Origin of the sequence: Microcystis aeruginosa FD4 (genome assembly GCF_009792235.1) — a bacterium.
GTDB lineage: Bacteria > Cyanobacteriota > Cyanobacteriia > Cyanobacteriales > Microcystaceae > Microcystis > Microcystis viridis.
The window spans coordinates 3,736,994-3,967,679 of the sequence record NZ_CP046973.1; the positions used below are offsets into that span (position 1 = coordinate 3,736,994).

Here is a 230,686-nt window from a genome sequence, read left to right on the forward strand (position 1 = left end):
CCACGTGCATATACGTTTGAATCTATTTTATTGACAGATTTTGATAAATTGGGTAGATTACTTTTTCTGTGGTTAAATCGCCAGCAAAATTCGATTTCAGTGGATGCCGTTCGTCTTGCCCAAGGTCTTCAACAAGCCTATCTGAACTATATGAATCCCAAATTACAGCAATTACTCAATGATGATGAGGCATTTGAAAAAATCATTTATCAATGTCGCTCTGTTCGGGATAAGCTCAAAAGTGATGATATGTTGGGTACAAATGATAGGTCAATTCCAGAAAATGATGTTCAATTATCAACTGCTTATCGCAACTATTTCAATCAAATTTTGAATACACGGGATTTTTACAAGTATGCCAAAAAAGATGACGTTCAAGCAATTATCAATCAGGTGATCAGCCCTCATAATATAGCGTTTAATATTGAGCAGGATTTTATTGCTTTATTAGAATGCGTTGATCGCTCAACTTGGTTTGAGGAGTGGGATTTTTTAACGAGATTGTAGAATTTTAACCATGATGAAAACTGCCCGCAAGAGTTTAGAGAAGATGCGGCCAAAATTATTACTGAATTTGCCAAGCAAACTGATTACTGATTACTGATTACTGAAAACAAGCCGCCGCTGCCCGTTCAAATTAACCGAAGTGAGGCATAAGAGTCAAAACTCCCAAGTCTAAATCTTTACTATCGATCGATTTTGCCTCATAGAGGGCTAACATATCGTTTAATTGGGGATTACCGCAGGAGGAACCAGTTACGCCCATGGCAATAATCAAACCACAATAACCCTCGGTATTTTTGATGCGTTTTTGCCAATTGCGGCGCGCATTACGGTGGTCGGGATCATCTTGCTCGAATTCCCCAAATAGATAGAGATCACCGTTAGCCATTTTCAGAATCCCGAGATCATAACGGGTATCTTCTAAGGGATCTTCGCCGGGGTTAAAACCAATAGCCGCCAAACCGCCAGCTTGTTCGATTTTTTCGATAATTTCCTTGGCTTTCGGTCGGGAGGTCTGGATCATGACCACGGGGAAACCCTCCCCTTTTGTTGGTACGGATTGGGGTTGATAATGGATTTTCCGACGATTGCGAATTTTATCTAATAATTGCCAGGGAACCATTCCCAGACTGAGATGTGCATTATCAGGAACTAGATCCTCCTTGAGTACGGATTCTTCCTCATCATCCTCATCATCCTCATCGTCGTCGTCCTCCTCTAAGAGTTGCATAAATTCCGCACATAGATCGGGCATCGTGGCCACTGTCACGGCCACGGTTTCTCCTTTTGCCTGTTCGGGATCGAGGGGAATGCGAAAACGACGCTGTAATTCTCCGATCGGTTCTTCGGATAAAGCGGATTGATTGCCTTTAAAAAAGCGCAATAGAGCTATTAAAGCCAAATATACCGTGATTGCTTCTTCTTCATCCAAGTAGGGGCGAATACCTTCGTAGGGATGCACGCTGCCGAAAACTGGATGGATTTGGGAGGGGGCAGCCGAGGCTAGATCGTAGTCATCCTCATCATCTTCCTCATCATCATCGGCCAATTCGTAGCTTAAAAACCAGCAATCTTGGGAAAGAAAGGCTTTTTCTAATCTTTCCATCGATTTTTCTTCTAAAGCGGCCTGCCGGAATTGTTTGAGGGATTCTAGGGAACGATAGAGAATGACTCCGTATTCCCGACCGAGCATTCCCATGACACAGGCGTAAAGATGCGAGAAATCGGGGCGATCGAGCTTAATTTCCAAAATATCGTAATCAGCTAAACAGGACCAGGGTTCAGCTTTCCAAATTTCGTGAGCGGTCTTCACTAAAGCGGACTGCCAAGCGGGAGGAATTGCTGGGGGACGGTTATTTTGGAATTCGTCGAACCCACGAAAGAGATCATCGATCAGGGGCAAACTGGGGACATAATCGATGGTGATATCGAGATCTTGCAGTACCCCGCGCAGAAAAAACTGTGTTTCTCGATCGCGGACGATAATTTTTTTCGGTCTCGCTGGCCGGGCGGGATTTTGGGGTGTTTCGATGGCGCGGATTAAGGTTCTCACCATGGCCTCGGGCCCGGTTTCAGGGGAAACTACTTCCATAGCGCGTACACAGCCCTCGCTACCATCCACCCAGATCACGCACTCGCCGCCGCTTTCTTGATTTGGTTCTAAGGTGGCCCGGGGCATTCTCTCGGATAAGGATAAAGCACGACGATCTCCTTCCCAAACACTGGGAATTTGTGGGATTTTTTTGAGGCGGCTTTGGGTGGTCCGGGGCAGAAGATTCATCGGGAAATTTAGGGGTAGCTGTTTTAGGATTTTAACCTTTTCTTTTCAAGGATTCCATAAGAATTTTCTATCGATTTAGTCCATAACCTGATAGATAAACCGGAAACCTGACCAAGTTCCCAGATCAAAGGCGTATTCATCAATGACACTGCCAGAATTATCCATTTTTAAGCCTAAATCTAATTTTAGATCGCGACCGAATGCTCTGGCTATTTCTAGGGGGTTAGTCAGGGTGAGCAGTTGGGTGGCTTCTCCCTTGAGGCTTTGAGTGGCATTGAGAAGGGTCAAGGTGTTCGGGAAAGGATGGCGACTGAGGATCAGTATATTTTCTGTTATGCCCTTGGGTTGACTAATTTTCCAATGCCCTTGGCGGTCATTGGGGATGGTGGCCTTGGTTTTGGCCGCCACGACAAAGGGGGCTAATTGGCTAGAATTGCTGAAATTATCGGGGTTTTCTGAACGGGAACAGTATAAAAGCGGTTGGCGGTCGCTGTTGAGGACAAGGATCAGTGCGTAGAGGGGTTGTTCTTCTTGATTCTCGATTTGATAGCGAATTTCCGTCCCGACGGGCAGAATTAAGTCATTTTTAGGGATACTAGCCCCCCTGCTACCCGCGATTTTTTGGGTTTGTACCGTCGAGATATAGGTTTGATCGAGGCTTTCCAGGGTGACAATGACAGCTAAACCGGAGGATTCTTGATTGATCAACAAGTGCCACAATTTGCAGGCCAGCAGGGTTTCTAGTTGCGATTGCAGTCGTTTGATTCCTGATTTAATTGCTTCGTTGGCCGCCCCTAAACTACCGATAATTAGGGAGCCATTGGCAGATAATAACTGATAATTGCCAGTTTCTTCGCTACCAACTCGACTTAAGAGACAATCTACCGTTTGTTCGCCAATGTTAACCACGGCGGCCACATCGGGCAAACTGGCAAAGGTACTGGTGGCATCTACCCGTTCAATCCGGGTTAAATTACTATCCAAACCGACGATTAAACCGATTTGACTGGGAAAAACCCGCAATTTTTCCTGTAGAATCTGTCCTATTTCTAGGGAGGCGGTTGCCGATAATAATTGCGCTTTGGCTTTTAAACCCTGACGGGAGAGAATTTGTAGGCTGATTTCCTCCCCGGTCGCCTCAATAAAGCTTAAACAGGAGTTAATTCCGTAATTTTCCAGGATTTCTAAGGGCAGACCGACCAGATTGACTTCTAGGGTGCGCTCATCAATAAGATTTGTAACAATTGCTGCGCCACCCCTTGACGTTTCTGACGTTGTATGATATGTCGGCGCAGAATTATTTTTTTGATTACTGGTTAGGATTGCCGGCTGCTGTTGTTGACTGCTGTGACTAGCGACGAGATTGCGGAGACGGGGAAAAGCGATCGCGATTGTCGAACTAGGGACAGCTTGCCAGAGATACTGAGTGAGATCATAGGTAAATAAGCCGGCATTGGGGCTATTACCGCTCAATTCCAGGGCGATTTGCTCTGGTTGAGCGGCAGAGAAAACAACACCGTTATTGGGCTTATTTTTGAGGTTAAAACGGGTTTTGATATCTGCTGCGAAAGTTAACTCGGTGGGATTAAGATTAGCAACAGAGCTAGGATAGGAACGAATTTTGAGATTACCGAGATAGGGCCGATTTTGGGGGAGATGACTACTATCAAAAATCAAGCTAAACTTATCCGTAGCTAGACAGCGAGCCAAAAGCAAAATATTTTCCTTAATTAGAGCATTTTCCGTCCCATTACTAGGAATAAAAACCTCTTTTCCTTCTCCAACACTGCCATAACCGCTAAAGTGAAAAATTACCACATCACCCGGTTTAGCTTGGGCGATCAGGTGTTCTAAAAAAGCCAATTCGATCGCTTCTCGACTGGCTTTTTGTCCCGTTAAAGTCACTATATCAGCATCCCGAAAGCCAAAACGATAACGGAGAAGGTCTTTTTGTAACTCCACATCGGTAAGACAACCGGGCAGCGGCGGAATATTCGCCCCATACTGGTCAATACCGACTAAAAGAGCCAATTTTCGGGGATTAGGGGCGGCGAGAGCAGCCAAATGACGGTTAACTGTCCCTTGACTAATCGCCAAAGTCAGCAACCCCCAACCTGTCTGCTGGAGCAATTCTCGCCTAGTTATGTTCATGACTCTCGCATGGCCCGGATTAATTCGGCAGCCACTTCTGGACGGGAGAATTCCGGAGGTGGTAATTCTCCTTTGCGCAGCAGTTCCCGGACTTTCGTTCCCGAAAGGTGTATTCTTTCTTCCGGTAAACTGGGGCTAGTTTTGGTGGTTGCCATTCCCGAAGTGCGGGTGCAGTAGAAAGCGTGTTCAAACTTCATCGGCACGATTCCCAATTCCCCCGGCTCGAACTCATCAAAGATATACTGAGCATCGTAGGTTCCGTAGTAGTCTCCGACTCCGGCATGGTCACGACCGACGATAAAATGGGTACAACCGTAGTTTTTACGGATAATAGCGTGGAAAATTGCTTCCCGGGGGCCGGCGTAACGCATAGCTGAGGGGTTGATAGCCAGAATAACGCGATCTTGGGGAAAGTATTTATCCATCATGATCTCATAGCAACGCATCCGCACATCCGCCGGCACATCATCGCTTTTGGTAGCGCCGACAAGAGGATGCAAGAATAAACCATCTACCACTTCTAGGGCGCATTTTTGAATGTATTCGTGGGCCCGGTGGATGGGATTACGGGTTTGGAAACCGACAATCGTTTTCCAAGCTTTTTCGTGGAACATTTGGCGCGATTGCAGAGGATCGATCTGATATTTGGGAAACTGAGGATGAGGATCGCGCTGAAGTAACCATATTGGACCTGCGAGGTTAATTTCTCCCTGTTCGTAGAGGACTTTTACCCCGGGATGTTTCTGGTCGTCGGTACGATAGACGTTAACTGCTTCGTGGGCCTTATTGTAACGGTATTTTTGGGTTAGCTCTAGGACTCCGACAAAGTTGCCTGCGCTGTCATCTAAACGAATCCAGTTGCCTTCTTTGAGGGGATCCGCCACTTCTTCGCTAACGGAAAGAGTCACGGGAATTGCCCAGGGTAAACCATTGATTAGACGCATATCATCGACGACTTTTTCGTAGTCGTCCTGTTCCATAAAGCCTTTGAGGGGACTGAAACCACCAATAGCAATCATAACTAAATCCGAGAGCGCTCGTTCATCTAAGGAAACTCGCGGGAGTTTTGCAGCTAGGGCAAGAAATTCGGCTTTTTCGGCAGCGGTAGCAATACGATTAATTAATTGCCCACCGTGGGGCGCGATTCCTTCGGTCAGTACAGTCATAAAAATTTCTTTACATTGTCACGGTTTATCCTATCAGAAGTTGGCTAAAGCTTAATCAAAGGGGCGTGACTGTCGATGCTTTTCTGGGGCGAAAGGCCTACAATAAGATTTGTAAAGAATTATCAATAATTATGAGCGAAAAAGTTGTCCTGATTGTCGGCGCTACGGGGGGTATCGGTGCCACTTTAGCCCGTAAACTAGCTGTTAATGGTCATAAACTCGTATTAGTGGCCAGAAATGCCGATAATTTATCTAATTTAGCTAGTGAGTTGGGTTGTCCCTCTTTAATTGTGCCGACGGATATCACCAATCCGACTCAGGTGGAAACTTTGATGGCAAAAATTGTCTCCCATTACGGCCAGTTGGATGTGTTAGTTAATGCGGCCGGAGCCGGGGTGATGAAACAATACAATAAAATCACGCCGGAAGATTTAGATAAAATGCTCGACCTCAATCTGAAGGGGAGTTTTTATACCTGTCAGGCTGCGGCTAATGTGATGAAGGAAAATAAGTACGGTCATATCTGTAATGTGGTGGGAATTTTAGGTAAGCATTCTATGGCTATGGCTGCCGCTTATTGTGCTTCTAAATACGGGGTGGTCGGTTTTAGTAAATGTTTGGCCGATGAGTTAAAACGCTATGGTATTAAAATGACTTTATTCTATTTTGGTGGTGTGGATACTCCTTTTTGGGATCAGGTGAGCTTAAAAGTTGATCGCAATAAAATGTTAACCGCTCAAACCGCAGCCGATGCTATCTATTTTGCCATGAATGCTGAACCCCAAGCCGTCCCCATGGAAATTAATATTCAACCCGATAGTCATCTCTTTTTTTAGTCGTCAGCTTTTTCAGTTATCAGTTATCAGTAATCAGTAATCAGATTTGAGTTGTCAGTGAATAGTATTAAGTGGCAAGTTCGGAGTTTAATTTTTACTGCTCACTGTTTACTGCTCACTGTTTACTGCTCACTGTTTACTGCTCACTGAAAAACACCACTTTTTTGACTTTATCTATGTTTATTGATCATATTCATTTTTATGTAGAATCGGCCAAAAAATGGCGAGATTGGTTTGTGCGGGTGATGGATTTTCAGACAATCGCAAGTTTAGTTAATCTCCACACGCACACGGAAATAGTCGGCAATGGCATCCAAAAAGATAAAACTAAACAGATTATTTTTATCTTATCTTCTCCCTTAAATTGCCTTAGTCCCGTGGCGGAATTTTTAAGTAAATATCCAGAAGGGGTGGCGGATGTAGCTTTTCAAGTCGAGGATTTAGATAGTTTAGCTAGGAGAATTAAACAGGCTATTTTTATTGAGGAAACTGTTTTGGCTAGGGGTAAGATAAAAAGCTGTCACATCTCTAGCATTGCGAATCTCAAACATACGTTAATTGAAAGACAGGGAATCACGCCAATTTTAGCCGATCCTAATCTGATCGAGTATAATACTAGGGAACAATATAATCAAGATATTCTGGCAATTGATCATTTAGTTTTAAATGTTTTTCAGGGGAATTTAGAGTTAACAGCCAATTGGTATGAGGAAAATTTAGGCTTTAAAAAAAGGCAAACTTTTACTATTAAAACGGAGCGTTCTGGTCTTTATTCTCAGGTACTTATTCACCCAGAAACTGAATTAAAATTACCGATTAATGAGCCAGATAGTAACAGTTCTCAAATTCAAGAGTTTTTAGATATTAATCAAAAACCTGGCATTCAACACATTGCTTTAAAAACAGCAAATATTTTAAAATTAACTCAACAATTAAAAGAAAGAAAAGTAGATTTTTTGTCAGTTCCCAACAGTTATTATCAACAAATTAACTATCAAAAAAAAGATTTTAATATTGCTGATTGGGAATGGTCAGAAATTAAAAAACAGGAAATTCTCATCGATTTTGAACAAAATAGTCATTCCCACCCAGAAAAGCCGACTTTACTGCAAATTTTCACTAAACCAATTTTTTCCCAGCCGACTTTCTTTTTTGAATTAATCGAGCGACGTCATGCCGCTAGAGGTTTTGGAGAAGGCAACTTTCAGGCCCTATTTGAAGCGATCGAACGGGAACAAATACAGCGAGGAAATTTCGATTAGAGTCAGAAAAGCGACAATTTTTCCCGTCAGACTATGGACGATAACGTAATTCAATCACATCTTTTTTGAGCGTGACATCATAGGAACCAAAAAAGGTTTGTCCCAAGAGTCCTAATCCTTTCATTTGGGGAGAAATACCAACAATCTGATTAGATAAAGCCAATTCTCCAACCTTAACAGAATTAATGCGACCAAGATAAACCGTAACGACACCGCCGGCGGTATGAGCGAGTACTTGCCTTTCCGGTTTGACTTTTATCGCTTGTGCCATGGCATCGGTGAGGACGATAGCACTAGCTCCCGTATCAAAAAGCATTTCATAATAGTGACGGTTATTAAAAACTACCATCACCGTGGGAATACCGTTAACCCGGCGTTGAATGGGTAGCTGATAAACTTGCGGGGAATTTTTCCTATTTCTAGACGAACCGCCACAGAGACGGCTAAGATCTATGTGTTGTCCATCTGCTCTTTGGAGAAAACATTCCGATTGAGCGAGAGTCGTAGGGGTGAAGAGAAATAACAGCAGGGCGCTGGCCAATGCGATCGCAGAAATAGACTTATTCATGGGTTTGTTTTCGTCCCGGGTGAATCCCATAGCTTCACCATATCAAATGTTTGGAAGTAAGTAGGGAGGCACAATTATTTGTAGGATGGGTTAGCGGTAGCGTAACCCGTAACCCATGCGGGGGTGGGGTTGAAGTATGAAACTCCACCTACGTTTATCTTATATTTAATTCCACCCACCTACTTACAGGTTTAATTTAAGGAAGTCCTAGACAATAAAACGCCCCCCAGTAACGATAGTCCTGAAAAGGCACTGCATCGGGAGCAAAATTGTCAAGCCACTTGATCAATTCGCCGATTTTTTGATAATTAGCCCCAGCAGCATCGGTGTTGGGGTCTTGGGCGCGGCGCAGTTGTTGCCAAGTCTGGAAAGCCTGCTGATAATCGGCATCTAAACGGTCCCGCCAGTCTTTTTGGCAAGTCTCCCGCAACGCTTGGCGAGCTTGGTGTAGAGCCGTTAAGCGTTCCTCTCCGGCCCGCCGTGCGCGATGGTACTCCCGCGAAAACAGCGTTGTAGCCCGGTCAGACACCGCCCAATGACTACTGATCACACTTCGAGCGCCCCCCAGCAGAAAGCCTGTACCTAAGCTGAGGGGTTCGTCCAGTAATTCCCGTCGCAGGTTTCCCTCTTGATCTCGGAAACCGGCAAAACTGAGACCAGTTTCACAACAGGAGAGAAACACTTCCGACAATTCCGGAAAGCGCCACGAGGGACTAATTAAATCCCGCAAGGTGACTTTTTGCTCCCCGTCTAGGACGAGGTGGGAGTTGAGAGGATCATCGGGGCGACTGGTGGCGTGGTGGCTAGAGAGTAGGGCTTGCACTTGTTTCAGCAGTTGCAGATAAGAGTCGGGGGTGACTGTGCGCCCCTGTAGCCGCCGTTGGCGAGGCACATTCCAGGTTTGGGCGACCCACTCACACTCTAGGGGAGTATAGGGCAAATCCTCTGTGGTGTTTTCCACAATCCCCAGGGTGTCGGGAGTCGGTTGCGATCGCTCTTGGCATAGTCCCAGAATTTTGGTACTAGGGACAAACTGAAGGCGAAAGCGATCGCCTAGTAGTTGACCTTCGGCGGTGGGTAGAAGGTCGAAGGGAATTTGGTGCAGAAAGAGGTGGGGAATCAGGATTAAGTCAGTGATGCCCTGGAGGTGCTGTTGGATGAGGGTATCGAATTGCAGGCGGGTTGCCAATTCTTGCAGACGAGCGGCCATAGCTTGGTGCCACTCATCCCGAAGCTGCTGGCGGGATTGGGCGGTCTCTGCTTGATTAATCGCAATGTAGGGGTTAACCCAGTTTTCGACCAGCCAGTTTTGCAGGTCGTTGGCGGACTCCGGGGGATTGGGAATAGTGTGGCAGTTGACCGATTCCCCGCCATCCCGGGAGGGGCGACGCAGGACAAAGATGTGGGTATGGGTGGCGGTGGTGTAGAAGCTGAGGAGGGCAGTCTGGGGAGAGGGGAGCAGCGCCATTAACTCATCAAGGCGAGGTTGGGGTTGGGGTTGCTGAAGTTGGGCGGTGATGGCATCAAAGCGGTAGAGAGCGTCCCAGGCTTGACGTTCAGCGGCTTCGGCGGCGAGGAGTTGTTCAGAGGCAAAGCTGGCGCGGGTGTTGCGGCTTAGTGCAGGGGTCAAGGATGGTTTATCGGACAGTTCAGGACGGTCTTGAGCGAGTTGGGATTTGCTGCGGCGGCTGTCCTGAAGTTGCTGATACCAGGCTTGTATTTCTGGGGGGATGCGCCCATCGGCGTAGAGGTCGCTGATGGCGATTAGGTCGGCAAGGCGTTTGGAGCGGGAACGTTCGACGGTTCGCAGCGCCAGGGAGAGGTCGCCCTGGTTAACGGCCGCTTGGATTAGGTTTTCATAAACGTCGATAGACTCGCGGACAATTTCTTGGCGCAGGGCTTCGCTGGTAGCCCAGGCGCGGCTTTGTTCAACGGCTTCCACGGCAACCCTGTAGCCTTCTAAGGCAATGTCCCACCAGCCCTGCTTAAAGCCCAATTTGCCGAGGTTCCGTCCAGTTCTGAGGGTGTCAGCCGGTAAGAGAGTGGGGTTGAGAAAGGAAAGTGCCTCTCGACAAAAGGCGATCGCCCGTTCTAGGTTGGCTACCGGCTCTTGACCCAATTCGGCTTGGGTACTGTAGGCTATGCCCAGATTATTCAGGGTTGCGGCTAAATCCCTTTCTAATCCGGGTTGGCGGTAAGTTGTGGCGGCTTCGGTGTAGTTGGCGATCGCCCGTTCTAGGTTGGCTACCGGCTCTTGACCCAATTCGGCTTGGGTGCTGTAGGCTACGCCCAGATTAGTCAGGGTTCCGGCTAAATCCCTTTCTAATCCCGGTTGGCGGCGGATGGTGGCGGCTTCGGTGTGGTTGGCGATCGCCCGTTCTAGGTTGGCTACCGGCTCTTGACCCAGTTCGGCTTGGGTGACGTAGGCTACGCCCAGATTAGTCAGGGTTTGGGCTAAATCCCTTTCTAATCCGGGTTGGCGGCGGATGGTGGCGGCTTCGCTGTAGTTGGCGATCGCCCGTTCTAGGTTGGCTACCGGCTCTTGACCCAGTTCGGCTTGGGTGACGTAGGCTACGCCCAGATTAGTCAGGGTTTGGGCTAAATCCCTTTCTAATCCGGGTTGGCGGTAAGTTGTGGCGGCTTCGGTGTAGTTGGCGATCGCCCGTTCTAGGTTGGCTACCGGCTCTTGACCCAATTGGGCTTGGGTCCCGTAGGCTGCGCCCAGATTATTCAGGGTTGCGGCTAATTCCCTTTCTAATCCCGGTTGGCGGAAGATGGTGGCGGCTTCGGTGTAGTTGGCGATCGCCCGTTCTAGGTTGGCTACCGGCTCTTGACCCAATTCGGCTTGGGTGCTGTAGGCTATGCCCAGATTAGTCAGGGTTTGGGCTAAATCCCTTTCTAATCCGGGTTGGCGGAAGATGGTGGCGGCTTCGGTGTAGTTGGCGATCGCCCGTTCTAGGTTGGCTACCGGCTCTTGACCCAATTCGGCTTGGGTGCTGTAGGCTATGCCCAGATTAGTCAGGGTTTGGGCTAAATCCCTTTCTAATCCGGGTTGGCGGCGGATGGTGGCGGCTTCGGTGTAGTTGGCGATCGCCCGTTCTAGGTTGGCTACCGGCTCTTGACCCAATTCGGCTTGGGTGCTGTAGGCTATGCCCAGATTAGTCAGGGTTTGGGCTAAATCCCTTTCTAATCCCGGTTGGCGGAAGATGGTGGCGGCTTCGGTGTAGTTGGCGATCGCCCGTTCTAGGTTGGCTACTGGCTCTTGACCCAATTGGGCTTGGGTCCTGTAGGCTATGCCCAGATTAGTCAGGGTTTGGGCTAAATCCCTTTCTAATCCGGGTTGGCGGCGGATGGTGGCGGCTTCGGTGTAGTTGGCGATCGCCCGTTCTAGGTTGGCTACCGGCTCTTGACCCAATTCGGCTTGGGTCTGGTAGGCTATGCCCAGATTAGTCAGGGTTTGGGCTAAATCCCTTTCTAATCCGGGTTGGCGGCGGATGGTGGCGGCTTCGGTGTAGTTGGCGATCGCCCGTTCTAGGTTGGCTACCGGCTCTTGACCCAATTCGGCTTGGGTCTGGTAGGCTGCGCCCAGATTATTGAGGGTTAGGGCTAAATCCCTTTCTAATCCGGGTTGGCGGAAGATGGTGGCGGCTTCGGTGTAGTTGGCGATCGCCCGTTCTAGGTTGGCTACCGGCTCTTGACCCAATTGGGCTTGGGTGCTGTAGGCATTGCCCAGATTAGTCAGGGTTTGGGCTAAATCCCTTTCTAATCCGGGTTGGCGGCGGATGGTGGCGGCGCGAAATTCGTATCCATAGATGGCGATGTCCAGGTTAATGCGTGGATTACCTCTAGGAAACTCATAAAAAGCATAAGCAAGAGAATAGAATAATCCTCCTAGTTGGTTGGTTTCCTCTGGACTGGCTTGTTCCTTGGTTTGATTTCCCCAAGCACGGAGGAGGTTAACTAAGTTTTCATCTAAGAGATGGAGGTTATTGTCGAGCAGGGGATAAATTACTTGGCGGTTTCCGTTACTTTCCTCGACGGTTTGCAGTAGGGTTTGTAAAAAACTTTGGGTTCGATCCCCCCTGCCCCCCTTGATAAGGGGGGTGATGTAGGGGTTTTGATTATCCCTTGGCGCGTCTAAAATTTGCTCTAACTGTTGCGCCATATTCCTCAACCATCTCCCGTTATTGCTGTCTCCTTGCTGTTCTAAGAAGTCTGCATACTGCTTCATCACAGCGACTAAGCCTGCATCAAGTAATTCCGCATTAGCTTGTAATAGCGCTGGTTCTTGACCATTTTCGCACTGGAGTAGTGCCTGGATTAGTGCTAAGTAAGCTTCTATTCTTGCTTCGTTCATGATTGTTTTTAGTAGGGTGCGCTCTTCGATAGCGTAACGCACCCAGATAGCGTAACGCACCAAGTAGTAGTTAAATTAATGATAGATGTGGTGCGTTACGACGGATTGTTAGATGATTGAGTAGGGGCGAAGCATTCGGACAATAACCTATTACTGAAACCCTAGATTTCCTATCCGAATGCTTCGCCCGTACCCTGAATTTTTCTCTAGCAAACTCAATTCTAGTCTAATTATAGTAGGGTGCGCTCTTCGATAGCGTAACGCACCAAGTAGTAGTTAAATTAATGATAGATGTGGTGCGTTACGACGGATTGTTAGATGATTGAGTAGGGGCGAAGCATTCGGACAATAACCTATTACTGAAACCCTAGATTTCCTATCCGAATGCTTCGCCCGTACCCTGAATTTTTCTCTAGCAAACTCAATTCTAGTCTAATTATAGTAGGGTGCGCTCTTCGATAGCTTAACGCACTGCCCATAGCAGATTAATTAAAGATTTATCAAAAAAGAACTAACTTAGTCGATTTTGCTATAGAATGATAATACTTAGAGTTTATTATTCTGCGACGGGCTATGGGATCAATTGAGCAACTGACAGAAGAGATATTGTCCTTACCTAGTGTATCAAGGGCGCTGCTTGCAGACAAGTTGGTAGAAAGCTTAGAATTCGATACCGATTCAACAATTCAGGCAGTTTGGGTAACTGAAGCAAAAAGACGAAGAGGCGAGGTTCGGGATGGCTCTGTGCAGCCAATTTCGGGGGAAGAAGCTCTGGCTCAAGTTAGACGACTGATTGAGCCATGAGGTATGTATTTCACCCTGAAGCTCTCACTGAATATGCTGAAGCGGTTCAATACTATACAGGGCAACGGGTTGAGGTTGCACAGGCATTTATCAATGCTATCGAGGATACGGTTTATCGAATTAGAGCATCTCCTACTCATTATGTTGTTATTGATGATGCTGTCCGACGATGCATGGCACGCAGATTTCCCTATGCAATTCTCTATACAATCGAGCAAGACTACATTCTCATTTTGGCGGTTATGCATTGCAGCCGAGAACCTGGATACTGGAAAAGTCGTAGATAGTCGAAGTTCCCAGTAGCCTAACGGTGATTGATTTAATAACCCTGGATTGTCCGTAGGATGGTAATATCTAGAGTTTTTAGTAGGGTGCGCCCTTCGATAGCGTAACGCACCAAGTAGTAGTTAAATTAATGATAGATGTGGTGCGTTACGACGGATTGTTAGATTTAAGTTTAAGCAGAGATTGTCGTCTAACGCACCCTACATTCTACTATAATCAAAGATGTTGATTTATCCTATGAGGTAACAATGTTATCCATTAATCTAGATCGAGAAACCGAGAACTATCTAGCGGACATCATTTCTGAAGAGAATATTAGCTCAGAAGAACTTCTAAAAAAACTCATTTACGAACATTGGCAAAGCTTAAAACCGCGTAAAACTTTATTACAACGCCGGGGAGGTCATCCTCAGCATCTTTTAGAAAATGCTCCACCTGATTTGTCATTGCGAGAAAACCGCAAAAAAGTAGTGGCAGAATATATACAAAACCATCATCAATTGGGATATAATTACAGATAATAATAGTAGTAGTAGTAGGGTGCGTTAGCGATAGCGTAACGCACCAAATAAATTAATGATAGACAAGAACTCTTGCAAATTAATTATATGTTATAATGAAGTTAAATTAATGATAGATGTGGTGCGTTACGACGGATTGTTAGATTTAAGTTTGAGCAGAGATTATCGCCGTCTAACGCACCCTACATTTTACTTGTTAGTAAAGAAATCTGACGCAAGTTTTGCATCTGTTAACCTCTTTTTTAATGACAACTACTTCAATGCCTAAAGGTTAAGCAATATAGCCATCTAGGTATTTTTCGACAATTATTTTAATGCTTTTCATGATTATTTTTTAAATAAATTTTCCCAATTCATCAAGCAAATCCATCGCCACATCCAGCCAGTCCACCGCACCCTCTGAAGACGGCTCAGGCGTTGCTTCCCTTACCTCTTGGAGATTCGAGGCTGAGGGTTTAAAATTCTCATGATTCTCGCTGGCCTTCTCTTCTAAAAACTCCTTTAATAGCGTCGGACGCTCATAGTCCTGCCGATAGTCCCAGACCCAGTTTAACACCGTGATTACCTCCGCTCGCTGTTCCGCCGACCAGCCTTGTTTATCGATATACTGCGCCATGATTTGCTGACAGTTTTCCCACCGACGGTAAGCTTCCCACAGCGCCGACATAGGTTTCCTCATCGCCAAAGACACCGCGCCGCCTTCTGGGAAATCTTGGCGCAGGTCAGAACTCAACAGAACCCCAGTTAACCAAGCTCCTCCTTCCCCTAACTCGACTAAAACATAGGCTAGGGTTGCCGGATTTAGGTCAATCTTGACCTTAACTTGGCTTAAATCCAACGGTTCTGCACCAGAGTCTTGGGGAACTAATAAAGCTTCCAGTTTACCAAGTTTAGGTAGTACCACATCTGCTGTTGGATTAAGCAGTTGTAGCACCGCTTGAGTATGGTTAGCCGCTGCATGATCCATCTCTATACCATGATCATCCAGATAATGGGTCAACACCGCCGCCGCTAAAGTGTTTTGACGAATCAGTTCCCCAAAAGTTGGGTTAGGGTGAGCCAGGGCCAGTTTATTGGCCCGGTCTTGATCTGCTGCACTCCAGGGAACCCAAACAGAAGAGGATGCTTGTCCGGTGCTGTCCTCCTCCTCCGTTGTGTCGGCGATCGCTAACCACTCCTGAAACTCAGGATCGTTTTCCAATTCGTCATCATCAATCCAGTCCTCTGAAGAATAGAGAGGTTCATTGACATCTGAGGTTGAAGTAGAGATAGACATAATTTTCTAGGGGGGAACAGGGGACATTAGAAAACGGGTTTCTCGAAGAAACCCGTTTTCTGGGTTAACTTCGGTCTCGCGAGAGAAGATCTTCTGCGGAAAAATGTTCTCGGAGCCAAGGACAACACTTGTCATTATAGAATCGGCGAATTGTGGTGTCGTCGCACCCCCACTGTTGTGCCATTTCCTCCCAGGTGAGGGATTCTGGGGGTAAGAGACTTAAGATCACCTTTTGGGCGTTAATGTGCCTTAATTTTATGCTTCGGGGCTGAATCTGTTGGAGTTCTTCTGCACAGGGACCCTCCACTGCTTCTCTGATCTGCTCCCACCAAGCTTGAGACGGCTTAGACTGAATGTTATCTAAAGGATCAATGGTTTGATCTGCATCATTGGGGTTAACTCGGGGATTCGCCCTCAAGCGTTGCTCTTGGGCTTTTCTTTGGGCTACTGTCCTCACCTCGTGATAGATTCTTTTTCTCAGCCACCCTTTAACGGTACACTCTTCACTCTGTTGTCGGTAATGGGGATTAAAGACAGAATCCTTACCCCTGGGGGTTGGTTGGCCTTTTAAGCTCAGGCCAAGATAGCGCCACACCCGGAATTGCGCTTGATTAATGTCCTCTTGCTCAAGTTCAAGTTCCTGTTCATATTGGTTGCTAATCTTCTCTTTAATCCAGGGAGCGGAGATCCAGTTTTTGATTTTAGGAGCTAACTTTATGCCAATGTCATCCTTAAGGATATGCCAGAGGCGATCGAGTTGCTGCCAAGTTGGGTTATCCTTTGCTCGATAGTAAGGAGATTCGGGTATGACGCACTCATTGCCACTGGGATGACGGTTATCGAGAACGAGCCGCAGAAGAGCGCATAAAGGTAGGAGACTCTCTAGCGGTAGGCTGGTTAGCACCCTTGGGGAGTCGAGAAACTGAATGATGTTATCCATACATTCATAAAAGCGCTTTTCCGTTTGTAACCACTGCTCACTCCCTGAGGGGAGAAAGTTGGGGTCATTCTCTTCAAGGGGTTGGTTGGTCGTCGGCTCAACATTACGGAGTCGTAGCCGCCAGTAGGTTGCCACCTTGACTAGGGGAATAAGCTCGTCGTTCACGGCATTGTCTTTTCCTTAAAATTATTTTTCCCACAACTGCAAAAAGAAGTCTCCTAGCTCTCATTGGTTAAGTAAGCGGACGAAAAGCCGCAAGAACACAAAGGAGTTGACTCATGGCAGCATTAATTCTAGCACCGTCGAAGCCAGATTTTTCCTCGGCGATCGGAACTGAGCAAAAATCATTTACTCTACAGGAAAACCTGAAAAAAAACGGTTTTTTTGTCTTCGATAACCCTTGCGGCGATCGCTGGTTGCAAGGTTTACAGGATGTTACCCAAGCAACCCCCGTGATCCAAACTAACGGAGAGATTATCTATCCTATCAAAGCAAATCCTGACGCTATGGGCAAAAGTGACGCACAATCCCTGGGAATTGGGCTTTTACCTCACACAGAATGGGCTTACAAAGCTATCCCGCCTAAATACCTCTGTTTGCGCTGTAAAACTCCAGATCGTTGGGGTGGGGGTGCAACGACTTTGGTTAAGTTTGATGACTTATTGCGTCATTTTACCCTTGAGGAACAACATTTTATGGCGACTCAACCTCAATATTTTATCTCTAAAGACGGCAAAGAAAGCTGTTTCGCACCCATTTGGCAACGAGATGCCGAAATCATCCGCTTTAGCTATAATGTGCTGGTTTATCGGGAATTTAGCCCCGATCTTAATAAACCGGTCGCTTCCGGTCTAGATCCCCGTTTAATGGCTTTATGTAACAGATTTCTGGAACTGTTTGAAGCCTATCACGTTCCGCTCTATTTAAAAGCAGAACAGATCTTAATCATGGACAATCATGCTTGTCTCCATTCGCGCCAATCCTACATTGATCCCAATCGCTCTCTTGAACGGGTAATGTTCGATGTTCCCTAACGGGAAATCGGGGTTAACTACTAACTAAATCGAGAAGACAGACTCGGAAAAGAAGGCTTCTAGCTCTATAATTCCCCAAAAATGGGGGAAAATAAGGGTGGTTTAACCCGGAGGCCAGGACATTGGGCGATCGCCCAAAAGATGGACATGAAGATGATCGACGGTTTGACCTCCATGTTCCCCATTATTGATCACCACTCGATAACCTTGACTTAATTTGACTTCGGCGGCCACCTTTTTAACAGTTAGTAACAAATGTCCCAATAAATCGCGATCGCTGTCGCTGGCTTCCTCTAGTTTCGGAATCGGTTTTTTGGGGATAATGAGGATATGGGTGGGTGCTTGGGGATTAACATCTCGAAAAGCGAGAACCAGATCATCTTCATAGACGATCGAGGCAGGAATTTCTTTACGGATAATTTTGCTAAAAATAGTCTCGCTCATAGACAAATTGCTTTTTTTTTAACTATACCATTAAGCTCTCAGCTTTTCTGGCTAGGTTATCCCCAGAAATACGGTGATTTTCCAGGTAAATTCCCAGATAAAATCATTTTTATGCGGAAAACTAGCCTAACATCCTGTTTCATTTTCCTAAGAACTCACTTTATTTTTACTTGAGCCAAAATGTTAGCAAGGGTTTGGAGTGCGGCAATTATCGGCATCGATGCCATTAAAATCGGGGTAGAGGTGGATGTATCGGGGGGATTACCCGGAATTGCCGTGGTGGGTTTACCCGATACCGCAGTGCAGGAGTCGAAAGAAAGGGTAAAAGCTTCCCTAAAAAATGCCGGATTTGCCTTTCCCATCCGCAAAATTGTCATCAATTTAAGTCCCGCCGATATCCGCAAAGAGGGGCCAATTTATGATTTACCGATTAGTATCGGCATTTTAGGGGCTTCCGAACAGGTAGAAGCCGGTTTATTGGGGGATTTTCTCTTTTTAGGCGAATTATCCCTCGATGGTAGTTTGCGTCCCGTGGCGGGGGTTTTACCCATTGCTGCCGCTGCCGAAAAAATGGGGATTAAGGGTTTAGTGGTTCCCGCCGATAATGCCAAAGAAGCGGCCGTAGTTAAAGGAGTACAAGTGTATGGGTTTCGTCATCTATCGGAAGTGGTAAATTTCTTAAATGAACCCGATCGCTATTCACCGATGACTTTTAACGCTGCCGAGGAATTTGGGCGATCGCAGATAAATCTCCCCGATCTCAAGGATGTCAAAGGTCAAGCAATTGGCCGTCGGGCCCTGGAAATTGCCGCAGCTGGGGGTCATAACCTAATTTTTGTCGGGCCACCGGGCAGCGGTAAAACCATGTTAGCGCGACGTTTACCCGGTATTCTGCCCCAGCTTACCTTTGCCGAATCCCTAGAAGTCTCCCAGATTCATTCCGTCGCCGGATTACTGAAGGATCGAGGTTCCTTGGTGCGCGAGCGTCCTTTTCGCAGTCCCCATCACTCCGCTTCCGGGGCAGCGCTGGTGGGAGGTGGCACTTATCCCCGACCGGGAGAAATCTCCCTTTCTCACCGTGGTATTTTATTTTTGGACGAATTAACGGAATTTAAGCGCAGTGTCTTGGAATATCTCCGGCAACCCCTAGAGGATGGTTATGTGAGCATTTCTCGCACTCGTCTTTCCGTCGCTTTTCCGGCGCGTTTTACCCTGGTGGCAAGTACCAATCCCTGTCCCTGTGGTTATTACGGCGATTCGGTGCAACCCTGCAGCTGTTCACCGCGACAACGGGAACAGTATTGGGCGAAATTATCGGGACCGCTTTTAGACCGTATTGACCTACAAGTGACGGTAAATCGCCTGAAACCAGAAGAAATGACCCAAGAGAGTCGGGGAGAAGCTTCTGAGCAGGTGCGGCAACGGGTAGAAGGGGCCAGACAAAAGGTCAGCGATCGCTTTCAAAATACGGGGATTCGCTCTAATGCGGAGATGAATTCCGAGCATTTGCGGCGTTTTTGCGCTCTTGATGATAGCAGTCGCCATATTTTAGAAGGGGCAATCCGAAAATTGGGTTTATCGGCCCGAGCAATGGATCGCATTCTCAAAGTTGCCCGCACCATTGCCGATTTAGGAGATAGTGAAATGCTGAAAAGTTCCCACGTTGCCGAAGCAATTCAGTATCGCACTCTCGATCGTTTAAGTTGAGTAGGTAGGTGTTAAAAATTGTCAGAGTAACGCACAGAAAACGGGTTTCTCCGAGAAACCCGTTTTCTACTCATGCAGTATCACTCAACGGATTTAGTATGATTGACGAATTTGCGTTATTTCAGCTTCTATTTTCTAGTCAGAATAACAGAATGACCTCCCACACCACAAAAGCGATTAATCGGGCGATTCTAAGCGTTTTTGCCATTCTCGATCGATTTTATCGGAGCGCTCGATCTCTTGTTCGAGATAGTCTTGATCGGTAGAATAACTAATATCAGCATCTGTAATCACTTTTTGGTCAGCAAATTGACGAGAGTAGGCCAGTTTTTCCTCTAATTCAGGATTACTTTGTGCTAATAAATCCGCTCTTTTTTCTCGCTGTTGATTGCGTTGATTAACCCGCTCATTTCTCCACTGCAAAAAGAAATAACGACCGAGGGGAATCCCCAAAAAAGCAGCGGCATAACTGAGGAGAAAACCGTAAATCCCTGTGACTATCGACCCCAGAGAACCGCTCAAATCGACACTATCACTGTTGAGCAAATATCCTAAAACTAAAGCGAGGATAAAGTTAACCCCCCCTAAACCTAAAGCTAAGATAATTTGACCGCTATCCGCTTCGCTAAACTTCCAGCTTTTTTCCCTTAGATAGGGCGATACTGCTTGTACTTTTCTCTCTTTGGTTGTCACCTGTAGATCGGGAAAATAATAGATAATATCGCCTCGATCGGACACTTGCGGCAAACCATTAAAGCGAGTTAAAACTGGGAGTATATAGTCTTCTGTCTCCTCATAATTAGGGGTAATACTATCGAGATAGGGAGCAATTTGTGGAGCAATAATCGAGCCACGATTATTTTGAATTACTTTACCGATAGTTTGCCAGCGTCTCTCCTCTAAATTAAAATTAGGATCGCCATCGCCAAAAAGAAAAGAAAAAACTGACTCCAGAAAATTCATCTTACTAGGAAGTTTGTCTGCCTTAACTTCCCTATCTCTTCTTTCGTAGTAGTTATTACCAAAATCGGGATAAAAAATCCAGAAAAAGTCCGTGGGAAAGAAGTTAATATTAATTTTGTTATCTCCAGAATTGTTATCCGAGTCACTATCTTTAAACATTAAGCCGATCAGGATCGCCAGAATAGCCAGCAACAGGATTAAAATCGAAATAATTAAAACAATGCCAAAGGAAATGCGAATAACATAAAAAACTACTTGCCAGATTTTACTACCGAAAGCTTTTAACTTTAATTGCCAATATTTATTCAGGAGAATCGAGCGAAAATTTTCGGGAAAAAGATAGATAATCTCCCCCGTATCTGCTACCTGTAAATGTCCCCCCGCTTCCGCAGCTAAAGCTAATAATCCTTGTTGTGCAGCGTTAATCTCTAAACCCGATTTTGCCGCCACATCACCCACCGTAACCCGATAGCCTAATTTTTCGATCGATTGTAATAGAGACTCTTGGGGATTCATAGAAAATACTGTTCCTGTCGATTATCCTATTTTCTAGTTTAGTTTTGATTTTGTCTTTTTGGCAGCGGCTATCTGGATTGACGGGTGCGGCATTTTCGACTTGATCGAGAAAATATCGTTATAATTGGTGCAATAGTCGCAAAAAGCAGGGCTAAACTGTATAAATAGTTACTTTATAAGCAATTATCAGAGGTGAGCATGAATGCGTCGGAACAGGCAAAAGGATTAGAATTAACGGCAAAGATCGCCACACTCGTCAACCTGTTTAAACAACAATTCCCCGATGCAAAGGCAGATCTGAAACCTTGGCGCAATGATCCCCACACAAGGGAGTTAACGGATCCCGACTCGATCGATATCGCTTTCCATTTTCCCGGTTGGAGTCCCAGAATTCAAGGGCGCAGTATTCTGGTACAAATTCGTTTTCATCTCGATAGCGAGGATCAACATCAGCGTTTGATTGGCTTAGAAATGCAGGCTTTTAACCATCAAGGAACCGCTTGGCGACTATCTACGGTGGAAAATTGGCAATTAGTCGGTAATTATCAACCCTCTCCTAAGGTGGCTGATAAGTTAAAATATTTCAGTCGGCAGGTGTTTGAAGTTTTTAAAAATGAGAATCGATAACTATCTTTCGGTACTCTAGGCAAAAGATCGTTATTCGATCGAGATTAAATCAGTCATAATGTCAAGCTATAGGACTAAATTAATTCTTGAAAGTGCTTGGCTTGAGCGGAAATTTTTAACATTTTTTCTGGTTGATCGTGAATCTCACTTTTTTGAGAAAATTTAGGGCTGCTGGTGTTTGTTTTAGAAATACTGATATTTTTAATACTAACAAAGCGATATTGATAGTCCTGAAGAAAATCGGGTTTATTCCAAAATGAGCGTCCAATTTCACGACAATAGGAGACAAAGCATTTGGCTCCTTTTAATTGTTTAATTATCGATGAATTATCATCTCTGCTTTTCTTCATTTCCAAACAAAGGATAACTTTTTCAGAAGTGGTATTAGCGATAATTATAAAATCTGCACGCTTACACTCACCTTGATTACCAGTAAAAATTTTGCGGACATCAAAAAACTCATCTAGCTTGATCGCAATAACTTGATCGGGTTCAGGCATTCCACTAATCACAAACGAATAGTTATCTTGAGTTTCTGTCAGTTTCAGTAAATAAATATCTCGTTTGTACTCTTTTTTATATTCCAACTCTACTATCGCACAATCCTTAATCATTTCTTTGAGCATAGCAATATCAGACATTACTCCTCACCCCAAATAATAGCCGCTTGAATACGATTCATCTTTTCGATAGTAGTATCAAAACTGCGCGCTTCTATACCCATTTCGGGATCAATTTTAGCGGGAGTTAAAGTGTTAAATTTGGTCTTTCTTTTTTTTCCTTTTAACATCTCTAAAGCTTTTTCAGCAATATAGACTTTAACTTGATCGGCCGATAATAATTCCTCTTGTCTATAGCCTTCTTCTACGGCAATTTGTTTCAGGTGTGGTTTATCATGGTTGAGCATAATTAATGTGTTTATTTCTTTGATAATATAATCACTGTGAGTAGTGATAAAAACTTTAATACCAATGTTGATCAGTCGAGCGAAAAGTTTAGCGATACAGCGTTGATTTTCTGGATGGAGATTTAATTCAGGTTCATCTACTATCAACAAATCTCCGATTCGAGCTTCGTGTCTTAAATAAAAGCCAATGTCTAAAAGAGAACGTACAGCACTAGAACTTTCATCCATCGATAGTCTAAGTTTTTTTCCTTTAGGAATGTAATAAAGTTCATCATTGCTAGTAATCATATATTGCCCACCAATAATATCGGCAAAATCTTCTAAAATACTGGGATGATTTTCGGCAATAAAGCTAGTTTTTTTGACAATTGTTTCTATTTGTCTAGTAAAATCTACATTTTCTTTGACCGGGAGCGCATAATCCTGAGAAACATTAAATAACAGTTCCGTAGGATCAAAATTGCTATTTTTGCTAATTTCTTCCAGTAAACGATTACGAGCAAAATTTAACTCTTTGCGAAAAATTGCCGCTCCTGTCCTTTCTGCACTGGCAATAAATGGCCTGGGAAAAAACTGAGAGAAAATTATATCTTTGATACTGTTGTCAATGATCTCTTCAAGAACATTAACTAACAGATTTATATTAGATTTGTCTCTTAGCAATGTAATGGATAAATAGGGGTTATTTTCAGTTTTGCTAATCGAGATAATTTCCAATGTTGCTGTACTAATTTTCCTTTCATACTTCTTTTTAAATTGAATATTATCAAAATTTAATTCTATCTGAAAATCAACATTTTTAAACCTCTCCTCGTTGGCCGCAAAAACTTCAGGTATTTGTCGAACATATCTTTGACAAACTGTAGTAAGAATACTGTCACAATGTTGAACATACTCCTGTAGATCGAGACTAATTACACCATCAGAAAGTAGTTGATCAATTTTTTCTTTGAGTCCAAATTTTGGCAACATTAATAGTCTTCGCCAAGTATATAAAAAACCAAATAAAGAATATGTAGCATAAGTTTTACCTGTATTATTACCACCACAGATAATTGTGAGGTCGCCTAGACTGAATTCTGCTTGTTTTAAAATGCCAAGATTTTTAATTTTAACTTTCATGTTTGTCTTTAGGTTTAATATTCACGATTATAGATAATTGTGGATCATCTGAGCAAGTCCCAAACTATACATTCAATTTTGGTTATCAAGGTTGCTTACAAAAATTATAACCTTTCTAAGGCTTTTCTCTCTTTTTCAGTCACTTCTCGCCATTGACCGGGTTGTAATCCTGTTAAGCATAATTTATTGTTTTTGTCAATAGTAATGGCTGTTCTAATTAATCTTAAAGTGGGATAACCAACGGCAGCAGTCATCCTTCTTACCTGACGATTTCTTCCCTCAGTTAAGGTAATTTCTAACCAAGCGGTGGGAACAGATTTTCGATAACGAATCGGTGGCTCTCTGGGGGGTAAATCCGGTTCAAAATCTAGTAAGTTAACTATTGCCGGTCGAGTGTGATAATCCTGAATAGGAAGACCTTGACGCAATTTTTCTAAAGCGTTTAAGTCTGGAATTCTTTCGACTTGTATCCAATAGGTGCGCGGATGAGCAAATTGACGATGACCTAAACGATGCTGTAATTGACCGTTATCTGTGAGTAATAATAATCCCTCACTGTCCCTATCTAAACGACCGACGGAATAGATATTTGGGATGGGAATATAATCTTTTAAAGTCGAGCGCCCATTTTCATCAGTAAACTGACATAATACATCGTAGGGTTTATAAAAAAGGATATATTTATTCAAGGGAAAAAGGAGTCAGGAGATAGGAGTCAGGAGATAGGAGATAGGAGTCAGGAGATAGGAGTCAGGAGATAGGAGCTTTTTGCTTTTATCGGTAAACAGTAAACAGTAATCCGTGAAAAGAAAGCTTAAAACTTGCCACTTAATACTGTTCACCGAAAACTAAAATCTGACCACTGATTACTGATAACTGATAACTGATAACTGATTTAATCCCGTTGATGGGAGAATTGATAAGCGCCGACAATCGAGAGAAGAATAGCGACGATGAATAAAATGGGGATAGCGAACCAAGGAAATTGATTGATATCGTAGGCTGCGGCTCTTAATCCTAGACTAGCATAGGTAAGGGGCAAGGAATAAACAATAATTTTTAATGCCCAGGGTAAGGTTTGGGGATCAAAAAAAGTTGCTCCTAAAAAAGACATCGGCACGATTAAAAAGTTATTATAGAGACCGACACTTTCGAGGGATTTAACTCGCAATCCGACAATTGCCCCTAAACCGGCAAAGACGGCACAATTTAAGATTAAAACTAATAAAAAGAGGGGATTGAGAAAACTAGCAAATTTTCCTGTAAATAAAATAGCGATGAGAATCACTGATGCAGAAGTCATGACACCGCGCAAAATTCCCGCAAAAACTTTGCCTAAAAATAATGAGAGGGGATGGACGGGAAGTAATAATAATTCCTCGAAGGTTTTATTAAATAAGCGATCGCCACAGATGGAAAAGGTGGTTCCCCCGAAACTGATCGCCATTGAGGACAGGGCCACCATTCCGGGTAAAATAAATTCTAGATAAGAATCGCCGATCGAGGGTTTCATTGAGCGATCGAGAGCGCTTCCCAACCCCAACCCGAAACCGATAATATAGATTAGGGGAGAAACTAGACCGGTGGCGGCGATCTGAAGGACTCTCGCCCGTAAATCTAGCCATTCTCCCCAAAATACGGTTACAGTGTCTGTTAATATCGTCTGAGCTTGAGCTAGTTTCACTGGTATTTTGGTTAATTAGTAAATATACTTTTAATAATAATTAACAATTGTCCCCTTTTTCAAGAGCGAGCTTTTCAAATCATTAACATCTCTTTGGAGAGTGTCGATTTTACTCTCGATCCTTGTCAGTACGGATTCAAGGGAATAGGTAACGGTTTCGCTAGTTTGTGTCATAATTAAAAACCTCTTGCAAATAATTACTTTCTTGACATAAAAAATTAAGGTTTATTGCCAAGAAAAAAGCCGCGCAATCCCAAAGTTACCACGGCACTTAAAAAAGCCACAATCATGGGGATAATCAGGGATTTAAACCCTTTCAAGTGAGCAATATCTTTAACCAAGACTGCATAACTATATTCGACTTTTTCCAGTCGTTTATCCATCGTTTCGACTTTCTGATCAAGAGTTTTAATATCTCCTTTGATTTCTGTGACTTCCACCTTTAAATCATTAACATCTTTTTGGAGATTGTCAAATTTTTGCTCCATATCTCTCTGGAGAGTATCAAATTTTTGATTAACATCTCTCTGGAAGGAATCTATTTTCTGATCTACATCTCTTTGGAGAGTGTCAATTTTACTCTCGATCCTTGTCAGGACGGATTCAAGGGAATAGGTAACGGTTTCACCAGTTTGAGTCATCGGTTAAAATCCTGAGCTACAAGTTGATCGCTAATTGCCTACTCTCATCTTAACCAAATTCTTAAATCTTACTGAAATCGGCTAAAACTGACTGAAAGTGTTGGCTAATTTATCAGCAATTCCCTCGATCCAAATTTCATCTTGTTTAGTATAACTGCGCGCTGCATTTGCCGCCAAAATTAACACACCTTCCTTACCGATGGGTTGACAGATTAAACCTTGGGTGTTTTCTGGCAAATAGTCAAACTCGATTTTAGCGGGATATAAATTTAAATTAACTAAATAAACGGCTTTACCGGTTTCTAAAACTCTTTTGATAATATTACTAACTTTAACTTCAGAATTCTCCTTTAAGATACCGCGACGCAATAAAACTTGTCCCCGATAATAAACGATCAGAGATTTTGTCACGGTATTAGTTAAAAGTAAATGGGAAGCCCAAGCAAGCTCAATTTTAACCGGTTCTGGCAAATCTGGGGCAAATTCCAGGCCTTCGCGCCCGATTAATTCCACAGCATCCGGTAAGCGGGGTTGAACTCTTTGCCAGATTAAACCCACCAAAATTAAAACCCCACTCAAAATCACTCCCATCACATCGGAACGCGCTTGCGATGGGGTTAAATCGGCAGTGGCAAAACGATTAAACATTAATACCGTACCCCCGACGATGCCAGCGAACAGGGGTAACAGTCTTAAAATACGATTGGGATCAGCTGGTGCCATAGCTGAGAACTATTCCTCGTCTAGTTCTAGAATACGTTGAAAAAGATAGCCTGTACCTCTAGCGGTGAGAATTAACTCAGGATTGCTGGGATCATCCTCTAATTTGGCTCGTAAACGGGAAATATGCACATCTACCACCCGCGTATCCACATGACGTTCGGGGGTATAACCCCAAACTTCCTGAAGGATTTCCGAGCGCGAAAAAGCTTCTCCCGAGCGACTGACCAATAATTCTAGTAAACTAAATTCCATACCAGTCAGACGGATGCGTTCATCCCCCTTATAAACTTGGCGTTTATTGGTATCGATTTTAATTGAACCGATATGAATCACACCAGAACTAGGAATCCCCGGCGCGCCATTTTTCTCTACCCGACGCAACACCGAACGAATCCGCGCTTCGAGTTCTTTGGGAGAAAAAGGTTTAACCACATAGTCATCCGCGCCCAATTCTAGCCCGGTAATTCGATCGGCCACATCCCCCAAAGCCGTTAACATAATGATAGGAATATCCGATTCTTTGCGGAGTTCCTGACAGACACCGTAACCGTCTAATTTCGGCATCATCACATCCAAAACCACTAAATCGGGTTCAGCGGTTCGGAAGGTTTCTAAAGCTTCCTCCCCGTCGGCGGCGGTGACGACTTCATAACCAATCATCGACAAACGAGTCTCTAAGATACGACGGATGCTGGCTTCATCATCAACAACGAGAATTTTTTCCTTATGGTTCTCCAATTGAATTAACACTCCTTAGTTAAATAGTGTGATGAATTTTAAAGTTAAATAACGAGCGTTCCTGTTTATAGAATATCCTTTTGCCGTTATCATTAAGCCTAAATTTCCTATTTTATTTCTTTTATGGCAATTATCAATAACTTTATTGTCTTCCTTCCCCTCTATCATACTTAATTAAATTTGACAAGAGAATTGATCCCCAAACCACTTTTCTTCAACTTTTCTTAAAAAACATGGCGAAATCGCGAACAATATATATCTGTAGTGCTTGTGGGGCGGAATCTCCCCAATGGTTGGGAAAATGCCCCAGTTGTGACACCTACGGGACGCTAGAAGAACAAGTGATGGCTGGTGGCAATAATCCGGCGGTAAATCGCCCAGGATGGCAAAATAGTCGCCCAAATAACGGCAAAGGACAACGCAACCCGCAACCGCGTATCTCGGTTCGCTTCTCGGAAATTACCCAGTATGAACAGGAACGTTTTCCCTCTGGTTACGGGGAATTCGATCGCGTCCTCGGTGGTGGCATCGTCCCCGGTTCTCTTGTACTAATCGGTGGCGATCCGGGCATCGGCAAATCGACGCTTTTACTGCAAGTTACCAACCAACTCGCCCAAAGATTACCGCGCATCCTCTACGTTTCCGCCGAAGAATCGGGACAACAGATTAAACTGCGGGCTGCCCGTTTGGGGGTGGGAGTGGTTGCCGTGGAGTCGGAAAATAATGGCAATGGCAAGGAGAAAAAAGCCTCTGAATCAACCACAGAACTCGATAATCATCTCTATGTCCTGCCAGAAACCGATTTAGAGGAAATTTTGCGGGAATTAGAATCTTTACGCCCACAGGTGGCGGTAATTGACAGTATTCAAACTCTTTATTTTGGGGCGTTAACTTCCGCACCGGGATCCGTCGCCCAAGTTCGCGAATGTACCTCCGCCTTGATGCAGGTGGCAAAACGGGAGAATATTACTTTATTAATTGTCGGTCATGTGACTAAAGAAGGAGCGATCGCGGGCCCGCGAGTTTTGGAACATTTGGTCGATACGGTGTTATATTTTGAAGGCGATCGCTATGCCTCCCATCGTCTCTTAAGATCGGTGAAAAACCGTTTTGGGGCAACCCATGAGATCGGTATTTTCGAGATGGTGGATCACGGTTTGGTGGAAGTGGAAAACCCCTCGGAATTGTTTTTAGGCAATCGCGACGAATTTTCCCCCGGTACGGCGACGGTGGTAGCCTGTGAAGGTACACGCCCAATTGTGGTGGAGTTACAGGCATTAGTTAGCCCCACCAGCTACGCTTCCCCCCGAAGATCGACCACGGGCATAGAATACAACCGATTACAGCAAATTCTCGCTGTTTTAGAAAAGCGCGTCGGCATTCCTTTATCGAAATTAGATGCCTATGTTGCCTCCGCGGGAGGGTTGGGAGTGGAAGAACCGGCGGCGGATCTGGGAGTGGCGATCGCTGTTGTCGCTAGTTTTCGCGATCGAGTCGTGGATCCGCGCACAGTCTTAATCGGGGAAGTGGGATTAGGCGGACAAGTGCGCTTAGTGTCGCAAATGGAACTAAGATTAAAAGAAGCGGCGAAATTGGGCTTTAAACGGGCGATTGTCCCTAGAGGTCAAGTTTATCCCGAAGATGTGGGCTTAGAAATTGTTCCAGTCGGCAAGGTAATCGAGGCAATTGTCGCCGCAATTCCCCCCCAGCAGCGCTTTGGGGAAGATATGGAAGAGGAGGAAGGGGAAGGGCAAGAATAACGGTACAATGCTAAAAAAGATTAAATTACTTGGGAGATTTTCACCATGTCTGTGTTAGCTGTTGCTGCTTTAGCGGGTTATCTGATCGTTTTTACCGGAATTGCCCTCGGTCTCTTTTTCGGTCTGCGCTCCGCTAAAATTATCTAGTATATAAAAGCTGTAGTGATCGGTTTAACTGGTCACTATTGCCAATTCTAGGGGAAATAAAAAATGACTGTTATTCCCGACTTAAAAACTCTCTACGAAATTGATGATTCCCTCTGGTTAGAAGAAACTATAGAACTGCTCAAGGCTAAAAATTTTGAAGCGCTAGACTTAGAAAACTTAATCGAGGAGTTAGAAGATTTGGGAAACGAAAAAAAGTTTCGTGTTGCTAGTTTTTTACAGCAAATTATTCGTCATGCTTTGTTACTGCAATTTTGGACAAGGGAAAGAGAATATAATCAGGCTAATTGGCAAGCAGAGATAATAAGTTTTCAATATCAGTTACAGCGCTATTTAACCACAAATCTTCGCAAATATCTAGAACAGGAATTTGAGCAAATTTACTTTGAGTCCCTGCAATACGTTCGTCAAAAAACTGATAATAAAGTTAACTTTCCTGATATTTGTCCCTACAGTTTAGAAGAACTTCTCGATCCTAATTGGCTACCATCTGACAATCAAGGAGATAAAAAATGACTGTTATTACCGACTTAAAAATTCTCTACGAAATTGATGATTCTCTTTGGTTAGCAGAAACTATAGAACTGCTCAAGGCTAAAAACTTTGAAGCGCTAGACTTAGACAATTTAATCGAGGAGTTAGAAGACTTGGGAAACGAAAAAAAGTTTCGTGTTGCTAGTTTATTAGAGCAAATTATTAGACATTTTTTACTTCTACAGTTTTGGACAGAGGAAAGAGCATATAATCAGGATCACTGGGAGTTAGAAATAGTCAACTTTCAAATTCAGCTAAAAAGAGGCTTAACCACCAATCTCCGTAATTATTTACAAAATGAATTAACTAACATTTATGAAGATGCAGTTTTCTTTGTGCGGAAAAAGACAAAGAATAAAGTTACTTTCCCTGATACTTGTCCCTACAGTTTAGAAGAACTTCTCGATCCTAATTGGCTACCATCTTACGAATAAAGGAGATAAAAAATGACTGTTATTCCCGACTTAAAAACTCTCTACGAGATTGATGATTCCCTCTGGTTAGAAGCAACTATCGAACTCTTGAAGAATAAAAGATTTGACACTTTAGATTTAGAGAATTTAATCGAGGAGTTAGAAGATTTGGGAAACGAGAAAAAGTTTCGTGTTGCTAGTTTTTTACAGCAAATTATTCGTCATGCTTTGTTACTGCAATTTTGGGCAAGCGAAAGAGAATATAATCAAGGTCATTGGGAGTCAGAACTGGTAAATTTTCAAGATCAATTAAATACCTACCTAACGGCAAGTTTACGGAAATATTTAGAACAAGAATTTGATAATATTTATCAGAAAGCAATCCGTTATGTGACAAAAAAGACCAACAATCAAGTCAACTTTCCCAATACTTGTCCCTACAGTTTAGAAGAACTTCTCGATCCTAATTGGCTACCATCTGACAATCAAGGAGATAAAAAATGACTGTTATTCCCGACTTAAAAACTCTCTACGAAATTGATGATTCTCTCTGGTTAGCAGAAACCATAGAACTGCTCAAGGCTAAAAATTTTGAAGCGTTAGACTTAGAAAACTTAATCGAGGAGTTAGAAGATTTGGCAAACGAGAAAAAGTTTCGTGTTGCTAGTTTTTTACAGCAAATTATTAGACATTGTTTATTATTACAATTTTGGACAAGGGAAAGAGAATATAACCAAGCTCATTGGCAAGCAGAGATAGTGAGTTTTAAAGATAAACTAAAACGTTATTTAACCACAAATCTTCGTAAATATCTGGAGCAAGAGTTTGATAATATCTATGAAGATGCAGTGCGATACGTTCGTCAAAAAACTGATAATCAAGTTAACTTTCCCGATACTTGTCCCTACAGTTTAGAAGAACTTCTCGATCCTAATTGGCTACCATCTTATCATCAAGGAGATAAAAAATGACTGTTATTCCCGACTTAAAAACTCTCTACGAAATTGATGATTCCCTCTGGTTAGCAGAAACCATAGAACTGCTCAAGGCTAAAAATTTTGACGCTTTAGATTTAGAAAACTTAATCGAGGAGTTAGAAGATTTGGGAAACGAAAAAAAGTTTCGGGTTGCTAGTTTGCTAGAGCAAATTATTAGACATTGTTTACTCCTACAATTTTGGCAAGATGAAAGAACATATAATCCTAGTCATTGGCGCTCAGAAATTGTCAATTTCCAAAACCAGATCGACAATTATTTAACTACTAATCTCCGCAATTATCTCACTCAAGAATTACCTCGTATTTACCAGAAAGCCTTAAATTATGTTAGAGAAAAAACCGATAATCAAGTTAGTTTTCCTGGGGAATGTCCCTACAGTTTAGAAAATCTGTTCGCTCTCGACTGGTTTCCTCCAGAAAATGAATAAAGGAAAAAATGAAATGCTGAAAAAGTTTCTACGTTGGCTGATTATTGGGGGAACCTTATTTTTTGTTCTCAGCAATCTTAAAAATAACTGGGATAACGTCACCTCAGTTAGAATTGAAAATCATGGCTGGTTATTTCTTTTCTTGGCACTTGTCACCACCATTATCGCTCAAATTTGGGCAGGGTGGGTGTGGACATGGATACTCAAAAGCTATCAACAACCGATTAAAACCTCCGCGGGAATTGGCATCTATATGATTACCAATTTAGGAAAATATCTACCCGGTAATATCGGCCACTTTTATGCTCGCATTGTGGCAATTAATAAAGCAGGAAGTGATTGGGGAACCGCTAGTTTAAGCGTTTTATTAGAACTTTTATTGCTGGTGTGTGCAGCCTTAGCCATAGCAGTTATTGGTAGTGGTTTAGGTTGGATGAAATCTAGCTCAAGTCTAGGGATACAGATCATAGTTTTAGGATTAATTTTAATCAGCATTCATCCCAAATTTTTAAATTATCCTCTCAAAATCCTTAGCCAAAAGAAAAAGATTGCTCAGGAACCTGTTTATCTAACTAAATATCCTCTCGTCCCTCTCTTGGGTGAAACTGGATTTTTATTGTGGCGCGGTGCGGGTTTTATTTTAGCTTGGATGGTGTTAAAAATGATTACCCCCGCTCAGATTTTACCCCTCTTAGGAACCTTTAGTTTTGCTTGGTTATTGGGTTTAGTTGTCCCCGGTGCGCCGGGAGGATTAGGGGTGTTTGAAGCTACAGTGATCGCACTTTTAGACTCAGAAAAATTTCCCGCCGCTAACGTACTTGTCACCGTTGCTATCTATCGTTTAATTAGCATTCTCTCTGAAGTCATTGCCGCTGGAATCGGGACAAAATTAGTTAAAGATAAAGCCAAGTTTTTTGGTTAGCTTAAGGATATTATTCGGGTGTGTTTGACCAATGTAACGCACCAGGAAGAAAAGTTTTGATCATTGTTAAGCGAAGATAATTTTCTCAACTGCTAAAATCTATCTCCTCACTCCTAAATTATGATGTAACATGATAAATAATCAGCCAAAATATGGATACTCCCACCTAGAGAGGACGAAAAAATGACGATTGCCAAAAGCGACGAAACTGCCACCTCTCCGGCACTGATAGAAGAAGATTTCGAGGACTTCTGGGAACCCCCCCCACCCCCCACAGACTTAATTTTTGATGATGGTGAACCCTTGGAAAGCAACCGACACCGCATTGCCATGAATGTGCTGATTCGCTCCCTACAGCAGGGTTACGGCGAACGAGACGACTTCTACACCGGTGGCAATATGTTTATTTATTTCAGCCGCGAACAGGCGAAAAATCGCGATTTTCGCGGGCCCGATTTCTTCGCTGTCCTCAATGTCGATGGCAAGAGAGAGCGACAGGGTTGGGTAATTTGGGAAGAAGAGGGACGTTATCCTGACGTTATCGTGGAATTAACCTCTCCTAGTACCGCTAGGACTGATAAAGTGCGAAAAAAAGCCATTTATGAGGGAACCTTCCGCACGCCAGATTATTTCATCTACGATCCTTTTGATGGCAATTCTTTACAAGGATGGCATTTAGGAGCCGACCAACGCTACCATTCTTTAGAACGAAACGAGCGCGGCTGGTTATGGTGCGAAACCTTGGGCTATTGGTTGGGAACTTGGCAGGGTACTATTGACCGAGAAACGGCAATCTGGGCGAGATTTTATGACCCGGAAGGCAATTTAATCCCCTTGCCGGAAGAAGCGGCACAGGAGCAAGCGGCTGCGGCACAGGAGCAAGCGGCTGCGGCACAGGAGCAAGCGGCTGCGGCACAGGAGCAAGCGGCTGCGGCACAGGAGCAAGCGGCTGCGGCACAGGAGCAATTAAATGCTACTCAGCAAGCTCTGGAAGCGGAAAGACAGCGTTCTCAACGTCTGGAAGCTCGTTTGCGAGAAATGGGGATAGAGCTATAGTATAGCTGTATTTGTTTAGGTGAGGAGGTAAGCTATTTGTGTTCCTCCTCGATTAAAGTCGGTTAATTTCTCCTTTCACGGTTGAGGGAGCCTGTAATCCCAGTCTATTTGAAATCTAGCTCGACACCTGTTTGCTGCTGTGATTACCTTTTAGCCAGTGGGTAATTATTGATCAGAGTTTTCTTTTATTCTTCCCTTCTTAAGTACCTAAGCAAAATTAATTACACATCTAAGAGCAGTAAACAATAAACAGTAAACTCAAATCTGATAACTGATAACTGATAACTGATAACTGTCTCAACTAGGAAATTTATTTGGCACGACTACTTATATGTCTCATCTATCTTTGGGCGCACAACCTCCTCTAGAATTTATACCACCTGACCTTAATCCCTTGCTTTTAAAGGGATGTCAAATCTTTTTACCTCTCTGGTTACAAACTCAAACCAACTTAAGAGAAATTTCCGCCGCTAATCTAGAAACTTTAATCACATTTTATCAAAAAAGTCAAGAGAAAAAAGTACGTTTACTGCTTGCTTTCCGTCATCCCAGTATTAGGGATCCCTACTGTATGGCCTATCTTTTGTGGAAATTAGTACCCAAAAAAGCCCAAGAGTTAGGAATAAAATTACCAGCACCGATTCACGCTCATTTTATGTACGATCGAGGGATTCCTTTATGGGCTGGAGAAAGGGTAGGATGGTTATATTCTAAGTTAGGTGGCACACCAATTCAACGGGGAAAAGCCGATTTAATCGGATTGCGATCTGCTCGTCGTTTATTATTAGAAGGAGATTATCCTTTAGCCGCTGCTCCGGAAGGGGCAACTAACGGACATAATGAGCTTGTCAGTGCGATTGAACCGGGTATTTCTCAATTAGCTTTTTGGGGGGTGGATGATGTCAAAAAAGCTAAACAACAGCAAGAAGTCATTATTTTACCTATTGGTATTCAGTATTTTTATCTGACTCCAGTGTGGCAAGAAATCGAGCGAATTTTAACTGATTTAGAAACCGATAGCGGTTTAGAACCCCCCCCGAATTCGTCCCTAGAAGAAAAGGTTTTATATGATCGTCTTTTTCGGTTAGGAGAAAGATTATTATCCTTAATGGAGGATTTTTATCGAGATTTCTACTATCAATCTTTGCCGGTAGTACCTGCCAATGGTGATGATCCAAATGAAACCCTAGCCAAACGTTTAGCCAATTTATTAGATGTGGCCCTACAAACCGCAGAAAATTATTTTAATCTTTCTCCTTATGGTAATGTAATCGATCGCTGTCGTCGTTTAGAACAAGCAGGATGGGAACGCATTTATCGGGAAGAATTAAAACCCACTCATTCTATTTCTCCCCTTGAATTAGGATTAGCTGATCGCCTTGCTGATGAAGCTAATTTAAAAATGTGGCACATGAGAATTGTGGAAAGTTTCGTCTCAGTAACCGGTTATTATGTCAAAGAAAAACCCACCGTAGAAAGATTTGCTGAGACAATTTTATTACTCTGGGATTTAGTAACAAGAATCAAGGGAGGTAATCCCTTTTTTCGTCCCCAAATTGGTCAACAAAAAGCGATAATAACTATTGGCGAATCTATTTCCGTATCCGAGCGCTATGGCGATTATAAAAGCGATCGACGCTCGGCCGTAGCACAATTAACCCAAGATTTACAAACCAGTTTAGAAAGTTTAATTATTCATCAGTAGATAATTAGGTTGTGCTGAACAAGTTTGTCGGTGGAGTCAGTTATCAGTTATCAGTTATCAGTTATCAGTTCACTGAGAAAACCCCCCACTTCCCCCCGCAACGGTTCGACAGGCTCACCGTCCGCTCGACTAAACTTCGCCGAACGTCCGAACGTCGCGCACGAAGTGGTCTTCTCACTTCCCACTCCCCAATTCATAATTTATAATTCCCAATTCATAATTTATAATTCATAATTCATAATTTATAATTCCCACTTTCCTGGGAAAAACCTTTTCACCTAGCTCTAGTATAGGAGATAGTACGGGAATCTGGAAAAACTCAATACCGAAAACCCTACCCCGGTCAGAGAATCTTTTATCTATCCTAAAAGTGTAGAGATAAACCAACATCTCTAGCCTTAAGAAAACTTCGGAGGTGACTTATATGGCACTTATACGTTGGGAACCTTTCAGAGAAGTAGAAAGCCTACAGAAAGAAATGAATCGCTTGTTTGACCGTCTTGTGCCGACTGATGTAGGCAATGGCGAAAAAATGGGGTTATCCTTCATCCCAGCGGCGGAAATAACCGAAACGCCAGAGGCAGTTCAGCTTAAACTGGAAATACCTGGTATGGAAGCCAAAGACCTCAACGTGGAAGTAACAGCCGATAGTCTGACCATTAATGGTGAAAGAAAATCGGAAATTAAAACCGAAGAAGAAGGATTTACCCGCACTGAATTCCGTTATGGTAAATTCCATCGGGTTATTCCTCTACCTGTTCGGGTTGATAACACTAACGTGACTGCTGAATACAAAGATGGCATTCTCAACCTCACCCTCCCGAAAGCGGAAGAAGAAAAAAATAAAGTGGTGAAAGTGTCCATCAATCCTGCCATTGCTCAATGATGTAACTCTCATTGTCTGGTCTTGAGCGAAAGAGTTGACCTAGTCTGATTAAACCGAAGCGGGAGTATTAAATTATACTTCCGCTTTTAGCTTCTTAACCTTTTAATTTAAAACTTCTAACACTGCTTGGGGTGATAATTTATCTTTAAACCAGATAACCTGAGCGGGTAGATTTTGAAATTTAACTCCAGCTTTTTCTAGATTTAACCGTTCCGATACGGCTAAGATTAGATTATTTGCTTGGGCCGATTTAACCTGTAAAAATTTCTTTTGTAGGTATTCTGGTCGCCAATAACCAACAATTTCGAGGAGAAAAACGCGACCATCGGGATGCAATAAACGGAAATCGGGAATCATCACTCCTCCGGGTAAAGGCACTAAATCCACTTCCCTTTCTAGTTGCCATTCAGTTTTTAACTGTAACCAACGTTTAGCGAAAGATTCCTCTAACATACTATCGTAGGGTTTACCCGGGGAATAGTGGGACACCAGACCACAGTTATCCTCTAAATTAAACTGTTGTTTTTTAATAGTTCCTGTATAGGAATCTTTGTACTGTAATTGTGCCTTCAGATTCCAGTGAGTAACATGGAGTAGGGCCGGTATTAATTTAGCGATTTCAATGCCATAACGACTGTTAGCTTTAAATAAACTGGTGGGACCATCGATAGTAATAGTAAATCCCGTGTCGGCATCCCCTTCGATATAAGTCATTAAACGAAATAGTTTTAGATAGCGAAAGAGATATTTATATTCCCCTGGATCGTTGCGGTGGACGTTGATAATTAAATAATTGGCCCGATAAAAAATACCTTGAATTTGCGAGAGGTTAAAACGATGAATTAAGTTTTCAGGGGTGGGAGCATCAAATTGAGTGAGAATTTTATTCTCTGCTAAATCAGCATAGAGTCCTTTTTCTAGAGCCACTGGAAAAATTTCTTGATTTAATTCTTGGCTGAGTTGCTGGGCAATTTTCTCCAGAATTAGCGATCGATTTTGGGGAATAGGAACAAAGTTGGCCGCTTGTTCAAAAACTCTTTTTCTTAATTCCTGCGGTTCTAAGGGACTAATAATCTCAAAGGTGGCAAAATGATTGGTTAATAGGTGAGCAAATCCCCGTTTAATTTTATAATCGGGACTGTCTCCCTCCAAGATTAGGAGTTTTTGGCTTAATTCTCCCTTGGTTTCACCGATACTTTCCTGAAAACAGGTGATTTGTTCTTTAGCGATCGCCAGATAATCGGTCGCGATCGGTAAGCGTTTGGGAATAATTGTCTCGCCATTTTGACGGGAAATCAATAAATCGGTCGGTAACATGGCAAGCTAGAGAAGAATAATCAGATGGGGAGAGGTGGGACGACAAGGAAAGGTCGAAACCCCAAAAATCCCCCGATTCTAACTATTTTGGTCGAGATAACGCTCTAAATCTTCGATCACACGGGTTAATTCTGCTTCTGTGGTTAAGCGTAGGCGATCATCACGAACCGTTAACAAAACTTTAGCCGAAAAAGGACTCGGATAAATATTGGGATTACAAAACACTTCCAGAAACACATCACCAGTGTGCTGATATTCCAGCGGTTTTTGGGGTTGGGGTTTACCCCCACTAGCGGCATTACTGGCGATCGCTTTTAGGCGATCAAGTAAAATGTTAATTTCCCTTTGCAAATCCAAGGCAGCACTGGGACTGAAACGAAAAGTAACGGAACCTTGCAAGAGATTAAGAGTTAAAGGAATCATGGAAAAAATCAGGTTAGGAGAAAGCCTGAAGTTAATTATATTGATTTCTGGAGATTTGGGGAAACTGGGTGAAGTTACCTTGAATGTCGGATTGAAGGAACCCTTTTGTTTTACCCATGAGATGAAAATCCGACCAATATGGGACAGCGAGGCACAGCAAGAGCGGCGTACTGCTACGCAGTGCCTTCGGCATCGCACTAATGAGAAGATAAGGAATAGGTGGGTTGATTAGGAATTTTATTGAGGGTTTGACAATCCATTAAATATTGTTCAATGGCGGTTTTAAAAGCCTGTTCTAGTTCATCAACGGAAAGACCATCAAAAACAATAATATCTTCTGTGTTGATGACGCGACCAAAAAATAAGCGATCGCTTTCATCGTATTCAATCACAGCTTCATAGTCTTTGTATCGCATTAATCTACTCCTGCTTTAATTAGAAATTCACGAAGAGCTTTAATTTGGTATCTTTTTAGTTCTTTTTGGGGGTGAGGGGAATGAATGTTAAGGGAAATTTTGTTTAGGTCAAATCGAACTCTTGAGCCATCGCCTTGAGTAATTATACCTCCCAATGACTGAATTAAATTAACGACATCATCCCAAACGATGTTACGGCGGATGGGATCAACAAAAATAGCATCATAGGTTTTTCGCTGTTTTTTGTTCATTCGCTAATTATAGCTTGATTACTAACTTAAGATTTTAACAATAAAAATGATCGTCTCTTCTTTACTCTAAATCAAAACAGCGATCGCTCTATTGCCCTTTACATCCGTCCTCATGATTTAACCAAAAAAGGGGCTTTTAACCCCTCTTAAAAATTGCGTTATAAGAGCGGCGTACTGCTACGCAGTGCCTTCGGCATCGCACTAAACCAAATCAGCGATCGCTCTCACTTCGATTGTGAAGCCGTTCCAAACTTTGATAACCTCCAATTTTTTCTGGTTTCAGATAAATTTGCCGTCACGACATCGGCTGAGATTTGAGCTTGTTCGATGGTTTCCGCTAACAACTCTAGGATAGCAGAAGGAGCGATTGGATAGTATTCAGAGATTCTTAGGGTTAAAGTATGAAGACGAGAGTAAGGATTTCTTAATCTTTCCAGACAATTCTCAATTTGTTCTAACTCTGGTAGTGTCTCCTCTGTTTCACCATGACGCTCGAAAAGACTAAATTCGGTGTTTTTCGTTTCGGCAATCAGTTCTATGAGCCGTCGTTGTAAGCTAAAAATAGTGGTTAATACTTCAGGAGACAGTTTAGCCAAAAATCCAAAACTCCCTTCATTCGCTTGACTGTTTCTTATCGTACTGTATCATCTACAAAATTATCCTCGGGTCAATTTAAAGAATACAAAAACTGTCAGAACAATTATCCCTGCCCTTCCCCCATGATTCCTGCTTGCCGTAATAATTCCAGGAGCCGTTCATTTTCCTGTTCCGCTAAATTGGCCCGTTGCCGTTCTGCCTCTGCGGTTTGCTCTGCTAAATTAGCTCTTTGCCGTTCTGTCTCTGCGGTTTGCTCTGCTAAACTAGCCCGTTCGGATAACTCTAGGGTTGTTAAAAAACGATTACCCTGGGGAGTATAAATTTCTAACTGCTCCTGGTTTAACACAAAACGGATGTCTAACCGGGGACTAACCCAATCCGTCGCCATTTCGATCACTTCCAACTTGTTGGCCCTGCGCTGATACCCAGCAAAATCCACCCGTTCAGGGTCATAAATATAGTATTCCTCTACCCCATATTGTTCATAAAACCCTAACTTTTTGGCCATTTCCTTGAGGGTATTTCCAGGCGACAAAATCTCGAACACCACCTGGGGTGCAATATTTCCCTCCTGCCACTGACGATAGGAGCCGCGCTCGCCTTTAGGCCGTCCAAAGACCACCATCACATCGGGAGCGACGCGAACATCTGGACGACCTTCGACGGGATACCACAGTAAATCCCCCGCCACAAACACATCGGGAGCATCTCGAAATACACAATCAAGATTTTCCTTAATCAAGACAATCCAGCGAAATTGCCAGGTATTATCGGCCATCGGTTGTCCATCACTGTCAGGATAAATAACGGCTCGGTTTAGGGCTACGGTCATGGGTAGTGGCTCCCAACGCTCAAAGGTTATTTTAAAAGGGGGTTAGTCGGGGAAAGATTACTGTCGGTTAGCGAAAGCTCGTCCATTGGCAAAACTAGAGTTGTTTGCTCCCCCGTCTTCCAACTTTGGGGTGGGAACATTTAATTCGGGTTGACATCCTCACCGTCCGTTTACGGACGGTGATTCCCAAACCTCACGATTTAGGTTTCTGCTTCTTTCCCTTGCGGGGTTCCGCACCTGCCTTAACAGATTTACTCTGTTCTGGTCTTATGGTCGCGAACCGGACTGACACCGCAAGTCCTGCGGCCAAAATATTTTTACTGGCGTTAATATCTCGGTCATGGTGCGTCCCACAGTCTGGACAATCCCATTCTCGAATATTTAACGGCATTTTCTCAGCAATATACCCGGTGCGCCGCAATAGCGACTCTTGTTCGGGTGTGGGGTAAAATCGGTAAGAATAGGCTTTTTCCATATTCCACATTCTGGCATATATCGTGTAAACGATGCTCATATTTAAGCGATCGCCAGCTGAATGAGAGTTGATCTCAATAATTTGGTATCAGAGCTATCAGATTTTTAGGGCTAATTGTGCATCTGCTGGGCAAACAAATTAGCCTGTAATTCAGAGCCGGCAATCGTTTTGACGATTTAGATAAAATTTTCAATGTGACACTTTAGGGTGCGGAATGTGGGTTTTAGGACTATTTTGTCGAAGAAACTATCAGTATAGACCTCGTTTCCACACAGAAACCAGAAGAGCCCGCATCGGAAATCAATTCGGCGATCTCCCTAGACCCGATCTATGATAGTCCTAGTCTCCGCGATTAGATTGCAACAGCCCCGATCGCCCGGTGTAAATCTATATAATCGAAAATATCCCTATCAAATTACCGACGCGGAACGAGATTAATCCGGCCTTCGTCCATTTCGTCCATGAGTAACTCGAGGGCCTCGTAATCCACATCAGAAACGTAGCCAAGACGAGCGAGGAGTTCATTAATTCCGTTTTCGATTTCTGGCGTGATCTGACGATAATATAGGGCTTTTTCCACTAATTGGCGGATAGTCGGCTGGGTATCCACAATTTCCTTACTCTAGCTCAATAAATCTAGTTTCTGTATCCTGCTTTACTTTATTTTAGCAAAAATACCGGTAGAATACTGGGTCATCATCAGTCATTCGGGATTAGAGCTTAAAACCTAACGACTTTCCCTTGATGTTTACCCTAGTCAGTCCTGATCACTGTTTCTCTTTATTGCCCGTATTAAAGGTTAACCTAAAAGTGGTTACTTCCTACAGGGTAAAAATTAAAAAAAGATTAATCTTTTCAGGAGAGAGAAAATTGATCAAGACCAAGGTGGCAAAATCAGAAAGTTAGGACATAATAGCGGTATCTGATTTCCAGTTAAAAGGTTCATTTATGAATTTCAAAGCCCAGCCATGAAAAGTCCTGTAAAAGTCCCAGAAATTGCTCTATTTGAGCCAAGTAGCTATATTACCGCCGCTAACGTCCTAGAATTTCAAGAGCAGCTCACCAATCTGGTTAACCAGAGTGGCTCTTTCACCTTTCTGGTGGATATGAGTAGGGTGGAATTCCTCGACAGCGCTGGATTAATGGCTTTAGTTACCGCCTTTCGTCTGGCTCAAAGTCAAGAAAAATCCTTCAATATCTGTTCTATTCCACCTTCAGTCAAGATTATCTTTGAATTAACCCAACTAGACCGGGTTCTCTCGATTTTCCCTAGCCGTGCTGACTTTGATGCTGTCATCACCCTCCCCCAAGCGGCGTAAGCAGACAAAATAGGGTTTCTCGCCGCAATTTCTCGGCTGCACTCTCAATTCTACCCGTAAATCACCTCTTGACCGGGTAGATTCCCATTGGTACAACCGACTCCTCATGACAACAATTTTTCTCAAGGAGAGCCATTGTACTGTTGAGATGGCTCTCCTCCTTTTGGGATATTATTTCTAGGGACAAACTACCGTACACTTGTTCAGGGCAGCCCACAAAAGACTGTCTGTTAAGAAATTCGATGACTTTAGTGATGACAGGGGGGAAGGGGGGCAAGATGGTAGATAGGCAATGAGTAGTAATTTCCTAGAATCCATGACAGTCAAAAATCTCCAGTATGCTTATTTTCCCGGTTGTGTCGCTCAAGGTGCCTGTCGGGAACTATATTTATCCACGGCAGCCCTGACGGAAGCTTTGGGGATTAATTTAGTCGAACTTAAAAAAGCTGCCTGTTGTGGTTCGGGAACCTATAAGGAAGATTCGCAACTCTTGGAAGATGCCGTCAATGCGCGCAATATTGCCCTAGCGGAAGCCCTCAATTTACCCCTGTTGACTCACTGTAGCACCTGTCAAGGGGTGATCGGTCATGTGGACGAGCGCTTGAAGGAAGCAAAGCATAATAATCCCAATTATGTTGAGGAAGTTAATAATTATTTACAGAAAGAACATTGTTCCCCCTACCAAGGTACGACGACGGTTAAACACCTACTCTGGGCAATTGTCGGCGATTATGGCTTAGATAATCTGGCGGCCAAGGTGGTTCGTCCCTTATCAGGGTTAAATTGTGCCAGTTTTTATGGTTGTTATCTCCTGCGGGCCCAGGATACTCTCCCCTACGATAATCCCTTTCAGCCGGAATCTCTAGAAAATGTCTTTCGAGCGGTGGGGGCGAATCCGATTTATTATCAAGGACGCACTCAATGCTGTGGTTGGCCTCTGTCCAGTTATGCCACCACCCAATCCTTCCAAATGGCAGGAAAACACATTTTAGAGGCGATGGCAGCGGGGGCCGATTGTTTAGTCACCCCTTGTCCTTTATGCCATCTTAATCTTGATTCCCGACAACCGGAAGTGGCAAAAGTGATCGGTCGAAGTTTAGGTTTACCCGTGTTACATTTTTCCCAATTGGTCGCTTTAGCGGTGGGAGTCGGTCCCGATCGTTTAGGATTAGATCGACACATCGTTTCAACGAAATCCCTGTTAAAGAAATTGGGGTTTTAGAACTCAATCAGGAGTGTTAGCAATGGATTGGTTAAAAAGAATTTTTGGCTTAGATAAACCGGCAGATGCCGCTAGTGCGATCGCAGGGAAAGCCGCTGCTGCCGGTATTCCCCCCGAAAGAGTCGGATTAGATGGAAAATACGACGAAAGCGGCCTAGCTAAACGAGTAGTTTTAGCTTTTGACGAGACACCGGATTTAGCTGATGAAGACAAATTGTGGGTCGCTCAAACTGGTGGTAAAGTTGTACTAAAAGGCAAGGTTTCCAATCAGGCGAATTTAAACAAAATGGTGGCCATTGCCAGTAAAGTCCATGGGGCAACCAGCGTCGATACCAGTCAAGTAACTATTGGGTGAAGTCGAACGGCTGTTAACCTCTTGTAAAAATCAAAAATTGTTGTTAGGGTTAGGAGTCAGTAGCCAGTAGTCAGTAGTCAGGAGAATTAAGAATGAATAATAATCAGTTAAATGGTCTATTTACATATTTTATGCGATTTAATCCTTATTTTTGATGTTTTTGAACCCTCAAAAGTTAATTATGCAAGAGGTTTAATATTCCCCGTGAAAATTAACCACTAAAACCCAGAGGGTTTTTGCTAGGGTAGATAACCCCAAGACTGGCAATCGCCCCCAGCCGGCTGCTGTAAAATGGGAGGGATAGATACAACTCAGGAGAAAAGACCTCAGTGCAGTACAACCCCGCAGAAATCGAACAGAAATGGCAGAAGATTTGGCAGCAAATGGGATTAGACAAAACCCCAGAAAACGCCGATAAACCGAAATTTTACGCCCTCTCCATGTTCCCCTATCCATCGGGCAACCTGCACATGGGTCACGTTCGCAACTATACTATCACCGATGTGATTGCCCGTCTGAAAAGAATGCAGGGTTATCGCGTCCTGCATCCCATGGGGTGGGATGCTTTCGGATTACCCGCAGAAAATGCCGCCATTGAAAGGGGAGTTCCTCCGGCAAAATGGACCGAGCAAAATATTGCCCAGATGAAACGGCAATTACAACAGTTAGGATTATCTATCGATTGGGAAAGAGAAGTGGCCACCTGTTCCCCGGAATATTATCGTTGGACCCAATGGCTATTTTTACAGTTTTTTGAATCGGGATTAGCCTACCAAAAAGAAGCGGCAGTGAATTGGGATCCTATCGATCAAACTGTCTTGGCCAATGAACAGGTAGATAGTGAAGGAAAATCTTGGCGATCGGGTGCTAAAGTAGAAAGAAAATTACTCCGGCAATGGTTTCTAAAAATCACCGATTATGCCGAACAATTACTCACTGATTTAGATAAACTTACTGGTTGGCCAGAACGGGTTAAAACCATGCAGTCCAACTGGATTGGTAAATCGGTAGGTGCTTATTTAGAATTTCCTCTTGTTAATTCCAAAGAAAAAATTGCCGTTTTTACCACTCGTCCCGATACGGTTTATGGAGTGACTTATGTGGTACTTGCTCCCGAACATCCCTTAACTTTACAAGTTACCACTCCCGCACAAAAATCGGCCGTAGAAACTTTTATTCAAGAGATAGCCAGCGAAAGCGAATTAGAAAGAACTGCCGAAGATAAACCCAAACGCGGTATTAAAACTGGAGGAATGGCAATTAATCCTTTTACTGGGGCAGAAATTCCGATTTTAATTGCTGATTATGTCCTCTACGAATACGGGACGGGGGCAGTGATGGGAGTCCCGGCTCACGACAGTCGCGATTTTAAATTTGCTCGGGAAAATAACCTGCCAATTAAGATGGTTATTACTCCAGAAAGTGGCGAAATTGAGTTAAAAGAAGCCTATACAGAAGCGGGAATTATGATTAATTCCGCTCAATTTAATGGTCTGCATTCTACAGCAGGAAAAACCGCTATTATTGATTATGCCACTGCCCAAGGTTACGGCAAAGCTAGAATACAATATCGCCTCCGGGATTGGTTAATTTCCCGTCAAAGATATTGGGGTTGTCCGATTCCAGTTATCCACTGTCCTCACTGTGGAACTGTGCCAGTACCAGTGGAAAATTTACCCGTTACTTTACCAGAAAATGTCGAATTTAGCGGTCGAGGTGCTTCCCCTTTAGCTAAGTTGGAAGACTGGGTAAATGTGGATTGTCCTAGTTGTGGAACTCCCGCAAAACGGGAAACAGACACCATGGATACTTTTATTGATTCTAGTTGGTATTTCCTCCGTTATACCGATGCTAAAAATGAAAACATACCCTTTCAATTCGAGAAGGTTAATGATTGGATGCCCGTGGATCAATACGTCGGAGGAATCGAACACGCTATCCTACATTTACTCTATTCTCGTTTCTTTACCAAAGTTTTAAGAGACCGAGGTTTAGTTAATGTCGATGAACCTTTTAACCGTCTATTAACCCAGGGAATGGTACAGGGATTAACCTACAAAAATCCCGAAACTGGCAAATATGTCCCCGCAGAAAATGTTATCTATAAAGAGGACAAATATTACGATAAAGACACGGGAGAAGTTCTTTCTTTCTTCTTTGAAAAAATGTCCAAGTCGAAATATAACGGCGTTGATCCTCTGAAAGTACTGGAAAAATATGGGTCCGATACTGCCCGAATGTTTATACTTTTTACCGCACCCCCAGAAAAAGATTTACAGTGGGAAGATGCCGGGGTAGAAGGACAATTTCGCTTTCTTAATCGGGTGTGGCGTTTAGTCAGCGAATACATTGAAAATAAACCCAAGCAAGTCAAAAAAATAGAAACTTTCTCGAAAACTGACAAGGATTTAAGACGGGCAATTCACACCGCTATTAAAGAAATCTCCGAGGATTTAGAAGGAGATTATCAATTTAATACCGCCATTTCCGAATTAATGAAACTCAGTAACGCTTTAGGGGATAATAAGTGTTTTGAATCCCCCATTTATCGGGAAGGAATCGAAACCCTATTAATCTTACTTTCCCTCTTTGCTCCCCATCTTAGCGAAGAATTATGGCAAGCTTTAGGCCATAGCCAATCAATTCACCTGCAACCCTGGCCAAAAGTTGATCCGACTGCCCTGATTGTGGACGAGATTACCCTTGTCATCCAAATTTTGGGAAAAACCAGAGGTACGATACAAGTTCCCGCTAGTGCCGATAAAAGCACCTTAGAAACCCTCGCCCTGGAATCAGAAATCGCCCAACGTTATTTAGAGGGTAAGGAAATCAAAAAAGTGATTGTTGTCCCGGGCAAATTAGTTAACTTTGTCGTGGTTTAAATGACAGCAATTACCACAATGGTAGGGAATTAAGAACCTTTTCAGTTATCAGTAACCAGTCAGATTAACACTTTCTATGAAAAACTATCGATAGATGGCAAAATAGAAACTATACAATTAGTATTGTCTGTAAACAAGAACAACCTATGGATATTGAATCAACTAAAGTTACTGATGAAGAAATTGCCCAGTTTTGCGCTGAATTGGCAGATAATCCAAGTGCGATTGCTGCTTTAGATGCCGACGATATGGCGATTTATTTTTGCGTTTCTTGAGAAGGGAATAATAATGGAGTCAAGGCAAATTCTATAGCTTGCTCATTAGGCAATCTTCTAATTAGGGTCTGCTGAAAAAGTTTTCCCTGGGGGCAGGGTGTGGGGTGTGGGGTGTGGGGTGTAGGGTTTTACCGATTTTCAGGTGGTCAACTACCTAATTTTCAGGGAAAAAGTACCTGAATTTTCCCCCCGATCACCCCTAGCTAAGGCACTTTTTGATGGGAAAAAAGTCTAAAAGTATTATCCAACAAGGTTTTTATATTTATTCAGCAGACCCTAAGTAGGGGGAGAGCCTTCGAGAGCCACCTTCCAATAAGGGACTTGCGCTTTGATCATGTGCCATAGGGCTGGTCTGATTCTTCTACAGAGCGATTTTCAAAGCCGGGATATTATTCCCACGCAAGTCCCTAACTCTTGTCGCCAGTGGACACAAACATGGTCGAGGTAGAAATGTTGAAAATTACGGTAGTGGTTTTGATGGAAAGCGATGAGGATGGTCATAATTTCGCTTAAAGTCAAGATTTTACCACGTTTACGAGCTTTATTATCGGGCCAAAGCCTTGTCTGTTCTAATTTAGGTTCAAATACACGGCATCCGTCATCGACAGGACGGAAAAGAGCTTCTAGACTGGACATAGATGGGTTGGGGGTGCTGATACGGTTATATATTTTTCAGCTTACTAGCCCCCGCCTTTTCTTTCCACTCTTATCCCGAACTGACGTTATGTAAGCTGTTAAGTATCTAAATTTCCGAAGTGATCTAAACTAGACAAGGGTATGGGAGGATAATTTTTTCCTACACTTTAATTCCTAGTACCTGTGTATGGGTTCCCCGCGCTTGGGTGACACCGATGGTTCTTTCTGATGCTTCAATCATCGGCCGACGCAAACTAACGACAATAAACTGCGCTTGTTGTGCTTGTTTTTGGATCATTTTAGCCAATTTTTCTACATTGGCCCCATCTAAAAACATATCCACTTCATCAAAGGCATAAAAGGGAGAAGGACGATATCTTTGTAGGGAAAAAATAAAGCTTAAAGCGGTTAAAGATTTCTCACCCCCGGACATGGAACTTAATCGCTGTACCGGTTTTCCTTTCGGATGTGCCACCAGATTTAAGCCACCATTAAAGGGGTCATTTTCGTCTTCTAGTTGTAAGTAACCATCACCATCGGACAGGGTGGCAAATATGGTTTTAAAGTTTTCGTTAACGGCCGTAAATGCTTCCTGAAAAGCATTAAATCTGAGAGTGGTAAAGTTTTCTATCCGTAAAAGTAGTTCGGTTCTTTCTCCTTCTAGAGTTTGCAGTTTTTCTGATAGTTCATCTAATCTCTCTTTAGTTTTTTGGTGTTCTTCTAAAGCTAACATATTCACCGGTTCTAAAGCTTCTAATTTCTTTTGTAACTGCCGAATATCGCTTTGAATTTTCTCGAAATCTCGATCGCTTTCGGGAATTTCTGGTAGGGGATTGGGTAAGTCACTTTCTAGTTGACTAATTTCTGTCTGTAAAGTGGTTCGTAATGCTTGTCTTTCCTCTTGATTGTTGACTAACTTTTCTGATTGCCAGATAGCCTGTTGTTGTTGGTTTTTTTGTTGTCGCAAAACTGTCTCTAATTGGTCTCTTTTTTGCTTGGTTTCTCCTAGTTGTTGCGATAATTGCTGTAAAGCTTGATTGATTTCTAAAATATTGTGATCAAGTTTTTCTATCTCCAGATTTCCGATATTGCTCTGATTAACTGCATCGGTGATTATTTTCTCAATCTCGGTAATTCTATCCGCAGACTCTTGACTTTTTTCCTCTAGTCTGATTTGTTGATTTTGTAGGTCTTTTAACTGTTCGCGGACTGTTGCGAGGTGATTTTCTTGGGTTTGTAACTCCAATTCTTGAGCGCGAATTATTCCCTGTACCTGTTGCCATTCGCTATGGGTATGATTGGCCTCTAAAGCAGTTAATTTCTCCTGTTCTTGCTGTAAAGATAACTCTAACTCAGGAATTTCTCTGGTTAATACTTCTAACCGTTGACGAGAAATAGTAATTTCCTCTTGCTGTCCTGATAATTGACGGATTAAATCCTCTTTTTCTGTGGTTAAACGTTGTAAATCCTTGCTTAATTGTTGTAGAGATAATTGATTTTCCCGATGACTCTGACGGGTTTCGGTTAACTGTTGGGTTAACTGACTGATAAGATTATTAAACTGGGTAATTTTTTCTTCGTTGCGGGTAAGAATGCGATCGATTTCTGCTAATCTTTCCCGTAGAGATTCCGCTTCACTAGACTCTTTCGGAGAAATTTTACCAAAACGCAGCCCCGATCGCGTCGGTTGGCTGCCTCCGGTCATAGCGCCAGTCATCTCTAATAACTCGCCATCCAAAGTGACAATGCGATATTGATTGATATAATAACGGGCAGAATCTATATCCTCGAAAACCACCGTACTGCCAAAAATATAGTTAAAAACCTCCCGATACTGGGGTTGAAACTTAACCAAATTCACCGCTAAATCCAGATAACCCCGCGCGTGACGCAGAGAGGAAAGATCTTGGGGACGGGGAGGACGAATTTTATTCAGGGGTAAAAAAGTGGCGCGACCGATGCGACGCTGTTTTAGCAAGGCAATTCCGGCAGCCGCAACGCTATCATCTTGGACGACTACATGACCTAAACGACCTCCGGCTGCGATTTCAAGAGCAATTTGATAACGTTCCTCTACTTCGCCTAATTGTGCCACTAATCCGCAGATTCCGGGCAAATCTGACTGTAATAATATTTGAGTGGCATAGGTTCCCTGGGCCTCCTGTTGAGCTTGCTTAGTCGCTTCCAGTTTATCTAATTCCCTCTGTTTGTCCCGTTGTTCCTTGAGCAGACGTTTTTGGGTGTCCTGACTGATAACGCGATTTTGTTCAGCAAGGGTGAGTTTTTGGGCTAAATTTTGGATATCGGGTTCAGAATTATTAATTTTTTGTAATATTTCTTGACTTTCTTCCGTTTTTGTGCTAATAACTTGCTCTAATTCTTGCAGACGTTGACCAGCTTCTACTATATTAGTTTGCAATCGATCGCATCTTTCGGTCAATTGGGCCCGTTGGCTACGGTAGGGGTTTAATTGTTCCTGAAGACGGGTAATATTGCGGGAAAGGTCACTTTGTTCTTTTACCCAAGCTTCTGACGCTTCTGCGAGACTACTTGCTTGCAGACGATGAGTTTCTAGGGTTTCCCTTGCGGTTTGGGTTGCCAGCAGGAGACTGGGTAAAATTTCAGTTTCTAAACGGCTTTTTTCAGCAGTAATCTGGTTTAATTCGCAATTATAACGATTAATTTCCTCTAAAAGTCTGTTTTTCTGTGTCTGAGATTCTTTTTCGAGGTTTTCTAACTCTTTTTGTCGTTGTTGCTGTTGTTGTCGTTTGGCCTGTTGACTCGCTAATCGGGAAGTCAGGGACAGGTGTTCATCTTCCCCGAAAGCTTTGACCTGTTGATTGAGTTTCTCTAATTCTTGACTATTTTGGGCGATTTGTTCGGATAAATTGGCGATAGTCTCGGTTAAAACCTGTTTTTCCTTTTCCCCAGCTTGAATTTGTTCTTTTACTTGCTGGCAGCGCTGCTGGAGATTTTGCCAATGGAGGACAATTTCCCATTGTTGTTTTTCTTGGACTTGGGCCTTGAGTTTTTGGTATTTTTCGGCTTTAATGCGATCTAGTGCTAATTTTTCCAGAGATTTTTGCAATTCTGTGGCAATAATTTGGCAGCGTTCTTCCCTTTCTTTAACCGAATCGATATTCTCCTTAGTTTTCTCAATTTTGCGGTCAAATTCAGCTACTCCTGCCAATTCATCGATAATTTCCCGTCTTTCCTTGGCATTCATGCTGATAATTCGGGTTACGTCCCCCTGTAACACCACGTTGTACCCTTCAGGATAGATGCGTAAACGGTTTAACTGGTCGTGAAGTTCACTAACCGTACAGGTTTCCCCATTGATATAGTAGGTAGAAGTATAGCTGCCACCCTTGGCCACTTTTAAGCGTCGGGAAACCGTCCAATCCCTATCGGTTGCGTCGGGAATATCGGCAATATCAAAAGTCACCGAAACACTCGCTTCGGCGCTATGACGTTGACTGTTATAGCTGTGATTGACTAAATCCGGTAATCTTTCGGCCCGCATTCCCTTGGAAGTAGCTAATCCCAAGCAAAATAACAATGCGTCGAGGATATTCGACTTTCCCGAACCATTTGGACCAGAAACCACCGTAAACCCCGGTAAAAAGGGTATAGGAGTTGTTCCCCCGAAGGATTTGAAGTGTGAGAGTTCGACCTTTTTGATGTAAACCATGGCAATAAGCAAAAAGTAGGCAAGCTATCAGCTGTCAGCTTGAATCGATAAGGGATAACTCCGGTTTATCCTTGAAAATATCCTCAGACTTGACCGGAGATGAGTTTGATTAGTTTCGTGGTTTGAAAATTCTATGACAATACCCTTATAAAAAAATATAGCTGAGAGCATCGCTTAGATGGCTTGAATCCATTCCTTGACTTGGTACTCTGTCCAGATACCATTTTGCCAGTACGGATCTGCTTCGATTAATTCCCGCACTTCTGACTCGCTGGCTGCCTGATAAATTGCGAAAACTTGGCTTAAATCTGCCGTTGGTCCGATAGTAATAAGAATTCCCCGTTCTTTCTGTTGATTTAATCCCTCTAGATGCGCTTGACGATAGGGTGCTCGTCTTTCCAGCACGTTTTCACAATAACTACCCCAAATAACAAATTTCGGCATATTTGACCTGTACTCTCTTGATCTGTTGCTATTTTACGATCGAATCGTCAATCAGACTAAATCGATCTAGAAAAGTGGGGGAGTACACAGAATCTACATTTTACTATAGCGGTTTTCACAGAAGTGAGTCCCGATTGAAACGCTGGCCTATCTATCAATGGATTTACTATATCTAATTAGACTGAAAAACGCTATATATAGATTAGCTAATCCAGATAGGTTTTCTATTGTATTTAAGTAGGTGGGTGGAATTAAATATAAGATGAACGTAGGTTGGGTTGAAGCATGAAACCAAACGCCCGCATGGGTTACGAAGTGCGCTAACCCATCCTACAAATAATTGTGCCTCCCTACTTAATAAAGATAAGCGTAAGTCAAAATTTTCCCTGATCAATCAGGGCATTGGTTCGACAGTATAGATTAATAAAAGTTGATTCTTTCACGTTCCACAACTAAAGGTCTTTTTAAAATTCTCATGTGCATTAAGCCAATGTATTCACCGATAATACCGATAAAAAATAGTTGCACAGAAGCGAGTAAAAATAGTCCAACCATGATTGGTGCGGTTCCTAAAGGGAAATAATTCCAGAACAACAATTTGGCGATTAAATAACCTAACGCCACTACCAAACTCAAGAGAGATAAAGCAAAACCCAAAAATGTAGCCATCCTCAAAGGAACATTCGAGTGACTGGTAATTCCCAGCATCGCCTCGCTATAGTATCGATAGAAGTTGTAACTACTAATACCCCGTTTTCGTCGTTGTTGTTGATACTCAAAAGAGAAACTTTCAAAACCTAACTCTTCAATGAGTCCCCTAAAATAGGGATAGGGATCGTTAATCTCTCGTAGAACATTGATGACTTTCTGATCGTATAACCCGAAACCTGTAAAATTTCTAGTCACTTTTATATCCGAGAGATTATCCATTAAATAATAAAAAATTTGTCTGGCAAAATAGAAAAAAGCTCCTTCTTTCATCGGAGTTTTAACCGCTTTAACAACTTTATAGCCTTCTTCCCACTTCTTGACAAATTCTAGGATTAATTCGGGAGGATCTTGCAGATCTGCTACGATAGGAATAACCGCGTCTCCGTAACACTGAAGAATACCATAGTAACCAGAACGAACGGGACCGAAATTTCTCGCATTGACTATGACCTTGACCCCGTGGTCTTTTTGAGCAATATTTCTCAGTATATCAACAGTTTTGTCGTGAGAAGCGTTATCGATAAAAATATGTTCATACTCGTAGTTAGGTAACTGATTGAAAACCTCTTTAACTCGTAGGTAAAGATCCTCGACATTTCCCTCCTCATTATAACAGGGAGTCATTACAGTAATTTTTTTCATTGTGATCCTTCTCTAAAAACAAATAGTTTCATCAAAACAAAAGAGATAACGGCCATCGGCAACAGTAAGATAGCACCAGCAATTAACATTTTAGTTTTTTGCTCGATGCCAATATCAATAGCATCAACAATTCTCAGCAACTCGACATTCAACAAGAAAGTCACCACATAAACTAAGACAAAACGAAAAATCAATTTGTTGTTTTTGCTACCAAAAACCAGTCTTCCTGTGGTTTGAAAGTTAAATAAAACTCCCAGAATGGTAGCCAGCAGAGCGGCTAACTTGTAATCCAGTCCAATAAGAATAAGAGTGGCAAAGGAAAAATAACCAAACAGGGTATTTATTACACCAACCAGCAAGAAACGGACAAATCTGTGTTTCTTGACAATGGCGACAAATTTATTCTTTTTAAGAAGATACATTTTACGATTTATCTCCAATAGACAGTTGCGATTTTTTATATGTTATGATAGTTTGGATTTTATTTATGGGTAAATCCTCCATCAATAATTATACTTTGTCCGGTGAGGTAGGTATTGTCTTGCGAACACAGAAAAACAACTAATTTGGCGATTTCATCAGGTTGGGCTAGGCACTGGAGGGGAATGGAAAGCAGCAATTCCCGCCAACTGCTCAGGTGAGTTGTTAGCAAAAGTTAGCTCCGTGCCTACATAACCTGGACAGACTGCATTAACTAGAATACCATAGGTGGCGAATTCTAGAGCAGCACTGCGGGTTAGGGCGTTCAGTCCGGCTTTGGTGACAGAATAGACGAAAATAGAACTGATGTTAAAAACTCTACCCCAGCCTGCGGTTTTCATGGCTGGAGAAAACCCTTTGATTAATTGCATGGGGCGATAATCTCAGTCCCTTGATTCTCTAGAAATGAAGCTATAGCCACTCCAATTCTGCGAGAAGCTCCTGTAATTAGGGTTTGCTGAAAAAGTACGGGCGAAGCATTCGGGCAATAACCTATCGGTGAAACCGTAGATTTTCTATCCGAATGCTTCGCCCCTACAGGACGCGGGCCGATGAAGACGCAAGGTTTTGAAGCACGATTCTCTCAAAATCTGGCACCTGTTTCACGAGAAAAGCCACAAAACCCTTACCTTGCCTACATTTCACATTTATTCAGCCAGCCCTAATTAGAGCTTTATGGTTTGTTAAATTTGTCATAAAATAAATTCTCATAGTGAGTCATCCTTTGTAAGCATCTTTTCGATGTCTACAACTCAGAATGATGACAACTGAGCCTTGATCGTCAATTTCATAACGCACTCGATAATCACCTACCCTAAGACGATATTCATTGGCATAGCCTTTCAACTTTTTAACTCCCGAAGGACGGGGTTCGTCAGTCAGCAGAAGGATTTTTTCGTTCAGGCGAGTTTGCACATCATCTGGAAAGCTTTTCAACTGCTTCTGCACAGGTTTAGGGATGATGACTTCGTAATTCATGAAGCTTGTTCAGATTGATTAGTGATATATGCTTGAATAGTTTGATAGTCGCCTATCTGATAAGCTTTTCGTGCTTCCTCTACTTCAGCTAACACCTGTGGATCGTTTTCCATGGAATCTTCTTCTGCTTCAAAAATCTGATCTTCCAGAATTTCCAGAAGTTTTCGCTTCCCTTCTACATTAAGGGAAGTAATTGCCTCTATTAAGGACTCTAAGGAAACTTGCATTCTAACCATTACCATACTGTTTGTCCTCCAATTCTTACACATTTAGCTTGATTCAAAAATATCGATATAAGCATCAATTGAATCGGGTTGGGAGAGAGCCAATTCTGAGCGTTTCGGGGCGATAATCTGAATTCCCTGACTCTCTAGTGCTGAGGCTATAGCTGCTCCAATGCCGCGAGAACCTCCTGTAATCAGTGCTTTATGATTTGTGGTATTTGTCATGGATTAACTCAACCCAAAAACGAGTCTTCCTGTGGTCTGAAAGTTAAATAAAACTCCCAGAATGGTAGCCAGCAGAGCGGCTAACTTGTAATCCAGTTCTATCAGTATAAGACTACCATATAAAAAATAACCGAATAAGGTATTCAGTACACCAACTAACAAAAATCTGGCAAATTTATGCTTTTTAATCAGGTTAACTAATCTATGCTTTTTGATTAGATACATTTTCTCAGTTCATTCCCCCCCCAAGTCATTAATTATTGATGAGATTATTGTTGCCAAGTTTTAACAGATAACTGTCAAAAATTCATTGAGTAGAGGCCGCACTTGATTATCTAACTCTAGCGAAACTTTTTCCATTTGACCTTCTCCTCGTGTTAGGATGCAGTTAATTGATCTTCCAGTATTTTTCTTGTCCAGTTTAATTGCTCCTAAAATAAGCTCTAAAATATCGGTGGTTAACTCTTGGTTATAAGGCTCATAATAAGGTTTTAAAAACTCTCGCAAATCATAGAAATATCCCTGATCTACCATTGCCAGTTTTTCGGAAAAGAAGGTAGCCGTAAGCACCCCTAAAGTTACAGCAATTCCATGAGGAATTTTATAGTTAGTGGCCGATTCATAAGCGTGTCCAAAAGTATGCCCATAGTTTAAAATATTTCTAACTCCCTTGTCAAACTCATCCCGCTCAATGTAACGTTTCTTGATATTTAGAGCATCTAAAATTAGATTTTGAATCTCTAAAAAATCTGAGGATAGTTTTTGAAGATTAATTTTCATTTGTTTAACTTCAGATTGACCAGCCAGTAAATTTAGCTTGATAATTTCCCCCAACCCAGAGCGAATTTCATCAGAAGGTAAGGTCTTCAATACAGAAAAAACAAGAATAATCTCATGGGGAGGATAAAATGTCCCGATTTGGTTTTTGAAGTTTTGGATATTGATGGAGCTTTTACTGCCAATACAACTATCACATTGAGCTAATAAGGTAGTAGGAATTAATATCCATTTAATCCCCCTAAATAAAACGGAAGCTATAAAACAGCCAATATCTTGAATAACTCCACCTCCAATTACTAGCAAGGTACAGTCTTTCCTAAAACCTAATTCCAAGAGGTTTAAAAAAATTGGGGTGAGTCGTTCAAAAGATTTTTGTTCCTCCGTAGCCTCTATTTTTAAGATAGGGCGATCAGACAAAACTTCTTCTATTGGCTGTGAGTACAGGTGGAAAACGTTACTATCAACTAAAGTAAAAACGGTCTTGTCTTTAACAGCTTGTGTTAAAGCATCTTTTAAGCCTTCCTTGACTTCAACACAGTAGGGGTGAAATTGACTTTGGATTTCTAGCATAACTTAAGGCTCTTAAAATCAGGGTTTATTTACAGGTGAAGCCGCCATCAATTACTAGAGTTTGTCCAGTGAGATAGGTATTTTCTTCCGAACACAAAAAACTAACTAGCTTGGCAATTTCATGGGGTTGGGCAAGACGTTGTAAGGGGATGGTAGCAGTAATTGCCGCTAACTGTTCAGGAGAATTATTGACAAAGGTTAACTCGGTTTCCACATATCCCGGACAAACCGCATTTACGAGAATGCCATGGGGAGCCAATTCCACTGCCGCAGTCCGGGTCAAACCGTTTAACCCTGCTTTAGTTGCCGAGTAAGCAGAGCGGTTTTCTCTGGTGACTAAACTAAAGATAGAGCTTATATTGACTATCCTTCCCCACTTTTGGGCTTTCATATAGGGAGAGAACCCTCTAATTAGGGCCATGGGGGCAGTCAAATTCACCTGAAGCATAATTTGCCAGTCCTCATCTTTGACATGGGTAAGTTCATTGAGAAGATTAATCCCAGCATTATTGATGATTATGTCAAACCCCGTCCCCTGCTCGGAAGCGATATAAGCGGCAATGGACTCCATGCGGGCAAGATCCAAGACATCCCGTGTTGGGGCAATTACTTCAACGCCTTGGTCTTCCAATAATGAGGCCATGGCAGCCCCAAGTCCGCGAGAACCCCCGGTAATCAAGGCTTTATGATGCTTTGTTAGATTTGCCATAGATTAACTTATTAATTGAATTGCGATAGCGCTCTTCCATCATTTCTAAGCGAGCATCATCCTCCCGATGAATTGCCCCATAGTAATTCTTTTTATTTTTCAGCCACATAAGCTCAAATTCAACCGCCTTCAAAAAAGCCTCCTCTGGGTTATTGATGGCTTCCGGACAACGGAAGACAACCTTTCGGGTTTCAAAGCGATCAAGATGTCCTTCAGGAAAGGCTTTAAAGAAAGGTAATGAATGAACGGAAACCCCACCGCCTACAACCACTTTTAACCCCGCTGATTTCGCTTTTTCAGCAATTTTCAAGGCAATATCTAGGACTTGATCGCTATTAATATCTTCACGAGTTAATCCCATAGAACCAGACAAGTCAACTCGCCCAATCACCACCCCACTTAAAGACTTGATTTCGGGCAAGGATAACATTTCATCAAAGTTTTTGAAAGCTGTAATCGTTTCTAAGTTAATCAGAAATTCTACATCTTCTTTGTGATCACTGCCAAAGCCAATGTTGATCGCATTCAGGTATTTTTTCAAGGCGTAGGCCGTTTCTACCATGGGAGCAATTACCCGTTCAGCCCCTAAGCTAGTAGCATCAAACATATCCTTGATGGCCTCACAGCCACCAATTTTTAAGTTTAAACCCAAGCCGGCTGTAAGACTAACCTCTTTGAGGCGCATTGCCTCTTCCATGCGAGTGCCTTCCGCTTCAAATTCGGCTTTGACTCCACAAACGTTATAGTTCTCCTTTAACTCCAATAAAAGTTCCACCATTCGTTTTTCCATCGAGTTCATAGTTTTCCTGCTCCTTGATTAGCCAGTTTTAAGTTTGAACTTTAAAAGAGTATAACCTATTCGGTTATCGGTGCAACAATCATATTACTCATAAACTCATCCCGATCTAGGAAGGGGGATAAATCTTCTAAGGGAGAAGATACCATGCGCCCATCATCCAAGCGACGAGAAGACAACTTAGGAGCAAAGGGTTGATTGAGATCTAAAAACACCTCACAGATTTGAGAACCTTCTCCTTCAATGGTTTCTTGAATAGCTTCCCGCATAGTTGAATGTTCTCGGCAAAGTCGGTAAGGAATTCCATAGGCCGCCGCTAACTTTTCAAAACTGGGAAAGGTCACGCCACTTTCCGGTCCACAACCGACAATATTATCGGCAAAGAAATTCTGCTGAGTTTGACGAATCGAGTGATATCCTTGATTATTGAGGACAAAAATCTTGATCGGCAGTTGATATCCCACTAGGGTTTGTAATTCTTGTAGGTTTAATTGAATGCTGCCATCCCCGGCAATACAAATCACTCGCCGCTTACCACTACCAATGCAAGCACCAATCGCCGCGGGTAGATCGTATCCCATGGAGGCACAACCAGAGTTAGTATAGAGGCGCTGTCCCTCTTTGATTAATGCCGCTTGAAATGTCGTCACACAGGCAGTTCCATCACCTGTCACCACGATTTCATCCGCAGGGAGTTCCTTAAAGAGTGCTTGGGCAAAGCAATAAGGGTTAACTGCCCCTTGTGTTAGCCAATACTCGGGTAAGACAGTGGGATATTTTTCCTTACGAATCAAACACCAGTCTAGCCACTGTTGATGATGTTGTGTTGGCTCAACTTCCTGTTGCAGTAAATGCGCCAAGAAGTCGGCTATATCGGCGTGAATAGGTAGATCCGGCTTGAGTGTTGGCTTTTTCAGTTCTGACTCGTCAATATCCACGATAATCTTATAGGCTTCCCGGGCAAAATTTTCCCAGTTATAGCTCACCTGGCGGATGTTGAGCCGGCAACCTAAAACTAATAAGAAATCAGAATTTTGGACGGCAAAATTGCCAGGGCGATCGCCGACCGTGCCTGGCCTACCAATATAGTAAGGATGATCGTTCCAGATCAGATCGTGAGCGTTCCAAGCTGTAACTACAGGGATTTTCCAAGTATTCACTAAGCGCAGGAAGTCTTCATAAGCCCTCCCTAAACGAATTCCCGAGCCGGCGTAGATAACCGGGCGTTCGGCGGTTTTCAGTCGGTTGATAACTTGTTCACAGGTGGCTGCTAGATTGGTGGTAGTATATTTGATGGCATCTTCTTTAGGGTCGTAGCCCGGTAGAGATGTGGGATCAATCTTAGCTCCTTGCACGTTCATCGGTATATCTAACCAGCAAGGACCGGGACGGCCAGACTGAGCCAGATGTAACGCTCTTTCAAGATGGTAGCGAATTGACTGAGGATCTGTCACCATTACGGCATATTTAGTAATCGGCTCCACTAATTTAACAATATCAATTTCCTGATCTCCCAATTGTCTGAGGGGTAAGTCTGTACTTCTGACTACGGTTTCCCATTTCACCTGTCCAGAAATAACAATCATCCCAATAGAATCTGTCCAAGCTCCATAGACTCCGGTAATGGCATTAGTTCCCCCCGGTCCTGTGGTTACATTGAGAGCGGCGAGGCGGTTTGTCAAGCGATAGTAGCTTTCAGCGGCCATAGCACAAGCTTGTTCGTGGTGGCAACAGGTGTAGGATAGTCCTGGACAGCGCCCGAAAGCATCATTCAGGTGCATCGCCCCACCACCAGTAAGCAAAAAAACATCATGGATGCCATGTTCCACAAGGGTTTGGGCGATATAGTCGGCAACTCTCATTATGGTTTCGCTCTTAGATTCGCTAATTTGGTTGACATCATTATAGTTGATACCTTGTATTAGATCATATTCCTATATGGTGTTTCTGTAAGGGATCGGTCTACTAGCTAGATAAGCGACTCCGTGAACTTTCCGTGAACTTTATGTTGGTTTACAAATATTCTCTATAAGCCAACCTAACTACTCTTTAGTTGCAAATACGGTAATAATATCATGGAGGTTCTTTGGAATTGGAATATTACCAAGGGAAAATCTGGACAGGAGCAAGTAAATTTTGTAGAAAATAGAGTTTTTATTACCTCTAGATAATCTGTAGAACACGGTCTTTAGTTGTATAATCTGACCAATGTGCTTAAATTTAAAGTTTCTAAAGCCACTTCTGGTTAAAATAAATGCCAGTGGTTTCTTGCTAAAGTAGAATAAATGGAAAGGAGGCAGAATTGCATAAAAGGTTTTACCGCTTAGGGACTTGCGTGGGAATAATATCCCAATCGATCGGAGGGCGCAAGCTTTGCGCCCCTACAGTAACGGATTTTGTCCACAATGTAGGGGCGAACTGCGTTCGCCCAAAAGGTACATTATCAAAGCGCAAGTCCCTTATCCGAGCATAGAGACAGGAAATATCGTGAACCTTTATGATGATCAGACCTCCAGGTTTAAGCATTTTATAGCAGCTGTCAATAACTTCAGTTGGATTAATACAATGATCCAAGACATCCTGAAGCGTAATTACGTCGAAAAACGATTCCCTAACCGGATAGTTTTCGATAACCACCGATACAATATTATCTCCATACTTCGACTTAGCAATTGAAGCTTCTTTGTCAGATATTTCGATTCCATAACGATTCCATTCCTGCATGATATCGAGAAAATACCCACCAGAGCAACCAACATCAAGAATATTGCCAGATGTTTTACCGGTTATTCTATATATTTCACGCTTGAGCTTGTTATAGTAATGGTTTAAGAAATATATGTTTTCTGAAGTATAAATGAATTCGTCCGATGCTGCTGTTTCATAGTAACTTGCAAGGGTTTCAACTGTCATTATATTTCTCACAAATACAACTTCACAGTCATTGCATTTGTCAATTTCAAATCCATCGACATTATATTGTTTTCGGAAATGGCTACCTTGACAAATAGGGCATAAATCATAGTGCATTGATGATGTTGATATCATATTGGTTGTCTCCACGATGTTAAATTTTAATCGATAAAGTTAGTCCGATCATTATTTACGAGCTTTTTCAATTGACAATCTTTCAGTTCTGTTTAACTTTATAATAAAGTTGCTGACACATAATCAATAGTTCTAACAATTGATTCTCTTAAGGAAATCAAGGGCTTAAGTTGTAGTTCAGAAAACGCTCGTTTTACTGAAGGAACGTAACGTTCAGCAGGTTTACCGGGGATAGGTTCTTTAGCTATAACTACCTCAACTTTTGTTGCAAATGTACTGGCAACAACTTTTGCTAATTCAGCGATAGTTAAGTCCTCATCTGAACCGACATTATAAGGGTAGCATGATTTCCCCTTAAACAAAATTGTCCACAGCCAAATCGCCAAATCTGCTGCGTAGAGATAAGAACGATAAGGAGTACCATCCCCCCTGACGAGAATTGACCCCCCCATTAGACCATCTAAAATAAAATTACCAATGGCAAAATGGGTATCCAGTGGCAAATAGGGACCGACAAAGGCAAAGCAACGAGCAATTTTCGTTTCTAAGCCATGTTGTTTAGCATAAAGGGTGCAGAGCATTTCTGCTGCCCGTTTTCCTTCGGCATAAGCATAACCCGGATTAGTTAAATCAGGAGAGCCTAAATAGTCTTCGGAAACATGGGTTATCTCAGGGGGTTGTTTGCCATAAACCGCACCGGAACTGGTTAATAAGAACTTTTTAGCCTGACATACTTTAGCAAATTCTAAAGTATGCCTTGTTCCCTCAATAATCGTAGCAAACATCAGTAATGGATCTTCTTGATTTAGTTTGGCACTCGCTTCAGTGGCACCATGAATAATATAAGAAAACTCCCCTTCAGGAAACTGAAATGACCTAACATCACCGCTATGGAATTGAATAGCGGGATGATTGGCTAAATGAGGAGCTTTTTGCCTGAAACTATCAGTATTTCTGGTTAAAACAACCGCCGATGCTTTTAAGTCTAGCTGATCATTAGCCCAGATAAAACTTTCTAATAACCAACAGCCAAAAAAGCCTGTACCTCCGGTAATAAATATTCGTTGTCCCCGCAATTCTTCCCACAGGGTTTTAGTATGGGCAAGAATATGATTTAAGTCATTTGTTAGAAGATTGGTCATCAGGGCATATTACACCAGCTATGGACATTATGGTCAATAACGGATCACAATAAACTATCATCAACTTCAACTCCTAGCGATCGCAATTGCGCCGCCAAGCGCTCAGCCCGTAGTTTTTCCTGCTCGGCTCGTTGCTTTTCCTGCTCGGCTCGTTGCTTTTCCTGCTCTGCCAACTCCTCTATGGTGGGGAGCAATTGCCCCTCTGGTGTTGCCCAACGCAGCCAAGTAATCGGCTCCTGTTCATCCCCATAAATTCCCTGCCACCGCACTAACACTAGCCCTAATATTTCGCTGCTGAACCTTCCTTGAGCATCTGGGTTTAAAGATTTATAAACGCCCCCTTCTAAGCGATGTCCCGCTAAATCTTCCAGCTTAAAGGGATCATACCAAAAGTATTCTGTCACCCGCAAACGATTCTGATAGATAAGCTTTTTCTCTTCTTTATCTTTTTTGGCTGTACTTTCAGAAAGCAACTCAATCACCACATCAGGAGCTTTTTCTTCTTCCCAGACGACCCAGCTTTTCCGTTCTTTTCGAGGCACGTCCAAGACGACAAATACATCAGGTCCGCGATAATCCTCGTTCCGCACTTGATTGGGGCTAAAGTAAACGAACATATTGCCCCCGACAAACGCTTCTCGTCCTTGAGTTTTTAACCATTGGGAGAGAGGTCTGACTAATAACTGCATTTGCAGTCCGTGTCGCTGGGTTTCCATGGGAATACCGTCATCAGAAAGGAGTTCATCTTGGGTAGGTGGTAGCTTTATCTCTGGTGGGTTAGCGCCAATTACGAGTGTCTCTTGAGCCATGGGTTGGTGGGTGTGAACAACTGATGCCACTTTCTTATCATAAACTATCATCAATGTCAACCCCCAGCGCTCTCAATTTTGCCGCCAAGCGCTCTGCCCGTTGCTTTTCCTGTTCGGCTCGTTGCTTTTCCTGCTCGGCTCGTTGCCTTTCTTGCTCTACTAACTCACTGCCCCATAATAACAAATTTCCCGACTTATCCCACCAGCGCAACCAATTAGTAGTAAATTCAGCTTTGGTTCCTTGCCAGATACCGATAAACAAGTTAAGTTCTTTTATCCAGTAACGATTATTCTCATCTGGCAACTGCTGCTCATACTTTCCTGCCACTAAACAATAAACATCTAATTCTCCTGTTTTTGGCTGAAAGATTCCATAGACAGGTACTTGTAAGATTTGCTCGTAAAAATACCATTTTCCATAGGGATAGTGAGGGTTGATGGAATATTCACCCCCTTCGGTTTCCGAGATAAACTCTAGGACGATGGTAGGAATTTCTCCTTGAAGATGGGGAGTATAACTGCGCCGAATTTCTCCACTAGCAATGGGTTTTACCGAGGGAATATAAACCCAGTCAGGTGCTTTGACAACAGTTTGAGTTTTAACGGTAGCACACAAGCCAAAATTAGAGGCAATTAGCATCGATTCTAGAATTAGTCCTGCTAATTCTAGGGATTCCCGTAAAGCTGCTGCTAAGAGGGGTTGCAAGTTGTTGTCCACAGGTTCGTCAGGTAATATAAAATCATCTGGCAGTTTTTCCCAGGTGATAGTTGGTAAGGGGTTTGACTGAAGTAGTTGCATGGCTGTCATAAGTAATTTCACTAATTCAAATATCTAAAATGGGCTATAGATTTTCAGGATTAACTCCCAACTCTTTTAACTTTTGCACCAAACGTTGGCGAGAAATTCGTTCTTGCTCAAGTTCTAACTCAGCTTGTTCGGCTCGTTGACGCTCTTGCGCGGCTCGTTGCTTTTCCTGTTCGGCTCGTTGCTTTTCTTGCTCGGCTCGTTGCTTTTCTTGCTCTACTAACTCACTGCCCCATAATAGCAAATTTCCTGACTTATCCCACCAGCGCAACCAATTAGTAGTAAATTCAGCTTTGCTTCCTTGCCAGATACCGATAAACAAGTTAATCTCTGCTATCCAATAACGATTGTTTTCATCAGGTTTTTGTTGTTCATACCTTCCTTGATTTAATCGATAAATTTCTAATTCTCCTGTTTTTGGGTGAAATATTCCATAGACAGGTACTTGTAAGATTTGCTCGTAAAAATACCATTTTCCATAGGGATAGTGAGGGTTGATGGAATATTCACCCCCTTCGGTTTCCGAGATAAACTCTAGGACAATGGTAGGAATTTCTCCTTGAAGATGGGGAGTATAACTGCGCCGAATTTCTCCCCTAGGAATCGGTTTTACTGAGGGAATATAAACCCAGTCAGGTGCTTTGACAACAGTTTGAGTTTTAACGGTAGCACACAAGCCAAAATTAGAGGCAATTAGCATCGATTCTAGAATTAGTCCTGCTAATTCTAGGGATTCCCGTAAAGCTGCTGCTAACAGCGGTTGCAAGTTATTGTCCACAGGTTCGTCAGGTAATATAAAATCATCTGGCAGTTTTTCCCAGGTGATTATCGTTGATTTTGTCGGTAAATCAATAGCATATGGTGTCATTGTCGTCAACAGTCCTTCCTAATATTTAATAAGCTCTCATAAACTGCCCGCGACTAAGTAGGTGCATTAAATTAATTATAAAATAGACCTGTAAGTGGACAATGCCGGCAATTATTTCATACACTATCATCAACTTCAACTCCTAGCGCTCTTAATTTTGCCGCCAAGCGTTCGGCCCGTAGTTTTTCCTGCTCTGCCAACTCCTCTATGGTGGGGAGCAATTGCCCCTCTGGTGTTGCCCAACGCAGCCAAGTAATCGGCTCCTGTTCATCCCCATAAATTCCCTGCCACCGCACTAACACTAGCCCTAATATTTCGCTGCTGAACCTGCCTTGAGCATCTGGGTTTAAAGATTTATAAACGCCCCCTTCTAAGCGATGTCCCGCTAAATCTTCCGGCTTAAAGGGATCATACCAAAAGTATTCTGTCACCCGCAAACGATTCTGATAGATAAGCTTTTTCTCTTCTTTATCTTTTTTGGCTGTACTTTCAGAAAGCAACTCAATCACCACATCAGGAGCTTTTTCTTCTTCCCAGACGACCCAGCTTTTCCGTTCTTTTCGAGGCACGTCCAAGACGACAAATACATCTGGTCCGCGATAATCTTCGTTCCGCACTTGATTGGGGCTAAAGTAAACGAACATATTGCCCCCGACAAACGCTTCTCGTCCTTGAGTTTTTAACCATTGGGAGAGAGGTCTGACTAATAACTGCATTTGCAGTCCGTGTCGCTGGGTTTCCATGGGAATACCGTCATCAGAAAGGAGTTCATCTTGGGTAGGTGGTAGCTTTATCTCTGGTGGGTTAGCGCCAATTACGAGTGTCTCTTGAGCCATGGGTTGGTTGGGGTGAACAACTGATGGGACTCTTTTATCATAAACTATCATCAATGTCAACCCCTAGCGATCGCAATTTTGCCGCCAAGCGCTCTGCCCGTTGCTTTTCCTGTTCTGCTCGTTGCTTTTCCTGTTCAGCCCGTTGCTTTTCCTGCTCGGCTCGCAGTTTTTCCTGTTCGGCTCGTAGTTTTTCCTGTTCAGCCCGTTGCTTTTCCTGTTCGGCTCGTAGTTTTTCCTGTTCAGCCCGTTGCTTTTCCTGCTCGGCCAACTCCTCTATGGTGGGGAGCAATTGCCCCTCTGGTGTTGCCCAACGCAGCCAAGTAATCGGCTCCTGTTCATCCCCATAAATTCCCTGCCACCGCACTAACACTAGCCCTAATATTTCGCTGCTGAACCTTCCTTGAGCATCTGGGTTTAAAGATTTATAAACGCCCCCTTCTAAGCGATGTCCCGCTAAATCTTCCGGCTTAAAGGGATCATACCAAAAGTATTCTGTCACCCGCAAACGATTCTGATAGATAAGCTTTTTCTCTTCTTTATCTTTTTTGGCTGTACTTTCAGAAAGCAACTCAATCACCACATCAGGAGCTTTTTCTTCTTCCCAGACGACCCAGCTTTTCCGTTCTTTTCGAGGCACGTCCAAGACGACAAATACATCAGGTCCGCGATAATCCTCGTTCCGCACTTGATTGGGGCTAAAATAAACGAACATATTGCCCCCGACAAACGCTTCTCGTCCTTGAGTTTTTAACCATTGGGAGAGAGGTCTGACTAATAACTGCATTTGCAGTCCGTGTCGCTGGGTTTCCATGGGAATACCGTCATCAGAAAGGAGTTCATCTTGGGTAGGTGGTAGCTTTATCTCTGGTGGGTTAGCGCCAATTACGAGTGTCTCTTGAGCCATGGGTTGGTGGGTGTGAACAACTGATGCCACTTTCTTATCATAAACTATCATCGATGTCAACCCCCAGCGATCTCAATTGTCAAGATTAGTCATATTTTATCTATTGTCTCTCACAATTGGGCAATGAGGTTAGACTTATTCTCGAACTGACCTATCAAGGCTTTGTTTGGGTATATCTCTTGTTGTCTTACTTAGTCCTTCCTTGATAATCAAAAACCCAAATATTAACATTAACAATGGATTAATAATAACTCCTATACTAAGTCCCATATCAGTCATGGCTGGAATAATAAAGTAATTTTTGGGAATGAGCAAAAGACCAAACAGGATCAGATAGGCTAAATCAAACTTACTTGACTTTGATTCATTAATAAAAAAAGCCAAAGGAATAAAAAGATTGAGAAGTCGATAATCTCCTGATGTGGGGGGGATAACATTCATCACAAAAACTAAAAGAGCTAGTTTTTTCCAGAAAAGTTTCTCCTTAGTCAGAATGTATAAACTTACCAATCCTACTATTATTAATGATAGGACAGAATAGGGTCTCAAAAGTAGTGAAACCCAATCAAAAAATGTTTGCCCTAGATCTGATGGTGAGATAATACCAATATCTTTAGTAATCTTTAACACAAAACGGGTAATGACCTTGAGTAACCCGAACAAACTGACCCCATAAGGCCAACCTCCCGATCCAATTGCATAATTTTTCACAAACATCGCTTGATTTCTTCTTAATCCCTGAATATTTTCTAAAAAACCTCCTTGAAAGCACATCATAGAAAAAATAGTTATTAATATAGCAAATATAATTATATACAGTATGTTTTTCCATTTTTTCTCACTTGCTAATAAGACTAGGAAAATTGCTGGAAAAGGTTTCATGGCAATTGCTAGGGATAGACAAATTAAGGCAAAAAGCGATTTATAGTGATTCAAGCTATTATAAAAGTAAGCAAAACCACATAAAAATAAGAAAGTATATAATTCTGCATTAGCTCTATCTATAGTAAATAGGAAAGGATAGCTCATGAAGGAAATTACAAAAATATCACGCCAATTATCTATTCGATTAGTCTGAGAAAAGTTCTTGACTATGAAAAATAGCCAGCAGACTAAAAAAATACTAAAAAACACTAATAGTGCTAAATTTCTGCTCTTAAATAGAGTAAACGGGAAGAAAAATAACTCTCCCAATGGATAATATACACCAAAAATATATACATCACTTCTATAGGGATTAAGTTCTCTGATAAATCTTACCATGTTCCAAAAGTCATTGAACTTATCATTTGGCTTAAATAAAAAAGTATTAAGAGGAAAACCATTGCCCAAATAAGCTCCCATGATATAGTGATAAAAGACAGCTATAGTAAAGCCCATTACTATAATTGTGCTAAGTAGTTTGATTTTAATATTGCGTTCCATATAGTTTACTAATTAATAGTACAAAATTTCATCAAAAACAAAAAGTTTGCTCTTTATTTGCGTTCAAAATTAACTCGCTCCCTCTCTACAACTAGAGGCCTCTTTAAAGACCGTAAATGTATTAATCCAATATATTCACCTATAATACCAATAAAAAATAATTGCACAGCAGCAAAGAAAAATATCGTGATGTGCAAAGATGCAATTCCTATCGGTAAAAAATTGGGGTTAATTAGTTTTGCAACTAAATAAGCAATAGCGACAAATATGCTTAATGCGCTCATAATAAAACCTGACATAGTTGCTACTCTAATAGGTACTCTAGAATGACTCGTAATGCCAAGCAAAGCAAAATCATAAAGCATGAAGAAGTTGGCACTACTAACCCCTCTCTTTCTCGCTGCACTGACATACTCAACCTCAGCAATCCCGAAACCCAATTCCGAAATTAAACCTTTAAAGTAAGGGTAAGGGTCATCAATTTTTCGCAAACTTTGAATGACACACTTATCATATAAACCGAATCCAGTTGTATCTCTGGTCAATTGTACATCAGATATAACGCTGAGAACATAGTAATAGAGTTTTTTGACCTTAAAAAGCACAAATGATTCCCTACTGTTTTTTCTCACCCCTTGAACAACTTTATATCCTTCTTCCCATTTAGTAACAAAATCAACGATTAAAGAGGGTGGATCTTGTAGGTCAGCCATCAGAAAAATCACGGCATCTCCATCTGGTTGAATGAGTCCGTAATAGGAGGAGCGAACAAAGCCAAAATTTCTGGCATTGACGATAATTTTGACTTTGGGGTCTTTTCGAGCCAGCATTTTTAAGATGTCTACTGTTCGGTCTTTAGAACAGTTGTCAATAAAAACGTGTTCGTAGTCATAATCAGATAATTTATTTTCAAAAATTGTCTTAACTTGAGAGTACAAATCCTCAATGTTATCCTCTTCATTATAGCAAGGAGTCATAACACTAATAAGCTTTTTCATGATTCACCTCTTTAATATGATAATTGAATTTTATTGATTACTTAACCAATTTAACATTTTACTGACTCCTTCACGGCTAGAAACTTTTGGTTTCCATTGAAGTTGAGTTGTTGCTTTGCTGATATCAGCAATGAAAATTCGTTGATCACTTTGCCTAACAGGAATCTTCTGATAATTTAATTTTGCTCCTGTTAATTCTTCTAGAATATCAAATAGTTCCAGTAAAGAAAGACTATTTTCCACTCCTCCTCCAATATTAAAAACTTCCCCCTTAACATTATCGATATGCTCAACAGCCGCTAGATAACAAGCGATCGCATCACTAGCATATAAGACATCTCGTACCTGCTTACCACTACCTGAAATGGTAAATGGTTCTGCTTGATGATTAGCTTTGGCTTCTAAGGCTTTTTGACAAAACCAACCAATCCATCCCTGATCGTAGGTAGAAAACTGACGACCTCCATAAATCGAAGAATGACGGAACACAACCGTTCTTAGAGCGAAAATACGAGCATAGTCTAACATATATTGATCCCCCGCACCCTTGGAGCATCCATAAGGTGAGTGAAAATCAAGAGGAATAGATTCATCAAACCCTTGAGGATGATCTGGACAAAAATAACGCTTTTCTCGTTCCTGATATTCCCATTGCTCCAGGTCTCCGTAAACTTTGTTGGTTGAAGAATAGACTATCACACTATCAGGAGAATGCTGACGCACAGCTTCTAAGACATTGAGAGTCCCCAAGGCATTAATTTCAAAATCCATACGGGGATTAGCAATGGAAGTAGTCATTGCCACCTGTCCCGCTAAATGAAAAATAACATCAGGTTTAAACTCTTTGATTGTAAGATTTACGTCATTGGTGTTACGAATATCTCCATGGGCAAATTGAAATTGACCTTGAGTTCGCAACCAGTTAAGATTTTGTTCTGAACCAGAACGATACAAATTATCAAAAACGAGCAATTCTTCTCCTTCTTTCAATATTTGTGCAGCAATGTTGCTACCCAGAAATCCACAGCCACCAGTAATTAAATATTTCATTGATTGATACTACTCCTTTCCTGATCGATAGTATACCTTAATCCTTCAACTAAAGAAATTTTGGGTTGCCAACCTAGTTTTAATAACATTGAAATATCCACATGGGATTCCATGATTTCATTCTCACGATAAGGAAGCATACCAAAATTCAGTCGAGTGACTTTATTTTCGGTCATTGTCTTAACCATTTGAACAAACTCTCGAATTTCAATGTTCTTTCCTGTACCTATTTCATAGCGATATAAATTGTTAGGAACATCAAAACTAAACTGAATCAGTTTGATAAAGGCTTCTACCACATCATCAATATAGATGAAATCTCGCTTCTGTTCTCCTAATGTCAAATCAAGAAAATCTACTTCATGCAGCAAATCTAAGATAATTTTAGAGACAAACTTAGAAGGATCATCAAAAGGTCCGTAAAAATGCTCTAGAGCGACATTAATACAAACCATTTTTTGAGAAAATAAGAATAACCAGTCTAAAAAATGTTTTTTAGAAAGGGAATAGTAATTGACTCTTTTATCTAGAATGGTATCGGTATTAATGAATGTTTTTACCTGATAATTTTCTGCTATTTGTATAATTTTCAAAGGCAGAAAAAGATTCGCCTGGATAATATCTGTAGGAGGAACTGCAAAACGACCATAATTGGTAGCACAGTGGATGATTATGTCAATGACATTTTCTTTAAAAATATCTTCTATATCAATTTGGTCAAGATCATAAAATCTTATTTTGTCAACAATCGAACCTAATCGGAAAAGTTTAGAGCTTGAACGCTTGACAACAATAACATTCAACTGATCTTTTACTATCCGTTTCACCAGATGACTTCCTAGAAAACCAGTTCCACCAGTCACTAAAATAGTTTTGCCCATCAAATTATCCATTGATATCTGAGTCTATAATCCCAATATTTGGGATAAATGTTTAATAGAACTTGCGGTTCTTCGGTTCGTGTTATGCGATAGAGGGATTACAAGGGATGAAACCCTTATATAGAAAGACATTCAGCGATTTTTGTCAATTGTTTTTGATCTAGAACGAACCAATCAATCGCCAGATAAGGATTTAGTCGATTTATGCCACCCGATCGAAACATACCAAGTAACGAAGAACCGAAGTCGCTTTCTCAGCTTTGACTCTGATCCAGGCCTCGACAAAACTCTCGGATAGTCGCTGCTACATAGGTTAACATCTCTTCTGTTAATCCCGGAAACACCCCAATCCAGAAGACTCCTTCCATGATTTTATCTGCATTAGACAAGTCTCCTATTACCCGATAATTTAATCCTTGATACAGAGGTTGTCGCAGTAAATTACCCCCAAATAATAGCCTTGTGCCGATGCGTTTTTCCTCCAAATGCTTAACCAAATCATTGCGAGTAAAAGCTGCATCTTCCCTAACTAAGATAGGAAAACCAAACCAACTCGGTTCAGAATGGGGACTTGCTTCGGGCAGAACTAAAACATCTTGTAAGTCTTGTAATTTTTGATGTAAAAAGTCGAAATTTTCCCGGCGCTTTTGGATAAATTCCGGCAATTTATCCAGTTGCGCTACCCCGACGGCGGCTTGCATATCCGTCATCTTTAGGTTATAACCCACATGAGAATAGGTGTACTTATGGTCATAGCCAAAGGGTAAATCTCCTAACTGCCAACCGAAGCGCTTATTACAGGTATTATCTACCCCAGGCGCACACCAACAATCTCTCCCCCAGTCACGGAATGACTCGACAATCTTTTTCAAGCGGGTATCACTGGTTAAAACCGCGCCCCCTTCTCCCATAGTCATGTGATGGGCGGGATAAAAGCTAACCGTTGCTAAATGCCCAAAGGTGCCAGTTTTCTGCCCTTTATAAAGACTTCCCACCGCATCACAGTTATCCTCCACTACCCAAAGGTCATGTTTTTCGGCAAAAGCCATCACCGCTTCTAAATTAAAGGGATTTCCCAGGGTATGAGCGATCATAATCGCTTTAGTCTTCTCTGACAAGGCCGATTCCAGTTGATCAATATCAAGGTCATAACCAGGTAATTTAACGTCTAAAAAGACCGGAATTAGCTGATTTTGAAAGATGGGATTAACCGTAGTCGGGAAACCCGCGGCAACGGTAATGACTTCATCCCCCGGTTTAAGTTGTTTTTTCCCCCAATTTAGGGGAAGTTAAGGCACTTAAAGCCACTAAATTGGCTGAAGAGCCGGAATTGACTAATAAACAATGTTTTACCCCCATCCACTGGGCAAAACGTTCCTCAAATTCTGCGGCATATCTGCCCGTCGTTAACCAGAAATCTAGGGAAGAATCGACTAATTTGACTAATTCTTGCTCATCAAATACCTTACCCGAAACCGGAATATAGGTTTGCCCCGCCACAAAAGCCCGGGGTTGAAATTTGAAGTCATAGTATTTTTGTACGGATTGAAATACTTGCGATCGCAGTTCAGCTTCAGTAGTGGTACTGGGGGGAGAAATAGATTGAGTCATGGTTAATTTCCTTTCAGGGGAGAAATTTGAACTTAATTATTACTTAATTTGTATCCTTATCAACCTTGAGTTCGCTAATCGATCAAACAACTTTGATAATATTCGATTTGTTGACGAGTAAGGTCTTGGAATTGTGCTTTATCTTCAGAGTCCATTTGAGCCGCTTGATAATACCATGTCACCGTTTCCTTGAGGGTTTGCCGAAAATCCCAGACTGGTTGCCATTTTAGGGTATGGAAAGCCTTATCTGTAACTAGATTAAGCAATTTAGCCTCATGAACAGCCTTCGGATCACTCTGATCGAGCCAAGTCCCTGGCCAAAGTTGTAAGATAGACTCAACTAACTCTTTAACTGGACGATTAGAGGCTAGAGACGGACCGAAATTGAACGCCCCATATAAACCCCGGCTGTCTTGCTGCCAATTAGCCGTCATCAACTGCAGATAAATCGACTCAGCCAAGCGTAAATAGCCACCTAAAGGCTCTAAAACGTGCTGCCAAGGGCGAGTCGCTAGAGGGTTCCGCACGGGAATCGCTTCCGACTTGATCAAAGCCCGCATCGCATCGGGTACAATCCGATCTAGAGACCAATCTCCGCCACCGATGACATTTCCTGCCCTGGCGCTGGCAATGCCGATGGGGGTTTGAGGGGTTTTAAAGAAGGAATTTCGCCAAGATGCGATCGCCAATTCCGCCCCCGCTTTACTAGAACTATAGGGATCATAACCCCCTAACGGGTCATTTTCCCGATAACCATAGACCCATTCCCGATTCTCATAGCACTTATCGCTAGTAATAAACACGGCGGCACAGGGATGAGTCAGGCTTTTGAGGGCCTCTAAAACGTGAATAGTCCCCATAACATTTGTGTTCCACGTTTCCACCGACTCAAGATAAGAAAGCCGCACTAAGGGTTGTGCCGCTAAATGAAAAATCACATCTGGTTGCCATGAAGCGATTAAACGAGCTACTAACTCAGCCTCTCGAATATCTCCTATATGATGACTCAGGTTCTGAGCTAAGTCTAATTGGTCAAATAAAGCGGGGGTGGTATTGGGAGCTAAACTGAGGCCTTTGACCGCTGCCCCTAGATGGAGTAGCCAAAACGACAGCCAAGACCCCTTAAAGCCGGTATGACCAGTAATAAAGACCTTTTTGCCCGACCAAAATCCTTCCTTTACCATATTTTCCATCTAGCTTGTCCAGTGTCATAAAGGTGATTGAGTAGTTCCATTTCTCGATAAGTATCCATGCACTGCCAAAACCCATCATGCCCATCCCAGAAGGAGAGGGGAGCTATTATTGTTCACAAGTCAAATAGACTCGCTATACTGGGTTTTTAGTTAATTTCAACGGCTTTCTGCCAGTAATGTCCGAAAATAATTAAGGTGAAGGCTTAAACCCATCACCTTAACTCTTTGGGAGCTAATATACATGAACTTGACCGAGTATGTCAATTGGTTAGGCTGTTAGCCATCGAGAATGGTTAGTTGAGATAAAAGGGGAGCCTGGAACTTCTGCGCGGGGAGAGTCGTTCTTGATTTTCGATGCCTCGTGATTCAAGGGAAAATCAAATAAGTATTTATACTTATTGTATATGGCTTGAATTTGGTGTAAACATACAGCTATGCTTGGGTGGCAGGGATTTTAATATTGTTCTGGACTCGAAAGTGTTACATAGCGGTTTTAACTCGCCTGAAGTACAATTTATAGTCATTTCAGATAAGTCTGATACAGTCTAGACCGACAAAATCTTTATGAACTCTGGGATTGATATTCTCAATCTTAATTGAAATGACTATAATTACTTGCTCGTGCCTGCTGCCGACCGCATGGCTGCCCCCCATCTCCTCTTCCACTCCAGAGACATGATGATCGTGGTGTTGGCAAATCACTTATACTGGCTATATATTAAGCTAAAATTTGCACTCATACTTAACTTTATCTAATTTGTAAATGAGTAAAAAAACCTTCTGTATTTTGGAACAGGGCAAACTAATTAATGAGCCTTGCACTATAGAAAAACGATAACTATTTACTACTGAATTTAGTGACTTTTATCGACTTAATTGGGCAACGGAAGATGACCCCAATGCTTTCATTACTGCAAAAGGAGTGACTTGGAGTGAGGGCAGGAGCTTGCTATATAGGGAAGTTCCCAAAGATTATGAATACTACATTTTTATCGATGATGATGTTACCTTTGTTGCTGATGAAGGAGTAGATATTCCCAAAAAGATCAAAGAATTGCTCGATGAATATCATCCCATTGCTGGAACTTTTTATGATCCTAAACAGTGGGCATTTCTACCGATTAAAGCTTCTTATGAAGAGTTCATCTCCAGAAAATGCTTTCCCATTAGTGGATATGATGCGGAATCTCAAATCCTCTCCCAAAGCTATGCTGATGTCATCTTACCGGCGATTTATCATGGGGCGCATCGGACGGATTGGTATCTTCAGTGGGTTTGTTATCAAACCTTTCCCATGAAGCAAATGTGTTTTACTGACATTCGAGTTAAGAATGCCCGCAGCGGTGGCCATAGTAAAATTCACAAGCCGCAGCATTATGAGCCAACAGAAGCAGTGTTTCTGTTTAATCGACACGTCAAGAAGCCATATCCATTGTTGAAAAAAAAGGATGATATTCTTAAAAATAATGTTGAAGTTTTTGAGCGGCTAGTTGATAAAACCCCTATTGAGTTCACTCTGAAAGACCTAGCAAAGGTCTATGATATCAGCAACACTGATTTTAAAATTAGACAACCTACTGCCAGTAGTCGGTACTTGTACAGAAAACCTTGGAATCGTTTTCTGTGGAAACTGGTCAGAAAACTGACAGGGGAATATAAATATTAATTCCACCGCGCTCTGGCTTTGAAAGCTGTCAAATGGCTACTCACTTATGCTGGGACAGCTTGACAGAAAGGCATTTTAGTCGTCAGCCAAAAGTCTCAGGAAGTATTTAACGGAGCCAGTCTAAATGATTCGTAAACACCATTCTTCTCCGCTCTCCGAAGTGAGAGAGGGGTTAGGGATGAGGAGCTTTTACAATTCATTTGGTTTTGCTATATATTAGGCTGTGGTTAAACTTTTATACGGAAAATTTGCCAGACAATCTCCTATGGACTAAACTTTTTAGCCATTCAGGCATAGAGAGAATTGCCATGTATAATAAATTGACAAATAAGAGCAAATTGATAATTTCATCAACTACCCAAGTGTATAAGAATGGACTCGCGTAAAAGGTTGTCACTATAGCGACTAAAGCCATACTGGAAGACAAGCTTAACTGATTTTCTTGCTTAATCCAATCCAAAATTTGAGGAAGGGCAAAGATGAGAAAAGTTAATTTGTAATCCATAACAAGGCCAATAACCAGATAATTTCCTAAATAAATGCCTGCTGCAAGACGGAAATAATCGATATATTGACTGTTATCTAAAGATTTGTCCGAATCGGTTGAGACAAAATCCCAACTAAGCCATTCTTGAAAAATCTTAAATTTCGACAATAAAAATCTGGTCAAGACTAATAGCGTCAATAAACTCATAATTATATAAATTATGTATCTGAGCGTCTTTTTAATATCAGTTTCGCCGTCAGAAAATAAAGAAAGATTTGATAGAAAAGGTTTGACTTTCAAAAAGAGGGCTTGATGGCCAAAACGAAACCAAACACGCTCAACATCAAATGCTTGTGAGATAGTTTTCATCTCACCTATACTAGCGATAAAATAAGTGATAAAGGCAGTGGCAAAAATAGCAGCCAAGAACAGAAATAGATTTCTTTTTTCTTTAAGAATTACCGCCAGTCCAAAAATTGGAAATAGTTTAATAACCCCCCAAAAAAATATTAATAAATAGGCACACAACCTAAAAATTAATGCTCGGCTATTTTTAATTATTATCAGTCCGACACCAAGCCAAGAATAGATAACAATATCTACGTTGCCACGTTCGACTAAAAGCATTACCGGTGGTGAGCATAAAATTAGGGCATAAACTACAGCTTCTTGATAATTTAATCTGCCAATGATGATTAAAGTTATAACATAAAAGATTAAAGCAAATAAAACTCCTAAAAATATAGTATTACGCTGCTCTAAACCCAGCCAAGTTAATGAAGACCAGCTACTAGGATAAGCTATTTGATTGAAGCAGGAATTATTTGTTAGGGAAACTTCGCCAGTCAATCGATCACAATCAAAAGCACCTAATACGGCTGCAAGATCTATAAAAGGGTTTTTAACCGCAGGAACCCCAATTATCCTCCAAAACTTGTGATAGGGAACAAAAAAATTAGCTAGATACAATAACCCAAAATATCCTAAGAGTGCAGCAACTACCAAAAATCTGCCGTCAATTTTTGATTGTTTTTTGAGCATCTGCTTAATCTGGATATGTATTGAATTTACTATGTCCACTTACTGCCTCCTGCTATTAAAGGATTGATTATCTGTCAATGAAAGACTACATCCGGTTGCCATGAAGCGATTAAACGAGTCACTAACTCAGCCTCTCGAATATCTCCTAGATGGTGACTCAGATTCTGAGCTAAGTCTAATTGCTCAAATAAGGCGGGGGTGGTATTGGCCGCTAAACTGAGGCCTTTTACCTCTGCCCCCAGATGGAGTAACCAAAACGCCAGCCAAGACCCCTTAAAGCCGGTATGACCAGTGATAAAGACCTTTTTGCCAGGCTAAAATGCTTTCTTTACCATATTTTCCATCTAGCTTGTCCAGTGTCATAAAGGTGATTGAGCATTTCCATTTCTCGATAAGTATCCATGCACTGCCAAAACCCATCATGCTTATAGACGGCGAGTTCTCCTAAAGCGGCCAAGGTTCTTAGGGGCTGTGCCTCAAAAGTCGTCGAATCTCCCTCAATTAAATCCAAAACCTTGCGATTTAAGACAAAATAGCCCCCATTAATCCATCCTTCAGCCGTTTGGGGCTTTTCTTGGAATTGAGTGACTAGATTACCCTCAATGATTAACTCGCCAAAGCGAGAAGAAGGACGAACCGCCGTCATAGTGGCTAATTTCCCATGGGAGTAATGGAAATCCAACAGATCCGCAATATTCACATCACACACCCCATCCCCATAGGTGGCCAAAAATATCTCGCTTCCGCTTTGGTCTATATGAGATGTGAGACGTTTAAGACGACCTCCCGTCATGGTTTCCTGTCCCGTATCAACTAACCAAATACGCCAGTCTTCCTCATCATGTCCACTATCGAGTTTAGTCACTTTTTTATTGCCTAACTCTAAGAGGACATCACTTTGATTCCAATCATAGTTAAAGAAATAGTCCCGGATGATCTCCCCTTTATACCCTAGACAGAGCATAAAATCAGTTAAACCATAGTGGGCATAAGTTTTCATGATATGCCAAATAATTGGACGATTTCCGATATTAATCATCGGTTTAGGTCGAAATTCGGTTTCTTCCCGCAGTCGGGTGCCTTTGCCACCACACAGGATAGCGACGGGAATGTTAGACTTATAGTCCTTAACTGTTAAACTGACCGATTGTATTACCATTGGATTATATAGTGCGGGGGACTTTAAAGTGACATCATCCTCTTGTCGAGGCATCTTAACACGGGATTCCCGATTGTGTCCAAGATTCTGTCTAAAAAAATTTTGGTTGAGCGAGTGTGTCCAGTTTATTGCTAAACAGGCTCTTAAATCTTCTAGCAGTTATCTTCATGGTGAGGTACGAAGTTTTAGTTTTGGGGAGTCGGCTGTCGGTCGGCGATACTAAATCAGGTTATACTTCATCTTTATCGGCAACTAGGACTAGAAATTCCTGCTACTGTGCGAAGATACATATTCGGGGACACGGTCACGAAGCTACCAGACAATTTTAGGATAAAAATACCGACAATTATGGGGAAATCAATCAATAAAGTCCGAGGAACGGCGCTGATTTTAGGGATTCTAGCGATCGCCTTTGCCTTTTTCACCAGGATTGTCAGTATTTTTGAATACGTTACCTTCGATATCGGACCGGATCCCGATCAGATTAGCGGTGGTTACTTTTGGATGGATATGTGGAAGGGAAACTTTCCTCAATTGGGACCCGCGGGGGGAGGTGGAAAATATGGATTCGTAATTCCTCCCCTCTATGGTTATTTAGCATTTCCTCTGACAATTTTCGGTGCCGATCCCGAATTTCAAGTCCTTACCAATGGCCTATTTTCTTTTCTATCGATTCCCCTCTTAATCTACTTTGTTTATCAACTTTTAGAAAATGTAGAACAAGATCAACGTCTTCTCCTGTCCAGTTTGGCAGGATTTTGGTATAGCACGATTTATGCTGACTATTTTATTAATAATTTTTCCTAGGCCCCTAGCCCAATACCCTTTTTCCTGCTCGTTTTTGCTTTACTCTATCGGTTCCAGATGGAAACGACTAAGCCGCTGCTCTATCAGGCTATAGCTTGGATATTCTTCGGGATTACCGTCGCTATATTGGTGAGTTTACACAGCACCACGATGTTAATTATCCCAGCGACTTCTGTTATCGCCTCTCTCTGGTTTGTTTATCGAAATCGCAAGAATAATCGTAAATGTCTTTTGCCTTTTCTATCGATTCTCTCCGCCAATCTCGCCTTGATTATGTATTGGCACTGTGAGATAGTTGGGAGATTTGCCAATACGAAAGGACTGCTGAGAGCGCTGACGGAAAAGGGGGCGAGCGCTGAACCATCGAGCAATCTGTTCACTCGTCTATTTAAGGCGATGTCCGTCTGAAAGTTCAACCCGAACCCCAACCTTTCTCGCCGGCTAGGATTCCTTCATCGCTTGTTTTTTCTCCGCCTTGAGGTCGCGACTGCTGGCGGCGGCAATTTCCGCATCCATCAGGGTGCGTCCAGTGGCCGCTAGATAGACATCATCGAGACTAGGACGGGATTGGGCGATGCTAAACAGGGGTAATCCCGATTCGGCTAGGGTTTGTTCAATTTTGCTTAAAGGATTGCTCTTCGCCGTCACGATCAGATTAAGGGAGTTACCCTGAGCGGTATTGACGATCACTTCCTCGACAAAAGGCAGACGGGATAATAATTCTTTCGCTTTGAAAGCCTCTTCCTCTGGGGAAAATTCCCGCACTTTTAGGGTAATGCGATCGCCGCCCAGCTGCTCTTTCAGTTGTGAGGGGGTACCGCGAGCAATGACGATACCATTGTCGATAATTGCCAAGTTATCAGCCAAGGCATCGATTTCTTCGAGATAATGGCTGGTAATTAACACACTGGTTCCGGCCGCCCGTAATTGTCGCAGAAAATCCCAGACAATCAAACGACTTTCGATATCGAGGCCCACAGTCGGTTCATCCAGCACCAAAACCTCCGGCTGATGCAGTAATCCCGCCGCTAAATCCAGCCGTTTTTTGATGCCGCCGGAATAGGTTCCTGTTTTTTTGTCGGCGTATTCCTCTAATCCTAAAAGATTTATTAATTCTTTGATGCGCTCTCTTGACTTTTGAGCGGGAATGTGATACAGAGCCGCTTGTAGTTGCAACAGTTCCCGGCCGGTGAGCATTTTATCGAGGGCGACTTCTTGGGCAACGTAACCCAGGCGTTTACGGGCAGATTTGGGGTTATTCAAGGCATCGACACCCCCCACCTCGATTTTGCCGCCATCGGGTTTAGCAAGGGTGCAAAGACAGCGAATCGTGGTGGTTTTCCCCGCACCATTGGGACCGAGTAAACCGAAGATTTCTGCCGCTGCCACGGTAAAGGAGATATCTTTAACCGCTGCTGTCTGACCGTAGGATTTTTTTAACTTTTTGATCGCCACCGCAAGGGTCATAAGCTGATTTTCGCCCACTTGAGCGAGACAATTTTTTTGTTAACTTTCTTGGTCTATTTTAACCCAGATTCCCCACTGCAAAATCTAACACAGCCTTGTTTATCTTTTCCGATCAAGATAAACTTTGACGGGATTTGGCCTCATCCCCAGAGAACCTGCTGCTGTTCCGGCGTTGCCTGTTCCTTGATCGACCTAGACCCATATTAGATGCGCGGGCAACTTATTCAGACAGCATTGTTAACTTAAATTAACTTTGTTGGCAAAAGTGAATCGGAACAAGGGTTTTTCGTTAAAGTGATAATGATTATCGTTCTAATTAAAGAGAGAAATCATGGTTCTACAGGTCTCTAGGGTAGGATTAGTTTGTGCTGGGGAGAAAATCCGCGAAAAAAGCCCTAAATCTCCATTTATAGCTGTTAGCTTCATTTTATCGCTTTCTTTTGCCCTCGTAACGGTGGCTAAGGCTGAAGAGCCTGCTATTGGTCAGAGTTTGCCCGAATTTTATATCGGGGTGGATAATCAAATCACCTTAACTCGGGGCATCTATGAGGGATTAGCCAATCCTAACCATAACCGGTTAACTCTTCTGGTTGCTCACCGAGAGGGAAACCCTCATTTTCACGGTATCGGCACTTACAGTTATTCTGGACCGTCTAGTAATCCAGTCGTTAATCCCACTAACAGCAATAATCGCATTCCTGAGACTTCTACAGGATTGCCTCCTCTCTCCTTAATTGCAGGAAAAGGAATTTTTCAGAATAGTTTTGTTAGTGCTGCCACTGGGGAGGAATATAGCAATTTACTGATGCAATCAGTGGCAACTATTAATAATTCCTCTGACTTGGGAGAACAAGCTCTTTTTAACAGTTCTGGGGGACGGTGGAATCGGTCTTTAGGTAATGCCAACCTATCCTTGCAACTGTTAGAGATTAGTGATGGATTAACAGTAGCTAACTCTTTAGGAGAGACAATTTTAGCTAATGCTGGAGATATCTATGCGATCGGTACTGGTGATAACTTCTCCTTTTTACCGAAGTTTCTTGCCTCTCGACCGGGAAAATATTCAGCCAGTTTTAAACTGGTAGATCTTAGCCTTTCTTGGGGAGATTCAGGAATTTTCCACCTAGATTTTCAAACAGTTCCCGAACCATCAACTCTGATAGCCTTAATACTGTTTGGGTCAATTTTATTAACTCGATCGAGTAGTAAAAACTAAAACCAATCGGTTTTGGAGAGAGAGAACTTATCTCCAAAACCGCTCTAGATCGAGATCGGCTTTGTTGAAATGGAAAACAGGGATTATTCCCTAAAAAACTAGCAACTTTTTTGACTATGATAACGACAAGATTATCAGTATAGTTTTAGACTGTTAGACCATCCTATCATCAGCCCTATCTCGATCGCAGTATATATTTATGAAATTTAGTGAAATTGCCCAAAAATTAAGCCCTTTAGTCTCTGCTCACAGTTTAACCGCCTATCCCGACAGAAATCCCGAAATTAAAGCCATAACTCCCATCGAAACCGCCCTAGTCGATACGATTAGCTATATCGAAGGGGGAAAATTTGCTGCCTTTGTCGCCAAAACTGAGGCTACTGCCCTAATTCTGCCCCTGGATGCCAATTTACAACAACAGGCCGACGAACGCGGCATCCCTTGGTTAGCTAGTGCCAATCCCCGACTTTTATTCGCCCACGCCATCAAATTATTCTATCAACCCTTTCAGCCCCAACCCTACATTCACGCCACCGCCGTGGTGCATCCATCGGCTAAAATCGGCCATAAAGTCGCCATCGGGGCCCATGCCGTGGTAGAAGCCAATGTCACCCTCGGTGATGGGGTGTGCATTCATCCTAACGCTGTTGTTTACCCCGGGGTGCATATTGGCGATCGCACAATTCTCCACGCTAACTGTACTATCCATGAACGGGTACAAATCGGCAATGATTGCGTTATCCACAGTGGCGCTGTTATCGGTGCTGAGGGCTTCGGTTTTGTGCCGGTTCCCGAAGGCTGGTTTAAGATGGAACAATCGGGTATCGTGGTCTTAGAAGATGGCGTAGAAATTGGCTGTAATAGTGCCGTGGATCGTCCGGCAGTGGGAGAAACCCGCATCGGTAGCCAGACTAAGATCGATAATCTCGTCCATATTGCCCATAATTGCCAAATTGGCCAAGCTTGCGCCCTAGCAGGACAGGTAGGCATGGCAGGAGGCGTAAAATTGGGCAATCGCGTTATTTTAGCAGGACAGGTGGGCATTGCCAATCAAGCAGTGATCGGGGACGGTGCGATCGCAACAGCCCAAACCGGCATTCACAACGATATCGGAGCAGGAGAAGTGGTTTCCGGCGCTCCCGCTATGCCCCATAAGTTATTCCTCAAGGTAGCAGCCGCTTACAAGCGTTTACCCGAAATCTATCAAGCGGTTAAGCAATTAAAAAAATAGCCGTATTCAGGAGACAGGAGGCGGTCGGCAGCTTTGTTCTCCCCACACCCCACACCCCACACCCCACACCCCACACCCCACACCCTACACCCTACACCCCACACCCCACACCCCACTTCCCCACTTCCCCACTTCCCCACTTCCCCATCTCCCCACTGATAACTGATAACTGATAACTGATAACTGAATCAAAGTGACTCGCAAAAGCAAGGGCGCTATCGCCGCAGGACATCCAAAAACTGCCGAAGCTGGACAATTAATCTTAGAAATGGGCGGCAATGCCTTCGATGCCATTGTTGGCTCGATTTTAGCGGCTTTCGTGGTCGAATTCACCCTCGCTTCCGCGGGGGGCGGCGGTTTTTTATTAGCACATACCAAGGAAAAAGTCAATACCCTTTTTGATTTTTTTTGTCAAACTCCCAAATCTAAAAAACCCTTGACAAATATCGACTTTTACCCAGTGGCGATCAATTTTGGGGGTGCTAGTCAAGATTTTCACATTGGCCGAGGTGCGATCGCAACGACCGGGGCGTTACGGGGATTGGAAACAGTGCAGAAAAAACTGGGAAAATTACCCTTTGCCGTGGTAGCAGAACCAGCGATCGAATATGCTCGACAAGGCTACATTTTGAGCCAATATAACGGCTTTTGCCTGAGTTTACTATCTTCGATCCTGCTCAAAGATAGAGAGGGTTTAAAAGTCTATGCTCCCCAAGGAAAACTCCTCCAAGCTGGCGATCGCTGTGTGATGGGCGATTTTGCCAACACTTTAGAAGAATTAAGCAAAAAAGGCGTAAAAGACTTTTATGAGGGAGAAATCGCCCACCAAATTGCCAAGGATATGCAGGAGGGTGGTTATCTTACCCTAGAGGATTTAAATCATTACCAAGTCCTTGAGAGAAAACCCCTAAAAAGCCAATATCGGGGTTACGAAATACTGACTAATCCGCCTCCTAGTTCTGGGGGAATTCTCCTAGCTTTTGCCCTAAAATTACTGGAAACAGTTAATTTATCGGCTTTAGAGCATCTAGGAGCCAAACATCTGCAAATTTTAACGGAAGTGATGGCCTTAACCAATCAAGCGCGGGTTCAAGGCTACGATAATTTTATCCATCAGGAGGGAATCGCAGAGAAGTTTCTCTCGCCGGAATTTTTAGGCAAATATCCCAATAAATGGGGCAGTACCACCCATATTAGCGTTATCGATGGGGAAGGTAATGCCGCCAGTGCTACCTTTTCCAACGGCGAAGGATCAGCTTACACCGTGCCGGGGACAGGAATTATGCTCAATAATATGATCGGGGAAGCGGACTTAAATCCCTTTGGCTTTCACAATTGGCCGGTTGATCGTCGTTTATCCTCAATGATGTCCCCAACGATGATTTTAGAGGAAGGAAAGCCGCGATTTGTTCTCGGTTCTGGGGGTTCCAATCGCATTCGCACCGCTATTTTGCAGGTTATTAGCAATTTAATCGATTTTCGGCAATCCTTACCCGATGCGATCGCTGCCTCGCGCCTACATTGGGAAAATCAACAATTAGGAATTGAACCTCTAGAAGATCGGGAAAATATGCTCAAAAATCTGGTTTTACCCGCAAATACTCAAGTATCCCGGTGGCAAGAACAAAATATGTTTTTTGGGGGAGTGCATGGGGTGGCAGTGAATGATCGGGGGGAGTTGACCGCTACGGGCGATCCGCGTCGGGATGGAGTAGGATTATTGATTAGGGATTTTTAGGTAATGGGTACAACTTGCAGGCGTAACCCAAGTGCTTGCAAAACCTTAAGAACTGTAGCAAACTCTGGATTCCCCTGATTCGACAAAGATTTATAGAGACTCTCCCGTCCCAAACCCGTCTCGCGAGCAATATGAGTCATCCCTTGAGAACGAGCAATATCGCCTAATGCTGCCACTACTAAGCTAGGATCGCCATCTTCGAGGGCAGCTTCCAGATAAGCAGCGATATCTTCTTTTGTTTTCAAATGATCTGCTGCATCCCAAGGATAAGTCTGAATTGTAGCCATAGAGAACCTCCTATAAGTATTGGGCTAAATCTAATGCTGTTTTGATGTCCCGTTCTTGAGTCCGTTTGTCTCCCCCCGTTAAGAGAATAATCAAAGTCTCACCTTGTTGTTTGAAATACACGCGATAGCCCGGTCCATAATCAACGCGCAGTTCCGATACACCTCGTCCTACTGGCTTAACATCACCCGGATTGCCCATAGATAAACGACGAATGCGGATATTTATGCGTGCCTTGGCCTGATGATCTCGCAAATCACTAAACCACTCAGAATAGGTTTCGGTCTGGCGAATTTCAATCATGTTTCCAGTGTATCTTTAAGGATACAAAAAGACAACAGAGAATTTCACCAACCTTTTAGCCGGTGGATTGGGCAAAAAAGAGAATAGAGAATAAGGAGACAATTCCAAATCAATCGAATCTGATTGTAGCCGGTGCTTAAAAGACGGTGGCTTTCATGCTCCCGTGTTACTATCGGTAATTAGTAATCGGCCAACATAGTGGTGTGAGCTTGTTTACTTCTTATCGTTTACTGTTTACTTTTGAGATACTCATGTTGCTCTTGCGTTATAGTATTACCGTGAGTGCGGTGCTTGGGTTGATTTTCTTGGCTGAATCCTCGGTTAAGGCACAAACTCAGTCCGCTGCCGATTTATTGAAGAAACCGCAACCTACTGCCAATCCAGTGTCTCAATTACCCGGTCCCTCGGCGGCACCGGCAACTACGGAAGCGGATCCGAAAGCCCCCAATTATCTTAATCCTAGTGGCAATCCCCTAATTTTTCCCACCAAACCGGATGAGGTGAATATTAGGGTAGTACAACCGCTCACCTTAAATCAAGCGATCGAATTAGCTTTAAAAAATAATCAGACCTTACAGACCGCCCGGGTCGATTTAGAAATCGCTCGCGCCCAATTAAAGGAACAACAGGCGGCCTTATTACCCACGGCCGAAGCGGAAACCAGTCTCACTCAAGATCAATCGGCAGCTGCCCAAAGACAGAATGAGTTGGCTCGTCAACAGGGAATCCCAGCCACTACACCCGAAGATAGTACCAACCTTCAGGGTAGTGTTCGGATTGTCTATGGGGTTTATACAGGGGGTGAACGGACAGCCCAGATCAAAAGGGCCGAAAAAGTCATCCGGCAACGGGAACTAGAGGTGGAACGAGTCTCGGAACAAACTCGTTTTGATGCCACCGATGCCTATTATGAATTGCAGAGGGGTGATGCCCAAGTAGCGATCGCCCAAGCTGCGATCGAAGATGCTAGTCAAAGTTTACGGGATGCTCAATTATTGGAACAAGCGGGACTAGGAACCCGATTTGCTGTCCTACAGGCGGAAGTTGACCTAGCCAACGCTAACCAAGACTTAACCCGGGCGATTTCTACCCAGCGTATTTCCCGACGACGACTGGCACAGATATTGAGTGTCGGTCAGCACATCGAGTTAACCGCTGCCGATGAGATTCGTGAGGCGGGAACTTGGGGCTTAAGTCTTGATGATAGTATCGTTTTGGCCTATAAAAATCGCGCGGAATTAGAACAACAACTCTTACAGAGGGAAATTAGCGCAGAAGACCGCTCGATCGCCATTTCGGCGGTGATTCCCCAGGTTGACCTTTTGGGCGAGTATAATGTCCTCAACGATCTCAGTGATGAAGCTGGTTTTGGCGATGGTTTTAGCGTCGGTGGCCGGATTCGTTGGACTTTCTTTGATGGTGGTCGTGCTTTTGCTCGCGCCCGTCAAGCGGAAAGAAATATCGATCGCGCCGATACGGAATTCTCCCTCCGTCGCAATGAAATTCGCCTTCAGGTGGAGGAATCCTACTATAGTTTGATTTCTAACCAAGAAAACATTAAAACTTCGCAAAAAAGCATTGAATCGGCCACGGAAAGTCTGCGATTAGCCCGTTTACGCTTTCAGGCGGGTGTGGGAACCCAAACGGACGTGATCAACTCCCAACGGGATTTAACCGATGCCAGAAGCCGTTATCTACAGGCGATCGTCGATTACAATAGATCCCTGAATAGTCTCCAGCGATCGATTAGTAATTTACCGGATAATCGTTTGTTTGAAGTGCGTTAATTGTGCGATTTATTGATCTGTGGTGTGGGGGGAGATGGTCAAATCTCCCCTATTTTAACGGGTTTCGATGATTCTAATCTGTTGTTTGCGCAATTGCTTCAGGTTGTGGCTTTCCCGTCGATTTTGTACCTAACGATAGGAATTACTGCGAAACAAAGCTGATCATAAATTGGACGGCTTTTTTTCTAGGCCGCTTGCAGAACATAAAAGGTATAACCATAGAAGTTGCTGAATTTCTCAAAAAGTTTCATCTCTTCTTCAGTTTCACGAATAACCGATGAGCTACTTGGGCTGATTTCCAGCTGCCCAAGTAGCTCACGGAGAGGTTGATAATAATTTAGCCACCAAACCTGACTGGGCAGCCTCTGGGTAGAAAGTACCTTAAAACCAGACCTATTAGCCCGAACGATATTCTCAAACTCATTACCCATCATAGGATAGGCGTTTTGCCAATAGGCCACAGCCGGCTCTGGCAGCTCATTAGTAAACCAACTCATCTCCGAGATGACGGCAATCCCGTTGTTAGAAACAAGCGGTCGCCAGATTTTAAGGGCCTGCTCAAACCCAAGATTATAAGCTGCCCCCTCAGACCAAAGTAGATCAACTGAACCCACTGACCAATCAAGTTTAGCCATGTCACCATGAATTGGAATGATTAAATGCTCAAGACCAAGCTGTTTTGCTCGGGTTTTGAGTTCGTCGATAAAAACCGATGAGGAATCCACTGCCATGACAGGGCTTTGGTAGTATTGTGCCAGCAGTAAAGCACTAGCACCACTTCCACATCCTAGATCGGCAATTCGCGGCTTGAGGGGCAAAATAGAGAGATTACTCAAAATTTTTAGGGAGAAGTCAGAGTCGCCAGGCCCTTTACGGTCAAGTCCACGGTGTAAATCAGTTAAAGCGGCAACATACTCAGTTTGATTGTCTGTAGTCATAGGGATTTTTGCTGGCTCTAATCGCTGAAAACAGCCCATTCCTAGCTTAAGATCACTGGGTTAGGCGATCGTTCCCGTCAGGGGGGAACTAGGACTAGCAGAGGACTTAATCGGCATTCTTCCCGCTAAATGGGCTAAACGTCCCGCTTTTGTCGCCATTCCCATGGCCTGCGCCATCAAGGCCGGATTGGCGGACATAGCGATCGCACTGTTAATTAATAAAGCATCGGCCCCCATTTCCATGGCCCGGGCTGCTTCTGAGGGTGTACCGATCCCGGCATCTACCACCACGGGAATTTGGGACGATTCGATGATAATGGCGATATTTGCCTCATTTTTCAGCCCCTGTCCCGACCCAATCGGCGATCCCAGCGGCATAACCGTGGCGCAGCCAGCCTCCTCTAAACGTTTGGCTAAGAGAGGATCGGCGTTAATATAGGGCAGTACGGCAAAACCTTCTTTAACTAATTGTTCCGCCGCTTGCAAAGTTCCGATCGGATCGGGTAATAAATATTTAGGATCGGGAATAACTTCGAGTTTAATAAAGTTATTGTCTTCCTGTCCCAATAATTTGGCCATTTCTCGTCCTAAACGGGCCACCCGAATCGCTTCTTCGGCCGTTTGACAACCGGCAGTGTTGGGTAACATCCAAATTTTAGACCAATCGATCGCCTCTGCTAATCCCTCATGACCGGGTGCGTTCGTTTGTACTCGTCTAACGGCAACGGTGACGATCTGACATTCACTGGCACTAATACTTTCCTGCATAGTCTTCAGATTGGCATATTTGCCAGTCCCAGTCATCAAGCGGGAGTAAAAGGTTTTCCCAGCAATGGTGAGGCGATCATTTTGGGGCGATAAAAGCGCTTGGGGTTTATTCTCAATAATAGTTAAGGACATAGGTGGAATAGTAACGGGTGATGGTTGATTAAAGCGATCGCAGCGAAAATGGGTCAAAATGGGATTAACTTTGTCATTAATCACCAGGTCAGCGATTAAGGAAGCAGTGACAGGAGCGAGTAAAATGCCATTACGATAGTGACCGGTCGCTAAAATCAGGTTATCACAGCTACTGCGGCCTAAAATGGGCAATTCATCGGCTGTACCCGGACGGAATCCCCACCACATTTCCTCGATTTCCCAGTCAGCTAAAGGGGGATAGAGACGGGTGGCACGTTCAAAAAGGGTTTGCAGTCCTTGGGGTGTATTACCCGTTTGCCAGGCGACTTTTTCGGAAGTGGCCCCGATAATTAAACGACCATTGCGACGGGGAACTAGATAGGTTTGCGGACCGAATAAAACCCTCGCTAAGGTCTGGTTAGGGGGCATTTTTACCGCAGCCATTTGACCTTTGACGGGATGGATGGGGAGGGGTAAAAGTTGACTGGCCCAGGATCCCGTCGCTAAAATGTAAATTTTTGCTTCTAATTCCCCAATTGAGGTATAAATACTCTTGACTTTTCCCTGCTTTTGTTGTAAGGCGTGGACTTCTACCCCTTGGCGAATTTCTACCCCTAAATTTGCGGCCGCTTGTTGCAGGGCAGTCACTAGCTGCTGGTTATCCACTTGTCCATCGTCGGGATACCACCAACCACCGACCACATCTTTACCTAGTCCGGGTTGGTAGAGGTGAACTGCATTGCTGTCTAACCAAATTTTATTAGCTGTATTGGCAGTAATAGGCTGATTTTGCTCGTAAACGGGAGCAAGAATACCACAGGGATAGTAACCGCTATTTATCCCCGTTAAATCCTCGATTTTGCGGCTCCATTCTGGATATAGCCAGCGCGATTGTAGACAAAGATCGAGAAACGGACCCAGGGGAATCCCTTCCGCATGGGGGGCCAACATTCCCGCAGCCGCACGACTAGCGGCCTGAGCTAGATCTCGAACTAGGAGGGTAACTTTTGCCCCGCGCAATTGCAAATCGACGGCGATCGCTAATCCGATGATACCACCGCCCACGATCAAAATTTCGCTAGTTGAGTTCTTGACCCTCCCATGGCTAAAAGCGAGGGATTCTTGGTTCAACGACATGGCTTAAAAATCTAAAGGAAATGTAACCTTGATCCTAACTCGCAATTAGTCAGCCGAGAGGAGGGAGAAGTGAGGCTACTGGCATAATTCAAGATTAAGATGATTTGTAGTCGATCTTTTCTAAGCTTCCCTTTTTCTTTAGAGCATTATGACTTCCCCTGCTGTCGATCGAGTTTATCAAGGTCAATTCGGAGAGTTTACGATTACGGATAGCGATCGCCTAGGGGTGCGTCTCTACCGTCTGGGATTAAATTTAGCGGCTTTTAGTTTCGCTGTCGCTACAATTATAGTTCTCACCCGACCGCAATTATTGCCCCTGACCAACCTTTTATACATTAGTTTTTGTCTGGGGTTAGGCATCAGTTTATTGACTATCCATATTTATTTAATTCCCCTCCATCGTCTCCTGCAAGTTTTTTGGCTAATCGGGGTAATTACTTCCCTAATTTTCAGCCTCTATTCTCACCTTTCTCCCCTAGAATTTGTCTATAACCATCCGGTGAGTTTATTGGGTGTGGGCTTTATTTTTGCTAGTCTCACGGGGATTTATTTCAAAGAAGCTTTTTGTTTTAATCGTCTAGAAACCAAGTTTTTAACCCCTCTAGTTCCCACCCTTTTGCTCGGTCATCTTTTGGGGATATTGCCCTTAAATTGGGAAAAGGGGCTATTAATTCTCTGGGCGACTTTATTCGTTATCTTTGCTCTGGGAAAGTTAAGCCAACCTCTCCCCAACGATATCGGTGATAAATCGGTCTTTGAACATCTTAATCACTGACGAACTGATAACTGATAACTGATACTTATCTGGGGGCCTCTATGGTGGCAGGATTAGCAGTATTGGGAGTCTTGCTAGTGAACATTTGTATCAGACTAAAACCGACAAAAGCGAGTAAGGCTATGCCACCAATAGTAGCAACAATTTTACCGACGAGATTTTCTGTGCGGGGTTGTTCGGGGGCATCCTCGTTGGGATCCTCTGAATGGGCAAAACGATTGTAGAGGAAATCGAGGGCTTCATTGCGGAGTTCGTAGTAACGGGGATCCTCGGTAATTTGGGAACGAACCCGGGGACGGGCAAAAGGCATCTTTAACACCTCACCGATTTTAGCGCTCGGGCCGTTGGTCATCATCACCAAGCGATCGCACAAGAACAAAGCCTCATCGATATCGTGGGTAATCATCAACACCGTTAACTGGTGTTCTTGCCAGATTTTCAGCAATTCTTCCTGTAATTCCTCTTTGGTGATCGCATCTAAGGCCCCAAAGGGTTCATCGAGGATGAGGACTTGGGGACGAATGGCCAGGGCGCGTGCGATCGCAACCCGTTGTTTCATGCCTCCCGATAATTGGGCGGGTTTTTTCTGGGCTGCTGCTGTCAATCCCACTAAGGATAGATTTTCTTCCACGATCTTCACCTTCTCAGCCTGAGATTTTTGGGGATAAACCGAATTAACCCCGATGTAAACGTTCTCAAAGGCAGTTTTCCAGGGCAAAAGCGAATAATTTTGGAATACCATCATCCGGTCTGGCCCTGGTTCCTTAACCTCTTTATCCTGTAGCAGCACTTGCCCACGACTAGGAGAAGAAAACCCCGCCACCATATTTAAAAGGGTCGATTTACCACAGCCGGAGTGACCGATAATGCAGACAAATTCCCCCTCATTGACTTGCAGCTCCACACCGTCTAAAACGGTGTAAACCCCTTCTTGAGAGGGGTATTCTTTGGCAACATTGCTAACTAATAAAAAAGGCTGGGTGGTGGTGCTGGAATTCACGGTCTTATCGGTAAAAGTTTGCATATTCGTCCTAGATTTATTCTAAGGTGGGCTTTGCCCACCACAACTATTAATTCGGGTCTGCTGAAAAAGTTTTTCGTGGGGTGTGGGGTGTGGGGTGTGGGGTGTGGGGTGTGGGGTTTTAGAGATTTTCATCTGGTCAATTACCTAATTTTCAGGGAAAAAGTCCCGGAATTTTCCCCCCGATCACTCCCATATCTCGTACTTTTTGATTGCCAAAAAGTCTAAAAGTTTTACCCAACAAGGTTTTTAGATTTATTCAGCCAACCTTAATTAGCGACGGGATCATCGAGGAGAACTTCCGAGACGCGATAATCGCGACGGATCGAGAAACGTTCCAGATAGCCGATCGGATCGTCAGGATTGAAAATAAGATGATCAAAGAGGGCAAAACTGTGGCGATTGGGTTCCAAATCGGGAAGGCCCAAGGACCGACAAGCTTCACCAAACAGATCGGGACGACGGACGCGTTCAATCACTTCCACCCAGTTGCGGGGGAAAGGCGCGTAACCCCAACGGGCAAGCTGAGTTAGGGTCCATAGGGCCTCACTCCGGCCTGGACAGTTAGCTTGATCGACGTAAAACTGGTTAAATCGGAATAGGGCTTCGGGGGCAGTTCCTAAACCGCGATCGTAACCGTCGAGGAAACCGGGGCGAATAATTGCGCTATCCACACCCACATACCGGGGCTGACTGAGAATATTAACGATATCTTCCCGATTACGCCGATCATCGCAGTATTCACAGGCTTTAATTAAAGCTTTCACCATGGCGATATGGGTTTCGGGATGTTTCGCTGCCCAAGTTTCCTTGACTCCGAGAACTTTTTCCTGGTGTCCGGGCCAAATATCAAGATCGGTGGCGATAACGTAGCCTAATTTTTCGTGAACGGCGTAGGAGTTCCAGGGTTCCCCCACACAATAACCGTCGATGTTACCCGCTTTTAGTAGGGAAACCATCTGAGGCGGCGGAATTACGGCTAAATTGACATCACTATCGGGATCGATGTCGCCACTAGCTAACCAGTAGCGTAAGAGCAGATTGTGCATGGAGGCGGGGTGAACCATGCCAAAAGTGGCGATTTTATCGGGACTTTGCTGGAGGGCCTCCTTTAAGTCCTCCAGTTTTTCTACCCCCAATTCCCTGTATTTATTGCTGAGGGTGATGGCGTTACCGTTGCGACTGAGTACCAAGGCGCTAATCACGGGGACAGAGGGCTTATTTCCAGCCCCAATCGTCATGCTGAGGGGCATTCCCGCCACCATCTGGGCCGCATCGAGACGACCGGTGGCCACTCCTTGGGCGAGTGCTTTCCAGTTGGGTTCCCTTTGCAGGACAACATCCTCTAATCCTTCCTCGGCGAAGAAACCTTTCTCTTTGGCGATCATAATCGGGGCGCAATCGGTGAGGGGGATAAAACCGATGGTAGGATTGGTTTTCAATCTGGTAGCTTGGCCGATCACAGTCACCGGACCCGTGGGTTGACCGACTTTCTTCGATCGCTTCTGTTGGTTGAGGAAGTAAACGATCTCGTTACGGAGGGAGTAGTAACTAGGGTGGTTAACTACTTCCAAACGATGCCGGGGTCTGGGAATGGGAACATCGAGAATCTGACCGATATGGGCCTCTGGACCGGTGGTTAACATCACCACTCGATCGGATAGTAATAGGGCCTCATCCACATCGTGCGTGACCATGATACAGGTAACGTGGCTTTCTTCGACGATTTCCATCAAACGTTCCTGTAAATTGCCTCTGGTTAACGCATCCAGCGCCCCAAAGGGTTCATCGAGTAGCAGGACTTTTGGCCGTAGGGCTAAAGCGCGGGCGATCGCTACCCGTTGTTTCATGCCTCCCGATAATTCTCCCGGTCGTTTGTTGGCGGCATGGCGCAGGTGTACCATATCGATACTATGTTCGATGACACTTTTGCGTTCAGCGGCCGGTAGATGACGCAGCACACGGTTAACCCCTAGGGCGATATTTTGCCGGACGGTTAACCAAGGCAGCAGAGAATAATTCTGGAACACCACCATGCGATCGGGACCGGGGCCTTTAATTTCTCTTCCCTCTAAAATCACCCCTCCCACCGTCGGGCGATCGAGTCCGGCGACCATATTTAAGAGGGTGGATTTCCCACAACCGGAGTGACCGATTAAAGAGATAAATTCCCCTTGAGTAACGCTGAGATCGATATTTTTCAGGGCGATATATTGACGGCCATCGGGGAGAGGGAAAACCTTATCAATGTGATCGACTTCAATAAATGCAGACATTTTCAGTTATCAGTTATCAGTTATCAGTTATCAGATGTGAGTTTTTAGTTTACTGTTTACTTAAAAAGCTCCCCACACCCTGCCACCAGGAAAAACTTTTTGCCGCAAACCCTATTTATTTTCTTCGGGTACAACTAATTTAGCGATGTAGGCCATGAGGCGATCGAGTAGGAAACCAACAATACCCACATAAATCAGGGCGAGGATAATTTCACTGATCATAGAACTATTCCAAGCATCCCAGATAAAGAAGCCAATTCCCACGCCACCGATCAGCATTTCCGCCGCTACAATCGCCAACCAAGATAACCCGATACCGATTCTTAATCCCGTGAAAACGTAGGGAACGGTGGCGGGAAAAAGAATATTGAAAAAGTATTCAACTTTGGATAATTTCAGCACTCTAGAGACGTTTTTATAGTCTTGGGGAACCTGTTGTACTCCCACGGCTGTATTAATAATAATTGGCCAAATTGCTGTAATAAAAATTACAAATATGGCACTAGGTTCGTTATTACGAAAAGCCGCTAGGGAGATGGGTAGCCAAGCTAGGGGGGGAACGGTACGCAGGATTTGGAAAATCGGATCGATCGCATCATAAATTAGGGCGCTACTACCGATTAAAATACCCGCAGCGATGCCAACAATAGCGGCAAGGGTAAAACCGACGGCCACCCGTTGTAAACTCGCAAAAATTTGCCAGAATAACCCCACATCCGTGCCACCATTATTGAAAAAGGGATTAATAATTAATTCCCAAGTCTCATTAACAACTTTAGTGGGACTAGGAAGGGGGGCATCGGGACTAAAACAGAGTATTTGCCAGATGAGCAGGACAATTAATAAAGCAATAGCCGAAGTTGCTAGTTTGGGTAATTTTTTTTGCAGGTCTTTTACCCATTTTGGACTCTTAGAACGACGAGAAATAGAAACAGCCATAATCAGTTATCAGTGATCAGTTATCAGTTATCAGTGGTTGAGTTATCAGTGGTTGAGTTATCAGTGGTTCAGTGATCAGAAAGGATTTCAGTTATCAGTTATTAATTAACAGCAATCAGAAAATCATCTTTAACTGTTGACGGTTTACTGATTACTGCTTACCGAATCACTGATTACTGATTACTGATTACTGATCACTGATTTAAACCTTTTTAATCTTGAGAGATTTCAGGTAAGCGGTGGGATTTTCGGGGTCAAAAGTAACACCATCAAAGAAAGTTTCCACACCGCGGGAGGTAGAGGTGGGAATTTGAGCAGCCGGAACATTGAGGGCTGTGGCGGCTTCTCTCCAGATATCTTCCCGGTTAACTTGATCAACTAAAGCTTTGATGTCTGTATCGGCGGGAATATAGCCCCAACGGATGTCTTCAGTCACAAACCAAGTATCATGACTCTTGTAGGGATAGGAAGCGTTATCAGCCCAGAATTTCATGGCTACGGGGCTATTTTCGATTTTGCGACCATCACCGAAATCGATATTACCCTGCATTCTGCCCAAGATATCGGCGGGGTCAATTTTCAGCCATTCCCGTCCTGCAATAATCTCACACATTTCCTTAACATTAGCGGGATCATTGCACCATTGTTGCGCCTCCAGAACAGCCATGGTTAAAGCTTTGGCCGCTTTGGGATTTTTATCCACCCAATCGGCGCGTAAAGCGAAGGCTTTTTCGGGGTGATCCTTCCACAATTCCCCAGTAATCAGGGCTGAATAACCGAGTTTTTGCTTGACCAATTGGGCGTTCCAAGGTTCCCCCACACAGAAAGCTTGCATAGTGCCGACTTTCATGTTGGCCACCATTTGTGCTGGAGGAACAACAATTAGGGATAGATCTTTATTCGGATCAATGCCGCCGGCGGCTAACCAATAGCGCATCCAGAGATCGTGAGTACCACCGGGGAAAGTGACGGCGGCTTTAACTTCTTTGCCCGCAGATTTAGCTTTAGCGAAGGATTCTTTCAGTACACCGCTATCGAGGGCCACTTTCAGGTCTATGTATTCGTTAGAAATGGAAATCGCTTGACCGTTGGTATTCAAACGCGCCAGAATATACATCGGTACGGGCTGTTTAGTGATTTTGCCCAAGGTCATTAGGTAGGGCATGGGGGATAAAATATGCGCCCCATCGATACCGTTACCCACCGAACCTAATTCGAGGTTATCCCGGGTTGCAGCCCAAGAGGCTTGTTTCATCACTTGCACATCAGGCATCCCGTATTTAGCGAATAAACCTTTTTCTTTGGCGATAATTAAGGGGGCAGCGTCAGTGAGGGCAATAAAACCTAGTTTAGCGGTGGTGACTTCGGGAGTTTCTCCACTGGCAGCGGGGGAAGCGACAGGACTGCCGGCGGGGGAGGGACTGGTCGCGGTATTATTGGGAGTAGTGCAACCGTGGAGAATTGCTGTTCCTACGGCAGTTGCCCCAGCAGTGAAGATAAATCTACGTCTAGAAAGTTTACTCATGGACCAAAAAATCGTGATTAGAAACTAAACAAAGGTGATGAAACGGTGAAAAATTCTCATTATTTCCCCTAACTGACTGCGGTGATAACCGAGAAAATTTCTGGAAAGTAACTGTTGATTGAGTAAGTATGCTGTAACTATTTTTATCTCTCGATCGCTTTGGATTCTCCATCTAGAGAGATTTAGCATTAGTTTTTGTCCAAGAGATTTTTCCTAGAAGCATAACAGTTTTGAGGAGTCGATAGATAGATAGGGTCGGTTTTTGGTCATCTGGGCTGGAAAGATCACTTTATTTTAGGGTTATTACCGAAGTAATTAACTTAAATTTACAGTCTTCAACGGGAAAGATCGTATAGATTGTTACAAAATATTGCTGGTCATGTAATAACAGCATAAAAATTTGTCGGAAACGCATGGTAGGGCGATGGGGATTTTTAGCTATAAGTCAGCGAACAGTCAAAATCATAATATTAACGATTAGATTGAAAACGACATTAGCATCGGTGAAAAGTAAAAAAGTTGCCTATTAAATCAATCATTGTTTATGTTTGCCCTTATTCTCGCTCAATCCGCTCCTGGTCTGACCTTTAACACTTTTAATGCTGTTGTTTATACGGTCTGCTTTTTGGTTCCAGGGTTTTTAATTGACCTAACATTATCAAGATTTTTTTATAAGAAATCCGAGCAAGTTACTCTAATTTTATTAATATTTCTTACTTTAAGTTGTCTCAATTATGTTCCCTGGATATCCGTTTATCTGCTGCCATGGAATCGGAGCATTTTAGAAAATCCTAGTTTTTTAGCCTTTGCTTTTATTATCATTATTTTTATTAGTCCAGTACTTATAGGGTTAACTTTAGGATATGTTAACCAAAAACAGTTATTAGAACGAGGACTATCTAGTTTAGGATTTAAAACGATTACAGGATTTCCTTCTGCTTGGGATTATTCTTTTAGTCGCATTGAAGAGCCTGTATGGGTGTTAATCACTCTCAAAGATGGCAGTCAGATAGCGGGATGGTTCGGAAAAAACTCTTTAGCTTCGTCAGAATTATCAGAGCGAGATATTTATCTGGAACTGGTGTATAAATTAGAAGATGATGCTTGGCAACCAGTCGCCAGAAGCGCAGGAATTTTGATTAATGCAGAGGAAATTCGCTATATTGAATTTTGGCAGGATCAAACAGAGGTAACTTAAATGTCCGAAAAACAAGAACGACGGGTTCATAAAAACGACGGCTATCAAGCTAAAATTGATAAACCCCCCGGTAAACCGCCCCAGGGTGGTTCTAATGTTAAACTGCCACCAAATCAGGACAAGGAGAAAAAATAAAAGTTCTTGGGTGGCTATTCCCCCTTTTACCTGTTCCCTGTTCCCTGTTATAACTGATAACTGATCACTGATAACTGATCACTGATAACTGATCACTGAATATGGCTTATTCTCGCATTAAAAAACTAGCAAATTATCTACGTCCCTATTGGCAAATAGTCACTGGGGGGGTAGTTGCGCTGCTTATTGTTAATCTTTTGGGTGTTTATATACCGCTTTTAATCCGGGATAGCATCGATGATTTGAGTAAATCCTTTGACTTCCAAAAAATCATTTATTATCTGATTTTAATTGTCGCTTTAGCCTCGATTATGTGGTTTATCCGCATGATATCTAGAGTGTTGTTATTCGGGATCGGCCGTCAGGTAGAGTTCGATCTTAAACAAAAAATATTTCAGCATTTATTAACCCTTGAACCTGCCTATTTTTCTCGACAAACTTCAGGAGATTTAATCAACCGTGCCACTAGCGATGTGGATAATATTCGTCGTCTGGTGGGTTTTGCTTTGCTCAGTTTGGCTAATACTTTTTTTGCCTATGGGTTAACTTTACCCGTGATGTTAGCGATTCATATTCCCCTTTCAATCGCCGCTATTTCTGTCTATCCTTTGATGTTAATTGCCGTGCAGTTATTTAGTGGTCGTCTGCAGCGGCAACAGCAAAAAGTACAAGAAAAAATCTCGCATCTAAGCGATTTAATTCAAGAGGATATGAGTGGTATTACTCTGATTAAAATCTATGCCCAAGAAGCTAACGAGCGCCTAGCATTTCAACAAAGAAATCGCGAATTACTACAGGCTAATTTAGATTTAGTCCAGACTCGTAATTTTCTTTTTCCCCTGATTGAAGCTTTAGCCTATGTAAGTTTATTGGCGTTGCTTGCCCTGGGTACTAGACAAATTATAGCGGGTAACATCACCATTGGGGACTTTATTGCTCTGTTAATTTTGGCGGAAAGATTAGTTTTTCCCACTGCTTTATTAGGTTTTACTATTACGGCCTACCAACAGGGAGAAGTGAGTATTGATCGCCTAGAAACTATCCTATTAGCTGAGGCTAAAATTAAAGATAATGCCGATTGTATTCATTTAAAAAATATTCAAGGAAAAATTACCGCAAAGTCCTTGACTTTTTTCTATCCTGATGCTAAGGAAACCGCCTTAAAATCTCTTTCTTTTACCATTAACCCGGGGGAAACGGTAGCGGTCGTCGGTGCGATCAGATCGGGAAAATCTACCCTTGCTAACGCCATTCCCCGTCTCTTGAATATTGCTGAGGGACAGTTATTTATTGATGATCAAGATGTCACTCAAATTGCTCTTGAAGAGCTGCGAAAAGCGATCGCTTATGTTCCCCAAGAAAGTTTTTTATTTAGTACCACCATTGAAGATAATATCCGTTATGGCGATCCGCTGCTGAATTTTTCGGCAGTGGCATCGGCGGCGAAACAAGCGAGAATTCAGGAAGAAATCGAGAATTTTCCGCAAAAATACGGAACTTTAGTGGGAGAACGTGGGATTACTCTTTCTGGGGGTCAACGTCAACGGGCCTCTTTAGCGCGCGCTTTAGCCATCCAAGCACCGATTTTAATCCTTGATGATGCCCTATCTAGCGTCGATAATCAAACGGCCACGGCTATTTTGGAAAATCTCGCCCAAGAACGCCAAAAAACCGTGATTTTTATCTCCCATCAATTATCAGCCGCTGCCACTGCTGATCGCATTTTTGTCATGGACAAGGGAGAAATTGTCCAGATGGGAACCCATGAGGAGTTAATCGCGGTCCCCGGAGTCTATCAAAATCTCTGGCAACAGCAGCAGTTAGAGTCTAAGGTTTTACAGTAGCCGATAAAATAGGGAATCTGCTAGTTATTGCCGGTTAGTCAGGGAATTTAAGCCTGATTTTCTGGCTATTTTGTCGGTTTAATGGCAGTAAAAGCCCAGAATCTCACTCAACACTTTATAAAAATTTCTAGCCAATTTTTGTGTTATCTTGATTTCTCGTGGCACAGGTAATGTGCTAAAAACCTAATAGAAGTTCACTTGAACCGAGAAATTCATGCTTAAAAATCTGACTAAAACCGCTCTTTTGGTCACTGTCACCTTGGTCGGTCTCCCTAGCGTCTTAATTCAGCCGACAATCGCCCAAACGTCTAGTCTAGGGGATGGTATCATCTGTACAGCAACTGGCAAAACCGCCCAAGGAGTCAAACTCTATGTTTATACTTCTGAAATTGATGACGACTCGATCAACAAAAAAGAACCGGTGACACTGACAATGGTTTCTCCGGTTAGCGATGTGGTGGAAGGGCAAATTTTGGTAGTTAACAAAGACGATAACACCGTAACGATTGATAATTTTGCTGCCGCAACTCCTCCGGAAATGCAGCCGGTAGGATTAGCTGTCACTACCTATCAAGGTAGAAATACTTTTAGCGGAAAAAGTCAAGCAGGAACACCGGTTAGTTTTACCCTAGAAAACAATTTTCGCACCATTAAAGTTAAGCATGGTGGTGATTCTTTCACGGGAGTCTGTCACTAAAACTACCCTAAGATAGGTTAACAGTTTTGTTAGTCCTCTTTAACTTGAGCATCCCCAAAGCTGGCTGTTATATTAACCCAGCTTTTTTAATTATAATTAGTTATCTTTTAGCGACAATGAACAAGAATCAACTTTTAACCGAACCTTTTTTACAATTACCCAGCGAAACATCAATACAAGTGGTTTGGTTGACGGAATTTTTTGGCACTCGTCATCAGGTGCGCTACGGGGAAAAACTAGAGAAAATGGCCCCCGCTCACACTAGCAAATTAACTAGAGTTAGAGAAGATGCTCAATCGAGAACCCTTGAAGCTTATCAATCTTTAACCGCTCGAGAAATCTGGCGACATCAGGCCGAACTTATTGATTTAAAGCCTGGTAAAAGGATTCCCTATCAAGTCACCAGTTTTCAGGAAAATATAGCAATTATCAGTGATATTTATACCCTTACCCCAACACCAAAAAAGGGAACTAATCTCAAAATTCTGCTCACTTCCGATCATCAATTAATGCCGATGACTGCCGCTAATTTGCAAAAAGTTAGCGAAACTATTGGACAAGTAGATGCAGTTTTTTTAGCAGGAGATTTAGTTAATATACCCGATCGAGCTTCCGAATGGTTTGATGATAGTCGCGGTGGGGCATTCTTTCCCTGTTTACAAGGTCGTGCTAATTATACTCTTACAAAGAATGGTATTCAGACTATTTATAAAGGGGGAGAAATTATTCAAAATGCACCCTTATTTCCTGCTATTGGTAATCATGAAGTTATGGGCAGATTTTCTAATTCCAGAGGTTTAAATGAACAGTTTGAAGATGCTATCCCTCAATTTATTGCTAAACAACTAGCAGAGGATACAGTAGAAATTAATGAAAAATGGTTAAAAAATAATGCTTTCAACACAGAAACCTACGAAGAAATTTTTTCTTTGCCTCAAAATAAATATTATTCTCTGACCTTTGGTGATGTTCGTTTAGTGGTTTTATATGTTACTAATATCTGGAGAAATCCCAATTTAGAACCCAGTGCAAGGGGAAGATATTATGAAAATCAAATAGATTTAGATAGACCAAATTGTTGGGGTTATGGTCAGCATATTTTTGAGCCAATTTCTCAAGGTAGTCCTCAATATCAATGGCTAGAAAAAGAGTTAAATAGTCGAGAATTTCAAGAGGCTAAATATAAAGTCGTTATGTTTCATCATCCTCCCCATACCCTAGGAGGAAATATCGTTCCACCCTACACCAATCCCGTGCCGACAATTCAACGGGATACTACGGGAAAAGTTACATCGGTACGTTATGATTATCCTCAAGAAAATGATTATATTATTCGTGATCTAATTCCTTTATTAGAATCAGCTAAGGTTAATTTGGTTTTTTATGGTCATTCTCATTTATGGAATCGTTTTCTTGGTCCTAACGGTATGAATTTTCTCGAATCTTCTAACGTTGGTAATAGTTATGGTGCTTATTTAGGTGATAAAAAACGTCCTGTACCTCTCGATAGAAATTATGCAGCCATCGGTAATCCTAATGGATTAGCAGCAATTATCCCGAACATTGCTCCTCTAGTGGATTGGGTTAATCAACCTTTACCCTATATTGCCAGTAATGATGTAACGGTTTTTAGCATTTTAGATACAGAAAAAGGAACCGTGAGCAGTTATCGTTTTGATACTCGTTATCCTGACTCCGAGGTAATTAAATTTGATGAATTTTTCCTTTTTAGCATAGGTGAAGTATAACAAAATTAAAGAGTGCAGGTTAAATAGGGTTGGCTGAATAAATCTAAAAACCTTGTTGGGTAAGACTTTTAGACTTTTTGTCAATCAAAAAGTGCCAGCCATTGGAGGGATCGGGGGGAAAATTCCAGGACTTTTTCCCTGAAGATTAGGTAATTGACCAGATGAAAATGGGTAAAACCCTACACCCTAAACCCCACACCCCACACCCTGCCCCCACGAGAAACTTTTTCAGCAAACCCTAAATAGATTCTCTTGGGGTTAATTCTATGACTACTGTTACTAGCAATGATATTCAAGAATTGAAAGACTTACTCTCGGCAATGCGACAGGAAAACTGCGAGCAGATGATTTCCCTGCGAGAAGAAACCTGCGAGCAAATAAGTTCCCTGCGAGAAGAAACCCGCGACCAAATTGATGCGCTAAAGGAAGATAATCGCCAACAACTAGAAACCCTGAGAGAAGAAAATAACAAGCAATTTATTAACCTACACAAAGAAATTACGGAAGTGAAAATTATCACGGCTAAAATTGAAGGAACAATTCAATCCCAAGCAGTATTAACCCAAAAAATTCCTGATTTAATCGAGAAAGTTGGGGAATTAAAAAACTGGAAACAAATAGCTATTGTCGCTATCACTGCTTTTACCAGTGCCACAATTACTTGGTTTATTCGAGGAGGAAATTTAAAACCTTAAAGTCTGGTATTTTTCTCAATTCCTAATTGGTGCATTTGCAGAATAAGCGGTTTCAGTGTTTCTCCGAAAGCGGTTAAAGAATATTCAACTTTGGGAGGAATTTCTGGATAAACTTTTCGGTGAATCAGTCCATCTAAGTCTAATTCCCTCAGTTGTTGGGTGAGAACTTTTTGACTAATTCCCTCTAATTCTTTTTGCAGTTGTCCAAAACGTTTAACTCCCTCAAATAACGAGATTAAGATTAAGAGTTTCCACCGTACACTAATTGCTTTTAAAATAGCCTCAGCTGGACATGAATCAGAATTATTATTATAAAAGTTTAAGGACATTGTCATTATAAATAATTACCTCATTGCCTACTGATCATTTTTGGCAATATTTTATAGACTAAGCTGTTGTCCATTTAAATTAGGTGTTGTTAAAATTGGGAAAACAAGCAAAAACCCTTACCTGTTACCTGTGGAGAGCTAGAATAAGGAAGATTGAATAATTGGGTATTTTTTATGGTTATTGTTCAAGACGAGTTACAGGAAATTATCTTTCCCAAAAGTGATTTACTGAGTGATGAACCCCCGATGGAAACAGAATTACATCTGCGTCAATTGATGCTTTTGATCCAATCGCTAGAGTTATTATGGAAAGATCGCCAAGATTTTTATGCCTTTGGTAATTTAACCATTTATTACAGTCCCAATCAACGAAAATCAGAATATTTCAGGGGTCCTGATTTTTTTGTGGTTTTGGGAGTGGAAAGGAAACCCCGTAAAAGTTGGGTAGTGTGGGAAGAAGATGGCAAATATCCCCATGTAATCATTGAGATTTTGTCTGATTCAACGGCAGAAACGGATAGAGGCTTAAAAAAAGAGATTTATCAGGAGATTTTCCGCACACCTAACTATTTTTGGTTTGATCCCACCAGTTTAGAGTTTAAAGGGTTTCAGTTAATGGCCGGCCAATACGAAGAAATTGCAGCGAATGAACAGGGATGGTTATGGAGTCAACAGTTAGAATTATTTTTAGGGATTCATGACCGTCAATTACGCTTTTTTACCCCTCAAGGTAAACTTGTTCCCACTCCTGAAGAATTAGCAGAAAAGATGGCTCAGAAATTGCAAGATTTAGGGATAGATTGGCGAGACTTGGCTTAAGTTTGACCTGAAATCTCCCTCAAGCCAGCTGAACTGCAACTTATGAAGTAATCTGCCCAAATGCTACAGTTAGGCGTTTTTACCGCAACAATAAACAAAAATCGAGCTATATTTGCCAATTCTCGACATGATTTGCTATACTCCAACAAGTAACTACATTCTTCCTCAGCCCCCAATGGGGGGCTTTTTCTTGGTAAAAAAGAAGCTGTTGAGGATAAGTCAGCAGACTGTCCCCAACCGAGGCAATCCAAGGCTTATTTTGGCTCTTTTTTGCCTTTAAATCCGACTATTGAGCTTAAACCTACCGCAATTAAGCCTAATACAGTTGAAGGTTCGGGCACCCGTGGTGGATCAACTGTGTGCGTGGAGCCATCTGGTGTTTCGTGGAACGTGGGTTGATCTCCAACGAGGAAAAAGTTGCTTGCATCGGGACCCACAAAGGTATTTGGCTCAGGTGTGTGACTCCAAGGATCGTTTGTTGCCACAAAACCTGGTTTGTGAAAACTAATGGTACATGGAGTGCTAAGAGGAAGACTATTGAAATCACAGCTAACTCCCCGATATTGAGCAATTAAATTGGGAACAAATCTTGCAGTTGATGAATTTGATGTACCTGTGGGTACAATGACTGCTGTAGCATGAAGATCAAAAGTAGAACTCCATATACCGTTGCGTCCCGTAACAGGAATCACATCATGATTGATTGTCATCTCCCCTGTTGATGTTTGAGTAGGATCAAGTCCAGCAAAAACGTCAAAAGATGATCCCCCAATACTTACAGGACTGATACTAACTAAAGATAAATCATCGATGATAATAGGAGTTGTTCCACCTGGAACCGGCACAGGCTGCGTTCGCAACACGATAGTATCAGTCCCGTTAACAAAATCCCCATCTTTATCTAGAATCAGAGGAAGTCCTGACAGGGGGACAAGCAAGCTGAAAAGCTTATGTAGCATAAAATACAGACACAGACTCCAAAAAAAGATAAGTCATATTTACCATATATGACCTAAATAACGAAAATGATAAGTGAACTATACCAGAAAGTGTTAGAAAATGAACTGGGACGAGCCAGATATCTACTGTTGTTAATGATAGTTGGAACCTTGCAAATACTAAAGCAAGCTAAGTTAGAGATATTAGCTGAAGCCTTACCAATACCAATCCTGTTTGAGAGTCGGAGAAAAAAACTAAAAAGATTTTTAAAGCTGGAAATTCTGAATATTGAAAAAATCTGGTTTCCGGTCCTAAAAGAGATGTTAAAACAGCAGCAGAGATTCACAACAAAAGGATTAGCGTATATTGCTATAGACCGGACAAGTTGGGGAGCAATAAATATCTTGATGGTGAGTCTAATTTATGACAAGAGAGCCATGCCAATCTATTGGGAGATATTAGATAAAAAAGGAAGTAGTAATCTCGAAGAACAGCAGCGAGTATTAGAAAAAACATTGACCGTGCTATCAGGTCATAAAATAGTGGTGTTAGGAGATAGAGAATTTTGCTCGGTCAGTCTTGGAAAGTGGCTTCAGAAGCAGAGTTTATACTTTTGCTTAAGACAAAAAAAAAGTACAAATGTCAAGACAAAAGAAGGAATTTATCAAGAAATGAGAGCCTTAGGTTTAAGTCCAGGAACTAAACTATTTTTAAATGATGTTAATCTTACAAAAGAGAAGGGATTTGGCGAGTTTAACTTAGCGGGTAAGTGGAAAAAAACTTATCGGGGTTTTCCAACAAAAGAGCCTTGGTATATTCTGACTAACTTTGGAGATTTAGAGACGGCAATAATGACCTATCAAAAAAGATTTGATATTGAGGAGATGTTCCGAGATTTTAAGTCGGGAGGCTATAGCTTAGAAGGTTCTCAATTAGCACCGAAATACCTATCAAAGCTGATAATTGTTATAGCTATCGCCTATACAAGTGCCACACTACAAGGTAAAAAAATTAAGGATATGGGAATCCAAAAATATGTTACAAGACCTGAAAAAAGATATAAAGGTCAACGCAGACACAGCAGTTTTTATGTGGGTCAACATCTCTATCATTGGCTCCAGCTACATCAAATGTTCCCAAAAAATATAGAAGAGCTAATGCAAATTAGCCGCTATCGGTTGAAGGATTACATCAAAGGACAAAGAGCGATATCGCTTGCCCTATCTACCTTCTAGCTCGCTTGTCCCCCTCTCAGCAAGGATTGTTAAGATGCGCTTGCCGTGACTATCTACACTTCCTATCCCTCCTCTGACAGAAAAGGGATAACAAAACCCATCAGCTATCCTTAGTTGATCTAGCAAAAAGCCTTGAGAATATAATAGAGATAAAAAAGAGGAAAACTGATGATTACTATACGCAAAGCTGAGGAAAGAGGCCACGCTAACTATGGTTGGTTGGATACCTATCATACTTTTTCTTTTGCCCAATATTATGATCCCCAACAGATTAATTTTAGGAGTCTAAGAGTTATTAATGAGGATAAAGTGATTGGGGGAAAAGGATTTCACACCCACGGACACCACGATATGGAGATTTTAACCTATGTTTTGGAGGGAGAACTAGAACACCAAGACAGTCTCGGCACGGGTTCCGTGATTCGACACGGTGAAATTCAACGGATGAGCGCAGGAACAGGAATAAAACACAGTGAATTTAATCATTCTGCCACTAATCCCCTCCATCTTCTGCAAATTTGGATTATTCCCGACCCAAAAAATCTAGAACCCAGTTATGAACAAAAAGCGATCGAATTTTCTCCCCATACCTTACAGTTAATCGCCTCTCCCACTGGTGCTGGTAATGCGGTTAAAGTCCATCAAGACGTTAATCTCTACGCAGGAATTTTGCCACTAGGACAGTCCCTCACCCATTCCTTAGATGGAGGTCGTTATGGCTGGTTACAGGTGGCTAGAGGGCAAATAACCGTGAATGGCGTGCATTTACAAGCAGGGGATGGAGCCGCCATCAGCGACGAAACCGGTTTAACCATTCAATCCCTAGAAAACTCGGAAATTTTGCTTTTTGACCTAGGGTAGCCGACTGATTAACGGGGGAAAGGCGGACGCATTTGCTCACACGGGTACAGGGTTATTTGCCCGGACAACGGGCTAACCTTCTCCAATATCAGGTCAATCAGAACCTAGCCGACGGGGACGATTTCATTAACTATTGTTGTAGTGGCGATCGCATAGTTGAATTTTGAGTTTCTAAAAGAGCGACTAAAGTTTCTAAGGTTTCATCGGGATTTGTTCCCTTGGATAGAGTAATTAAAATACCGTCTCTTTCAGGAGTTCCTTTGACGCACTCCCCGTTGACTTGATCGGTAAAGCAAATAACGGGATTGCCATCAATTTTCCCCGTAGTTAAATAATTGAATTTACTATCTTTGCTGTAGGCCGCTAATCGCTTACTTACCAATTCACAGCGTTTTTGTGGATCATAACCAATCTCTTTAAATTCTTCAGACTCCCAAAGAATGACGGGAAGTTTCTTCTGTTGGTTGAGTTCAATTACTGTTGTGGGTTGATTGTTTTCTTGAATACAGAGAAAGTTAGCTTTCTGCAAATTTTTGGGAAGTTGTTGAGCGGGCGTTGGTTCGGTTATTGGTGTCTTGATCGGGGTTGGTTCTAGGGTAACTACCGATTTGGGAGTCGGTTCTGCTATCCGGGCAGGTGTGGAAGTTGGCCGTCTGGGAATAGTGCTGGAAGCAACGAGGGTAACAATTGGTTTTGACTGGGGTTTGACAACAGTTTTTTGAACGATAGTTGTCGAAACGACGGGTTTAATTCGAGGTTCTTTCACACTAGACCGACCAGTCTCTCTTGCGATTTGTCTACGACTAGAACGAGTACCGGTCGTTGTTGTAGTTTTTCTAATAATAGTTTGTTGAGCAACAGGAGATTTGACGGGTTTTTGACCACCACCAGCAGACGTGGTATTTTTGGCGATGACCACTCCAGTAGTATCTTCATTATTTTTAGCGATCACAACTCCAGTATCTTCTGATTTATTGCCCTCGATCACGCTCCCACTAGCCTCTGACCGATTTTTCTCGATCACGATTCCATTAAATTCTGATTTATTTCCCTCGATAACATTTTCTGGTTGAGCAAATCCAGTCTGAAAATAGATTAACTCTTGTAATACGGTAAAACCTGCCGCTAATAAAAAACAAGATTTATTCATGATTACTTATTCCTCACTTCAAGTATTTAATTAATATCCGAAAATTTTTATCACTGAATCCCCTATATTTTTCATACAAGATACACAAACAGTATCAACCTAAGCAAATAAAAATTAGATTTTTTTTGATTTATTTGCTTAAATGCCAAACTCAAGACAGATAAAAGTAGCTAAAGCAGTTTAGATACCCTTGAACCCTTAAAGTTTAGTAATATAGTGTTTCTCATTTTTTAGGCTACTGACTATTGTACTCAGACTCGTCTAGGGAAAATTTTGTGCCTCGTAATCAAGAAAATTGCTATATCAAGGTTCTCATCTAGCCTACTGCCCCCTGGTATTCATTCACAAAGCGATGATGAACGTTGCCTTAACCATGATTATATCGCTTGCAACCAGGGGTTGAACCGTTTTACAGTCCACAGATATAAATCATTTGGAATCGATGCTCCCTACCATCTTCCCACTCTAACATCGCGGGTAAATGTCCTCGAGGTGGAGTTGGCGATTTGGTAAAAATTGGTTCTAAGCCAGCAATATATTTAGTTTTACCTTCCAGTTGTTCGTAACGCCATTCCACTTTTACTATATCTTGTCCAGGCAGTCTCCATTGGATTGTTTCATAAAACTTACTGGCATTTTTTCCCACTTCTTCAAAAATGTCTTTCTGAACTTTGAAACCCAGTTGTCCACCACTTTTGCTACTCCAGAGGGCATCGATATCGACAACTTTTTTGCAGAAGGCATCTTTATCTGAACTGAGTTTTTGTCGCCACTCTTCTAAAACAAAGCGCCCTTGCTGCTTGGATTGTGGTCCGACTATTGCTAATAATAATTGAAAGGTGGCCGCATCAGCCTTTCTCCAATCTTGACGGATCAGAGCATCTTCTAATTCCTTATAAAGTTTCGTTTCTTCAGATGCTGGGGTTCCCACGGAAGGAGTAACAGTCGGTGTAGTCATCCCTGGGGTTGGAGTAATGGTCGGTGTAGTCATCCCTGGGGTTGGAGTAACGGTCGGTGTGGTTGTCGTTCCCGTTGGAGGCGGCTCGGCGGCCAACCTTGCTGGAGGTAGAATAATATCTTGAACGAAAAACCCCAAGTTGCTGACCAGTAACCCCATGAGGACAAATTGATAGTTATGTTTCATTATTATGAACTCCTATTTAATCGGCTATTAAGTTCTCTCAGAGAATAAATATTTATTCTCCAAAATTCAAAAATGTTTAGTTGTCTTAACTAACTTAGTATCCCTGATAAGGATTCTAGAATAAATAAAACAAAACTGTCAAGTATTTATGGTTGTTTTTGTGTAAAAAATTATTAACTGATTAGACTAAATTTACTCAGAATCGCAGTTTAGTAATTATCTCCTATAGCTTTAAGCTGTCGGCCGTCAGCATCCCGCACATCAGCCTGTTATTGCTATTCTCGGCTTGTTGCCATTGGCAATATCCTAACCTGAATTGCTAGGGATACAAACAATAGGAAACACAGCCCATAATTCTACATTCCTAAGCAATAGAAACGTTATTTTCTTAATTTTTCTTTTATAATTGTAATTGGGAAAATACGAGAATTTGCTCAAAGTCTCTAGGCTAACTGACAAACAAAGACTATCAAGATTACTCCGAACAGGTAGAGTCTGTCTTTGTTAAATAAATTCATGAATTAAGCTGTACTGAATTTAAACTGCGTATGGGAAACTTTAGTACAAATGCTCAAGCCCAATCTCCCTGCTCCCTGCTCCCTTCTCACAGACAGTCTTAACGAGTAATTTAGATAGTCAACAGCTTACCTTACAGCCATGGTCTTAAGCATCAGCCAAAAACCAGCGAAAACATGGCTAAAGTTGACATCGAGCGCGTACATCAAATCGATGATCCTTGCCGTCGTTCCATTCTAGAATAGCGGGTAAATGGCCTCGAGGCGGATCGGTAAACAGTGGCTCTTTCCCTCGCAGATATGCAACCCTTTTAGTCTGCTTATCGTATTTCCATTCTACTGTAACCTCCCCCTGTGGGTTTCTCCATCGGATAGTCTTATAGAAGAGGTTCCCATCTTTTTTGACCCGAGCGAAAAAAATATTATACTGAACCCTGAAGCCGAGGTTGCCGTCACTGGCTCGATGCCAAAGAGCGTCAATTTTTTTAAAATCATCACAGTCAAATTCTTGCCATTCTTCTAGGTTAAATCGTCCTTGCCGCTCCGATTCTGGTCCGGCGATTCTGAGCATGAGTTTATAGGTTAGTTCGTCAGCTTTTTTCCAATCTTTTTGTTCTAGAGATTTTTCCAGTTGCTGATAATAAAATTCTGGCGATTTTGCATAAAGAAACCAACTTCCAGCCATAGCGATCGCTCCTAGGGTCAAGAGTGCTCCCACTCCGATGGTCAGAAACCGCCGGGGGGGACGCGGTATAGGAACTGGGGGTCTTGCTACCTTGTTAGTAGCTCGCTCGGTCGTGGTAGCTGGAGCAGTGGGGACTAATTCATCGAGAGCCTGCATTGCTTCTGTTGCCGTTTTATAGCGATCTTTAAAGTGGTAACGCACCATCTTGGTGAGAATAGCCTCTAACCCCGCACCGATCCTAACCCTTTGTTGCCAGCTAATTTCCCCCGTTTCGGGATCGTCAGGCAAATTTTTGGGATCGATTCCAGTTAAAGCTTGAATTGCGATCGCACCTAACGCGTAAATATCGCTACTCGGGCGCGGTTTGCCGCGAGCTTGTTCCGTTGACATATATCCCGATGTCCCCGGGGAACCGTTGGAATTGAATGACTCAACATTATCCTCGGCAACCCCTGGAAACTTTTTAACCGCACCAAAATCCACTAAAACTAAATGATTGTCCTGCTGTCGCCGAATGAGGTTATCAGGTTTGATATCGAGGTGAATGACTTCTTGACCGTGGATAAATTGCAGGATCGTCAAAACTTCTCGCAATAGAGCGATTACCTCGGTTTCAGTCCAAAAATGATGGGGCGGAAGTTCCTCGGTCAAAGGATGACCAGTTACATATTCTCGAATTAGATAAAAAGCTCCATCTTCCTCAAAATAATCAATAAGTCCGGGTATTTGGTCATGTTCTCCTATTTTTTTGAGCGTATCTGCTTCTTGAGCGAAAAGACGCTGTGCTGTTGGCCCATCGATCGCGCTGTCTGTCGGTTTGAGCAAGCGTTTGACCAAATAACGCCCGCATTCGGGTCGCTCGATATTTTCGGCGATGTAGGTTTGGCGAAAGGGGCTTTCCTTAAGGGTTGTTATCAGTCGATAGGAGCGGTGTATTAAAGGAATTAAAGGGATGGATGCCTGAACTTCTAAGTTAACTTTTGTTTCCCTTAAACCAGACTGTTCGCTACTAACTTTCGTTTCCCTTAAACCAGACTGTGAAGCCAGAGGTTCAGCACTGACTCTCGTTTCCCTTAAACCAGACTGTTCAGCACTAACTCTCGTTTCCCTTAAACCAGACTGTTCACTACTAACTCTCGTTTCCCTTAAACCAGACTGTTCACTACTAACTTTCGTTTCCCTTAAACCAGACTTTTCACTACTAACTCTCGTTTCTCGAATAATCGGAGTCGAAACTGTTGATGGATTCGTTTCTTCAGAAATAGGTGCCTGGGAGGGACTGGTCAGCGCTGCGAGTGCCTGGATGATTTCCGTAGCACTTTGATAACGGTCTTTAAAATGATAACTAACCATTTTGTTGAGAATGGCCGCTAATCCGTCACTAACATTAGCGTAATCACGCCATAGCAGCTCTCCAGTTTTGTCATCATCGAGTACCTGTAATTTTAACGGATCCATCCCAGTAGCGGCTTGGATAGCGATTATACCCAGAGCGTAGATATCGCTGTTGAAACGGGGTTTGCCTCGCACCTGCTCCGTGGGCATATAGCCTTCTGTTCCAATAGAAATTGTCAGGGGAGAGTGGGAGGTTTGCAAAGATGTACCTGGATTGCGAATTTTCTTAACTGCTCCAAAATCGATCAGTACCAAGCGATCATCTCGATCTCGTCGGATCAGGTTGTTGGGTTTGATATCTCGATGAATGACCTTGTAGCTATGAACAAATTCTAAAATCGGCAACACATCTTGCAGGAAAGCGATAATTTTGCTTTCCGTCCAACGCACACCGGGAGGAAGTTCTTTATCGAGGGTATGACCTTCGATAAACTCTTGCACCAAGTAAAATTCTTGGTTTTCCTCAAAATAAGCTAATAATCTAGGTATTTGATCGTGTTCTCCTAAGACCTCCAAATTTTCCGCTTCTTCCTTAAACAATCGTCGAGCGGTGGGTAAAAAATCCGGATCGTTGCTGGCTGGTTTTAGGTATTTGACAGCACATTGAGGATGACCGGGACGATGCAGGTCTTCTACAATGTAGGTTTTGGCTAATCCCCCTTCTCCTAAAGCACGGAGAACCTTATAGTGTCCAGCCAGGAGTTGATTTAACTCTAACATCGCTCAATTCGTTTAACCCGTTGCTCTAATGATGGCACAGATTCCGGCTCGTAATGTATTTTTGACAACCAGCCTTCAGATAAGAGATCAAGAGATGATCGTTATTAGACCTCCTGCAAAAGTCTTATTCAGCTACTTGATGATAGCCTAAAGCAAGTTCGTAGTTGTAAATGCCAGCGATTAAATTAAATCTCAGACCAAAACGTCGTCTCCGATTCCTATATCTTGATGATAAAATTCTAAATCTCTTCAGACTTCTGTGAATAGGTTCGATAACAATTCTTTCTCTTGATAACTGGCGATTAAATTCTTTTTCTTCTAAACTTAATTCTTGATTTTTCTTTTTTTTGTTAGGAATTCTACTATTTTTGTGCAGCTTTTGAATTCCTTGATCGCCCTTATCTGCTAAACATTCAATACTTTTATCGATCCCAATTTGACTATTTTTCCAAAGATTAAAGTCATGTATTCTTCCCTTTCCATGAGCGGTACAGATTATCATTCCTGTTTTTTGTGCCGCAAGAACTTGCGATTTTATTGTATGATAGCCTTGTTTCCCGCTATAGTAATCTTTCTGCTTTTTTTGAGGTCTTTCTATCTCAGGCTCTGCTACATCTACTACCACTACCTCTAGGTCACTATTCGCCTGGTGAACTGTCTTTTTCCCAGGCAGATTAAACAATCCAGATTTTATCAGAATATTTTCTACCTTTCTAGTGATTCTTAGGGCTGTTGTCTCATTAATCTCCCAATTAATTGCGAGATGGAAATAAGTACTATATTCCCGTAAATACTCTAAGGTCATCAAGATTTGGTCTTCTAGACTTAATTTACTTGGTCTTCCCGATTTTTTTTGCAGAACTTTTTCGGCAGCCAAAACCTTCACCATATCCTTAAATGTTTCAGGATATACTCCACAAAAGCGTTTAAACTCTTCTGGATTCAAATTTTTTACTTTTTCGTAAGTCATGGTTTTTCTGAGTGTTTTACTTTATTATACATAATCAGTTCCTATTTTTGCAGGAGGTCTATTGTCCCATTCTGGTTTCTCTGACCGCCGCCTGACTACCAGACTGGTTGAAATAAGTCAAAATTACCCATTCTTGAGGATTTTTACCGATCTTGATCTGATCGCCATCCTTCAAGGGATAGTCATTAAGGGTGCCGACACGCTCATCTTCAACCCACAGACCATTGCGACTGGGAACGGTCCCATCACCATCGTGAATCCGATAATCATCCCCTTGTTTGCGCAAGATGGCGTGATGTCGGGATATGACTTCCCAACCAGCAGGGACTTTAAAGTCTGACCAGTCCGGATCTCGTCCCAAGCGATGCTCCTCTTTACTGAGGGGAAAACGACGTAGTTGTCCCTGACATTCTAGTTCTATCCAGATCTGGTTTCCCGCTCCATTATCCATAGCTTGGGCTTGCTGGGAGTTCCCACCCATCTCTGGGGTCGCTGGGGAACCAGTGGGAGTCTTGCGGACTGGGGCTTTGGGGCGAAGCAAAAAGTAGGCGGCAAGTCCGGCGGCACCAGCAATTAAAGCTAGTAATAACTGATAAAATGGGTCGCTCAAAGGCTTCAAATATCGATCGCCCTCGATCTGGGCTATCTCTTTCAGGAGACGATTAACTTCCGAGTGATCATTATAGATTTCTTGGGCTTTTTTAAATTTTTCTCTTGCCCCCTCGATGTTGCCCTTCCAGTAAAGCTCTAGACCATCTAGATACAGTTGATCCGTCGGTCCGGATTCGTTCGTTGTACCAGCTTGTTTGATAGTTTCCTGAATGAGACTAGCGGGTATGGCGAAAACTATATTATTAGAGTTAGACTCGGGATCTTTGGGGGCTAACATCCCGATCACTTCACCTTTGCTATTAATCACCGGGCTGCCGGCAGTTCCTTCTCCCGCTTCAATACCATCCACTTGAAGGACAGGATTACCCTGTTGGCGGAGTTTATAGGGGTTAGAAATGCTGCCCTCATCGGCGGAGGCTTCGTAGAAGGATTCCTCGGTCAGGGCTTGATCAACCTGGAGCTTGAAATCGGCGTCAGTGGGAAATCCAAGGGTTATGACGGAATCTTGGGTTTGAACTTTCTTGGAATCTCCCAGCCGCAGGGTCGGTACATCATTAGCCGGTATCTTGATGAGAGTAACATCGGAGGATTCACTCGACTTTTTAATCGCGAATAAAGGGGGTTCAACCTTGGCATTTGGTAGAATAACTCTTGCTGGTACGTAGTAAATTCTGTCCTCCCATTCAACATTTTTAAGCTCTCGAGCGGGTTTGCGAACACCGTTGTGTTCAAGTTTCTTGAGAATATTCCTTTTAATAGCCTCCTTGCAACCCTCTTCACTGCCTATACTGAGTTGAGGGGATGCACTGGTAACAATATAGCCATTAGAATTGATGAAAAAACCCGTTCCTCTAAAACTACTATCAATGGGGAATGGTTTTGGATCGTTTTTATCTCCATAGGGATGCCACACCGCATCTGACCCACAAATGCCCAGAATCCGAACGACCGCAGGTTTGGTTTTCCAGACTAACTGTTGTTTTTGGTTGGGAGGAGTGACTTGTTGAACCGACGAGCAGGACTGAAATAGAGCTAAAGCGGGCGCAAGAATTAAGGCAGTTATAGTTAAATTACGTTTCATATCCAATCCCTCTTAATAATTTTTAAAGTCAATTGCATCGAAATGTAAAGATTCGCTCCGGGTGGATAAATTCCTGTGGAATAGATCCCCTACACGATAATTATATCAATGGCATCAAAGACGATTCCTGAAGATTTACTTAATTAAGTACCTAGGCAAAATTAATTACATACTCGCCTCCAAAATTGTCCAGCACTTTTTTAACGTAAGCGAGGAGGCTCTTTCGGTCTTTATAGGCGCTAAATTCAATCCATTCATATTTTAAAAATCGACCTAATATTTCAATTAAATTTAAATGAGGTGAATAAGTGGGCAACCAAAATATTTTCAAGTTTTTCTTTTCCCATTCCTCAAGTTTCTCCATAAATGCCTCGCTGGTATGAATGGAAGCTTGGTCAATTATTATGACGGTTTTTTTCTGTATATTTTGGCAATATTTATCCAGAAAATTAATAACTATCTCGCTAGTAACCGTTCCGACCTGTGTCTCATAAAATAATTGATTATCTCGTTTCATTATTCCTAAAATATTTAGTCTTTTACCTTCAATTGGTGGTAACTTTATCGTGGTTTTTTCTTCTTGCCAAGCGTAAGGAATACAAGGCTTTGAATCCCATCCCATTTCATCCAAATATCCTATCTCAATCTCTCCTCTTTTTTCCTGTTTTTTTAGTTCTTCTAAAATAGGTAGTTTGACCTCAAGCTCCCACTCATCAGGGGTTTTGGCGACCCCTCTTCTCACCCTTTTCCACCTCATGTTGATTTTTTTTATGAGTCTTTTTATCGTGTCTTTGCTTACGGTTAATTTCCATTCTTCTACAATTTTTATCTGGATTTTTTTTAAGCTTTTCGGTTCTTCTTTTACCCAGTCAATAACTTGTTGACCTTGTGCTTCTGTCAATTTAGGTTTTCTCCCTCTTCCTCGACGATTATAAAAACCAATTAGTTTTCTATCTTCCCAGGCCGTCAACCAATTATAGATGGTCTTTCTCGTAACTCCAAATATTCTGCTCAATTCTTCTATCGTGGTTCCCTGAAAACTTAAGAGTATACATTTCGCTCGCTCTCTTACTTGATGATGTTTACTAGCTCGATAAATTCTCTCTAGCATTTTCTGGCTCTCGGGGTTTAGGTCTCTAATCAATCTCATTGTATTTTCCTGCTGCTTCGTTTTTTTATGTATTATACTTCTTAATTTTTTATTTGGGTAATTAATTTTGCATGACTACTTATACGGATTGACATTTTTACCATTAACGTCTGGTTCTTCGGTTTGTGTTATGCAATGGACAGGGGTTATAAGGAATGGAACCTTTATTTAGAAAGACATTTGGCGATTTTTGTCAATTGCTTTTGATCTAGAGCGAACTAATCAATTAAGTCTCTTGCCAGATAAAGATTTAGTCAATTTATGTCCCCCTATCGAACCATACCAAGTAACGAAGAACCTAACGTTTTAACATCCAGACAAGCCAGAAGATGACACCGCTCATGCCACCGTAAAAAACCAGCAGCGTCTGAGAAAGGACGCTTCTTAACCAAGAATTGATCTGACTGGCTTCGCTGGATATATTCATAGAAAAATCGACTAATTCTGGGGGGGTTTGGCGAACTTCATCGTATTTTTTCCGAAAAAGTCGCTCTAATCTCAAAAAATAAGCATCAAGAAGCCAAAACATCACGATCGGATAGACCAGAACGATATAATATCCATTGTTGGTGGTAGTTAGAGTCAATAAAGCCGTCACAACAGTAATGCACCACCCCTTGAGGGTACTAGAATTACTGGCCATTCGATCGATAACATTTTGAATAAATTCCAAATGCTTCAGTTTAGCTTCCATCCTCACAACTCCTCAAGATTCTTAAATTTCAAAGATAAATAAAGATAAATTTAGATTAGCGCAATCTAGTGGGACTTAGACAAAAAACAAATCGATAAAAGCCTCAACTCCGATCCCCGCTTGGGATTTACTTCGAGAAGCCCACAATCGCTGAAACCCAGATAGATCAAGGAAAATCATAAATCGAGGTTAACCCTTTGTCCCGTAATGGTTTGAGCCTTTTTTGCTGACCGAAAACGCCGAAGTCCCACTAGAGAATTTACCCGATATCGAGTTCTTGGCTATACTGGAGGGCATGACTCCCATCCCTTAATCATCACTCGTCTATGTCTAATGGTGCCGCTCAACCGCCGAAGGTTTTTATTAGTTATAGTTGGGACTCGGAAACCCATCAAAACCGCGTGCTTGACCTAGCGAATCGTCTTCGCCGCGATGGTATTGACTGCAATATTGACCTATACGAGACATCGCCACAGGTGGGATGGCCTCGCTGGATGTCCCACCAAATTAACAAGGCTCAATTTGTTCTGGTCGTCTGCACCGAAACGTACCAGAAACGCTTTACAGGTCAAGAAGAACCAGGCAAAGGCAAAGGCGTTAATTGGGAGGGAACAATTATTAACCAATATCTCTACGATCAAATCGACAACAATAAATTTATTCCCGTTATATTTTTCCCTCAAGATGCTCCCTATATTCCCGTTGAACTTCGTCGGATAACTTTTCATGTTCTAGATGAGCAAGGATATGAAAGACTCTACCGTCTCCTCACCGCTCAACCTCTCCATAAAAAACCTGAAGTAGGCAGTGTACGCCCGCTGCCTCCCCTTGAGGAAAAGCTGGTTCAGACAATTCCCATCGGTCGAGATAGGCAAGAAAGTGCTGATTTAGCCTCAGACCGGCAGCGTCGGCTGAACGAGCTTTACAATGATGTGCGGCGAAAATATTATAAAAGTAGGGATTGGTCGGCAGTTATTAACATCTTTGGGCAAATGCAGCCCGATTTTTTCGATCCCGATGGGTTGTATCGTCAAGCCAGGGAAGAACTCCGTAAGCAACAAAAAGACAAAGAGCAGCTCAGAAAACAACAAGAACAAAAAATCCAAGAAATTAAAAATCTCTATCAAAGAGGCAATGATTATTTCCAAAATAACAATTGGTATCAAGCCCAACAGTGTTTCGGGGAGATTTTACACCGAGAACCAAACGGATATCTAGAGACCGTCAGACGGCTAGAACAAATACAACAAAAACAACAGGAGGCCACAAGGATAGCTTTGGCAGCAATAGTCGTCAGTTGGCTGATAACGATCCCCCTGGACAGTAGTCTATCGGGAGGGGGAACTCCCCTGGCCGGTGCGATTGGCGGTGGTTTAAGCGGTGGCATGATCTGGTGGCTATCACAGCAGCGACAATCTACTGGGGAAAATCGGAGAGTTCAATTCTTGTTATTCTGTTTCGTCGGTCTGATCTTGGGGGGAATTTTAAAAGCCTTGCTACAAGCACTAACTCAAGATATGTCCCTATTCAACGGACTCGATCCGATCTTAACCGCTTGCGCGGGTGCGATAATCGCTATAGGTTTACTGTTCTGGCAATATCCCGTCCCCAAACAACACCTATAGCTTATCTTTCCTGCTAGAACAGGGTTTTTTCTGTTCTGACGCTATCGCCGCACAGTCTAAGCAATTAAGTGTTTCCGAAGTGCTGGGGGACTATATTAAAACCTTAGAAGAGCCGTCCTTTTAGGACGGGGAACCTTAAACCGAAATTTTCGGCAAATCCGATCGTGGCCGCCGAAGGGAATTTCATTATTCTCTGGCCGACTTTTAGCCATCAATACTGTCCACCACGCTCAGAAAATCGTTGTGGATTAGCTCGGCGATAAAATTCTCCGGATCGGTGATAGGAACAGTAAGGCCTTGGGTGGCCACCATCTGTGCAGCCATCTGAGTCATGAATTCCTCTCTTGTTTCCGCCATTCTCCCCTGATATTGTTGTAACTTTTCCACCAATTCCAGTGGGGAATCGGCCACCAGTTTATCTCCCTCGCGGGTGACATAAATTGTCATCTTTCCTACCTCCTAAATGATTGGGAACGAGAATTCGGCACTACTAAACCACTTCTTTTCTCGCTATCATTATTGCCAGTTAGTTAGTCCGGGCCTCGTCCGTCTTTCCCTGTTTCCATTATTTTTTCTGGCTTGTCGCCTGGTAATTATTATTATCGCCAAAATAAAAGGATAAATTTGTCAATCTTTGTAACGAAAAATCAAGAAAAACTGTTCTGACGGTATCGCCCCGAACCCTTCTGGGGAAATTTGTTACAATGAATACAAGGGGACTCCCTGAGCCAGATCCCATCCCTAGTAAAAAATTGGCCAGGTGGAGAGCGGAAGCCAATAGTTCCGATCGGGACGGCATTTGTCAGAGTTTCCCGCTTCCTTTAGTTTTAGGGGGAAAAGCCATGAAATCTGCCACATTATTATCGCCCGATCGACCGCTGCCAGAATTTCTCCGGTCAGCTATCCGAGAACGTTTTCCGGGGAAAGCGATCGATGATCTCAGCATCCGCTACTATGAAAGCGTCGAGGATGTGGGATGGGAGTATTTTAACGATCGGGTGTTGCCGGCCTGTAGCGATGAGCCTGTTGTCCGCTATCTTGGCCCGTTTATATCCTACGTCCGTCTAGGAGAAGCGTTAGTGTTGGATCGGCAAGACGGTCTTGTGGTTTACGAAACCGATCGAGATGTTCCCTGTACGGAAACCGGCCCTTTCTGGTGGGTGACTCCTAAATCGCGCTGAAAAACCCAACCCAAGTTAAGCAGCTCAATTGGGAAAACTTAATAGTCAAGACTCGACGGGTGGAGTCAGCAGGCGACAAAACCCGTCGAATTATTATAACGCTTGCGATCGCAACCAAGCCACGGGTAGATAGAGCATTTTCTTGGGTAACGGCACGAAGGCACGACGGGCGAAGACATCGTAATTATTTGCTTCAATTACGTCTAAAATGCCTTGATATAGCAGTAAAGCCGCCCAAACCGGCCAACGGGAATCGGGATTAAGGGAGCGAATCCCCCTTTCGGCGGAATCGTAGTAATAACGGGCGCGCTCGATTTGGAAGCGCATTAACCCCTGCCAACGGTCATCATTAACCCCTTTGAGTAAATCGTCTTCGCTGTAGTTAAAACGCTCTAAATCCTCTAAAGGTAGATAAATCCGCCCACGATGGACATCTTCCCCCACATCCCGCAAAATATTGGTTAATTGATTGGCAATACCGAGATCGATCGCTTCTTCTTGCGGAATATAGACGCTTTGATTGCGTCGCCAAGGAGCCGAGCGATCGCCATCTGCCAATCCTAACACCGCGCTGGACATTAACCCCACCGTCCCCGCCACCCGATAGCAGTACAGTTTTAGTTCATCAAAGGTTTGATAACGACTGCGATAGAGATCCATCTGTTGTCCGGCGATCATATCCCGAAAGGGTTGGATATCCATGGGGAACTTTTCTAGAGTATCCACGAGAGCGACATCGGCATCCTCAAGGGCAACCCCAGAAAAGACGGTTTCTAGCTGTTTTTCCCATAAATCAAGGGTTTCAGCTGTAGTTAACCGGGCTTGCGGTCCATCGACCAGTTCATCGGTACGACGACACCAGACATAAATTGCCCAGATCGCTTGACGTTTTGCTTTCGGCATCAGGAGAGTACCGAGATAAAACGTTTTAGAATACTTCTCTGTAATCCGGCGACAGAGTTCGTAGGACTCCGCAAGGGAGACGAGGGGTTTGCTGGGGTGGGTCGGTTTTGGCAATTGGAGCATTCTGCTGGGGCGGAATGATTGACTTAGATTAACGGCGAACTGTGGCTAATGATATAGCATTGTCTCACTCAAGGCCATTTTCGTCATTAGTCCCTAGCCAGAGAATTAACGAGCGCTGGACACTGGTGTAGATTGGGTTTTATTCGGTTTTAGCGGTGCTGCGGGGTGATCTTTGCCGATCACTGCTGCCGCTAATTTCCCTGATAAAACCGCTCCTTCCATGCTTCCTAAATATTTTTGCATGGTATAGTCACCGGCGAGATAAAAATTCTCGATCGGAGTTTTCTGAGAAGGTCGATAAGCTTGTCGGCCAGGAGTGGCTTTATAAACCGATCGAGGAGTTTTCACCAGATGGTATTTTAACAATTGACTGGGATTATCGCCAGTAAAATGTTGGGGAAAGAGTTTTTCTAGTTCTTTCATCGTGGCGGCGATAATTTCTTCGTCGGATTTGCTAATCCAATCCTGAGCGGGAGCGAGAACTAATTCTAACATCGAGCGATCGGGGTTAGCGTATTCTTTACAGGTGTTGCTCATATCAGCATAAACACTGAGTAAGGGCGAACGGGAGAATAATAAATGATCGATGTCAGTTAGTTTGCGATCAAACCAGAGGTGTAAATTAATGACGGGAACTCCTTCTAATCCTTCTAATTTTTGAAAAAATTTATCTTCTTGCCAAGGTTTAGGCAGTAAGACTTTTAAGGGATCTACAGGCATCGCAGATACATAAAGATCGGCTTCAAAAAGATAATCTTCCGCACCGTCTAAACCGCGCATTAAGAATGCTTTAACTGTGCCATTTTCATTTAAGAAAATCTCTTTTAAAGGGGCATTTAAGCGCACTTCGCCACCTCTAGCACTGATGTAATCGACTAAAGGTTGGCAGAGTCTTTCCGTGGGTGAACCGTCGAGAAAGGCCATTTTTGAGCCGTTTTTCTCTTGTAAAAAGCGGTTGAGGGCTGTTAGTAGAATTGTGGCAGAAATCTCGTTAGGATCGATAAAGTTTAGTGCTTTCGACATAGCGATAAACACTTCTTTTTCTACCCTAGGGGGGATGTTTTGTTTCTCTAACCATTCCGACCAGGAATATTTATCCATCTCCTCGACGTAACTTTGACCTTTAACAATGGCAGGAATTAAACCGAGTCCAAATTTAATTTTTTCCTGCCAAGTTAACATATCATTATTGCGGAGAATGGCAACAATACCGTTAATTGGGGCGGGAAGATCTGGGAAGTCAAACCGCGAATAAGTCCCCGGTTTTTCCGGCTGATTGAAGATCATCGAGTGTTCTTTCCACTGTAGGCGATCTTCTATGCCTAATTCTTGGAATAATTGCAGCATATTGGGATAAGCGCCAAAGAAGATATGTAAACCGGTTTCGTACCAGTCCCCATCGGCATCTTTCCAAGCGGCAATTTTTCCCCCTAATACATCGCGACGTTCCAGTACGATGGGCGTATGTCCCGCATCGACAAGGTATTTCGCACAAGATAATCCGGCTAGTCCCGCACCAGCGATCGCAACTCGCATCGTTTCTTATCTACTCTCTAATGTCTTGTCTCTATCACATTCCCTATTATACTTCACATTTCGTTACATTTTTTTCAGATTATCGAGAAGGCCGGAGTCAGGAGTCAGGAGTCAGGAGATAGGAGATAGGAGTCAGGAGATAGGAGTCAGGAGTCAGGAGTCAGGAGATAGGAGATAGGAGATAGGAGATTATTTTATTTATTCTCCCCACACCCCACACCCCACACCCCACACCCCATTTCCCCATTTCCCCATTTCCCCATTTCCCCATTTCATAATTCATAATTCCCCCTCCCCACTTCCTTGATAACTGATTACTGATAACTGATTACTGGTCACTGATAACTGCTGACTGGTCACTGATAACTGATAACTGATATTGTGATATGTAATTAGCTTAACTCGCTCACCTTTTTAGTTCACGCGTACACCCTCTTTAATCGATCGCTATGACTTTTCCCACTACGTCACCTCAAGTCTCGGAAATAGAGAATAATCGTGCTTGGCATAATTTAACTGGGGAACAAACCCTAGAAATACTGGGAACCAATGGGGAAACCGGCTTAATCGAGGCGGAAATTGTTAAAAGAAAAGATATTTACGGGTTAAATGAACTAAAAGAAACGGGGGGACGTAGCCCGTTAATGATTTTATGGGAACAGTTTACTAACATTATGTTAGTGATGCTGATTGCCGTGGCGGTGGTTTCAGCAGTTTTGGACTTGAAAAAAGGGGAATTTCCCAAAGATGCGATCGCTATTTTTACAATTGTTATTTTAAACGGTATTTTAGGATATTTACAGGAAAGTCGGGCAGAAAAGGCTTTAGCCGCCCTTAAACAGTTATCCTCGCCGAAAGTCCGGGTTATTCGTAATGGTAGCACCTTTGAAGTGACAGCCAAGGAACTTGTCCCCGGGGATATCATGTTACTGGAAGCGGGGGTACAAATTGCTGCCGATGGCAGACTATTAGAAGCACAAAATCTGCAAATCCGCGAAGCTGCCCTCACGGGTGAAGCGGTATCGGTGAATAAACAAGCACAGAAGGTTTTACCAGAAGATGCCTCTTTAGGCGATCGCATTAACCTCGTCTATCAGGGTACGGAAGTAGTACAGGGGCGCGGGAAAGTGGCGATTACCAAGACGGGAATGGACACGGAAATCGGGAAAATCGCCGCTTTGTTGCAAGGAGTAGAAAGTGAACCAACGCCCCTACAGCAGCGAATGTCGCAGTTAGGTAACGTTTTAGTGAGTAGTTCCCTAGCTTTAGTGGCGGTAGTCGTCCTTGGCGGTGTAATTCGCTTTGGTTGGCAGTTTTTTGAATCATTCCTCGAAACTTCCCTCAGTATGGCTGTGGCCGTTGTTCCCGAAGGTTTACCGGCAGTGGTAACGGTGACATTGGCAATTGGAACCCAAAGAATGGTGAGAAGACAAGCTTTAATCCGTAAATTGCCGGCAGTGGAAACCTTAGGCTCGGTAACGACGATTTGCTCCGATAAAACCGGAACTTTAACTCAAAATAAAATGGTGGTGCAGAAAGTTAATACTTCCCACCATGTCATTACTGTCACGGGAGAAGGTTACGCACCCATCGGTGAGTTTAATGGTGCTAATGAAAGTGATCCCGAACTACAGGCAATTTTAACGGCTTGTGTGCTGTGTAATGATGCACTTTTGCAGAATCAAGCGCAAGAATGGTCAATTTTAGGCGATCCCACCGAAGGAGCTTTACTGACGTTGGCGGGTAAAGGAGGACTATATCGAGAAGCATTGGAACCAAAAAGCCCTCGTTTAGGCGAATTTCCCTTTTCTTCCGAAAGAAAGAGAATGTCAGTAATCTGTGAGAATGCCCAGTTAGGTTTGGGGGATTCTGCCTATTTAATGTTTACCAAAGGCTCACCGGAATTAATTCTCGAACGTTGTTCTCTGATCCAAGTTGGGGCGGAAAGTCAACCCTTAACAGCTGAACAAAGAAGCCGTATTTTGGCACAAAATGACGAAATGGCGGGTAATGGCCTACGAGTCTTAGGTTTTTCCTATAAACCGATGACAGAAGTGCCAGAAGCGGAAAGAGAAGATAGTGAAGAACAATCCCTGGTTTGGTTGGGATTGGTGGGAATGCTCGATGCACCCCGCAAAGAAGTTAAAGAAGCGGTTGCCCTCTGTCGTCAAGCGGGAATTCGTCCGATTATGATTACCGGAGATCACCAATTAACGGCCAAGGCGATCGCCAGTGAATTAGGCATTGCCGCCCCCGGGGAGCGAGTAATCACGGGTAAAGAATTAGAAAAAATGTCTCAGAATGACCTAGAGGGAGAGGTAGATGGTGTGAGCGTCTATGCTCGTGTTTCTCCCGAACATAAGCTGAGAATCGTACAAGCTTTGCAAAAACGGGGTAAATTCGTCGCCATGACGGGGGATGGAGTCAATGATGCTCCAGCACTAAAACAAGCGGATATCGGTATCGCCATGGGCATTACCGGAACCGATGTCAGCAAAGAAGCCAGTGATATGATTTTGCTGGATGATAACTTTGCCACCATCGTCGCTGCCACCGAAGAGGGGCGCGTGGTTTACAGCAACATTCGGCGCTTTATTAAATACATTCTCGGCAGTAATATTGGCGAGGTTTTAACGATTGCAGCGGCTCCTCTGCTCGGTTTAGGCGGTGTACCCCTTTCTCCCTTGCAAATCCTCTGGATGAACCTTGTCACCGACGGTTTACCGGCTCTTGCTCTGGCAATGGAACCCGCCGAACCTAATGTGATGAAACGTCCACCTTTTAGCCCCCGGGAAAGCATTTTCGCCCGCGGTTTGGGTTGGTATATGATTCGCATCGGCATCGTCTTTGCCATTCTCACCATTATTATGATGTACTGGGCTTACCGATATACTCAGGCAACCCCCGAAATCGGAGATCCCGGACGTTGGAAAACTATGGTATTTACTACCCTCTGTTTAGCACAAATGGGTCATGCTTTAGCGGTGCGTTCCCATACCCAGTTAGCTGTGCAAATGAATCCCTTCTCTAATCCTTACATTATCGCCGCCGTGGGCTTGACAACGATCCTACAATTGTTGTTAATTTATGCTCCTCCCCTACAAAACTTCTTCGGCACTCAATGGATTAGTGGCACAGAATTATTAGTCTGTTTTGGATTTAGTGCCTTAATGTTTGTTTGGATCGAGTTGGAGAAGTTATTTATTCGCTGGTTCATGACGAAAAAATAAATCAATGCCAACACCAATTATTCTGACTTTAACGGTTTTAGTCGTTGCTTTAGTCGCTTTCGTGGCGGAATGGCTACCAGTAGATTTAACCGCTTTATGCGTGGCGATTGTCCTCATTCTTTTGGGTTTAGTTACTCCCGAAGAAGGTATCGCCGGATTTAGTAATTCTGCCACGGTGACAGTGATGGCGATGTTTGTGCTTAGTGCCGGAATTACCCGCACGGGAGTGATTCAAGTAATTCGCGATCGCTTGCTGGTTTGGGGGGGCAAAAATCCCCACCAACAGGTATTTGTTCTAGGAGCATTAGTGGGGCCAATTAGTGCTTTTATTAATAACACGGCAGTGGTGGCGATCTTTTTACCCATCGTTGAAGATTGGTGTAAAAAACAAAAAATTTCTCCTTCTAAGTTATTAATTCCCCTTTCCTACGCCACGGTTTTAGCGGGGATGATTACTGTGGTGGGAACTTCTACTAACATTCTCGCTAGTGGTATTTCTGCCAAGCTGGGTTATGGGGAATTTAGCTTATTTCAATTCACTGCTTTGGGAGTGGTAACTTTTTTAGCAGGTTTGATTTATTTAACAATTTTTGCTCCGAAATTACTACCCGATCGAAAATCTTCCACGGGGGAATTTTTAGACGATGATTATGGTTCTAAAGTATATCTGAGTGAGGTAATTATTAGCCCTCGTTCTAATCTTATCGGTCAAACTTTATCCGAAAGTGGACTACAAAGAAAGTTTGACTTTGATGTGTTGGAATTAATCAGAAATAAGGTACATTTATCCCAACCTTTAGCCGATAAAGTTCTCAATGCTGGCGATATTTTAATCGTTCACAGTAGTCGGGAAGAACTATTAAAGATTAAAGATGAACGGGGTTTAGAAATCTTTGCCGATGTCAAATTTCACAAAGGAGATGTTGAATCGGTAATTACTACAGGTGAGGAAAAATTAGCAGAGGTTTTGATTCTCTCTAATTCCCGTTTAATTGGGACAACTTTAAAAGATTTGAAATTCCGTCAGCGTTACAACGCAACGGTTTTAGCGATTCGGCGTGGTTCGGAATTACTGCAAGGAAGATTAGGAAAAATTCCTTTAAAGTTTGGCGACTTGCTCTTAGTTCAAGGACCCAAACAGAGTTTTGTGGGGTTACAAACCACAAGAGAATTATTAGTTTTAGAAGAGAAAGAGATCGAATCATTGCGACAGGATAAAGGCATGATTGCTTTAATCATTACTTTGTCGGTGATTATTATTGCCGCTTTTGATATTCAACCGATTCTCGTCACCAGTTTAGTTGGGGTGGTTTTAATGGTAATTACTGGCTGTCTAAAACCGGGGGAAGTCTATGGTTCCATTCGTTGGGATATTATCTTTTTATTAGCGGGTTTAATTCCCCTAGGTACTGCCATGGATAACTCAGGAACGACTAAATGGTTGGCAGATAATTTAGTGGCTATCGGCGGCCATCTTTCGGGGTTTTGGATCTTAGTTTTCTTCTATCTAATTACTTCAGTTTTAACTGAAATCCTCTCTAATAATGCCGCCGTGGTGTTAATGATTCCCGTCGCCGTGGAAGTGGCGAAAACTTTGGATTTAAATCCTTTGGCTTTTATGTATGCTGTCACCTTTGCTGCTTCTAATAGTTATCTAACACCGATTGGCTATCAAACTAACACCATGGTTTATGCACCTGGCGGCTATAAATTCCTCGATTTTACCCGTTTGGGTGCGCCCCTAAATTTAATTTTGACGATTTTAACCCCAGTTTTAATCTTGGTGTTTTATGGCTTGAAATAAAAAAAGAGATCGAAGAGTCTTCGATCTCTAAAAAGAATTTGATCAGTAGTCAAAACTATTTCGATTCAGCAAAGCGTTTACGCAGGGATTCGGCGCGCTTTTTCGCCACGGTATTATTAGGATCAAATTTGAGAGTTTCTTCGTAGATTTCGAGAGCTTTTTTAGCCATTTGTTTCTTTTCGTAAACATTGCCAAGATTATTGAGAGCGATCGAATATTGAGGATAAAGTTTAATTGCTTCTTTGTAGTTACGAATCGCTAATTCTAATTGTTCTTGGGCAAAATAGGAAAAACCGAGCGCATTGTAGATTAGGGCTTGATTTTCTGGTTCGATGCTTTCTTCTTCAGAGATTTTTAAAGCCTTTTGCAGTAAACTCAAGGCTTGAACATAGAGTTTTTTATCGAGATAAAGACTCCCTAATTCATAGTATTCTTTAGCTGTACCTTTTTCTTTTTGCAATTTCTTTTGTAGCTTGTTAAAGGTTCCTTCCACTCGACGGGTTTTAACGATTTGCACGATGACAAAAATTCCTAAACCAATCACGAAAATTAGCAATCCAGAAACGTAAATAAGCGGCAGGGTATCTTCCATAATTAGCGATCGAGCAATCAATATTTTTATACTTATTCCCTCAAATTATAGCAGGATTTAGTCAGTGATCAGTGATCAGTGATCAGTTATCAGATTTGAGTTTTCAGTTCACTGATTACTGTTCACAGCAAAAAACTCCCCACTCCCGACTCCCCACTTCATAATTCATAATTCTCACACCCCACACCCCACACCCGACTTCCCTCTCCCCACACCCCACACCCCACACCCCACACCCGACTTCCCTCTCCCCACACCCCACACCCCACACCCTATCTCCCTATCTCCCCATTTCCCGAATTCTCAGGGGTAAACCCCAATAGTTCACCCGTTCTGCTAACCAGCCGGTAGATTCTAGCCGCTCGATCGCTTGATTGACGCGTTCTCGGAGACTTTGGTACTGTAAACCTTTAGGGAGAACGACTCCTAGAGCGATTGCCCCTAACTCGATCGGTAATTGACGATAATTGGGGAATTGCCGCACCCAACCAGTTAAAAGGCTATTATCAGCCGCAAAAGCCTCTATTTCACCCTTTTCCAGTAAATTAAAAGCTTCTTGATAGGAAGCAACCCCGCGCAGGGTAGCGTTAGGTAAATTGGAATGCACAAGGGCGATTGTCGTCGATCCGTTGAGTACGGCGATTCTAGAATTAGCTAGGTCTTCTAAACGCTGCAATTGCGGTTTTTTCGTCACAAAACCGCTGCTATCGAGGTAATAAAAGGGGCTAAAATCCACTAAGCGCTGACGTGCGGGAGTAATCGCCACACGAGCGATCGCCAAATCCACCCGATCATCAATAACCACCTGTAAACGTTCTTGATTACTAACGGGTTTGAGAATAATAGCACTGTCAGAACCGAGAATTTCTTCAGCTAGACGTTTAGCGATGTCGATTTCCAATCCTTGCAGATTGCCCTGAGAATCAAGGAAAGCGAGGGGAGGGAGATTATTTTTGACAGCGACAATTAATTTTCCCCGGCGTATAATTGTATCGAGATCGGCGCTAAAACTTGGGGCTACACCTAAGAGCAAAAAACCAAGAATAAATAACAAATTTTTCATACTGTTTTACCTAAACTAACTCGATTCCTACCTTGATTTTTAGCGGCAAACATGGCACGATCAGCCCGCTCGATCACCGCTTCTAGATTATTATCTTTAGGGCTAAATGTTGCCACACCAATACTAGCAGTAACTCGCACTTTTTGTTGATTAATTTCAATATTTAGCTCGTTAATTACTTGACAAATACGCCAGGCTGTGGTAACAGCATCTTCAAGATTAGTTTCTGGGAGAATAGCGACAAATTCCTCGCCCCCAAAGCGCCCAAAACTATCCACTTGACGCAGACAGTTTTTAATTGCCCCAGCGACAGTAATTAAAGTTTTGTCCCCTAGGAGATGACCAAAGGTATCGTTAATATGTTTAAAATGGTCGATATCGATGACTAAAAGCGAAAAATAACGATGATAACGACAACATCGTTGCAATTCTTTCTCGCCCAAGGAGAGAATCTCTCGACGATTATTTACCCCAGTTAGGCTATCAGTTTTGACTAGCTTTTCTAGTTGAGAATTGATATTTTTCAGTTCTTCTTGAGTTTTTTTAAGTTCTAGATGAATTTTAACTCTGGCTAACAGTTCCCAACTATGAAAGGGTGTATTTATATAGTCCACAGCCCCATAATTAAAAGCATTGAAAATATCTTCTTTTTCCTTCCGATCTGTCACAAAGATAATCGGTATATGAGCGTACAAAGCATCATTTTTTAGCCTTTGACAAACTTCTATCCCTCCCATATCTTGCATCATTAAGTCAAGAATAATTAGGTCAGGATTAGCAGTTTTTACTCGTTCCATTGCCTGTTTAACACTACTAGCACAAGTAGTGGCATAACCAGCAGAATCAAGAATCTTCACAGCCAATTGGAGATTTTTACCGACATCATCAACCAATAAAATTAGACAGTCTTCAGCAGGAAATTTAATCATCATCAGTAAGTATAAGTAATCAAGTTAAGGACAAAATAGAGATACAATTATTAGTGATACAGCATTTCTCATAAAGATGAAGTATGATGGGATCGGGCATCACCCCCAAAGGTCAAGCCGTCCCTAGTTTCTAGAAGTCTGCTTTTTTCGACTAGAATAAAAAAAGCCAGTCAGAATAGCCACAATTAAGAAAATTTCTCCTCTTAGACTTGACGTGAAAGAGTCCCTAAACCCTACTTCTTTGGATTTCAAAACCATTTTTCCCTTTAAACTCGACGACTTCCAGCAATCGGCGATCGCTGCTCTCGCTGCCGGTAAATCAGTGGTTGTCTGCGCTCCCACGGGTTCCGGCAAAACCTTAATCGGAGAATACGCTATCTATCGCGCCCTCGAAAGGGGCAAACGAGTTTTCTACACCACTCCCCTGAAAGCTCTTTCTAACCAAAAATTCCGGGATTTTCAAGAAAAATTCGGTCGCACCCCCACCGATGGCGATGAGGATTCCCCGCTGCTCTTTGCCGAAGTGGGATTAATTACCGGCGATGTGGTGATCAATCCTTCAGCATTAATTGTAGTCATGACTACAGAAATTTTTCGCAATATGCTGTATAGAACCCCGATCGGTGAGGTAGGCACTTCCCTAGAAAACGTGGAAACCCTGGTTCTCGATGAATGTCACTATATCAGCGATCGAGGTCGCGGCACCGTTTGGGAAGAATCAATTATCTACTGTCCCCCTAGTATCCAATTAGTTGCCCTCTCCGCCACCATCGGCAACCCCGGGGAACTCACCGACTGGATTAACTGGGTGCGGCAACAGCCCCAACCCGGCGATAATAAGCAGACCTCCAGCTGCGAGCTAATTAACTCCGATTTTCGCCCCGTCCCCCTGCGCTTTTATTTTGCCAATAAAGAGGGATTATTCCCGCTGCTCGACCCAAAACAGAGCAAAGTTAACCCGAAACTACGCTCAAAAGTCGGCCACGGCAAACCCCGACGCTTAAAACGAGAAGATTGTCCCACCATCGCCTCGATTGTCACCACGCTGCGGGACAAGGATATGCTCCCAGCCATTTACGTCATTTTCAGCCGCAAAGGTTGCGATCAGGCGATTCGAGAGCTAAAAAACCTCAATCTCGTTAATCCAGAAGAAGCTAGAGCCATTTACTATCGTTTACTCATTTTCTTTCTGGAAGATAATCCCAATCTGCAAGAACTCGCCCTTTCCTTCTTTGCCGTCGAAAATCCGCCCCTACACCAAAAATTACTGGCTTTTTTCGCTAATAACCCCCAGTCCGACGATCAACTCCTCCGCCTCTTAACCGCCGCCCCCGAGACGAAAAATCAACTGTTTGAATTCCTAGCCAGTGCTTCCCAATTGGTGCGCGCCGACCAAGTGGAACCCCTCACCCGGGGCTGTGGTGTTCACCATGCCGGGATTTTACCCCTCTGGAAAGAATTAGTCGAACAACTCTTTGAAGCTGGTTTAATTAAAGTGGTTTTTGCCACCGCTACCCTCTCGGCCGGGATTAATATGCCCGCCCGCACCACCGTCATCTCGGCTCTCTCCAAACGCACCGATGATGGCCATAGTATGCTGACTCCCTCGGAATTTGTCCAGATTGCTGGCCGGGCCGGTCGCCGGGGAATGGATGCGGTGGGCCATGTGGTGACAGTACAAACGCCCTTTGAAGGGGCAAAAGAAGCGGCTTTTCTGGCCACCGCCCAACCGGAACCCCTGCAAAGCTGTTTTGCGCCCAGTTACGGCATGGTCTTAAATCTCCTGCAAAAACACAGTCTAGAGGAGGTAAAAGACCTCTTAGAGCGCAGTTTCGCCGAATATCTCGCTCGTTTGAAGTTAAGCCCCGAACGACAACAGATTACCGCCTTAACCACCGAATTAGCTAAGTTGGATATGGAATTAGCCGGTATCGAACGGGAGCAGGTCTTCAGTTACGAAAAGCTACGGGAAAGACTGCGGGAAGAAGAAAGACTGTATAAAATCCTCGCTAGTCAGTCAGAGGCACAGAAAAGACAGGAAATACATCTAAAATTGCCGAATATTACCGTCGGAACCATCCTCCATCTCAAGGGCAAACATATTAAGGTTCCCGTCCCCGTCCCCGCTATCTTTGTCAATACCCTGCACGGTGCTGGTCAAGTGCGAACCCTTGTTTGTTTAGGCAGTGATAATCGCTGGTATTTAGCCGCCTATGCCGATATTAGCGAGATCGACCGAGGTTTTCTCTCTCCTGCGGAATTAGGCGAACTAATACCCCCTTCCCTGGAAGCAGTTTCCCTAGGGGGTTGGCGCAAGGGTGAGGAAAATACTCAGGCGATCGCCGATTTAATCCCCCAACAAGTGCAAGGCATCCCACCAGTGGCGGAACTGGCAACACAAGCACAAAGAGTAGAAATTGTCAATAGTCAAATTGCCGCTCATCCCCTGCAAAAACGCAAAAATCCGGGGCGATTGATGAAATTATACTACGATCGAGAGATTGCTCGCGATAAGTTACACAAAGCCCAGATTAAATACCAAAAACAACAATCCCGCAAATCCTACTACTGGGAAGAATTTCTGAATCTAATCGAGATTTTGCGAGAATTCCAAGCATTAGAGGGTTATTTGCCCACTCCCCTCGGAGAAGCGGCGGCCACTATTCGCGGGGAAAATGAACTCTGGTTAGGATTAGCGATGATGTCCGGAGATTTGGACAGATTGACTCCTAGCCAACTAGCCGCCGCCATCAGCGCTATGATTACGGAACCCCCTCGCCCCGATACTTGGTGCAATTACCCGCCTGTGCCAGAAGTTATCGATATTTTGCGACAAGGAGAGGGAAATTCCCCCGGTCTGCGAGAAGTTCGCCGTTTACTCTATCAAGCTCAATCTCGCTACGATATCACTATTCCCGTCTGGTTAGAAACCCAACTGATGGGGATTGCCTCCCGTTGGGCCCAGGGGACATCCTGGCCGGAATTGTGCGAAAATACTAGCCTCGATGAGGGAGATCTAGTGCGATTATTACGGCGCACCGTCGATGTTCTCTGGCAAATTCCCCAAATTCCCCGGGTTTCCCAAGTCCTTAAAGATAATGCCCGTCTCGCCGTCACAGCCATGAAGCGCTTTCCTCTGTAAATTGATCACTCTTTTAAACAATGGGAGATGGTAAGGAAAGTAACTGTCGGTGTATTTGCTCGATTAGGGCGAGGATTTGCTGATAATTCTGGTGCAATCCCTGTTGATAGAGGTGATTTGCTCCTTGATTTAAATCCGCTAAAGCCGATTGGTAATAACCCAATTGATGCCGCAGTAATCCCCTTCTAATATAAGCATCGGCATAAAAAGGATCGATGGCAATCGCTCGATTTAAATGGGCGATCGAGCGGTCGTATTCACCTAATTGGTGAGCGGTACAAGCTAGATTATAGTAGGCTGAGGCATTATTTTTATTTAACCGGAGAGCTTGATTAAAATCCGCTTTGGCTGAGGTAAAATTGTCGAGGGCTAAATGAGATAAACCTCGATCATTATAAATAGTGGCTAAAGTATCGGGTTGCCAGTTAGTAATTTGACGCAAGGATTGATTAAAATCAGCTAGGGCAAGGGGATAATTTTTCCTAGCCGCCTGAACTAAACCACGATTATAGTAGGCTTGATAATAGGTGGGTTTTAACCGGATAGTCTGGTTATAATCGGTCAGCGCCTGTGGATAATCTCCCAAACGATAAAAAGCTAAACCCCGATGGAAATAGGCTAGATAATTATCAGATTGCTCTTGTAAAGAGCGGGTGCAATCCTGCCAAGCGCGGAGATAATCCTGTAAATAAATCTCAGTTAAACAGCGATTACTGTAGGCTAGGGCCAAGTTATTTTCCCGTTCGATCGACTGATTGAAATCCTGCAAAGCTTGCTGATAATTACCCGCCTCTAGTTGTTCAATTCCCGATCGCATCCAGTAGGATAAATGTACTGATTTAGCTGCTTTTCCCTGCCGAGGCCATCCCCCCAGCACCAGCGAACAGAGCAGTGCAACAATAACCAATCGACCGAGGTAAGGAAGAAAATTTTTCAAAACCGTTGACATAGGAGTATCTTTGTGCATATACTCCCAATTCTGAGGAAACTTTCTCGATCGATCAACAGACAGCCTGTCAAATACAGTTATCAGCTATCAGTTATCAGTTATCAGATGTGAGTTTTCAGTTCACTGATTACTGTTTACTGTTCACTGAAAATACACCCCACTTCCCACAGTCTAGGACTGGTCTATGTCTCTAGAGGTCGGGGCTGCGATAAGCTGATAAAGGAAAGATTGTCACCGAGCAATTATGCCCGATAACCGATAAATGATACAGGAGTTATCTATGGAAACTATTTTTATCCCCCACCTCCTCAAATCTCCTGATCGACAAAGAGTGATCATCATCGATAATTTTATCCCCGGTCTAGAAACCTTGACACCAGTGCGGGGGACTTTGCTGGTTAGACATGGGGGGAATTTTTTGGAAGTATCGGTGAAAGCAGAAACCATCGTCACCTTAACCTGCGATCGCTGTTTACAACAATATAATCATCGTCTGCAATTAAACACTTCCGAATTAATCTGGCTAGACAAAAATAAAGACTACGATAACTCCTATCCTCTAGAGCGAGAAATAGCCTACGAAGACCTCTCGGAAACCCTCGATCCTAACGGGGATTTTGACCCGCAAATGTGGTTATACGAGCAGTTATGTCTAACTTTGCCCCCCCGTCAACTCTGCAGCGCCAATTGTCAACCACCTGATTTTCTTCTTCCGGAAAAGACTGCTATCGATGGTCGTTGGGCCTCCCTAGAATCCCTGAAAAGTCAGTTATCTCAATCGCAAAATTGAGCTTTGATGCTGATTTTTTTCGGGTTTCGATCCAGGAGAAAAGCGATCAAAACCCGATTTTTTACCGGCCCCAAATCTTTTTCAGGACAGTTTCGGGGGTAATATCGGCGACTTTTCCCGTATTAGCTTCAATATATCGATGCAGCTCTCCCCCACTCGGTAAAACTCTCTTAGACAACGAAGGAATCAGCAGAGAGAGGGTATAGGTTCCCACGGCCACGGCTAACTGTAAAGGGACACTTTCGGTAGCTAACAATAAATTGGCACCGGCGATCATGGCCGCCATTTTACCGATATCGGCCGTTCTGGACACTTTTAAGTTATTATCCATGGCTTTGAGTGCTAAAACCCAAGCTTCATCCATATCGCCTTCGATCGCTATAATTGGCAAATCTGGTTGTTGATGGCGAATGCCTTGGATAATTTCCAGCCAACTCTCTAGGGGATAAACCGTTTCCAGTCCTTGGTTGATGCTCAGATCGCTACCGCCGGCGTAGAGGAGAATATAGCCGCTATCCTTGATATTGAGGCGTTGCTGCTCCATTTGGGCCCAATCGATATCATCCCGATTCAATGTTATTTTTAAAGGTGGACAGGGTGCGGCAATCTTTAACCCTTTGACCAGTGCGTGATAATTATCCGCTAGATAGCCTTCCGTTGGCCGGGGTACTTGTTCCGATAAGAACCAGCTGCCATTATTTTCATAGCCTATACGGTTAAGAACACCATTTAACCAGAGTAAAAGGTTGATAGCAGGACGATTAGTGAGACTAATGGCGATTTCGTACTCCCGGTCCCGAATTACTCCCAAAATATTTAAATAATCCGCTAATCCGTACTGATCTCGATAGTCAAATAAAAGCACTTCCCTAACCTGCGGACAGAGACGATAGGCAGCCTTTGCCCTAGGTTCGACCAAAACATCAATGCTGCTTTGGGGGTAAGTTTGCTGGAGGGTTTCTAGAGTGGGAAAAAAGAGCAGTTGATCGCTAATTCCTCCCGGTACAAGGGTTAATATTCGCATTTTATCTAGATATACTTGAATCGATCAGCTTAATTTTAGCAGTGTCCCTCGTTATTCACTAGACTTCCCCTATTTTAGTCCTCAACTCAACGAACAGGCTCACTTGCTGGGTATCACAGCAGGTAACACCTGAATACAGTCCGCACAAATTGCAATGAAGTCAAAGATCACAGTTGGGTTTCCGTTGTCAACCCAACCCACCAGAGCGGCGTACTGCTACGCAGTGCCTTCGGCATCGCACTTTAACCCACAACTTCAATGAATGTGCATGGTGCGTTCCCAAAAATCCATCGGTGGAGCAGTAGGACTGACCTTAGGGAACGCACCCTACGGCGATGGCGTACTTTTGCTGCTCACCATCAGTGAGAGAAAGTCACAAATAGGAGATGCCGCCTCACGATCATTTGCTTGATATAGCGGCTTTTTTGATTAGACCTCCTGCAAAAGTCTTATTCAGCTACTTGATTATAGCCTAAAGCAAGTTCGTAGTTGTAAATGCCAGCGATTAAATTAAATCTCAGACCAAAACGTCGTCTCCGATTCCTGTATCTTGATGATAAAATTCTAAATCTCTTCAGACTTCTGTGAATAGGTTCGATAACAATTCTTTCTCTTGATAACTGGCGATTAAATTCTTTTTCTTCTAAGCTTAATTCTTGATCTTTCTTTTTTTTGTTAGGAATTCTACTATTTTTGTGCAGCTTTTGAATTCCTTGATCGCCCTTATCTGCTAAACATTCAATATTTTTATCGCTCCCAATTTGACTATTTTTCCAAAGATTAAAGTCATGTATTCTTCCCTTCCCATGAGCGGTACAGACTATCATTCCTGTTTTTTGTGCCGCAAGAACTTGCGATTTTATTGTATGATAGCCTTGTTTCCCGCTATAGTAATCTTTCTGCTTTTTTTGAGGTCTTTCTATCTCAGGCTCTGCTACATCTACTACCACTAGCTCTCGGTCACTATTCGCCTGGTGAACTGTCTTTTTCCCCGGCAGATTAAACAATCCAGATTTTATCAGAATATTTTCTACCTTTCTAGTGATTCGTAGGGCTGTTGTCTCATTAATCTCCCAATTAATTCCGAGATGGAAATAAGTACTATATTCCCGTAAATACTCTAAGGTCATCAAGATTTGGTCTTCTAGACTTAATTTACTTGGTCTTCCCGATTTTTTTTGCAGAACTTTTTCGGCAGCCAAAACCTTCACCATATCCTTAAATGTTTCAGGATATACTCCACAAAAGCGTTTAAACTCTTCTGGATTCAAATTTTTTACTTTTTCGTAAGTCATGGTTTTTCTGAGTGTTTTACTTTATTGTACATAATCAGTTCCTATTTTTGCAGGAGGTCTATTGTGATTGAACTGGCAGCAAAACAAAAGTTTGCAGCGATTAAATTAAAACATGATCAGATTTTTGGTCAAGTGATCGCATCTTTACGCAAACAGCATCAACTGCGACAATCAGATATTATAGGAGTATCCGAGCGTCAAGTGAGACGCATTGAACAGGGAGAAGGAACAAAGGTAGAAACCCTTAATTTATTTGCCCAAGCTCAGAAAATGGAACTTAATGATTATCTTGATGCTGTTGCTGGGTTAATCGATAATACTTCAGTAGATTTGCTCCAATCTTAAGCTTTTAAGCCTTGATTAATTCGAGTAATTGTGCTTCGGTTAGCTGAGTAATGCCCAATTCTAGGGCTTTTTCTAACTTAGAACCCGCCGCTTCTCCAGTAACTAAATAATCAGTTTTTTTACTCACAGAACCCGTCACTTTCCCCCCAGCTTTTTCGATTAATTCTTTCGCTTCCTCCCGTTTGAGAGTTGGTAAAGTGCCAGTAATCACAAAGGTTTTCCCTGCTAAGGTGGCTTTAGTGGTGGTGGTTTTTGCTGCTGTGGCAAATTGTAAACCGGCCGCTTGTAATTTAGCGACTAAATCCCGATTAGCCTCGATTCTAAACCAATCATAGACCGATTGGGCGATTTCTTCACCAATACCATAGACAGAAGCTAAATCAGTCACGCTGGCGTTAGCTAACTCCTCCACAGTCCGAAAACTTTCGGCGAGAATTTTGGCGTTAACGCTGCCCACATAGCGAATCCCTAGCCCATAAAGTACCCTCGACCAGCTTTGATTTTTGCTCTGAGCCATAGCTGTAATCAAATTTAAGGCGGATTTCTCGCCCATTCGGTCTAATTTGGCAATTTCCGTTTTTTCGAGGCTGTAGAGGTCAGAAATGGCGGTAACTAATCCCTGTTCAATCAGCAAAATCACCACTTTTTCCCCTAATCCCCGGATATCGAGAGCATCGCGACTGGCCCAATGTACTACACTTCCCCGCAAAATCGCTGGACAGGAACTATTGACACAGCGCGTCACCACTTCCCCCACCGGACGAACTAGGGGAGATTGACATTCAGGGCAATTAGTGGGCATCTGGAAGGGTAAAGTGTGGGGAGGCCGCAATTCTGGCAGGATTCTCACCACTTCCGGAATAATTTCCCCCGCTTTGCGGATAATTGCCGTGTCACCGATGCGGATATCTAATTCGGCCACTCGATCGCTATTATGTAAAGTAGCCCTTTGTACGGTGGTTCCTGCTACCTGTACCGGTTCCATCACCGCCATGGGTGTGACTGCGCCGGTGCGTCCCACATTGACGATAATATCTTTAACTATCGTGGGGACTTCTTCGGCGGGATATTTTAAAGCGATAGCCCACCGGGGGAATTTTTGAGTGAATCCTAACCGATTTTGTCGCTGTAAATCGTTGATTTTGACTACGACACCATCGGTCATGTAGGCTAATTGATGACGTTTTTCTTGCCAATCTTGATAGTATTGTGCCACTTCTTGCAGGGATGGACAGAGTTGACGGTGGGGATTAACCAGAAATCCCATGGTTTCTAATCTGTCTAAAGATTGCCATTGAGTACTGATATGTTTATCGTCTAAATGCAGGGTATAGGCAAAAAATTGTAAGCGTCTTTTATCAACTATTTTCGGATCTAATTGTCGTAGGGTTCCCGCTGCCGCATTGCGGGGATTAGCAAAGAGAGATTCACCCTTTTCTTCTCTTTCTTGATTGATTTTATCAAAGGTATCGAGGGGTAAAAAAGCTTCACCGCGCACTTCCACAATTGCCGGGGGATTATCTATATTTAAGCGTAAAGGAATAGAGCGAATTGTCCGCACATTGGGGGTAATATCTTCTCCAGTGACTCCATCCCCTCTAGTAACACCTCTGACGAAAAAACCGTTTTCGTAGGTTAAAGCTAATGCAGAACCATCGATTTTTAGTTCACACACATATTCCGTGTCTTGGGTTTCATTTACATATCTTTGCCAACGGCTGCCCCATTTATTTAATTCTTCGAGGTTAAAGGCATTTTCGAGACTATACAGGGGAATATGATGACGGACAGAAACAAATTGACTAGAGATTTTATCCCCGACTCTTTGGGTGGGACTATCGGGGGTGATTAATTGGGGATAACGCTTTTCTAGGTCTTCTAATTCCCGATAAAGTTGATCATAAACGCTATCGGGTATAAAAGGATCATCAAGAACATAATAAGCATAACTGGCTCTTTGTAGTTCTGTTTTTAGTTGTTGGCAACGTTGTTGGATTTCTAAGGGGATAGTCATAATCGTTAATAATGCTACTGTGCAAAGACCATTTGAGGAGTTAATTGTAAATCGGGAAATGTTACCGATATTATCCTATCTTCGTTATTAAATTCTGCCAGTTCATAAAATCCAGAAATCAGGGTTAAAACCGATATTTTTAGGGCAATAGGATCGATAATCCAGTATTCAGGAATGCCTCTCACTGCGTATTCTGAACGCTTATAACGGTAGTCATCATCAGCATTACCGGGGCTAACAATTTCTACAACTAAGAGGGGAGGAAATTCAATCACTGCTGTGGTCATATTTCTAATCTCTTGACATTGTTCAGCAGTTAAAATCATTAAGTCTGGAATTCTCGATTTAGCTTTATCGGTGCGAATTCCCACCGTAGCGGGCATAACTTTCCAAGTTAGATTTAATCTTTTAATTTCTGCCATTAAATAATCATAAAGAAAGGCAAGAATTAAGGCATGAAAGCCACTAGCGGGAGGCATGGGAATTAATTCTCCGTTAAATAATTCGTACTTATTATCTCTGGAGTCCTGATAATTTAAATATTCTGCAAAGGTATATTTTTTTTGTTGGGTAGCAATCATAAAAGTCTCCAGCTAAGATTTTACTGTGCAAAGACCATTTGAGGAGTTAATTGTAAATCGGGAAATGTTACCGATATTATCCTATCTTCGTTATTAAATTCTGCCAGTTCATAAAATCCAGAAATCAGGGTTAAAACCGATATTTTTAGGGCAATAGGATCGATAATCCAGTATTCAGGAATGCCTCTCACTGCGTATTCTGAACGCTTATAACGGTAGTCATCATCAGCATTACCGGGGCTAACAATTTCTACAACTAAGAGGGGAGGAAATTCAATCACTGCTGTGGTCATATTTCTAATCTCTTGACATTGTTCAGCAGTTAAAATCATTAAGTCTGGAATTCTCGATTTAGCTTTATCGGTGCGAATTCCCACCGTAGCGGGCATAACTTGCCAGTCTAATTGTAGCCTCTCTATTTCCCTTTCTAACACCTTAAATATATATCTAAGTATCAAAGCATGAAAGCCACTAGCAGGAGGCATGGGAATTAATTCTCCGTTAAATAATTCGTACTTATCATCCGTGCAGTCCTGATAATTTAAATATTCTGCAAAGGTATATAATTTTTCTTTGGTAGCAATCATGATAATCCCTAGAAAAAACTTAATTGAATCTCCTTTGAAGATAAATTTTGCCTTTGATCCCCCCTTAATAAGGGGGTTAGGGGGAATCTGACAATTTTTAACACCTAGCTTTTTACTTAGATTCGATATCCTCAACTTTTTTGGGAACTGTTGCAGTTAAAACCTCATTTCCTGTGGCAGTAACTAACACATCATCTTCGATACGGATACCGATACCTCGCCATTTTTCCGGCACTTCCGGCTGTCCTTCAGCAGGTTTAATATCGGGAGAGATATAAATACCCGGTTCCACGGTTAAAACATGACCAGGCTGCAAAGTTTGCCAAGTTTCTTCGTTAACTTTATAACCTCCCGCATCATGGACATCTAATCCTAACCAATGACCAGTTCTGTGCATATAAAAAGGCTTATATTTTTCCTCTTTAATTATCTCATCAATGTCGCCGACCAATAGCCCTAAATCTACTAATCCCTCCACAATTGTCCTCACGGCTGTGTCATGAAAAAGATTATAAGGATTACCAGTTTTTACCACTTCAATCGCCTTTAATTGAGCTTCTAGAACAATTTCATAGATAATTTTTTGTTCGGGGGTAAATTTACCATTAACGGGAAAAGTGCGGGTAATATCACCGTTATAGTAATTGTAGGCACAACCAGCATCAATTAACAAAAGCTCATTTTCTTGTACTTGGCGATCATTGTTGATATAGTGCAGAATACAGGCATTAGCACCACTAGCAACAATAGAAGGATAAGCAGGACCCATACCCCCTTCTAGACGAAAAGTATGCTCAATTTCCGCTTGAATTTGATACTCATAGTGACCAACTTTGGTGAATTCTCTGGCGCGATTATGTGCCTGGGCCGAAATAGCGGTTGCTTGGCGAATATTGTCCAATTCGGCCTCGGTTTTCAGTAAGCGCAAAGGATGGAGAATAAAATTAGTATCCTCTAAAGCAGTCGGTCCGGTGCCACGACGGGGAAAAGTGGCGATTAATTTTTGCCAGTGCTTGAGAACGTTTGTATTAAAAGTTTTATCCCGTCCGAGATGATAATAAATTCGTTCGGCTTTTTCGAGATATTGCGGTAATTTTTCGTCCAATTCTTCGATAGAATAGGCCTCATCAGCAGCAAAAATCTCCTTTGCTCCTTCCACACCGTGGAGATAGCCGGTCCAGGTTTCTTTTTCTGGGTCTTTTGGCTGCACAAACAGGATAAACTGATGTTCGGGGTGATGGGGTGCTAAAACCGCTACCGCCTCCGGTTCATTAAATCCTGTCAGGTAAAAAAAGTCACTATCCTGACGATAAGTGTATTCTACGTCATTGTGCATGACCACCATGGGCGCACTGCGAAAAATGGCGGTTCCATTGCCGATTTTTTCCATTACCTGCTGACGACGGTGCTGAAACTCTCTGCGATCGATGCCCATAAATATTCCTAAAAATGTCACAATAAGTCTTAGATTCTATTATCGCTAATCTTTTTAAGTTTATGACCCCTGAAGAACCGGATTTTTCCCAAGATATCATCGAAAGGCGCGAGTTTACCCTAGCAGATTTTATCGCTCAAGAGGGGGCGGATTTCCTCAAAGGGGAATCTCCCGTCCCCAAATTAGTGCAAGTTACCACAGAGATTAAACAATTTATTGCCGCTAATTTAGGTGATTCTTCGGGAGCTTTGCAGATAATTTTACAGCTTGTCGTCGATGAAGAATTAACCAAAGTCAGTCAAAATTTAGATAATCCCGTTCAAGCTTTACAGTTAATCCTAGAAGAAATTTTAGACAATCAAGAATTACTCTATGAATTAGTACACCGAGTTGATGTGAAATGGGGACAATTATACGGGGAACGTCCCTATTTTCAACAACCCCATCAAAAACCTCACCCTGAAGACGAATACACTCACAATTCTGTTAGAGATAAGTTAGTCAGTTTATTAGCCAGATTAGAAGCGAATAAGTAGTAGAGCCTATAGCAGTTATTAGGAGACTCCGAGACAATGCCCTATCAAGACATACCTTATCTTTAGGAAAAACTCTGTATTTTAATTATTTCTTAATAGAAACCAACAGGACTGACAAGGAGAATCTATCCCTAGACAGAGCGCCGGGGCGGTAACTGGTGAAAATAGGTGTAAGATAAGAAAATTCTCCGATAATTGTTGCCCTATTCCCCGCGTGCCTACCTATTCCTACTATACCGCCGATGTTTTTAGCGATCGCATTTTTGGCGGTAATCCCCTGGCGGTTTTTCCGGAAGCATCTGGATTAACCCGCACCCAGATGCAAAAAATCGCCGCCGAATTTAACTTCTCAGAGACAGTCTTCGTTTTTCCGCCAGAAACGCCCCAAGGCACTAAAAAAGTCCGTATCTTCACCCCCAGTACCGAATTACCCTTTGCTGGTCATCCTAGCGTCGGCACAGCCTATATTTTAGCCCTAATCGCTGCTATTCCCCCCCACCAAGAAACCACGATTTATCTGGAGGAAGGAGTCGGTTTAGTACCGGTAAAAATTAGCAGGGAGGGGGAAAAACCCGTCTATAGTGAGTTAAAAGTGGCACAATTGCCAGAATTAGTGACCGATACTTATGCTCTCGATGATTTAGCGGCGATTCTTTCCCTCAGCGTTGCCGATTTCTTACCCGGTTATCCCCCCCGCGCCTTTTCCTGTGGTCTCCCTTTTTTATTCATCCCCGTTAAAAACCGAGATATTTTGGGGAAAATAAAACTAAATCTAACTCTCTGGTCATCATTATTAGGCCAATCCCCAGCTAATTCCCTTTTTGTCTGCTGTTTTGACCAGGAATCACCCCTATCTCGTCTCTATGGGCGAATGTTTGCCCCCGGTTTAGGAGTTATGGAGGATCCCGCTACCGGTTCGGCTGTGGCCGCTTTAGCAGGTTACTTAGGGGCCTTAGAATCTTCTAGGGAAGGGATGAATCAATGGACGATAATCCAAGGGGTGGAAATGGGCAGACCCAGCAGTTTACAATTAAAGTTTCAGAAAAACAACCGGGAAATTACGGAAGTTTGCGTAGGTGGTGCATCAGTTCTAGTCTGCCAAGGCCAGATGATAATTCCCGATGGGGAAACAAAAAGCGCTACACAAGGGTCATTTTGAGAGCGGTCGCTGAAGTTAGTAAAAAGGAGATGAACAATCTTAAAACATTAAGACCTGCAAGGATCAATCTCGGTTTTGTGGGATGGATGAGAATAAATTTGACAGGGTATATCCAAAAATATAAAATTTCTAGAGGGATAACCAAGAAAAAAAACGGCAGTTATCTTGATGACGAGGCAGTAGGCAAAATGAAGTTATACTTTATTTTTCTGAGAAAACCTGTCAGAGCCAATGGAATGTCTATAGTTAAAGCCTATTAAAATTAATCATTATGCTCACCTCTTATCAGGAACTACAAAAAGAACTTAGTTTGTCGTTACACGACTTAAATAGTTTTGCCGACAAATTCCAGGAAAGTTATGATATTATAGTATCTTCAAACGAAATCAATGAGAATCACGGTGTTGGGGTTCTTTTAAAGAGAATTTTCCCTGATACCAGTGGCATAGTCTCCTTACGAACCACCAATCTCTACGATGGACAGCAGGAATTTGGCGTTCAGAATTTTTGTCTAGATGTGCGCGGTTGTTCCTACGGGGAAATTTTAGTAAAAATCCAAAATTTATTTATTTATTTAAAACCGAAAAGAGTCCTAGTAATTCCCTACTTTATCGAAGATTTTTTTGTAGCCACAGCGATTAAATCTCTCTTTCAAGTCCCGGTTTGTACCTACCTGATGGATGATCAGAATGTCTATGTTGATGGCGTTGACGATGAAGCCGTTCAGAAATTACTCGATAGCAGCGATCTAATTTTAGGCATTTCTCTGCCCTTGTGCCAAGCCTATGAAAAAAAATATGGGCAGAAAATCTGGTTTATCCCTCCCGTCGTCGAAAGCTATCTGTTTCCCCCTGAAATTGTCATGCCTGATCTGATGGGGCGAGGCATTTTAATTGGTAATATTTGGTCTCAGAATTGGTTAGAAAAACTGCGTCAATTGTGTCGGGAATCCCAAATAAAAATTGATTGGTATGGTAATCCCAATCGTCAATGGTTGCAATTCCAAGAGGAAGAATTAGCGCAGGATGGAATTTTCTTTCAAGGGTACTGTCCCCAAGCTGACCTAATTAACCACCTACGTCAAGCTCCTTTTGCTCTTGTTCCCACTGGCAGTTCCCCAGAAGAACAGGATCGGCCAGAATTCTCCTATTTGAGCTTACCCTCCCGCATCCCTTTTATCGTCGCTGCCGCTAACACCCCCATTCTGGTGGTCGGTCAGAAGGATAGTGCTGCAGCTAAATTTGTGCAAGAGTATAATCTCGGTTCTGTCTGTGATTATGCGGCTGTAAGTTTCTTAACAGAAATCGCCAAACTCAGCACCTATAACTATCAACTAAAACTTCGTCAGGCTAGTCATCAATTAGCCAAAAGTTTAAAAGCCGATCATTTTGACGATTGGCTCTGGCGATCATTAGAACAGGGAAAACCCATCGATGATCGCTTTGCTATCTTCCAGAACCACTACATCTGCGGCAATGCTGTCATTACCCCCTGTGAAGTCAATCAACAGCACGGCACAGGGGCCCTAGTAAAAAGAATCTTTCCTGATAATCGTCAAATTATTTCCATACGTTCCGCTGATCACTACGGAGGTGAACAGAATTTTGGGGCTTTCAGTCTTCTTCTCGATCACCGGGAACTATCGCGAGCGCAAGTCTTTCAGTCAGTGCTACAAACTCTTGGACACAACCAGATTGAGAGCGTTTTTTGTGTCCCTTATTACGCCAGCGACATTCTGACAGCGATCGCTATTAAGGAATTATTTAACGTTCCCCTTGCCACCTACATCATGGACGATCAGAATATCTGCGTTCAGGAGATTCCCGATGCTTTAATGAAAGAGTTTTTAAGCAAATGTTCCGTTCGTTTTGCCACCCATCCCGAACTCCGCGACGCTTACGAGAATAAGTACGGCTACAAATTTTGGCTCCTACCGGCGATCGTTCCCCACCGTCTCATTAATAGTGAAGTTGCCGAAGTTTCTCCCCAACGCTGTCAAGAAAAATGGGGAGCTTTATTAGGGAGCATTTGGAGTCCCCAATGGTTTCAATCTCTTTTAGAGAGTATTCAAGGGGCAGGGATTAAACTAGATTGGTATGGCAATTCTAACTATTATTGGCTCAAAGAATCTGCAGCAGAATTAGAAAAATGGGGACTTTATAGCCAAGGACTTTATCCCGAAGAACAACTAGGACAACAACTACAAGCATATCCCTTTGTTATTGTTCCCACGGGAACCATGGACGAAAGAGATGATCGGACAGAATTGTCTCGCCTTAGTTTACCCGGCCGGATTATTTTTAACCTGGCCACCGCTAACACCCCAGTAATTCTTTTAGGCAGTAATAAAACCTCGGCAGCTAACTTTATTAATCGCTTTCAAATTGGTGTGGTTTGTGATTATACACATGAAAGTTTGGCAGCAGCCGTGGACTACGTTCTTAAACCAGAAAATCAGCAAAGAATGCGAGAAAATGCCGTTAAAGTAGCGGACAAATTCTCCGATCAAGGTATTGATCAATGGGTGTGGCAGTCCCTAGAAAAAGAACAAGCAGCCGATGACAGATTTGACGCGATTTTACCTCGATCGCCGATCGATTTAGTTCACTTTATTGAACCCCCCGTTCCCTCAATTATTTATAAAGATTATGCTCAAGTCTATCAAGTCATGCGACGTTTACGAGGGCAAAAATATCAGCCCGATTTTGTGGTTGATGTGGGAGCTTCCCACGGTATTTGGTCTCATACCGCTAGTCAATTATTCCCTGAAGCTCGCTTTATCCTCATCGATCCGCTAATCTCAAAATACGAGCAATCAGCCAGAAATTACTATATCTTTAATATTCCTAAAGCCGAATTACTAGAAATTGCCATTTCTAATCAAGCTGGTCAGTTAAGTTTTCAAGTTTCCCCCGATTTGTACGGTAGTTCCTTGCTCACTCCCGCCGATTTTAGAAACTATGAAACGATTACAGTGGCGGTAAAAACCCTCGATCAGGTGGCGACAGATCAGCAAATTTCCGGCAGAGGAATATTAAAATTAGACGTGCAATGTGCCGAGCATATCGTCTTAGAAGGAGCCAAAGAATTTATCGCTCAGGTGGATTTAGTCGTTGCTGAACTCTCCTTTATTCGCTATGATCGGGACGCTCTCGTTTTCAATGAAATGCTTAATCTTTTGGATAAGCTTGGTTTCCGTTATTATGACGAAACTGGCGAATGGAGATCCCCCATTGATGGCACACTCCTCCAAAAAGAAGTGGTCTTTATTCGTCAAGATTTGTTAGTTCCTGAAACTAGCCGCAAAATTGAAAATTCTCCCAGTCAAGCTTAATACAATTCACCTAATTACTAGCCAAAATGATCAAGCAATTATTAGCCAAAAATAAAATAGTTCAGCGATTTAAAGCAGTCAAAGATTTATTTCTAGAAAAACTTGATTCCCTCAGTCATGTCCAATTTGACCAACTCCAAAAACTGGAAAAACTGGAGAAACTTAATCAGCTTGATCCCTTAGATTTTAAAGTTGACCAACTTAATAACTCCACGGAGCAAATCCGACAAGAAAATGCAGAAGCCAAGCGAAAGGCTGATTTATCACTGCAAAATCAAGCTTTTCTGCTCAAGTTTTCCGTAGATATAGTTAAAAATATTCAATTATTAACGGGAGACTGGAAACAAAAAGGGGACTTGATTCTGAATACCCTGCTAAAAATTCAAGAAGTTAACCAGAAAATATTGGAAGATATCCACGATCAAAAATACAAAGTCATTATCGATCAAAAATATTTCCAGGATTTAGACATCGAATTAATGACTTATTTATATTCCTATCTTCCCCATCGTCTTGCAGTAGATATTGGTGCTAATCGGGGCGATGTTTCTAGTCGTCTCCTACAAGCTGGTTATCAAGTTTATGCCTTTGAGCCTTTTCCTCCCGTTATCGATAAGCTCAAAAATCGCCTCGGTGATCATCCTAACTTTCGGCTTTTTCCCTTTGCTCTCGGTTCCGAAAATCAAACCCAAGAACTCCATATAGCCACCGATGAGACCCCAGACAACACCTATCAAGATGCCAGCTTTTATAGCAGCTTAACCAAGCATTCTCTTTCGGAAGGTTTAGTATTTACCGATACTATTCCCGTCACCGTTAAAACCCTAGCCAGTCTCCACGATACCGAGGAATTACCTAAAGATATTGGTTTAGTTAAAATTGACACAGAAGGCTTTGATTTAGAAGTGATTAAAGGTATGGGTAACTATCGTTATCCCGTGGTAGTTGCGGAATTTTGGGATCAAAATTTCCCCTTTGGTGGTTCGGGAGCGATGAATCAATTACCAGATTTAGTCAATGCTATGAAGGAAAGAGATTATCATTGGCATCTAGTTATCTATCGTATTTGGGGCAGTTCCGACGTTAGTTATTACTGTAATTCTGCCTATTCCCTCGATAATTCCTGGGGCAATGTTTTCTTTTTTCAAGATTATCATGTCTTCCATCAAGCCTTACTTTGGTGTGCTTCCGTTATGCCAGCCACTTATTTTTCTGCTTAGAAACTTAGGAGTCAATTATATTTTTCATAGACTAACTGGTAGGTGAGTGATGATTATAAAAAAAAATATATCCTTAACCAGTGAAATTTTAATTCTCATCGGTTTAGGAATTGCTTTTTTGCTAGTAAGCATATTCTTGGGACCTAGATTACAACCCGTGTGGATAGATGAAGTAGTATTAGCAGAACCAGCAGCTAATCTAGCTTTATACGACAGTTTTACCTCGGCTGCTGGGTATCATCAAAATGATCAAGAGTTCCATGTTAGCACTTCTTTTCTTTATACTGTTTTGCTGGCTTTATGGATAAAAGTTTTGGGATTTAGTATTGAAAAAGTTAGGCTTTTTAATTATGTGTTAATGCTTCTTAGCATCACTGTAATCTGGTTATTCATCAAGAAATTGCCTTTAATTAGGTTTTCTTGGCTAAGAATCATCTTAGTGGTTAGTTGTCTTTTGCCAACAGGAATTACCTTTATTTATATATCGGGAAGGTACGACACTTCCTGCATTTTCTTATCAGCACTGGTTTTGGTGGCTTTTTTAATAAAAGATGCTAAAATCCGATGGCTTACTATGACAATTATTGGATTTTTCTTTCCCCTTTCTGGATTGTCAGCAGTGGTCTTTGCGACAATTTTTGGCGGTATCCTACTCCTTTTCAACTTTCAGCGATTTTGGCGGGAATTTGTCGCCCTAGGTGGGGGATTTATTTTAGGAATGTTATTTCTTTATGCACTTTACTCAACTAATGGTGTTTGGGATGATTTTGTTAGTATGACTTTGGGTCATAGTGTTGCCAATGCCAACCTTAACAGAACTGTCATTGATATAATATTTTCCAGAGTGAGCAAACTTTTTGATCAGAAAGATTATCTGTGTGGTGGCTGCTTGCATCCGTCTTTTCCCCCACTGTCACTACTGCTGATCATCTTGATATTTTATGAACTATTGACCAAATCTTTCCGGTGGCGTTCTCCTTCCTTTTTTGCTTTGATCACCGTTATTACCATACCAACTACTATGTGTTTTCTGGGGAAATATCCACTTTATTATAGTTGGATGTCGATGTTTCCCTTGATCATTTGTATTTGCTGGAGTTTTAATAATATTTTAGAAAAAAATACTGGCAAAATTCAGACGACAATTATTAGTATAGCTTTTTTGGTTTTATTGTTTTATGCCAACTTACTAGGACTACCTTCCCTAGCGCAAATTACCTTACAACAATGGGAAAAGAATGACTATACTAAAGTACAAAACTTTCTCGACAACAAAATTAATCCTCAGGATAACATTTATGCTGATTTTCAAACATTCTACGCCCTCAAGTCTCGGGGTAAACGAGTTTATTTCCCCACTTATCATGTACGGATGACACCAGAGGATAGGGATAATCTTTCATTAATTGTCATTGATCCTAGGGACAGTGTTAGAGTGCCCTGGAATCCCGGATTAGCAGAAATTGTTGGCGACTCACTCCCCCAGTGGTACGATACAGGAGAACAGTTAGATACAGGCACTTATGGGATGAAATTGTACCGAAAAAGATAAACCCGAAGTAATTCAAAGGATATGAACTCTGAAAAACTGCAATTAAGGTCTGATTATCAAAAAATGCTTGATGACTTAGATCCTCAAGTCCTCCAGTTGGATCGACAGGTATTTAAACGACTACAAAACCTAGGTTACACACCAGGGGTGATCTTTGATGTGGGTGCTTCTAATAGTGGCTGGTCTTATTATATCAAACAAGTGCTGCAGGAAGCTGAATTTTATCTCTTTGAACCCCTCATCGACTACAGCAGCGACTATCGGGAATTAATCTCAGAAATTCTGCGAGTCTATCCCTCCTTTCATCTACACAAATACGCCCTAGGTGAAACCTCCGGCGAGGTGACGATGAATGTTTCCACGGACGTGGTGAGCAGTAGCCTCTTGCAGACTGGTGATGATAGTCAGCCCACCACTCCCATCTCGGTGCAAATGTTAACAATTGATGACGCAATTGCCCGACTTGGTTTACCCCATCCCCAAGTGATCAAAATTGATACCCAAGGCTCGGAGTTGTCTATACTTAAAGGGGCCGTTAAAACCCTAGCTAAAGTCGATGTTCTCTTTCTCGAGTGCTGGCTCTATCGGGGCTATGGCCAAAAAACTCCCCTCTTAACCGAAATCGCCGATTGGTTATTATCTTTTAACTTTCGGCTTTGGGATGTGGCCGATGCCTATCGCAATCAAGCGGGAGTGCTAACCACATTAGATTGTATTTTTGTAAATACTCAGTCCGGTATTTCCCCAATTTGGTACTATGAGAACTAGAGTGGCTTGACTTTCCTAACCCGTCTAGTCTTTGCCGTGCGAGGAAAAGAAGAACAGTCTATTTTCTTCCCGGATATCCGATAGGCCAAGTACCAAGTTGGAGAGCAAGAGACAGGATTTAACAGTCTTTAATGACCATTTCGGGAAGGGAAAATTGAGCCATAGTTAAGAGGGTTTTTCCTGCCCCCGATTTTTCCTCCTGGAAAAATTTACAGTCAAGCCTCCATGCCTCATGTGGATATTTTAGTTCTAGAATGTTGGCTCTATCGAGGCTACGGACTAAACACTCCCCTGTTAACTGAAATTGTTGACTGGTTGTTGTCCTATAACTTTCGACTTTGGGATGTGGGAGACCCCTATCGCAATGAAGAGGGACTTTTAGCCACATTGGACTGCTTTTTTATCAACCCTAAATCTGGCCTAATGCCCGATTGGTACTACGCCTAAGTCACTTATTAATTGTCAGGATATTTATGGGATATTTAGACTATTATGTCGGAGATTGTCTCAAGTATGTGCCGAGTCATAAACTGCACACAAAAAAAGTCCTAATTGTTGGCTGTAATGATGGTAGGGACTGTCAACTTTTTCTTCAGTCAGCCGCAGTACATGGACTTGATATCTGTGCAGAAATTGGGACGGGATTTGTTAACGAGAAGGTCACCTATTTTAAGGAGTCAGCCGAAGCAACGTCTCGACCTGATAACTATTATGATCTAGTCTTTTCGGCTGCAACAATGGAGCATATTCTTAACATTGAAGCCGCCTTTGCTGAAATGTTTCGTGTGACTAAACCGGGAGGATTAATTTACTGTGTTGGTTCGCCCCTGTGGAATTCTTACTATGGTCATCATCAGTATGGCTTGTTTTCAGATTATCCCTGGATTCACTTAAGATTAGCAAAAAATCAAATATTAGAGTACCTTAACCAACATAAAACTCTTCAGGATATAGTCCCCTTTGTTGAGCTGCTGGAAAAACTTAATTTGCTTTCTGTACCTTTAGTTAAGGACGACCAAAATAGCTACGCAGAAAATTTAGTAAATTTTATGTTTTCTGATTATTTTAATTTCCGACCATCAACTCAATACCTAAAAGCTGTTGAACCTTTGGATGTTTCCTACATCATCAGAAATGAAATTTGGCAGGACGGCGAGAACTTATTAACCGATGAAATTCTGGAGGAACTAAATGCAAAAGGTTATACAAAAGATGAGCTTTTAGCAGCTGCCCATACCTACATTGCCATTAAGTAACCTAGCCAAGGAAAGAACAATGGTTGAAAATCCCGATTATAAATCCGTGGGGGAAACCTATAAAACCAAAGCTAGATTTGCCCAATTGGATATGGAAGTATTTCAAAGACTGAAAAACTTGGGCTATCAACCGCAAGTTATCTTTGATGTTGGTGCTTCTGATGGTTCTTGGTCAAAAGACATCCATGAAGTGCTTCCCACGGCGGAATTTCATCTATTTGAGCCTCTAATCAACTATGCTCCCGCCTATCAAGCGATTATCCAAGAAAATCTCCGTTCATACCCGAATTTTCAGCTTCATACCCTAGCTTTAGGCGAAAAAAGTGGCGAAGTCACCATGAATATCTTCCCCAATCTGGTGGCCAGTAGTGCTTTAGATTTAAGTAACACAGGACTAGATGTAACCACTGCAATCGTGGCCATGGCCACGGTCGATGAGATGATTGCATCCCTCAGTTTACCTCATCCTCAAGTCATTAAAATCGATACCCAAGGCTACGAACTGTCTATTCTGAAAGGGGCGATTAACACCCTGCCAAGAGTGGACATTCTCCTGCTAGAGTGTTGGCTCTATCGAGGCTATGGCAAAAACACGCCTCTGTTAACTGAAATCATTTGTTGGCTACAGCCCCTAGGCTTTCGTCTCTGGGATATTGGTGATACCTACCGTGGGGAAGACGGCGTTTTGGCGACCCTAGACTGTGTTTTTATCAATACTCGTTTAGGGCTAACCCCCAACTGGTACTACTAGAGCCACCCATGACGAATTCTGCCTACAAGTCCCTTGCCGATACCTACAAGGCCAATCGTCACACAATGTTAAATTTTACCGCCTATCCCTCAACTGTAGGATTCCGTGGGCTATGATAGTAGTAGTTTTTCAATGGGTTAGTAAGCATTTATATCACTGGTATCTTCGGTAACACGGTATCGAAAAAAAGTGGATTTAACTCTGGCTCCCATTGTTATAGTTCTGCTTGACAAATGATAATGCCTCCCCTATGATTGGTTGTGATGCTTCAGAGACGCTTGCAGCTTCTTTGATTTTTAAAATCGTTTCCTGTCCTAGTGTGAGGAGTTTTAGGTAACAAAATTATGGCTATTCCCCAATCTTCAATCATTGCTCTGTCCTTGATGTACACCAAGCTGCCCCCGTCAGCTTCTGATCTGACCTATTGGGCGAGTCCCGCAGGTCAGGCAGTTTCTTGGGAGCAAGCGGTGCAGGCATTTTCTACCTCTAGTGCAGCCAAGACAGCCTATCCGATGTTAGCGTCCCCTACGGTGCTGTCTCAGAATGCGGCGGCTCGTCGTGATTATGTCACCCAAGCTTTCCAAAATCTCTACGGGATTGCCGCGGCTGACATTCCGGCGGAAGAATTAACCTACTGGGCTGATACCTATCTTGTGTCCTCCCCCCAGGCGATTTTTGATTTTCCAGTCGTTTTAAATCAGTACTCCCCCGCCGCACGCCAACAGGCTTTGACGAACCGCGCTCAGGTAGCAGAAAACTTCGCGGTTGCCATGGCGGCTGATGGCTCCTCCACCTTTACCTCAGCCCAGTATAGTAGTGGCTGGGTCATTGTGAACACGGTCACTGCCAGTGCCGATAGCGTAACGGCGGCTAACGCACAAATTGCTCAATTTATCGCTGGTGGTGGCGGCGGTACGGGAACTACCTTTACCTTGTTAGAAAATGGGGCAGTTCTCACCGCTTCGGCAAACAACAAAGTTTCCCCGGCAGGTCAGTTTTTGACTGCCTCCAATAACACGGTTGCGGGTTTAACATTCTTGCAAGGTAGTTTCATTCAAGACCCCAGCAACAGTGACAACGACGTGCTGACCGCCCAGATTATTGCCCCGACTCCTCCTCTGACTGCTATCACCCCAAACATTGCTAACATTGAGACTATTGAGTTCACTGGGTCGAACGGTGCTATAGCTGATATTGTCAACATCTCTGGAGTCAAGAGTTTCGTTATCAAGTCCGGTGACTTGAAGGTTGAGACCGCCGAAAAATTCCCCTTGACTCTGGCGGCTGGGTATGCCAATCAGCTATCTCTCAAACTCGGCGATACAACAAAAGCTTCGACTGTTAACCTGAATGGTACTGTTGCTGGGACCACTATTGTTGACCTGAACTCCGCTGCTAATGTCAATATTGTTGTCAAAGCTGATAGTGTTCTCAAAAATAGTGACGCAACCCTAGATACAATAAATAGTGTGGCGGGAAGTAACAACTTTGTGATTTCAGGCGATAAAAACCTGACCATTGACGGCAAGATTACCGTCACGGCTGCCACTGATCGTTTGGATGCCACTGACTTTACCGGGAAACTGACCCTGAATCTCGCTGATAGCGGCGCTTCTGGTGTAAAACAGATTGTCGGCGGTAAGAGCGATGACACCTTCACCTTGACGGCGGCAGTAGATCAGATTAATGGTGTTAACCTCAATGGAAACGATGGCAATGACACCTTAACCGTTAAAGTTGGGAATGCTTTTACTACTGCTATCAATGGTGTTACCAACGTTGAGACGATTATCTTTAAAGAAGCCGCCACTAACACCACAATCACCACTGTGGATACCCTTGTGGCAAGTGGTGCGACTTTAACTGTTGATGCTTCTTCCTTCACCACCAAATTTTTAGTCTTTAATGGTGCCGCTGAAACCAATGGTTCCTTCAAGATTACTGGTGGTGCATTAGCTGATGCCCTGACAGGTGGTGCCGGAGCCGACACCCTTACTGGCAACGGTGGTCTAGATGTGTTAGATGGTAAAGGTGGTAATGACCAGTTCGTCTTGAATAAAGCCGTCGCTACCAGTGCTGTGACGATCAATAACTTCAGCGTCGCAGCAGGTAATAACGATGTGTTCGCCCTAAGTAATGCCGCCTTTGCCGGCGCTCCAGCAGTGGGAGCCGCCTTGACGGTCAGTGCTGTGCTAGGTGCAACTAACAGTGCTAATACAATCCTGTTGGATACCGCGGTAAACCTTGCTGGTGCTAACTTGAGCAATGTGCGCTTTGGTTACGACACAACCAACAATAAGTTGTTCTACGATGCTGATGGTAACTTCGGCGCTAGTACTGTTCTTATTGCAACCTCTAATGCAGTGGTTTTAAATGCCAGCAACTTTACTATCGTCGCTTAATTTCCAGTAAGCAGACGAATCCGAGTTAATTCTTAGTAAAAGACCATCCTTTTTAAGGATGGTCTTTTTTCGGTTATTCTCGAAGGACACCGAATCGATTTAAGAGTTCCTGCTTGGAACAATGGAGAAGTAAAGGGGTAAATTCTTCTGGGGACAGTTGTAAAATCCGGCTGATAATCCCTTGCAGTGGTGGGTCTAACTCACCGAAACGGACTCGGAGCAGGTTTTCTACCACCAGACGTTCTCCCTCTTGCAGACCTTGTTCTAAACCCCGTTCTAGACCCCGTTCTAAACCTATCCATTAGTCACATCTTTCTTAACATAAAATTTGACAAAAAGAGAAAAGTGTGCAAGATGGCTCAAGGGGGTTCTATGGGGGGACCAATTTGATGAGATAGTTTCCAAGTCTGGCTGATATCATGTAACCTTCGCAGTCCCAACCAAATAGTTTTAACACCTGGTTCACCGTCGCCTTTTCTACCTAAAAAACCCCCAAGAGAAGCAATCATTCTGACCGCTTCCGGCCAAGGAGGGCGGCTTTTCAGGTGGCGGACTCTTTTTATGAATAGTGGCACACAAAGATTGCCATTCATGTTCTTCCAAAAAACTTTCACAACTCTCCTCTCCGTGTAATCGTGCTTGATAAGTTAACCAGAGTAATCTCCAGGCTACAATTGAATAGGTAGCTAAAGCCATCTCAATTCTCCGACCCGTTTCTAATTGCAGTTTTTCTAGTCCACCACCACTTTTTAAAACAAAATGATAGCGTTCTATCAACCAGCGATAACTATACCAGCGCACACAGGTTATCGCTGATTCAAAGCTACTAATGTCTAGGCTAGTTAAGAGGGGCCAACTGATAGGATTAACTCCGGGACGCGGATTTTCTTCTTCAGCTAAAATTACCGGTAATTTGACCGGTTGACGAGGGTTCGCTTTCGAGTGATGCTTAGGTACTTGTATTTCAAAACTGGCAAATCTAACTGTTAGTTTAGCTAGTCTAGCCTCGTGATTAGGATTGCGTTTTACTTGCACATCTAAGGTACCACAGGCTTTTATTTCTCTGATGGATTGATGTAAATATTTAGTCTCTGGATGCCCTGACCTTTGCTTGTCTTCGAGATATTTAACTTTTCGGTTATGAGTTCCTCGAATTAATAAATGAGAGTTAGGACTTCTTGATTGGGCAAATAAATCAAATATGTCTGCCTCACAATCTCCGATTGTTACTACTTGAATATCTTCGGGTATTTGTTGTTGTGTTTCTGATAAAGAATCTAACCATCTTTGACTTTCTTTTTCTTCGGTTTCTCTTTTTTTGCGTTGCTTGGCAATCCCTAAATTCTTTTCTTCTCTTGCCCAGACATATTGATTAATCAGTCCTAAAGGTATTCCTTTCGGTGACACTCCTAATGTGGTATGAACTTTGAGACCAAAGGATTTTTTATAATCTAGATAACCCATTCCTTTTTTGGCTTTTTGCGTCGTAAAGTCTAAACTTGTTGTGTCTTGCACTGCCAAAACTATTGGATGTTCTTTGATTCTTTCTACTGTACTTTTGGCCTGGGCGGCAATTATATCTGAGGGGTGAAAATAGGGTGAATTCCAAAAGTCATAGGTGGCACTCGCTGCCGCTAGATTTCCTGAAGCTTGTGGCACACTTGTACTAGGTTGACTGGCCAAGTTTTCCACGATACTGATTAACCTTTTCTTTCTTCTGGTGTCCCCTAGGTCTGCATACTGTAATTCTTGGGCTGCCCATTTCTCCATTTTTTTGCTCACCTCCACCTTAATTCCTTCTTTCAAAACTATACCTATCAATCGTTTCCCCTTTTTTTAAGTTTCTTCTCTTTTTGTTAAGAAAGAGCCGACTAATGGATAGGTTCTAAACCCCGTTCTTCTCCTTCGGCCAGTGCCTCTTGATAGACTCTCGTTTGTTTTAAATCACTTAGTTCAAACATAGCTTCAATTTCCTCGCGACTTTTCTGGGGGAAGTAGTAGGGTTGATTCATGAATCATACTAAATCTGGTTATTAAAGACTGATTATTTATTCCCCTTTTTGCATGAGTGCATGAGTAGAAAACGGGTTTCTCGGAGAAACCCGTTTTCTGTGGGTTACTCGTAGGGTTAATTCATGAATTAACCCTACCCTTGATAAGGGTGGTGATAGCTTCAATTTCCTCGCGACTTTTCTGGGGGAAATCGCTTTAAGAGTTCCTGCTTGGAACAATGGAGAAGTAAAGGAGTAAATTCTTCTGGGGACAATTGTAAAATCCGGCTGATAATAGCTTGCAGTGGTGGGTCTAACCCACCAAAACGGACTCGGAGCAGGTTTTCCACCACCAGACGTTCCCCCTCTTGCAGACCCCGTTCTTCTCCTTCGGCCAGCGCCTCTTGATAGACTCTCGTTTGTTTTAAATCACTTAGTCCAAACATAGCTTCAATTTCCTCGCGACTTTTCTGGGGGAAGTAGTAGGGTTAATTCATCAATCATACTAAATCTGGTTATTAAAGACTGATTATTTATTCCCCTTTTTGCATGAGTGCATGAGTAGAAAACGGGTTTCTCGGAGAAACCCGTTTTCTGTGGGTTACTCGTAGGGTTAATTCATGAATTAACCCTACCCTTGATAAGGGTGGTGATAGCTTCAATTTCCTCGCGACTTTTCTGGGGGAAATCGCTTTAAGAGTTCCTGCTTGGAACAATGGAGGAGTAAAGGAGTAAATTCTTCTGGGGACAATTGTAAAATCCGGCTGATAATAGCTTGAATTTCTGGGTCTAACTCACCAAAACGGACTCGGAGCAGGTTTTCCACCACCAAACGTTTCCCCTCTTGCAGACCCCGTTCTAGACCCCGTTCCAGACCCCGTTCTAAACCCCGTTCTAAACCCCGTTCTAAACCCCGTTCTAGACCCCGTTCTAGACCTTGTTTTTCTCCTTCGGCCAGTGCCTCTTGATAGACTCTCGTTTGTTTTAAATCACTTAGTCCAAACATAGCTTCAATTTCCTCGCGACTTTTCTGGGGGAAGTAGTAGGGTTAATTCATCAATCATACTAAATCTGGTTATTAAAGACTGATTATTTATTCCCCTTTTTGCATGAGTGCATGAGTAGAAAACGGGTTTCTCCGAGAAACCCGTTTTCTGTGGGTTACTCGTAGGGTTAATTCATGAATTAACCCTACCCTTGATAAGGGTGGTAATAGCTTCAATTTCCTCGCGACTTTTCTGGGGGAAATCGCTTTAAGAGTTCCTGCTTGGAACAATGGAGGAGTAAAGGAGTAAATTCTTCTGGGGACAGTTGTAAAATCCGTCTGATAATCCCTTGCAGTGGTGGGTCTAACTCACCGAAACGGACTCGGAGCAGGTTTTCTACCACCAGACGTTCTCCCTCTTGCAGACCTTGTTCTAAACCCCGTTCTAGACCCCGTTCTAGACCCCGTTCTAGACCCCGTTCTAGACCCCGTTCTTCTCCTTCGGCCAGTGCCTCTTGATAGACTCTCGTTTGTTTTAAATCACTTAGTTCAAACATAGCTTCAATTTCCTCGCGACTTTTTTGGGGTAATTTGTAAATAATGATACTTTCGATGAGGTTAATTAACTGCCGTTGACTGGACTGGTCGGTGATTTCTTCTCTGGTCCGCTCGATTAGGGTTTGAGCAGTCCTCACCGCTGCCGTTTCCGACTCTACTACTAATTTAATCACACCGATTCCTAAGGACGGATTGTCCCTTGGGGCCAATTCATCGAGATAAATGCGTCTAACGCTTGCTAAATTGAGGATTTCGCCAAAATGCAGGGATTGTTCCCGTTCCACCCGACGATGGGGATAAATGACGACAATTTGCCAGGGGTGGGGTGGTTGATATTGTTTTAAAAATAGGAACAATTCCGCAAAAAGTCGATAGTAGAGGGTGTCGTCCGGTTGGAACTGCACTTCCACTAGGTAGAGGGGTTGCTGAATATCTTCTCTGAGTGGCATAAATAAGCCATCGAGACGGAAAGAGAGTTGTTTCACCTCTTGGGAGGTGAATTGATAGTTTGCTGCTCCTGGTTGCGGTTGTCCGATTAGGTCAAAGAAACTGTCCGGAAAACGCAGGAATATTTGGTAAAAGAGACTGTCAGTTTTCACGAGAAATCTCGCTTCTGGGGTTTATTGGCAATTGCCGAATTGATTTAAGAGTTCTTCTCTGGAACACTGTAGGAGTAAAGGGGTAAATTCTTCTGGGGACAATTGTAAAATCCGGCTGATAATAGCTTGAATTTCTGGGTCTAACTCACCAAAACGGACTCGGAGCAGGTTTTCCACCACCAAACGTTTCCCCTCTTGCAGACCCCGTTCTAGACCCCGTTCCAGACCCCGTTCTAAACCCCGTTCTAAACCCCGTTCTAAACCCCGTTCTAGACCCCGTTCTAGACCTTGTTTTTCTCCTTCGGCCAGTGCCTCTTGATAGACTCTCGTTTGTTTTAAATCACTTAGTTCAAACATAGCTTCAATTTCCTCGCGACTTTTCTGGGGGAAGTAGTAGGTTAATTCATGAATCATACTAAATCTGGTTATTAAAGACTGATTATTTATTCCCCTTTTTGCATGAGTGCATGAGTAGAAAACGGGTTTCTCGGAGAAACCCGTTTTCTGTGGGTTACTCGTAGGGTTAATTCATGAATTAACCCTACCCTTGATAAGGGTGGTAATAGCTTCAATTTCCTCGCGACTTTTCTGGGGGAAATCGCTTTAAGAGTTCCTGCTTGGAACAATGGAGGAGTAAAGGAGTAAATTCTTCTGGGGACAGTTGTAAAATCCGTCTGATAATCCCTTGCAGTGGTGGGTCTAACTCACCGAAACGGACTCGGAGCAGGTTTTCCACCACCAGACGTTCTCCCTCTTGCAGACCCCGTTCTAGACCCCGTTCTAGACCCCGTTCTAGACCCCGTTCTAGACCCCGTTCTTCTCCTTCGGCCAGTGCCTCTTGATAGACTCTCGTTTGTTTTAAATCACTTAGTTCAAACATAGCTTCAATTTCCTCGCGACTTTTCTGGGGTAATTTGTAAATAATGATACTTTCGATGAGGTTAATTAACTGCCGTTGACTGGACTGGTCGGTGATTTCTTCTCTAGTCCGCTCGATTAGGGTTTGAGCAGTCCTCACCGCTGCTGTTTCCGACTCTACTACTAATTTAATCACACCAATTCCTAAGGAGGGATTGTGGGGCAATTCATCGAGATAAATGCGTCTAACGCTTGCTAAATTGAGGATTTCGCCAAAATGTAGGGATTGTTCCCGTTCCACCCCACGATGGGGATAAATGACGACAATTTGCCAGGGGTGGGGTGGTCGATATTGTTTTAAAAATAGGAACAATTCCGCAAAAAGTCGATAGTAGAGGGTGTCGTCTGGTTGGAACTGCACTTCCACTAGGTAGAGGGGTTGCTGACTATCCTCTCGGAGTGGTATAAATAAGCCATCGAGACGGAAAGAGAGTTGTTTCACCTCTTGGGAGGTAAATTGATAGTTTGCTGCTCCCGGTTGCGGTTGTCCGATTAGGTCAAAGAAACTGTCGGGAAAGCGCAGGAATATTTGGTAAAAGAGACTGTCAGTTTTCACGAGAAATCTCGCTTCTAGGGTTTATTGGCAGTTTGGTTTTTGTGTGGGAGGAAGAAGAATAGGGATAATTTGGGTGCATCTCAATTTGGTCGAAATATCTAGAGGACATTTTGGGCGCACGCAGTGCGCCCCTACCATTGGCGCAATAATATTATTGTAGGGGCGAATTGCATTCGCCCTCTTTGAATAACTGCTGCTGCTCACCATAGATGAGGGAAAGTCACAAATAGGAGATGCAGCCGATAATTTTCGGGAGATATAGTCTTTAAAGCCTTGCCTGGCAAGACTCCTACGAATGATAAGCACTGATTATCACACAAAGTCGAGGAGAGTCCCGAATCGTTTGGCTAAACGGTTAATACTCTAGTATTAATAAGCATTGTAAGTAGCTAGGCAAAATTAATTATACATATCTAACCACCTCTTGCCTCACCTCAACAAGCAATTTAAAGGCGCGGGCAGCTTATCTGGCTCTTTTCCTGTATAATCAAGTCTTAATTTTATGACTTGTCATTATATTTGAGGAAAATCTATGAATTGGACAGAAGGATATGTATCGGAAGTTAACTACACTAGCGGCTTTTACGGCGAGTTAAGTCCCCTAAAATTAGGTTTAGCGACTCTGATTAAATCGATTCAACCCCCCGATTCTAGCCGAGAATTCACCTATTGTGAATTGGCCTGTGGTCAGGGTTTTACCACGAATATTTTAGCAGCTACCTATCCCCACGCCCAATTTTATGCCAATGATTTCAACCCTAGTCATATCGCCACGGCTAGAGATTTAGCGGCCAAGGCGGGAATGAAGAACGTTCTTTTCTTTGATGATAGTTTTGAGGAATTTTTAGAGCGAGATTTACCTCAATTTGACTTCATCAGTCTGCACGGAATTTATAGCTGGATTAGTGCCAAAAACCGCCAAGCAATAGTTAATTTTATTCGCCGCAATCTCAAGGTGGGGGGATTAGTTTATATCTCCTATAATGCTCTTCCGGGTTGGTCAGCAGCGATGCCGATGCAAGCTTTAATGTTACGTCATGGTCAACACAGTTCCGAACCAATTTTAACCCGCATTGAACAGGCACTTAATTTTACAGGAGAATTATTAGAAGCTAATGCTAGTTATTTTGTCCAAAATCCAATTTTAAAAAATCGTTACGAGCGCCTGAAGGAACAAAATCGTTATTATTTAGCTCACGAGTATTTCAATCAGGAATGGAATTCTTTTTACTTCGATGAAGTGGCGAAAGAATTAGAGGATGCTAAACTTAAATATGTGGGTTCTGCTCATATTAATGACCATATTGATACAGTTAATCTTTCTCAGGCAGCCCAAGAAAAATTAGCACAAATTAGCGACCCGATTTATCGGGAAGTGGTGCGAGATTTCTTTGTTAATACCCAATTCCGTCGCGATATTTTTAGTCGAGGCTCTTTAGGTTTAACCACCCAAGAACAGCTTAAGCAACTACAAGAAACCCGGTTTGCCATGATTGTTAATCCCGCAAATATCAAGTTCGAGCAGCAGTTCCCCGTGGGAGAAGTTAAGTTACAGGAGGCAGTTTATCAGCCAATTTGTGAAGTTTTGGCGGAATCTCCCCAAACTTTACTGCAACTACAAAATCACCCCAAAACCTCAAATATTAACTTAAATGGTCTTTACCAAGCTCTGATGATTTTAACTGGTATTGGCTATATTCATCCTGCTGTGGATGAGCAAACTTGCCAACAACGGAAACCATCTACTGATGCTTTTAATAATGCAGTGAAAGCGAAAGCTATCTATGATGAAGAATTGAGCTTTTTAGCCTCTCCTTTGATTGGTACTGGAGTATTGGTCAATCGGTTAGAACAATTATTCCTCTTGGCTAAATCCTCTAACCAAGATGCAGTACAATTTGTTTGGCAAATTTTGGCAAGTCAAGGCAAAAAAGTGGTTAAAGATGGGAAAACTTTGGAAACAGAGGAGGAGAATATTGCTCATCTGAAAACAGTGTACGAGGAGTTTAGTCAAGGACGTTTACTAACATTGCAAAAACTAGGTATTGAGTAAATACTAAGTAGGGTTTGCGGCAAAAAGTTTTTCGTGGGGGTAGGGTGTGGGGTGTGGGGTGTGGGGTGTGGGGTTTTACCCATTTTCAGGGGGTCAATTACCTAATTTTCAGGGAAAAAGTGCCTAAATTTCCCCCCCGAACACTCCTAGCTAAGGCACTTTTTGATTTCAAAAAAGCCTAAAGATATTATCCAACAAGGTTTTTAGATTTATTCAGCAAACCCTACTTAGTGGTGCGTTACGACGGATTTTTACCTTCAAGTCAAGGCAGCAATTTTGGCTGTTACGTTTTACTACTTAGTGGTGCGTTACGACGGATTTTTACCTTCAAGTCAAGGCAGCAATTTTGGCCGTCTAACGCACCCTACGTTTTGCTGAAAAGGTCATCAACAGAGTAACATCTACTAGCTGCCTTGCTTTCACTAGCGGGGAATATTGACCCCGATAATTGCTACTTTTGCGGGGTATGGGGGGAAGTACCCAGAATCTGAGCTGCTTCCCCTATCTTGACTAATCTTTTTGTCTTGACAAGACCCAGTTAAAAACGCCAACCTAGCTAGGTTGAACGAGATTATTTAAGCCATAAACCACTTTAGCGCTGATAATCTTATCCTGATCGGTAAGTTCTTCTAACACCTCTTTTCCCTGCACTAAATAGCCAAAAACCGAATAACGACCATCCATGAGATTAAACCCCGGAGGAGTTAATTCATTATCGAATTTAAAGAAAAAGAATTGCGAGGAACCTCCGTTAGGATTAGTATCGGGACGCGCTAGGGCCAATGCACCAAAAGCGTTAAAAGGCAAGGCGAGACTGGGTAAGTAAATCCCTAATTCTTCGAGAGTATTGCCATAAACTGGTTCTTCTTCCCCTTTAATCAAAATTTCTAAGGGAATAGAGCGATATTGCTTAGTTTTCGGGTCAAGAAAACCTTCTTCTGCACCGACGGGATCTCCGGTTTGGACAACGAAATTATCTTCGCTGCGAATGAAGGGTAAACCGTCATAAAAACCCCGTTGGACTAAATCCACAAAGTTACCCCCATTAATCGGAGCGCTGTAACCATCGACAACGATAGTTAAATCTCCTTTGGTGGTCTGCATCTCTACGGTGGCACGTCCTCGCAATTGCGGCAAGTTAGCGTATTCTGGGGGAACGTTAAAGGGAAAACCCACCACCATTAATTCTTCTAAAGCGGTGATATTATTGAGTAATTCCCGTCTGGTTGACCAAACTGCCTCTTTATCCTTCGCTTCTACGGCCGTATCGAGGGCTGCCACTCCCGTTTTCAGTTTTTCGATTAATTCCTCCCCTTGGCTTTTACTTGCTTCGGGAACACTATCTAAGATAGCCTTGCTTTTGGTAGAAAGGACATAATTGGCATCCTTGACATCTTTTTTAATCGGACTCCAACGCTTGGCCCGCAGATGTTTGGCAATATCTTCGATCGATTGTTGCACTTGACGAATTGGTTTATTATCTATGGGTAAGGCATTGCGTAAAATAGCAGTGGGATCCGTTACCGCATCACCCTGAGCAAGCACAGCTAAAGCAGGGGTAGTTCCCTTAACCGTGAACAGACTCAAGATTAAAAATAGTGCTAGGGCAATACTAGCACCGCTTTTTAAGAAAAATTTGCCCCATTCCCGTAATCTTGTCGTTATTTTCATGTTTTGGTCGGTTCCTCAATGGCCATACCTATCCAAAATACTTGTAGGCTTTTAGCGCAACCCTTGTCAATAGGTGAGAAAACCGATCGAAGTCATCAGTTATCAGTTATCAGTTATCAGTTATCAGTTATCAGTTATCAGATGTGAGTTTTCAGTTCACTGTTTGCTCTTTACAGCAAAAAACGCTCCCCAATTCCCCACTTCCCCACTTCCCCATCACCCCCCGCAACGCGCACGCAGTGGTCTCCCCATCTCCCCAATTCATAATTTATAATTCATAATTCCCACTCCCCTTTTGATCTTTTATGACTATCATTGTCGATTATCGCTTTCCGCCGGCTATTAATGCCGAAAAACAGGCAAAAACGATCGCTATCGGTCAAACCGCTGGCACTTGGAGCGATCGCCACAGTCATCGTCAAGAGCAGCTGCAACAACACCTAGGGGAAGTGGTGGGGATCAGGGAGGAAGCCGACGGTTATAAGGTGGCTAGGGTGCGTTTTCCCCAGATAAACGTTGAAAATGACATCGCCAGTCTTTTAACCATGATTTTCGGCAAATATTCCATGGCTGGAGCCGGAAAAGTGGTGGGGGTGTATCTCCCCGAAACCTACGGCACAAAAGCCAAGCTGGGAATCACAGGAATTAGGCAACGTTTGGGGGTTTATGATCGACCTCTAGTCATGGCAATTTTTAAACCCGCTTTAGGACTATCGGCCCAAGATCACGCCGATATCCTGCGAGAAGTGGCTTTTGCTGGCTTAGACGTGATTAAAGATGATGAAATCATGGCGGATCTTCCCGTGGCTCCCACCCACGAGCGCCTAGATTGTTGTCGCCTGGTTTTAGAGGAAGTGCGGCAGCAAACCGGTAGAAATGTTCTTTATGCGGTCAATGTCACCGGAAAAGCGGACGAATTGCAGAGAAAAGCCCGTTTATTAGTGAAACATGGGGCTAATGCCCTATTATTAAACGTTCTTACCTACGGTTTTTCCGTTTTAGAAGCTTTAGCCAGTGATCCAGCGATCGATGTTCCTATTTTCGCCCATCCTGCCTTTGCCGGAGCAATGTGTGCCGGTACTGATACGGGATTAGCCTATTCTGTGGTTTTGGGAACGATGATGGCCCACGCAGGAGCCGATGCGGTGCTATATCCCGCCGCTTATGGTAGTTTACCCTTCGATCCCCAGGAGGAGGGCAAAATTCGCGATATTTTGCGCGATAGAAACGTTTTTCCAGTTCCCTCGGCCGGCATTCGTCCCGGTATTGTTCCCCAGGTCCTTGGGGACTACGGACGTAATGTTATCCTCAATGCGGGAACCGGAATTATGGACCACCCATCGGGACCGGCCAGTGGTGTGAGAGCCTTTTTTGAAGCTTTAGCGAGAATAGAAGCGGGTGAGTCATTTGATCCCGCCAATTTGCCGGAAGGAGCCTTAAAACAGGCAATTCTAGAGTGGGGTTAAGAGCAACTTTTTCAAATGCACTATAAAGACATTTTGTCAAGCATTTTTAGAAAAGTTAACAAATAATCTCCCGTTTTAGATAGGGTTGCAGCACTTCCGGCACTTTTACTGTCCCGTCTGCCTGTTGATAATTTTCTAGGACAGCGGCCATAGTACGACCGATCGCTAATCCCGAACCGTTGAGAGTGTGGACAAAATTAGTGCCTTTTTGCCCTTTTTCTTTAAAGCGAATATTTGCCCGTCGTGCCTGGAAGTCTCTAAAATTAGAACAACTGGAAATTTCCCGATAGGTATTAGCCGAAGGTAGCCATACTTCTAAGTCATAACATTTAGCAGCCGCAAAACCCAAGTCACCGCTACACAATTCAATCACCCGATAGGGCAACTGTAAAGCTTGCAGGATTGCCTCCGCATTAGCGACTAAACTTTCGTGTTCCTGAGCAGAAGCGTCAGGATGGACAATTTTGACCATTTCCACCTTATTAAATTGATGCAAACGGATCAAGCCCCTCGTATCCTTGCCATAGCTGCCCGCTTCTCGACGAAAACAGGGAGTATAGGCACAGTGTTTTATTGGTAATTGCTCCGATGAGAGGATTTCATCGCGATAGAGGTTAGTTACGGGTACTTCTGCCGTTGGTGCTAACCAAAGCTCATCATCTCGACATTTAAAGCTTTCTTCCGCGAATTTTGGCAGTTGTCCCGTCCCGCGCAGGGAGTCACTATTAATTAAAATTGGTGGTAAAACTTCTGTATAACCGGCGACAATATGGCGATCGAGCATAAAATTAATTAAGGCTCTTTCTAGGGCTGCCCCGACAGCGATAAGATTAACAAAACGACTCTGGGCGATCTTTACTGCCCGTTCAAAGTCTAAAATGCCCAATTTTTCCCCAATTTCCCAGTGAGGCAAAATATTCGGGTTGGTGGGTTTATATTCCTCTCCCCAGCGTCTGACTTCGACATTTTCCCGTTCATCCTTACCGATGGGGGTGGTTTCACTGGGTAAATTGGGTAAATCTAAGATTTTTTGGTCAATGGCCGCTTTAATCTCTTTTTCCTGCGGTTCTAATTGAGCTAGTTTACTTTTAATCTCGTTTCCTTCTGTTTTCATTGCCAAAATTTCGGGACTGTTGACATCGCTGCCACTTTTCACTTTTTGTCCCACCAATTTACCGATTTCGTTACCCCGGGCCTGTAAACTGCTGCGTTCTAACTCTAAAGCCTTCTGTTGTTGATTTAACTGGAGAATAGGGGCAATATCATAACTCCCTCCCCGACTATCTAAGCGTTTCTGTACTTCCTCTGGATTTTCTCTAATTTGCTTTAGGTCTAACATGGTACGAGTCAGTAAAAAGTAAAAATTAAGTGGGGGAGTCGGGGAATTGGCAGCCTGAGGGGAAATGTTCTCAATCCCTAACCAATGGTCAATAATAACTCAAAACTTAACTAAAATATCGGTTGAAAGCCGCCGGTAAAATTAGCGGCAGCGGAAACTGGGGTATATTTAATTTTGGTGTCTGGAGTTAAGTCTCATGCTCAAATATCTGCCTGTTAAATTCCTGCGTTTTTTAGCGATTAGCTGTCTTGTCACGCTAATTTCTCTAGGATTTGACCGTTTACACCCCGTTAAAGCTAATCCCACCCTTATAGCTCAAAATGCTTGGGCCGGGGCCTCCTTCCCCGTGGAAAACTTTCAAACCTATACCTCCGGTTTCGGTTATCGTTCCTCTCCCATGGATGGCAGTCAACAATTTCATGCTGGTTTAGACATGGCCGCACCCTTAGGCAGTTATATTCGCAATTGGTGGACCGGCAGAATCGTCGAATTATCCGATCATACAGGCTGTGGCACCATGATTAAGATGCAATCGGGTCAGTGGACGCATATTTATTGTCATCTCATGGGTTCGGTTCAATCCGATAGCCGTGGTACTTTTTTGATTGATAGGTCAGGAGGAATCGTCCTTACTCTCGGTCAGGATATACCGGCAGGGGCGCGCATGGCTAGAGTGGGAATGACCGGACGCACCACCGGACCGCACCTGCACTGGGGACTGATGTACGGCAATCAATACGTTGACCCCGCTTTGGTTTTAAATGCTATGTACGGTTCTAATCCTTCGGGTAATAGTTAATATCTCCTGCAAAAATCAAAAATCTTCCCTTAGGTGAGGAGACTCCGAGGCGGTCGAGAGGAGACAGGAGCAGATTTCACAGAAGTGAGTCCCGATTGAAACGCTGAAAAGCCTATCTATCAAGGGATTTGGTTCTTCGGTTTGTCTTATGCAACGGACAGGGTTATAAGAAATGAAACTCTTATAGAGAAAGACATTTGGCGATTTTTGTCAATTGTTTTCGCTCTAGAGCGAACTAATCAAATCGCCAATTCAAAAATGAACCGCATCAACCTCAAGAGTTGACAAAGAAAGGCTCATCAGGTACTGTCTGATCATTAACAACAACAAATCAGACCCAAAAACGAAGCACCCAACATCTTAACATAGAACAAAGAAACTTGCTCTACCAACTTAGTCAAGAGGGAAATTTATCTCAACGGCAAATGGCCGTCGGGCGCGGATGCCATCAAAGCACGATAGCACGAGAATTAAAAAGGAATCAAAGTTCCCTCGGCTGCTATCTACCTGACACAGCACAAGCTAAGAGCGAGATGCGGCGAAAAAATGCCAAACAACCCTTTTAAAATGTCAGCGAGTCAGCCTTAGAGTTGGTGAAAGAAGGATTGAAAAATTATCATAGTCCCGAACAAATAGCAGGTCGTCTGAAAAGAGCCAGTCAAGAATCGCTCAGTCATGTAAATGAGCATACTAATGGACTGTTAAGACAATTTTTTCCCAAGGGGACAAATTTTAAAATCCTTAAGCCAGAGGAGGTGGAAAGAGCCGTAAACTTAATTAACAATCGTCCTCGAAAATGTCTTGACTATCGTACCCCGAATGAGGTATTCTATGAAGGTAGATCAGACAGTGATGCAATTCAGACTTGAATCGGCCACATTATTTTGTCTAGTCTTGAATTGTTTGAATATAGCATTTGCTGGATCTAACTTTTCTTGGGGGGTTGTTTATGGTTCAGAAACGAACATTCAAGAGGCACAAACAGAAATTAATCAACTGGACGATTGCCACAATATCGAAACCTTGAGCGTTTATTATTTAAACGTAGCAACTTTTATGTGAGTGTCATCCTATTCCCAACCGAGCAAGATGCTAATAACGCTCTACCAATAATAGAGAATGAATATAAAAGAGGCTCATTTGTCAGACCTCTTAACGAGTGGTGTCCCAATTGGAAAAACCAGGAAAAGAAAGAAAAGACAGAAAGTGGCATACCCTATTTTGACTACGGAATATGAGAAATCCTTGTCAGAAAAACTAGGGTAATCATTCCTTGATCGCCCTACATTTGTTTTGATGTTTGCTTGATAAATAAGCTCTAAGATTGGAGCAAATCTACTGAAGTATTATCGATTAACCCAGCAACAGCATCAAGATAATCATTAAGTTCCATTTTCTGAGCTTGGGCAAATAAATTAAGGGTTTCTATCTTTGTTCCTTCTCCCTGTTCAATGCGTCTCACTTGACGCTCGGATGTTCCTATAATATCTGATTGTCGCAGTTGATGCTGTTTGCATAAAGATATAATCGCTTGACCAAAAATCTGATCATGTTTTAATTTAATCGCTGCAAACTTTTGTTTTGCAGCTGGTTCAATTACACTCAAAAAAGCCGCTATATCAAACTCCACCAATTATGCCTTGTTGGGTTTTCCTTCGGTCAACCTAAACTACAAAGGGGATTATACCGAGGGATTGGCTGATGTTAAAACTATTTGGTTGGGACTGCGAAGGTTACATGATATCAGCGAGAATTGGAAACTATTCCATCAAATTAGTTCCCCCATAGAACCTCCTTGAGCCATCTTGCACACTTTTCTCTTTTTGTCAAATTTTATGTTAAGAAAGATGTGACTAATGGATAGCGGGAGTATCTGACAATTTTTAACACCTACCTACTTAAGTTGTGAAATTCATTGAGTTTTCTAGAAATCTCGGCCAGAGGCGAAAAAATCAGCGACAATGATATAAATAGAGTTATCAACACAAGTAAAGCGATTATGACTGTAGCCACGACGAACGCCCGAGATATTTTCCGCTCCGCCTACGAAAACCGTTACACTTGGGATGAAGGATTTCCCGGTTACACTGCCGATATTATCCTCACTCAAGGGGAGGAAGTCTATACGGGCAAAATTCAAGTTAATGCCGATTATAGTGTGGAAGTAACCGGCATTGATGACGAGAAAGTGCAAGAAAGTATCTATAATCAAATGCGCGACATCGTTACTCACCGTAAAAGAGGCAATTTTGATGCTTCCCACGGCAAAAACCAGTTTAATTTCGGCGAAAATGATCCCACCGGTGCGGTAGAAATTCTTGTCACCGGCGATGCGATGGGGTCTAATTATAAAGTCCGCGGCCAAGAAATCTGTCAAGTCAGTCGAGTCATGGGACCGATGGCTTTTACTATTAATACCGAGGAAAGTCTCGATACGGGAGAAGGTTATATTTCTATTCGCTATAATGCCATTTTCCGCAATGCTAAAACCGATGAATTAAAGGGAAAACGTGACTTTAAGGAAACCTACGAAAAAATCGGTAATTATTATTTACCCTCCTGTCAAGTGATTAACGCAATCGACGCCGGGGGCGAAAAATCCACCACAGAATTTACTTTTATCAATCTACAGCTTTTAGAATCTTAAGGGTTATCCCCGCCCAAAAAGCGTTAGGATTGAAGTAACTACACTCTAATAAATCTCTGACCAGAGGCTGATTATGTCCTTAACACTGACTCCCAATAACGTCGAACAAGTCTTAGATGAAATGCGCCCCTACCTGATGGCCGATGGTGGTAACGTGGAATTAGTCGAAATCGACGGGCCAGTCGTCAAACTGCGTCTTCAAGGCGCTTGCGGTTCCTGTCCCAGTTCCACCATGACCCTAAAAATGGGCATCGAACGTCGTCTCCGGGAAGTGATTCCCGAAATTGCCGAAGTCGAACAAGCTTTCTAAATCTTGGTTTAATTAATTCTCACCACCGCCCGATTGACTAAGTTAAATTAGCGATCGGGCATAATATTAATTATATATTTTTTTCTGCAAGATTGATAAAATTACAGAATTAATTAAGATAAAAAGTATCTTTTTTAGCCGATTAACCAGCCAATTAAGCATTAACATATACTTGAAAATTTTTATTAAAACTCAAAAATTATGACGGAAAATATCCCCACCATTGTGGTCATGCACGGCGACCAAACTGGAGAAGAACTATTACTAGAAGCCCTGAGAGTATTGCAACCTTCGATAATTCGTCAACCGCTTAACTTTGCCGATTTTGATCTTAGTTTAGCCCAGCGTCGCCAGAGTAACAATCAAGTGGTTTATGAGGCCGCCGAAGCGACTCTCAAAACCGGATTAGCCCTGAAAGCTGCTACTATTACCCCAGAAATCAAAGGAGATGTGGGCAGTCCCAACGCTATTTTAAGAGAAGCAATGAATTCTCAGGTAATTCTCCGCATCGGTCGCCGTATCCCCGGTATTCGTCCGATTGGGGGCGTTTATTCTCCCATTGCCATTGTCCGCATGGCCGTTGACGATGCCTACGGGGCCAAAGAATGGCGAGAAACCACGGCCACCGGCGATGAAATTGCCTATCGTACCTCGCGCATTTCTAGGGCTACCAGTCGCGCTGTGGCCGAGTTTACCTTTCAACAGGCCAAAAAAACCGGGGCGCGGGTATTTGGCGGCCCAAAATTCACCGTCAGTGCCACCTACGAAGGGATGTTTAAAGAGGAATTAGACGCAGCAGCCCAAAGACATCCGGAAGTACGTTATCAACCCCTGTTAATTGATGCAACTTTTGCCCTACTTTTACAAACCGACGGCGAAGCTTTGGTGATTCCGGCACTTAATCGCGATGGCGATTTATTATCGGATTTTGTCTTGCAACTCTATGGCAGTATTGCCGGGGCCGAAAGTTTAGTTTTGGGATTTGATGAGGAGACTTTAGCGGTTAAAACTATTATGGCAGAAGCTCCCCACGGCACAGCCCCCGCTTTAGAGGGCAAAAATATTGCTAATCCCATGGCGATGATTTTAGCCTCGGCAGCTTTGTTAGGTTATATCGAAACTAGCGAAGCGCGCAAGGCTTCTCGGGCAATTTATGAAAGTGTCTTTGAAACTATTCACGAGGGCAAAAAAACCCCCGATTTAGGGGGCCAAATGACCATGAGTGAGTTTACCGATGAGGTGATTCGTCGCGTGGTCAGTAAGTTAGAAGTTTGGTCTGCTTTGGGGTAAATGAACTAATGTGATTGCTCTCTTAAAGGAGTTTGAAGAAAGGGTAATCCCAAAAAATAAGAATTGTTGCAAAGGCCTTGCTTTTGTTTATTTTACGGAAAAACAAAAGCTACCGTTGAAGTGTGCAACAGAGTCCCTTTGCAGGATTAAGACAAGAACAATGAAACTACAAACTTTGACAAAAACTCTGACTATTGGTCTGATTGGTGTAGGAGCTGCCTTGACCTTACAATCACCGAGCCAAGCTCAAACCAGATTCGAGTGTCTTGTACCAGTGACAGGCCCCTATGTAGGAGTTCCCACAACCTATGCCAAAGTCGGCCCTAATGAATACAAGGCTGTGATTCGTTGGGTTTCTCGTTATTTTAGTGGTTCCGGTTATACTCCCATGCAACGTTGTCAAGAAGTGACCGGAAGATTCAACAGCCTGAACACTCGACCGGGCGGAATTGATATTATTACCACTGGCTATCTCAATGGTCTGCCGGTCATCTATTCCCCTAGTGATGGGCGAGAACGGGCAAATAGCAGTAACCTATTATTCACCCTCAAGAGAGGGGAAAACGCAACCCAGAAAATCGAACAGCTATTCGACATCCGGGAGGGAGCCAGCAGCAGTCCTTTGTTTGAAAGCTCATCGGATTCTGCCACTGTCCATTTCAACAAATTCCTAGAAAACGCTCCCGCAGAAACAAATCCGGCTACCGGTTCGTCCTCTTCTCCAGCGTCGGGGACTTCTCCCGAACAATCGCCCCAAAAACCATCAGGCGGTTCTGTTTGGTAAACTTTTCTAGTTCTATAGATAAGGTAGGTTGGGTTGACGCAAGGAAACCCAACGCCCGCTGTTTGGTAAACTTTTATAGTTCATAGATAGGAGCATAGTGATCAAGTGAGTCGGGCGATAAAAAGAATTTTGGCTGGTGTGGGCAGTTTATTATTGGGACTGTCCACACCTTTGCTTGCTGTTCAAAGCTATGCTCCTGCTCTGGAACCTAACCAGGCCAATGCCTATAGCTCTCAACAACGTTCAGAACCACAGCTGCGTCAGTTAGCCAGAGCAATTACTGTTAAGGTGTTATCAGGGCAAGGCTGGGGTTCGGGCATTTTAGTCGAAAAACAGGGTGCTTCCTACAAAGTCCTCACTAATGACCATGTTTTAGGGCGGTATCGCTCTCAGGGTTGGCAAATACAAACCCCTGACGGCAAGATACATCGGGGGGAGTTGGTCAGAACAGTTCGCTTGAATAATTATGATTTAGGCTTAATTTCTTTTCGCAGTAGCCAAGTTTATTCTATTGCTGATTTGGCTAATGTCGATGATCTCGCTATCGGAGAGCAAGTTTTCGCCGCTGGTTTTCCCTTCGATGGCGATCGCCCGACAGAAGAGGGATTTACCTTCACCCTGGGTAAAGTGTCGCTTTTGAGTGATAAATCCTTTTCGGGAGGCTACCAAATCGGCTACACCAATAAGATTAAAAATGGTATGAGTGGCGGACCGCTGCTGAATCGGCAAGGTAAAGTTATTGGTATTAACGGGATTCATGCTTATCCTCTCTGGGGTAAATCCTACGTTTTTGCTGATGGAACGGTGACTTCACCAGCACTGTGGGAACAAATGAGTCGATTAAGTTGGGCGATTCCTATACAGACTTTTTTGCAATCGGGGTCATCTTCTCTATCTGCTTCCAGTCCGCAACAGCCCTCAGTTTCACCCCCATCGCTTCCCACCCATAGAGAACCCACTTTCTCGGAAGATTTTTCTTCTCCATCCCCGTCAACCCCAAGAGAAAAGAATCCCGCTCGCACACCACTCTGGTAAATTCCACTCAACTGTATTTTTAAACCAGAATGAGCAACAATTTCTTGAAAATTTCCGCCGCCCTAGTTAGTATAGCGGTGTTTGTGGTTTCTCCTCAGATTGCTAAGGCATCAACAACTGAGCAGCTAGAAAAAACTGCTGAAAAGATTACCGTTTTAATCCCCTCAGAAGAAGAGGGGGCGAATGGGAAAATTACTGCTAATGGCTCTGGATCAATTATTGCCAAAGAAGGAAGGGTTTATACTGTTCTTACTGCTAGTCATGTAATCTGTAAAGATGCTAGAGATGCCTGCAAGTTCTATTACGATCAACTAAAAATTATTACCTGGGATGGCAAGCAATATCCGCTCGATTACAATAGCATCAAAAAATTACCAGGAGTAGATCTAGCTCTCGTGCAGTTTCAGAGCGACCAAAATTATCAATTAGCTACCTTGGGTAACTATCAAGTAGCTGACGAACAATTTATTTTTGCTTCTGGATGGCCAGATCCGAAATTTATCGGCAAGCGGAAACGATTGTTCAATGTGGGGAAAGTGCTACCCAAGGACATTACACCCTTGCTGAAAATATTTCCTCCGGAGTTGGGGTATGAGATAGTTTATACCAGTGTCACCTATGGGGGCATGAGTGGCGGTCCAGTGTTGGATATCAATGGACGAGTCATCGCAGTTCACGGACAAAATGAAGCCGAAAAAATCGAAAAGGTTCCCGTGCCAATTGGCTTTAGTCTCGCTATTCCCATCACTACTTTTTTGAAATTAGCACCCCAGTCTGGCATTCAAGGGCAGATAAATGTCGAAAATTCGCCCCCCAATGCCTTATCTTTCCAAGAAATTGGGGATGAATTATACAAGGCTTTTGAAGTTCCCAATAAGAACGATACTAATCCCCTAAACTGGCTTAATCAAGGCAATAAAATGTGGCGGTTAGGACAATTAGCCCTCGCCTATGCCGCCTATGAAAAAGCCCTGCAACTCGATTCTCAACTCTATCAAGCTTGGTACGGTAAAGGTCTGGTCTTGACCTACTGGAAACGCCCCCAAGAGGCACTCGCTGCCTACGAACAAGCTCTCAAAATTAATCCTGACTCCGATACCGCCAAAAAACTGCGCGACAAGCTCCAAGAATCTTTAGGGGGAAGAAATACCCCTCCTGTAACCCCCTCACAGCCAACCACCGCGCCCACCGTCGAGCCTTCACCACAGCCCTCTAATCCGAGAAGACTATGGTGAAGTGAGCAGGGAGAATTCTGATTAGGGACTTGCGTGGGAATAATATCCCAGCTTTGAAAATCGCTCTGTAGAAGAATCAGACCAGCCAGATGGCACAGGATCAAAGCGCAAGTCCCTTAGCCGCGGTGGCCCTCGAAGGCTCTCGCCCGACTTAGGGTGATCAGCAAACCCCCTCCGCGCGGAGGGCGCAGGTTCCAGGCGCCCCGACAGTAACGGATTTTGTCCACAATGTAGGGGCGAACTGCGTTCGCCCAAAAGGTACATTATCAAAGCGCAAGTCCCTTAGCTAATAGTCGGTTGGACCAATTTAGCTAAGGATGCTTGAATTGCTCGTAGTTCTGCGGGGGGATTGCGGAGAAACTCTTCGTTACTGGCTAAAATCATCGCATTATAGGCCAGCACCGCTGCCAACAATTTAGCTGGAACTACCTTCTCATCGTTGGTCAGTCCCTCTAAGCTGGCCAATAAGTCTTGAATAACATTTAAAGGTGGTGCGCCGGGGGCTGTGTAAAGAGCGGCGGTGACAGCATTGATATTATTACCCGCCTGAGCATCTCCTGTTAAGATGCTCAGTATCGATTGCTGAATGGCTGGGGGAATCGGGGTACCTGTAGGGGAGGTTAAATTATTATCAGCTAACTGAGTATTCACAGAAGCAGCTGCTTGATTAACAGAGATTTGAGCCGGTTCTCCCCCCTGAAATCCCAATCCCGTCACCGTGGTGGTGATGGGGATAGTTTGACCGGCAAAATCACCGGTGGAAAGAATTGGCCCGGTGACATCGGATTGGTTGCCGGTTTGCGCCATAACGGGAGAGACTAGGGCATTGGTCAGCAAAACCGCCGCCACTAAGGAAACTTGCCAATTAGTCAACCATTTCATCAACATGGTCTTAATCCTCATTCAAAAAGCTAAATTAACAGTGTAAAAACTGACTAACGGGGGAAAAAGTAATTGTAGCCGATACTCATGACGAAGCGAGCGCCGTCCCCGGCATTGCCCGTTAAATCAGCACCGGCAAGGTTAATCGTCAAGGGGACTTTCGGGAAAGGAATCAGGGAAATACCTGCGTTTAAGTCTTGACCCGACCATTCGACAATGGCCGAGACCGGTTCAACAATTCGTAAACCCGCACTAGCAAAGACACCCAGGGAATTTACCCCATCTTCGATGGCTCCTTCCGAGCGAAAACGACCACCACCAACACCCAAAGAGAGCGTCAATTGGCTAAAGGGTTCTTTCGTTGTTTCTGTTAACTGAAAAAATTTGCTCACCACCCCGTAGATACTGCTACTGCCATCTGTCCCACCCCAGTTAATAGCGTTTTCAAATCCTAGGGCCACAGCAAAACCTTCTGGCAGAGAACGGTGAATTTTAAAGCTAAAACTGCCCCGTCCGGCATTATCACCAAAAAGGCTCAAAATCGCCAGAGTTACATCTAAACCGACAATTTTCTGGGGGTCTCCCAAACCGCCCCCTAGGGCTAACCCACCATCTGCTTGATTGGTAAAACGGGTTCTCGACTGGAAACCGAAACCACCGAAAATCTGCCCAAAATTCGCTCCAAAACCGATGGGAGTAGAAATACTGGCACTAGGGGCAACCACAAATTCCGCCAGTTTCGCAGAAAGGGTTTGTAGCGTTAATTGCGGTTCCTCAATCAGAAACTCTTGACGTAAACGCTGCAATTCGGGGGAAACATTGGTATCAACGGGGGTAGATGCCTGTGCTTGCCATTTTTCGACTTCTGGAGCGTTATTACCCCCTGCCCGTAAAAGCTGACTCGCTTGCATTGTCCCTAGATTCGCCTTCCATTCTTCTAGGGTTGAAATTGTCCTGGTCTTTTCTGTTGCTAAAGTATCGAGGGAAGATTTCCCTAGTTTATTTTCTAAGGATGAGGGCAGATTACTATCGGCTAATCCCTCTGTTGTCGAGAAGGAATTGGTTGTCAGAACTCTTTCTGTCCTCTCTAATTCCACGGGGGAATTAATGATAATTTTTTCCGGGGATAACCGAATAGAAGCAGCGTCAATGTCTAAGGGGGAAGGAAGGGCCTTCACCCCATCGCAAAGTATGGCTGTACCCACACAGGAGGTAATGAAAATTCCTCCAGAAAATATCTGTCTCATCTGGCTGTTTCTTTTGGCTTTTTTTAACAACACTTCCAGCTTTCCTCACGGACGAAATTAATTTGCAAGAATTGTAACTGATTTATGCTTAGATAGCAAGTTATTAAACTTGTTCGTTATATTGCTAAAACTAAAAAAAGCGGGTTGAACCCCGCTTCTAATCAACAACTAAGCCAACTTAAAGGCATCTCGCCAACACCAGCGCAACAGGGTAAAAGCTATCAAACCTTTAACCACTTCTAGAAACCAGTAACCAATCTGCAAGGACATCATTTCTCCCGACATTCCCGATGTGGTAACGGGAGCCAGTACACCCATAGCGCTCAGATTGGGAGTGAGAAAATAGGTGTAAATTAGGGTGATTACTAAGAGAACACCGGCGAATAGGAGCGATCGATGTTCGGGGAGATGGATTAAGGTATGATAGCGGTGGAAGACAACAAAGCTACACAGCACAATCGCCGCACAAACTAATTCCAGATGGTTAAAAATGCCAAATAGCAAGTAACCAGCGCTGGCAAAGCCATTTTGTGTCATCATGCCGGCTACGGATAAGCTGGGGAGAATGATTAAATCGATGACGAAACTGGCACTTAACCAGAAACCGAGAACAACCATGGCTAAGGTTGTCCAATTAAACCAAGACCGATAACGCTCAACAAAAGTTTTCATTAGGCTTGCTCCTCCTTGCCTTTATAATTTAATTGTAAAGAGCGTTCGCCAAAATTTTGGCCAGTTTTTTGGTAATTCTTAGCAATTCTTATCAATTCTGAGGGCAACCAAACAATACCGATCTTACCTCTAGATTTGGCTACCCGCTCGGGGCAGAATTGTAAAGATTTATCAACAAGTGTTTATAAAAACCTTTAAATATTGACCAAGTTGACGATTCTAGACTTACCCTAAAACAATAACTGACTATCTAGGGGTTTACTGTTATGGATAAGGATTTTCGTAACTATCGCATGGTTTGCACCCTCACCTTCGGAGATATTTACGGACAAATAATCGTTTGGTTAATCGTTATTTTTCTTACTCTCGCTTCCACTCTAGCTCTTTGGAGTAGCACTAGACAAATTTTTGCCCTCGCTACCGTGGGGTTAGTCGTCGTCCTCTCTTTGCCTTTTTTACTCTTTGCTTTCGTTACTACCCTCCTCAATCATATTGAATTCGTTCCCATCGAAGCGGAAACCAATATTCGTCGTAGTCCTGTCCCCGGAGTTAGCGGCAGCCGTGTACCCGCAGCCAGCTAAATCTGACCAAATCGCCAATAAATAATCTAGAGACGTTGTCAGCAACGTCTCTAGCAGTTTTTGCCATTGTTTGTGTCGGGGTTTCTCGTTCGAGACTTTTGTAAATTTTTGTAAATTTAACTTGTTTTTAAAAACTTTTTCTGGTAGCGATTATCCAAAGAAAAATAGATGAAAGAGGGAAATTGTCAAGAGAATAATCTTGTTTGCTGCCTGATCCCGGTCAATGATAAATTTTTAAATACCTAGTCTTTTACATTTTCCCGACTCTCGGAGTGATCCCCAATGTTAAAAAATCTCTTTGGTGGCAAAAAATCTGACTTTTACCTAGAACTAAAAGAAACTGATGGTGAACAACAAGCAACAGCAACCACGGCAGCACCTGCACCTGTTCTGGAAGCGCCCGCCCCTGCTGTCGAGCCGGCTGCCGCCCCTGTAGCCGAGAAAAAAGCCAAAAAAACTTCTATCAAGAAAGAAAAGCAAGTAAAAGAAATTCCAGCTGCTCCTGTGAGCGCACCGGCACCCGTAGCCGCTACTAACGGTAAAGTAGAGCCGCAAGAAGTGGAATTTGCGACAAAATACTTGATTACTCCTAGTATGTCTCGCCGTCGCCCTGGTCCAAGTTTAAACGGTTTCAAAGACATGGCGCGCAAAGCAAAACTACCTGCTAACCGCGGCTAAATCCCCCCGTATTGGTTTCTCAATAAAAAAAAGGAGAGCTTTCTTGGACTCTCCTTTTTCATCAGGGTGCATCTACTGACTCAAGTTTAGCAGAGAGTTTTTTTGGGGTTGGTTATTTAGGTTACTTCCTAGAGTATTTTGGGGATAATTATTACCCGTCTTCTTGGGCAATTTTTAAAACCTAGGACTAGGTTGACTGGTGGACAGGTGCAAAATCAGTCTTCATATCTTGATTTTTGCAACACCATTAGGGATTAACTTTCGCCGCTCGGATTAGCCAACCGATTACCCCACCCGTAACACCACTGAGGATCGAACTGATCGAAGCGGTGATCACCACTACCCCGATCTGTTTCCAGTTTTTCAATTCCCCGACTTTTTCGGCGAGATCGGTGGTTTTTACCGCCGCGTTCTCTATAACTTTAACTCGATTGCTTAAACCCTCTATCTTTGCGTCTAGGGTTCGTATATCGCCTTTAATTTCCGACTGCCCTAACTCTAAATTCTTCTGTCCGTTTTCCAGGGTGATTAGTCGGTTTTCTAGGGTGGTTAGTCGGTTTTCGATCGCCTTCTGTCCGTTGGCAATGCCGATGATTAAATCCTCTAGTCTTTTTAAATCTTTTTCAGTTGCGGCTGTCATCAGTTAAACTCCTATTAGTTGAATTTGATACTTTATTGATTGCGGATCATATCAATTTCCCTCCCAGATTTTTAGATAGGCATTTTCCATATTTTCAGCGAATTTTTTCCCTTGCCAGAGGGGAGCTATGTCACGATTTCCTAACAGTTGATGGCTGATGTCTTGACGAAGGGAGCGATCGAGTCCTAATTTTACTCCCCAGTCGATATATTCTGCCTCATTCCAGCCAATTCCGGCTTCAATACCAGCATTAATCATAAAAGTATAACTATTGCGCGCAGAAAATTGTTCTCCTACCAATGTAACTAAAGGGATTCCTTGCCATAAAACTTCTAAGCTGGTGGTAGCGCCATTGTAGGGATAGGTATCTAACACCACATCGGCAATCTGTAAATTAGCGCGATGGGTATATTCATCTATATCTCTCGGTAAAAACCGCAATCTTTGGGGATTAACTCCCTCCCGAATCGCTATTTCAGTAAATAATTCTTGAATTTTTTCAGTCTTACCGACTCCCTTAATCAGAAAATAACTATTAGGGACTTGTGCGAGAATTTTCATCTGAAGTTTAATGGTATCAGGATGGCGTTTCATGCCACTTTGTACGGAAAAATAGATGGTAGCATCGGGGGGAATTTCTAAATCTTCTCGACAGAGATTGGGAGTGCCGATTTCAAAACCATCCACTGCTAAATATGTCTCTGGTAAACGACAGATTTTTTCTCGATAATATTCCTCCGCTTGCTGGGGTAAAACGTAGGGATCGGCGATATAGTAATCAATAGTTGCTAATCCAGAAGCATCCCAACCTAACCAAGTCACTTGTTTTGCCGCAGGTTTCAGGGCGATAATCTGATTGGTGAGATTATGGGTTAAACTGTCTAAATCTACTAGAATATCTATCCGATCTTGTTGAATTTGTTGGGCAACTTCTAGGGGATTTTGAGCGTAGGGAAAATGACGGATAATATCTCGGCTATCCCGGAACCATTGACGGGTAATTTCATCTTCTTCTTGGTTAATAGTATAGATGGCTATTTGAAATTTTTCTCGATCGTGATGGTGAATTAACCAGCGACTTAACCAACCGACAGAATGATGTTTTAAGGTACTAGCAAGATAACCAATCGTTAGTTTTTCTTGAACTTTTTTTATAGTAATAAAAGAAGTTTTTAAGCTATTATTATCAAGGAAAATTTCGGCAATGCGATTAGTTAATTGTCGATTGGCTAAAGCTCGATCGCCTAGGTAGGGTAGGGGACTAGAAATATTGAGAAAGCTAGTTTTAATAATCGGTTCTAAAGTGATATTTTTTTGACGGGTTAATTCCTGTAATAAATTCTGATATTCTTGATAAATATGCTCAATTTCTTGCCAAACTCCCCAGCGCAAAAGTATTAACAAAATTAGATAATTACTGTATAACTTTAGGGTTGGAGTTAGACAAATTTCTCGCAATTGATAGGCAGTTATCAAAGAATTATCAAAGTCTTCGGCTAAAATATAGAGGTTAACTAACTGTTCTAAAAGACTCAGATCATTTGGTCTTAATTGCAGACAAAGTTTAATAATTTCCACTCCAAAAGTGGGACTTTGTTGCTCGTTAGTGACTCGTGCTGCTATCTGAAAAGCTTGCGGGATAAAACTATCAGCTAATTCCTCTAGGTAGGGTAAACTTGCTTGAGCTAAATTTAAAGTTAATTCGTGGGGATATAAAAGACTTTTGAGAACTACATTTAAAAGCAATTCTTGATTAGGATTATATCTGAGATTGTCTTGAATAGGATAATTAAGAAGTTCTTCTGGATCAAATATTTCTAAATCTAAAGCTAAGTCGAATAAAGCTAATAAATTATTAATTGACTTGGGAACAATTTCCTGTAGATGATAGCGAAGATATTCTACAGCTGCCAGATCACCTTTGCTTTGTTGTCGTCGCGCTTCTGCGTCTAAAACTGCTTCTAATTCTGCTTGCCATTGCTTAACTTGTTCGGGATTTCCTTCCCTGAAAATACTTTGCCACATCACCTGCGCTGCTGCTTCTAAATTTTGCAGAAGATAGGCAACTCCCAAGTACCAATAGTCAGAAATATTTTCGGGATTGTTATCGATTAGTTCCTCGTAGATTGCCGCAACTTGAGGATAATCTTCAGCAATTAAAGCTTGATAAGCGTCAGGATGCCAATTCATAAATTTAATCGTCAATTATTAGTTTTTTGAGATAATTTTTTCAGAAAATCTTGATGTTCTTGACTGGCTAAACCTTGCTGTAAAACTGTCAAAACCTGTCCTAAGTTACCCGCTAATAAAGCATTAACATCTAACCAAAGACCGGGGAAACCCTGCGAGTAAATTATCCCTCGACTATCGGGTTCAAGTTTAATATATTCTCCACCATTTAATCGGAACCAATCTAATTGACGTTCATAAACTCGCCAAACAAGATATTCTTGCACTTGATTACGACGATAAACTCGCCATTTATTGTGGAGATCATAGGAAGCAGTAGAAGCGGCGATTTCTACGATTAATTCTGGCGCACCTTCGATATAATCATCGTCACTAATAGTTGATTGTCCAGCAATTTTAATTCTTAGTAAAGCATCCGGTTGTACCTCATTATCTGCATCCAGACGCACTGTAGTATTATCCGCAGACATCACCCCAATTGTGGCAGCTTTATAGACCCCTAACCAAGTTAAAATATCAGAATGAGGTTCTCCATGACTCTGCACTCGTACAGGAGAAGACATATAAACTATTCCTTCAATTAATTCGGCTTTTTTTACTTCAGAAAGGTTCTGATAACGACGCTCAAATTCTTGGCGACTTAGTTGATCACCATTTTCTAAAGGAGGGGTTTTAGGGAGAGAATAAATAGGTTCAGAAGTGATCATTTTTTTGCCCCGAACAACAGTAGATTCATCCTCCCCTAGTCCAGCGAAAAAGTTACAGTTAGGGGGATAAAGCTCAAAAATAATTGACTCATAAGTAGGTAGGCACAATTATTTGTCGGATGGGTTAGCGCACTTCGTAACATGAGCGGGCGTTGGGTTTCATGCTTCAACCCAACCTACGTTCTGGAAACTGTCAACTTAAAACTTAAAACTTAAAACTTACATCTGATAACTGATAACTGATAACTGATAACTGAAATTAAACCACTTTAGCGATCGCTGCTTCTAGTTTATCCATAGCCTCATCTACTTCTGTTTCCGAGACAATTAAAGGAGGGACAAAACGGAGAACTTTCGGACCGGCCGGAGCAATTAATAAACCCTCTGCTAGGGCAGCATTAACAATAGTAGAAGAAACTAACTCACTTTCTGAATTAATTTCCAGACCATTAATTAAACCCCAACCGCGCACATCAACAAATAGATGGGGATATTGAGAAGCAATCACGCGTAAACGGGCGCGTAATTGTTCCCCTCGCTGCTGGACATTTTCGAGAATATGATCCCGTTCAATGGTTTGTAATACTGTTAAAGCTGAGGCACAAGCGAAAGGATTACCCCCAAAGGTACTCGCATGACTACCCGGTTCAAACACATCACAGAATTTTTTGCACATCATCGCACCGATGGGAATACCCCCCGCTAAACCCTTAGCAGAAGTGAAAATATCCGGTTCTACTCCTAAATTCTCATAACCCCAGAGTTTACCAGTTCTTCCGACTCCCACCTGTACTTCATCAAAGACAAGCAAAATGTTATTTTCGTCGCAAATTTGCCGTAAACGTTGGAAATATTCGATATCCCCCGGACGAACTCCCCCTTCACCCTGCAGCGGTTCCAACATAATCGCAGCCACCCGACGATTACCCTCATCGAGATCAGCGATCGCATTTTCCACCGCTTCGATATCATTATAGGGAATATAGGCAAACCCCGGCATCAGGGGTTCAAAATCTTTTTGGTACTTCGGTTGACCGGTTGCGGTGATGGTAGCTAAAGTCCGACCGTGAAAACTAGCGTGAGCGGTTAAAATAACCGGCTGTTCGAGGAAATCTAGCACCGTATGGGCATATTTCCGTACTAATTTAATCGCCGCTTCGTTCGCTTCCGCACCAGAATTACAGAAAAAGACCTTATCAGCGCAGGAATGATCGACAATCCATTTAGCTAGTTCTCCTTGTTCGGGAATATAGTATAAATTCGAGACATGATGGAGTTTTTGGATTTGCTGACTAACCACTGCAATTAAAGCAGGGTGCGCGTGACCGAGGGTACAGGTGGCAATTCCCGCGACAAAATCAAGGTATTGTTTCCCGGAAGTATCCCAGAGAAGACAGCCTAACCCTTTGGCGATCGCAATGGGAAAGCGACCATAAGTATTCATCACATAGCTGTTAAAACTATCTCGATCGAAGGGTTGATTCGGGTTTAAATTGGGAGTGGGATCAACTAAGGTTGGTTCTAAAAGGGTTTCTGGACTCACTGGGGAACTCCTGCGCGATTAGACATAGGGGAAATTATAATCAAATCCGTCTGAGAAGGACAGGTTATTTAGATTAAAAACTGATTTCATTGTAATTTACTAGACAGTCTTAGGGGTGAATTTTGCTTGTCTATCAGTGAAGATAAATACCGTCGTCTGCGTCAGGAATTAATCGGGGGAATTTTTGCCCTGATCGTGGTGTTTTTGCTAGGTACGCTTTGGTATCATCTGATCGAGGGTTGGAGTTTGCTAGATTCGGCCTATATGACGATTAGTACCCTCGCTACCGTCGGTTTTGGCGAAATTAATCCCCTAGGTGAACGGGGACGATTGTTTACAATGGTTTTGATTATCATGGGAGTAGTCAGCATCGGTTATATTGTTAATCGCTTGACCGAAGCTTTAATTCAAGGCTATTTTCAAGAGGGACTCAAACAGAGACAGGAGAAACGCGTGATCGATCGACTATCAGAACACTATATCATCTGTGGTTTGGGTCGCACGGGGAGACAGGTAGCGATCGAATTTTACGCAGAAAATATTCCTTTTGTAGTCATTGATACAGACCCCCTACAGGTAAATCGGGCCAAAGAATTAAATTATATTGTTATTCAAGGGGATGCCACCTTAGATAAATCTTTACAAATGGCAGGAATTGAACGCGCTATTTGTATTGTGGCCGCTTTAACTTCCGATGCGGAGAATTTATATACAGTTTTGTCTGCTAAAACTCTTAATCCGAAAATTCGCGCCATTGCTAGGGCCAGTACCGAGGAAGCAGTACAAAAATTACAACGGGCCGGGGCCGATGCGGTGGTATCTCCCTATATTACCGGAGGAAGAAGATTAGCAGCGGCCGCCCTACGTCCCCAAGTAATGGATTTTGTCGATGGTATTTTAACCGGGACCGATCGAGCGTTTTATATGGAAGAATTTTTAATCGATCCGAAGACTTGTCCCTGTGTGGGTTTAAGTCTTAGTCAAGCACAGTTAAGATCTCGATCGGGGGCGTTAGTTTTGGCTATACGTCGCGCTGATGGTACACTTATTGGCGGACCGACTGGAGATACGGAATTAATGGCTGGGGATCTGTTAATTTGTATGGGAACAGCCGAACAATTACGCAATCTAACTCAGATTTTAATCCCCATGCGATCGGATGGTTTACGTTTACCGAAGCATTAGTTAGGGTCTGCTGAAAAAGTTTTTCGTGGGGACAGGGTGTGGGGTGTGGGGTGTGGGGTGTAGGTTTTTACCGATTCTCATCTGGTCAATTACCTAATTTTCAGAGAAAAAGTCCCGGAATTTTCCCCCGATCAGTCCCATATCCAGTACTTTTTGATTGACAAAAAGTCTAAAAGTCTTACCCAACAAGGTTTTTAGATTTATTCAGCAAGCATTAGTTAAAGAATCGATAAAAAATCTACTGGTAGCATTGCGGGAACGGGGGAAGCGGCAAAATCTCTTAGGTTTCGCGTTATGATTATTTCTAGACCTTCAGATTCAGCAACGGCACTGGTAACGGCATCTTCAAAATCTTTCATCGGACTTGTCAATGCTTGCCTAATTATTGCATCTGTCACCCTAGCAACTTGCAAATTCTCTAGAATACTTATCACCAATTTTCTTGAGACTTCTCTTCCGTTTTTTCTAGACAAAATATAATAAATATTAGTGACGGCATGACCAGAAATATATCCTTGAGTTTTACCTGTCTTAACTGTATTTAATGCTTGTGCAGATGCTTGAAAATGTGGTTCACGCTTACCCAAAACATCTAGCAATACATCACTGTCGAATAAGACTCGTTTCACTGATATTTCTCCGCTAAATAATCAATATAAGACTCTTTTAGGTCTTCTGACCCTAAATCGACAACACCCACTAAGTTTCTTGTCCAAGGATCAAGATCGCTTAAATCATCTGTTAGGGAATGAGAAGTAGTTTCTGAGGATACATTTTTAGGATTAAATCGCTCTTCAATTCTGAAAATTATTAAACTATAATAGGCTCTCAGTTGGGTGACTAAAGATTTGTCAGTATCTTGGAAATATTCGGTTATAGTACGATTAGAAATCGATAGAGTATTTTTAGCTCCCTTGTAAATTTGCTCTAGTTCTGAATCGGCAAACATATCAATAAACACATCTATCGTTTCTGAGAGAAGGCGTGAACCTTCCACCACTCTGATTAAATCGGCTTTTTCTTCACCAGTCTTTCCCTCATTGATCTGAGCAAGGCCGATAAATAATTTAGCATAGGCAGTTACTCTATCGGTAAATTCATTGATAATCTCAATCAAATTTATTGCCGAAACCTCATTCTTATATTGTTCCCATACCTGAAACCATAATTCATCAATTTGACAAAATATATCGGCTCTTGCTTGATAAGTTTTAGAGTTATCCTTAACTTGCTCAACTAAAATTTGAGTTTCTTGTAGTAAATTATCCAGTATTATCCGATCAGAATCGGTGACAATTTGATTGAGTTTATCTGTAATATCTTGCAGATTTTCTAACAAAAATTGTTCTAAATTTTCTCGTTCGACTGAAGTTTGCAGACTATTCATCGTATTTACCTCCCCTAAAACTGACGATCAAACAGAAATGAGCAGCCAAAATCATCAGCCCTAAAGCTCCATTGTAACGATTTTGGGGTCTAAATCCTGTTTAAAAGGTATAGGAGAGGGGGAAGTGGGGAAGTGGGGAAGTGGGGAAGTGGGGAAGTGGGGAAGTGGGGAAGTGGGGAAGTGGGGAAGTGGGGAAGTGGGGAAGTGGGGAAGTGGGGAAGTGGGGAAGTGGGGAAGTGGGGAAGTGGGGAAGTGGGGAAGTGGGGAAGTGGGGAAGTGGGGAAGTGGGGAAGTGGGGAAGTGGGGAAGTGGGGAAGTGGGGAAGTGGGGAAGTGGGGAAGTGGGGAAGTGGGGAAGTGGGGAAGTGGGGAAGTGGGGAAGTGGGGAAGTGGGGAAGTGGGGAAGTGGGGAAGTGGGGAAGTGGGGAGACCACTTCGTGCGCGTTGCGGGGGGAAGTGGAGCATTTGGATGAAATTTCCCTAAACCCCTAAATCCCTATCACCCCAAAACCCTATCACCCTATCACCCTATCACCCTGTCTCGGAGTCTCCTGCTTCCTGTCTCCTGTCTCCTGACTGGGAGACTGCTGACTTCTTACTCCTCAATCTAACATCTGTCAGCAATTGAGGAATTGAGAAATTGGGGATGAGATGTTAGTACAATCGGGGAATAGTAAAAGGAAAAACCCTCTATTTCTCATGAGTCAAAATCCCAATTCTTCCTCGCGACCACTGCAGCCGCTGCCGGTTCCCTCCATGGCGATACCTTCCTCAGAGTTAATCACGGGAACCAGCACGGGGATAACTCAAGAAATGACGCAACAAGTGGCGACACCGACCAAAACAGTGCCTAATATGCCGCAAAATGGTCAAATTCCCGCCCCACGTCCGCCCCAAAATCGCGCTCCCAGTCAGGATGCTTCTCCCCAAACCCCACTCCGGCCCGGTCGCGCTGCCAATCAACCCACCTTAGAACATTTGATCCGGATGGCCTTTGATCGGGGTTATTCGGACGTTCACCTGGGAGTTGGAGAAAAACCCCGGATGCGCGATCGTGGTCAAATGATTATTCTCGACTATCCTGAAATTGACATCAACACTTTTTATAGTTGGTTACGGGAAATCCTCGGGGAAGAAGAAATCCTTCGCTTTAAAAAAGACCTAGAATTTGACGGTGCAACTCAGTACGAATTCGCTAGGGTGCGGATTAATATCTTTGAAAGTCTGCGCGGTCCGGGGATGGTTTTGCGTCTGATTCCCCTGAAAATTCTCACTATGGAACAATTGCGCTTACCGGCGGTGTTCCGGGATGTGTGCGATGTGCAGAAGGGATTGATTTTAATCACCGGTCCGACGGGTTCAGGGAAATCCACCACCCTAGCTGCCATGATTGATTACATCAATAAAGAACAAGCCAAACATATTATCACCATCGAAGACCCGATCGAATTTGTCCATCAAAGTCGTCGCAGTTTGATCAAACAAAGGGAAGTGGGAATGCACACCCATGAGTTCGATAATGCCCTAAAAGCCTCTTTGCGGGAAGACCCAGATATTATTCTGGTGGGGGAGATGCGGGACAAATCCACCGTTAATACTGCCCTGAAAGCTGCCCAAACCGGTCACTTAGTCATGGGAACCCTGCACACCAACAGCGCCGTAAAAACCCTGGAGCGGATTTTAACTCTTTATACCGTCGAGGAACAGGAATCCCTGCGGGTGGCGATCGCAGAATCCTTGGTTTGTATTATTTCCCAGGGTTTATGTCGTACCACCGACAGTAAACGGACGGCTTTTCACGATATTCTCGTCAACACAGAAACCGTCAAAGATTACATTCGCAGCGGCAAAAATGACGAAATTCTCGAATTAATGAAAGATGGCGAATACCATGGCATGATTACCACTAATCAATCTCTGTTTAACCTCTATCAAGAGGGACGGATTAGCGATGAGGTCGCCCTGGAAATGTCCCCGGTTCCCAATGAACTGGCGATGATGCTGCGGGGTAGAATCTAGAAAAACCCTGAAGGAAATTCTTGAGGGGTCAAGAGTTTAGTAACCTAAAAAAATAGAAGTTCCTATTTATTCTCTACGGGAACCCCTCAAGTGACTACTTCCGCGATTGTGTTGCCCGATATTTTTAAAGGCATCGCCCTGTTTACCCCCGGGGGCGACCTGATTTACTGTATCGATCCTGATAAACAAACTCATTGGCATCTGAATCTCTGCGCTGCTCTCCAGTCCGCTTTAGGGTTGCCAGAACCCCCCCATTTTTTAGTTCCTAGTTTTACTGCTACCATCGATCGCTGGCGAGATCCCTACAGTCACCGTATTCATACTAGAGCCGAAGTCTATCCCCTTGTCCGTCGCTATCAGCCTTTATTAAATGCTATTTTCGCCACGGACGATCGAGCTTGGTTTACTGTACCCTGGCAGGAACAATCCTCTAATCCCACTATCTTAGAAACCTATCGTCAGCAGTTTCCCCAACTTTGGCAATCCCACGATCTGATTCTCCGTTATCAGGAGCGCCACCCAACGACTTCGGGGATTAATCCTGACTCTGACTATACTAACCCTAGTCCCAAGGGTTATGTTTTGCGGTTATTTGTCTCCGGTAATAATGCCAATACTAAACACACCCTAGAATCGATCCATCAGCTTCTAGAACGAGAATTACACCATCCCTATACCCTGAAAGTGATCGATATCTCTAAGCATCCAGAACAAGCAGAATCTAATCATGTCTCTGCTATTCCCACTTTAGTCCGGGTTTGGCCGCAACCGGTGAAACGCATCATCGGCGAATTTGAGGATTTACCGCGAGTATTACAGATTATCGCCACCGCTTAGGGTTTAAAGACTTTTGACTCGATTCCTCGCCACCATTCGCCCAATTTTATTAAGTCTTGCTGAATATCATCCAATTCTTGGATGTATTCCTGTTGGGAAAGACTGGCACGACGTTCTTGCAGTTTTTTGAGACGCAATTGCACCAACAGCCAAGGCTTAGAAATACCGTTAGTTTCTTCGATATAGCGAGCGATATCTTGACTATCCATAGTTTTTACTGTTATTGTCCTTATATTTTGTCAAATTAACCCGAGAATCCTTTTTTTAGTTGCAGAAGATTATGTTTGATTTTAGCCACTATTACCCCTACGCCGAATTAGTTTCTTTCCTGAAAAACCTAGCCTCATCCTATCCTAATTTAATTAGCCTCACCTCGATCGGTAAAAGCTACGAAAATCGAGATATCTGGTTAACTACCCTAACAAATCAAGCAACAGGCCCCTATTTAGAAAAACCTGCCTATTGGATCGATGCTAACACCCATGCGGGGGAAGTAACAGGCTCTGCCGTCGCTCTCTACACTATCTCTCATCTTTTGCGCCAATACGGTCATAATTCCCCAATTACCAGACTTCTTGACCATTACACTGTCTATATTTTGCCGCGATTAGCCGTGGATGGAGCCGAAAAATATCTCACCACTCCCTATATGTTACGATCGAGTATTCGCCCCTATCCCCACACGGATGAGAAACCGGGGCTATATCCTGAAGATATTAACGGCGATGGTTTAATCCTACAAATGCGCCAAAAAGATACCTGTGGCGCTTGGAAAATTTCTGAACAAGATCCTCGCATTATGGTGCGTCGCGAACCAGAGGAATTTGAGGGAACTTTTTACACTTTGCTCACCGAAGGTTTAATCCGCGATTACGATGGCTATAATTTCACCACTGCCCCCACCCTAGAGGGCCTGGATTTTAACCGCAATTATCCCGTTTATTGGGTTCCTGAAGGGGAACAACAGGGGGCCGGAGATTTTCCTTTTTCGGAGCCAGAAACCCGTGCAGAAGCCGAATTTTGGGCAAATAACACTAATATTAATGGCTTCGTTACCTATCATACCTATTCAGCAGTCATGTTGCGTCCCTATAGCACCCATCCCGATGAATATTTCCCCGTGGAAGACTTAGAAATGTATAAATATATTGCCGATAAGGGAAAAGCAATGACTGGTTATGAATGCGTTTCTGTCTATCACGATTTTCGTTATCATCCCAAAGAAGTGACTAACGGTGCCATGGATGATTACGGTTACGATCATTTTGGTTGGTATGGTTTTACGGTGGAGTTATGGGATGCACCCACCCAAGCAGCAGTGAAAAAAGATGATTATATTCAATGGTTTCGCTGGCATCCTTTGGAAGATGAATTGAAATTACAGCGTTGGAATGATGAGAATTTAGCGGGAAAGGGTTTTATTAATTGGCAAAGTTTTGATCACCCCCAATTGGGAGAGGTGGAAATTGGCGGTTGGGACTTTAAAAATGTCTGGCAAAATGCCCCCGAGAAGTATTTACCAGATTTATGTGAGAAACAATGTCAGTTTACTATTGCCCATGCTTTAATGTCACCTCTTTTAGCTATCTCTCGTCTTGATCTTAAGTCGGAGGGAAATGGTATTTATCATCTGGTTTTACAGTTAGAAAATCAGGGATTTTTACCCACTTATACCAGTAAAAAGGCACTGGAAAGAAAGATTGTTCGTCCCATTCAAGTCAAGTTAAATTTAGCCGATGAGGTGAGTTTAATAGTGGGAAAATTAGAGCAGGAAATCGTTCACTTAGAAGGTCGATCAAATAAAGTATATAGTAGTCTTGCTCAAGGTTTAGATTATCGCTGTACAGTGGAATGGGTGATTAAGGGAGTTTCTGGTCAAGAAATCGAGATTATCGCTATAGCTGAAAGAGCCGGAACAGTCAGAAAAAAAGTGATTTTATAGAGCTATTTTGTTCGATAAAATTGTTAAATAAGTATCGGGGGATTCCGTGGGTAAAACTCGCAATTTTTGGCTAAGAATATCTGGTTCTAATCCCAAAGCTTCTAAGGGAATTACTCCTAATAAATTGTTTTGACCTCCGGGTAATTCCAAACATTCAAAAGTTCCTTCCCGGCCCGCGATAATTAAGGTGGCATCGCGAAAAATTCTCGCTTTTCCTATGCCTTTAGCCGTAGCTACATCTACTTCTTTTAAAAGCTGTAAACCCAAGCGGGAGATTACTTCTGGCACCAGACAAAGAGTAGTTGCTCCCGTATCCACCAAGACATTTTCTAGGGTAAGAGAGCGAATTTGTTCCGGTGCGATCATACCATCCTCCGCACGAATTTGATCCGCGCGATTGATAACTGTAATGCTGGTGTAGATTTTGCCCATATCTTCTGCAATAATTACTGGCTCAACCATAAGATTACCCTCAATTCTACCTCTAAATTATACCGGAATAATTGCCAACAACAATGTCTAGTAATTTTAATTATTAATCCGGCCATCGGGCATAATTGCACCGCGGAAGTTAACTCCCATCAGATTAGCACTCATTAACTCAGCACCAGTTAGATTAGCATTACTTAAATCAGCACCAGTCAGATCTGCTCTAGCAAAAAAAGCATCAACTAAATCCGCTTCGCTGAGATTAACTCCTGAAAGATTAGCCCTTCTTAAATCAGCATGATTCATTCTTGCCGCTTGAAAATTAGCTTGACTAAGATTAGCTCGATCGAATTTTATTTGAGTCATAATTGCACTATGGAAATTTGCACCCATTGCTTCCGTATCGCTCATTTTTGAACGCAGTAAATTGGCTCCCTCTAGATTTGCCCCTACTAAACACGCCCCGATTAAATTAGCATCATTGAGTAAAGTCTCTTTGAGATTAGCATTAGTTAAATCCGCTTTTCTGAGGTCAACATCACATAAATTAGCACCACTTAAATTGGCTCCTACTAGATTAGCTCGCACCAGATTAACCCCTTTCATATTAGCCCCTTGCAGGTCGGTGCGATAGAGATTAGCCGATTGTAAATTAGTGTTATGATTTTTCTTTTCCTGACGCATATTTGTTCGCCGCAAACAAGCACCAGTGAGGTTAGCACCACTTAAATCAGCCCCCCGTAAATCCGCCCCGATTAAGTTAGCATCAAGTAACGTCGCTAGGGTTATATCGGTATCACGAAGATTAGCCCCTTGTAGCAGCGCTCCGTGTAAATTGGCACTGCGTAAATCTGCCCCATTTAAGTCAGCTTGGTTGAGACTAGCACCGCTTAAATTAGCTGTCACAAGATTAGCTTGAGCGAGATTAGCCCGGTTAAGATAGGTAAAGAGAAGATTGGCTCCGTGCAGATCCGCTTTATTTAAAACAATGCCAATTAAGTCAGCACCAACTAAATTAACTCTTGGTAATTTTATGCTACTAAATTCAGTTTCTCCCGCGGTATAACGGGCAATTAATTCGTTGGGTTTCATAGGTAGAATATCCAGATAAATTTGGGTGAAAAATTAGAGAATTCTTTGTAAAACTTGCACCAGAATACTGGCAGTTTGAACGTTAGCATCCCTATCCATTTGGGTTTGAGCAATATTGTATAGTTGAACTTCGATATCCTGGAGGGATTTCCCACTTTGGATTAGTTGTTGTAGTAAATCTTCTAGGGTATAACTTCGCAAGGTTGACCAATCTTGATCGCTCCGATCCCAATGATGAAATAGGAGCGAGAAAATCAATATTTTGGCTCGTAATGGATTAGTATACTGGAAAATTTCTAAACGAATTTCAAAGGGGTCGTAGGCAGGAATTTGTGGAGAATTACTGGGGTTGTTATTTGAGGAAGCTGGCTCTGCTAAGGGCAATTCCATGACTAATTGCGGTTCATTTAAATCGATGATCGAAGAGGAAAAATCCACAGGTTCACTTCTAGAGGAGGAGAAAGATGCGGTTTTAGCCGCAGAATCACAATCATTATTTAGATGAACCATTTGACTGTTCAAGATTTGACTTTCTGACTCATTATCCTGTTCTTCGTTATCCTTATCAGTATCGTAGAGAGGCTCTAGCTGGGGAAGAATAATCTTGGCTAGGGCTAGGTATAGAGCTTTTTTATTAATATTTTTGGCAACTCGGTTGACAGTTTGTTGCAAGCTTAGGAAATTAGGATTTTTTTGCTGAAGTTCTAAAATAATATTTTTTAAGCCATAATTATTAATCACCGCTTGATCGGTTTCCCAACGATTTTTACAGGCGGCAAACATTAATTTTTTAATTCTCGCCGTCTCTCGATTATTTTCTAGGCTACTAACCACCTGTCTTAATAAATTATCTTCCTCGTTGTTGACAGCATTATTAACGGCGGCAAAGCTAGGGTTAACTTCCGGTTCTACTGGTAATAATTGAGTGTCGTAGGCGGCAGCAATATTACTATATAATTTACTGATTTGCTCAATAATAACCGTGGCTACGCCCAGATAAACTTGAGGACGATTTAGGTTTTTCACTAATTTATCAACAGAAAAAGTTAATTGTTCTTTACTGGTTTTGAGTTGCACTAACTCCTTTACCAAGTCTTCCATAGCCACAGCGTTTAAAATATTAGGATCATTTTCCCAATATTTTTTACAGATACAAAAGATTAATTTTTTGATCCGTAATTTTTCTTCGTGGCTGTCGAGATAGTGAACTACGTCATTAAAAACGTCGATGGATAATTGCATAAGCTGTTGACTATCTAAATTACTCGTTAAGACTGCATGGGAGCGCCAGAGTTGGGATCAGGGAGAGAGAGTTTGAGCATTTGTACTAAAATGTCTAATACGCAGTTTAAATTTGACATACTCCCACCGTCAAGCTACGCTGTGACGGGGGATTCTTTCTACATTGCTGTTAGAAATTCCTTGTTCAACGAGACAGCTTAGATTCTCAATGTCTCCATTAAAAATCCAGAGGCGGACTCTCTCAAGGCGTTTGGGTCGGTTTCTGTTTGCCCAACAGTACCGTTGACACTTCGACAAGCTCAGTGTCAATGCCGAGCGAAGTCGAGGCATTGAGATAATTTCCCAAATATTGTAACCCTTTTTTAAGAATATTTATTGCTGCATTATGATCCCTATCTAAGACTGTTTGACAATTAGGACATTGATGAGTTCTAGTGCTTAATGATTTCTGAACTCTCGTCCCACAAACTGAACAATCTTGAGTCGTGAAATGCGGTGGTACAGCAACACAGACAATCCGATAAATCTTAGCAAAATAATTCAACCATTGAGTGAATTTATACCAAGAAGCATCAGAAATTGACTTGGCAAGCTTACGGTTTTTGACTAAGTTTCTTACCTTTAAAGCTTCATAGACTACCAGATCATTAGACTGGACTAACGCCAAAGCGTCTTTAATTGCTTTGTCTTGACGTTGTCTTGATACTTTCAAGTGAAGTTTAGCTACTTTTATCCGTTGCTTGTGATAGTTTTTAGACTGTTTCTTTCCTTGACGAAATCGTTTTGATAATCTCCTTTGTGCTTTTTGAAGTCGTTTTTCTGACTTGCTTAAATAACGTGGATTCTCTACGGTATTGCCTTGAGCATCGGTATAAAACTCTTTTAACCCTAAGTCAATTCCTGTTATTTGTCCCGTTGGTTTATGGTATTCTTGCCGTTCTACGTCAATCAAAAACTGGCAATAATAACCGTCAGCACGGCTAACAACTCTTACCCGTTTAATCTGTTGTTCTGAATAATAAACTAATGTCTTTTGACTACACCATAAATCAAATTCTGCTGCTTTAAAGCCATCAGTAAATCTGATTTTACGTCGCTCATCAGATAGTTGGTAGCCTGTTAGTTTGTACTCAACGGAACGGCTAGGCTTTTTGAACCGAGGAAAACCCTTTTTTCCAGGTATCTTAGCATGACAATTCTGATAAAACCGATTAATTGATTGCCAGGCTCTATCAGCAGAAGATTGACGTGCTTGAGAGTTTAATTTATTAACCCAAGGTGTCTCTTTATTGTTAGCTAGTACCGGACAAAGTTTTTGGAGATCATTGCGGGTTGTTCCTTGATTTGACCGCCAATAACGAACACAAGAGTTACGCACAAACTGAGAAGTTCTGATCGCTTCATCAAGCTGGTGATATTGCTCTGGTGTTCCGTTTTTTAGCTTTGCTTCTACGACTAGCATTTAACAAACCTCGACCATTGGCTAGGTTAAGTATAACACAGTTTACTCACAGATGGTGGAATTAAACCGATGCTCCGTTGCTGATATTCTGGTCGGATTTCATCTCGCGCAAAGGTGAGTATCTTGTCGAAAAATGTAGCGGGGCATTCATCCGACATTTTAGGGACTTGCTTAAGAATAACATCCCAGCTAGACCATCGCTGTGTAGAAGAACCAGACCACCCGCAAGTGGTACATCATCAAAGCGCAAGTCCCTTAGGTAATACCAAATTTCTAAATCCATGACAGACATCCACGCTCGAATGCTTGCCAAGCCTGCATTCGTTGTGACGCGAATAAAGAAAAATGGTATCCTATTGGTGATTTTCTCTCACTTAAGGTGAGCAGCAGAAGTTGTTCAAAGAGGGCGAAGGCAATTCGCCCCTACAATAATATTATTTCGCCAATGGTAGGGGCGCACCGCGTGCGCCCAAAATGTCATCTGGATATTTCGACAAAATTGAGATGCACCAGGCATAACCATCTCTGTCATTACTTTTGAAAAATGGTATAACTTCCGACCCGAGAAAGGAGCCGACCCTCGCACGCCTCTACTATAGGGGTATACTATTAGTCTCTCGCGAGTCAGCTTGCCAGAACATATAGTCCTTTCAGATAAGTCTGATACACTCTAGACCAGTTAGACTCTTATGGACTCTGGCATTGATATTCTCAATCTTAATTGAAATTACTATATAAGTTATCCTTAGCTTTTAATGCTTGAAAATATCCTAACCTAAAAGCGTGGCACTATTGAGTTGGGGTTGCTGGGTCTAGTCTATCTTCCCCAAGAGTACCCAGCCTAATTCCTAAAATTAGCAAAAGATGATTTTTTCGTCTTGCTCGTTTTTAGTACAAATGTCTGAGTAAAATCGGAGTAAAGTCTTTAAGTTTAGGCGATCGATGCCCGATAGGGTTAGAGTAATCAGGGAGAAACTGATTTATCGAGAGGCCATATCATCCCATGCTAGAACTCTACCAATTTGAATTATCTGCCTATTGTGAGAAAGTCCGTCTCATCCTTGACTATAAAGGACTTGCCTATAAAAAAAGGGACGTGGTGCCGGGGGTTGGACAATTGGAATTATTCCGTCTTTCTGGACAGCGACAGGTTCCCGTCCTCAAGGATGGTGATACTTATATCGCTGACTCGACGGAGATTGCTTTTTATCTCGATCGCAAGTATCCTGAAAAACCAATTATCCCCACAGATCCCTTACAACGGGGTCAATGTTTATTAATCGAAGAATGGGCCGATGAATCCTTGGGATTGAAAGGAAGAACCGCTTTTCTCGGCGCTTTTGCCCAAAATCAAAACTTTCGTACCGCTTTTTTACCTCGGGAAACTCCCGATTTTATGCGCTTGTTACTGGGTTCCATGCCGGGGGAATTAATTGATATTTTTGGGACGGGTGTAGGTCTGGGAAAAGATTCTATCAATACGGCGAAAAAGGGGCTACAACAAGATTTAGAGGCTTTGAACCTCATTTTAACCAATCGTCCCTATTTAGTCGGGGATCAGCCCACTTTAGCCGATTTAGCCGTGGCGGGATTAAGTGTACTGCTTCAGTTTCCCCCTGGTTCCTATCTCAACTTACCCAGGGAATTGCAAGGCAAGGGGATTCCGGGGTTAGCCGATAATAGCGCCTACGAAGGCTTTTTTGCTTGGCGCGATCGTCTTTATAGTCAATACCGTCAAACTATCACCCCGGGGAGTTCCACCCCTCCCATCGATTCCCCCACCTCCATCCAGATCGAATAGCAGAGCTTGACTAGGGTGGTGGGTGTGGGGTGTGGGGTGTAGGGTGTGGGGTGTAGGGTGTGGGGTGTGGGGTGTGGGGTGTGGGGTGTGGGGTGTGGGGTGTGGGGTGTAGGGTGTGGGGAGAATAAATAAAAATAATCTCCTGACTCCTGACGACCGACTCCTATCTCCTAACTCCTGTTAAGATTCGCGTAAAACGTAGCCGACACCGCGCACGGTATGAATGAGGCGTTTTTGACCACCAGCTTCCATCTTCAGGCGTAAATAGCGAATATATACCTCAATAACGTTTGATGCTCCTTGAAATTCATCTCCCCAGACATTTTCGAGAATTTGATCCCTTGATAATACTTCTTTGGGGTGAATCATTAGGTAGCGGAGCAGTTCAAATTCCTTCATCGTCAACTCAATATTTTTGTTTTTATAGGAGAGACGACGAGTGGCTAAATCTAATACTAAGTCACCGAAGCACAATTGTTCGGGGATAGTTTCCAGAGGTTGCAGGTAAAAACGGATTAATTTGAGAAAAGATGGCGAATTATAGGGTTTGAGAAAATAATCGTCGGCTCCCGCTTCCAAACAGGCGAGACGTTCTTCTAGAGTTTCTTGAGATACTAATAAAATAATATAAACGCGACTTCCCTGGGAACGTAAACGACGACAAAACTTCACACCGGCCTCCGCTGCGAGGAAGCGATCGAGTATAATCATCGCTGGCTGCCAACTTTTCACTTCTGGGAAAGCACTATCAATGCTAGGCACAATCAGGGGACGATAACCTGCTTCTTTCAAGTCCGCAGTAGCTAGTTTAGCGATATTCTCCTCAATTCCCACCAAGAGAATTGAAGAATTTGGAACAGATGTACTCATAAGTTGGCAGCGGTAAAGAAATAGGAAAGATAGGGAGGGGACTAGCTAATTGTACTTAATTGATTCTTGCCTAACCGATTTGAGATAAAAAAGTTAACGCGGTGGTGCGTTGGACAAAATTACCATTGACAGACCAACCAGTTACTCGATCGGGGGACGACCAGAGGCTAAGATGATCTACAGGGGGATCTGCATAAAAATTTCCTCCACCACTACCCAATAAACAGGAACTCCAATGGGTAAAATAATCGTGACTAAGGCGATAAATGGGAAAATTACCGATTAATGGCACTCCCCACCCGTCCAGAGCTATTAAAGCTGCAATTTTCGCTCCTTGAGCTTGCCAATAATGAGCTAAAGCGATCGCATTTACCACCCCCGCACTAAACCCAATTAAGGTCAGGTCTTCTCCCGGTGAAAAAGCTTCATTTAAGCAAGAAAAAGGAGAAATAATAATATAGGGGCGTAATTTGACCGATTTGCCCTCCAGATGTCCTAAAAAATCCTCGGTCAATCTAGAATCATGAAAACCCGGACAAATCACTAAGGTCATAAAATTAATTAGGGTTCGCTGAAAAAGTTTGTTGGTGGGGTTAGGAGTCGGTCGTCAGGAGTCGGTCGTCAGGAGTCAGGAGATTATTTTATTTATTCTCCCTACACCCCACACCCTACACCCCACACCCCACACCCCACACCCTACACCCCACACCCCACACCCTACACCCCACACCCCACACCCCACACCCCACACCCCACACCCCACACCCCACTTCCCCTAATCTTGCCACTTATGACGGTAGAATCCAGCTTACAACAATTAAAAAGAGCTTCATCGGGACGATTACCCAGCAGTTACGGGGTCTATTTTAAGAATACCCTGGTGGCCCTCTGTCATGCTCTTGAAGATCATATCTTGCAAACTAGCAGCCCTGACAGTACAAATAAACCACTGGTTTTAGTCACCTTTCAACAGGGTAAATGGTATTTACAGGAAGCAGAGCGCTATTTAGATATTGCTCGCTCTTCTCGTCACATTGCGATCGCATCCGTGGCCGATAGTGGTTTTTCTGAGCATAAAACCGGCAGTTTAGAGAATGTTTCGCTAGTTAACTTAGATAATAGCGATAGTTTGGTTAATGAGTGGAATTTAATCATTCTTTCCCCCGATTACGCCTCCATGGTACTCTGTCATGAGTTATCCCCGGAAGAATACCGGTCCGATAGTCAACCCCAAATAGACACGGAGCGAAAATTCTACGGTTTATGGACATTCGAGCGCGATTTAGTCGAAAAAGCCGCTACAATCTTAATTGAGCGTCTGCATCCCTATAATCCCAGTCTAGCGGCCGATTTAAGCAGACAACAGCAGGAAATTAGTCAAAATATTAATCCCATTCCCACGGATTTAACGGGAGTAGTCTCTCGCATTGTCACCTATCTGCAAACCAGTCAACAGCAGTTAGTCACCGTCAGCAGACAAGCGCGAGAATTAAGCGACTTAGAAGGACAAGCATCCCGTTTAAATAAAAATTTAGCCGCTAATAAACTGCAAGCTTTTCTAAGAATGGCTCAAAAAGTCGATGAAAGAGATATTGATAATCCCCTTGCTTCCCTACAGGTGGCCGCTTTAGCGGAAATGTTAGGACAATTGCTCGATTTACCCACCCTGAGATTACGACGCTTACGATTAGCAGGTTTATTATACCGCATCGGTCTGGCGGAGGCTCCGATCGAAGTTTTTAGACAGCGTGCCAGTCAGTTAGAGGGAGCAAATGCGTTATTTTGGCGGGATAGATCGGTGTTAGGCGCACAATTACTCGCTACTATGCCCGAATTAGCCCCAATTCAACAGATTATTTACCATGAGTTTGAATACTGGGATGGTAGCGGGGTTCCCAACGGCTTAAAAGGGGAAGAAATCAGCCTAGAGTCGCGAATTTTAGGATTATCGGCCTATTTTCAGGAATTAACTCAACCGCGAGGCGACCGACTAGCTCTAGATTTAGGAGAGTCCCTAGAGCGTTGTCAAAATTATAGCGGGATTCGTTTCGATCCCGCTTTGGTAGAAAAATTAACTTCGGTAATTCGTCTGTGCGAAATGGGATGGATGCAATTACCCGATCGCCCTAGTCAAGTCCCCGCCGTCTGGTTAGAATCAGTTTAGATTAGACTCCGATTAAACTCTGCATCGCACGTCCCATATTAGCCGGTTTAAAAGCTGCCATGGCCGCGGTCGGTTCATAGCCGCAATGTACCATACAATCGGCACATTGAGGATTGCCACTGGCTCGACCGTAGTTATCCCAATTGGTTTCTTCTAAAAGTTCCCGAAAGCTTTTGTAATGTCCTTCGTTGAGCAGATAACAGGGTTTTTGCCATCCTAAAAGACTATAGCTAGGACTACCCCAAGGAGTGCATTCATAGTCCTGTTCACCGATGAGAAAATCGAGAAAGAGAGGATTATGGTTAAAATTCCACTTTTTCTGCCTTGATTTCCAGGGTGAGAGAATTTCTCGGAATAAAGCTCTAGTTTGCTCCCGTTTCAAGAAACTATCTTGATCCGGGGCCCACTCATAACTATAACCGGGGGAAATCATCATACCATCGATGCCCAAAGTAGCGAGAAAATCGAAAAATTCCTGCATTTCTCGCGGATCTGTGCCTTCAAAAACCGTGGTATTAGTAGTAACCCGAAAACCTCTCGCTTTCGCCGCTTTAATCCCTTGTACTGCCTTATCGAATACTCCCTCTCGATCCACACAGCGATCGTGATGTGCTTTTAAACCGTCCAGATGGACACTAAAAGTAAGATAGGGTGAAGGAGTAAATTTATCCAGGCTTTTTTCCAATAACAGAGCATTGGTACAGAGATAGACGAATTTTTTTCTGTCCACTAAACCCTTGACAATTTCATCGATTTGTGGATGCAAAAGCGGCTCGCCCCCGGGGATGGAAACCACCGGAACCCCGCATTCTTCCACCGCTGCGAAACATTCTGCTGGGGTGAGATGATTACGGAGGATTTCCGGGGGATGTTGAATCTTACCGCAGCCAGTACAGGCTAAATTACAGCGAAATAGAGGTTCTAGCATTAAAACTAAGGGAAAACGCTTTTTCCCTGCTAGACGCTGTTTCAAGATATAGGAAGCAACCACTAAAGCTTGTTGCAGTTGGACAGCCATTTGCTCACACCAAAAGGATTCTAAGTCATTATAGACTGTTAACAGGGGATCAAGGCATAGGAGCCTAGAAAATGGCAAATTGAAGGTAGGTTGGGTTGAAGCATGAAACCCAACACCTGCATGGGTTACGAAGTGCGCTAACCCATCCTACAAATAATTGTGCCTCCCTACTTATCAGCTTTTATTTATCCGATTAATTGGCCCTTATCACCTTGATCTAGCTGATGACTTCAAGACTAATGACTCCTAACCTTAACGACAATTTTTGATTTTTACAAGAGGTCTATTATGAGTTCTTTAGGCGATCGCTTCAAGAAATTTGCGGGTAAAACTCGCTATGTGGTCTGTCGCTTATTCTTGCATCTCTACGGACAAGAAGTCGCACCTCTGATCGGTATTCTTAATCGTACTGGCCGGGAGGCGATCGATTGCGAAGGCGATTTAGAGGTCATGGGAGAGGGTTTAGTAGAAATTTGTCAAAATCTGCTGCAGATGAACCTCTATTGGTTTTCTGTGGCTAATGAGGGCGATATTTTTTGGAGTGAGGGGGAAGCGGGAGACTACGTTAACGAACTGTTTACCGATTCCGCGGCCAGATACCTAAGTGAATCGGTGTCTGGGGAAGTGGGGGAAAAGGAACCCTTAACTTTACCCGTCACCGATAACTTAGTTGTTATGATCACAATAGCCTTCGAGGGTGAGAGTGCTGCTTTAGAAACTAGCCTAGCCGATCGAGAGGCCCTGGAAGATGGTTTAAAATCAATAATTAACCTTCACTACCAAGGTCGGCTGCGTGCGATTCAGGTACATTTTTCTCCTGCTCAATTGGGAGATGAATTGACCAATGAGCAACTATTACTCAATTTCCCAGAATTGCTGCCTTTATAGTCTTAATTTTGCCCTTATGCTGCGCCAAGTAACGACAATCTTTTTAATTCTTACCCTTTGTTGCACAACGGTGGCCTGTGGTTCCTCGTCAAATCAAACTCAGTCACCGTCAGCTAATAACAGTATTGTAAGACAAGAATCCAATCAGGTTAGTAGCGGTCGCTACGAGGTGCAACAAGCTACCTACGATGACGGAGATGGCACTTATACCTTAATGCTGTTAAACACCCCTGGGGGGACTTCTCCCCTCTTTCGCACCACTAACCTACAAATGGCTAGATTAACCGATGAGGACATTGCTAAAGGGGAAAAAACCGCGGTAGAAATCAACGGTGATCAGGCTACCCTGTACATGACCGAAGATTTTAAAATTGAGTATGTCCATAATGTCACGGAAGTGCGGCAAAATCCCCAAACCGGACAACAGGAAACCGTGGTGATTCGGCAAGAATCGAGTTTTTGGAGTCCTTTTTTCGGTGCTGTTGCTGGTCAAGCTTTGGGTAGTTTGCTCTTTCGTCCTCAATATTACGTTCCTCCCCTCTATACTCCGGGAGGTGTGATGACCGGTTTTGGTGGTTACGGTTCCACCTATAATCAGGCAGTAGATCAATACCGGACTAAACATAATAGTCCACCTCCGGCAGTCAAAAACCGGCAAACTCTCCGTTCTACTGGCAATTTACGTCGTTATCCCAGTAATACTACCTCTAGTCCCAATCGCAGCACCACCACCACCACAAAACCCAGTGGTTCCGGTTATGGTTCTAGTACCCTGAAGAATTCGGGTAAATCTGATAATGTCAAACGTTCTCCTAGTTTTGGTTCCTCTGGTTCCCGTCGTACCCCTAGTCGTAGTGGTTTCGGCAGCAGCAGACGTGGCCGACGTTAGCAGGATTTGACTGGAGTGGTGGAAGATTAACCCTGTCTTCCCCACCTCAGACATTGGAGATGACAACTACTTAGTAGCAACCATTTTGCGAATTTCCGAATAAAAAACCGTCTGGCGATCGCCATTGGCTGACTGGATAATACTGGTACGCAATCTCAGATTAGGACTAGCAAACCAGATTCTTTCCTCGATACGATGGTGATTATCCTCGATGGTTAAAGTTAAAGCTTGATCACTTCTGAGATGATATTCTCCCAGCGCTGCCGATTTACCGTCCGATTTGAGCAATTTTCCTTGCCAAGAATTTTCTGAGGGTAGCCAAACTAAATAGCTAGAACCGATTTTTTTCGGTTGTCCATAGTCCACGGAATTATCCCAGGTCGTTTTCCATCCCCCTAGACTGGTCTGGGACTGACAGTTATTTTCTAAACATAATTGCACCACATCGGCAGCATCGGCAGCCAGCAAATCGATGGTGATTTCTGCTTTATTATTGGCAACTTTTTGGGTAGCTAATTGATAACTGGTGCGCTGAGAAAACCATTTACCCGCACAGAGATTAATAAATTCTTGAATGTCCATGAATGGCTGTAGGCAAAGATCGATCGCTCTGAAAGAATAGATTATTTATTCTATCCTATCCCTAGACCTTGGCCAATTTTTGCAAGGATAAACGGGCAGCTTCGCGCACTTGTGGATGTTCGTCCTTGACCAAAAATTTTAAGGCTGCGATCGTTTTTTCCGCCGGAAGATGGCCTAAAGCTTCCGCTAATCGCTGCCGGATTAACCAGTCATCGGAGTTAACAAAAGTTAAAAGCTTCTCGACGACTTCCACTGCTTTGATTTCCCCAAGAGCGGCAATAGCGGCCTGTTGAATAACCGCTTCGTTACTATCGAGAGCCGATAATAACACCTGTTTAGCCCGAATATCGCGCAAATTGCCCAAAGCAACGGCAGCACTAAAGCGGACTAACCATTGCGTGTCTTCGTAAAAAGCCCGTTGTAGGGGTTCAAAAGCGCGAATATCTTCTAAATAACCTAAAGCCCCCGCTGCATCGGCGCGAATGCCATAATCGGCATCATTGGCTAACAAATCCACTAGGATAGGAAAGCATTCCTCGGTTTGTTTGACTCCCAAGGCAAAGACAGCCATTGATCGCACTGGCAGCATTTCATCATAAAGGACTTTTTTGATCAAGGGTACAGCCTCCTCTGGGGTCACTTCTCGCAGGGAGGCCAGGGCCAACAGACGGTCTTTAGAGTTGCTGCTTTCTAACTGGAGGGCAATGGCTTCTATATCAGGCTTACTCATTTTTGTCAATCACTTGTAATATTTCTTTAATTATAACGCAATTCTTGGCAATTCAGAAACGAGAGCGGGGAAAGGATTTCTTGAGGATTTCTTAAGGATTGAGGCGAGAGTTGACTTCCTCCGGGGAACTATAATTTAAGTATGGTAATACGATAAATGCTAGGCTTTCTGATAGATTCAGGAAAAAAATATAAAGCCCCACTCCCCTTCAGGTCAGCGAGGTTGAGATTAAAAAAAAACAGATAGCCTAGGGCTAATTAGCTTGTCTAGCCGCAACTGTCACACCTAGACAAGCAGGGGGTGTTATGGTGAAACATCGAGTTTTTAATACTGGTTCTTTGACTCTAGACACGGAAAAAGAGCAGCTCTTTGTGTCCGTGACTCCAGACTATCAAAAAGGCCCCGGCATTCAACGGGATGGTATAACTCCTCCCAGAATGCAGGATCCTCATGCAGTGGGGAATATAACTCTTCCTCGACTTGATCAAATTGCTATTCCTAGCCTAGACTCTACGACCAATGGTTACGAGCAGAGAGCAGGGACTTGGACACTTTATCATCATCTCAAAGAATTCTGCGCTCAGCGAGGACAGGATTGGCTCATTATTGGCGCCCAAGGTTGTGGGGATCTAACGATGAATCCGTGGCATCTTGCCTATCTTGGCCCTAATTACTACATAAACTCCTTGCAAAATCAATTATGTGGAATGTTTCTCCCCGGAGACCCGCAAGAACCGATCGATCATCGCATCTATCGGTGTTTGGTCAAATGGCGTGATGATATGGCTACACGCCTCGGCCATCGTTATGAATTTTTGGATTTAAAATTTATTATGGCTGGAGGGGCAAATATAATACAGATTAACGATCCGAGGGTGGCTGACTATGATGCTTTTTTAAGAACGCTACCGGGATACGATGCTAATTTACAGAATATCGCCCCATTTTTAGAGTTTGCCCTAGCGGGAAAAACTATTATTCAACAAGGTGATGTGGTTCCCCTATTTACTGCTATCGATCGATTCCAAGATGTACGCCATATTTTTTGCCTGCCTTATGAAATTCCATGTGCGGGGCATTTTAGGAGGCAGGTTATTAATACAATTAACTTGGGGGAATATCAACTCTACGGCGATTTGAATGCCAGACGTGCCGCTTTAAACGGACCGATTATCGTAGAAACTCAATTAATTTCTCCCGGGGGTTTTCTGAACATCAATCTGGCTGATCCTGCTGTCGCAAACGAATTAGATGAACAGCACTTTAGACGGGTTGGTGTTTCTCCGCGTCGGGCGGGAGAATATTTTCCTTGCCCCGGAGGAGACACGGTAGAGATTTACTTTCCCAAGAGCATCTATCCTTTTGGAATTTTGGGAATGTCCGGTCAAAAAATTATCTGTTTTGCGTCCTCGGGATTATCGGCAAGGATCGGCAATACCCTAGAAGGGATTACCTTAATTATGAGCGATGGATTCGGTGCGGAAGAAGCGATGGTTTTAGATGAAGGATGTGACGTTTTTCAAATGATCAATCCCATGAGGGATGATCATGCTTTCACTTATACCAACGATGAATTATTGGATAGAGTGTTAGCTTTTACCCACGATCAAATGCTTCTAGATACGGCTGCAAGTGTTAACAATCCAGTTAATGGTCCGGCACTAGGTGGAGACATGAGACAATGGCCTCTCAATCGAGATTTATTGAAGCAAGTGGAAAATGATTATGGCACTAGAGCAGCTGGTCTAGATTATACAGATATCTTTCCGGTCAGGTTAAGTCGCTCGCAAATCAGAAGTATTTTGATTGTTGCTGTCCCAAAAAATCCTCAATAGGGAGATTCAACCCGGTGCGTCTCAATTTTTTAGAAATACCTAGATTATATTTTGGGCGCACCCTATGCGCCCCTATCATTGGGGAAACAATTATTAATTTCTCAAGCAATTACAGAAAACCTAATTATCCTAGGCGTTGATTCTGTTTTCAATTCTTATCCCGTAGAAAAATATGGTAAAAAATGTCGTTTATTTTCTTTTTATTATCGTTTACCAAATTTCTAAAACTTCAAGAATAAAACTCATAATTGAGATTAATAACTATGCTAAAAACTACCACTATTTGGTTAAAATTTTTCCTATTAATGCTAATAGAAGATAGTGATAAAATTACCGAATCAAAGGAGAAGGGAGATGGAGTTTTATACTTTGTAATAAAATTAACAATAGGCAGTTAATATAACTTCGGTTGACGGAATTGATAAACATCAGTGATCGCCTGTACCCAACCATTAGCAACGGATTCTAATAATCGATCGCCTTTTTCTTTACTTGCATTAGTAGCATCTCCCATCACTCCACTTTTAGTTAATTCCTTAGTTAACCAAGCAAAGGGTAATTTTCCTTCCATAGTTAGTAAACTATTTTCTGGCAAACCCTGGGGATATTCTCGGACAGCCCGCTCAATTTTTACCTGTTCTGGCAGTAATGATAACATAATGCTAGTTTCCACATCTCCTGCATGAATACCGTATTCTAATTCATATTCCGAGAATAATTCAGCCGCATTGTGGGGAACTCGCCAAGTGAAAAAAGGAAATACTAAAAAATCGGGATATTGTTGATGAATATCCCTAGCGGCAATTTCCATAACTTGCGGTTGTCCGCCGTGGGAGTTCATTAATACTAACTTGCGAAAACCCGAACGATAGAGACTTTCAGCTATCTCTTGGATGAGGGTTAATAAAGTGGCTGCCGAGAGGGTAATCGTGCCGGGGAAAGACCAATGTTCGTTAGATTTTCCGTAGTAGAGACAGGGTAAAGCAAAGGCGGGAACATTTGTATTTAATTTCTCGAAAGCTTTGCCTAAAACCCCTAAACTAATGGCAGCATCGACGGCAATAGGGAGATGAGGTCCGTGTTGTTCGAGCGCACCGATGGGTTGAATAATTACCACATTTTCCTTATCTGACATTAAATCTATATCGGTCCAAGTAAGATAGGGAAAATAACGATGAGGGGGAATAAAACCGTGCATCATAATTGTTATTGGGGGTGAGGGATTATGGTTAGGGTAAAAATTACTGTTTATGTTGTAATTTTATCACTAATTCTTGACAAGGTTGCCAATCGTCTTTATAGGTAGGGCTTGCTGAAAAAGCCTGAAATGCCGATAGGAAAAAGGTTTCGACTCAATAAAGTTGAGAAAAAAGGCCCAAAAAAAGGTAAAATACCCTAAAAGCCAGGCACTTTTTTTTATTCACTACAGATGTATCGGCTCTCGACCGCAACTCCATCAGAACCCGAATCATTTGAACTGCCCTTTGGTGGACGGTGAGGCTTCGACGGTGAGATCAGCGTTCGACAAAAGCTCACGCCGAGGTCCGAACCGCTTGTCGAACCGCGGAAAACTATCAGATGAAAACCGTTGGGTTATTATGGCCAACTTAATTCCCTGGGAAAAATTTGAAGAAGAATAAGTATCTAAGCACAATTAATTACACATCTAAGCCACTACTCCGTCAGACTGCTTGTGATCAGTAAACAGTGAACTGAAAACTCAAATCCGATCCCTAATAGCTGTCTTGTAAGTCTCGGAGTCTCGGAGTCTCGGAGTCTCGACTAGGAAATTAATTTTGCACGACTACTTAACAGGATTTGGTATGACGGACAATTTAGTAAAGTGATAAAAATCGGGGTTGAAACATTTTCAACCCCGAAAAAAGCAATTTTTGAGGGGATTAACCCACTGGTTGTAACTGTAATTGCGAGAGAATATCGTTTTGCTCAGAGCGCTGATGACGAGAGACTGTCACCACAGCTTCAGCAGTTACATCTAATATTGCATGGTCTCCAGAATTGACTTCTCCCGATAACATCGCGACCGCTAAACTATCCTCTAAGCGTCGAGTTAAAGCACGACGTAAAGGCCGCGCACCGTAGCTAGGATCATAACCCTCATTGATGACCAAATCCTTAAAAGCGGCGGTAACTTCCACAGAAATGCCTTTTTCTGTCAATTGTTTGGCTAGAGCTGCGATGAGAATATCGGCAATCTGGGTAACTTCTTCGCGAGTTAACTGTCGGAAAACAATGATTTCATCGAGACGGTTGAGAAATTCGGGACGGAAATATTGTTTTAACTCGTCTGTCACCCGATTAGAAATCTGTTGGTAACGCGATTGAGCAAAATCGTCAGCCATCTCGAATCCTAAGCTATTACCGCCTTTTTCGATGACTTTTGAGCCAATATTCGAGGTCATGATAATTAGGGTATTCTTAAAGTCCACCCGACGACCTTGGGAATCGGTCAAATGACCATCTTCTAACAGTTGCAGGAGAAGATTAAAAACATCGGGATGTGCTTTCTCGATTTCGTCAAACAAGACTACTTTATAGGGTTGACGACGCACTGCTTCCGTTAACTGACCGCCTTCATTGTAACCGATGTATCCGGGAGGCGCACCAATTAATTTAGAAACCGTGTGGGATTCCATAAATTCCGACATATCTAGACGAATCATACTGGATTCCGAGCCAAAGAGCAACTTAGCTAAGGCTTTCGTTAATTCAGTTTTACCCACTCCCGTGGGACCGGCAAAAATAAACGAGGCAATCGGACGGTTAGGATTCTTTAAATTTACTCGCGCTCGACGAATAGCACGAGAAACGGCATTTACCGCCTCCTGTTGACCAATAATCCGCTCGTGCAGTTGATATTCCAGATTTAAGAGCGATTCCAACTCAGTTTCAGTTAATTGGCTAACGGGAATACCTGTCCAAGCGGCGACAATTTGGGCGATTTCCTCCGCATCCACCACCGGAATTAAAGATTCGGGGTTAATTAGGGGTGATTCTTCGTTAACCTCCGCAGGACTTTTACTTTGTAGGGAATAGCGTAGATGGGTGCGGGATCCCGCTTCATCGAGAAGATCGATCGCTTTGTCCGGTAAAAAGCGATCATTGATATAGCGCGAGGATAGATTAACGGCAGCTTCGATCGCTTTTTGAGCGTATTTTACCTGATGGAAATTCTCGTAGGTGGCTTTTAAACCCTGTAAAATCTCGATCGCTTGCTCTTTAGTCGGTTCTCCCACCATAACTGGCTGAAAACGTCTTTCTAGAGCCGCATCTCGCTCAATATGCCGTTTATACTCATCGAGAGTCGTTGCCCCTAAACACTGTAACTCGCCGCGAGCTAAAGCAGGTTTAAGCAAGTTAGAAGCATCCATGGCTCCTCCCATGCTACCAGCACCGACAAGAGTGTGAATTTCATCGATAAACAGGATAATATTGCCCGATTTGCCAACTTCCTCCACAATACCCTTTAAACGTTCCTCAAAATCGCCGCGAAAACGGGTTCCCGCCAGTAAAGACCCCATATCGAGGGCAATTACCTGTTTATCCCGCAAAAGTTCGGGAATATCGCCATTATAGATGCGTTGTGCTAACCCTTCAGCGATCGCTGTTTTACCTACCCCCGGCTCACCGAGTAAAATCGGGTTATTCTTGCTGCGACGACCTAAAATTTGGATAACTCGCTGGATTTCTGGCTCTCTACCGATTACAGGGTCAATTTTGCCATTTTTGACCTCTTGGCTTAAATTGCGACTATATTGGGCTAAAATACCGCCTTTAGGAGCATTTTTCTGGTCTTCATAGTCACTCCTTGCCGTAAAGCGACCACTAACGACTTTTTCCCCGGCATTTTTCAGTAAAAGGCTGCGAAGTTTGATCAAATCAACACCCTGCATAATTAAAATTTTAGCGGCTAGGGATTCGGGATCGCTGGTGATAGCGAGTAATAAATGTTCAGGTGCGATCGCCTGTTCCCCTAATTGTCGAGCTTCCTGAAATGCTTGCTCGAATATCTTTTTCGCTTTCGGGGTAAAAGGGATATTAACGGGACTGTAACCGCTGCCGCGGCCGGTCATTCCTTCAATCACGCGGCGACTTTCGTACAGGGTAACTTTTAAATCCTTGAGAATTAAGGCTGCGGTGGCGGTGGCTTCTCCTATCAATCCTAACAGTAAATGCTCCGTACCGACGACACTGTTACCAGTACGACGGGCTTCTTCTTGGGCGAACATCACCGCTTTGATAGCTTTCTGGTTAAAGTATTCAAACATGATCGACGGCTTCCTGGCTACTGGGCTTTACCTGTTACTGTAACTTTTTCTTTACATTAGCCGGAAGGGGGATATCCGTATCAGCAGGGTGGGTTAGTCAGTGGTGAACTTGGGCGCTCCTTATAGCGCGTTTTTAGGATGAAAGATCACTGAAATACGCTAATAGTTCCACTGATTCAGGGAAATGAACTGATTGATCAGAGGGACGTTAGCAGTTTCGATATTGGCGATCGCCTTGACAATTGCCTTGAAGCCCATATTTTTTAGGGGGTTAGCGTTACGGTAAACCGCTAATATCCCCGAATGGCTTGGATTACCCTGGTGCAGCTCTTCAAAGTCATCGCAGTTATGAGTTAGCAGAATCCGATTTTCCTGTATGACATAGTCAAGTACGACATCATCTGTGCAGCCAGCCAAACCAATTTCATTGATCGTCAGTACGTCATGACCAGCAGCCGTAAGTAACTTAACCAGAAGTTGGGCTTGCGAGTCCTCATCAAGCAATAATCTTAGGCTCAACACTAATCCCCTTTGCTTCCAGACGGTGGCGTTCTTCTTCTGCTTCTTGCTTGAGTAGCTGCTGATTCGTCTCGCAGTAGTCAATTGCTTCGTAGATAGCAGCCAGGGGTAACTCCCAATTAAGGGCTGCTTCTTGAGGAGTCATGTCGTTGACAATCATATCTGACCAGACATCAAAAGCTTTCAGCCTCCGGCCCTGAAAACAAAGCTGTTGTCGCCAGGAATGAGGACGTTTCTCTAAATACTGCCATTGGGTTTTTGCTGCGTTACTGGTCATGCCGCTGCCTTGATAAGGTCTCCTATCCCCAGTCTATCATCTGGTTGGTGCGAGGTCATCGTGCTTCGAGTTGAGGGGCAGTCAAGGGAGAAGGCAAAGGCAAATCTGACATACCGCACCAAAATCCCTCACGGAAGCGGATAGTTCGCCTGAGAAGCAGTAAAACAGAAGAAAACACCTGAAACTCCTTCCCCTATGAATCCCTAAGCTAGGGAAAGAAATATAAAGATTTATTAAAATGTAGCTTTTGATACAGTTGGGGGGGGAAATATGTATTGTTTTGCTATCTGCCTTCTGTCTTGGGTTGGGTTGTTGCTTGACCTGGGTGCGAGGGGGGCGATTGCGCTATCCAAAGGTTAAAAAGATATGAACTCTAAAAACTTACTCAAAATTTTCAAGGTCAGTAGTCTTACTCTAGGTAGCTTTGCAGTAATTTCTATACTGCCTATATCTATAGGTAATTTAAAAGCTAATGCTCTTACTCCAGGTCAATTCGTCAATGAAATTAAATCAATTGCAGAGCGATCTAAGAACGGAGTATTAAAAGACAGGGAAGAGATTGCACTTTTTGAAGCAGCACGCACAGAGTATCTAGATGAGCAAAAGCCAAAAAAAGTTGGTCAGGTTTTTAAAAAAGGCAGCCCTTTGGCTACCTTTATTCCTGGAAAAGATTTGACAGAAGTACTTACGTTTTCCTTCATTGACTCAGAAACAGATCTTCCAACTACAAGTCCTATAAGTATTGGAAGTGTGTCTTACGAAGTTAATCTTGATCCAACAACAGATATATGGAATCTTATTGGTTCTTCTACAGATAGTTCTTCAAATTTTGAAGTCATATTCAACCTCCCTTTAGACTTTGTTGAACCAATCATTCGTGGAATTCCATTTATATCAAATGGAATTCCTATTGTAATACCAGCAAACGATGGTCCAGGAAATGTAGCTATTGGATACGCTTTCAATGTAGCAACTACTCCTGAACCAACCTCAACCATCGGCCTCCTCGCTCTCGGCACACTAGGCGCAGCCTCAACCCTCAAACGCAAACTAAAACCTTCCCAATCCACAGAAAAAGAAACCACAAAAGTAGGCTAAATTGCCCACTAAAAATATAACAAATGCCCCTTGATTCAGTCAGTTGAGGGGGTTTATTTTTTGCCCTCTTACTAAACTATAAAAATTTCTGATTTTGCAGCTTATCATATCTGCCCTAATTAGGAATCAACTTGACTAAGAGAGGAACGTCTTTTAAAAGGCATTAGTTTTTTGATTAATTCAGGTGTAATTAAGCCTTGGGGATAAAAAATTGTTCCCAAAACAATTAAAGTTCCAAAAATAATCAAACGACCATCGCGCAAGAAATTCCCCAACCAAATTGGTAAACCATTCACGCCGCCGAGGGCGCGTAAAACTTCGGGCAAAGCAGTTAAAACAATGCCTCCCACCACCGGCCCGACAAAAGTTCTTGACCCACCAATTAAAACGAAAGCCAAGAAAATAATACTGGCATCAAAAGTTCCCTGACGGGAATTCCAAGTATTGAGAAAATGGGCGCTTAACGCTCCCACAACTGCTGCTAAAACTGCTCCGAAAGTGAAGGATAAAACTTTGTGATAGGTGGGATTAATTCCCATGGCAGCAGCGGCCAATTCATCGGCACGAATGGCATTAAATGCCCGACCAATTTTGATGTTTTCTAACCGGTAGAGAAACAGCATAGTTAGGAATAAGAGGGGCAAAGCCAGCCAAAGGTAGGCTAATTGAGTAGTGAAGGGTTGGGGAATGGCGAAAATACCGACCGCACCGCCGGTTATCTCGAGATTAAGGGCAATAATTCTCAAAATTTCTACCCAAGCGATCGTGGCAATAGCTAAATAGATACCTCGCAAACGGAGAACAGGAATACCTAAAACTATGGCTAATATTCCCGCAATAATGCCAGCAATTAACATTTCTAAAAAGACGAAATTAAGGGGATAATTGCTGCTGGTATTAGTAAAAACTTTCGTGGAAAGAATGGCGGCTACATAACCCCCTAAAGCGTAAAAACCGGGGGTTGCTAAGGATAATTGACCAGCCATTAAGGGCAGATAAACTGAAATGCCTAAAATGGCTCCAAATACCATTGAAACAATTAAAAAACCATAGGTGTTAAAAAAGTCAGCCATATTTTCAGTAAGCGGTTATTGGAGGTTTAAGTTAGGGGAGTCAATTAGCTAATTTTATCACCGTTCTCTCCCACCTCATTCTCTGGTAATTCTCGAAATTATCATAATTTTTTACTTGGCACTTTTCCTATATGGTAGCGTTAGCCACCTGAAAATTAACCCAGAAGCGATCCATCAGGTGCAGGCGATCGGCGAGTAACCAGTAATCACCCTCCATCTCTACGGTGATACTTTTGCTTTGCAACGGTTTCAATTCGATGATAGATAAATGAGAGGATCATGAGATAAATATGAAAGTTTTTTGGGGAAAAATTAGTTAAGATAAGAGGAAATTAAAGGATAAACAAATATAGATGTTTACTTCACTCGAACTTTTAACCACTTCCTTTGTGGCCGTGGGATTAGCCGCCGATGCCGTGGCCGTTTCTCTGACCAGTGGCCTGATGATTCGTCATATTCATGTTAATAAGGCTTTGAAAATTGCTGTGTTTTTTGGCGGATTTCAAGCGATTATGCCGATGCTCGGTTGGGGTATCGGCCTCACTTTTCGCGAGGAACTCGCCTCTTTTGACCACTGGATCGCTTTTATTATTTTAGGGGCGATCGGCAGTAAAATGATCTACGAAGCTGTTCAAAATGACGACGAGGAAAAAGGGTTTAATCCTCTAGATTTCTATACTTTAATCGGATTAGCGATCGCTACTAGCATCGATGCTTTAGTAGTTGGTTTGGGTTTATCGATGATTAAAACTCCCTTACTTTTAGCTTGCACTGTCATCGGTTCTATTACCTTTGCTTTATGTTTTATAGCTGTTTTTATCGGGCATAAATTCGGTAATCTATTTAGTCAAAAGGTGGAAATTCTCGGTGGTTTAGTTTTAATATTAATCGGCAGTAAAATCCTCATTGAACATTTAATTGCCTAGATTATCTCCATTTTTCACTATCCTCCCTATTTTCCCCGGCTGTTTCAACAGGGGAGTGGCTAATTCGGGATAACCGGCCTCAATTAAAGCCTGATCTCTGATACGACAGGAATCGCATAAACCGCAGGGTTCAACTTCGCCTTGATAACAAGACCAAGTATCAGCAATGGGAACACCTAAACTAACAGCACGACGGACGATATCTACCTTACTATTCATCACCAAAGGGGCAATTAATTGGGGTGCTTTCCCTTCTAAACCCGCTTTCGATGATAAATTAGCTAAAGTTTGAAAGGCATCTAAATACTCGGGACGACAATCAGGATAACCAGAATAATCCACCGCATTAATTCCTAAATATATCGCCTCCGCTGCCCTTGCTTCCGCTAAAGAAAGAGCGATCGAAATAAAAACTGTATTTCTCCCCGGCACATAGGTAATCGGGATAATATTCGGGTTAATTCCCTCTTGGGGAATAGCTATAGATTGATCCGTTAAAGCGGAACCTCCCCACAAAGATAGATTGACTTCGATCAGATGATGTTCTTTAATATTGAGGAAATTGGCAATTTTTTTCGCCGCCGCTAATTCCCGCTCGTGTCTTTGTCCATAACGAAAGGAAAGGGCAATTAATTGATAACCAGCAGCTAGAGCGATCGCTGCTGTTGTCGCTGAATCTAATCCCCCGGAAAGTAAAATAATCGCCTTTTTTGTCATTATCCTAATGTCACCTGTGTTTGTTGATAATTAGCTACTAAGATAAATTGTTTTAGCCACCGCGAACCTAACAAAATCTCCTGAATTGCCTCCCCTGCAAAAACGGGAATTTCGTATTCCTGACCATCAATTCTTACTCTGCCCAAATATATATCAAAAAATGCTTCTCCTTGGGCGGTGCGTAACTTATCTTGGTTTAAAAATGGCCATTGAAGACTGCGAGCATCTTGGTCATTCATAACACAAAACTCCGTGAAACCAGTATCTAGCATAGCTTCTACAGGTAACACCAGACCATTAGGGCTGACTAAATCGATATCAAAATAAATTTGACCATTTTCTCCAAATCTCCCTTCAATCATATTCTGCCACTAACTCCAGTTTCATTAATGCCAAAGATATGATGGATTTTGTCGGGATATTTTGCCCTTGCTTTTTTACTAGCCACTTCTTTGTCGGGATCGATAAAATAATCGCCGCTATCAGGTTCGATCGCAATGTACCAACCATAATAATGTTTCATTAACCGGGGCTGTAAACTCTGAAAAATCGGCCAACAACGATGATAAAATTCTAATTGTCGGGCGCGATGTTTGGCCTTTTCTTCCTCTGTAGCTTGAATCTCTGGAAAAACTCGACCACGACGCACTACTCGTTCAGAATTGTTGTTAGACATAGTATTTAACCTCTTGTTAGTAAATTATGAATTATGAATTGGGGAGTGGGGAGTGGGGAGATGGGGAAGTGGGGAGATGGGGAAGTGGGGAGATGGGGAGATGGGGAAGTGGGGAGATGGGAATTATGAATTATGAATTATGAATTATGAAGTGGGGAAGTGGGGAAGTTGTCTCATCACCCTATCACCCCAAAACCCTATCACCCCAAAACCCTATCACCACAAAACCCTATCTCCCTATCACCTCCTGACTCCTGATAACTGACTCCTGACTCCCGACTCCTGACTCCTGATCACTGATAACTGACTAGCGGACTCCTAAAAACTTATGGGTTTGGAGACTGAGGCGCCATTGGGGATGGTGGAGAACATAATTAAAGACTAACTCTTTGCTTTCTACCCTATTCCATTCGGGTTGCAGATATTTAATCACCCCTTGCGATAACTTACTTTCCTGCATAGCTGCCCATTCTAAATCCCCTGGATTAGCCACGACAATTTTTAACTCATTCACCCGTGCATAAATACTAGGATCGGGCATTTTATAAGTTTTAGGAGAAAAAGTCACCCAATCGAAAACCCCAGTAAAAGGATGAGCGCCAGAAGTTTCTAAATGTACCCGTAAACCCTGATTCTTTAATTCCTTGGTCAAAGGATCAAGATTGTGCATTAAAGGTTCCCCCCCGGTAATCACCACCATAGCGGGGTTAGCCCCTTTTGCCATCTCAACCAATTCCCGCACCGATTGTTGGGGATAACGGTGGGCATTCCAAGACTCTTTTTGGTCGCACCAAGGGCAATAGACATCGCAACCTCCCAAACGGAGGAAAAAAGCATTGCTTCCCGTCCAAAAGCCCTCGCCCTGCACAGAATGGAAAGTTTCGACAACAGGATAGGTACAATGGTTTATGCTAACCGTTTTCATAGAATCAGTATTATATAAAATATGGACATTCCCCTGAACTTTGCCAAATACATCCAATGGTCTGGTATTGCCACGCTGGTTTTTTTGGTACTCACGATTATCGCTTTTCTCGTCGGTTGGGGAATCCGCTTTCGTCTCGTCGGTGTCACTAGCTTTATGGCCGTGTTGACGGTCGGAATTTTCGGTCTTGGGTTAGGACTGTTTACCCGCACAGAAATTCCGGGAGCGGTGAGATTCTCCCTTGTCTATGATAACGGAGCTAATCAAGCTGTTATCTCCCTGCCCAATACTGTTACTCCCGAGCAGGTGGAAGCAACCCTAAAACAAGCCGCTAGTGACTTGTTTTCCTCTGGTCGCGCTGGTGCTGGCGGTAATAATCAATTTATCATTAGCGCTCGCACTCTTGTTCACCCTCAGCCCGGTTTATCTGCTCCTTTGTACTTAGGACAGATTAAAAAATCCTTCTCCGCTCTGGGGGATAATACTCCTGAACTACAGCTTTTTCCCGAAAGTTTCGCTAAACTTAGCCAATAATCCTGAGAGGTTGTCAAAAAATGTCCAATGCTGTCGCTGTTTTGCCCCTGTTAATCGCCCCCGCACAAGTGATTCGGGGTGACAATGCCCTCGAAGAATCCACCGGCAAATTAGCGGATTTGGGGAAACGTCCCCTCGTGGTGGGCGGCGATCGCAACTTAGCTTTTTTGTCATCTCCCCTGAAAAATCTCACTCCTAGCTATCACAGTTATGCCCCCGATTGTTCGGAGAATTCCCTAGCATATTTAAAGGCATCTGTCAAGAGTCATGAGGCAGATTTTGTCATTGGTGTGGGTGGCGGCAAAGCCCTCGATACGGCCAAATTACTCGCCCATCAGTGCCATTTGCCGATCGCCACGATTCCCACCTCCGCGGCCACTTGTGCCGCTTGGACAGCCCTATCTAATGTCTATTCTGACGCGGGGGCGTTTCTCTACGATCTGTCCCTAGCCCGTTGCCCAGATTTATTAATTCTCGATTACGGTATTATCCAAACTGCCCCGAAAAGAACCTTAATCGCCGGTATTGGCGATGCGATCGCTAAATGGTACGAAGCTTCCGTCAGTAGCGGTCATTGCACAGAAACCCTGATCATTGCCGCTGTCCAACAGGCCCGGGTTTTGCGGGATATTCTTTTCCAAAAATCCCCGGCAGCCCTGGAAAATATCGGCGGGGAGGACTGGAAACAGGTGGTGGATGCTACCGTTTTATTAGCCGGAGTAATTGGTGGTTTAGGGGGTGCTAATTGTCGTACCGTGGCCGCCCATGCAATTCATAATGGTTTAACCCATATTCCCGCTTGCCATCATGTCCTGCACGGGGAAAAAGTCGCCTACGGCATTCTCGCTCAATTGCGTCTAGAGGAAATAGTTTTGGGCAATCAATTGGCACTATCGGCCCGGGGGCAACTAATCCAGTTTTATGAACAAATTGGTTTACCGAAATCCCTAGAGGATTTAGGATTAAGAGATGTTTCCCTTGCCCAATTGCGCCACGCAGCCGCAATTGCCTGTCAGCCTAATTCTGACATTCATCGCCTACCTTTTACGGTTTCCCCTGAACAAGTTATGGCGGCCATGGTTTCTACTACCACTGCCGATCCGATCGTGCAGAAAGTTAAAGCTAATTAAGGGCAATATTTTCGGGACTTATGGCTTTATCTGCTGCGGGTGAGTAGTGATTTTATTGTAGTGGTGATAGCTCAAACTTTTGCTTTGTTGGTCAAGAAAGTCAAACAAGTGATTAAAGTGTTAGAAGCGGATGGCTGGTATCTTGCTAGAACACGAGGAAGTCATAGGCAGTATAAACATCCCTCAAAATCTGGTACGGTAACGGTATCGGGGAAATCCAGCGTTGATGTTCCTATTGGGACTCTTAAAAATATATGGCGACAAGCTCAAATTGAGGAGGACAAAATATAATGCGATATGCAGTTGTTATTGAAAAAGGAGAAAATAGCTACGGTGCTTATGTTCCCGATCTTCCCGGTTGTGTTGCGGTTGCAGAAACATTAGAAGAAGTTAAACAATTAATTGCTGAGGCAATAATTTTTCATTTGGAAGGCTTAAAAGAAGATGGATTAACTGTTCCTGAATCACTGTCGATCTGTGAGTATGTAGATGTAGCTTAGGGGGTTCCAAGGTGGAAATAAGATTAGACTCATAGCAGCAATTCATTACAATCGACAAAAAATTTATATTCGAGAAGTTTTAACTCATGCTGAATACGACAAAAACAAATGGAAGGAGTAAAAAAAATGCCGACGATCGATATAGAGAAAACCCAGCAAGCCTGGACAAACTTAAAGCAAATACTCTTTATTCCTCCCAGCGAATCAGAATATGAACAATTAGTAATTATGTTAGATAATTTGATAGATGAAATAGGAGAAAATGAAAATCATCCTCTTGCTTCTTTAATGGAAATTTTGGGAATATTAATAGAAAATTATGAACAGGAAAATGTTCCCGAATTATAAATTAAAACAGGCAGCCCAAAATCAAATCCATGAATGGTAGGGGTGGTGCGTTCCCCAATATTGGTTAACCTTGAAATTGTCATGTTTTTAGGGAAGACACCCTAGGAAGCGATGCTGCAATCCAAACAAATAAAACAAAGCGAACATCACACCAGTATAACCCGCCGTATCAGCATATAGTGTATTTGTGTAAGTCCTGTCTGAGAAAGTCCTGCCAGAATGAGATAAAATCTGAGGTCAAACCCTTTTAATATTCCGCTTAACCACATTGCATAAAACGCATGAATACAAAACGTGCAGGGGTTGAATTACCGAGTCAACTGCTCTCTAATCGTCTGATTCTGGGTATTATTGCCTCCTACGCCCTTGCGTTCATTGTCTTCAGTTTTCTCATGTCATCACCGGGTGAGATTCTGGGCGTTGCTGATTTGAGATATGAATCTTCTTGTGTGGGATTTTTAAAACCTAGACCCAAACTAACTTTTGGATGGGTGCAAGGTTGTCATTCATACCTTGATTCAGCAACGCCAACTTTTTAACCCAACCACAATTCTATGTCAAAAAAATCATTTTTACCCGGTTGTTTAGTCGTCTTAGGACTAACAGCAGTAACCGCAGGAGGAGTCTATCTTTATCTACGAGGACAACTACCTTGGCAAAGATTCACCCCCTTAGAATCGGCAAAAGTTATCCCAGAAACTGCCTTTGCTAGTAGTTTTGTCTCCACGGATGCAAAAGCTTGGTCAGTGTTAGCTAAATATGGTACACCAGAATCGCAAACTGCGGTTAGTCAAGGACTAGAAGAATTACAAAAAAATATCTTCACCGATAAGATTAATTATCAACAGGATATCGAACCTTGGATTGGTAGTATCAGCTTTGCTTTTCTTCCCGCAGCTACCCCCGGACAATCGGGAATCTTAACTGTTATCGGGATCAAAGATAAAATTAAAGCGTCAGAATTCCAGAAAAAACTAGGACAACAAGTTAATCGCCAAACTAGCACCAGTGACTACAAAGGTATTAAAATTACTGCTATAGATTGGCAGGATAACACCACCATTTATACTGCCGTTACTGGCGATTTTTTGTTGATATCCTACGATAAAAAGGTGTTAGAATCGGCCATCGATACCTACCAAGGAAAACCCTCTTTTAGCAGTAAACCAGAAGTGAGAAAACTGCTTTCCCAATCCCTCAACCTACCCAATACCCTAGCGACAATTTATATCGATGATTATGCCGGAATCTTGGGAGCAGATGCTAATTTATCTCCCCAAAGTCGGCAAGAATTAGCAAAAATTCAAGATATTGTCGCAGGAGTGGGTGTCACCGATACGGGATTACAGTTACAAATGGTGGCTAAACTTGCTCCTGAAACTATTTCTACCCTACCTTCCCCCAGCAGTAATCAAGTTTTAAATTATTTCCCCGGAGATACCATCGCACTCTGGAGTGGGAATAATCTTAAACAGGGATGGGAAGAAGTAGAAAAACAGTCCCAAACCAACCCAGAATTACAAGTTTTTCTGCGTCAGATCCGTGAGAATTTTCAGATGGCAACCCTTGACGCGGATAAAGAAGTTTTTAACTGGATGGATCGAGAATTTGCCTTTGGAATTATCCCCAACCAGCAAGCTCTGGGAGGGTTAGGTTTTGGGGGAATGATGATCTGGCAAACCGGCGATCAGAAAGCGGCAAAAACTACCCTCGATAAGTTAAATCAATTGGTGAAAACTGTTCCTGTTATCACCATAAAAAACAGTCAAATTTCTGGTCAAGATGTGACTGAATGGAAAGCGGAAGAACAAGCGATTTTAACCTATGCTTGGCCTAATAATGATACCTTAAAAATGACCGTCGGAATTCCCTATCAACCGCAACCTAATCAACCGATTAGCCAAAGTGAGAATTTCCAAGCATCGATCGCAAATTTGCCTAAAAATAATCTCGGTTATTTCTTCATCGATGTGGAGCAAATTATCGCTAAAGCGGGGGGAATTAATAATCTTCCGGCTACGGAATTAACCCCAGAAGCAAAGGCGTTTTTAGAATCGGTACGCGGGATCGGAATTACGGCCACTATGCCTGATAAAACCACCAGTAAAATTGATGTTTTATTTTCCCTGAAACAAACTCCCTAAAAAGTAACCGACTAGATAAAGCGATCCACAGAGAATTATCTGACTATTGGCAGATTCTTGGATGGCTTTTTTTAGTCCTAAATATAAATCGGAACAAGTCTCTAGGTGAGATAATTCTGGACAAATTGAATCCGCTAATTCCGCTAAGGTTTCAGGATTGGCACTGCTATGATCGGGAACAGAAACTAAATATAAACTATCGCCTTTTCTTAATAAAGCTTGGAATATTTCCCGATGATCTTTAGTTGATAAAATTCCCATCACCCAGATAATTTTTGGAGCCTTTAAACTATCTACATACTGCCTTAAACCAATAGCAGCAGCAGGATTATGAGCGCCATCTATTAAGATTTCTCGCTGACACCAATTAACGGTTTGTAACCGTCCTAACCAGCGAGTTTTTGCCATTCCTTCCTGCACGACTTCATCGCTAATTTGCCAACCTTGCCGGCGTAAAATATTAACAACAGCGATCGCTATAGCGGAATTAGTTAATTGAAAATCTCCCCCTAAGGATAAAGGATATTCTAACCCTTGATATTTAGCCCGATTATCGGCAATTTTTTCGGCAGCTTCTACCCATACCGTCGGACAATTTAACAGCTTGATTCTCTCCCTAACTACCCCCTGCGCTGATTCCGGTAATTGTCCGATAACTGCGGCACAATTCGCTTTTAATATCCCCGCTTTTTCGCCGGCAATATCGGCAACCGTGGGACCTAAATTTTGCCAATGTTCCCGACTAATAGAAGTGATGACAGTAACCAAAGGTTGAGCGCAAATATTAGTCGCATCTAATCTTCCTCCTAAACCCACTTCCATCACGGCAATATCCACCTTTTCCTGGGCAAAATACAGCCAAGCAGCGGCAGTAATTACCTCAAATTGAGTAGGACTTTCCTGCTGGGGATCGATAAGCGATTGTAGATCTTTAAGCAGGGTTTCTAAAGTCGCGGTTTCAATATTTTCGCCATTAATAGAGATTCTTTCTGTCCAATCAATTAAATGGGGAGAAATATAACGTCCGACTTTGTAACCGGCAGTGCTGAGAATAGAGGATAGATAGGCACAAACGGAACCTTTGCCATTAGTTCCCGTGACATGAATAATCGGAATTTTATCTTGGGGATTGCCTAAAATCTCCAGCAGATTTTTTATTCTTTCTAAACCGAGATTGACACCAAAACGCTGAAAAGGTTGCAGTAAAGAATCGATAGTCATGATACCTCTTGCAAAAATCAAAAATCTTTCGTTAGGTGAGGAGTCAGTAGTCAGTAGTCAGTAGTCAGTAGTCAGGAGTCAGTAGTCAGGAGTCAGGAGAATTAAGAATGAACATTAATCAATTAAATGCTCTATTTAGAGATTTTATGCAATTTTATGCCTATTTTTCTCATTTTTGAACTATCAAAAATTAATTCTGCAAGAATTCTATGATCAGCAAACTAGAAATAATACTAAATCCAGTTATTAAAAACTGATTATTTATTCTCCGTTTTGCATGAGTGCATGAGTAGAAAACGGGTTTCTCCGAGAAACCCGTTTTCTGTGCGTTACTCAGGAGCATCGATCCTACCCGCACGGATGACTCTTTCTGTGGGTGGCAATGTCTAAAGTTTGACTAAAATGCTCGGTTCTTTTTGGATCGGTAAAACATCAAGAGAGTCAATATTAGCGCAGTATTTTAAATCTTCTTGACAGTGGAGACGCAAGAGGCGCTGACCGTGACTACAACTGTGGAACATTCCTAAAAGATCATTTTGCCATTGACGATAAAGAGCGATTGCGGCGATAACTTCATCATTGCCGATCGCCATTTGCCCCGATTGTTCTTGTAGCGCATCTGCGATCGCTCCAGCACAGGCCGTATCTTCCAGAGAATAACCCCCTTCCCAACCAGAGCCAACAATCCAGACGGTATCGGGCTGCTTATCCAATAAGTAATTAACCGCAGCTTGCCGATTGATCATAGCCGCAGTGATGACGATTGGGGATTCTTCCACCCTTTGCAGAGCGCGAGTGCCGTTAGTGGTGCTGATAAACAGACGACGACCTTTCATTAAATCAGGGGTACAATCGAGGGGAGAATTGCCCAGATCGCAGCCTTCCACTTTCGCGCCGCCTCTTTCTCCTGCCCGGAGACGTTTTTCCGGTTGCCAGCTATCACTCACCTGCATCAGGGTTTTCAGATCGCTAAAGGTTTGCACTGCTTCCGCACCGGCATTGAGGGCAGTGGCGATCGTGGTTGTTGCTCTTAAAACATCGATAACGACGGCGCAATCGGGTAGAGTATGGACGGGGGTAAGTTCGGGAGTATGATAAATGAAAACCTGCACGAGTTATACCAAGTAAAAAGTAAAAGGGGAAATAAGCTCAACATACCGTCGCTCGGCGTCGCGCTGGCAGAAGAAAGACAAGGCCGATTTTATCACGATGGATGTCAGCTAGTTAAGCTGTTCGTAATTCAAATTGCTTGTTGAGATCAGGCAAGGGGGGGCTAATCTCAGAATAAGCGGTTTAAATACGTCTTAGCTTATCACTTGAAATGCCCATGCGGATCACAAAATTGGCCAATTGTCAATAGGGTTTGAGATGTTCTCACCCCGGGTCGATCATCATGACTAAGTAGCTGGTTATAATTAAATTAAAAATCGATTTTAGGTTCGATCCCCCCTTAATCCCCCCTTAATAAGGGGGTGTCGATCCCCCCTTAATCCCCCCTTGATAAGGGGGGTGCCGATAGGCGGGGGTATCCCCCTTAATAAGGGGGGCATCTGATAATTTTTAACGCCTACTTACTTAAATGTTATAATTAACAATTATTATGTCTGCTAACTTCAAGATTCATGTCTGCTAAAGATCGTTTTCATGGTGCAGTGAGAAAAGGATTAGAAAAAGAGGGTTGGATCATTACGGATGACCCTTTAAGGATTGAAGTGGGTGATGTAGAAATGTATGTCGATTTAGGAGCAGAGCAACTGATAGCCGCAGAAAAAGACAATGAAAAGATAGCCGTTGAAATTAAAAGTTTTATCGGTAAATCCAGTATTTCAGAATTTCATACTGCTATTGGACAATTCTTTAATTATCGTGTTGCTTTAGAAGAAAAAGAACCTAAAAGACAGTTATATTTAGCTGTTCCTTTAGATATTTATTATAGTTTTTTTGAATTGCGATTTATTCAAACTGTCGTTAAACGATTTCAAATTTACCTGATTATTTATGATCCGATTGGGGAGGTAATTGTCGCATGGAAAAATTAGAACAATATCGTCACTATGTCAAGCAAGTCATCACTGAATATTCTCAGCTAGGTTCATCTAAAGAGCCGATTGAACAACAATTGATTTTTGATACAGTTGGCGATCACTATCAATTGATGTATGTTGGCTGGAAAAATAGACGAAGATATCATGGTTGTGTTTTGCATCTCGATATTAAAAAAGGTAAAATCTGGATACAACATGATGGCACTGAGGTAGGAATTGCCAATGAATTAGTTAATTTAGGCATTCCTAAAGAAGATATTGTTTTAGCCTTTCATGAACCCCTAGTCAGAGAATATACAGGGTTTGCGGTGGGTTAATCTTAATCTGAGAAAGTTGACAACATTATTGTCATAAAATAGGCTCAACAGGAGAAAAATTTAGAAATATTATCGAAAACAATTGACAAAAATCGCGGCAATGTCTGTCCGACGGCAATTGTTGAAACCACGGAAGTTAGCACTAACAATTAGTCAAAGCGCAAAATTATCCTAACCTAATCATAGCTTGACCGACAAACAAAATCAGCAAGAGATTTCCATTTTTTTACCTTGCTGATCTCTGTATTTCTTTGTTAATAAAACTTAACAATTATCGGCAAAATTTCGCTTGCTTTTGTCGGGAGATTTTGAGATAATATTTTTAAAAGATTTTATTCATAATGGGAATTTGTGCGTTTTTAAAAATTTTGCACGGATTCCCATTATAAGAAAAGCATAGCGCAAGCCGCCGGCAAAGTCAAGTCTTTTCCCATTAATTAGGGTCTGCTGAAAAAGTTTTCCCTGGGGGCAGGGTGTGGGGTGTGGGGTGTGGGGTGTAGGGTTTTACCGATTTTCAGGTGGTCAACTACCTAATTTTCAGGGAAAAAGTACCTGAATTTTCCCCCCGATCACCCCTAGCCAAGGCACTTTTTCATGGGAAAAAAGTCTAAAAGTATTATCCAACAAGGTTTTTAGATTTATTCAGCAGACCCTAATTAGGGAAGGTTTTTGAGCCACCAGCTTGAAAATCTTGCAGCTGCTTGGCCAAACAGGCCGCCAAACCCCTTACCTCGTCTATATTTCACATTTATTCAGCCAACCCTACCTAAATCTCTGCTGAAGGTGGAGATCAAAGGCTGTTTTAAACTAATGCTTTACTGCGATCGTTAGAAGTATCCCCAAAAATTGCCCCTCGTCGAATCAAATCCTGTTTTTGTTCAGGGGTGATCCCCGTTGCATCGATAAAGATAGCGTTTTCAACTTCCGCCCCACTCAGGTCAGCCTTACTCAGTCTAGCCTTACTCAGGTCAGCCCCACTCAGGTTAGCCCCACTCAGGTTAGCCCCCCACAGAATAGCCCCTCTCAGGTTAGCACCAATCAGGAAAGCACCAATCAGGAAAGCCCCACTCAGGAAAGCCCAACTCAGGTTAGCCTTACTCAGGTTAGCCCTTCTCAGGTTAGCCCCGCTCAGTTTAGCCTTACTCAGTTTAGCCCAACTCAGGTTAGCCTTACTCAGGTTAGCCTTACTCAGGTTAGCCCCGCTCAGTTTAGCCCCACTCAGTTCAGCATCAATCAGGTCAGCCCTTCTCAAGAAAGCCCAACTCAGGTCAGCCTCAATCAGGTCAGCCCAACTCAGGAAAGCCCAACTCAGGTTAGCCCTTCTCAGGTTAGCCCCACTCAGGTCAGCCCCACTTAGAATAGCCCCACTCAGAATAGCCCCACTCAAATCAACTTTATATAGAGTTTTCTGATCGATTGTTACCTCTCGAATTGCCTTAATTAATTCGGCTTTTTCAATAACTTTTGCATCTGTAGTGAACTCTGCTTTTTTGACGATAATTTCGGGTATATCGTCTGATTTAAGTTCATTGAGAAGGGCTTGCAATTCCCCCGATTGATGTAAATCTGCTAGGCGCTGTAGTCCATCTTCTGAACCTTCTAAAAATAGCCGAATACTGCCTTTAAGTTTCATAATAGGCTTGATCGTGTTGTCTCTGGCAGTTTCTTGAAGAAAGCTGATAATTTTATCAATTTTCTCTGGTGTCAGGTCGTCTATCCCTACCTCCATAACTAATTCAAGAACTTTATTTGATTGCTGAGGTTGCGGTTTATTGTTATGATCAAATATCTGAGAATTATCTCTATACCTTGTCAAAGCAGTAATCAGATTAGTCTTTCCAATCTTTTCACCTGTTTGCTCTGACAATATTTTAAATAAACTAGAAGCCGCATTCTTGATTGACTGTTCTTCTGTCCTAATTTCAATTTCTTTTGCTAGATCACGATATGTTTTATTCTCAAAAATACCTTTTAATATTTTTGTCTCCACGTCCGTTAATCGCTTTTTTGTATGCTTTTTTTTCAGATAATTAACCAGCATTTCTAATTCAGTCCATGAAATGGTTTTAGTTTCAGTCATTTTTAGTTCATTTATCATCATTGTTTAAGGGTAACAGGACTTAAGATTACTTTTCAGTACCCTGTCAGGTTACTTGATAGTACCTAAAACAAGTACCGTTTTCAGGACTTTTGAGTAACGACAAATAATCAATTTTTTTTTAATCTAAAGATAGTTCACCTCCTAAATAAAAGGATTGATGATTATGTATAAATATTGGTTGAAGTACAGAGAAGACCTTGTTAGTCTTGCCAAAATTACCAGCACGATAATTGCGATCGCATCATTTTTAGGCTTCTCTTTGCCAGAGAAATTTCCACCTACCCCCTGCCAACCGACGGCAATTGTTGAAACCACAGAAGTTAGCACTAACAATTAGTCAAAGCGCAAAATTCGCCTAACCTAATCATAGGTTAACCGACAATCAAGCAGACAAACAAGATCGGAAGAGATTTCCATTTTTTTACCTTGCTGATCTCTGCATTTCTTGATTAACAAAACTTAACAATTAGGGGCGAAATTTTGCTTGCTTTTGTCGGCAGATTTTGAGATAATATTTTTAAAAGATTTTATTCATAATGGGAATCCGTGCGTTTTTAAAAATTTTGCATAGATTCCCATTATAAGAAAAGCATAGCGCAAGCCGCCGGCAAAGTCAAGTCCTTTCCCATTACTTATGGGTGCGAATTTCCAGGAATCAAAAAAGGGGGTTAGTGGTGAGTCAGACCAAATTAGGTTACACTTCATCTTTAAATGGGAAACGCTGTCATTCTTTGTAGAGAATATGACTAGACAAACCGCTAATCTCGGACAAACAGGAATTTCCGTCAGTGCCTTGGGAATCGGGACTTGGGCATGGGGAGATAAACTATTCTGGAACTATGGCAAGGAATACGGAGCTAATCAGGTAGAAGCGGCCTTTAAAGCGGCAGTAGAGGCAGGAATCACCTTTTTTGACACTGCCGAAGTCTATGGACTGGGGGAATCGGAACGACTCTTAGGAAAATTTACTCAAGAGACTGATATTCCCATCGATATTGCCAGTAAGTTTGCCCCCGTACCGTGGCGATTTGGGGCGAATGCGGTTCATAATGCCATTACCGAGAGCTTAAACCGTCTAAAAACCGATAAAATTACCCTTTACCAAGTACATTGGCCCTTCACCTTCCTGATTAGCCAAGAAACCCTAATGAATGCCCTAGGGGAAGAAGTAAAACGAGGCCGTATTGCTGCAGTGGGTGTAAGTAATTATTCCGCCGAGCAAATGCGACAAGCAAGCCAGATTTTGGCGAAAAAAGAGGTTTCCTTGGCGGTCAATCAGGTGCAGTATTCGCTTTTGTATCGCAAAATAGAAACTAAGGCAATTTTAGCCACAGCCAAGGAATTAGGTGTCACCATCCTTGCCTACAGCCCCCTCGCTCAAGGACTACTGACGGGTAAATATAGCCCAGAAAGCCAGAATTTGCCCGATGGAGCCAGAAAAGTTGACTCGCGGTTCAAAAAAGAAGGTTTGGAGAAAATAGCCCCAATTTTAAGGGTAATGCAAGAATTGGGCGCAAAATACCAAAAAACCCCCGCACAAGTCGCCCTCAATTGGTTAATCGCTCAAGGGGATGTAATTCCCATTCCGGGGGCCAAAACTGCGGCCCAGGCGATCGAAAATGCCGGGGCGCTAGGATGGAGTTTAGAAGCGGGAGAGGTGAGGCAATTAGAACAGATGAGCCGGCCTTGGCTGTAAAAATCAAAAGTTGTGATTTTCGATCACCATTCTGGAAAAAGTCTCTAACTTTTTGGTGATCAAGATTAAAACAGGCTACAATCTTTAGATACTGCTGTACTACTTAAGAAAACTGGGGACAAAATTAATGGCGACAACGACAAGTAATCCCGATCGAGATAAGGCCTTAGGTTTAGTCTTAAATCAAATCGAGCGCAACTTTGGCAAAGGTTCGATTATGCGTTTAGGAGATGCCACCAGGATGCGGGTGGAAACCGTGCCTAGTGGTGCTTTAACCCTAGATATGGCTTTGGGTGGCGGCCTACCGAAAGGCCGCATCGTCGAAATTTACGGGCCAGAAAGTTCTGGCAAAACCACTTTAGCCCTCCATGCGATCGCAGAAGTGCAGAAAGCTGGGGGAGTGGCGGCCTTTGTCGATGCGGAACACGCTTTAGATCCCACCTATTCGGAAGATTTAGGGGTAGATATCAATAATTTACTGGTGGCACAACCGGATACGGGGGAAGCAGCCTTAGAAATAGTTGACCAGTTAGTGCGTTCTTCGGCCGTGGATATCGTTGTCATCGACTCGGTGGCCGCTTTAGTGCCGCGGGCGGAAATTGAAGGGGAAATGGGGGATAATCAGGTGGGTTTGCAGGCCCGTTTGATGAGTAAAGCCCTGCGAAAAATTGCCGGTAATATTGGTAAATCGGGTTGTGTGGTGATTTTCCTCAACCAACTGCGGCAAAAAATCGGTGTCACCTACGGCAATCCTGAAGTGACCACTGGGGGGACGGCCTTAAAATTTTATGCCTCGGTACGTTTAGATATCCGTCGCATTCAAACTTTGAAAAAAGGCACGGAAGGGGAATACGGAATTCGGGCTAAAGTTAAGGTGGCTAAAAATAAAGTCGCGCCTCCTTTCCGGATTGCTGAATTTGATATTATCTTCGGTAAAGGCATTTCCCAGGTGGGTTGTATGCTCGATATCGCCGAACAAACGAACGTAGTTACTCGCAAAGGGGCATGGTATAGCTATAATGGCGAAAATATTGCCCAGGGTCGCGATAATGCCGTTAAATATCTTGAAGAAAAGCCAGAAGTAGCGGCAGAAATTGAGAAGTTATTGCGGGATAAATTAGACATGGGTTCGGTTCCTTTCCCCACGGAACCGGCCGATGAGGACGATGAGGACGATCAGGAACCAGAAATCTAAAAGAAGAAGAAGACGGTTTTAAGTCTTGGTTATCCCCCGGTTTCGGGGGATTTTTTTGTTTCAGAATCGATAGATTTAGCGGCTTCTAACCATGATTGTAAACCTTTTTTAGTCGGTGTTCCTCTAGGGGTAAAAGTCCATAGATCTCGTTTATGTTGGGGTCCATAGCTGATATGAATCGGGCGATTAATTCCGTAAAAATAGAGAGAATCAAAGGGTAATTTTGCGGTTAAAATCCAATCTATCAGGCGATCGCTCGTTAAATTGATAATCCGAAAATCACAGGCTGCCCCCAATCGCTGACAATAATATTGACCTTTTTGATTAATTTCGTGGGCGCAATGTTGATCGCGACGGGGATCAATTCTACCGTTTTTTAAGCCAGTGATTGGGTCTTTTTTTTGGAGAAATTTTCTCAGATCATTGGAACAAAATCCGTAGGTTAATTGAAATTTTTCTCGACCAAAATTATCAATAATTGGATCGATAATAAAGTGAGCGAGATTTTGCCAAGCGGTTATCGTT

227 protein-coding genes and 8 pseudogenes (2 of these 235 cut by a window edge) are annotated in these 230,686 nt (G+C 42.9%); 101 read left to right on the forward strand and 134 right to left on the reverse strand.

Annotated elements, in window-relative coordinates:
• Positions 1–507: the end of an ATP-dependent nuclease gene (locus GQR42_RS18680; RefSeq protein WP_158201108.1), read on the forward strand. Its footprint begins 1,476 nt before the window's first position; 507 of the gene's 1,983 nt are visible here — the last part of the coding sequence; the start codon falls outside the window, past its left edge; the stop codon is at positions 505–507.
• Positions 508–637: 130 nt separating this feature from the next.
• Here GQR42_RS18680 and GQR42_RS18685 read toward each other — a convergent pair whose 3' ends face one another.
• The 3 genes from GQR42_RS18685 to sat all read right to left on the reverse strand — a co-directional run bounded on the left by GQR42_RS18685 (position 638) and on the right by sat (position 5,601).
• Positions 638–2,284, reverse strand: coding sequence for a DUF6930 domain-containing protein (locus GQR42_RS18685; RefSeq protein WP_158201109.1), 1,647 nt, complete (start codon positions 2,282–2,284; stop codon positions 638–640).
• A gap of 75 nt (positions 2,285–2,359) precedes the next feature.
• Positions 2,360–4,435 (reverse strand): caspase family protein, encoded by a 2,076-nt coding sequence (locus tag GQR42_RS18690; RefSeq protein ID WP_158201110.1) that lies wholly within the window; start codon positions 4,433–4,435, stop codon positions 2,360–2,362.
• Positions 4,432–5,601, reverse strand: a complete 1,170-nt coding sequence (gene sat, locus GQR42_RS18695) for a sulfate adenylyltransferase (protein ID WP_158201111.1) — start codon at positions 5,599–5,601, stop codon at positions 4,432–4,434. Before sat ends, GQR42_RS18690 begins: the two co-directional genes overlap by 4 nt.
• Positions 5,602–5,732: 131 nt before the next feature.
• On the opposite strand from sat, the gene GQR42_RS18700 reads away from it, so the two are divergent.
• The gene (locus GQR42_RS18700; RefSeq protein WP_158201112.1) at positions 5,733–6,437 is read left to right on the forward strand and encodes an SDR family oxidoreductase; all 705 of its coding nucleotides are present in this window, start codon (positions 5,733–5,735) and stop codon (positions 6,435–6,437) included.
• Positions 6,438–6,613: 176 nt separating this feature from the next.
• Positions 6,614–7,699 (forward strand): 4-hydroxyphenylpyruvate dioxygenase, encoded by a 1,086-nt coding sequence (gene hppD / locus GQR42_RS18705; RefSeq protein WP_158201113.1) that lies wholly within the window; start codon positions 6,614–6,616, stop codon positions 7,697–7,699.
• Between the two features lie 31 nt (positions 7,700–7,730).
• On the opposite strand, the gene GQR42_RS18710 is transcribed toward hppD, so the two are convergent.
• Complete coding sequence (locus tag GQR42_RS18710; RefSeq protein ID WP_158201114.1) at positions 7,731–8,267, reverse strand: retropepsin-like aspartic protease family protein; 537 nt, start codon at positions 8,265–8,267, stop codon at positions 7,731–7,733.
• A gap of 196 nt (positions 8,268–8,463) precedes the next feature.
• Positions 8,464–12,624 carry a CHAT domain-containing protein gene (locus tag GQR42_RS28970; RefSeq protein ID WP_233271068.1) on the reverse strand — a complete coding sequence of 1,387 codons (4,161 nt, stop codon included), beginning with the start codon at positions 12,622–12,624 and terminating at the stop codon, positions 8,464–8,466.
• A gap of 573 nt (positions 12,625–13,197) precedes the next feature.
• On the opposite strand from GQR42_RS28970, the gene GQR42_RS18730 reads away from it, so the two are divergent.
• The 3 genes from GQR42_RS18730 (at position 13,198) to GQR42_RS18740 (ending at position 14,234) form a co-directional block, all read left to right on the forward strand.
• Positions 13,198–13,428, forward strand: coding sequence for an addiction module protein (locus GQR42_RS18730; protein WP_002753232.1), 231 nt, complete (start codon positions 13,198–13,200; stop codon positions 13,426–13,428).
• Entirely contained in the window at positions 13,425–13,715 is a 291-nt protein-coding gene (locus GQR42_RS18735; RefSeq protein WP_036400794.1) for a type II toxin-antitoxin system RelE/ParE family toxin, read from the forward strand. The genes GQR42_RS18730 and GQR42_RS18735 overlap by 4 nt, the downstream gene beginning before the upstream one ends.
• 246 nt (positions 13,716–13,961) lie before the next feature.
• Entirely contained in the window at positions 13,962–14,234 is a 273-nt protein-coding gene (locus GQR42_RS18740) for a hypothetical protein (RefSeq protein ID WP_158201115.1), read from the forward strand.
• 334 nt (positions 14,235–14,568) lie between these two features.
• Here GQR42_RS18740 and GQR42_RS18745 read toward each other — a convergent pair whose 3' ends face one another.
• Together GQR42_RS18745 and GQR42_RS18750 are read right to left on the reverse strand one after the other, a co-directional pair.
• On the reverse strand, positions 14,569–15,510 hold the full coding sequence (locus GQR42_RS18745; RefSeq protein ID WP_233271069.1) for a DUF1822 family protein: 942 nt from the start codon (positions 15,508–15,510) through the stop codon (positions 14,569–14,571).
• Between the two features lie 64 nt (positions 15,511–15,574).
• Entirely contained in the window at positions 15,575–16,615 is a 1,041-nt protein-coding gene (locus GQR42_RS18750; protein WP_158201116.1) for a hypothetical protein, read from the reverse strand.
• A gap of 113 nt (positions 16,616–16,728) precedes the next feature.
• On the opposite strand from GQR42_RS18750, the gene GQR42_RS18755 reads away from it, so the two are divergent.
• Positions 16,729–17,484 (forward strand): TauD/TfdA family dioxygenase, encoded by a 756-nt coding sequence (locus tag GQR42_RS18755; protein ID WP_233271070.1) that lies wholly within the window; start codon positions 16,729–16,731, stop codon positions 17,482–17,484.
• A gap of 102 nt (positions 17,485–17,586) precedes the next feature.
• Here the strand turns inward: GQR42_RS18755 and GQR42_RS18760 are convergent, their stop codons facing one another.
• A complete protein-coding gene (locus GQR42_RS18760) occupies positions 17,587–17,928 on the reverse strand; it encodes a histidine triad nucleotide-binding protein (RefSeq protein ID WP_158201117.1) in 342 nt (113 codons plus the stop codon).
• Between the two features lie 180 nt (positions 17,929–18,108).
• Here GQR42_RS18760 and GQR42_RS18765 point away from each other — a divergent pair, with 180 nt between their 5' ends.
• Positions 18,109–19,635 carry a YifB family Mg chelatase-like AAA ATPase gene (locus tag GQR42_RS18765; RefSeq protein WP_158201118.1) on the forward strand — a complete coding sequence of 509 codons (1,527 nt, stop codon included), beginning with the start codon at positions 18,109–18,111 and terminating at the stop codon, positions 19,633–19,635.
• A 177-nt stretch (positions 19,636–19,812) separates the two neighbouring features.
• Here the strand turns inward: GQR42_RS18765 and GQR42_RS18770 are convergent, their stop codons facing one another.
• Positions 19,813–21,114, reverse strand: coding sequence for a hypothetical protein (locus GQR42_RS18770; RefSeq protein ID WP_158201119.1), 1,302 nt, complete (start codon positions 21,112–21,114; stop codon positions 19,813–19,815).
• 198 nt (positions 21,115–21,312) lie between these two features.
• Between GQR42_RS18770 and GQR42_RS18775 the strand changes: the two genes are divergently transcribed.
• Entirely contained in the window at positions 21,313–21,741 is a 429-nt protein-coding gene (locus GQR42_RS18775) for a hypothetical protein (RefSeq protein ID WP_002751268.1), read from the forward strand.
• A 74-nt stretch (positions 21,742–21,815) separates the two neighbouring features.
• Here GQR42_RS18775 and GQR42_RS18780 read toward each other — a convergent pair whose 3' ends face one another.
• The 8 genes from GQR42_RS18780 to rpaB form a co-directional block, all read right to left on the reverse strand.
• The gene (locus GQR42_RS18780) at positions 21,816–22,382 is read right to left on the reverse strand and encodes a hypothetical protein (protein WP_158201120.1); all 567 of its coding nucleotides are present in this window, start codon (positions 22,380–22,382) and stop codon (positions 21,816–21,818) included.
• Entirely contained in the window at positions 22,382–23,770 is a 1,389-nt protein-coding gene (locus GQR42_RS18785; protein WP_158201121.1) for an AAA family ATPase, read from the reverse strand. Before GQR42_RS18785 ends, GQR42_RS18780 begins: the two co-directional genes overlap by 1 nt.
• 104 nt (positions 23,771–23,874) lie before the next feature.
• Positions 23,875–24,459 (reverse strand): pseudouridine synthase, encoded by a 585-nt coding sequence (locus GQR42_RS18790; protein WP_158201122.1) that lies wholly within the window; start codon positions 24,457–24,459, stop codon positions 23,875–23,877.
• Positions 24,460–24,665: 206 nt separating this feature from the next.
• Positions 24,666–25,454: an ABC transporter permease gene (locus GQR42_RS18795; RefSeq protein WP_158201123.1), complete on the reverse strand. Its 789-nt coding sequence runs from the start codon at positions 25,452–25,454 to the stop codon at positions 24,666–24,668.
• Positions 25,455–25,484: 30 nt separating this feature from the next.
• A complete protein-coding gene (locus GQR42_RS30085) occupies positions 25,485–25,628 on the reverse strand; it encodes a hypothetical protein (protein WP_371730885.1) in 144 nt (47 codons plus the stop codon).
• A gap of 44 nt (positions 25,629–25,672) precedes the next feature.
• On the reverse strand, positions 25,673–26,095 hold the full coding sequence (locus tag GQR42_RS18805; protein WP_158201124.1) for a polyhedral envelope protein: 423 nt from the start codon (positions 26,093–26,095) through the stop codon (positions 25,673–25,675).
• Between the two features lie 81 nt (positions 26,096–26,176).
• Positions 26,177–26,818 (reverse strand): cofactor assembly of complex C subunit B, encoded by a 642-nt coding sequence (locus tag GQR42_RS18810; protein WP_158201125.1) that lies wholly within the window; start codon positions 26,816–26,818, stop codon positions 26,177–26,179.
• A 9-nt stretch (positions 26,819–26,827) separates the two neighbouring features.
• Positions 26,828–27,556 carry a response regulator transcription factor RpaB gene (rpaB, locus tag GQR42_RS18815; RefSeq protein ID WP_199273211.1) on the reverse strand — a complete coding sequence of 243 codons (729 nt, stop codon included), beginning with the start codon at positions 27,554–27,556 and terminating at the stop codon, positions 26,828–26,830.
• 233 nt (positions 27,557–27,789) lie between these two features.
• Between rpaB and radA the strand changes: the two genes are divergently transcribed.
• The 11 genes from radA to GQR42_RS18870 all read left to right on the forward strand — a co-directional run bounded on the left by radA (position 27,790) and on the right by GQR42_RS18870 (position 36,423).
• A complete protein-coding gene (radA, locus tag GQR42_RS18820) occupies positions 27,790–29,316 on the forward strand; it encodes a DNA repair protein RadA (RefSeq protein ID WP_158201127.1) in 1,527 nt (508 codons plus the stop codon).
• 45 nt (positions 29,317–29,361) lie between these two features.
• Entirely contained in the window at positions 29,362–29,463 is a 102-nt protein-coding gene (gene petL / locus GQR42_RS18825; protein WP_002752397.1) for a cytochrome b6-f complex subunit PetL, read from the forward strand.
• 63 nt (positions 29,464–29,526) lie between these two features.
• Positions 29,527–29,997, forward strand: a complete 471-nt coding sequence (locus GQR42_RS18830) for a DUF29 domain-containing protein (RefSeq protein WP_158201128.1) — start codon at positions 29,527–29,529, stop codon at positions 29,995–29,997.
• Complete coding sequence (locus GQR42_RS18835) at positions 29,994–30,449, forward strand: DUF29 domain-containing protein (protein WP_158201129.1); 456 nt, start codon at positions 29,994–29,996, stop codon at positions 30,447–30,449. Before GQR42_RS18830 ends, GQR42_RS18835 begins: the two co-directional genes overlap by 4 nt.
• A gap of 12 nt (positions 30,450–30,461) precedes the next feature.
• Complete coding sequence (locus GQR42_RS18840) at positions 30,462–30,932, forward strand: DUF29 domain-containing protein (RefSeq protein WP_158201130.1); 471 nt, start codon at positions 30,462–30,464, stop codon at positions 30,930–30,932.
• Positions 30,929–31,399: a DUF29 domain-containing protein gene (locus GQR42_RS18845; RefSeq protein ID WP_158201131.1), complete on the forward strand. Its 471-nt coding sequence runs from the start codon at positions 30,929–30,931 to the stop codon at positions 31,397–31,399. Before GQR42_RS18840 ends, GQR42_RS18845 begins: the two co-directional genes overlap by 4 nt.
• Positions 31,396–31,854: a DUF29 domain-containing protein gene (locus GQR42_RS18850; protein ID WP_158201132.1), complete on the forward strand. Its 459-nt coding sequence runs from the start codon at positions 31,396–31,398 to the stop codon at positions 31,852–31,854. The genes GQR42_RS18845 and GQR42_RS18850 overlap by 4 nt, the downstream gene beginning before the upstream one ends.
• Positions 31,847–32,776: a lysylphosphatidylglycerol synthase transmembrane domain-containing protein gene (locus GQR42_RS18855; RefSeq protein WP_158201133.1), complete on the forward strand. Its 930-nt coding sequence runs from the start codon at positions 31,847–31,849 to the stop codon at positions 32,774–32,776. The genes GQR42_RS18850 and GQR42_RS18855 overlap by 8 nt, the downstream gene beginning before the upstream one ends.
• A gap of 183 nt (positions 32,777–32,959) precedes the next feature.
• Positions 32,960–33,832, forward strand: a complete 873-nt coding sequence (locus tag GQR42_RS18860; protein ID WP_158201134.1) for a Uma2 family endonuclease — start codon at positions 32,960–32,962, stop codon at positions 33,830–33,832.
• Between the two features lie 331 nt (positions 33,833–34,163).
• Positions 34,164–35,537 carry a 1-acyl-sn-glycerol-3-phosphate acyltransferase gene (locus GQR42_RS18865; RefSeq protein WP_158201135.1) on the forward strand — a complete coding sequence of 458 codons (1,374 nt, stop codon included), beginning with the start codon at positions 34,164–34,166 and terminating at the stop codon, positions 35,535–35,537.
• Between the two features lie 424 nt (positions 35,538–35,961).
• Positions 35,962–36,423: an Hsp20/alpha crystallin family protein gene (locus tag GQR42_RS18870; RefSeq protein WP_158201136.1), complete on the forward strand. Its 462-nt coding sequence runs from the start codon at positions 35,962–35,964 to the stop codon at positions 36,421–36,423.
• A gap of 102 nt (positions 36,424–36,525) precedes the next feature.
• Here the strand turns inward: GQR42_RS18870 and GQR42_RS18875 are convergent, their stop codons facing one another.
• The 8 genes and pseudogenes from GQR42_RS18875 to GQR42_RS18910 form a co-directional block, all read right to left on the reverse strand.
• Entirely contained in the window at positions 36,526–37,740 is a 1,215-nt protein-coding gene (locus tag GQR42_RS18875; protein WP_158201137.1) for a DUF790 family protein, read from the reverse strand.
• A gap of 78 nt (positions 37,741–37,818) precedes the next feature.
• Positions 37,819–38,163: a hypothetical protein gene (locus GQR42_RS18880; protein ID WP_008206324.1), complete on the reverse strand. Its 345-nt coding sequence runs from the start codon at positions 38,161–38,163 to the stop codon at positions 37,819–37,821.
• A 197-nt stretch (positions 38,164–38,360) separates the two neighbouring features.
• On the reverse strand, positions 38,361–38,579 hold the full coding sequence (locus GQR42_RS18885; RefSeq protein WP_158201138.1) for a type II toxin-antitoxin system HicB family antitoxin: 219 nt from the start codon (positions 38,577–38,579) through the stop codon (positions 38,361–38,363).
• Positions 38,579–38,830 (reverse strand): type II toxin-antitoxin system HicA family toxin, encoded by a 252-nt coding sequence (locus GQR42_RS18890; RefSeq protein ID WP_158201139.1) that lies wholly within the window; start codon positions 38,828–38,830, stop codon positions 38,579–38,581. Before GQR42_RS18890 ends, GQR42_RS18885 begins: the two co-directional genes overlap by 1 nt.
• Positions 38,831–39,054: 224 nt before the next feature.
• The gene (locus GQR42_RS18895) at positions 39,055–39,426 is read right to left on the reverse strand and encodes a hypothetical protein (RefSeq protein WP_158201140.1); all 372 of its coding nucleotides are present in this window, start codon (positions 39,424–39,426) and stop codon (positions 39,055–39,057) included.
• A gap of 104 nt (positions 39,427–39,530) precedes the next feature.
• On the reverse strand, positions 39,531–40,259 hold the full coding sequence (locus GQR42_RS18900; protein WP_158201141.1) for a Uma2 family endonuclease: 729 nt from the start codon (positions 40,257–40,259) through the stop codon (positions 39,531–39,533).
• A gap of 193 nt (positions 40,260–40,452) precedes the next feature.
• Positions 40,453–40,713, reverse strand: a pseudogene (locus GQR42_RS18905) (zinc ribbon domain-containing protein); the annotation flags it as partial.
• 436 nt (positions 40,714–41,149) lie between these two features.
• On the reverse strand, positions 41,150–41,344 hold the full coding sequence (locus GQR42_RS18910; protein ID WP_046660872.1) for a hypothetical protein: 195 nt from the start codon (positions 41,342–41,344) through the stop codon (positions 41,150–41,152).
• A gap of 358 nt (positions 41,345–41,702) precedes the next feature.
• Here GQR42_RS18910 and GQR42_RS18915 point away from each other — a divergent pair, with 358 nt between their 5' ends.
• From GQR42_RS18915 to GQR42_RS29585, 5 genes are all read left to right on the forward strand, one after another.
• The gene (locus GQR42_RS18915; RefSeq protein ID WP_158201143.1) at positions 41,703–42,053 is read left to right on the forward strand and encodes an STAS domain-containing protein; all 351 of its coding nucleotides are present in this window, start codon (positions 41,703–41,705) and stop codon (positions 42,051–42,053) included.
• A gap of 292 nt (positions 42,054–42,345) precedes the next feature.
• Entirely contained in the window at positions 42,346–43,275 is a 930-nt protein-coding gene (locus GQR42_RS18920) for a CoB--CoM heterodisulfide reductase iron-sulfur subunit B family protein (RefSeq protein WP_199273212.1), read from the forward strand.
• 22 nt (positions 43,276–43,297) lie between these two features.
• Entirely contained in the window at positions 43,298–43,630 is a 333-nt protein-coding gene (locus tag GQR42_RS18925; RefSeq protein WP_158201144.1) for a BON domain-containing protein, read from the forward strand.
• A 329-nt stretch (positions 43,631–43,959) separates the two neighbouring features.
• Positions 43,960–46,512, forward strand: coding sequence for a leucine--tRNA ligase (leuS, locus tag GQR42_RS18930; RefSeq protein WP_158201145.1), 2,553 nt, complete (start codon positions 43,960–43,962; stop codon positions 46,510–46,512).
• A 146-nt stretch (positions 46,513–46,658) separates the two neighbouring features.
• On the forward strand, positions 46,659–46,787 hold the full coding sequence (locus GQR42_RS29585) for a hypothetical protein (RefSeq protein WP_257792663.1): 129 nt from the start codon (positions 46,659–46,661) through the stop codon (positions 46,785–46,787).
• 411 nt (positions 46,788–47,198) lie between these two features.
• Here the strand turns inward: GQR42_RS29585 and GQR42_RS18935 are convergent.
• The 29 genes and pseudogenes from GQR42_RS18935 to rfbG form a co-directional block, all read right to left on the reverse strand.
• A pseudogene (locus GQR42_RS18935) lies at positions 47,199–47,423 on the reverse strand (IS982 family transposase); the annotation flags it as partial.
• Positions 47,424–47,583: 160 nt separating this feature from the next.
• Positions 47,584–51,114 carry a chromosome segregation protein SMC gene (gene smc / locus GQR42_RS18940; protein WP_158201146.1) on the reverse strand — a complete coding sequence of 1,177 codons (3,531 nt, stop codon included), beginning with the start codon at positions 51,112–51,114 and terminating at the stop codon, positions 47,584–47,586.
• Between the two features lie 174 nt (positions 51,115–51,288).
• Complete coding sequence (locus GQR42_RS18945; RefSeq protein ID WP_158201147.1) at positions 51,289–51,558, reverse strand: YciI family protein; 270 nt, start codon at positions 51,556–51,558, stop codon at positions 51,289–51,291.
• Positions 51,559–51,978: 420 nt separating this feature from the next.
• Entirely contained in the window at positions 51,979–52,911 is a 933-nt protein-coding gene (locus GQR42_RS18950; protein WP_158201148.1) for a glycosyltransferase family 2 protein, read from the reverse strand.
• Entirely contained in the window at positions 52,908–53,333 is a 426-nt protein-coding gene (locus GQR42_RS18955) for a GtrA family protein (RefSeq protein WP_158201149.1), read from the reverse strand. Before GQR42_RS18955 ends, GQR42_RS18950 begins: the two co-directional genes overlap by 4 nt.
• 59 nt (positions 53,334–53,392) lie before the next feature.
• Entirely contained in the window at positions 53,393–53,563 is a 171-nt protein-coding gene (locus GQR42_RS29590; RefSeq protein WP_371730896.1) for an SDR family oxidoreductase, read from the reverse strand.
• Positions 53,490–53,762, reverse strand: coding sequence for an SDR family NAD(P)-dependent oxidoreductase (locus GQR42_RS29595; RefSeq protein WP_257792589.1), 273 nt, complete (start codon positions 53,760–53,762; stop codon positions 53,490–53,492). Before GQR42_RS29595 ends, GQR42_RS29590 begins: the two co-directional genes overlap by 74 nt.
• Before the next feature lie 346 nt (positions 53,763–54,108).
• Positions 54,109–54,369: a type II toxin-antitoxin system RelE family toxin gene (locus GQR42_RS18965; protein ID WP_158201150.1), complete on the reverse strand. Its 261-nt coding sequence runs from the start codon at positions 54,367–54,369 to the stop codon at positions 54,109–54,111.
• Positions 54,366–54,611 (reverse strand): hypothetical protein, encoded by a 246-nt coding sequence (locus tag GQR42_RS18970; protein ID WP_158201151.1) that lies wholly within the window; start codon positions 54,609–54,611, stop codon positions 54,366–54,368. Before GQR42_RS18970 ends, GQR42_RS18965 begins: the two co-directional genes overlap by 4 nt.
• A 27-nt stretch (positions 54,612–54,638) precedes the next feature.
• Positions 54,639–54,818 (reverse strand): SDR family NAD(P)-dependent oxidoreductase, encoded by a 180-nt coding sequence (locus GQR42_RS18975; protein WP_158201152.1) that lies wholly within the window; start codon positions 54,816–54,818, stop codon positions 54,639–54,641.
• Positions 54,819–54,821: 3 nt separating this feature from the next.
• Positions 54,822–55,043: a GtrA family protein gene (locus GQR42_RS18980; RefSeq protein WP_233271072.1), complete on the reverse strand. Its 222-nt coding sequence runs from the start codon at positions 55,041–55,043 to the stop codon at positions 54,822–54,824.
• A gap of 60 nt (positions 55,044–55,103) precedes the next feature.
• Positions 55,104–56,168: an AroB-related putative sugar phosphate phospholyase (cyclizing) gene (locus GQR42_RS18985; protein WP_158201153.1), complete on the reverse strand. Its 1,065-nt coding sequence runs from the start codon at positions 56,166–56,168 to the stop codon at positions 55,104–55,106.
• Positions 56,169–56,193: 25 nt separating this feature from the next.
• Positions 56,194–56,877, reverse strand: a complete 684-nt coding sequence (locus GQR42_RS18990; RefSeq protein WP_158201154.1) for an SDR family NAD(P)-dependent oxidoreductase — start codon at positions 56,875–56,877, stop codon at positions 56,194–56,196.
• A complete protein-coding gene (locus GQR42_RS18995) occupies positions 56,852–57,676 on the reverse strand; it encodes an aldolase/citrate lyase family protein (RefSeq protein WP_158201155.1) in 825 nt (274 codons plus the stop codon). Before GQR42_RS18995 ends, GQR42_RS18990 begins: the two co-directional genes overlap by 26 nt.
• 56 nt (positions 57,677–57,732) lie before the next feature.
• Positions 57,733–59,535, reverse strand: a complete 1,803-nt coding sequence (locus tag GQR42_RS19000; RefSeq protein WP_158201156.1) for a thiamine pyrophosphate-binding protein — start codon at positions 59,533–59,535, stop codon at positions 57,733–57,735.
• 454 nt (positions 59,536–59,989) lie between these two features.
• Entirely contained in the window at positions 59,990–60,586 is a 597-nt protein-coding gene (locus GQR42_RS19005) for a class I SAM-dependent methyltransferase (protein WP_199273213.1), read from the reverse strand.
• A gap of 233 nt (positions 60,587–60,819) precedes the next feature.
• Entirely contained in the window at positions 60,820–61,863 is a 1,044-nt protein-coding gene (locus tag GQR42_RS19010; protein ID WP_158201157.1) for an NAD-dependent epimerase/dehydratase family protein, read from the reverse strand.
• Positions 61,864–61,907: 44 nt separating this feature from the next.
• Positions 61,908–62,672, reverse strand: a complete 765-nt coding sequence (locus GQR42_RS19015) for a Uma2 family endonuclease (RefSeq protein WP_158201158.1) — start codon at positions 62,670–62,672, stop codon at positions 61,908–61,910.
• A 37-nt stretch (positions 62,673–62,709) separates the two neighbouring features.
• Entirely contained in the window at positions 62,710–63,480 is a 771-nt protein-coding gene (locus GQR42_RS19020; RefSeq protein WP_158201159.1) for a Uma2 family endonuclease, read from the reverse strand.
• Positions 63,481–63,514: 34 nt separating this feature from the next.
• Positions 63,515–64,345, reverse strand: coding sequence for a Uma2 family endonuclease (locus GQR42_RS19025; RefSeq protein ID WP_158201160.1), 831 nt, complete (start codon positions 64,343–64,345; stop codon positions 63,515–63,517).
• 116 nt (positions 64,346–64,461) lie between these two features.
• Positions 64,462–65,181 (reverse strand): Uma2 family endonuclease, encoded by a 720-nt coding sequence (locus tag GQR42_RS19030; RefSeq protein ID WP_158201161.1) that lies wholly within the window; start codon positions 65,179–65,181, stop codon positions 64,462–64,464.
• A gap of 37 nt (positions 65,182–65,218) precedes the next feature.
• Entirely contained in the window at positions 65,219–66,085 is an 867-nt protein-coding gene (locus tag GQR42_RS19035) for a Uma2 family endonuclease (protein ID WP_158201162.1), read from the reverse strand.
• Positions 66,086–66,220: 135 nt separating this feature from the next.
• A complete protein-coding gene (locus tag GQR42_RS19040; RefSeq protein ID WP_158201163.1) occupies positions 66,221–67,510 on the reverse strand; it encodes a glycosyltransferase 87 family protein in 1,290 nt (429 codons plus the stop codon).
• Positions 67,511–67,563: 53 nt separating this feature from the next.
• Positions 67,564–68,508 (reverse strand): glycosyltransferase family 2 protein, encoded by a 945-nt coding sequence (locus tag GQR42_RS19045; RefSeq protein WP_158201164.1) that lies wholly within the window; start codon positions 68,506–68,508, stop codon positions 67,564–67,566.
• A gap of 30 nt (positions 68,509–68,538) precedes the next feature.
• Positions 68,539–69,558 carry an NAD-dependent epimerase/dehydratase family protein gene (locus GQR42_RS19050; protein WP_158201165.1) on the reverse strand — a complete coding sequence of 340 codons (1,020 nt, stop codon included), beginning with the start codon at positions 69,556–69,558 and terminating at the stop codon, positions 68,539–68,541.
• Complete coding sequence (locus GQR42_RS19055) at positions 69,555–70,439, reverse strand: NAD-dependent epimerase/dehydratase family protein (RefSeq protein ID WP_233271073.1); 885 nt, start codon at positions 70,437–70,439, stop codon at positions 69,555–69,557. The genes GQR42_RS19050 and GQR42_RS19055 overlap by 4 nt, the downstream gene beginning before the upstream one ends.
• Before the next feature lie 254 nt (positions 70,440–70,693).
• A complete protein-coding gene (gene rfbH, locus GQR42_RS19060) occupies positions 70,694–71,680 on the reverse strand; it encodes a lipopolysaccharide biosynthesis protein RfbH (protein ID WP_257792649.1) in 987 nt (328 codons plus the stop codon).
• A gap of 16 nt (positions 71,681–71,696) precedes the next feature.
• Complete coding sequence (locus tag GQR42_RS29600) at positions 71,697–72,050, reverse strand: DegT/DnrJ/EryC1/StrS family aminotransferase (RefSeq protein WP_257792590.1); 354 nt, start codon at positions 72,048–72,050, stop codon at positions 71,697–71,699.
• A 74-nt stretch (positions 72,051–72,124) separates the two neighbouring features.
• Positions 72,125–73,243, reverse strand: a complete 1,119-nt coding sequence (rfbG, locus tag GQR42_RS19065; protein WP_158201167.1) for a CDP-glucose 4,6-dehydratase — start codon at positions 73,241–73,243, stop codon at positions 72,125–72,127.
• A gap of 946 nt (positions 73,244–74,189) precedes the next feature.
• On the opposite strand from rfbG, the gene GQR42_RS19075 reads away from it, so the two are divergent.
• Positions 74,190–74,909: a hypothetical protein gene (locus GQR42_RS19075; RefSeq protein ID WP_233271074.1), complete on the forward strand. Its 720-nt coding sequence runs from the start codon at positions 74,190–74,192 to the stop codon at positions 74,907–74,909.
• Between the two features lie 235 nt (positions 74,910–75,144).
• Here the strand turns inward: GQR42_RS19075 and GQR42_RS19080 are convergent, their stop codons facing one another.
• The 3 genes from GQR42_RS19080 to rfbF all read right to left on the reverse strand — a co-directional run bounded on the left by GQR42_RS19080 (position 75,145) and on the right by rfbF (position 77,596).
• Positions 75,145–76,437 carry a hypothetical protein gene (locus tag GQR42_RS19080; protein ID WP_158201168.1) on the reverse strand — a complete coding sequence of 431 codons (1,293 nt, stop codon included), beginning with the start codon at positions 76,435–76,437 and terminating at the stop codon, positions 75,145–75,147.
• Between the two features lie 74 nt (positions 76,438–76,511).
• Entirely contained in the window at positions 76,512–76,733 is a 222-nt protein-coding gene (locus tag GQR42_RS28975) for a GDP-mannose 4,6-dehydratase (RefSeq protein WP_257792650.1), read from the reverse strand.
• A gap of 32 nt (positions 76,734–76,765) precedes the next feature.
• A complete protein-coding gene (gene rfbF, locus GQR42_RS19090) occupies positions 76,766–77,596 on the reverse strand; it encodes a glucose-1-phosphate cytidylyltransferase (protein ID WP_158202523.1) in 831 nt (276 codons plus the stop codon).
• A 348-nt stretch (positions 77,597–77,944) separates the two neighbouring features.
• Here rfbF and GQR42_RS28980 point away from each other — a divergent pair, with 348 nt between their 5' ends.
• Positions 77,945–78,403 (forward strand): hypothetical protein, encoded by a 459-nt coding sequence (locus GQR42_RS28980; RefSeq protein WP_233271075.1) that lies wholly within the window; start codon positions 77,945–77,947, stop codon positions 78,401–78,403.
• A gap of 57 nt (positions 78,404–78,460) precedes the next feature.
• Positions 78,461–78,811 (forward strand): hypothetical protein, encoded by a 351-nt coding sequence (locus GQR42_RS28985; RefSeq protein ID WP_233271076.1) that lies wholly within the window; start codon positions 78,461–78,463, stop codon positions 78,809–78,811.
• Between the two features lie 33 nt (positions 78,812–78,844).
• Here the strand turns inward: GQR42_RS28985 and GQR42_RS19100 are convergent, their stop codons facing one another.
• On the reverse strand, positions 78,845–79,870 hold the full coding sequence (locus GQR42_RS19100; protein ID WP_158201169.1) for an ABC transporter ATP-binding protein: 1,026 nt from the start codon (positions 79,868–79,870) through the stop codon (positions 78,845–78,847).
• 331 nt (positions 79,871–80,201) lie between these two features.
• Here GQR42_RS19100 and GQR42_RS19105 point away from each other — a divergent pair, with 331 nt between their 5' ends.
• From GQR42_RS19105 to ggt, 4 genes are all read left to right on the forward strand, one after another.
• The gene (locus GQR42_RS19105) at positions 80,202–81,086 is read left to right on the forward strand and encodes an all3515 family Zur-repressed PEP-CTERM protein (RefSeq protein WP_158201170.1); all 885 of its coding nucleotides are present in this window, start codon (positions 80,202–80,204) and stop codon (positions 81,084–81,086) included.
• A gap of 199 nt (positions 81,087–81,285) precedes the next feature.
• Positions 81,286–82,317, forward strand: a complete 1,032-nt coding sequence (gene lpxD / locus GQR42_RS19110) for a UDP-3-O-(3-hydroxymyristoyl)glucosamine N-acyltransferase (RefSeq protein WP_158201171.1) — start codon at positions 81,286–81,288, stop codon at positions 82,315–82,317.
• A 33-nt stretch (positions 82,318–82,350) separates the two neighbouring features.
• Entirely contained in the window at positions 82,351–82,476 is a 126-nt protein-coding gene (locus GQR42_RS29605; protein WP_257792591.1) for a hypothetical protein, read from the forward strand.
• 34 nt (positions 82,477–82,510) lie between these two features.
• Complete coding sequence (ggt, locus tag GQR42_RS19115) at positions 82,511–84,055, forward strand: gamma-glutamyltransferase (RefSeq protein ID WP_158201172.1); 1,545 nt, start codon at positions 82,511–82,513, stop codon at positions 84,053–84,055.
• On the opposite strand, the gene GQR42_RS19120 is transcribed toward ggt, so the two are convergent.
• On the reverse strand, positions 84,052–84,342 hold the full coding sequence (locus GQR42_RS19120) for an addiction module antidote protein (RefSeq protein WP_158201173.1): 291 nt from the start codon (positions 84,340–84,342) through the stop codon (positions 84,052–84,054). The two genes, ggt and GQR42_RS19120, sit on opposite strands and share 4 nt — an antisense overlap.
• A 10-nt stretch (positions 84,343–84,352) precedes the next feature.
• The gene (locus GQR42_RS19125; RefSeq protein WP_158201174.1) at positions 84,353–84,643 is read right to left on the reverse strand and encodes a type II toxin-antitoxin system RelE/ParE family toxin; all 291 of its coding nucleotides are present in this window, start codon (positions 84,641–84,643) and stop codon (positions 84,353–84,355) included.
• 251 nt (positions 84,644–84,894) lie between these two features.
• On the opposite strand from GQR42_RS19125, the gene GQR42_RS19130 reads away from it, so the two are divergent.
• Complete coding sequence (locus GQR42_RS19130) at positions 84,895–86,430, forward strand: TolC family protein (protein WP_158201175.1); 1,536 nt, start codon at positions 84,895–84,897, stop codon at positions 86,428–86,430.
• Between the two features lie 185 nt (positions 86,431–86,615).
• Here GQR42_RS19130 and GQR42_RS19135 read toward each other — a convergent pair whose 3' ends face one another.
• On the reverse strand, positions 86,616–87,368 hold the full coding sequence (locus tag GQR42_RS19135) for an SAM-dependent methyltransferase (RefSeq protein WP_233271077.1): 753 nt from the start codon (positions 87,366–87,368) through the stop codon (positions 86,616–86,618).
• 60 nt (positions 87,369–87,428) lie between these two features.
• A complete protein-coding gene (gene thiO, locus GQR42_RS29735; protein ID WP_158201177.1) occupies positions 87,429–89,405 on the reverse strand; it encodes a glycine oxidase ThiO in 1,977 nt (658 codons plus the stop codon).
• A gap of 148 nt (positions 89,406–89,553) precedes the next feature.
• Here thiO and GQR42_RS19145 point away from each other — a divergent pair, with 148 nt between their 5' ends.
• Positions 89,554–90,180 carry a DUF2301 domain-containing membrane protein gene (locus GQR42_RS19145; RefSeq protein WP_158201178.1) on the forward strand — a complete coding sequence of 209 codons (627 nt, stop codon included), beginning with the start codon at positions 89,554–89,556 and terminating at the stop codon, positions 90,178–90,180.
• Between the two features lie 25 nt (positions 90,181–90,205).
• Here the strand turns inward: GQR42_RS19145 and GQR42_RS19150 are convergent, their stop codons facing one another.
• The 5 genes from GQR42_RS19150 to GQR42_RS19170 form a co-directional block, all read right to left on the reverse strand.
• A complete protein-coding gene (locus tag GQR42_RS19150; RefSeq protein WP_158201179.1) occupies positions 90,206–91,204 on the reverse strand; it encodes a nitrate ABC transporter ATP-binding protein in 999 nt (332 codons plus the stop codon).
• Between the two features lie 266 nt (positions 91,205–91,470).
• The gene (locus GQR42_RS19155; protein ID WP_158201180.1) at positions 91,471–93,477 is read right to left on the reverse strand and encodes an ABC transporter ATP-binding/substrate-binding protein; all 2,007 of its coding nucleotides are present in this window, start codon (positions 93,475–93,477) and stop codon (positions 91,471–91,473) included.
• 111 nt (positions 93,478–93,588) lie between these two features.
• Complete coding sequence (gene ntrB, locus GQR42_RS19160; protein ID WP_158201181.1) at positions 93,589–94,416, reverse strand: nitrate ABC transporter permease; 828 nt, start codon at positions 94,414–94,416, stop codon at positions 93,589–93,591.
• Positions 94,417–94,618: 202 nt separating this feature from the next.
• Complete coding sequence (locus tag GQR42_RS19165) at positions 94,619–95,941, reverse strand: CmpA/NrtA family ABC transporter substrate-binding protein (protein ID WP_158201182.1); 1,323 nt, start codon at positions 95,939–95,941, stop codon at positions 94,619–94,621.
• Positions 95,942–95,965: 24 nt separating this feature from the next.
• Entirely contained in the window at positions 95,966–96,130 is a 165-nt protein-coding gene (locus tag GQR42_RS19170; protein WP_158201183.1) for a hypothetical protein, read from the reverse strand.
• Positions 96,131–96,485: 355 nt separating this feature from the next.
• Here GQR42_RS19170 and GQR42_RS19175 point away from each other — a divergent pair, with 355 nt between their 5' ends.
• The 6 genes from GQR42_RS19175 (at position 96,486) to GQR42_RS19195 (ending at position 102,258) form a co-directional block, all read left to right on the forward strand.
• Positions 96,486–97,139, forward strand: a complete 654-nt coding sequence (locus GQR42_RS19175; RefSeq protein WP_158201184.1) for a DUF6338 family protein — start codon at positions 96,486–96,488, stop codon at positions 97,137–97,139.
• Positions 97,140–97,274 carry a hypothetical protein gene (locus tag GQR42_RS29610; RefSeq protein ID WP_257792592.1) on the forward strand — a complete coding sequence of 45 codons (135 nt, stop codon included), beginning with the start codon at positions 97,140–97,142 and terminating at the stop codon, positions 97,272–97,274.
• Positions 97,275–97,375: 101 nt separating this feature from the next.
• Positions 97,376–99,118: an ABC transporter ATP-binding protein gene (locus GQR42_RS19180; protein ID WP_158201185.1), complete on the forward strand. Its 1,743-nt coding sequence runs from the start codon at positions 97,376–97,378 to the stop codon at positions 99,116–99,118.
• Between the two features lie 214 nt (positions 99,119–99,332).
• Positions 99,333–99,815 carry a hypothetical protein gene (locus GQR42_RS19185; protein ID WP_158201186.1) on the forward strand — a complete coding sequence of 161 codons (483 nt, stop codon included), beginning with the start codon at positions 99,333–99,335 and terminating at the stop codon, positions 99,813–99,815.
• 116 nt (positions 99,816–99,931) lie between these two features.
• On the forward strand, positions 99,932–101,563 hold the full coding sequence (locus GQR42_RS19190; RefSeq protein ID WP_158201187.1) for a metallophosphoesterase family protein: 1,632 nt from the start codon (positions 99,932–99,934) through the stop codon (positions 101,561–101,563).
• A gap of 266 nt (positions 101,564–101,829) precedes the next feature.
• The gene (locus tag GQR42_RS19195) at positions 101,830–102,258 is read left to right on the forward strand and encodes a hypothetical protein (protein WP_233271078.1); all 429 of its coding nucleotides are present in this window, start codon (positions 101,830–101,832) and stop codon (positions 102,256–102,258) included.
• On the opposite strand, the gene GQR42_RS19200 is transcribed toward GQR42_RS19195, so the two are convergent.
• Positions 102,255–102,587, reverse strand: coding sequence for a winged helix-turn-helix transcriptional regulator (locus GQR42_RS19200; protein WP_158201188.1), 333 nt, complete (start codon positions 102,585–102,587; stop codon positions 102,255–102,257). The genes GQR42_RS19195 and GQR42_RS19200 overlap by 4 nt on opposite strands.
• 174 nt (positions 102,588–102,761) lie before the next feature.
• On the opposite strand from GQR42_RS19200, the gene GQR42_RS19205 reads away from it, so the two are divergent.
• Complete coding sequence (locus GQR42_RS19205; RefSeq protein ID WP_158201189.1) at positions 102,762–103,406, forward strand: Uma2 family endonuclease; 645 nt, start codon at positions 102,762–102,764, stop codon at positions 103,404–103,406.
• Positions 103,407–103,660: 254 nt separating this feature from the next.
• Here the strand turns inward: GQR42_RS19205 and GQR42_RS19210 are convergent, their stop codons facing one another.
• Positions 103,661–104,365 (reverse strand): PEP-CTERM sorting domain-containing protein, encoded by a 705-nt coding sequence (locus tag GQR42_RS19210; protein ID WP_158201190.1) that lies wholly within the window; start codon positions 104,363–104,365, stop codon positions 103,661–103,663.
• Between the two features lie 90 nt (positions 104,366–104,455).
• Here GQR42_RS19210 and GQR42_RS19215 point away from each other — a divergent pair, with 90 nt between their 5' ends.
• Together GQR42_RS19215 and GQR42_RS19220 are read left to right on the forward strand one after the other, a co-directional pair.
• The gene (locus GQR42_RS19215; protein WP_233271079.1) at positions 104,456–105,580 is read left to right on the forward strand and encodes an IS4 family transposase; all 1,125 of its coding nucleotides are present in this window, start codon (positions 104,456–104,458) and stop codon (positions 105,578–105,580) included.
• A gap of 168 nt (positions 105,581–105,748) precedes the next feature.
• Positions 105,749–106,441 (forward strand): pirin family protein, encoded by a 693-nt coding sequence (locus tag GQR42_RS19220; protein ID WP_125732025.1) that lies wholly within the window; start codon positions 105,749–105,751, stop codon positions 106,439–106,441.
• A gap of 130 nt (positions 106,442–106,571) precedes the next feature.
• On the opposite strand, the gene GQR42_RS19225 is transcribed toward GQR42_RS19220, so the two are convergent.
• The 7 genes from GQR42_RS19225 to GQR42_RS19255 all read right to left on the reverse strand — a co-directional run bounded on the left by GQR42_RS19225 (position 106,572) and on the right by GQR42_RS19255 (position 116,557).
• Positions 106,572–107,591 carry a COP23 domain-containing protein gene (locus GQR42_RS19225; RefSeq protein WP_125732027.1) on the reverse strand — a complete coding sequence of 340 codons (1,020 nt, stop codon included), beginning with the start codon at positions 107,589–107,591 and terminating at the stop codon, positions 106,572–106,574.
• Between the two features lie 409 nt (positions 107,592–108,000).
• Positions 108,001–108,735 carry a GUN4 domain-containing protein gene (locus tag GQR42_RS19230; RefSeq protein ID WP_125732029.1) on the reverse strand — a complete coding sequence of 245 codons (735 nt, stop codon included), beginning with the start codon at positions 108,733–108,735 and terminating at the stop codon, positions 108,001–108,003.
• Between the two features lie 696 nt (positions 108,736–109,431).
• The gene (locus GQR42_RS19235) at positions 109,432–112,050 is read right to left on the reverse strand and encodes a protein kinase domain-containing protein (RefSeq protein WP_125732031.1); all 2,619 of its coding nucleotides are present in this window, start codon (positions 112,048–112,050) and stop codon (positions 109,432–109,434) included.
• Positions 112,051–112,174: 124 nt separating this feature from the next.
• The gene (locus tag GQR42_RS19240; protein ID WP_158201192.1) at positions 112,175–113,020 is read right to left on the reverse strand and encodes an IS5 family transposase; all 846 of its coding nucleotides are present in this window, start codon (positions 113,018–113,020) and stop codon (positions 112,175–112,177) included.
• Between the two features lie 58 nt (positions 113,021–113,078).
• Positions 113,079–114,713: a trypsin-like peptidase domain-containing protein gene (locus GQR42_RS19245; protein WP_158201193.1), complete on the reverse strand. Its 1,635-nt coding sequence runs from the start codon at positions 114,711–114,713 to the stop codon at positions 113,079–113,081.
• Positions 114,714–114,864: 151 nt separating this feature from the next.
• Entirely contained in the window at positions 114,865–115,863 is a 999-nt protein-coding gene (locus GQR42_RS19250) for an IS630-like element ISMae24 family transposase (protein WP_158201194.1), read from the reverse strand.
• Between the two features lie 298 nt (positions 115,864–116,161).
• Positions 116,162–116,557, reverse strand: coding sequence for a hypothetical protein (locus tag GQR42_RS19255; protein ID WP_125732035.1), 396 nt, complete (start codon positions 116,555–116,557; stop codon positions 116,162–116,164).
• A gap of 326 nt (positions 116,558–116,883) precedes the next feature.
• On the opposite strand from GQR42_RS19255, the gene GQR42_RS19260 reads away from it, so the two are divergent.
• Complete coding sequence (locus GQR42_RS19260; RefSeq protein ID WP_158201195.1) at positions 116,884–118,182, forward strand: SEFIR domain-containing protein; 1,299 nt, start codon at positions 116,884–116,886, stop codon at positions 118,180–118,182.
• A 204-nt stretch (positions 118,183–118,386) separates the two neighbouring features.
• Here GQR42_RS19260 and GQR42_RS19265 read toward each other — a convergent pair whose 3' ends face one another.
• Positions 118,387–118,629: a hypothetical protein gene (locus GQR42_RS19265; RefSeq protein WP_158201196.1), complete on the reverse strand. Its 243-nt coding sequence runs from the start codon at positions 118,627–118,629 to the stop codon at positions 118,387–118,389.
• A 257-nt stretch (positions 118,630–118,886) separates the two neighbouring features.
• Here GQR42_RS19265 and GQR42_RS19270 point away from each other — a divergent pair, with 257 nt between their 5' ends.
• Positions 118,887–119,363, forward strand: coding sequence for a hypothetical protein (locus GQR42_RS19270; protein WP_158201197.1), 477 nt, complete (start codon positions 118,887–118,889; stop codon positions 119,361–119,363).
• Positions 119,364–119,456: 93 nt separating this feature from the next.
• Here the strand turns inward: GQR42_RS19270 and crtB are convergent, their stop codons facing one another.
• The 3 genes from crtB to GQR42_RS29615 all read right to left on the reverse strand — a co-directional run bounded on the left by crtB (position 119,457) and on the right by GQR42_RS29615 (position 122,208).
• On the reverse strand, positions 119,457–120,389 hold the full coding sequence (gene crtB, locus GQR42_RS19275; protein ID WP_158201198.1) for a 15-cis-phytoene synthase CrtB: 933 nt from the start codon (positions 120,387–120,389) through the stop codon (positions 119,457–119,459).
• 105 nt (positions 120,390–120,494) lie between these two features.
• The gene (pds, locus tag GQR42_RS19280; protein ID WP_158201199.1) at positions 120,495–121,925 is read right to left on the reverse strand and encodes a 15-cis-phytoene desaturase; all 1,431 of its coding nucleotides are present in this window, start codon (positions 121,923–121,925) and stop codon (positions 120,495–120,497) included.
• Positions 121,926–122,085: 160 nt separating this feature from the next.
• Positions 122,086–122,208, reverse strand: a complete 123-nt coding sequence (locus GQR42_RS29615; RefSeq protein ID WP_257792593.1) for a hypothetical protein — start codon at positions 122,206–122,208, stop codon at positions 122,086–122,088.
• A 166-nt stretch (positions 122,209–122,374) separates the two neighbouring features.
• Here GQR42_RS29615 and GQR42_RS19285 point away from each other — a divergent pair, with 166 nt between their 5' ends.
• Together GQR42_RS19285 and GQR42_RS19290 are read left to right on the forward strand one after the other, a co-directional pair.
• The gene (locus GQR42_RS19285; RefSeq protein ID WP_158201200.1) at positions 122,375–125,155 is read left to right on the forward strand and encodes a cation-translocating P-type ATPase; all 2,781 of its coding nucleotides are present in this window, start codon (positions 122,375–122,377) and stop codon (positions 125,153–125,155) included.
• Between the two features lie 4 nt (positions 125,156–125,159).
• The gene (locus tag GQR42_RS19290; protein ID WP_158201201.1) at positions 125,160–126,959 is read left to right on the forward strand and encodes an SLC13 family permease; all 1,800 of its coding nucleotides are present in this window, start codon (positions 125,160–125,162) and stop codon (positions 126,957–126,959) included.
• Between the two features lie 55 nt (positions 126,960–127,014).
• Here GQR42_RS19290 and GQR42_RS19295 read toward each other — a convergent pair whose 3' ends face one another.
• From GQR42_RS19295 to GQR42_RS19305, 3 genes are all read right to left on the reverse strand, one after another.
• Entirely contained in the window at positions 127,015–127,551 is a 537-nt protein-coding gene (locus GQR42_RS19295) for a tetratricopeptide repeat protein (RefSeq protein WP_158201202.1), read from the reverse strand.
• Positions 127,552–127,831: 280 nt separating this feature from the next.
• Complete coding sequence (locus GQR42_RS19300; RefSeq protein ID WP_158201203.1) at positions 127,832–128,614, reverse strand: transporter substrate-binding domain-containing protein; 783 nt, start codon at positions 128,612–128,614, stop codon at positions 127,832–127,834.
• Entirely contained in the window at positions 128,611–129,543 is a 933-nt protein-coding gene (locus GQR42_RS19305; RefSeq protein WP_158202525.1) for a GGDEF domain-containing response regulator, read from the reverse strand. The genes GQR42_RS19300 and GQR42_RS19305 overlap by 4 nt, the downstream gene beginning before the upstream one ends.
• 214 nt (positions 129,544–129,757) lie before the next feature.
• On the opposite strand from GQR42_RS19305, the gene GQR42_RS19310 reads away from it, so the two are divergent.
• A complete protein-coding gene (locus GQR42_RS19310) occupies positions 129,758–132,685 on the forward strand; it encodes a DEAD/DEAH box helicase (RefSeq protein ID WP_158201204.1) in 2,928 nt (975 codons plus the stop codon).
• Positions 132,686–132,698: 13 nt separating this feature from the next.
• Here the strand turns inward: GQR42_RS19310 and GQR42_RS19315 are convergent, their stop codons facing one another.
• Positions 132,699–133,652 carry a tetratricopeptide repeat protein gene (locus tag GQR42_RS19315; RefSeq protein ID WP_158201205.1) on the reverse strand — a complete coding sequence of 318 codons (954 nt, stop codon included), beginning with the start codon at positions 133,650–133,652 and terminating at the stop codon, positions 132,699–132,701.
• Positions 133,653–133,914: 262 nt separating this feature from the next.
• Here GQR42_RS19315 and GQR42_RS19320 point away from each other — a divergent pair, with 262 nt between their 5' ends.
• Entirely contained in the window at positions 133,915–134,424 is a 510-nt protein-coding gene (locus tag GQR42_RS19320) for a YceD family protein (RefSeq protein WP_158201206.1), read from the forward strand.
• Between the two features lie 61 nt (positions 134,425–134,485).
• Here GQR42_RS19320 and GQR42_RS19325 read toward each other — a convergent pair whose 3' ends face one another.
• Positions 134,486–135,448 (reverse strand): glycosyltransferase family 9 protein, encoded by a 963-nt coding sequence (locus GQR42_RS19325; protein ID WP_158201207.1) that lies wholly within the window; start codon positions 135,446–135,448, stop codon positions 134,486–134,488.
• A gap of 449 nt (positions 135,449–135,897) precedes the next feature.
• Positions 135,898–136,743, reverse strand: coding sequence for an IS5 family transposase (locus GQR42_RS19330; protein WP_158201208.1), 846 nt, complete (start codon positions 136,741–136,743; stop codon positions 135,898–135,900).
• Between the two features lie 63 nt (positions 136,744–136,806).
• Between GQR42_RS19330 and GQR42_RS19335 the strand changes: the two genes are divergently transcribed.
• Positions 136,807–137,088 (forward strand): helix-turn-helix domain-containing protein, encoded by a 282-nt coding sequence (locus GQR42_RS19335; RefSeq protein WP_233271081.1) that lies wholly within the window; start codon positions 136,807–136,809, stop codon positions 137,086–137,088.
• A 4-nt stretch (positions 137,089–137,092) separates the two neighbouring features.
• Here the strand turns inward: GQR42_RS19335 and ligA are convergent, their stop codons facing one another.
• The 4 genes from ligA to GQR42_RS19355 all read right to left on the reverse strand — a co-directional run bounded on the left by ligA (position 137,093) and on the right by GQR42_RS19355 (position 141,705).
• Positions 137,093–139,102, reverse strand: a complete 2,010-nt coding sequence (gene ligA, locus GQR42_RS19340) for an NAD-dependent DNA ligase LigA (RefSeq protein ID WP_158201209.1) — start codon at positions 139,100–139,102, stop codon at positions 137,093–137,095.
• 14 nt (positions 139,103–139,116) lie between these two features.
• Positions 139,117–139,683 (reverse strand): Uma2 family endonuclease, encoded by a 567-nt coding sequence (locus tag GQR42_RS19345; protein ID WP_158201210.1) that lies wholly within the window; start codon positions 139,681–139,683, stop codon positions 139,117–139,119.
• 20 nt (positions 139,684–139,703) lie between these two features.
• Complete coding sequence (locus GQR42_RS19350) at positions 139,704–140,270, reverse strand: Uma2 family endonuclease (RefSeq protein ID WP_158201211.1); 567 nt, start codon at positions 140,268–140,270, stop codon at positions 139,704–139,706.
• A gap of 112 nt (positions 140,271–140,382) precedes the next feature.
• Positions 140,383–141,705, reverse strand: coding sequence for an aminopeptidase P N-terminal domain-containing protein (locus GQR42_RS19355; RefSeq protein WP_158202526.1), 1,323 nt, complete (start codon positions 141,703–141,705; stop codon positions 140,383–140,385).
• 62 nt (positions 141,706–141,767) lie between these two features.
• Here GQR42_RS19355 and GQR42_RS19360 point away from each other — a divergent pair, with 62 nt between their 5' ends.
• From GQR42_RS19360 to GQR42_RS19410, 11 genes are all read left to right on the forward strand, one after another.
• Positions 141,768–142,241: a hypothetical protein gene (locus GQR42_RS19360; RefSeq protein ID WP_158201212.1), complete on the forward strand. Its 474-nt coding sequence runs from the start codon at positions 141,768–141,770 to the stop codon at positions 142,239–142,241.
• Between the two features lie 214 nt (positions 142,242–142,455).
• Entirely contained in the window at positions 142,456–143,400 is a 945-nt protein-coding gene (locus GQR42_RS19365) for a PhzF family phenazine biosynthesis protein (RefSeq protein ID WP_158201213.1), read from the forward strand.
• Positions 143,401–143,429: 29 nt separating this feature from the next.
• Positions 143,430–143,660: a hypothetical protein gene (locus GQR42_RS19370; RefSeq protein WP_158201214.1), complete on the forward strand. Its 231-nt coding sequence runs from the start codon at positions 143,430–143,432 to the stop codon at positions 143,658–143,660.
• 11 nt (positions 143,661–143,671) lie between these two features.
• The gene (locus GQR42_RS19375; protein ID WP_158201215.1) at positions 143,672–146,734 is read left to right on the forward strand and encodes an FkbM family methyltransferase; all 3,063 of its coding nucleotides are present in this window, start codon (positions 143,672–143,674) and stop codon (positions 146,732–146,734) included.
• Between the two features lie 26 nt (positions 146,735–146,760).
• The gene (locus GQR42_RS19380) at positions 146,761–147,954 is read left to right on the forward strand and encodes an FkbM family methyltransferase (RefSeq protein ID WP_158201216.1); all 1,194 of its coding nucleotides are present in this window, start codon (positions 146,761–146,763) and stop codon (positions 147,952–147,954) included.
• A gap of 49 nt (positions 147,955–148,003) precedes the next feature.
• Complete coding sequence (locus tag GQR42_RS19385) at positions 148,004–149,506, forward strand: hypothetical protein (protein ID WP_158201217.1); 1,503 nt, start codon at positions 148,004–148,006, stop codon at positions 149,504–149,506.
• A 21-nt stretch (positions 149,507–149,527) separates the two neighbouring features.
• Positions 149,528–150,274: an FkbM family methyltransferase gene (locus tag GQR42_RS19390; protein ID WP_158201218.1), complete on the forward strand. Its 747-nt coding sequence runs from the start codon at positions 149,528–149,530 to the stop codon at positions 150,272–150,274.
• Positions 150,275–150,499: 225 nt separating this feature from the next.
• The gene (locus GQR42_RS19395) at positions 150,500–150,721 is read left to right on the forward strand and encodes a hypothetical protein (RefSeq protein ID WP_199273214.1); all 222 of its coding nucleotides are present in this window, start codon (positions 150,500–150,502) and stop codon (positions 150,719–150,721) included.
• Between the two features lie 26 nt (positions 150,722–150,747).
• On the forward strand, positions 150,748–151,530 hold the full coding sequence (locus GQR42_RS19400) for a class I SAM-dependent methyltransferase (RefSeq protein ID WP_158201219.1): 783 nt from the start codon (positions 150,748–150,750) through the stop codon (positions 151,528–151,530).
• 19 nt (positions 151,531–151,549) lie between these two features.
• On the forward strand, positions 151,550–152,281 hold the full coding sequence (locus GQR42_RS19405; protein WP_158201220.1) for an FkbM family methyltransferase: 732 nt from the start codon (positions 151,550–151,552) through the stop codon (positions 152,279–152,281).
• Between the two features lie 344 nt (positions 152,282–152,625).
• A complete protein-coding gene (locus tag GQR42_RS19410; RefSeq protein WP_158201221.1) occupies positions 152,626–154,683 on the forward strand; it encodes a beta strand repeat-containing protein in 2,058 nt (685 codons plus the stop codon).
• 73 nt (positions 154,684–154,756) lie between these two features.
• Here GQR42_RS19410 and GQR42_RS19415 read toward each other — a convergent pair.
• From GQR42_RS19415 to GQR42_RS19450, 8 genes and pseudogenes are all read right to left on the reverse strand, one after another.
• Positions 154,757–154,978 (reverse strand): annotated as a pseudogene (locus tag GQR42_RS19415) (hypothetical protein); the annotation flags it as partial.
• A 64-nt stretch (positions 154,979–155,042) separates the two neighbouring features.
• Positions 155,043–156,453 (reverse strand): annotated as a pseudogene (locus GQR42_RS19420) (IS4 family transposase).
• Positions 156,454–156,566: 113 nt separating this feature from the next.
• A pseudogene (locus GQR42_RS19425) lies at positions 156,567–156,683 on the reverse strand (Rpn family recombination-promoting nuclease/putative transposase); the annotation flags it as partial.
• Between the two features lie 173 nt (positions 156,684–156,856).
• The gene (locus GQR42_RS19430) at positions 156,857–157,120 is read right to left on the reverse strand and encodes a hypothetical protein (protein WP_158201223.1); all 264 of its coding nucleotides are present in this window, start codon (positions 157,118–157,120) and stop codon (positions 156,857–156,859) included.
• Positions 157,121–157,332: 212 nt separating this feature from the next.
• The gene (locus tag GQR42_RS19435; RefSeq protein WP_158201224.1) at positions 157,333–157,680 is read right to left on the reverse strand and encodes a hypothetical protein; all 348 of its coding nucleotides are present in this window, start codon (positions 157,678–157,680) and stop codon (positions 157,333–157,335) included.
• Positions 157,681–157,892: 212 nt separating this feature from the next.
• Positions 157,893–158,816 carry an Rpn family recombination-promoting nuclease/putative transposase gene (locus tag GQR42_RS19440; protein WP_158201225.1) on the reverse strand — a complete coding sequence of 308 codons (924 nt, stop codon included), beginning with the start codon at positions 158,814–158,816 and terminating at the stop codon, positions 157,893–157,895.
• A gap of 21 nt (positions 158,817–158,837) precedes the next feature.
• Positions 158,838–159,173, reverse strand: a complete 336-nt coding sequence (locus GQR42_RS19445) for a hypothetical protein (protein ID WP_158202527.1) — start codon at positions 159,171–159,173, stop codon at positions 158,838–158,840.
• 211 nt (positions 159,174–159,384) lie between these two features.
• Positions 159,385–160,290: an Rpn family recombination-promoting nuclease/putative transposase gene (locus GQR42_RS19450; RefSeq protein ID WP_158201226.1), complete on the reverse strand. Its 906-nt coding sequence runs from the start codon at positions 160,288–160,290 to the stop codon at positions 159,385–159,387.
• Positions 160,291–160,822: 532 nt separating this feature from the next.
• On the opposite strand from GQR42_RS19450, the gene GQR42_RS19455 reads away from it, so the two are divergent.
• Positions 160,823–162,343, forward strand: a complete 1,521-nt coding sequence (locus GQR42_RS19455; RefSeq protein WP_158201227.1) for a class I SAM-dependent methyltransferase — start codon at positions 160,823–160,825, stop codon at positions 162,341–162,343.
• A 552-nt stretch (positions 162,344–162,895) separates the two neighbouring features.
• Here GQR42_RS19455 and GQR42_RS19460 read toward each other — a convergent pair.
• A complete protein-coding gene (locus tag GQR42_RS19460; protein ID WP_158201228.1) occupies positions 162,896–164,014 on the reverse strand; it encodes a peptidylprolyl isomerase in 1,119 nt (372 codons plus the stop codon).
• A 305-nt stretch (positions 164,015–164,319) separates the two neighbouring features.
• On the opposite strand from GQR42_RS19460, the gene GQR42_RS19465 reads away from it, so the two are divergent.
• Positions 164,320–165,480, forward strand: coding sequence for a 2,3-diketo-5-methylthiopentyl-1-phosphate enolase (locus GQR42_RS19465; protein WP_158201229.1), 1,161 nt, complete (start codon positions 164,320–164,322; stop codon positions 165,478–165,480).
• A gap of 55 nt (positions 165,481–165,535) precedes the next feature.
• On the opposite strand, the gene serS is transcribed toward GQR42_RS19465, so the two are convergent.
• Positions 165,536–166,819, reverse strand: a complete 1,284-nt coding sequence (serS, locus tag GQR42_RS19470; protein WP_158201230.1) for a serine--tRNA ligase — start codon at positions 166,817–166,819, stop codon at positions 165,536–165,538.
• Between the two features lie 196 nt (positions 166,820–167,015).
• Between serS and GQR42_RS19475 the strand changes: the two genes are divergently transcribed.
• Together GQR42_RS19475 and GQR42_RS19480 are read left to right on the forward strand one after the other, a co-directional pair.
• Complete coding sequence (locus tag GQR42_RS19475; protein WP_002787315.1) at positions 167,016–167,618, forward strand: M23 family metallopeptidase; 603 nt, start codon at positions 167,016–167,018, stop codon at positions 167,616–167,618.
• Between the two features lie 347 nt (positions 167,619–167,965).
• A pseudogene (locus GQR42_RS19480) lies at positions 167,966–168,487 on the forward strand (transposase); the annotation flags it as partial.
• A gap of 449 nt (positions 168,488–168,936) precedes the next feature.
• Here GQR42_RS19480 and GQR42_RS19485 read toward each other — a convergent pair.
• Complete coding sequence (locus GQR42_RS19485) at positions 168,937–169,248, reverse strand: hypothetical protein (RefSeq protein ID WP_233271084.1); 312 nt, start codon at positions 169,246–169,248, stop codon at positions 168,937–168,939.
• Between the two features lie 369 nt (positions 169,249–169,617).
• On the opposite strand from GQR42_RS19485, the gene GQR42_RS19490 reads away from it, so the two are divergent.
• From GQR42_RS19490 to GQR42_RS19515, 6 genes are all read left to right on the forward strand, one after another.
• Positions 169,618–170,265 (forward strand): DUF3386 domain-containing protein, encoded by a 648-nt coding sequence (locus tag GQR42_RS19490; RefSeq protein ID WP_158201231.1) that lies wholly within the window; start codon positions 169,618–169,620, stop codon positions 170,263–170,265.
• Positions 170,266–170,338: 73 nt separating this feature from the next.
• Positions 170,339–170,575 carry a NifU family protein gene (locus GQR42_RS19495; protein ID WP_002735229.1) on the forward strand — a complete coding sequence of 79 codons (237 nt, stop codon included), beginning with the start codon at positions 170,339–170,341 and terminating at the stop codon, positions 170,573–170,575.
• A 201-nt stretch (positions 170,576–170,776) separates the two neighbouring features.
• Complete coding sequence (locus GQR42_RS19500) at positions 170,777–171,865, forward strand: isocitrate/isopropylmalate family dehydrogenase (RefSeq protein WP_158201232.1); 1,089 nt, start codon at positions 170,777–170,779, stop codon at positions 171,863–171,865.
• Between the two features lie 160 nt (positions 171,866–172,025).
• A complete protein-coding gene (locus tag GQR42_RS19505; protein WP_158201233.1) occupies positions 172,026–172,649 on the forward strand; it encodes a COP23 domain-containing protein in 624 nt (207 codons plus the stop codon).
• Positions 172,650–172,754: 105 nt separating this feature from the next.
• A complete protein-coding gene (locus GQR42_RS19510) occupies positions 172,755–173,684 on the forward strand; it encodes a S1 family peptidase (protein ID WP_158201234.1) in 930 nt (309 codons plus the stop codon).
• Positions 173,685–173,713: 29 nt separating this feature from the next.
• Entirely contained in the window at positions 173,714–174,919 is a 1,206-nt protein-coding gene (locus tag GQR42_RS19515; protein WP_158201235.1) for a tetratricopeptide repeat-containing S1 family peptidase, read from the forward strand.
• 282 nt (positions 174,920–175,201) lie between these two features.
• Here GQR42_RS19515 and GQR42_RS19520 read toward each other — a convergent pair whose 3' ends face one another.
• The 3 genes from GQR42_RS19520 to GQR42_RS19530 all read right to left on the reverse strand — a co-directional run bounded on the left by GQR42_RS19520 (position 175,202) and on the right by GQR42_RS19530 (position 177,720).
• Complete coding sequence (locus GQR42_RS19520; RefSeq protein WP_158201236.1) at positions 175,202–175,807, reverse strand: hypothetical protein; 606 nt, start codon at positions 175,805–175,807, stop codon at positions 175,202–175,204.
• A gap of 47 nt (positions 175,808–175,854) precedes the next feature.
• A complete protein-coding gene (locus tag GQR42_RS19525; protein WP_158201237.1) occupies positions 175,855–177,081 on the reverse strand; it encodes a hypothetical protein in 1,227 nt (408 codons plus the stop codon).
• A 135-nt stretch (positions 177,082–177,216) separates the two neighbouring features.
• Complete coding sequence (locus GQR42_RS19530) at positions 177,217–177,720, reverse strand: hypothetical protein (protein WP_158201238.1); 504 nt, start codon at positions 177,718–177,720, stop codon at positions 177,217–177,219.
• Between the two features lie 266 nt (positions 177,721–177,986).
• Between GQR42_RS19530 and GQR42_RS19535 the strand changes: the two genes are divergently transcribed.
• Together GQR42_RS19535 and GQR42_RS19540 are read left to right on the forward strand one after the other, a co-directional pair.
• On the forward strand, positions 177,987–178,301 hold the full coding sequence (locus GQR42_RS19535; RefSeq protein ID WP_158201239.1) for a hypothetical protein: 315 nt from the start codon (positions 177,987–177,989) through the stop codon (positions 178,299–178,301).
• A 282-nt stretch (positions 178,302–178,583) separates the two neighbouring features.
• Positions 178,584–178,979, forward strand: a complete 396-nt coding sequence (locus tag GQR42_RS19540; protein ID WP_158201240.1) for a hypothetical protein — start codon at positions 178,584–178,586, stop codon at positions 178,977–178,979.
• A gap of 247 nt (positions 178,980–179,226) precedes the next feature.
• On the opposite strand, the gene GQR42_RS19545 is transcribed toward GQR42_RS19540, so the two are convergent.
• From GQR42_RS19545 to GQR42_RS19560, 4 genes are all read right to left on the reverse strand, one after another.
• Positions 179,227–179,619, reverse strand: coding sequence for a hypothetical protein (locus GQR42_RS19545; protein ID WP_158201241.1), 393 nt, complete (start codon positions 179,617–179,619; stop codon positions 179,227–179,229).
• Between the two features lie 51 nt (positions 179,620–179,670).
• A complete protein-coding gene (locus GQR42_RS19550; protein ID WP_158201242.1) occupies positions 179,671–181,809 on the reverse strand; it encodes an O-linked N-acetylglucosamine transferase, SPINDLY family protein in 2,139 nt (712 codons plus the stop codon).
• Between the two features lie 11 nt (positions 181,810–181,820).
• Entirely contained in the window at positions 181,821–182,516 is a 696-nt protein-coding gene (locus GQR42_RS19555) for a Uma2 family endonuclease (RefSeq protein ID WP_158201243.1), read from the reverse strand.
• A 259-nt stretch (positions 182,517–182,775) separates the two neighbouring features.
• Positions 182,776–184,059, reverse strand: coding sequence for an aspartate aminotransferase family protein (locus GQR42_RS19560; RefSeq protein ID WP_158201244.1), 1,284 nt, complete (start codon positions 184,057–184,059; stop codon positions 182,776–182,778).
• 126 nt (positions 184,060–184,185) lie between these two features.
• On the opposite strand from GQR42_RS19560, the gene GQR42_RS19565 reads away from it, so the two are divergent.
• Positions 184,186–185,244 (forward strand): potassium channel family protein, encoded by a 1,059-nt coding sequence (locus GQR42_RS19565; RefSeq protein ID WP_158201245.1) that lies wholly within the window; start codon positions 184,186–184,188, stop codon positions 185,242–185,244.
• 218 nt (positions 185,245–185,462) lie between these two features.
• Here GQR42_RS19565 and GQR42_RS19570 read toward each other — a convergent pair whose 3' ends face one another.
• Positions 185,463–185,873, reverse strand: coding sequence for a PIN domain-containing protein (locus tag GQR42_RS19570; protein ID WP_158201246.1), 411 nt, complete (start codon positions 185,871–185,873; stop codon positions 185,463–185,465).
• Positions 185,870–186,631 carry a hypothetical protein gene (locus tag GQR42_RS19575; RefSeq protein WP_158201247.1) on the reverse strand — a complete coding sequence of 254 codons (762 nt, stop codon included), beginning with the start codon at positions 186,629–186,631 and terminating at the stop codon, positions 185,870–185,872. The genes GQR42_RS19570 and GQR42_RS19575 overlap by 4 nt, the downstream gene beginning before the upstream one ends.
• 82 nt (positions 186,632–186,713) lie before the next feature.
• Between GQR42_RS19575 and GQR42_RS29000 the strand changes: the two genes are divergently transcribed.
• The 3 genes from GQR42_RS29000 (at position 186,714) to GQR42_RS19590 (ending at position 189,486) form a co-directional block, all read left to right on the forward strand.
• The gene (locus tag GQR42_RS29000; protein ID WP_158201248.1) at positions 186,714–187,103 is read left to right on the forward strand and encodes a hypothetical protein; all 390 of its coding nucleotides are present in this window, start codon (positions 186,714–186,716) and stop codon (positions 187,101–187,103) included.
• Positions 187,104–187,329: 226 nt separating this feature from the next.
• The gene (locus GQR42_RS19585) at positions 187,330–188,649 is read left to right on the forward strand and encodes a type IV pilus twitching motility protein PilT (RefSeq protein ID WP_158201249.1); all 1,320 of its coding nucleotides are present in this window, start codon (positions 187,330–187,332) and stop codon (positions 188,647–188,649) included.
• A gap of 90 nt (positions 188,650–188,739) precedes the next feature.
• Positions 188,740–189,486, forward strand: coding sequence for a circadian clock KaiB family protein (locus GQR42_RS19590; protein WP_158201250.1), 747 nt, complete (start codon positions 188,740–188,742; stop codon positions 189,484–189,486).
• On the opposite strand, the gene GQR42_RS19595 is transcribed toward GQR42_RS19590, so the two are convergent.
• On the reverse strand, positions 189,483–189,695 hold the full coding sequence (locus tag GQR42_RS19595) for a hypothetical protein (RefSeq protein ID WP_158201251.1): 213 nt from the start codon (positions 189,693–189,695) through the stop codon (positions 189,483–189,485). The two genes, GQR42_RS19590 and GQR42_RS19595, sit on opposite strands and share 4 nt — an antisense overlap.
• A 71-nt stretch (positions 189,696–189,766) precedes the next feature.
• Here GQR42_RS19595 and GQR42_RS19600 point away from each other — a divergent pair, with 71 nt between their 5' ends.
• On the forward strand, positions 189,767–191,428 hold the full coding sequence (locus GQR42_RS19600) for a M14 family metallopeptidase (protein ID WP_158201252.1): 1,662 nt from the start codon (positions 189,767–189,769) through the stop codon (positions 191,426–191,428).
• Here the strand turns inward: GQR42_RS19600 and GQR42_RS19605 are convergent.
• The 5 genes and pseudogenes from GQR42_RS19605 to GQR42_RS19625 form a co-directional block, all read right to left on the reverse strand.
• Entirely contained in the window at positions 191,423–191,890 is a 468-nt protein-coding gene (locus tag GQR42_RS19605; protein WP_158201253.1) for a retroviral-like aspartic protease family protein, read from the reverse strand. The two genes, GQR42_RS19600 and GQR42_RS19605, sit on opposite strands and share 6 nt — an antisense overlap.
• 66 nt (positions 191,891–191,956) lie before the next feature.
• The gene (locus tag GQR42_RS19610) at positions 191,957–192,949 is read right to left on the reverse strand and encodes a pentapeptide repeat-containing protein (protein ID WP_158201254.1); all 993 of its coding nucleotides are present in this window, start codon (positions 192,947–192,949) and stop codon (positions 191,957–191,959) included.
• Positions 192,950–192,982: 33 nt separating this feature from the next.
• Positions 192,983–194,191 (reverse strand): hypothetical protein, encoded by a 1,209-nt coding sequence (locus GQR42_RS19615; RefSeq protein ID WP_158201255.1) that lies wholly within the window; start codon positions 194,189–194,191, stop codon positions 192,983–192,985.
• A 129-nt stretch (positions 194,192–194,320) separates the two neighbouring features.
• Positions 194,321–195,653, reverse strand: a pseudogene (locus tag GQR42_RS19620) (RNA-guided endonuclease InsQ/TnpB family protein).
• A gap of 61 nt (positions 195,654–195,714) precedes the next feature.
• On the reverse strand, positions 195,715–195,966 hold the full coding sequence (locus GQR42_RS19625) for a hypothetical protein (protein ID WP_158201257.1): 252 nt from the start codon (positions 195,964–195,966) through the stop codon (positions 195,715–195,717).
• 690 nt (positions 195,967–196,656) lie between these two features.
• Between GQR42_RS19625 and GQR42_RS19630 the strand changes: the two genes are divergently transcribed.
• On the forward strand, positions 196,657–197,454 hold the full coding sequence (locus GQR42_RS19630) for a glutathione S-transferase (RefSeq protein WP_158201258.1): 798 nt from the start codon (positions 196,657–196,659) through the stop codon (positions 197,452–197,454).
• A gap of 180 nt (positions 197,455–197,634) precedes the next feature.
• Here the strand turns inward: GQR42_RS19630 and nblR are convergent, their stop codons facing one another.
• The gene (gene nblR, locus GQR42_RS19635) at positions 197,635–198,324 is read right to left on the reverse strand and encodes a response regulator transcription factor NblR (protein WP_158201259.1); all 690 of its coding nucleotides are present in this window, start codon (positions 198,322–198,324) and stop codon (positions 197,635–197,637) included.
• A 70-nt stretch (positions 198,325–198,394) separates the two neighbouring features.
• The gene (locus GQR42_RS19640) at positions 198,395–198,877 is read right to left on the reverse strand and encodes a hypothetical protein (protein WP_158201260.1); all 483 of its coding nucleotides are present in this window, start codon (positions 198,875–198,877) and stop codon (positions 198,395–198,397) included.
• 34 nt (positions 198,878–198,911) lie between these two features.
• Between GQR42_RS19640 and GQR42_RS19645 the strand changes: the two genes are divergently transcribed.
• Both GQR42_RS19645 and GQR42_RS19650 read left to right on the forward strand, forming a co-directional pair.
• The gene (locus tag GQR42_RS19645; RefSeq protein ID WP_233271086.1) at positions 198,912–199,103 is read left to right on the forward strand and encodes a hypothetical protein; all 192 of its coding nucleotides are present in this window, start codon (positions 198,912–198,914) and stop codon (positions 199,101–199,103) included.
• An 11-nt stretch (positions 199,104–199,114) separates the two neighbouring features.
• Positions 199,115–200,488: a DICT sensory domain-containing protein gene (locus GQR42_RS19650; RefSeq protein WP_158201262.1), complete on the forward strand. Its 1,374-nt coding sequence runs from the start codon at positions 199,115–199,117 to the stop codon at positions 200,486–200,488.
• A gap of 1 nt (position 200,489) precedes the next feature.
• Here GQR42_RS19650 and hpnH read toward each other — a convergent pair whose 3' ends face one another.
• Positions 200,490–201,506: an adenosyl-hopene transferase HpnH gene (gene hpnH, locus GQR42_RS19655; protein ID WP_158201263.1), complete on the reverse strand. Its 1,017-nt coding sequence runs from the start codon at positions 201,504–201,506 to the stop codon at positions 200,490–200,492.
• A gap of 288 nt (positions 201,507–201,794) precedes the next feature.
• Here hpnH and GQR42_RS19660 point away from each other — a divergent pair, with 288 nt between their 5' ends.
• Complete coding sequence (locus tag GQR42_RS19660; protein ID WP_158201264.1) at positions 201,795–202,394, forward strand: DUF1517 domain-containing protein; 600 nt, start codon at positions 201,795–201,797, stop codon at positions 202,392–202,394.
• Positions 202,351–203,283 carry a hypothetical protein gene (locus tag GQR42_RS19665; protein ID WP_158201265.1) on the forward strand — a complete coding sequence of 311 codons (933 nt, stop codon included), beginning with the start codon at positions 202,351–202,353 and terminating at the stop codon, positions 203,281–203,283. Before GQR42_RS19660 ends, GQR42_RS19665 begins: the two co-directional genes overlap by 44 nt.
• A gap of 66 nt (positions 203,284–203,349) precedes the next feature.
• On the opposite strand, the gene GQR42_RS19670 is transcribed toward GQR42_RS19665, so the two are convergent.
• Positions 203,350–203,865 (reverse strand): phycobiliprotein lyase, encoded by a 516-nt coding sequence (locus GQR42_RS19670; protein ID WP_158201266.1) that lies wholly within the window; start codon positions 203,863–203,865, stop codon positions 203,350–203,352.
• Between the two features lie 61 nt (positions 203,866–203,926).
• On the reverse strand, positions 203,927–204,595 hold the full coding sequence (locus GQR42_RS19675) for a HEAT repeat domain-containing protein (RefSeq protein WP_158201267.1): 669 nt from the start codon (positions 204,593–204,595) through the stop codon (positions 203,927–203,929).
• A 305-nt stretch (positions 204,596–204,900) separates the two neighbouring features.
• Between GQR42_RS19675 and GQR42_RS19680 the strand changes: the two genes are divergently transcribed.
• Complete coding sequence (locus tag GQR42_RS19680) at positions 204,901–206,430, forward strand: hypothetical protein (RefSeq protein WP_158201268.1); 1,530 nt, start codon at positions 204,901–204,903, stop codon at positions 206,428–206,430.
• 51 nt (positions 206,431–206,481) lie between these two features.
• Positions 206,482–206,655: a hypothetical protein gene (locus GQR42_RS19685; RefSeq protein WP_158201269.1), complete on the forward strand. Its 174-nt coding sequence runs from the start codon at positions 206,482–206,484 to the stop codon at positions 206,653–206,655.
• A gap of 169 nt (positions 206,656–206,824) precedes the next feature.
• Here the strand turns inward: GQR42_RS19685 and GQR42_RS19690 are convergent, their stop codons facing one another.
• The 4 genes from GQR42_RS19690 to GQR42_RS19705 form a co-directional block, all read right to left on the reverse strand.
• The gene (locus GQR42_RS19690; RefSeq protein WP_158201270.1) at positions 206,825–207,631 is read right to left on the reverse strand and encodes a creatininase family protein; all 807 of its coding nucleotides are present in this window, start codon (positions 207,629–207,631) and stop codon (positions 206,825–206,827) included.
• Positions 207,632–208,331: 700 nt separating this feature from the next.
• Positions 208,332–210,719: an ATP-dependent Clp protease ATP-binding subunit gene (locus tag GQR42_RS19695; RefSeq protein WP_158201271.1), complete on the reverse strand. Its 2,388-nt coding sequence runs from the start codon at positions 210,717–210,719 to the stop codon at positions 208,332–208,334.
• Positions 210,720–210,878: 159 nt separating this feature from the next.
• On the reverse strand, positions 210,879–211,241 hold the full coding sequence (locus tag GQR42_RS19700) for a DUF5615 family PIN-like protein (protein WP_158201272.1): 363 nt from the start codon (positions 211,239–211,241) through the stop codon (positions 210,879–210,881).
• A complete protein-coding gene (locus GQR42_RS19705; RefSeq protein WP_158201273.1) occupies positions 211,216–211,515 on the reverse strand; it encodes a hypothetical protein in 300 nt (99 codons plus the stop codon). The genes GQR42_RS19700 and GQR42_RS19705 overlap by 26 nt, the downstream gene beginning before the upstream one ends.
• A 366-nt stretch (positions 211,516–211,881) precedes the next feature.
• On the opposite strand from GQR42_RS19705, the gene GQR42_RS29005 reads away from it, so the two are divergent.
• On the forward strand, positions 211,882–212,613 hold the full coding sequence (locus GQR42_RS29005) for a PEP-CTERM sorting domain-containing protein (protein WP_233271087.1): 732 nt from the start codon (positions 211,882–211,884) through the stop codon (positions 212,611–212,613).
• A 119-nt stretch (positions 212,614–212,732) separates the two neighbouring features.
• On the opposite strand, the gene GQR42_RS19715 is transcribed toward GQR42_RS29005, so the two are convergent.
• Positions 212,733–213,686, reverse strand: a complete 954-nt coding sequence (locus GQR42_RS19715; RefSeq protein ID WP_158201274.1) for a branched-chain amino acid ABC transporter permease — start codon at positions 213,684–213,686, stop codon at positions 212,733–212,735.
• Positions 213,687–214,039: 353 nt separating this feature from the next.
• Between GQR42_RS19715 and GQR42_RS19720 the strand changes: the two genes are divergently transcribed.
• Positions 214,040–214,612 carry a manganese efflux pump MntP gene (locus tag GQR42_RS19720; RefSeq protein ID WP_158201275.1) on the forward strand — a complete coding sequence of 191 codons (573 nt, stop codon included), beginning with the start codon at positions 214,040–214,042 and terminating at the stop codon, positions 214,610–214,612.
• Here the strand turns inward: GQR42_RS19720 and queC are convergent.
• The 3 genes from queC to GQR42_RS19735 are packed head-to-tail and all read right to left on the reverse strand — an operon-like array spanning position 214,601 to position 216,005.
• The gene (gene queC, locus GQR42_RS19725; protein WP_158201276.1) at positions 214,601–215,329 is read right to left on the reverse strand and encodes a 7-cyano-7-deazaguanine synthase QueC; all 729 of its coding nucleotides are present in this window, start codon (positions 215,327–215,329) and stop codon (positions 214,601–214,603) included. The genes GQR42_RS19720 and queC overlap by 12 nt on opposite strands.
• Positions 215,329–215,691 carry an aspartyl protease gene (locus tag GQR42_RS19730; protein WP_158201277.1) on the reverse strand — a complete coding sequence of 121 codons (363 nt, stop codon included), beginning with the start codon at positions 215,689–215,691 and terminating at the stop codon, positions 215,329–215,331. Before GQR42_RS19730 ends, queC begins: the two co-directional genes overlap by 1 nt.
• Positions 215,688–216,005, reverse strand: coding sequence for a hypothetical protein (locus GQR42_RS19735; RefSeq protein WP_158201278.1), 318 nt, complete (start codon positions 216,003–216,005; stop codon positions 215,688–215,690). The genes GQR42_RS19730 and GQR42_RS19735 overlap by 4 nt, the downstream gene beginning before the upstream one ends.
• A gap of 139 nt (positions 216,006–216,144) precedes the next feature.
• Here GQR42_RS19735 and GQR42_RS29620 point away from each other — a divergent pair, with 139 nt between their 5' ends.
• Complete coding sequence (locus GQR42_RS29620; RefSeq protein WP_257792594.1) at positions 216,145–216,270, forward strand: hypothetical protein; 126 nt, start codon at positions 216,145–216,147, stop codon at positions 216,268–216,270.
• A gap of 42 nt (positions 216,271–216,312) precedes the next feature.
• Here GQR42_RS29620 and GQR42_RS19740 read toward each other — a convergent pair whose 3' ends face one another.
• Positions 216,313–216,930: a 7-carboxy-7-deazaguanine synthase QueE gene (locus GQR42_RS19740; protein WP_158201279.1), complete on the reverse strand. Its 618-nt coding sequence runs from the start codon at positions 216,928–216,930 to the stop codon at positions 216,313–216,315.
• A 21-nt stretch (positions 216,931–216,951) separates the two neighbouring features.
• Between GQR42_RS19740 and GQR42_RS19745 the strand changes: the two genes are divergently transcribed.
• The 8 genes and pseudogenes from GQR42_RS19745 to GQR42_RS19780 all read left to right on the forward strand — a co-directional run bounded on the left by GQR42_RS19745 (position 216,952) and on the right by GQR42_RS19780 (position 221,586).
• The gene (locus GQR42_RS19745) at positions 216,952–217,464 is read left to right on the forward strand and encodes a Ycf51 family protein (RefSeq protein ID WP_158201280.1); all 513 of its coding nucleotides are present in this window, start codon (positions 216,952–216,954) and stop codon (positions 217,462–217,464) included.
• A gap of 20 nt (positions 217,465–217,484) precedes the next feature.
• Positions 217,485–218,594, forward strand: a complete 1,110-nt coding sequence (locus GQR42_RS19750) for an iron-containing alcohol dehydrogenase family protein (protein WP_158201281.1) — start codon at positions 217,485–217,487, stop codon at positions 218,592–218,594.
• A 60-nt stretch (positions 218,595–218,654) separates the two neighbouring features.
• Positions 218,655–218,885, forward strand: coding sequence for a type II toxin-antitoxin system HicA family toxin (locus GQR42_RS19755; protein WP_233271088.1), 231 nt, complete (start codon positions 218,655–218,657; stop codon positions 218,883–218,885).
• Positions 218,885–219,094 (forward strand): type II toxin-antitoxin system HicB family antitoxin, encoded by a 210-nt coding sequence (locus GQR42_RS19760; RefSeq protein WP_002739801.1) that lies wholly within the window; start codon positions 218,885–218,887, stop codon positions 219,092–219,094. Before GQR42_RS19755 ends, GQR42_RS19760 begins: the two co-directional genes overlap by 1 nt.
• A gap of 13 nt (positions 219,095–219,107) precedes the next feature.
• Positions 219,108–219,215: pseudogene (locus tag GQR42_RS19765) on the forward strand (type II toxin-antitoxin system HigB family toxin); the annotation flags it as partial.
• A 5-nt stretch (positions 219,216–219,220) separates the two neighbouring features.
• Entirely contained in the window at positions 219,221–219,442 is a 222-nt protein-coding gene (locus GQR42_RS19770) for a hypothetical protein (RefSeq protein WP_158201282.1), read from the forward strand.
• A 281-nt stretch (positions 219,443–219,723) separates the two neighbouring features.
• Positions 219,724–219,981 (forward strand): hypothetical protein, encoded by a 258-nt coding sequence (locus tag GQR42_RS19775; protein ID WP_158201283.1) that lies wholly within the window; start codon positions 219,724–219,726, stop codon positions 219,979–219,981.
• 15 nt (positions 219,982–219,996) lie between these two features.
• Complete coding sequence (locus GQR42_RS19780) at positions 219,997–221,586, forward strand: DUF3352 domain-containing protein (RefSeq protein WP_158201284.1); 1,590 nt, start codon at positions 219,997–219,999, stop codon at positions 221,584–221,586.
• Here the strand turns inward: GQR42_RS19780 and GQR42_RS19785 are convergent.
• The gene (locus tag GQR42_RS19785) at positions 221,560–222,807 is read right to left on the reverse strand and encodes a bifunctional folylpolyglutamate synthase/dihydrofolate synthase (RefSeq protein ID WP_158201285.1); all 1,248 of its coding nucleotides are present in this window, start codon (positions 222,805–222,807) and stop codon (positions 221,560–221,562) included. The genes GQR42_RS19780 and GQR42_RS19785 overlap by 27 nt on opposite strands.
• 386 nt (positions 222,808–223,193) lie before the next feature.
• Positions 223,194–223,919, reverse strand: a complete 726-nt coding sequence (locus tag GQR42_RS19790; protein ID WP_158201286.1) for a 2-phosphosulfolactate phosphatase family protein — start codon at positions 223,917–223,919, stop codon at positions 223,194–223,196.
• 510 nt (positions 223,920–224,429) lie between these two features.
• Here GQR42_RS19790 and GQR42_RS19795 point away from each other — a divergent pair.
• Both GQR42_RS19795 and GQR42_RS19800 read left to right on the forward strand, forming a co-directional pair.
• Positions 224,430–224,846 (forward strand): XisH family protein, encoded by a 417-nt coding sequence (locus GQR42_RS19795; protein ID WP_002766354.1) that lies wholly within the window; start codon positions 224,430–224,432, stop codon positions 224,844–224,846.
• A complete protein-coding gene (locus GQR42_RS19800; protein WP_158201287.1) occupies positions 224,834–225,169 on the forward strand; it encodes a XisI protein in 336 nt (111 codons plus the stop codon). Before GQR42_RS19795 ends, GQR42_RS19800 begins: the two co-directional genes overlap by 13 nt.
• An 802-nt stretch (positions 225,170–225,971) precedes the next feature.
• Here the strand turns inward: GQR42_RS19800 and GQR42_RS19805 are convergent.
• Positions 225,972–227,270, reverse strand: a complete 1,299-nt coding sequence (locus tag GQR42_RS19805; RefSeq protein WP_158201288.1) for a pentapeptide repeat-containing protein — start codon at positions 227,268–227,270, stop codon at positions 225,972–225,974.
• 163 nt (positions 227,271–227,433) lie between these two features.
• Between GQR42_RS19805 and GQR42_RS27920 the strand changes: the two genes are divergently transcribed.
• The 3 genes from GQR42_RS27920 (at position 227,434) to recA (ending at position 230,161) form a co-directional block, all read left to right on the forward strand.
• Positions 227,434–227,607 (forward strand): hypothetical protein, encoded by a 174-nt coding sequence (locus GQR42_RS27920; protein WP_199273215.1) that lies wholly within the window; start codon positions 227,434–227,436, stop codon positions 227,605–227,607.
• A 405-nt stretch (positions 227,608–228,012) separates the two neighbouring features.
• Positions 228,013–228,966 (forward strand): aldo/keto reductase, encoded by a 954-nt coding sequence (locus tag GQR42_RS19810; RefSeq protein WP_158201289.1) that lies wholly within the window; start codon positions 228,013–228,015, stop codon positions 228,964–228,966.
• A gap of 127 nt (positions 228,967–229,093) precedes the next feature.
• A complete protein-coding gene (recA, locus tag GQR42_RS19815) occupies positions 229,094–230,161 on the forward strand; it encodes a recombinase RecA (protein ID WP_158201290.1) in 1,068 nt (355 codons plus the stop codon).
• A 29-nt stretch (positions 230,162–230,190) separates the two neighbouring features.
• Here the strand turns inward: recA and GQR42_RS19820 are convergent, their stop codons facing one another.
• Positions 230,191–230,686 carry the 3' portion of a hypothetical protein gene (locus GQR42_RS19820; RefSeq protein WP_158201291.1) on the reverse strand. Its footprint extends 101 nt past the window's final position, so the window shows 496 of its 597 coding nt (coding positions 102–597); the start codon falls outside the window, past its right edge; its stop codon occupies positions 230,191–230,193.

Coding starts and splice junctions, on each gene's coding strand:
- GQR42_RS18685 (WP_158201109.1), bottom strand. CDS start 2,284: ATGAATCTTCTGCCCCGGACCACCCAAAGCCGCCTCAAAAAAATCCCA.
- GQR42_RS18690 (WP_158201110.1), bottom strand. CDS start 4,435: ATGAACATAACTAGGCGAGAATTGCTCCAGCAGACAGGTTGGGGGTTG.
- sat (WP_158201111.1), bottom strand. CDS start 5,601: ATGACTGTACTGACCGAAGGAATCGCGCCCCACGGTGGGCAATTAATT.
- GQR42_RS18700 (WP_158201112.1), top strand. CDS start 5,733: ATGAGCGAAAAAGTTGTCCTGATTGTCGGCGCTACGGGGGGTATCGGT.
- hppD (WP_158201113.1), top strand. CDS start 6,614: ATGTTTATTGATCATATTCATTTTTATGTAGAATCGGCCAAAAAATGG.
- GQR42_RS18710 (WP_158201114.1), bottom strand. CDS start 8,267: ATGAATAAGTCTATTTCTGCGATCGCATTGGCCAGCGCCCTGCTGTTA.
- GQR42_RS28970 (WP_233271068.1), bottom strand. CDS start 12,624: ATGAACGAAGCAAGAATAGAAGCTTACTTAGCACTAATCCAGGCACTA.
- GQR42_RS18730 (WP_002753232.1), top strand. CDS start 13,198: ATGGGATCAATTGAGCAACTGACAGAAGAGATATTGTCCTTACCTAGT.
- GQR42_RS18735 (WP_036400794.1), top strand. CDS start 13,425: ATGAGGTATGTATTTCACCCTGAAGCTCTCACTGAATATGCTGAAGCG.
- GQR42_RS18740 (WP_158201115.1), top strand. CDS start 13,962: ATGTTATCCATTAATCTAGATCGAGAAACCGAGAACTATCTAGCGGAC.
- GQR42_RS18745 (WP_233271069.1), bottom strand. CDS start 15,510: ATGTCTATCTCTACTTCAACCTCAGATGTCAATGAACCTCTCTATTCT.
- GQR42_RS18755 (WP_233271070.1), top strand. CDS start 16,729: ATGGCAGCATTAATTCTAGCACCGTCGAAGCCAGATTTTTCCTCGGCG.
- GQR42_RS18760 (WP_158201117.1), bottom strand. CDS start 17,928: ATGAGCGAGACTATTTTTAGCAAAATTATCCGTAAAGAAATTCCTGCC.
- GQR42_RS18765 (WP_158201118.1), top strand. CDS start 18,109: ATGTTAGCAAGGGTTTGGAGTGCGGCAATTATCGGCATCGATGCCATT.
- GQR42_RS18770 (WP_158201119.1), bottom strand. CDS start 21,114: ATGAATCCCCAAGAGTCTCTATTACAATCGATCGAAAAATTAGGCTAT.
- GQR42_RS18775 (WP_002751268.1), top strand. CDS start 21,313: ATGAATGCGTCGGAACAGGCAAAAGGATTAGAATTAACGGCAAAGATC.
- GQR42_RS18780 (WP_158201120.1), bottom strand. CDS start 22,382: ATGTCTGATATTGCTATGCTCAAAGAAATGATTAAGGATTGTGCGATA.
- GQR42_RS18785 (WP_158201121.1), bottom strand. CDS start 23,770: ATGAAAGTTAAAATTAAAAATCTTGGCATTTTAAAACAAGCAGAATTC.
- GQR42_RS30085 (WP_371730885.1), bottom strand. CDS start 25,628: ATGACACAAACTAGCGAAACCGTTACCTATTCCCTTGAATCCGTACTG.
- GQR42_RS18805 (WP_158201124.1), bottom strand. CDS start 26,095: ATGACTCAAACTGGTGAAACCGTTACCTATTCCCTTGAATCCGTCCTG.
- GQR42_RS18810 (WP_158201125.1), bottom strand. CDS start 26,818: ATGGCACCAGCTGATCCCAATCGTATTTTAAGACTGTTACCCCTGTTC.
- radA (WP_158201127.1), top strand. CDS start 27,790: ATGGCGAAATCGCGAACAATATATATCTGTAGTGCTTGTGGGGCGGAA.
- petL (WP_002752397.1), top strand. CDS start 29,362: ATGTCTGTGTTAGCTGTTGCTGCTTTAGCGGGTTATCTGATCGTTTTT.
- GQR42_RS18830 (WP_158201128.1), top strand. CDS start 29,527: ATGACTGTTATTCCCGACTTAAAAACTCTCTACGAAATTGATGATTCC.
- GQR42_RS18835 (WP_158201129.1), top strand. CDS start 29,994: ATGACTGTTATTACCGACTTAAAAATTCTCTACGAAATTGATGATTCT.
- GQR42_RS18840 (WP_158201130.1), top strand. CDS start 30,462: ATGACTGTTATTCCCGACTTAAAAACTCTCTACGAGATTGATGATTCC.
- GQR42_RS18845 (WP_158201131.1), top strand. CDS start 30,929: ATGACTGTTATTCCCGACTTAAAAACTCTCTACGAAATTGATGATTCT.
- GQR42_RS18850 (WP_158201132.1), top strand. CDS start 31,396: ATGACTGTTATTCCCGACTTAAAAACTCTCTACGAAATTGATGATTCC.
- GQR42_RS18855 (WP_158201133.1), top strand. CDS start 31,847: ATGAATAAAGGAAAAAATGAAATGCTGAAAAAGTTTCTACGTTGGCTG.
- GQR42_RS18860 (WP_158201134.1), top strand. CDS start 32,960: ATGACGATTGCCAAAAGCGACGAAACTGCCACCTCTCCGGCACTGATA.
- GQR42_RS18865 (WP_158201135.1), top strand. CDS start 34,164: ATGTCTCATCTATCTTTGGGCGCACAACCTCCTCTAGAATTTATACCA.
- GQR42_RS18870 (WP_158201136.1), top strand. CDS start 35,962: ATGGCACTTATACGTTGGGAACCTTTCAGAGAAGTAGAAAGCCTACAG.
- GQR42_RS18875 (WP_158201137.1), bottom strand. CDS start 37,740: ATGTTACCGACCGATTTATTGATTTCCCGTCAAAATGGCGAGACAATT.
- GQR42_RS18880 (WP_008206324.1), bottom strand. CDS start 38,163: ATGATTCCTTTAACTCTTAATCTCTTGCAAGGTTCCGTTACTTTTCGT.
- GQR42_RS18885 (WP_158201138.1), bottom strand. CDS start 38,579: ATGCGATACAAAGACTATGAAGCTGTGATTGAATACGATGAAAGCGAT.
- GQR42_RS18890 (WP_158201139.1), bottom strand. CDS start 38,830: ATGAACAAAAAACAGCGAAAAACCTATGATGCTATTTTTGTTGATCCC.
- GQR42_RS18900 (WP_158201141.1), bottom strand. CDS start 40,259: ATGACCGTAGCCCTAAACCGAGCCGTTATTTATCCTGACAGTGATGGA.
- GQR42_RS18915 (WP_158201143.1), top strand. CDS start 41,703: ATGAAAAGTCCTGTAAAAGTCCCAGAAATTGCTCTATTTGAGCCAAGT.
- GQR42_RS18920 (WP_199273212.1), top strand. CDS start 42,346: ATGAGTAGTAATTTCCTAGAATCCATGACAGTCAAAAATCTCCAGTAT.
- GQR42_RS18925 (WP_158201144.1), top strand. CDS start 43,298: ATGGATTGGTTAAAAAGAATTTTTGGCTTAGATAAACCGGCAGATGCC.
- GQR42_RS29585 (WP_257792663.1), top strand. CDS start 46,659: ATGGATATTGAATCAACTAAAGTTACTGATGAAGAAATTGCCCAGTTT.
- smc (WP_158201146.1), bottom strand. CDS start 51,114: ATGGTTTACATCAAAAAGGTCGAACTCTCACACTTCAAATCCTTCGGG.
- GQR42_RS18945 (WP_158201147.1), bottom strand. CDS start 51,558: ATGCCGAAATTTGTTATTTGGGGTAGTTATTGTGAAAACGTGCTGGAA.
- GQR42_RS18950 (WP_158201148.1), bottom strand. CDS start 52,911: ATGAAAAAAATTACTGTAATGACTCCCTGTTATAATGAGGAGGGAAAT.
- GQR42_RS18955 (WP_158201149.1), bottom strand. CDS start 53,333: ATGTATCTTCTTAAAAAGAATAAATTTGTCGCCATTGTCAAGAAACAC.
- GQR42_RS29595 (WP_257792589.1), bottom strand. CDS start 53,762: ATGCAATTAATCAAAGGGTTTTCTCCAGCCATGAAAACCGCAGGCTGG.
- GQR42_RS18965 (WP_158201150.1), bottom strand. CDS start 54,369: ATGAATTACGAAGTCATCATCCCTAAACCTGTGCAGAAGCAGTTGAAA.
- GQR42_RS18970 (WP_158201151.1), bottom strand. CDS start 54,611: ATGGTAATGGTTAGAATGCAAGTTTCCTTAGAGTCCTTAATAGAGGCA.
- GQR42_RS18975 (WP_158201152.1), bottom strand. CDS start 54,818: ATGACAAATACCACAAATCATAAAGCACTGATTACAGGAGGTTCTCGC.
- GQR42_RS18980 (WP_233271072.1), bottom strand. CDS start 55,043: ATGTATCTAATCAAAAAGCATAGATTAGTTAACCTGATTAAAAAGCAT.
- GQR42_RS18985 (WP_158201153.1), bottom strand. CDS start 56,168: ATGCTAGAAATCCAAAGTCAATTTCACCCCTACTGTGTTGAAGTCAAG.
- GQR42_RS18990 (WP_158201154.1), bottom strand. CDS start 56,877: ATGGCAAATCTAACAAAGCATCATAAAGCCTTGATTACCGGGGGTTCT.
- GQR42_RS18995 (WP_158201155.1), bottom strand. CDS start 57,676: ATGAACTCGATGGAAAAACGAATGGTGGAACTTTTATTGGAGTTAAAG.
- GQR42_RS19000 (WP_158201156.1), bottom strand. CDS start 59,535: ATGAGAGTTGCCGACTATATCGCCCAAACCCTTGTGGAACATGGCATC.
- GQR42_RS19005 (WP_199273213.1), bottom strand. CDS start 60,586: ATGACAGTTGAAACCCTTGCAAGTTACTATGAAACAGCAGCATCGGAC.
- GQR42_RS19010 (WP_158201157.1), bottom strand. CDS start 61,863: ATGACCAATCTTCTAACAAATGACTTAAATCATATTCTTGCCCATACT.
- GQR42_RS19015 (WP_158201158.1), bottom strand. CDS start 62,672: ATGGCTCAAGAGACACTCGTAATTGGCGCTAACCCACCAGAGATAAAG.
- GQR42_RS19020 (WP_158201159.1), bottom strand. CDS start 63,480: ATGACAGCCATGCAACTACTTCAGTCAAACCCCTTACCAACTATCACC.
- GQR42_RS19025 (WP_158201160.1), bottom strand. CDS start 64,345: ATGACACCATATGCTATTGATTTACCGACAAAATCAACGATAATCACC.
- GQR42_RS19030 (WP_158201161.1), bottom strand. CDS start 65,181: ATGGCTCAAGAGACACTCGTAATTGGCGCTAACCCACCAGAGATAAAG.
- GQR42_RS19035 (WP_158201162.1), bottom strand. CDS start 66,085: ATGGCTCAAGAGACACTCGTAATTGGCGCTAACCCACCAGAGATAAAG.
- GQR42_RS19040 (WP_158201163.1), bottom strand. CDS start 67,510: ATGGAACGCAATATTAAAATCAAACTACTTAGCACAATTATAGTAATG.
- GQR42_RS19045 (WP_158201164.1), bottom strand. CDS start 68,508: ATGAAAAAGCTTATTAGTGTTATGACTCCTTGCTATAATGAAGAGGAT.
- GQR42_RS19050 (WP_158201165.1), bottom strand. CDS start 69,558: ATGAAATATTTAATTACTGGTGGCTGTGGATTTCTGGGTAGCAACATT.
- GQR42_RS19055 (WP_233271073.1), bottom strand. CDS start 70,439: ATGGGCAAAACTATTTTAGTGACTGGTGGAACTGGTTTTCTAGGAAGT.
- GQR42_RS29600 (WP_257792590.1), bottom strand. CDS start 72,050: ATGACTCAATCTATTTCTCCCCCCAGTACCACTACTGAAGCTGAACTG.
- rfbG (WP_158201167.1), bottom strand. CDS start 73,243: ATGGAAAATATGGTAAAGGAAGGATTTTGGTCGGGCAAAAAGGTCTTT.
- GQR42_RS19080 (WP_158201168.1), bottom strand. CDS start 76,437: ATGCTCAAAAAACAATCAAAAATTGACGGCAGATTTTTGGTAGTTGCT.
- rfbF (WP_158202523.1), bottom strand. CDS start 77,596: ATGGTAATACAATCGGTCAGTTTAACAGTTAAGGACTATAAGTCTAAC.
- GQR42_RS28980 (WP_233271075.1), top strand. CDS start 77,945: ATGGGGAAATCAATCAATAAAGTCCGAGGAACGGCGCTGATTTTAGGG.
- GQR42_RS28985 (WP_233271076.1), top strand. CDS start 78,461: ATGGAAACGACTAAGCCGCTGCTCTATCAGGCTATAGCTTGGATATTC.
- GQR42_RS19100 (WP_158201169.1), bottom strand. CDS start 79,870: ATGACCCTTGCGGTGGCGATCAAAAAGTTAAAAAAATCCTACGGTCAG.
- GQR42_RS19105 (WP_158201170.1), top strand. CDS start 80,202: ATGGTTCTACAGGTCTCTAGGGTAGGATTAGTTTGTGCTGGGGAGAAA.
- lpxD (WP_158201171.1), top strand. CDS start 81,286: ATGAAATTTAGTGAAATTGCCCAAAAATTAAGCCCTTTAGTCTCTGCT.
- GQR42_RS19120 (WP_158201173.1), bottom strand. CDS start 84,342: ATGGCTACAATTCAGACTTATCCTTGGGATGCAGCAGATCATTTGAAA.
- GQR42_RS19125 (WP_158201174.1), bottom strand. CDS start 84,643: ATGATTGAAATTCGCCAGACCGAAACCTATTCTGAGTGGTTTAGTGAT.
- GQR42_RS19130 (WP_158201175.1), top strand. CDS start 84,895: ATGTTGCTCTTGCGTTATAGTATTACCGTGAGTGCGGTGCTTGGGTTG.
- GQR42_RS19135 (WP_233271077.1), bottom strand. CDS start 87,368: ATGACTACAGACAATCAAACTGAGTATGTTGCCGCTTTAACTGATTTA.
- thiO (WP_158201177.1), bottom strand. CDS start 89,405: ATGTCGTTGAACCAAGAATCCCTCGCTTTTAGCCATGGGAGGGTCAAG.
- GQR42_RS19145 (WP_158201178.1), top strand. CDS start 89,554: ATGACTTCCCCTGCTGTCGATCGAGTTTATCAAGGTCAATTCGGAGAG.
- GQR42_RS19150 (WP_158201179.1), bottom strand. CDS start 91,204: ATGCAAACTTTTACCGATAAGACCGTGAATTCCAGCACCACCACCCAG.
- GQR42_RS19155 (WP_158201180.1), bottom strand. CDS start 93,477: ATGTCTGCATTTATTGAAGTCGATCACATTGATAAGGTTTTCCCTCTC.
- ntrB (WP_158201181.1), bottom strand. CDS start 94,416: ATGGCTGTTTCTATTTCTCGTCGTTCTAAGAGTCCAAAATGGGTAAAA.
- GQR42_RS19165 (WP_158201182.1), bottom strand. CDS start 95,941: ATGAGTAAACTTTCTAGACGTAGATTTATCTTCACTGCTGGGGCAACT.
- GQR42_RS19170 (WP_158201183.1), bottom strand. CDS start 96,130: ATGCTAAATCTCTCTAGATGGAGAATCCAAAGCGATCGAGAGATAAAA.
- GQR42_RS19175 (WP_158201184.1), top strand. CDS start 96,486: ATGTTTGCCCTTATTCTCGCTCAATCCGCTCCTGGTCTGACCTTTAAC.
- GQR42_RS29610 (WP_257792592.1), top strand. CDS start 97,140: ATGTCCGAAAAACAAGAACGACGGGTTCATAAAAACGACGGCTATCAA.
- GQR42_RS19180 (WP_158201185.1), top strand. CDS start 97,376: ATGGCTTATTCTCGCATTAAAAAACTAGCAAATTATCTACGTCCCTAT.
- GQR42_RS19185 (WP_158201186.1), top strand. CDS start 99,333: ATGCTTAAAAATCTGACTAAAACCGCTCTTTTGGTCACTGTCACCTTG.
- GQR42_RS19190 (WP_158201187.1), top strand. CDS start 99,932: ATGAACAAGAATCAACTTTTAACCGAACCTTTTTTACAATTACCCAGC.
- GQR42_RS19195 (WP_233271078.1), top strand. CDS start 101,830: ATGACTACTGTTACTAGCAATGATATTCAAGAATTGAAAGACTTACTC.
- GQR42_RS19200 (WP_158201188.1), bottom strand. CDS start 102,587: ATGTCCTTAAACTTTTATAATAATAATTCTGATTCATGTCCAGCTGAG.
- GQR42_RS19205 (WP_158201189.1), top strand. CDS start 102,762: ATGGTTATTGTTCAAGACGAGTTACAGGAAATTATCTTTCCCAAAAGT.
- GQR42_RS19210 (WP_158201190.1), bottom strand. CDS start 104,365: ATGCTACATAAGCTTTTCAGCTTGCTTGTCCCCCTGTCAGGACTTCCT.
- GQR42_RS19220 (WP_125732025.1), top strand. CDS start 105,749: ATGATTACTATACGCAAAGCTGAGGAAAGAGGCCACGCTAACTATGGT.
- GQR42_RS19225 (WP_125732027.1), bottom strand. CDS start 107,591: ATGAATAAATCTTGTTTTTTATTAGCGGCAGGTTTTACCGTATTACAA.
- GQR42_RS19230 (WP_125732029.1), bottom strand. CDS start 108,735: ATGAAACATAACTATCAATTTGTCCTCATGGGGTTACTGGTCAGCAAC.
- GQR42_RS19235 (WP_125732031.1), bottom strand. CDS start 112,050: ATGTTAGAGTTAAATCAACTCCTGGCTGGACACTATAAGGTTCTCCGT.
- GQR42_RS19240 (WP_158201192.1), bottom strand. CDS start 113,020: ATGACTTACGAAAAAGTAAAAAATTTGAATCCAGAAGAGTTTAAACGC.
- GQR42_RS19245 (WP_158201193.1), bottom strand. CDS start 114,713: ATGAAACGTAATTTAACTATAACTGCCTTAATTCTTGCGCCCGCTTTA.
- GQR42_RS19250 (WP_158201194.1), bottom strand. CDS start 115,863: ATGAGATTGATTAGAGACCTAAACCCCGAGAGCCAGAAAATGCTAGAG.
- GQR42_RS19255 (WP_125732035.1), bottom strand. CDS start 116,557: ATGGAAGCTAAACTGAAGCATTTGGAATTTATTCAAAATGTTATCGAT.
- GQR42_RS19260 (WP_158201195.1), top strand. CDS start 116,884: ATGTCTAATGGTGCCGCTCAACCGCCGAAGGTTTTTATTAGTTATAGT.
- GQR42_RS19265 (WP_158201196.1), bottom strand. CDS start 118,629: ATGACAATTTATGTCACCCGCGAGGGAGATAAACTGGTGGCCGATTCC.
- GQR42_RS19270 (WP_158201197.1), top strand. CDS start 118,887: ATGAATACAAGGGGACTCCCTGAGCCAGATCCCATCCCTAGTAAAAAA.
- crtB (WP_158201198.1), bottom strand. CDS start 120,389: ATGCTCCAATTGCCAAAACCGACCCACCCCAGCAAACCCCTCGTCTCC.
- pds (WP_158201199.1), bottom strand. CDS start 121,925: ATGCGAGTTGCGATCGCTGGTGCGGGACTAGCCGGATTATCTTGTGCG.
- GQR42_RS29615 (WP_257792593.1), bottom strand. CDS start 122,208: ATGAATTATGAAATGGGGAAATGGGGAAATGGGGAAATGGGGAAATGG.
- GQR42_RS19285 (WP_158201200.1), top strand. CDS start 122,375: ATGACTTTTCCCACTACGTCACCTCAAGTCTCGGAAATAGAGAATAAT.
- GQR42_RS19290 (WP_158201201.1), top strand. CDS start 125,160: ATGCCAACACCAATTATTCTGACTTTAACGGTTTTAGTCGTTGCTTTA.
- GQR42_RS19295 (WP_158201202.1), bottom strand. CDS start 127,551: ATGGAAGATACCCTGCCGCTTATTTACGTTTCTGGATTGCTAATTTTC.
- GQR42_RS19300 (WP_158201203.1), bottom strand. CDS start 128,614: ATGAAAAATTTGTTATTTATTCTTGGTTTTTTGCTCTTAGGTGTAGCC.
- GQR42_RS19305 (WP_158202525.1), bottom strand. CDS start 129,543: ATGATTAAATTTCCTGCTGAAGACTGTCTAATTTTATTGGTTGATGAT.
- GQR42_RS19315 (WP_158201205.1), bottom strand. CDS start 133,652: ATGCACAAAGATACTCCTATGTCAACGGTTTTGAAAAATTTTCTTCCT.
- GQR42_RS19320 (WP_158201206.1), top strand. CDS start 133,915: ATGGAAACTATTTTTATCCCCCACCTCCTCAAATCTCCTGATCGACAA.
- GQR42_RS19325 (WP_158201207.1), bottom strand. CDS start 135,448: ATGCGAATATTAACCCTTGTACCGGGAGGAATTAGCGATCAACTGCTC.
- GQR42_RS19330 (WP_158201208.1), bottom strand. CDS start 136,743: ATGACTTACGAAAAAGTAAAAAATTTGAATCCAGAAGAGTTTAAACGC.
- ligA (WP_158201209.1), bottom strand. CDS start 139,102: ATGACTATCCCCTTAGAAATCCAACAACGTTGCCAACAACTAAAAACA.
- GQR42_RS19345 (WP_158201210.1), bottom strand. CDS start 139,683: ATGATTGCTACCCAACAAAAAAAATATACCTTTGCAGAATATTTAAAT.
- GQR42_RS19350 (WP_158201211.1), bottom strand. CDS start 140,270: ATGATTGCTACCAAAGAAAAATTATATACCTTTGCAGAATATTTAAAT.
- GQR42_RS19355 (WP_158202526.1), bottom strand. CDS start 141,705: ATGGGCATCGATCGCAGAGAGTTTCAGCACCGTCGTCAGCAGGTAATG.
- GQR42_RS19360 (WP_158201212.1), top strand. CDS start 141,768: ATGACCCCTGAAGAACCGGATTTTTCCCAAGATATCATCGAAAGGCGC.
- GQR42_RS19370 (WP_158201214.1), top strand. CDS start 143,430: ATGAACAATCTTAAAACATTAAGACCTGCAAGGATCAATCTCGGTTTT.
- GQR42_RS19375 (WP_158201215.1), top strand. CDS start 143,672: ATGCTCACCTCTTATCAGGAACTACAAAAAGAACTTAGTTTGTCGTTA.
- GQR42_RS19380 (WP_158201216.1), top strand. CDS start 146,761: ATGATCAAGCAATTATTAGCCAAAAATAAAATAGTTCAGCGATTTAAA.
- GQR42_RS19385 (WP_158201217.1), top strand. CDS start 148,004: ATGATTATAAAAAAAAATATATCCTTAACCAGTGAAATTTTAATTCTC.
- GQR42_RS19390 (WP_158201218.1), top strand. CDS start 149,528: ATGAACTCTGAAAAACTGCAATTAAGGTCTGATTATCAAAAAATGCTT.
- GQR42_RS19395 (WP_199273214.1), top strand. CDS start 150,500: ATGCCTCATGTGGATATTTTAGTTCTAGAATGTTGGCTCTATCGAGGC.
- GQR42_RS19400 (WP_158201219.1), top strand. CDS start 150,748: ATGGGATATTTAGACTATTATGTCGGAGATTGTCTCAAGTATGTGCCG.
- GQR42_RS19405 (WP_158201220.1), top strand. CDS start 151,550: ATGGTTGAAAATCCCGATTATAAATCCGTGGGGGAAACCTATAAAACC.
- GQR42_RS19410 (WP_158201221.1), top strand. CDS start 152,626: ATGGCTATTCCCCAATCTTCAATCATTGCTCTGTCCTTGATGTACACC.
- GQR42_RS19430 (WP_158201223.1), bottom strand. CDS start 157,120: ATGTTTGGACTAAGTGATTTAAAACAAACGAGAGTCTATCAAGAGGCG.
- GQR42_RS19435 (WP_158201224.1), bottom strand. CDS start 157,680: ATGTTTGGACTAAGTGATTTAAAACAAACGAGAGTCTATCAAGAGGCA.
- GQR42_RS19445 (WP_158202527.1), bottom strand. CDS start 159,173: ATGTTTGAACTAAGTGATTTAAAACAAACGAGAGTCTATCAAGAGGCA.
- GQR42_RS19455 (WP_158201227.1), top strand. CDS start 160,823: ATGAATTGGACAGAAGGATATGTATCGGAAGTTAACTACACTAGCGGC.
- GQR42_RS19460 (WP_158201228.1), bottom strand. CDS start 164,014: ATGAAAATAACGACAAGATTACGGGAATGGGGCAAATTTTTCTTAAAA.
- GQR42_RS19465 (WP_158201229.1), top strand. CDS start 164,320: ATGACTATCATTGTCGATTATCGCTTTCCGCCGGCTATTAATGCCGAA.
- serS (WP_158201230.1), bottom strand. CDS start 166,819: ATGTTAGACCTAAAGCAAATTAGAGAAAATCCAGAGGAAGTACAGAAA.
- GQR42_RS19475 (WP_002787315.1), top strand. CDS start 167,016: ATGCTCAAATATCTGCCTGTTAAATTCCTGCGTTTTTTAGCGATTAGC.
- GQR42_RS19490 (WP_158201231.1), top strand. CDS start 169,618: ATGACTGTAGCCACGACGAACGCCCGAGATATTTTCCGCTCCGCCTAC.
- GQR42_RS19495 (WP_002735229.1), top strand. CDS start 170,339: ATGTCCTTAACACTGACTCCCAATAACGTCGAACAAGTCTTAGATGAA.
- GQR42_RS19500 (WP_158201232.1), top strand. CDS start 170,777: ATGACGGAAAATATCCCCACCATTGTGGTCATGCACGGCGACCAAACT.
- GQR42_RS19505 (WP_158201233.1), top strand. CDS start 172,026: ATGAAACTACAAACTTTGACAAAAACTCTGACTATTGGTCTGATTGGT.
- GQR42_RS19515 (WP_158201235.1), top strand. CDS start 173,714: ATGAGCAACAATTTCTTGAAAATTTCCGCCGCCCTAGTTAGTATAGCG.
- GQR42_RS19520 (WP_158201236.1), bottom strand. CDS start 175,807: ATGTTGATGAAATGGTTGACTAATTGGCAAGTTTCCTTAGTGGCGGCG.
- GQR42_RS19530 (WP_158201238.1), bottom strand. CDS start 177,720: ATGAAAACTTTTGTTGAGCGTTATCGGTCTTGGTTTAATTGGACAACC.
- GQR42_RS19535 (WP_158201239.1), top strand. CDS start 177,987: ATGGATAAGGATTTTCGTAACTATCGCATGGTTTGCACCCTCACCTTC.
- GQR42_RS19540 (WP_158201240.1), top strand. CDS start 178,584: ATGTTAAAAAATCTCTTTGGTGGCAAAAAATCTGACTTTTACCTAGAA.
- GQR42_RS19545 (WP_158201241.1), bottom strand. CDS start 179,619: ATGACAGCCGCAACTGAAAAAGATTTAAAAAGACTAGAGGATTTAATC.
- GQR42_RS19550 (WP_158201242.1), bottom strand. CDS start 181,809: ATGAATTGGCATCCTGACGCTTATCAAGCTTTAATTGCTGAAGATTAT.
- GQR42_RS19555 (WP_158201243.1), bottom strand. CDS start 182,516: ATGATCACTTCTGAACCTATTTATTCTCTCCCTAAAACCCCTCCTTTA.
- GQR42_RS19575 (WP_158201247.1), bottom strand. CDS start 186,631: ATGAATAGTCTGCAAACTTCAGTCGAACGAGAAAATTTAGAACAATTT.
- GQR42_RS19585 (WP_158201249.1), top strand. CDS start 187,330: ATGAGTCAAAATCCCAATTCTTCCTCGCGACCACTGCAGCCGCTGCCG.
- GQR42_RS19595 (WP_158201251.1), bottom strand. CDS start 189,695: ATGGATAGTCAAGATATCGCTCGCTATATCGAAGAAACTAACGGTATT.
- GQR42_RS19600 (WP_158201252.1), top strand. CDS start 189,767: ATGTTTGATTTTAGCCACTATTACCCCTACGCCGAATTAGTTTCTTTC.
- GQR42_RS19605 (WP_158201253.1), bottom strand. CDS start 191,890: ATGGTTGAGCCAGTAATTATTGCAGAAGATATGGGCAAAATCTACACC.
- GQR42_RS19610 (WP_158201254.1), bottom strand. CDS start 192,949: ATGAAACCCAACGAATTAATTGCCCGTTATACCGCGGGAGAAACTGAA.
- GQR42_RS19615 (WP_158201255.1), bottom strand. CDS start 194,191: ATGCAATTATCCATCGACGTTTTTAATGACGTAGTTCACTATCTCGAC.
- GQR42_RS19630 (WP_158201258.1), top strand. CDS start 196,657: ATGCTAGAACTCTACCAATTTGAATTATCTGCCTATTGTGAGAAAGTC.
- nblR (WP_158201259.1), bottom strand. CDS start 198,324: ATGAGTACATCTGTTCCAAATTCTTCAATTCTCTTGGTGGGAATTGAG.
- GQR42_RS19640 (WP_158201260.1), bottom strand. CDS start 198,877: ATGACCTTAGTGATTTGTCCGGGTTTTCATGATTCTAGATTGACCGAG.
- GQR42_RS19650 (WP_158201262.1), top strand. CDS start 199,115: ATGACGGTAGAATCCAGCTTACAACAATTAAAAAGAGCTTCATCGGGA.
- hpnH (WP_158201263.1), bottom strand. CDS start 201,506: ATGGCTGTCCAACTGCAACAAGCTTTAGTGGTTGCTTCCTATATCTTG.
- GQR42_RS19660 (WP_158201264.1), top strand. CDS start 201,795: ATGAGTTCTTTAGGCGATCGCTTCAAGAAATTTGCGGGTAAAACTCGC.
- GQR42_RS19665 (WP_158201265.1), top strand. CDS start 202,351: ATGAGCAACTATTACTCAATTTCCCAGAATTGCTGCCTTTATAGTCTT.
- GQR42_RS19670 (WP_158201266.1), bottom strand. CDS start 203,865: ATGGACATTCAAGAATTTATTAATCTCTGTGCGGGTAAATGGTTTTCT.
- GQR42_RS19675 (WP_158201267.1), bottom strand. CDS start 204,595: ATGAGTAAGCCTGATATAGAAGCCATTGCCCTCCAGTTAGAAAGCAGC.
- GQR42_RS19680 (WP_158201268.1), top strand. CDS start 204,901: ATGGTGAAACATCGAGTTTTTAATACTGGTTCTTTGACTCTAGACACG.
- GQR42_RS19690 (WP_158201270.1), bottom strand. CDS start 207,631: ATGATGCACGGTTTTATTCCCCCTCATCGTTATTTTCCCTATCTTACT.
- GQR42_RS19695 (WP_158201271.1), bottom strand. CDS start 210,719: ATGTTTGAATACTTTAACCAGAAAGCTATCAAAGCGGTGATGTTCGCC.
- GQR42_RS19705 (WP_158201273.1), bottom strand. CDS start 211,515: ATGACCAGTAACGCAGCAAAAACCCAATGGCAGTATTTAGAGAAACGT.
- GQR42_RS29005 (WP_233271087.1), top strand. CDS start 211,882: ATGAACTCTAAAAACTTACTCAAAATTTTCAAGGTCAGTAGTCTTACT.
- GQR42_RS19715 (WP_158201274.1), bottom strand. CDS start 213,686: ATGGCTGACTTTTTTAACACCTATGGTTTTTTAATTGTTTCAATGGTA.
- GQR42_RS19720 (WP_158201275.1), top strand. CDS start 214,040: ATGTTTACTTCACTCGAACTTTTAACCACTTCCTTTGTGGCCGTGGGA.
- queC (WP_158201276.1), bottom strand. CDS start 215,329: ATGACAAAAAAGGCGATTATTTTACTTTCCGGGGGATTAGATTCAGCG.
- GQR42_RS19730 (WP_158201277.1), bottom strand. CDS start 215,691: ATGATTGAAGGGAGATTTGGAGAAAATGGTCAAATTTATTTTGATATC.
- GQR42_RS19735 (WP_158201278.1), bottom strand. CDS start 216,005: ATGTCTAACAACAATTCTGAACGAGTAGTGCGTCGTGGTCGAGTTTTT.
- GQR42_RS29620 (WP_257792594.1), top strand. CDS start 216,145: ATGAATTATGAAGTGGGGAAGTGGGGAAGTTGTCTCATCACCCTATCA.
- GQR42_RS19740 (WP_158201279.1), bottom strand. CDS start 216,930: ATGAAAACGGTTAGCATAAACCATTGTACCTATCCTGTTGTCGAAACT.
- GQR42_RS19745 (WP_158201280.1), top strand. CDS start 216,952: ATGGACATTCCCCTGAACTTTGCCAAATACATCCAATGGTCTGGTATT.
- GQR42_RS19750 (WP_158201281.1), top strand. CDS start 217,485: ATGTCCAATGCTGTCGCTGTTTTGCCCCTGTTAATCGCCCCCGCACAA.
- GQR42_RS19760 (WP_002739801.1), top strand. CDS start 218,885: ATGCGATATGCAGTTGTTATTGAAAAAGGAGAAAATAGCTACGGTGCT.
- GQR42_RS19770 (WP_158201282.1), top strand. CDS start 219,221: ATGCCGACGATCGATATAGAGAAAACCCAGCAAGCCTGGACAAACTTA.
- GQR42_RS19775 (WP_158201283.1), top strand. CDS start 219,724: ATGAATACAAAACGTGCAGGGGTTGAATTACCGAGTCAACTGCTCTCT.
- GQR42_RS19780 (WP_158201284.1), top strand. CDS start 219,997: ATGTCAAAAAAATCATTTTTACCCGGTTGTTTAGTCGTCTTAGGACTA.
- GQR42_RS19785 (WP_158201285.1), bottom strand. CDS start 222,807: ATGACTATCGATTCTTTACTGCAACCTTTTCAGCGTTTTGGTGTCAAT.
- GQR42_RS19795 (WP_002766354.1), top strand. CDS start 224,430: ATGTCTGCTAAAGATCGTTTTCATGGTGCAGTGAGAAAAGGATTAGAA.
- GQR42_RS19800 (WP_158201287.1), top strand. CDS start 224,834: ATGGAAAAATTAGAACAATATCGTCACTATGTCAAGCAAGTCATCACT.
- GQR42_RS19805 (WP_158201288.1), bottom strand. CDS start 227,270: ATGATGATAAATGAACTAAAAATGACTGAAACTAAAACCATTTCATGG.
- GQR42_RS27920 (WP_199273215.1), top strand. CDS start 227,434: ATGTATAAATATTGGTTGAAGTACAGAGAAGACCTTGTTAGTCTTGCC.
- GQR42_RS19810 (WP_158201289.1), top strand. CDS start 228,013: ATGACTAGACAAACCGCTAATCTCGGACAAACAGGAATTTCCGTCAGT.
- recA (WP_158201290.1), top strand. CDS start 229,094: ATGGCGACAACGACAAGTAATCCCGATCGAGATAAGGCCTTAGGTTTA.